At 64.3% G+C, this 205,959-nt stretch carries 192 protein-coding genes, 1 tRNA gene and 3 pseudogenes (1 of these 196 cut by a window edge); 106 read left to right on the top strand and 90 right to left on the bottom strand.

Features of this window, described 5'->3' with window-relative positions:
* Both hslU and CK219_RS17635 read left to right on the top strand, forming a co-directional pair.
* A protein-coding gene (gene hslU, locus CK219_RS17630) for an ATP-dependent protease ATPase subunit HslU (RefSeq protein WP_095768018.1) crosses the window boundary here: on the top strand, positions 1–268 show its 3' portion. The gene continues 1,043 nt to the left of window position 1, outside the view; the window shows 268 of its 1,311 coding nt (coding positions 1,044–1,311); the start codon falls outside the window, past its left edge; it ends in the stop codon at positions 266–268.
* Between the two features lie 217 nt (positions 269–485).
* Entirely contained in the window at positions 486–1,445 is a 960-nt protein-coding gene (locus CK219_RS17635; RefSeq protein ID WP_095768019.1) for a DUF1402 family protein, read from the top strand.
* 378 nt (positions 1,446–1,823) lie between these two features.
* Here CK219_RS17635 and CK219_RS17640 read toward each other — a convergent pair whose 3' ends face one another.
* Genes CK219_RS17640 through CK219_RS17650 form a run of 3 tightly spaced genes read right to left on the bottom strand, consistent with a single transcriptional unit; the run spans position 1,824 to position 4,510 of the window.
* Positions 1,824–3,053 (bottom strand): FAD-dependent oxidoreductase, encoded by a 1,230-nt coding sequence (locus tag CK219_RS17640; RefSeq protein WP_095768203.1) that lies wholly within the window; start codon positions 3,051–3,053, stop codon positions 1,824–1,826.
* Positions 3,054–3,058: 5 nt separating this feature from the next.
* A complete protein-coding gene (locus CK219_RS17645) occupies positions 3,059–3,373 on the bottom strand; it encodes a MocE family 2Fe-2S type ferredoxin (protein ID WP_095768020.1) in 315 nt (104 codons plus the stop codon).
* Between the two features lie 30 nt (positions 3,374–3,403).
* The gene (locus tag CK219_RS17650; RefSeq protein ID WP_095768021.1) at positions 3,404–4,510 is read right to left on the bottom strand and encodes a fatty acid desaturase family protein; all 1,107 of its coding nucleotides are present in this window, start codon (positions 4,508–4,510) and stop codon (positions 3,404–3,406) included.
* 172 nt (positions 4,511–4,682) lie between these two features.
* Between CK219_RS17650 and CK219_RS17655 the strand changes: the two genes are divergently transcribed.
* From CK219_RS17655 to CK219_RS17690, 8 genes are all read left to right on the top strand, one after another.
* Positions 4,683–5,714: a LacI family DNA-binding transcriptional regulator gene (locus CK219_RS17655; protein WP_095768204.1), complete on the top strand. Its 1,032-nt coding sequence runs from the start codon at positions 4,683–4,685 to the stop codon at positions 5,712–5,714.
* 477 nt (positions 5,715–6,191) lie between these two features.
* Positions 6,192–7,133, top strand: a complete 942-nt coding sequence (locus tag CK219_RS17660; RefSeq protein ID WP_095768205.1) for a sugar ABC transporter substrate-binding protein — start codon at positions 6,192–6,194, stop codon at positions 7,131–7,133.
* A gap of 180 nt (positions 7,134–7,313) precedes the next feature.
* Positions 7,314–8,390: an ABC transporter permease gene (locus CK219_RS17665; protein ID WP_095768206.1), complete on the top strand. Its 1,077-nt coding sequence runs from the start codon at positions 7,314–7,316 to the stop codon at positions 8,388–8,390.
* Between the two features lie 2 nt (positions 8,391–8,392).
* The gene (locus CK219_RS17670) at positions 8,393–9,163 is read left to right on the top strand and encodes an ATP-binding cassette domain-containing protein (protein ID WP_095768022.1); all 771 of its coding nucleotides are present in this window, start codon (positions 8,393–8,395) and stop codon (positions 9,161–9,163) included.
* A 77-nt stretch (positions 9,164–9,240) separates the two neighbouring features.
* The gene (iolG, locus tag CK219_RS17675; RefSeq protein WP_095768023.1) at positions 9,241–10,233 is read left to right on the top strand and encodes an inositol 2-dehydrogenase; all 993 of its coding nucleotides are present in this window, start codon (positions 9,241–9,243) and stop codon (positions 10,231–10,233) included.
* Positions 10,234–10,262: 29 nt separating this feature from the next.
* Positions 10,263–11,057: an SDR family oxidoreductase gene (locus CK219_RS17680; RefSeq protein WP_095768024.1), complete on the top strand. Its 795-nt coding sequence runs from the start codon at positions 10,263–10,265 to the stop codon at positions 11,055–11,057.
* 64 nt (positions 11,058–11,121) lie between these two features.
* Positions 11,122–11,325 (top strand): hypothetical protein, encoded by a 204-nt coding sequence (locus CK219_RS17685; protein ID WP_141245373.1) that lies wholly within the window; start codon positions 11,122–11,124, stop codon positions 11,323–11,325.
* 90 nt (positions 11,326–11,415) lie between these two features.
* Positions 11,416–12,507: a 3-deoxy-7-phosphoheptulonate synthase gene (locus CK219_RS17690; protein WP_095768026.1), complete on the top strand. Its 1,092-nt coding sequence runs from the start codon at positions 11,416–11,418 to the stop codon at positions 12,505–12,507.
* A 21-nt stretch (positions 12,508–12,528) separates the two neighbouring features.
* Here CK219_RS17690 and CK219_RS17695 read toward each other — a convergent pair whose 3' ends face one another.
* Positions 12,529–13,164: a LysE family translocator gene (locus CK219_RS17695; RefSeq protein WP_095768027.1), complete on the bottom strand. Its 636-nt coding sequence runs from the start codon at positions 13,162–13,164 to the stop codon at positions 12,529–12,531.
* Between the two features lie 125 nt (positions 13,165–13,289).
* On the opposite strand from CK219_RS17695, the gene CK219_RS17700 reads away from it, so the two are divergent.
* Positions 13,290–13,994 (top strand): YafY family protein, encoded by a 705-nt coding sequence (locus CK219_RS17700; protein ID WP_095768028.1) that lies wholly within the window; start codon positions 13,290–13,292, stop codon positions 13,992–13,994.
* A gap of 20 nt (positions 13,995–14,014) precedes the next feature.
* On the opposite strand, the gene CK219_RS17705 is transcribed toward CK219_RS17700, so the two are convergent.
* On the bottom strand, positions 14,015–14,815 hold the full coding sequence (locus CK219_RS17705; RefSeq protein ID WP_095768029.1) for a class I SAM-dependent methyltransferase: 801 nt from the start codon (positions 14,813–14,815) through the stop codon (positions 14,015–14,017).
* A gap of 375 nt (positions 14,816–15,190) precedes the next feature.
* Here CK219_RS17705 and CK219_RS17710 point away from each other — a divergent pair, with 375 nt between their 5' ends.
* Positions 15,191–16,396 carry a hypothetical protein gene (locus CK219_RS17710; protein WP_245340515.1) on the top strand — a complete coding sequence of 402 codons (1,206 nt, stop codon included), beginning with the start codon at positions 15,191–15,193 and terminating at the stop codon, positions 16,394–16,396.
* A 70-nt stretch (positions 16,397–16,466) separates the two neighbouring features.
* Here CK219_RS17710 and CK219_RS17715 read toward each other — a convergent pair whose 3' ends face one another.
* The 5 genes and pseudogenes from CK219_RS17715 to CK219_RS17735 form a co-directional block, all read right to left on the bottom strand.
* Positions 16,467–17,543 carry a nitronate monooxygenase gene (locus CK219_RS17715; RefSeq protein WP_095768031.1) on the bottom strand — a complete coding sequence of 359 codons (1,077 nt, stop codon included), beginning with the start codon at positions 17,541–17,543 and terminating at the stop codon, positions 16,467–16,469.
* 60 nt (positions 17,544–17,603) lie between these two features.
* A pseudogene (locus CK219_RS17720) lies at positions 17,604–17,828 on the bottom strand (LacI family transcriptional regulator); the annotation flags it as partial.
* Positions 17,813–18,349 carry a GNAT family N-acetyltransferase gene (locus tag CK219_RS17725; protein ID WP_095768033.1) on the bottom strand — a complete coding sequence of 179 codons (537 nt, stop codon included), beginning with the start codon at positions 18,347–18,349 and terminating at the stop codon, positions 17,813–17,815. The pseudogene CK219_RS17720 and the gene CK219_RS17725, both read right to left, overlap by 16 nt.
* Positions 18,349–18,654, bottom strand: a complete 306-nt coding sequence (locus CK219_RS17730) for a DUF1778 domain-containing protein (RefSeq protein ID WP_095768034.1) — start codon at positions 18,652–18,654, stop codon at positions 18,349–18,351. Before CK219_RS17730 ends, CK219_RS17725 begins: the two co-directional genes overlap by 1 nt.
* Before the next feature lie 90 nt (positions 18,655–18,744).
* Complete coding sequence (locus CK219_RS17735; RefSeq protein WP_176477055.1) at positions 18,745–19,851, bottom strand: LacI family DNA-binding transcriptional regulator; 1,107 nt, start codon at positions 19,849–19,851, stop codon at positions 18,745–18,747.
* Positions 19,852–20,462: 611 nt separating this feature from the next.
* Here CK219_RS17735 and CK219_RS17740 point away from each other — a divergent pair.
* The 7 genes from CK219_RS17740 to CK219_RS17770 all read left to right on the top strand — a co-directional run bounded on the left by CK219_RS17740 (position 20,463) and on the right by CK219_RS17770 (position 27,527).
* Complete coding sequence (locus tag CK219_RS17740; RefSeq protein ID WP_095768035.1) at positions 20,463–21,425, top strand: sugar-binding protein; 963 nt, start codon at positions 20,463–20,465, stop codon at positions 21,423–21,425.
* Positions 21,426–21,545: 120 nt separating this feature from the next.
* A complete protein-coding gene (locus CK219_RS17745; protein WP_095768036.1) occupies positions 21,546–23,111 on the top strand; it encodes a sugar ABC transporter ATP-binding protein in 1,566 nt (521 codons plus the stop codon).
* The gene (locus tag CK219_RS17750; protein ID WP_095768037.1) at positions 23,108–24,103 is read left to right on the top strand and encodes an ABC transporter permease; all 996 of its coding nucleotides are present in this window, start codon (positions 23,108–23,110) and stop codon (positions 24,101–24,103) included. The genes CK219_RS17745 and CK219_RS17750 overlap by 4 nt, the downstream gene beginning before the upstream one ends.
* A 192-nt stretch (positions 24,104–24,295) precedes the next feature.
* Complete coding sequence (locus tag CK219_RS17755) at positions 24,296–25,138, top strand: transporter substrate-binding domain-containing protein (protein ID WP_245340516.1); 843 nt, start codon at positions 24,296–24,298, stop codon at positions 25,136–25,138.
* Between the two features lie 86 nt (positions 25,139–25,224).
* Entirely contained in the window at positions 25,225–25,971 is a 747-nt protein-coding gene (locus CK219_RS17760) for an ABC transporter permease subunit (RefSeq protein ID WP_245340517.1), read from the top strand.
* Between the two features lie 9 nt (positions 25,972–25,980).
* Positions 25,981–26,712, top strand: coding sequence for an ABC transporter permease (locus CK219_RS17765; protein ID WP_095768209.1), 732 nt, complete (start codon positions 25,981–25,983; stop codon positions 26,710–26,712).
* Positions 26,712–27,527 (top strand): ATP-binding cassette domain-containing protein, encoded by an 816-nt coding sequence (locus CK219_RS17770; protein WP_095768039.1) that lies wholly within the window; start codon positions 26,712–26,714, stop codon positions 27,525–27,527. Before CK219_RS17765 ends, CK219_RS17770 begins: the two co-directional genes overlap by 1 nt.
* A gap of 201 nt (positions 27,528–27,728) precedes the next feature.
* On the opposite strand, the gene phnN is transcribed toward CK219_RS17770, so the two are convergent.
* The 9 genes from phnN to CK219_RS17815 form a co-directional block, all read right to left on the bottom strand.
* Entirely contained in the window at positions 27,729–28,355 is a 627-nt protein-coding gene (gene phnN, locus CK219_RS17775; RefSeq protein WP_176477063.1) for a phosphonate metabolism protein/1,5-bisphosphokinase (PRPP-forming) PhnN, read from the bottom strand.
* Positions 28,355–29,494 carry an alpha-D-ribose 1-methylphosphonate 5-triphosphate diphosphatase gene (locus CK219_RS17780; RefSeq protein WP_095768040.1) on the bottom strand — a complete coding sequence of 380 codons (1,140 nt, stop codon included), beginning with the start codon at positions 29,492–29,494 and terminating at the stop codon, positions 28,355–28,357. The genes phnN and CK219_RS17780 overlap by 1 nt, the downstream gene beginning before the upstream one ends.
* 20 nt (positions 29,495–29,514) lie before the next feature.
* Entirely contained in the window at positions 29,515–30,222 is a 708-nt protein-coding gene (locus CK219_RS17785; RefSeq protein ID WP_095768041.1) for a DUF1045 domain-containing protein, read from the bottom strand.
* Between the two features lie 245 nt (positions 30,223–30,467).
* The gene (gene iolB / locus CK219_RS17790; protein ID WP_095768042.1) at positions 30,468–31,280 is read right to left on the bottom strand and encodes a 5-deoxy-glucuronate isomerase; all 813 of its coding nucleotides are present in this window, start codon (positions 31,278–31,280) and stop codon (positions 30,468–30,470) included.
* Positions 31,281–31,684: 404 nt separating this feature from the next.
* Positions 31,685–31,897: a DUF3329 domain-containing protein gene (locus CK219_RS17795; RefSeq protein ID WP_095768043.1), complete on the bottom strand. Its 213-nt coding sequence runs from the start codon at positions 31,895–31,897 to the stop codon at positions 31,685–31,687.
* A 64-nt stretch (positions 31,898–31,961) separates the two neighbouring features.
* Entirely contained in the window at positions 31,962–32,876 is a 915-nt protein-coding gene (gene iolE / locus CK219_RS17800) for a myo-inosose-2 dehydratase (RefSeq protein ID WP_095768044.1), read from the bottom strand.
* Positions 32,877–32,911: 35 nt separating this feature from the next.
* The gene (gene iolD / locus CK219_RS17805; protein WP_095768211.1) at positions 32,912–34,756 is read right to left on the bottom strand and encodes a 3D-(3,5/4)-trihydroxycyclohexane-1,2-dione acylhydrolase (decyclizing); all 1,845 of its coding nucleotides are present in this window, start codon (positions 34,754–34,756) and stop codon (positions 32,912–32,914) included.
* 32 nt (positions 34,757–34,788) lie between these two features.
* The gene (gene iolC, locus CK219_RS17810; protein ID WP_095768045.1) at positions 34,789–36,723 is read right to left on the bottom strand and encodes a 5-dehydro-2-deoxygluconokinase; all 1,935 of its coding nucleotides are present in this window, start codon (positions 36,721–36,723) and stop codon (positions 34,789–34,791) included.
* Between the two features lie 155 nt (positions 36,724–36,878).
* On the bottom strand, positions 36,879–37,724 hold the full coding sequence (locus CK219_RS17815; protein WP_176477064.1) for a MurR/RpiR family transcriptional regulator: 846 nt from the start codon (positions 37,722–37,724) through the stop codon (positions 36,879–36,881).
* Positions 37,725–37,881: 157 nt separating this feature from the next.
* Between CK219_RS17815 and CK219_RS17820 the strand changes: the two genes are divergently transcribed.
* Positions 37,882–38,991: a Gfo/Idh/MocA family oxidoreductase gene (locus CK219_RS17820; RefSeq protein WP_095768047.1), complete on the top strand. Its 1,110-nt coding sequence runs from the start codon at positions 37,882–37,884 to the stop codon at positions 38,989–38,991.
* A 69-nt stretch (positions 38,992–39,060) separates the two neighbouring features.
* Here CK219_RS17820 and CK219_RS17825 read toward each other — a convergent pair whose 3' ends face one another.
* The 7 genes from CK219_RS17825 to iolE (CK219_RS17855) form a co-directional block, all read right to left on the bottom strand.
* On the bottom strand, positions 39,061–39,999 hold the full coding sequence (locus CK219_RS17825; RefSeq protein ID WP_095768048.1) for a sugar phosphate isomerase/epimerase: 939 nt from the start codon (positions 39,997–39,999) through the stop codon (positions 39,061–39,063).
* Between the two features lie 33 nt (positions 40,000–40,032).
* Positions 40,033–41,025, bottom strand: a complete 993-nt coding sequence (gene iolG / locus CK219_RS17830) for an inositol 2-dehydrogenase (RefSeq protein WP_095768212.1) — start codon at positions 41,023–41,025, stop codon at positions 40,033–40,035.
* Positions 41,026–41,088: 63 nt separating this feature from the next.
* Positions 41,089–41,907 carry a carbohydrate ABC transporter permease gene (locus tag CK219_RS17835; RefSeq protein WP_095768049.1) on the bottom strand — a complete coding sequence of 273 codons (819 nt, stop codon included), beginning with the start codon at positions 41,905–41,907 and terminating at the stop codon, positions 41,089–41,091.
* Positions 41,904–42,797 carry a sugar ABC transporter permease gene (locus tag CK219_RS17840; RefSeq protein WP_176477056.1) on the bottom strand — a complete coding sequence of 298 codons (894 nt, stop codon included), beginning with the start codon at positions 42,795–42,797 and terminating at the stop codon, positions 41,904–41,906. Before CK219_RS17840 ends, CK219_RS17835 begins: the two co-directional genes overlap by 4 nt.
* Positions 42,798–42,808: 11 nt before the next feature.
* Positions 42,809–44,122, bottom strand: a complete 1,314-nt coding sequence (locus CK219_RS17845; protein WP_095768051.1) for an extracellular solute-binding protein — start codon at positions 44,120–44,122, stop codon at positions 42,809–42,811.
* Positions 44,119–45,216 carry an ABC transporter ATP-binding protein gene (locus CK219_RS17850; protein ID WP_095768052.1) on the bottom strand — a complete coding sequence of 366 codons (1,098 nt, stop codon included), beginning with the start codon at positions 45,214–45,216 and terminating at the stop codon, positions 44,119–44,121. Before CK219_RS17850 ends, CK219_RS17845 begins: the two co-directional genes overlap by 4 nt.
* Positions 45,217–45,243: 27 nt before the next feature.
* Positions 45,244–46,155, bottom strand: a complete 912-nt coding sequence (iolE, locus tag CK219_RS17855; RefSeq protein WP_095768053.1) for a myo-inosose-2 dehydratase — start codon at positions 46,153–46,155, stop codon at positions 45,244–45,246.
* A 519-nt stretch (positions 46,156–46,674) separates the two neighbouring features.
* On the opposite strand from iolE (CK219_RS17855), the gene CK219_RS17865 reads away from it, so the two are divergent.
* The 7 genes from CK219_RS17865 (at position 46,675) to CK219_RS17895 (ending at position 55,303) form a co-directional block, all read left to right on the top strand.
* Positions 46,675–48,147: a PLP-dependent aminotransferase family protein gene (locus CK219_RS17865; RefSeq protein WP_095768054.1), complete on the top strand. Its 1,473-nt coding sequence runs from the start codon at positions 46,675–46,677 to the stop codon at positions 48,145–48,147.
* A 203-nt stretch (positions 48,148–48,350) separates the two neighbouring features.
* Complete coding sequence (locus tag CK219_RS17870) at positions 48,351–49,277, top strand: helix-turn-helix domain-containing protein (protein ID WP_095768055.1); 927 nt, start codon at positions 48,351–48,353, stop codon at positions 49,275–49,277.
* Positions 49,278–49,462: 185 nt separating this feature from the next.
* A complete protein-coding gene (locus CK219_RS17875) occupies positions 49,463–50,974 on the top strand; it encodes an alpha-N-arabinofuranosidase (protein ID WP_095768056.1) in 1,512 nt (503 codons plus the stop codon).
* Positions 50,975–51,020: 46 nt separating this feature from the next.
* On the top strand, positions 51,021–52,112 hold the full coding sequence (ugpC, locus tag CK219_RS17880; RefSeq protein WP_095768057.1) for a sn-glycerol-3-phosphate ABC transporter ATP-binding protein UgpC: 1,092 nt from the start codon (positions 51,021–51,023) through the stop codon (positions 52,110–52,112).
* A 1-nt stretch (position 52,113) separates the two neighbouring features.
* Positions 52,114–53,049: a sugar ABC transporter permease gene (locus CK219_RS17885; protein WP_095768058.1), complete on the top strand. Its 936-nt coding sequence runs from the start codon at positions 52,114–52,116 to the stop codon at positions 53,047–53,049.
* Positions 53,046–53,894, top strand: coding sequence for a carbohydrate ABC transporter permease (locus CK219_RS17890; RefSeq protein ID WP_095768059.1), 849 nt, complete (start codon positions 53,046–53,048; stop codon positions 53,892–53,894). Before CK219_RS17885 ends, CK219_RS17890 begins: the two co-directional genes overlap by 4 nt.
* A gap of 89 nt (positions 53,895–53,983) precedes the next feature.
* The gene (locus CK219_RS17895) at positions 53,984–55,303 is read left to right on the top strand and encodes an extracellular solute-binding protein (RefSeq protein WP_095768060.1); all 1,320 of its coding nucleotides are present in this window, start codon (positions 53,984–53,986) and stop codon (positions 55,301–55,303) included.
* A 102-nt stretch (positions 55,304–55,405) separates the two neighbouring features.
* On the opposite strand, the gene CK219_RS17900 is transcribed toward CK219_RS17895, so the two are convergent.
* Positions 55,406–56,050 (bottom strand): GntR family transcriptional regulator, encoded by a 645-nt coding sequence (locus CK219_RS17900; RefSeq protein WP_245340520.1) that lies wholly within the window; start codon positions 56,048–56,050, stop codon positions 55,406–55,408.
* Positions 56,051–56,374: 324 nt separating this feature from the next.
* Here CK219_RS17900 and CK219_RS17905 point away from each other — a divergent pair, with 324 nt between their 5' ends.
* From CK219_RS17905 to atzF, 8 genes are read left to right on the top strand one after another with little or no spacing between them, the layout of a single operon-like run.
* Positions 56,375–57,502, top strand: coding sequence for a BMP family ABC transporter substrate-binding protein (locus tag CK219_RS17905; protein ID WP_095768062.1), 1,128 nt, complete (start codon positions 56,375–56,377; stop codon positions 57,500–57,502).
* A 21-nt stretch (positions 57,503–57,523) separates the two neighbouring features.
* Positions 57,524–58,648, top strand: coding sequence for an ABC transporter permease (locus CK219_RS17910; protein WP_095768063.1), 1,125 nt, complete (start codon positions 57,524–57,526; stop codon positions 58,646–58,648).
* On the top strand, positions 58,648–59,574 hold the full coding sequence (locus CK219_RS17915; RefSeq protein ID WP_095768064.1) for an ABC transporter permease: 927 nt from the start codon (positions 58,648–58,650) through the stop codon (positions 59,572–59,574). The genes CK219_RS17910 and CK219_RS17915 overlap by 1 nt, the downstream gene beginning before the upstream one ends.
* 14 nt (positions 59,575–59,588) lie before the next feature.
* A complete protein-coding gene (locus CK219_RS17920; protein WP_095768065.1) occupies positions 59,589–60,290 on the top strand; it encodes an isochorismatase family cysteine hydrolase in 702 nt (233 codons plus the stop codon).
* Positions 60,291–60,300: 10 nt separating this feature from the next.
* Positions 60,301–61,833: an ABC transporter ATP-binding protein gene (locus CK219_RS17925; RefSeq protein ID WP_095768066.1), complete on the top strand. Its 1,533-nt coding sequence runs from the start codon at positions 60,301–60,303 to the stop codon at positions 61,831–61,833.
* A complete protein-coding gene (locus CK219_RS17930) occupies positions 61,833–62,501 on the top strand; it encodes an isochorismatase family cysteine hydrolase (protein WP_095768067.1) in 669 nt (222 codons plus the stop codon). The genes CK219_RS17925 and CK219_RS17930 overlap by 1 nt, the downstream gene beginning before the upstream one ends.
* The gene (locus CK219_RS17935; RefSeq protein ID WP_095768068.1) at positions 62,494–62,844 is read left to right on the top strand and encodes a cupin domain-containing protein; all 351 of its coding nucleotides are present in this window, start codon (positions 62,494–62,496) and stop codon (positions 62,842–62,844) included. Before CK219_RS17930 ends, CK219_RS17935 begins: the two co-directional genes overlap by 8 nt.
* A complete protein-coding gene (gene atzF / locus CK219_RS17940) occupies positions 62,841–64,643 on the top strand; it encodes an allophanate hydrolase (RefSeq protein WP_095768069.1) in 1,803 nt (600 codons plus the stop codon). Before CK219_RS17935 ends, atzF begins: the two co-directional genes overlap by 4 nt.
* An 85-nt stretch (positions 64,644–64,728) precedes the next feature.
* On the opposite strand, the gene CK219_RS17945 is transcribed toward atzF, so the two are convergent.
* Entirely contained in the window at positions 64,729–65,592 is an 864-nt protein-coding gene (locus tag CK219_RS17945) for an alpha/beta hydrolase (RefSeq protein WP_095768070.1), read from the bottom strand.
* Positions 65,593–65,822: 230 nt separating this feature from the next.
* Positions 65,823–66,011 carry a hypothetical protein gene (locus CK219_RS31275; RefSeq protein ID WP_141245374.1) on the bottom strand — a complete coding sequence of 63 codons (189 nt, stop codon included), beginning with the start codon at positions 66,009–66,011 and terminating at the stop codon, positions 65,823–65,825.
* 244 nt (positions 66,012–66,255) lie between these two features.
* On the opposite strand from CK219_RS31275, the gene CK219_RS17955 reads away from it, so the two are divergent.
* The 3 genes from CK219_RS17955 to CK219_RS17965 all read left to right on the top strand — a co-directional run bounded on the left by CK219_RS17955 (position 66,256) and on the right by CK219_RS17965 (position 67,991).
* A complete protein-coding gene (locus CK219_RS17955; protein ID WP_095768072.1) occupies positions 66,256–66,684 on the top strand; it encodes a CBS domain-containing protein in 429 nt (142 codons plus the stop codon).
* 350 nt (positions 66,685–67,034) lie between these two features.
* On the top strand, positions 67,035–67,472 hold the full coding sequence (locus tag CK219_RS17960) for a DUF2267 domain-containing protein (protein WP_095768073.1): 438 nt from the start codon (positions 67,035–67,037) through the stop codon (positions 67,470–67,472).
* A gap of 48 nt (positions 67,473–67,520) precedes the next feature.
* Positions 67,521–67,991: a YbhB/YbcL family Raf kinase inhibitor-like protein gene (locus CK219_RS17965; RefSeq protein ID WP_095768074.1), complete on the top strand. Its 471-nt coding sequence runs from the start codon at positions 67,521–67,523 to the stop codon at positions 67,989–67,991.
* A 39-nt stretch (positions 67,992–68,030) separates the two neighbouring features.
* Here the strand turns inward: CK219_RS17965 and CK219_RS17970 are convergent, their stop codons facing one another.
* The 4 genes from CK219_RS17970 to CK219_RS17985 all read right to left on the bottom strand — a co-directional run bounded on the left by CK219_RS17970 (position 68,031) and on the right by CK219_RS17985 (position 72,156).
* Positions 68,031–69,494, bottom strand: coding sequence for an FAD-dependent oxidoreductase (locus CK219_RS17970; protein WP_245340521.1), 1,464 nt, complete (start codon positions 69,492–69,494; stop codon positions 68,031–68,033).
* Positions 69,380–70,495 (bottom strand): hypothetical protein, encoded by a 1,116-nt coding sequence (locus CK219_RS17975; protein WP_245340518.1) that lies wholly within the window; start codon positions 70,493–70,495, stop codon positions 69,380–69,382. Before CK219_RS17975 ends, CK219_RS17970 begins: the two co-directional genes overlap by 115 nt.
* A gap of 394 nt (positions 70,496–70,889) precedes the next feature.
* Positions 70,890–70,966: transfer RNA gene (locus CK219_RS17980), tRNA-Arg, on the bottom strand.
* A 248-nt stretch (positions 70,967–71,214) separates the two neighbouring features.
* A complete protein-coding gene (locus CK219_RS17985) occupies positions 71,215–72,156 on the bottom strand; it encodes a DUF1003 domain-containing protein (RefSeq protein WP_095768076.1) in 942 nt (313 codons plus the stop codon).
* A gap of 500 nt (positions 72,157–72,656) precedes the next feature.
* On the opposite strand from CK219_RS17985, the gene CK219_RS17995 reads away from it, so the two are divergent.
* The gene (locus CK219_RS17995) at positions 72,657–73,106 is read left to right on the top strand and encodes a universal stress protein (protein WP_095768078.1); all 450 of its coding nucleotides are present in this window, start codon (positions 72,657–72,659) and stop codon (positions 73,104–73,106) included.
* Positions 73,107–73,583: 477 nt separating this feature from the next.
* Here CK219_RS17995 and CK219_RS18000 read toward each other — a convergent pair.
* Positions 73,584–74,378: pseudogene (locus CK219_RS18000) on the bottom strand (D-alanyl-D-alanine carboxypeptidase family protein); the annotation flags it as partial.
* A gap of 317 nt (positions 74,379–74,695) precedes the next feature.
* Here CK219_RS18000 and CK219_RS18005 point away from each other — a divergent pair.
* The 4 genes from CK219_RS18005 (at position 74,696) to CK219_RS18020 (ending at position 79,112) form a co-directional block, all read left to right on the top strand.
* A complete protein-coding gene (locus CK219_RS18005) occupies positions 74,696–76,504 on the top strand; it encodes a chemotaxis protein (protein ID WP_095768080.1) in 1,809 nt (602 codons plus the stop codon).
* A gap of 239 nt (positions 76,505–76,743) precedes the next feature.
* The gene (locus tag CK219_RS18010) at positions 76,744–77,850 is read left to right on the top strand and encodes a hypothetical protein (RefSeq protein WP_095768081.1); all 1,107 of its coding nucleotides are present in this window, start codon (positions 76,744–76,746) and stop codon (positions 77,848–77,850) included.
* A 160-nt stretch (positions 77,851–78,010) separates the two neighbouring features.
* The gene (locus tag CK219_RS18015; protein ID WP_095768082.1) at positions 78,011–78,637 is read left to right on the top strand and encodes a nucleoside triphosphate hydrolase; all 627 of its coding nucleotides are present in this window, start codon (positions 78,011–78,013) and stop codon (positions 78,635–78,637) included.
* 154 nt (positions 78,638–78,791) lie between these two features.
* A complete protein-coding gene (locus tag CK219_RS18020) occupies positions 78,792–79,112 on the top strand; it encodes a hypothetical protein (protein ID WP_095768083.1) in 321 nt (106 codons plus the stop codon).
* Between the two features lie 419 nt (positions 79,113–79,531).
* Here the strand turns inward: CK219_RS18020 and CK219_RS18025 are convergent, their stop codons facing one another.
* The 3 genes from CK219_RS18025 to CK219_RS18035 form a co-directional block, all read right to left on the bottom strand.
* Complete coding sequence (locus tag CK219_RS18025; RefSeq protein WP_095768084.1) at positions 79,532–80,236, bottom strand: glutathione S-transferase N-terminal domain-containing protein; 705 nt, start codon at positions 80,234–80,236, stop codon at positions 79,532–79,534.
* A 137-nt stretch (positions 80,237–80,373) separates the two neighbouring features.
* Entirely contained in the window at positions 80,374–81,582 is a 1,209-nt protein-coding gene (locus CK219_RS18030) for a beta-ketoacyl-[acyl-carrier-protein] synthase family protein (RefSeq protein WP_095768085.1), read from the bottom strand.
* A gap of 4 nt (positions 81,583–81,586) precedes the next feature.
* On the bottom strand, positions 81,587–81,841 hold the full coding sequence (locus CK219_RS18035; protein ID WP_095768086.1) for an acyl carrier protein: 255 nt from the start codon (positions 81,839–81,841) through the stop codon (positions 81,587–81,589).
* 203 nt (positions 81,842–82,044) lie between these two features.
* Between CK219_RS18035 and CK219_RS18040 the strand changes: the two genes are divergently transcribed.
* The 5 genes from CK219_RS18040 to CK219_RS18060 are packed head-to-tail and all read left to right on the top strand — an operon-like array spanning position 82,045 to position 84,449.
* Positions 82,045–82,926 (top strand): urease accessory protein UreD, encoded by an 882-nt coding sequence (locus tag CK219_RS18040; RefSeq protein WP_095768213.1) that lies wholly within the window; start codon positions 82,045–82,047, stop codon positions 82,924–82,926.
* Between the two features lie 21 nt (positions 82,927–82,947).
* Positions 82,948–83,250 carry an urease subunit gamma gene (locus tag CK219_RS18045; protein WP_041003069.1) on the top strand — a complete coding sequence of 101 codons (303 nt, stop codon included), beginning with the start codon at positions 82,948–82,950 and terminating at the stop codon, positions 83,248–83,250.
* 12 nt (positions 83,251–83,262) lie between these two features.
* Positions 83,263–83,517 (top strand): DUF1272 domain-containing protein, encoded by a 255-nt coding sequence (locus tag CK219_RS18050; protein WP_095768087.1) that lies wholly within the window; start codon positions 83,263–83,265, stop codon positions 83,515–83,517.
* A 25-nt stretch (positions 83,518–83,542) separates the two neighbouring features.
* Positions 83,543–84,136: a HupE/UreJ family protein gene (locus CK219_RS18055; protein ID WP_095768088.1), complete on the top strand. Its 594-nt coding sequence runs from the start codon at positions 83,543–83,545 to the stop codon at positions 84,134–84,136.
* 7 nt (positions 84,137–84,143) lie between these two features.
* A complete protein-coding gene (locus tag CK219_RS18060) occupies positions 84,144–84,449 on the top strand; it encodes an urease subunit beta (protein ID WP_095768089.1) in 306 nt (101 codons plus the stop codon).
* Between the two features lie 20 nt (positions 84,450–84,469).
* Here the strand turns inward: CK219_RS18060 and CK219_RS18065 are convergent, their stop codons facing one another.
* Together CK219_RS18065 and CK219_RS18070 are read right to left on the bottom strand one after the other, a co-directional pair.
* Positions 84,470–84,955, bottom strand: a complete 486-nt coding sequence (locus tag CK219_RS18065; protein WP_095768214.1) for a hypothetical protein — start codon at positions 84,953–84,955, stop codon at positions 84,470–84,472.
* 159 nt (positions 84,956–85,114) lie between these two features.
* Positions 85,115–85,501: a hypothetical protein gene (locus tag CK219_RS18070; RefSeq protein WP_095768090.1), complete on the bottom strand. Its 387-nt coding sequence runs from the start codon at positions 85,499–85,501 to the stop codon at positions 85,115–85,117.
* A gap of 164 nt (positions 85,502–85,665) precedes the next feature.
* Here CK219_RS18070 and ureC point away from each other — a divergent pair, with 164 nt between their 5' ends.
* The 9 genes from ureC to CK219_RS18115 all read left to right on the top strand — a co-directional run bounded on the left by ureC (position 85,666) and on the right by CK219_RS18115 (position 92,280).
* Positions 85,666–87,381 carry an urease subunit alpha gene (ureC, locus tag CK219_RS18075; protein ID WP_210200010.1) on the top strand — a complete coding sequence of 572 codons (1,716 nt, stop codon included), beginning with the start codon at positions 85,666–85,668 and terminating at the stop codon, positions 87,379–87,381.
* Between the two features lie 31 nt (positions 87,382–87,412).
* On the top strand, positions 87,413–87,871 hold the full coding sequence (locus tag CK219_RS18080) for a hypothetical protein (protein WP_095768092.1): 459 nt from the start codon (positions 87,413–87,415) through the stop codon (positions 87,869–87,871).
* Positions 87,872–88,465: a hypothetical protein gene (locus CK219_RS18085; protein WP_095768093.1), complete on the top strand. Its 594-nt coding sequence runs from the start codon at positions 87,872–87,874 to the stop codon at positions 88,463–88,465.
* 42 nt (positions 88,466–88,507) lie between these two features.
* Positions 88,508–89,128, top strand: coding sequence for a glutathione S-transferase family protein (locus tag CK219_RS18090; protein WP_095768094.1), 621 nt, complete (start codon positions 88,508–88,510; stop codon positions 89,126–89,128).
* On the top strand, positions 89,125–89,700 hold the full coding sequence (ureE, locus tag CK219_RS18095; RefSeq protein ID WP_095768095.1) for an urease accessory protein UreE: 576 nt from the start codon (positions 89,125–89,127) through the stop codon (positions 89,698–89,700). Before CK219_RS18090 ends, ureE begins: the two co-directional genes overlap by 4 nt.
* Positions 89,693–90,364, top strand: coding sequence for an urease accessory protein UreF (locus CK219_RS18100; RefSeq protein ID WP_095768215.1), 672 nt, complete (start codon positions 89,693–89,695; stop codon positions 90,362–90,364). Before ureE ends, CK219_RS18100 begins: the two co-directional genes overlap by 8 nt.
* Positions 90,361–90,801, top strand: a complete 441-nt coding sequence (locus tag CK219_RS18105; protein WP_095768096.1) for a DUF3995 domain-containing protein — start codon at positions 90,361–90,363, stop codon at positions 90,799–90,801. Before CK219_RS18100 ends, CK219_RS18105 begins: the two co-directional genes overlap by 4 nt.
* Positions 90,798–91,430, top strand: coding sequence for an urease accessory protein UreG (ureG, locus tag CK219_RS18110; protein ID WP_095768097.1), 633 nt, complete (start codon positions 90,798–90,800; stop codon positions 91,428–91,430). Before CK219_RS18105 ends, ureG begins: the two co-directional genes overlap by 4 nt.
* A gap of 82 nt (positions 91,431–91,512) precedes the next feature.
* On the top strand, positions 91,513–92,280 hold the full coding sequence (locus CK219_RS18115; RefSeq protein WP_095768098.1) for a class II aldolase and adducin N-terminal domain-containing protein: 768 nt from the start codon (positions 91,513–91,515) through the stop codon (positions 92,278–92,280).
* Between the two features lie 337 nt (positions 92,281–92,617).
* Here the strand turns inward: CK219_RS18115 and CK219_RS18120 are convergent, their stop codons facing one another.
* Positions 92,618–93,301 (bottom strand): HAD family phosphatase, encoded by a 684-nt coding sequence (locus tag CK219_RS18120; RefSeq protein WP_095768099.1) that lies wholly within the window; start codon positions 93,299–93,301, stop codon positions 92,618–92,620.
* 207 nt (positions 93,302–93,508) lie between these two features.
* Between CK219_RS18120 and CK219_RS18125 the strand changes: the two genes are divergently transcribed.
* Positions 93,509–94,465, top strand: a complete 957-nt coding sequence (locus CK219_RS18125) for a sugar-binding transcriptional regulator (protein WP_095768100.1) — start codon at positions 93,509–93,511, stop codon at positions 94,463–94,465.
* Between the two features lie 21 nt (positions 94,466–94,486).
* Here CK219_RS18125 and CK219_RS18130 read toward each other — a convergent pair whose 3' ends face one another.
* Positions 94,487–94,771 carry a hypothetical protein gene (locus tag CK219_RS18130; RefSeq protein WP_348628337.1) on the bottom strand — a complete coding sequence of 95 codons (285 nt, stop codon included), beginning with the start codon at positions 94,769–94,771 and terminating at the stop codon, positions 94,487–94,489.
* An 11-nt stretch (positions 94,772–94,782) separates the two neighbouring features.
* Here CK219_RS18130 and gcvA (CK219_RS18135) point away from each other — a divergent pair, with 11 nt between their 5' ends.
* From gcvA (CK219_RS18135) to CK219_RS18175, 9 genes are all read left to right on the top strand, one after another.
* Positions 94,783–95,691, top strand: coding sequence for a transcriptional regulator GcvA (gene gcvA / locus CK219_RS18135; protein ID WP_095768102.1), 909 nt, complete (start codon positions 94,783–94,785; stop codon positions 95,689–95,691).
* Between the two features lie 174 nt (positions 95,692–95,865).
* The gene (locus CK219_RS18140; RefSeq protein ID WP_095768216.1) at positions 95,866–97,176 is read left to right on the top strand and encodes a sugar ABC transporter substrate-binding protein; all 1,311 of its coding nucleotides are present in this window, start codon (positions 95,866–95,868) and stop codon (positions 97,174–97,176) included.
* A gap of 143 nt (positions 97,177–97,319) precedes the next feature.
* Positions 97,320–98,192: a sugar ABC transporter permease gene (locus CK219_RS18145; protein WP_095768103.1), complete on the top strand. Its 873-nt coding sequence runs from the start codon at positions 97,320–97,322 to the stop codon at positions 98,190–98,192.
* 205 nt (positions 98,193–98,397) lie between these two features.
* Complete coding sequence (locus tag CK219_RS18150) at positions 98,398–99,222, top strand: carbohydrate ABC transporter permease (protein WP_095768104.1); 825 nt, start codon at positions 98,398–98,400, stop codon at positions 99,220–99,222.
* Positions 99,223–99,268: 46 nt separating this feature from the next.
* Complete coding sequence (locus CK219_RS18155; RefSeq protein WP_095768105.1) at positions 99,269–100,273, top strand: ABC transporter ATP-binding protein; 1,005 nt, start codon at positions 99,269–99,271, stop codon at positions 100,271–100,273.
* Positions 100,270–101,040, top strand: a complete 771-nt coding sequence (locus tag CK219_RS18160; protein WP_095768106.1) for an L-iditol 2-dehydrogenase — start codon at positions 100,270–100,272, stop codon at positions 101,038–101,040. The genes CK219_RS18155 and CK219_RS18160 overlap by 4 nt, the downstream gene beginning before the upstream one ends.
* A gap of 148 nt (positions 101,041–101,188) precedes the next feature.
* Positions 101,189–102,667 (top strand): mannitol dehydrogenase family protein, encoded by a 1,479-nt coding sequence (locus tag CK219_RS18165; protein ID WP_095768107.1) that lies wholly within the window; start codon positions 101,189–101,191, stop codon positions 102,665–102,667.
* Between the two features lie 22 nt (positions 102,668–102,689).
* A complete protein-coding gene (locus CK219_RS18170; protein ID WP_095768108.1) occupies positions 102,690–103,373 on the top strand; it encodes an HAD family hydrolase in 684 nt (227 codons plus the stop codon).
* Positions 103,370–104,956 (top strand): FGGY-family carbohydrate kinase, encoded by a 1,587-nt coding sequence (locus CK219_RS18175; protein ID WP_095768109.1) that lies wholly within the window; start codon positions 103,370–103,372, stop codon positions 104,954–104,956. Before CK219_RS18170 ends, CK219_RS18175 begins: the two co-directional genes overlap by 4 nt.
* Positions 104,957–105,318: 362 nt before the next feature.
* On the opposite strand, the gene ugpC (CK219_RS18180) is transcribed toward CK219_RS18175, so the two are convergent.
* The 6 genes from ugpC (CK219_RS18180) to CK219_RS18205 all read right to left on the bottom strand — a co-directional run bounded on the left by ugpC (CK219_RS18180) (position 105,319) and on the right by CK219_RS18205 (position 111,733).
* Positions 105,319–106,404 carry a sn-glycerol-3-phosphate ABC transporter ATP-binding protein UgpC gene (gene ugpC, locus CK219_RS18180; protein WP_095768110.1) on the bottom strand — a complete coding sequence of 362 codons (1,086 nt, stop codon included), beginning with the start codon at positions 106,402–106,404 and terminating at the stop codon, positions 105,319–105,321.
* A gap of 3 nt (positions 106,405–106,407) precedes the next feature.
* Positions 106,408–107,454, bottom strand: coding sequence for an NAD(P)-dependent alcohol dehydrogenase (locus tag CK219_RS18185; RefSeq protein ID WP_095768111.1), 1,047 nt, complete (start codon positions 107,452–107,454; stop codon positions 106,408–106,410).
* A 14-nt stretch (positions 107,455–107,468) separates the two neighbouring features.
* The gene (locus tag CK219_RS18190; protein ID WP_176477058.1) at positions 107,469–108,296 is read right to left on the bottom strand and encodes a carbohydrate ABC transporter permease; all 828 of its coding nucleotides are present in this window, start codon (positions 108,294–108,296) and stop codon (positions 107,469–107,471) included.
* Entirely contained in the window at positions 108,293–109,159 is an 867-nt protein-coding gene (locus CK219_RS18195; RefSeq protein WP_095768113.1) for a sugar ABC transporter permease, read from the bottom strand. Before CK219_RS18195 ends, CK219_RS18190 begins: the two co-directional genes overlap by 4 nt.
* Before the next feature lie 102 nt (positions 109,160–109,261).
* Complete coding sequence (locus CK219_RS18200) at positions 109,262–110,536, bottom strand: extracellular solute-binding protein (RefSeq protein WP_095768114.1); 1,275 nt, start codon at positions 110,534–110,536, stop codon at positions 109,262–109,264.
* Between the two features lie 279 nt (positions 110,537–110,815).
* On the bottom strand, positions 110,816–111,733 hold the full coding sequence (locus tag CK219_RS18205) for an AraC family transcriptional regulator (RefSeq protein ID WP_095768115.1): 918 nt from the start codon (positions 111,731–111,733) through the stop codon (positions 110,816–110,818).
* Positions 111,734–111,976: 243 nt separating this feature from the next.
* On the opposite strand from CK219_RS18205, the gene CK219_RS18210 reads away from it, so the two are divergent.
* On the top strand, positions 111,977–113,380 hold the full coding sequence (locus CK219_RS18210; RefSeq protein WP_095768116.1) for an MATE family efflux transporter: 1,404 nt from the start codon (positions 111,977–111,979) through the stop codon (positions 113,378–113,380).
* Between the two features lie 39 nt (positions 113,381–113,419).
* Here the strand turns inward: CK219_RS18210 and CK219_RS18215 are convergent, their stop codons facing one another.
* From CK219_RS18215 to speB, 4 genes are all read right to left on the bottom strand, one after another.
* Entirely contained in the window at positions 113,420–114,067 is a 648-nt protein-coding gene (locus tag CK219_RS18215; protein WP_095768117.1) for an amino acid ABC transporter permease, read from the bottom strand.
* Positions 114,064–114,732, bottom strand: a complete 669-nt coding sequence (locus CK219_RS18220; RefSeq protein ID WP_095768118.1) for an amino acid ABC transporter permease — start codon at positions 114,730–114,732, stop codon at positions 114,064–114,066. Before CK219_RS18220 ends, CK219_RS18215 begins: the two co-directional genes overlap by 4 nt.
* Before the next feature lie 76 nt (positions 114,733–114,808).
* On the bottom strand, positions 114,809–115,609 hold the full coding sequence (locus tag CK219_RS18225; RefSeq protein ID WP_095768119.1) for a transporter substrate-binding domain-containing protein: 801 nt from the start codon (positions 115,607–115,609) through the stop codon (positions 114,809–114,811).
* A gap of 140 nt (positions 115,610–115,749) precedes the next feature.
* Positions 115,750–116,805, bottom strand: a complete 1,056-nt coding sequence (gene speB, locus CK219_RS18230) for an agmatinase (RefSeq protein WP_095768120.1) — start codon at positions 116,803–116,805, stop codon at positions 115,750–115,752.
* 212 nt (positions 116,806–117,017) lie between these two features.
* On the opposite strand from speB, the gene gcvA (CK219_RS18235) reads away from it, so the two are divergent.
* From gcvA (CK219_RS18235) to CK219_RS18280, 8 genes are all read left to right on the top strand, one after another.
* Positions 117,018–117,992 carry a transcriptional regulator GcvA gene (gene gcvA / locus CK219_RS18235; RefSeq protein ID WP_095768121.1) on the top strand — a complete coding sequence of 325 codons (975 nt, stop codon included), beginning with the start codon at positions 117,018–117,020 and terminating at the stop codon, positions 117,990–117,992.
* 189 nt (positions 117,993–118,181) lie between these two features.
* Positions 118,182–119,486, top strand: coding sequence for a nicotinate phosphoribosyltransferase (gene pncB, locus CK219_RS18240; RefSeq protein WP_095768122.1), 1,305 nt, complete (start codon positions 118,182–118,184; stop codon positions 119,484–119,486).
* Between the two features lie 184 nt (positions 119,487–119,670).
* On the top strand, positions 119,671–121,113 hold the full coding sequence (locus CK219_RS18250) for a hypothetical protein (protein ID WP_095768123.1): 1,443 nt from the start codon (positions 119,671–119,673) through the stop codon (positions 121,111–121,113).
* 154 nt (positions 121,114–121,267) lie between these two features.
* On the top strand, positions 121,268–122,572 hold the full coding sequence (locus tag CK219_RS18255; protein ID WP_095768124.1) for an ABC transporter substrate-binding protein: 1,305 nt from the start codon (positions 121,268–121,270) through the stop codon (positions 122,570–122,572).
* Between the two features lie 218 nt (positions 122,573–122,790).
* Entirely contained in the window at positions 122,791–123,672 is an 882-nt protein-coding gene (locus CK219_RS18265) for a branched-chain amino acid ABC transporter permease (protein WP_095768125.1), read from the top strand.
* Entirely contained in the window at positions 123,669–124,631 is a 963-nt protein-coding gene (locus CK219_RS18270; RefSeq protein WP_095768126.1) for a branched-chain amino acid ABC transporter permease, read from the top strand. The genes CK219_RS18265 and CK219_RS18270 overlap by 4 nt, the downstream gene beginning before the upstream one ends.
* Positions 124,628–125,356, top strand: a complete 729-nt coding sequence (locus CK219_RS18275; RefSeq protein WP_095768217.1) for an ABC transporter ATP-binding protein — start codon at positions 124,628–124,630, stop codon at positions 125,354–125,356. Before CK219_RS18270 ends, CK219_RS18275 begins: the two co-directional genes overlap by 4 nt.
* Positions 125,349–126,077: an ABC transporter ATP-binding protein gene (locus CK219_RS18280; RefSeq protein ID WP_095768127.1), complete on the top strand. Its 729-nt coding sequence runs from the start codon at positions 125,349–125,351 to the stop codon at positions 126,075–126,077. The genes CK219_RS18275 and CK219_RS18280 overlap by 8 nt, the downstream gene beginning before the upstream one ends.
* A gap of 238 nt (positions 126,078–126,315) precedes the next feature.
* Here the strand turns inward: CK219_RS18280 and CK219_RS18285 are convergent, their stop codons facing one another.
* Positions 126,316–127,698 (bottom strand): sodium:proton antiporter, encoded by a 1,383-nt coding sequence (locus CK219_RS18285; RefSeq protein ID WP_095768128.1) that lies wholly within the window; start codon positions 127,696–127,698, stop codon positions 126,316–126,318.
* Positions 127,699–127,945: 247 nt separating this feature from the next.
* Positions 127,946–128,560, bottom strand: a complete 615-nt coding sequence (gene pncA / locus CK219_RS18290) for a bifunctional nicotinamidase/pyrazinamidase (protein ID WP_095768129.1) — start codon at positions 128,558–128,560, stop codon at positions 127,946–127,948.
* Between the two features lie 302 nt (positions 128,561–128,862).
* Here pncA and CK219_RS18295 point away from each other — a divergent pair, with 302 nt between their 5' ends.
* From CK219_RS18295 to CK219_RS18320, 6 genes are all read left to right on the top strand, one after another.
* Complete coding sequence (locus tag CK219_RS18295; RefSeq protein ID WP_095768130.1) at positions 128,863–129,720, top strand: xanthine dehydrogenase family protein subunit M; 858 nt, start codon at positions 128,863–128,865, stop codon at positions 129,718–129,720.
* Positions 129,721–129,782: 62 nt separating this feature from the next.
* Positions 129,783–132,530, top strand: coding sequence for a molybdopterin-dependent oxidoreductase (locus CK219_RS18300; protein ID WP_176477066.1), 2,748 nt, complete (start codon positions 129,783–129,785; stop codon positions 132,528–132,530).
* Entirely contained in the window at positions 132,527–134,068 is a 1,542-nt protein-coding gene (locus tag CK219_RS18305) for a 6-hydroxynicotinate reductase (protein ID WP_095768132.1), read from the top strand. The genes CK219_RS18300 and CK219_RS18305 overlap by 4 nt, the downstream gene beginning before the upstream one ends.
* Complete coding sequence (locus CK219_RS18310) at positions 134,068–134,952, top strand: hypothetical protein (RefSeq protein ID WP_095768133.1); 885 nt, start codon at positions 134,068–134,070, stop codon at positions 134,950–134,952. The genes CK219_RS18305 and CK219_RS18310 overlap by 1 nt, the downstream gene beginning before the upstream one ends.
* Positions 134,945–135,529, top strand: a complete 585-nt coding sequence (locus tag CK219_RS18315) for an amino acid synthesis family protein (RefSeq protein ID WP_095768134.1) — start codon at positions 134,945–134,947, stop codon at positions 135,527–135,529. Before CK219_RS18310 ends, CK219_RS18315 begins: the two co-directional genes overlap by 8 nt.
* On the top strand, positions 135,526–135,987 hold the full coding sequence (locus CK219_RS18320; protein WP_095768135.1) for a MarR family transcriptional regulator: 462 nt from the start codon (positions 135,526–135,528) through the stop codon (positions 135,985–135,987). The genes CK219_RS18315 and CK219_RS18320 overlap by 4 nt, the downstream gene beginning before the upstream one ends.
* Before the next feature lie 260 nt (positions 135,988–136,247).
* Here CK219_RS18320 and CK219_RS18330 read toward each other — a convergent pair whose 3' ends face one another.
* Together CK219_RS18330 and CK219_RS18335 are read right to left on the bottom strand one after the other, a co-directional pair.
* Entirely contained in the window at positions 136,248–137,936 is a 1,689-nt protein-coding gene (locus CK219_RS18330) for a hydantoinase B/oxoprolinase family protein (RefSeq protein WP_095768137.1), read from the bottom strand.
* Position 137,937: 1 nt separating this feature from the next.
* Positions 137,938–140,010: a hydantoinase/oxoprolinase family protein gene (locus CK219_RS18335; RefSeq protein WP_095768138.1), complete on the bottom strand. Its 2,073-nt coding sequence runs from the start codon at positions 140,008–140,010 to the stop codon at positions 137,938–137,940.
* A gap of 222 nt (positions 140,011–140,232) precedes the next feature.
* Between CK219_RS18335 and CK219_RS18340 the strand changes: the two genes are divergently transcribed.
* From CK219_RS18340 to CK219_RS18360, 5 genes are all read left to right on the top strand, one after another.
* Positions 140,233–141,060 (top strand): ferredoxin--NADP reductase, encoded by an 828-nt coding sequence (locus CK219_RS18340; RefSeq protein ID WP_095768139.1) that lies wholly within the window; start codon positions 140,233–140,235, stop codon positions 141,058–141,060.
* 439 nt (positions 141,061–141,499) lie between these two features.
* A complete protein-coding gene (gene deoC, locus CK219_RS18345; RefSeq protein WP_095768140.1) occupies positions 141,500–142,546 on the top strand; it encodes a deoxyribose-phosphate aldolase in 1,047 nt (348 codons plus the stop codon).
* Between the two features lie 16 nt (positions 142,547–142,562).
* The gene (locus CK219_RS18350) at positions 142,563–144,938 is read left to right on the top strand and encodes an aldehyde dehydrogenase family protein (protein ID WP_095768141.1); all 2,376 of its coding nucleotides are present in this window, start codon (positions 142,563–142,565) and stop codon (positions 144,936–144,938) included.
* 362 nt (positions 144,939–145,300) lie between these two features.
* Complete coding sequence (locus CK219_RS18355) at positions 145,301–146,032, top strand: SDR family oxidoreductase (protein ID WP_095768142.1); 732 nt, start codon at positions 145,301–145,303, stop codon at positions 146,030–146,032.
* A 174-nt stretch (positions 146,033–146,206) separates the two neighbouring features.
* Positions 146,207–147,052, top strand: a complete 846-nt coding sequence (locus CK219_RS18360; RefSeq protein ID WP_095768218.1) for a fumarylacetoacetate hydrolase family protein — start codon at positions 146,207–146,209, stop codon at positions 147,050–147,052.
* A gap of 195 nt (positions 147,053–147,247) precedes the next feature.
* Here CK219_RS18360 and CK219_RS18365 read toward each other — a convergent pair whose 3' ends face one another.
* The 6 genes from CK219_RS18365 to CK219_RS18390 all read right to left on the bottom strand — a co-directional run bounded on the left by CK219_RS18365 (position 147,248) and on the right by CK219_RS18390 (position 153,732).
* The gene (locus CK219_RS18365) at positions 147,248–148,246 is read right to left on the bottom strand and encodes an ABC transporter ATP-binding protein (RefSeq protein WP_095768143.1); all 999 of its coding nucleotides are present in this window, start codon (positions 148,244–148,246) and stop codon (positions 147,248–147,250) included.
* A 15-nt stretch (positions 148,247–148,261) separates the two neighbouring features.
* Positions 148,262–149,323: a Gfo/Idh/MocA family oxidoreductase gene (locus tag CK219_RS18370; protein WP_095768144.1), complete on the bottom strand. Its 1,062-nt coding sequence runs from the start codon at positions 149,321–149,323 to the stop codon at positions 148,262–148,264.
* Positions 149,324–149,387: 64 nt separating this feature from the next.
* Positions 149,388–150,227 (bottom strand): carbohydrate ABC transporter permease, encoded by an 840-nt coding sequence (locus tag CK219_RS18375; protein WP_095768145.1) that lies wholly within the window; start codon positions 150,225–150,227, stop codon positions 149,388–149,390.
* A gap of 8 nt (positions 150,228–150,235) precedes the next feature.
* Positions 150,236–151,165 (bottom strand): sugar ABC transporter permease, encoded by a 930-nt coding sequence (locus tag CK219_RS18380; protein WP_095768146.1) that lies wholly within the window; start codon positions 151,163–151,165, stop codon positions 150,236–150,238.
* A 242-nt stretch (positions 151,166–151,407) separates the two neighbouring features.
* The gene (locus CK219_RS18385) at positions 151,408–152,667 is read right to left on the bottom strand and encodes an ABC transporter substrate-binding protein (RefSeq protein ID WP_095768147.1); all 1,260 of its coding nucleotides are present in this window, start codon (positions 152,665–152,667) and stop codon (positions 151,408–151,410) included.
* A gap of 114 nt (positions 152,668–152,781) precedes the next feature.
* On the bottom strand, positions 152,782–153,732 hold the full coding sequence (locus CK219_RS18390) for an N-acetylmuramic acid 6-phosphate etherase (RefSeq protein WP_095768148.1): 951 nt from the start codon (positions 153,730–153,732) through the stop codon (positions 152,782–152,784).
* 200 nt (positions 153,733–153,932) lie between these two features.
* Here CK219_RS18390 and CK219_RS18395 point away from each other — a divergent pair, with 200 nt between their 5' ends.
* From CK219_RS18395 to nagA, 4 genes are read left to right on the top strand one after another with little or no spacing between them, the layout of a single operon-like run.
* The gene (locus tag CK219_RS18395; RefSeq protein ID WP_095768149.1) at positions 153,933–154,814 is read left to right on the top strand and encodes an N-acetylglucosamine kinase; all 882 of its coding nucleotides are present in this window, start codon (positions 153,933–153,935) and stop codon (positions 154,812–154,814) included.
* On the top strand, positions 154,811–155,590 hold the full coding sequence (locus CK219_RS18400) for a GntR family transcriptional regulator (RefSeq protein ID WP_095768150.1): 780 nt from the start codon (positions 154,811–154,813) through the stop codon (positions 155,588–155,590). The genes CK219_RS18395 and CK219_RS18400 overlap by 4 nt, the downstream gene beginning before the upstream one ends.
* Complete coding sequence (locus tag CK219_RS18405) at positions 155,587–156,618, top strand: SIS domain-containing protein (protein WP_095768151.1); 1,032 nt, start codon at positions 155,587–155,589, stop codon at positions 156,616–156,618. The genes CK219_RS18400 and CK219_RS18405 overlap by 4 nt, the downstream gene beginning before the upstream one ends.
* A complete protein-coding gene (gene nagA / locus CK219_RS18410) occupies positions 156,615–157,775 on the top strand; it encodes an N-acetylglucosamine-6-phosphate deacetylase (RefSeq protein WP_095768152.1) in 1,161 nt (386 codons plus the stop codon). The genes CK219_RS18405 and nagA overlap by 4 nt, the downstream gene beginning before the upstream one ends.
* A 185-nt stretch (positions 157,776–157,960) precedes the next feature.
* On the opposite strand, the gene CK219_RS18415 is transcribed toward nagA, so the two are convergent.
* The 12 genes from CK219_RS18415 to CK219_RS18470 form a co-directional block, all read right to left on the bottom strand.
* Entirely contained in the window at positions 157,961–159,478 is a 1,518-nt protein-coding gene (locus tag CK219_RS18415) for a malonyl-CoA synthase (RefSeq protein ID WP_095768153.1), read from the bottom strand.
* 108 nt (positions 159,479–159,586) lie between these two features.
* A complete protein-coding gene (locus CK219_RS18420) occupies positions 159,587–160,324 on the bottom strand; it encodes a GntR family transcriptional regulator (RefSeq protein ID WP_224545279.1) in 738 nt (245 codons plus the stop codon).
* A 261-nt stretch (positions 160,325–160,585) separates the two neighbouring features.
* A complete protein-coding gene (rpe, locus tag CK219_RS18425) occupies positions 160,586–161,263 on the bottom strand; it encodes a ribulose-phosphate 3-epimerase (RefSeq protein WP_095768155.1) in 678 nt (225 codons plus the stop codon).
* Between the two features lie 289 nt (positions 161,264–161,552).
* A complete protein-coding gene (locus tag CK219_RS18430) occupies positions 161,553–165,368 on the bottom strand; it encodes a hypothetical protein (protein ID WP_095768156.1) in 3,816 nt (1,271 codons plus the stop codon).
* 11 nt (positions 165,369–165,379) lie between these two features.
* Complete coding sequence (locus tag CK219_RS18435) at positions 165,380–167,344, bottom strand: hypothetical protein (RefSeq protein WP_095768157.1); 1,965 nt, start codon at positions 167,342–167,344, stop codon at positions 165,380–165,382.
* A 365-nt stretch (positions 167,345–167,709) separates the two neighbouring features.
* Entirely contained in the window at positions 167,710–168,642 is a 933-nt protein-coding gene (locus CK219_RS18440; RefSeq protein ID WP_095768158.1) for an alpha/beta hydrolase, read from the bottom strand.
* Between the two features lie 47 nt (positions 168,643–168,689).
* A complete protein-coding gene (locus tag CK219_RS18445) occupies positions 168,690–169,472 on the bottom strand; it encodes a carnitinyl-CoA dehydratase (protein WP_095768159.1) in 783 nt (260 codons plus the stop codon).
* Positions 169,465–171,543, bottom strand: coding sequence for an acetate--CoA ligase family protein (locus tag CK219_RS18450; RefSeq protein WP_095768219.1), 2,079 nt, complete (start codon positions 171,541–171,543; stop codon positions 169,465–169,467). The genes CK219_RS18445 and CK219_RS18450 overlap by 8 nt, the downstream gene beginning before the upstream one ends.
* Before the next feature lie 65 nt (positions 171,544–171,608).
* On the bottom strand, positions 171,609–172,772 hold the full coding sequence (locus tag CK219_RS18455; RefSeq protein WP_095768160.1) for an acyl-CoA dehydrogenase: 1,164 nt from the start codon (positions 172,770–172,772) through the stop codon (positions 171,609–171,611).
* Positions 172,773–172,776: 4 nt separating this feature from the next.
* A complete protein-coding gene (locus tag CK219_RS18460) occupies positions 172,777–173,898 on the bottom strand; it encodes a carnitine 3-dehydrogenase (protein WP_095768161.1) in 1,122 nt (373 codons plus the stop codon).
* 5 nt (positions 173,899–173,903) lie between these two features.
* A complete protein-coding gene (locus CK219_RS18465; protein WP_095768162.1) occupies positions 173,904–174,530 on the bottom strand; it encodes an HD domain-containing protein in 627 nt (208 codons plus the stop codon).
* A 14-nt stretch (positions 174,531–174,544) separates the two neighbouring features.
* Complete coding sequence (locus tag CK219_RS18470) at positions 174,545–175,468, bottom strand: 3-keto-5-aminohexanoate cleavage protein (protein ID WP_095768163.1); 924 nt, start codon at positions 175,466–175,468, stop codon at positions 174,545–174,547.
* 131 nt (positions 175,469–175,599) lie between these two features.
* On the opposite strand from CK219_RS18470, the gene CK219_RS18475 reads away from it, so the two are divergent.
* Positions 175,600–176,580, top strand: a complete 981-nt coding sequence (locus CK219_RS18475; protein ID WP_095768164.1) for a GlxA family transcriptional regulator — start codon at positions 175,600–175,602, stop codon at positions 176,578–176,580.
* Here CK219_RS18475 and CK219_RS18480 read toward each other — a convergent pair.
* From CK219_RS18480 to xylA, 3 genes are all read right to left on the bottom strand, one after another.
* A complete protein-coding gene (locus CK219_RS18480; protein WP_095768165.1) occupies positions 176,561–177,334 on the bottom strand; it encodes a TIGR01458 family HAD-type hydrolase in 774 nt (257 codons plus the stop codon). The two genes, CK219_RS18475 and CK219_RS18480, sit on opposite strands and share 20 nt — an antisense overlap.
* A 48-nt stretch (positions 177,335–177,382) precedes the next feature.
* The gene (locus CK219_RS18485) at positions 177,383–177,586 is read right to left on the bottom strand and encodes a hypothetical protein (RefSeq protein WP_095768166.1); all 204 of its coding nucleotides are present in this window, start codon (positions 177,584–177,586) and stop codon (positions 177,383–177,385) included.
* A 169-nt stretch (positions 177,587–177,755) separates the two neighbouring features.
* On the bottom strand, positions 177,756–179,081 hold the full coding sequence (xylA, locus tag CK219_RS18490; protein ID WP_095768167.1) for a xylose isomerase: 1,326 nt from the start codon (positions 179,079–179,081) through the stop codon (positions 177,756–177,758).
* A 111-nt stretch (positions 179,082–179,192) separates the two neighbouring features.
* Here xylA and CK219_RS18495 point away from each other — a divergent pair, with 111 nt between their 5' ends.
* Positions 179,193–179,555 carry a nuclear transport factor 2 family protein gene (locus tag CK219_RS18495; protein WP_095768220.1) on the top strand — a complete coding sequence of 121 codons (363 nt, stop codon included), beginning with the start codon at positions 179,193–179,195 and terminating at the stop codon, positions 179,553–179,555.
* A gap of 194 nt (positions 179,556–179,749) precedes the next feature.
* Here the strand turns inward: CK219_RS18495 and xylB are convergent, their stop codons facing one another.
* The 3 genes from xylB to CK219_RS18515 all read right to left on the bottom strand — a co-directional run bounded on the left by xylB (position 179,750) and on the right by CK219_RS18515 (position 183,234).
* The gene (gene xylB, locus CK219_RS18505; protein WP_095768169.1) at positions 179,750–181,204 is read right to left on the bottom strand and encodes a xylulokinase; all 1,455 of its coding nucleotides are present in this window, start codon (positions 181,202–181,204) and stop codon (positions 179,750–179,752) included.
* 82 nt (positions 181,205–181,286) lie between these two features.
* On the bottom strand, positions 181,287–182,606 hold the full coding sequence (locus tag CK219_RS18510) for a tetratricopeptide repeat protein (RefSeq protein ID WP_095768170.1): 1,320 nt from the start codon (positions 182,604–182,606) through the stop codon (positions 181,287–181,289).
* A gap of 4 nt (positions 182,607–182,610) precedes the next feature.
* A complete protein-coding gene (locus tag CK219_RS18515) occupies positions 182,611–183,234 on the bottom strand; it encodes a LysE family translocator (RefSeq protein ID WP_095768171.1) in 624 nt (207 codons plus the stop codon).
* A 325-nt stretch (positions 183,235–183,559) separates the two neighbouring features.
* On the opposite strand from CK219_RS18515, the gene CK219_RS18520 reads away from it, so the two are divergent.
* The 8 genes from CK219_RS18520 (at position 183,560) to CK219_RS18555 (ending at position 190,208) form a co-directional block, all read left to right on the top strand.
* Positions 183,560–184,228 carry a L,D-transpeptidase gene (locus CK219_RS18520; protein WP_245340522.1) on the top strand — a complete coding sequence of 223 codons (669 nt, stop codon included), beginning with the start codon at positions 183,560–183,562 and terminating at the stop codon, positions 184,226–184,228.
* A gap of 112 nt (positions 184,229–184,340) precedes the next feature.
* Positions 184,341–185,507 (top strand): diphosphate--fructose-6-phosphate 1-phosphotransferase, encoded by a 1,167-nt coding sequence (locus CK219_RS18525; RefSeq protein WP_095768173.1) that lies wholly within the window; start codon positions 184,341–184,343, stop codon positions 185,505–185,507.
* A complete protein-coding gene (locus CK219_RS18530; RefSeq protein WP_095768174.1) occupies positions 185,507–186,268 on the top strand; it encodes an MBL fold metallo-hydrolase in 762 nt (253 codons plus the stop codon). Before CK219_RS18525 ends, CK219_RS18530 begins: the two co-directional genes overlap by 1 nt.
* Before the next feature lie 189 nt (positions 186,269–186,457).
* Positions 186,458–187,996, top strand: a complete 1,539-nt coding sequence (locus tag CK219_RS18535; protein ID WP_095768175.1) for a DegQ family serine endoprotease — start codon at positions 186,458–186,460, stop codon at positions 187,994–187,996.
* Positions 187,997–188,121: 125 nt separating this feature from the next.
* Entirely contained in the window at positions 188,122–188,733 is a 612-nt protein-coding gene (locus tag CK219_RS18540; RefSeq protein ID WP_095768176.1) for a sulfite oxidase-like oxidoreductase, read from the top strand.
* 24 nt (positions 188,734–188,757) lie between these two features.
* The gene (locus CK219_RS18545) at positions 188,758–189,504 is read left to right on the top strand and encodes a ferredoxin reductase (protein ID WP_095768177.1); all 747 of its coding nucleotides are present in this window, start codon (positions 188,758–188,760) and stop codon (positions 189,502–189,504) included.
* 69 nt (positions 189,505–189,573) lie between these two features.
* The gene (locus tag CK219_RS18550; RefSeq protein ID WP_095768178.1) at positions 189,574–189,807 is read left to right on the top strand and encodes an AbrB/MazE/SpoVT family DNA-binding domain-containing protein; all 234 of its coding nucleotides are present in this window, start codon (positions 189,574–189,576) and stop codon (positions 189,805–189,807) included.
* Positions 189,804–190,208: a type II toxin-antitoxin system VapC family toxin gene (locus CK219_RS18555; RefSeq protein ID WP_095768179.1), complete on the top strand. Its 405-nt coding sequence runs from the start codon at positions 189,804–189,806 to the stop codon at positions 190,206–190,208. The genes CK219_RS18550 and CK219_RS18555 overlap by 4 nt, the downstream gene beginning before the upstream one ends.
* Positions 190,209–190,233: 25 nt before the next feature.
* Here CK219_RS18555 and CK219_RS18560 read toward each other — a convergent pair whose 3' ends face one another.
* The 5 genes from CK219_RS18560 to CK219_RS18580 are packed head-to-tail and all read right to left on the bottom strand — an operon-like array spanning position 190,234 to position 194,637.
* Positions 190,234–191,706 (bottom strand): nucleotidyltransferase family protein, encoded by a 1,473-nt coding sequence (locus CK219_RS18560; RefSeq protein WP_095768180.1) that lies wholly within the window; start codon positions 191,704–191,706, stop codon positions 190,234–190,236.
* Positions 191,706–192,383, bottom strand: coding sequence for a glycosyltransferase family A protein (locus tag CK219_RS18565; RefSeq protein ID WP_095768181.1), 678 nt, complete (start codon positions 192,381–192,383; stop codon positions 191,706–191,708). Before CK219_RS18565 ends, CK219_RS18560 begins: the two co-directional genes overlap by 1 nt.
* Complete coding sequence (locus CK219_RS18570; RefSeq protein WP_095768182.1) at positions 192,383–193,135, bottom strand: glycosyltransferase family A protein; 753 nt, start codon at positions 193,133–193,135, stop codon at positions 192,383–192,385. Before CK219_RS18570 ends, CK219_RS18565 begins: the two co-directional genes overlap by 1 nt.
* Complete coding sequence (locus CK219_RS18575) at positions 193,132–194,181, bottom strand: serine kinase (protein WP_095768183.1); 1,050 nt, start codon at positions 194,179–194,181, stop codon at positions 193,132–193,134. The genes CK219_RS18570 and CK219_RS18575 overlap by 4 nt, the downstream gene beginning before the upstream one ends.
* A 33-nt stretch (positions 194,182–194,214) precedes the next feature.
* A complete protein-coding gene (locus CK219_RS18580; RefSeq protein WP_095768184.1) occupies positions 194,215–194,637 on the bottom strand; it encodes a PqqD family protein in 423 nt (140 codons plus the stop codon).
* 621 nt (positions 194,638–195,258) lie between these two features.
* Here CK219_RS18580 and CK219_RS18585 point away from each other — a divergent pair.
* Together CK219_RS18585 and CK219_RS18590 are read left to right on the top strand one after the other, a co-directional pair.
* Positions 195,259–195,465: a DUF680 domain-containing protein gene (locus CK219_RS18585; protein ID WP_095768185.1), complete on the top strand. Its 207-nt coding sequence runs from the start codon at positions 195,259–195,261 to the stop codon at positions 195,463–195,465.
* A gap of 70 nt (positions 195,466–195,535) precedes the next feature.
* On the top strand, positions 195,536–195,769 hold the full coding sequence (locus CK219_RS18590) for a DUF680 domain-containing protein (RefSeq protein WP_095768186.1): 234 nt from the start codon (positions 195,536–195,538) through the stop codon (positions 195,767–195,769).
* A 185-nt stretch (positions 195,770–195,954) separates the two neighbouring features.
* Here CK219_RS18590 and ugpC (CK219_RS18595) read toward each other — a convergent pair whose 3' ends face one another.
* From ugpC (CK219_RS18595) to CK219_RS18615, 5 genes are all read right to left on the bottom strand, one after another.
* Entirely contained in the window at positions 195,955–197,067 is a 1,113-nt protein-coding gene (gene ugpC, locus CK219_RS18595; RefSeq protein WP_095768187.1) for a sn-glycerol-3-phosphate ABC transporter ATP-binding protein UgpC, read from the bottom strand.
* A 35-nt stretch (positions 197,068–197,102) separates the two neighbouring features.
* Complete coding sequence (locus tag CK219_RS18600) at positions 197,103–198,767, bottom strand: alpha-glucosidase (RefSeq protein WP_095768188.1); 1,665 nt, start codon at positions 198,765–198,767, stop codon at positions 197,103–197,105.
* A gap of 4 nt (positions 198,768–198,771) precedes the next feature.
* The gene (locus CK219_RS18605) at positions 198,772–199,926 is read right to left on the bottom strand and encodes a carbohydrate ABC transporter permease (RefSeq protein WP_095768189.1); all 1,155 of its coding nucleotides are present in this window, start codon (positions 199,924–199,926) and stop codon (positions 198,772–198,774) included.
* Position 199,927: 1 nt separating this feature from the next.
* Positions 199,928–200,941, bottom strand: coding sequence for a sugar ABC transporter permease (locus tag CK219_RS18610; protein WP_095768190.1), 1,014 nt, complete (start codon positions 200,939–200,941; stop codon positions 199,928–199,930).
* A gap of 165 nt (positions 200,942–201,106) precedes the next feature.
* Entirely contained in the window at positions 201,107–202,462 is a 1,356-nt protein-coding gene (locus CK219_RS18615; protein WP_095768191.1) for an ABC transporter substrate-binding protein, read from the bottom strand.
* A 118-nt stretch (positions 202,463–202,580) separates the two neighbouring features.
* Here CK219_RS18615 and CK219_RS31280 point away from each other — a divergent pair, with 118 nt between their 5' ends.
* The 3 genes and pseudogenes from CK219_RS31280 (at position 202,581) to CK219_RS18625 (ending at position 205,302) form a co-directional block, all read left to right on the top strand.
* Positions 202,581–202,805 (top strand): hypothetical protein, encoded by a 225-nt coding sequence (locus CK219_RS31280; RefSeq protein WP_141245375.1) that lies wholly within the window; start codon positions 202,581–202,583, stop codon positions 202,803–202,805.
* Positions 202,806–202,820: 15 nt separating this feature from the next.
* The gene (locus CK219_RS18620) at positions 202,821–203,843 is read left to right on the top strand and encodes a substrate-binding domain-containing protein (RefSeq protein WP_095768192.1); all 1,023 of its coding nucleotides are present in this window, start codon (positions 202,821–202,823) and stop codon (positions 203,841–203,843) included.
* Between the two features lie 140 nt (positions 203,844–203,983).
* Positions 203,984–205,302 (top strand): annotated as a pseudogene (locus CK219_RS18625) (FAD-binding oxidoreductase).
* A gap of 331 nt (positions 205,303–205,633) precedes the next feature.
* Here CK219_RS18625 and CK219_RS18630 read toward each other — a convergent pair.
* Positions 205,634–205,959: transposase (locus CK219_RS18630; RefSeq protein ID WP_141245370.1), on the bottom strand; the 326-nt coding region annotated here is incomplete at its 5' end.

The following is a 205,959-nucleotide window of genomic DNA, read 5'->3' on the forward strand; positions in this document are numbered from 1 at the left end:
TATCGCGCTGATGAAGACCGAAGGCGTCGAGCTGACCTTCACCGACGACGCCATCGATTCGCTCGCCGGCATCGCCGTCGATCTCAACGCCAGCGTCGAGAACATCGGCGCGCGGCGCCTGCAGACCGTGATGGAGCGCGTGCTGGACGAGATTTCCTACGACGCGCCCGACCGCCACGGCACGGCCGTCACCATCGACGCCGCCTATGTCGAGAAGCATGTCGGCGACCTGTCCAGAAACACCGACCTGTCGCGGTTTATTCTTTAAGTTCTATCTGGGTTTCGGGCTGGCCTTCGAGCCGGCCTGAAACGCCCGCCCAATGCCCCGATTTCGGGCCGGCTCAGGCCGGCCTGAAACGCCCTTCCAATCCAAAGTGTGGCCAAATGGAAGCATCTGGCCACCATTTTCGCTGACAGCTCGAAGCCTTCTCTCGACTCTGCCAAGCGCTTTACCTAGTTTGCCGCGCATTCGAAGGCGGCGGCGTATGAAGAAACTTATCCTGCTTTTTCTCGGCATGGCCTTGGCGGCGGCGGTGGCAACCGCCGATGCCGCGACCATCGTGCCCCCGGGCAACCGCAACAGCGTGCAGCCGGATATTCCAGGCGCCTCCAGCCGGCGCACTCAGGCCACCAACACCACCTTCCAGGCCAAGTACCGCAAGGTCTACGCGCTGTTGCAGAACGATGCCGAGCTGCGCGGCAAGATCAGGAAGGCGGCAGCAGCCTACGGTATCGATCCCATGCATATCGTCGGCGCCATCGTCGGCGAGCATACCTACAATGTCGACGCGTATGACCGTCTGCAGACCTATTACGTGAAGGCGATCTCCTATTTGTCGAGCAAGCTCTCTTTCGCCTATCACGGCGAGGACGTTTCGGATTTCATCCATCGGCCGGAATTCGAGAAATGCGCCGGCATGGACGACAGCTACGACCTTTGGGAATGCCGCGAGCAGGTGTGGAACCGCGCCTTCCGCGGCAAGAGCGTCGGCGGCGAGGATTTCCCCAACGATCGCTTCGGCGCCACCTTCTTCCAGCCTTATTATGCCGGCCAGACCTTCGGCCTCGGCCAGTTGAACCCGCTGACTGCGTTGCAGATGAGCGACCTCGTGCACAAGGTCTCGGGCTTGCCCAGGCTCGACGTCGGCGATCCCAACGCGGTCTATAAGACCATCATGGACCCGGACCTGACGCTGCCTTACGTGGCCGCGACCATCAGGAAGTCCATTGACGCCTACCGCGGCATCGCCGGCTTCGACATCTCGAAAAATCCGGGCCTGACCGCCACGCTCTACAATGTCGGCAACCCCGAAGAGCGCGCTTATGCTCTGAAGGCCGAGAACGACAAGCGCCGCGCCGCCGGCGAACCGGAAAAGCTGCCCGAAGAAAACTATTACGGCTGGCTGGTCAACGACAAGCTGGATGAGCTGAAGGCGCTGTTTTAGGGCGTAGGCTATGAGAGCGGAGCCGTAGGGTGCATGCCAGCTTGGCGCATGCATTGTCCAACGTAGCGCTGGTCGACCCCCACTCCGTCTCGGCTTCGCCGAGCCACCTCTCCCCCGATCGACGGGGGAGAGGAAAGGCGCCGAGCTTTTTGCCGCCAACGCTCGTCCGGCAAGGCTCCCTTCCTTTCCCTCCGGAAGGGGGGAAAGGTGGCGCTGCGAAGCAGCGACGGATTGGGGGAACCACGTGGCAATCAAGCCTCAGGTCGATCAGTCACGCCAGTCACAGAGTACGTGTGCATAGCGTAGCCCGTTTTACGGGGAGAAGGTGCCGGCAGGCAGATGAGGGCCAGCGCCGAGCTCAACAATTATCAAGGCAGTTCACGCCGCCAGCAGCGACTTCAGCTTGACCGCTTGCGAGCCGAGCGCTTCCGGCGCCGGGCTCGCCCGCTTGGCGATCAGCATTTCGGCCAGCCGGATGTCGCGCGCCACCGCATTGCCGGGGCCGATGCCGCTGGCGGCGACCAGCCTGCCATCCTCGGCCAGGTGGAAGAGGATGAAGGCGCCGTCGTCGAGGTCGCGCCGCACGATACTCTTGCCTTCGTCCGACAGCCCGGCGATCTGCAGGGTCAGCCCATACTGATCCGACCAGAACCACGGCACGGCGGCATGCGCCTCTTCGGCGCCCTGCATGTTCTTCGCGGCTAAGGCGCCCTGTTCCTGGGCGTTGCGCCAGGCTTCCAGGCGCACGCGCCGGCCGCCATAGACGGCAAGCGGGAACGAGCAGCAGTCGCCCGCGGCGAAGATATCCGGGTCGGCGGTGCGCAACTGCTCGTCGACTGCGATGCCGTTGTCGATCGCCAGTCCCGCCTCAGCGGCAAGCGCGGTCACCGGCACGGCGCCGATGCCGATCACCGCGAGATCGGCGACGATGGCCTGCCCGTCGGCCAGCGTGATGCTGACCTCCGCGCCGTCATCGGCAATCGCCGCTATCCCCTGGCCGGTGCGGATCGCAACGCCCTCGGCCTCATGCGCCTTGTGGATGATCTCGGCGATCTCGGCCGGCACGCCGCGCATCAGGATGCGCGGCTGCGCCTCGATGACGGTGACGGCCGCGCCTAGCTTGCGCGCCGCGGCGGCGAGCTCGAGGCCAATGAAGCCACCGCCGATAATGGCGACGCGGTTGCCGGCGCTGAGATGAGCGCGAATGGCCAAAGCGTCGTTGAACGTCCTGAGATAGACGCAACGCTCCCCGAGACCCGGCATCGGCAGCGTGCGCGGCACGGATCCGGTCGCCAGCAAAAGCTTTTGATATGGCAGGGAGGATCCGTCCGACAGTTGCACGACATGCACGGCACGATCGATCGCGACGGCCCGGACGGAATGGATGTGGCGGATCGCGCGCTCGGCGAACAGCGCGTCGGTGGCGATCGCCTTGATCGAAAGCGCCTCGCCAGTCATCGCTTCCTTCGACAGCGGCGGCCGCTCATAGGGCAGATGCGGCTCGTCGCCGACCAGCGTGACCGGCCCTTCGAAGCCGAGATCGCGCAGGGCGAGCGCGGCGCGCCCGCCGCATTCGCCGGCTCCGATGACCACCATTCCTCCCGTCATCAGCGTCACCCGACCTGAACAAGAACTTTGCCGGCGTCGACCTTGACCGGATAGGTCCTCAGGTTGACGCAGACCGGCGCGCCGCGCGCGTCGCCGGTCTTGTAATTGAAGCGGCCATTGTGCTTCGGGCATTCGATGATGTCGTCCATGACCAGCCCGTCGGCCAGATGCACCTTTTCATGCGTGCACAGCCCGTCCGTCGCGAAATATTCGTCGTCCGGGCTGCGGTAGATGGCGAAGGTGCGGCCGGCATGGTCGAACCGCATCACGTCCTCCTCATCGATGTCCCCGGCCGCGCAGGCCTCGACCCAGTCGCTCATCTCGTCCTCCGCGAAAATCGGTTGGTTACGCTACTCGGCCGCGGCCGCCACCGGATTGTCGTTGTGCAGCTCTTCCCGGTAGGGCTTCGCCGTCGGCGGCAGCGCGCGCTTGAGGAAATAATCCTCGTTGCGCAGCTGGCGCAGGAAGGCCGGGATCATCTCGCGATAGCCGGCCAGGATCGACGGCGTCGGCGCCGGCAAATCGTGCTTGATCATCTCGTGCAGCTTCGGCAGCGCGTGATAGGGCACCATCGGGAACATGTGGTGCTCCACATGGTAATTCATGTTCCAATAGATGAAGCGGCTGATCGGGTTCATGTAGACGGTGCGGCTGTTCAGCCGGTGATCGATGACGTTCTCGGCCAGCCCGCCATGCTGCAGCAGTCCGGTCATGACGTGATGCCAGGCGCCGTAGAGGCGGGGCAGGCCGATCAGCAGCAGCGGCAGCCAGGAATGCAGATAGAGCGCCGGGGCGATCGTCGCGATATAGATGGCGAGCCATATGCGGGCGACGCGGATGGCCTTCGGCTGTTCCTGTTCGGGGATGAAGGTCTTTTCCGCCGCGCTGATGACGCCAGCAGCGTTGCGCAGCATGTCGGTCATGGCATGCCAGGCATCGAGAATGCCGAAGAAGTTCAAGACGACGCGCAGCAGATCCGGCGGCCGCATGACGGCGATCTCCGGGTCGCGGCCGACGATGATGGTGTCGGTATGGTGGCGTGTATGGCTCCAGCGCCATGTCACCGGATTGCGCATGATCATGAAGCAGGCGAGCTGGTAGACGGCGTCGTTCATCCACTGGGTGCGGAAGGCGGTGCCATGGCCGCATTCGTGCCAGCGGGAATCGGTCGAGGAGCCGTAGAGCGTGCCATAGACGAAGAAGAATGGCACGCACCACCAGCTGCCCCAGAACCAGGCACCGCCCGCGCCGCTGAGGATCAGCGCGCCGAGCCAGATGATGGTGTCGCGGATCGCCGGCTGGTCGGAGCGCTGCATCAGCTCCTTCATCTGCTTGCGCGGGATCTCGGTATGGTACCACTCGGCCGCCGCCAGCCCGTTCTCGACCGCGAGCTTGGCGTCACGGCCGGTCAGGCTGTAGTCGCGTGGCGACGCCGACGAAGACGTCCTGGCAGTCATTGAGCTTCCTCCAACAGCGCCTGGCGAACGGTTTAGCAGGTCTGGGCTCGTTCATGGCCGGCTTCCACTTCACCATACCGCCGGCTCATGATAGTCTCAACATCAGGAAGATAGTTTCTATCATTTCCTATCAGAGTGAGATATGCTGAGTCGGACAAGCAATGGAGCATTCATGGCAAAGCGGCCGACCATTAGCGATCTCGCGCGCGTCTCGGGCGTCAGCGTCGCCACCGTCGACAGGGTGCTGAACAGCCGCCTGCCGGTGCGCGAGGAGACGGCGCGCCGGGTGTATGAGGCCGCCACCGAGATCGGCTACCACGCGGCGGGGCTGATCAAGCAGCGCATGCGCCAGGAATTGCCGGAATACCGGCTCGGCTTCCTGCTGCTGAGGGGCAATGACGTCTTCTATGGCGATTTTGCCAGGGAGCTCGAGCTGGCGGTTTCGCAGTCGCAACGTTTCCGCGGCACTGCCGCGATCGACTTCGCCACGTCGCTGGCGCCCGATGAGATTGCGGGCCAGATGCGCAGGCTGGCGGCCAAGTCGAGAGCCATCGCTGTTGTCGGCCCGGATCACCCGACGCTGACGGCGGTGGTGGAGGCGCTGAAGGCGAGGGGGCAGCCGGTCTTCTCGCTGCTGTCCGATTTTGCCGCCGGCATCCGCGAGGGCTATGTCGGTCTTGACAACCGCAAGGTCGGACGCAGCGCCGCATGGATGATCGCCAAGGCCGCCAGGAAGCCGGGCAAGGTGGCGCTCTTCGTCGGCAGCCACCGCTTCCATGGCCACGAGCTGCGCGAGATCGGCTTCCGCTCCTATTTCCGCGAGCACGCGCCGGATTTCACCGTGATGGAAACGCTGGTCAACCTCGAGGCGAATGACGTGACGCATGACGCCATGCTCGATCTTCTGGCGCGCCATCCCGATCTTGCCGGTTGCTATGTCGCCGGCGGCGGCATGGAAGGCGCCGTCTCGGCGCTGAGAACGGCGAACCCGGCCGATATGCCGGTCGTCATCTGCAACGAGATCAACGCCGTCTCGCGCGCAGCACTTGCCGACAACATCCTCACCATGGTGATCTCGACGCCGCTCGCCGCGCTCTGCCGGGAACTCCTGGGGCTGATGGCCCATGCCATCGAAAGCGGCGCCGCCAATGCGCCGGGGCAGACCTTCCTGCCCTTCGATATCTATCTGCCGGAAAACATCTAGTAGCTCCGCCGCAGGAATTTTGATCCGTCGCCCGTTTGCGTTGGCAGGCGGCACGCGTTGGAGATTGGCCGAAGCGCCCATCGCGTCGATTCGCTCCTTGCTTCGCCATAGAATGACGAGGTTGGGGCGGCTTCAGCCAATTCCCGGCGTTTGCAATGGCGTCGATGTGAAAGAATCCATCAGGCTGATGGATTCTTTCATGGCGATTTGCTTCGATTCGGGCTCGGGTTTCGACGATCGGGACCGAAAAACCGGCCAATCTCGTCGGAATCGCCCTTGACGTTTCCAAAACGAAATGGAATAAATATTTCACTAACTAGGCTTTTTGGTTCTTTCGTTCCGGAACGCCTGTGCGAACGGAGGAAGAGGCGTTCCAGTCGAGTTGGGACGCCGCATGGCCGCAGGGAGAGATTCCCCGGGCAACCGGGGATTCCGGTTCAAATGGGTGCAGCCGGACACCAAGTGGAGGAGAATAAAATGAAGAAACTGCTTTTGGGCGTCGCGCTTTCGGCGCTGATGTGCTCATCCGCCTTCGCCGCCAAGATCGGCGTTTCGATGGCCAAGTTCGATGACAACTTCCTGACCGTGCTGCGCAACGGCATGATCGCGCAGGCCAAGGGCATGAGCGGCGTCGAATTGCAGGTCGAGGATGCGCAGAACGACGTGGCCAAGCAGCTCGACCAGATCAAGAACTTCGCCGCCTCGGGTGTCGACGCCATCATCGTCAATCCGGTCGACACCTCGGCCACCCAGGCAATGTCGGACGCGGCCGCCGCGGCCAAGGTCCCGCTGGTCTATGTCAATCGTCAGCCGGTCAATGTCGACCAGCTGCCGGACAACCAGGCTTTCGTCGCGTCGAACGAGGCGGAATCCGGCACGCTCGAGACCAAGGAAGCCTGCCGCCTGTTCAAGGAAGCCGGCAAGAAGGAAGCCAATGTCTACGTGATCATGGGCGAGCTCTCGAACCAGGCCGCGGTGCAGCGCACCAAGGACATCGAGGAAGTCATCGCCACGCCGGACTGCAGCTTCATCAAGATCATCGACAAGCAGACCTCGAACTGGGATCGTGACCAGGCGCAGAACCTGATGACCAACTGGTTGTCGTCGGGCAAGGCGTTCGATGGCGTCATCGCCAACAACGACGAAAGCGCCATCGGCGCCATCCAGGCGATGAAGGCCGCCAACATCGACATGAAGTCGGTGGTCGTCGGCGGCGTCGACGCCACCCAGGACGCGTTGGCCGCGATGCAGGCAGGCGACCTCGACGTGACGGTCTTCCAGGACGCTGCCGGCCAGGGCGCCGGTGCGCTCGATGCGGCGCTGAAGCTCGCCAAGGGCGAAAAGGTGGAACACAAAGTCTATATCCCGTTCCAGCTCGTCACTCCGGCGAACATCGACAAGTTCTTGAAGAAGAACTGAGGCGCGCCGGCGCAATTCCAGGAACGATTTTCGGTACGGAATTGCGTGAAGACAAACCGCGGGGTGGTGCCGCGACGCATCGGCCTGGCTGAAATCGGCTGCTGGCGAAGCGGCGCCGCTCTGTTCCTCTCCCGCCCGTCGGGCGGGAGAACGGGGCGCGGTCATTCGGAGGAAGAAGACGTGTCACAGACATCGCATGGCATTGGCGGGTTGAGCTATGACGCCAAGAAGCGTCCATGGCCGGCCGAGTTCAACGTGTTCCTGGCGCTGGTCATCCTCGTCGTCGCCTTCGAGCTGATCGGCCGCGTCTTCCTCGGCGACAGCTTCCTGTTCAACACGCGTGAGAATGTGTCGGGCCTCTTCAACGAGCAGCGCCTGCAGATCATCATCCTGCAGGTCTCGATCGTCGGCATCATCGCCATCGGCGTCACCCAGGTGATCATCTGCGGCGGCATTGACCTGTCCTCGGGCTCGATCGTCGGCGCCACCGCCATGATCGCCATGAGCTTCGCGCAGGTTGCGACCGTCAACGGCAATCCCAATCCCAAGGCGATGTTCATCGACTATGGCTGGACCGACCTGCCGGTCATCGTGCCGGTACTGGTCGCGATCGGCTGCGGCCTCATCGCCGGCCTGATCAACGGCCTGTTGATCGCCTATACCCGCATTCCGCCTTTCATCGCCACGCTCGGCATGATGGTCACCGCCCGCGGCATCGCAAAATGGTGGTCGAAGGGCCAGCCGATCTCGTTCCCGACCGACAGCTTCGCGGCCATCGGCAAGGGCCTGATGCCTGTCGTCATCTTCATCTCGCTGGCGCTCCTGTTCCAGCTTATCCTGAGCTATACGAAATACGGCAAGCATTGCTACGCCATCGGCTCCAACGAGGATGCCGCGCGCATGTCGGGCATCAAGATCGCCAACCACAAGGTACTGGTCTACGCCATCGCCGGTATCCTCGCTTCGCTTGCCGCCGTGGTGCTCTGCTCCAAGAACCTCACCGCCCAGGCCGGCATGGGCGTCATGTACGAGCTCGACGCCATCGCCATGGCGGTCATCGGCGGCGTTTCGCTGTCGGGCGGCCGCGGGTCTATCATCGGCACCGTGATCGGCTCGCTGATCTTCGGCGTCATCATCTCCGGCTTCACCTTCCTGCGCCTCGACGCCTACTACCAGGAGATGGTCAAGGGCGTGATCATCGTCGGCGCGGTCGTTCTCGATCAATGGCGCCAGCGCCGCCGCGCGATAGGAGCTTGACCATGTCCGACATCGTTCTGAAGACCGAAAACCTGACCAAGCATTATGGCGGCGTGCACGCGCTGCAGGAGGCGAATTTCGAGCTGCGCAAGGGCGAGCATGTCGCCATCATGGGCGACAACGGCGCCGGCAAATCGACCTTCGTGCGCCAGATCACCGGCGTCGAGCAGCGCACCGACGGCAAGATCTGGTTCGACGGCAAGGAAGTGAACTTCGCCGGCCCGATCGAGGCGCGCGAGGCGGGCATCGAGACCGTGTTCCAGAACCTTGCGCTGGCCGACGATCTCGACGTGCCGTCGAACCTGTTCCTCGGCCGCGAGAAGGTGCTCTTCAACCTCGGGCCGTTCTCGATTCTCGACCGCAAGGCGATGCGCAAGGCGACGGAGGCAGCGCTTGTCCGCACGGCGGTGAAGATCCCCAACCTCTCCAGCACCATCCGCCATATGTCCGGCGGCCAGCGCCAATGCGTCGCGATCGCCCGGACCGCAACCTTCGCCTCCAAGCTGATCATCATGGACGAGCCGACGGCGGCGCTCGGCGTGCAGGAAACCGCGCAGGTCGAAAACATCATCCGTACGCTGAAGGAAAACGGCGAGCCACTGATCCTGGTCAGCCACAACATGCGCCAGGTGTTCGACCTGGTCGACCGCATCGTCGTCTTCCGCCGCGGCCGCATCGTCGCCAATTTGCGCAAGCAGGACACCGACGGCAACGACATCGTCGCCTACATAACCGGCGCCAAGACCGGACAGGCGGAACTGCAGGCCGCCTGACGGACGCCGCGACGGGATCAACCAATCATCCGCGCCGGCGCGCGGACAGCTTTCTGAACCATCTCGAAGGATATTCCATGACTCTCCGCTTCGCTCTTCTCGGCGCCGGTCGTATCGGCAAGGTGCATGCCCGCGCCGTCGGCTCAAATCCGCAGGCAAAACTGGTTGCCGTGGCGGATGCCTTCGAGAAAGCGGCGACTGAGCTCGCCTCCGCCTACGGCGCCGAAGTCCGCACGATCGATGCCATCGAGCAGGCCAAGGACATCGACGCCGTCATCATCTGCACCCCGACCGACACCCATGCCGACTTGATTGAGCGCTTCGCCAAGGCCGGCAAGGCGATCTTCTGCGAGAAGCCGATCGACCTCGACGTCAAACGGGTCGAGCAGTGCCTTGCCGTTGTCGAGAAGACTAAGGCCACGCTGATGGTCGGCTTCAACCGCCGCTTCGACCCGCATTTCGCCGCCGTGCGCAAGGCGATCGACGACGGCGCCATCGGCACCGTCGAGATGGTCACCATCACGTCACGCGATCCGGGCGCCCCGCCGCTCGACTACATCGCCCGCTCCGGCGGCATTTTTCGCGACATGACCATCCACGATTTCGACATGGCGCGCTTCCTGCTCGGCGAGGAGCCGGTTGCGGTGAGCGCGCATGCTTCGGTGCTGGTCGACAAGAAAATCGGCGAAGCCGGCGATTTCGATTCGGTCAGCGTCATCCTCGAGACCGCCTCCGGCAAGCAGGCCGTCATTTCCAATTCGCGCCGCGCCACCTATGGCTACGACCAGCGCATCGAGGTGCATGGTTCCAAGGGCATGGTCGCGGCCGAGAACCAGCGGCCGGTCTCGATCGAGCTCGCCAACGACAAGGGCTACACCCGTCCGCCGCTGCACGACTTCTTCATGACCCGCTACATCGACGCCTATGCCAACGAGATCGCCTCCTTCATCGCCGCGGCAACCGCCGGCAAGAAGGCGGCGCCGAGCGGGAAGGACGGGCTGATCGCGCTGAAGCTGGCCGACGCGGCTTTGCAGTCGGTCAAGACGGGCAAGACCATCCGCGTCGATTGAAATTTGAATACGGATTGAGGAGCACAGCGATGAACGGTTTGGCCGGTCGCAATTCACAAACGCGCGCCATCGTCACGGGCGGCGCGCAGGGCATCGGCTTCGCGGTTGCGGAAGCCTTGGCCGATGAGGGCTGCCGCGCGCTGGCCTTGATCGGGCGCTCGCAGGAAAAGGGCGACAGGGCGGTCGCGGCGCTGAAGAAGAACGGCGTCGATGCCATCTTCATCAGCGCCGATGTTGCCAAGGTCGCCGACTGCAAGCGCGCCGTCGAGACCGCGATCGAGCATTTCGGAACGCTGAACGCGCTGGTCAACGCCGCCGCCACTTCCGCGCGAGGGTCGCTGGTGGAGACATCGGAAGAACTCTTCGACCAAATCTTCGACACCAATGTGCGCGGCCCCTTCTTCCTGATGCAGGGCCTTGTCGCGCATCTCCTGGAGCGCAAGGCTCCGGGCTCGATCGTCAACGTGCTGTCGATGTCGGCGCATGCCGGCCAGTCCTTCCTGACGCCCTATTCGACCAGCAAGGGCGCGCTGATGACGCTGACCAAGAACGTCGCGAGCGCTTATCGGCGGAACCGCATCCGCTGCAATGCGGTGCTGCCGGGATGGATGGACACCGAGGGCGAGGCGATCGTGCAGAAGAAATGGCACGGAGCGTCGGATGACTGGTTGGAGAAGGCCGAGGCCGCGCAGCCCATGGGCCAGTTGGTCAAGCCCGCGCAGCTTGCCCGGCTGATCACCTATATGCTGAGCCCGCAGGCGGGCGTCATGACCGGCTCGCTGGTCGACTATGATCAGAATATTGCCGGGGTGGTGGGAGAGTAAGAGCCGGCGCTGCGGCCAGCCCTTTCTCCCCGTCACTATACGGGGAGAAATGCCCGGCAGGGCAATGAGGGGCAGAGCCAGCATTGACAATTGGCATTTCCCAGCCCCGCCGTCGCTGTTTCAGGCGATCACCTTCAGAGGGCAGCCTCAACAGGCGCGTGACAAGCGCTTCGGCATCGACTATATGAACCGCATGATCCACCTGACCGCCTCGTTTTGGTACTTTTATTTCAGCTCGCTGGCGGCGGGAGGATTGCGCTCGATCTGAAAACTCCAGATCAAAAAATCCGACAAGCCGCCAGACCTGGCGGCTTTTTTGTTTCAGCCGGCAGGTCTCCTAAACCAGGAGCAGAAAGCCGTGTTGACCACCACAGACGACCTTCGGGTCACCGAAATCAGAGCCTTGAGCACGCCGGACGAGGTGATGCGCGAGATACCGCGCTCGCTCACCGCGACGCGCACCGTCGCCGCCTCGCGCAACGCCATCCATTCGATCCTCTCGGGGGCCGACGATCGACTGCTTGTCATCGTCGGCCCATGTTCCATCCACGATCCGGTCGCGGCCGTTGACTATGCCAGCCGTCTGGCGGCGCTGCGCGAGGCCCTGGCCGACCGGCTCGAGATCGTCATGCGCGTCTATTTTGAAAAGCCGCGCACCACGGTCGGCTGGAAGGGCCTGATCAACGATCCCGACCTCGACGGCAGCTTCAACATCGAAAAGGGGCTGCGCATGGCGCGCAACGTTCTGTCGGCCGTCAACAATCTCGGCCTGCCGGCGGCGACCGAGTTCCTCGACATGACCATCCCGCAATACATCGCCGACCTCGTCGCCTGGGGCGCCATCGGCGCCCGCACCGCCGAAAGCCAGATCCATCGCGAGCTGGCCTCGGGCCTGTCCTGCCCGGTCGGCTTCAAGAACGGCACCGACGGCAATCTCAGGATCGCCGGCGAGGCGGTGAAGTCCGCCGCCCAGCCGCATCATTTCATGGCGGTGACCAAGGGCGGCCGCAGCGCCATCGCAGCGACCACCGGCAACGAGGATTGCCATGTCATCCTGCGTGGCGGCATCGCGCCGAACTATGATGCCGCAAGCGTCGAGGCCTCCGCGGCCGAGCTCGTCCGCATCGGCGTCGCGCCGCGGCTGATGATCGACGTCAGCCATGCCAACAGCGCCAAGAAGCCGGAGAACCAGCCGAAGGTCGCGCATGACGTTGCGGGCCAGGTTGCCGCGGGCGACGAGCGCATCATCGGCGTCATGATCGAGAGCAATCTCGTCGCCGGCCGGCAGGACGTCGTGCCCGGCAAGCCGCTGGTCTACGGCCAGAGCATCACCGACGGCTGCATCGACTGGGCGACCACGGAAACGGTGCTGCACGGCCTCGCCGGCGCCGTCGAATGGCGCCGGTCCGTGAAGCGCGAAATGCTCGCCAGCCGTCAGGGTGCGGCTTGAGCGAAATGGAGAGGGCGGCGATCACGCCGCCCTCAAACCTTCCCACGCCGTGAATATCGAGACCGCGAACAGCAGCAGCCCTGCCATGCGCCCGGCGAGAACGGTAGCGTGGGGATTGGCCACAAGCATCTGCCTGCTGCGCCCCGCCGTGACGGCGAGCCCGCCATAGATCGCGGCTTGCGTGGCGACCGTCAGCAATCCCATGATCGTCGCCTGCATCCAGATCGGACCGTAAGCCGGCTTCAGGAATTGCGGATAGACGGCAAGGATGAAGAGATAGGCCTTCGGATTGATCAGGCAGGTGACCAGGCCCTGGCGAAACGCCTTCCAAGCCGAGCGGCTCCCGGTTGGTCCGTTGTCGCCGACGATGATCGAGCTGCGCATCAGCGAAATGCCGATATAGGCCATGTAGGCGGCGCCGGCGATCAGCAGCGGCGTGAACAGGATCGGCACGAAATGCATGAGCAGGCCGACGCCGATCGCCCCGTTCAGCGTGTGCACGGCGCCTCCGAGCATAATGCCGGCGGTGGCGGCCAGGCCCCTGTTGCTGCCGCCGGTCAGCGCATTGGCCAGCACGAACAGCATGTCCATGCCCGGAACGGCGATGATGCCGAACAGAAGCACGAAGAACAGCCAGAGATTTTCGCCATAGCTCATGTCAGTTGCCTGTCGCATCATCCGCCTGCACGCAAAGGAATCTGTTGATTTCAAGCGGGTAGGCGGCCTTATAGGGCATTCCAACTGACGGAGGTGTGTCAGTTGCATTTCAGCCGGGTGAGAAAATGCGCAAGGCCTCGCGCCTGTTCGAGATCATCCAGATTCTGCGGCTGGCCAGGAAGCCGGTGACGGCGGCGACGATCGCCGAGCGGCTGGAAGTGACCGTACGCTCGGTCTATCGCGACATCGCGGCCCTGCAGGCGATGCGCGTGCCGATCGAGGGAGGGCGCGGCATCGGCTACATCTTGCGACCAGGCTTCGACCTGCCGCCGCTGATGTTTTCCATCGAGGAGATGGAAGCGATCGTCCTGTCGCTGGCGCTGCTGGAGCGCACGGGCGACGACGAACTCAAGCAGGCTGCGAAACGCGTCGGCGCCAAGATCGCCGGCGCCGTGCCGCAGCCTTTGCGGCAGACGCTCGACGCCAACGCCCTCCATGCCTGGGGCTTTGCAGCACCCTCCGCGTCGGCCGTCGACCTCGCTTTGGTCCGCCGCGCCATCCGCGACGAGGAGAAACTCAGCCTCTCTTATCGCGACGAGGCGGGACGTCCGACCGGCCGCATCATCCGCCCGGTCGCCCTGATCTATTATGCCGAAACGGCCAACATCGTGGCCTGGTGCGAGTTGCGCCAGGCCATCCGCAATTTCCGCAGCGACCGCATCGAGGATTGCCGGTTGACCGGCCAATGGTTCAAGGGCGAAGGCGACCGACTGCGGCAGGTGTGGGTCGACGGCTGGGAGATCAATGCCTCGGTGGCCGCCGGCAACTGACGCGTTGCCGGCCTTGTATCTCAGGGAACGATGCCGCGGCAGGCCCAGGCGACATTGGCGAAGGATCGCGAGCCATCCGGCCGGCCGGCTTGATAGGCATCGCGGACGGCGGCCTCGACACGCTCCCGCTCGGCTGCATCCAATGTGGTCATATATTTGCCGAGCGGGCCTTCGCCAGCGCCGATCGGCGTCCAGAAGTCGTCGAAATCCGCGTAGTCCATGCGGATCATCAGCTCGGCCTCGGTGACATCGACGAGACCCTGCTCGACAAAGGTCCGCTTCATCTCACCCGGCTGCATCATCGGCTGGAAGCAATAGCGGCTGCGCAGCTGACGCCCGCTTTCGCTGAGCGCCGCGACAGTGTCGATCATCATGCGCATGCCGGTCATGCCGCCGTAATGGTCCCAGACTACGGCCGCGACCACGCCGCCCGGCCGCGTCACGCGGCGCATCTCGGCCACCGCCTTGCCGGCCTCCGGCACGAAGTGCAGCACCAGCAGCGCCAGCGCGCGGTCGAACGCATTGTCGGCGAACGGCAAGGCGGTGGCATCCGCCTGCTGGATGGTGACGCGCGGATCGGTGTTCCTCTCCTTCGCCGCCGCGACGAAGACCGGCGAGAAGTCGATGGCCTGGATCTCGGTGAGATCGCCTGACTTCGCCAGCTCGAAGGTCAGGCTGCCGGTGCCGCAACCCACGTCGAGGACTTTTTCGCCGCCGGCCAGACCGGCGAAATCGATGAACTTGGGCGCGAGTCTGCGGCTCCAGCGCCCCATCAGTTGCTCATAGCCCGACGCCGCGTGAACGGTAAAACTTGATGTCATCCCGCCCTCCCTTCGTTGAAGTCAACCTAGACTTCCACGGAAGCCATGCCAAGCAGCCAAAGCAGCGGATCGTTCAGTGACCGCACACAAGCGGGGGGCCTGGCGGCCCGGCACGTTGCCGGGACTGTGCGCAGAAGCTAATATGGCGCCCAACCCTCGCGGATATTGGGGGACGGGGTGAGCAAGATCCTGATTTGCGGTGGAGGCGTAATCGGGTTGTGCACCGCGGCCATGCTTGGCCGCGATGGTCATGACGTGACGGTCCTCGAGGCTGATCCGGCGGATCGGCCTTCGAGTTCCATTCAAGGATGGGACTGGGAGCGCCCCGGTGTTGCGCAATTCAGGCAGCCTCATAACCTCAGCTCGCGTTTCCGGATGGTCGCCGACCAGGAGCTGCCGGGGCTGACGGATAAATTGCTGCGCGCCGGCTGCGTCTGGATGGATTTCTTCGACCTTCGATCGTTGCCCCCGACAATAACGGACAGGGCGCCCCGCCCGGGCGACGAAGCCATGCGCTTCGTCACCGGCAGGCGGCCGGTGATCGAGTGGGCCGTAGCCGAGATGGCGCAAGCTGCGCCCAATGTGACGGTCCGGCGGGGGATCAAGGTTCGCGAGCTGATCACGGGCGCCTCAGCCATTCCCGGCGTGCCGCATATTGCGGGCGTTCGCACCACGTCCGGCGAAGAGATTCGCGCCGACCTGGTGATCGATGCGATGGGGCGGCGAAGCCCTGCCTGCGAATGGATCGTTGCCGCCGGAGGCCGCAGTCCGAACGAGGAAGCCGAGGACAGCAATTTCGTCTATTTCACTCGCTATTTCACGGGCAAGCAGCGGCCGCGCCGAAAGGGCCGCCTGCTCACTCCGATGGGGCTGTTCTCGATTCTCACGCTGGATGGCGACAACGACACCTGGTCGGTCACTCTGTTCACCTCCGCGAGAAACAAGGCCATGCGCGCTTTGCGCGACACCGCCACGTTCCACCGTGTCGCTACGGCATGTCCGATGCAGGCCCATTGGCTGGACGGCGAGCCGATCACGCATGTCCTGCTGATGGCGGGCGTTCTCGACCGCTACCGGCGGTTTGTCGTCGACGGCCAGCCTGTCGTCACCGGGTTTGCGGCTGTGGCCGATGCCTGGGCCTGCACCAATCCGTCCGCCGGGCGGGGGTTGAGCGTCGGCCTTCTGCACGCGCAGGTGCTCAGGAATATCGCTCGCCGGCACATCGGCGACCCTGCTGAATTCTCGCGGGAATACGATGCCGAGACCGAGCGCCAGGTCGGCCCGTTCTATCGCAACCAGATCGCCGCCGACCGTGCCCGGATCGCGGAGATGAACGCCTTGGCCGACGGCCTTCCTGTTCCGCCGCCGAGTCCGGTCATGGCCCGGCTTTTCGCTGCCGCAAGCGAGGATGCCGACGTGTTTCGCGGCGTGATCGAGATCGCCATGTGCGTTTCGCTGCCGCAGGATGTCGTCGCCAGACCGCATGTCGCGGCAAAACTGGCCGAACTGGACGGTCGCCCTTTGCCGCCGAATCCCAACATCATCGATCGCGACCGTATGGCATCGCTACTTGCCGGCTGATCTTTTCGCAATCCAGAGTCGACAGGCGGGGTTAAAAGCTTATCGGGGACGTCGACGACGAAGACTTCGCTCACGCAGGCGTCGTTTTGCCGGTCGAGAGAGCGTCGAACACTTCGCCCGTTTCGGCCACGAGCGTTCGCACCAGTTGTCCGGCCGGAAGCTCCCTGTTCAGCGCCGCCGCCTGCCCATAGAGATGGAAGGCGAAATCCTTGTCGCCGCCGAGCGGAGCGCTGAGCGCGACCATTTGCGGGAAGTCCGGAACGGGCACCCTGCTCTCCTCCATTTCCAGGGCGTAGCGGGTGCGTCTCGCGCGCGCCGCGCGGCCGGTGAAGGCATCGGTGACCATCGTGTCCATGTCGGTCGCCGTGCGGATCAGGGCGCGGCGCGGTGCGTCCGTGCCGGCTTCGTCGCAGGACAGGAAGCCGGTGCCGATCTGCACGCCGCTGGCGCCAAGCGCGAAAGCGGCCGCTATGCCGCGGCCGTCGGCGATGCCTCCCGCGGCAATGACCGGGAGTTCGACGGCATCGACGACCTGGGGAACCAGTGCCATCGTTCCAACGCCGTCGCCAGGACCATTGGGAGCATGCGAACCGCGGTGACCTCCCGCCTCCCAGCCCTGGGCTATGACCGCGTCGGCTCCACCGTCGGCGAGCTTGCGCGCCTCGGCGACATTCGTCGCGGTGCCGATGATTGCGATCCCGGCCTGCTTCAGCCTGCCGATGGCAGCCGCATCCGGAATGCCGAAATGAAAGCTCACGACCGGCGGCTGGATCTCGAGCAGCAGTTCAAGCTTTTCTTCGTCGAAACCTGGTCCGATCGGCGGAAGCCTCCGCGAGGGTTCGCCGAGCGACAGCTCCTCATAGTAGGGCCGCAACCTGTCAATGACCTGGGTCAGCACGGCGTCGCGGGTGTCGGGCCTGGGAAAAACAAAGAAGTTGAGGTTGAAGGGACGCACGGTCAAGGCGCGCATCTGGCGCGCAACGTTGCGCAGGCCATCCGGCAGCATCGATGCGCATCCGAGCGACCCCAGCCCACCGGCATTGCTCACCGCGGCGGCGAGTTCCGGCGTCGCCGAGCCCGCCATTGGCGCCTGGATGATCGGATGCTCGATCTTGAAAAGATCGCATAAGCGCCGGTTCGGCCACATGAGCGTTTTTCCTGTTGGAAGGAACACGCACACCCATCATAAGCCGGTCTCGGGGCCGGGTCATCGGAATTGTTCGGGTACGCTCCCCACGCTCTCCCGTTCCACCAGCGGGCACTCCAGCTTGGTGATCGGATAGCGGCCGCGGCCGGGCGTGGGAGGCGTTTCGAGCTGCTCGATCGCCCATTGGCCCATCGCCAGATGCGGCAAGGTCGTCAGCGGCGGGAAGTGATGGCGGGCGATCTCCTCGTCATTGCAGTGGCCTGCACAGCTCAAGTTTTCGAGAACAGCGCCTGTATCGTCTTGATCGGCATCAGCATGACGCGCTCGCCCAGCGGAGACATAGTGAAGCCATGACGCTGGTAGAAACCAACAGCGTCGCCGTCGATGGCGTGTGCCACCACGGCACGAACCCCGGCAATGTCCGAAACCGCGAGGCAACGCCGCAGCGCATCGGAAAGCAGGTCGCCCCCGAGGCCCATTCCCTGGAACGCCTGATCGATCGCCAGACGGCCTATCAGCAGCAAAGGAACCTGTTCAGGCATGCCCCGGCGTAGCTTGGCGCTTGGCAGCGCGACCCGTTCTTCCATCGCCGTGGAGATCGCGTAGTAACCGACGACACGATTTTTCGTGCCCGCGTCGCAGACGACATAGGTTCGGGCAGACAATCCCTCGCCGGCGAGGGCACGGTTTCGCAGCCAGTCATCAAGGGTGGGATGCCTGCCGTTGCGAAATTCTGCGACATCATGACTGATGGTCAGCCGTTCCGGAGCGCGGACTCGCGGGCCATGCGATTGCCCAGCGGGCATCAGCGCTCCCAGGCTGGCTTGCGCGTCATGCGGGCGCGAAGCTCTTGCGACGGTTTGTTCGGAGCATCAAGCAGGTCAAGAAATTTCTCATGCGCGTCGGCATCGAGAAAGAAGGCACGCTGGTCCAGAATGGTCTCCTCGGCCTGCTTGCGCGCACTGTCCAGCATGAACTCCGACAGTTTTTGCCCGCGCAAGCTCGCGGCGCGGTTGAGAATGGCCTTCGTCTCGGCCGAAGCGCGGATCTGAATCACATCATCCTTGCGAACTGCGTTGCGATTGCTGCCAGCATGACTGGACTGCGCCATCGAAATCCTCCTCTGTCAGGGTCAGATATCTAGCGATTGTCAGTACAATGTCAATACGTTCCAAGCCTTGAAGTGGCGATCTGGGACATCCTATCCCTTCACGCCTGCCACGCTCTCCCGTTCCACCAGCGGGCACTCCAGCTTGGTGATCGGATAGCGGCCGCGGCCGGGCGTCGGCGGCGTCTCCAGTTGCTCGATCGCCCATTGGCCCATCGCCAGATGCGGCAGGATGGAGGTCGTCAGCGGCGGGAACAGATGGCGGGCGATCTCCTCATCGTCATAGCCGACCACGGAGATGTCCTGCGGGATGTGCAGGCCCGCTTCCTTCAGCGCCTCGTAGCAGCCGATCGCGGTGCGGTCGTTCTGGCAGAAGATGGCGGTCGGTCGCTCCTTGAGCCCGAGCAGCTTGACCGTCGCGGCATAGCCGGCGCTGGCCGACCAGTCGCCCTCCACCACCAGTTCCGGGTCGAACGGGATGTCGGCGGTGGCTAGAGCGCGGCGATAGCCCTTGAGCCGATCCTGCGCGGCCTGCATCCACGGCTCGCCGGTGATGGTGGCGATGCGGCGATGGCCATGGCCGATCAGGTGTCTCGTCGCGCTCTGGCCGCCGGCGATCTCGGAGGGAACCACGGCCGGGAAAGCATAATCGGCGGTGTAGCAGTTGAGCAGGATGACCGGCATCTCGAGGCTGTAGAGGAAGTCCGGCGCGGCGATCTCGCGGGTGAAGATGGTCATATAGATCAACGCCGTGATGCCGCGCCCCGTTAGCGCCTGGATGGCGCGCGGCTCCATCACCGCGTCGCCCATGGTCTGCGCCACCAGAAGCACGTTGCCGGCGTTCCACGAGGCCTGCCGCGCGCCCTCGATGGCGACCACCGCCTCGGGGCTGGTGGCGAGCTGGTCGACCGCGAAGCCGATGACGCCATCCAGGCCTTCGAAGGGCGTCACCGGCGGCCGCAGCGCGGAAAAGACCGGCGGCGAATAGCCCAGCGCTCTGGCCGCCTCGATCACCCGGTCGCGTGTCTGTTGCGACAGCCTGATGCCCGGCGAATTGTTGAGCACGAACGAGACCGTCGCCTGCGAGCAGCCGGCGGCGCGCGCGATGTCGGTCATGGTGACACGTCCTTTGGGCTTGGCGGCCGGCTTGCGGCGCCTGGAAGCCCCGGGAGGATCGCGCAGTTCCGTCGGTTCACTCATGGTCGGTTCCCAAACCCGGCCGGCTCCAAAGCAAAGGCCGATTGCAACGGCAAGATGGTCGGCACGCTCATCTGAAACACACTATTGATAATAAGTATTATCAAGCGCGACATGCAAATCGCCGGCCGCGCCGCGTCGCGACGAAATCAGTCCGATAAGGTCAGCAGCGCTGACAATTCCTACGGGTTTCCGTGTGATAGAACGCTTTTGCGCACGTGCTCTCCTCACTCTCGGCGCATCTTTCGACCAGCGTCTCCTCCGCTTCGAAAGCACGCGCCTCAGCCCAAAACTAATACTCTTTACTAATAGCTGTAAGCGTTCTACTGTCAACTCGTCGTAACCGTCCGGGCTTCCGCTCGGTGCCGGCAAAGTGCGAAGGATGCTCGCTCGAAAGCCGGCGGGATCGCCGGTTTGGGCGCGTGTCCATCCTCACGAAAATGTCAGACAAATCGGACTATTTACGAATGCCACATGAGTGTCTAGTGTCTCGACCGCGGCCGGATCGGAACCGTTCTTAAGTCGGCGGACCTTTGCGCCACACCCTTGAGGAGGAGGGTTATCCGCGCCGCAGCCGAGACATCAGCGAAGAGTTCTACAAGGGAGGTTGAACTATGAAATCCATGATACGCAACGCATCAGTCGCCGCGGCGGCCTTGGCATTAGGCCTGTCGGTAAGCGCCAGCGTGCGCGCCGACGACAAGCCGACGCTGGCCTTCGTCGTCAACGGTGCGTCAGACTTCTGGAAGGCGGCGGAAGCCGGCGTGAAGAAGGCGCAGGGCGAACTGCCCGACTACAATCTCGAGCTCAAATATCCGGAACAGTCGTCGGTCGCCATCCAGCAGCGGCTGATGGATGATCTGGTGACGGCAGGCGTCAAGGGCATCATGGTCTCGGCCGTCGATCCCAAGACCTCGACCGACGGATTGAACAAGATCGCGTCGGAAACCGCGCTGTTCACCACCGACTCGGATGCGCCGCAGACCAAGCGCGTCGCTTATATCGGCTCGTCCAACGTCGATGCCGGCAAACAGGCGGCCGAAATCGCCAAGAAGGCGATGCCCAACGGCGGCAAGTGCCTGGGCTTCGTCGGCCTGCTCGGCGCCGACAATGCCAAGGAGCGCATCCAGGGCATGAAGGACGGGCTCGCCGGCAGCAAGATCGAGCTGGTCGACGTGCGCGGCGACGACATCGACCAGGCCCGTGCCAAGAAGAATGTCGAGGACGCGCTGGTCGCCAGCCCCGATATCACCTGCATGGTCGGCTTCTATTCCTACAACACGCCGCGCATCTATGAAGCGCTGCGCGACGCCGGCAAGCTCGGCCAGATCACCGTCGTCGGCTTCGATGACGATCCGATCACGCTGGGCGGCGTCAAGGAAGGCACCGTCGCCGCGACCGTGGTGCAGCAGCCGTTCGAATGGGCCTATCAGGGCATGAAGCTGATGGCTTCCTACCTCAAGGGCGACAAGTCGGGCATCCCGGCCAACAACCTGATCATCATCCCGACCAAGATCATCGGCAAGGATGATGTGGACGCCTACGCCGCCAACCTCAAGGCGATGCAGGGCAAGTAAGCTCAGCACAGTTGCGCCGGCTCAAGGTTCGCCTTGAGCCGGCGTTCGTATTGACGGACCCGCCAAGGCCCGTCAGTCTGTGGCCACCGGCTGTTGCCCCGTTCGGTAAACTATCGCGTGATGACCTCTACCGATTCCACTCAACCGACCACCGCTCCGTTCCTGAGCCTCGAGGCCGTGCGCAAGACCTATCCGGGCGTTGTGGCGCTGGACAGATTCTCGATGGAGGTCCGGCCCGGCGAGGTCATAGGCCTGGTCGGCGAAAACGGCGCCGGCAAATCGACGCTGATGAAGATCCTCGGTGGTGTGACGCGGCCGGACAGCGGCACCATCACCGTCGATGGCGCGGCGCACGACGCGCTGACCGTCGAGCAGAGCATCGGCTCCGGCATCGCCTTCGTGCACCAGGAACTGAACCTCTTCGAAAATCTCGACGTCGCCGCCAACATCTTCTTCGGCCGCGAGCCGCTGCGCGCCGGGCCGCTGAGGCTGGTCGACCGCGCGAAACTGCGCGAGATGGTGGCGCCGCTCCTGAAGCGCGTCGGCGCCAATTTCTCGGCCGACGCGCCGGTGGCGTCGCTGTCGCTCGCGCAGCAGCAGATGGTCGAGATCGCCAAGGCGCTGTCGATCAAGGCGCGCCTTGTCATCCTCGACGAGCCGACTTCAAGCCTGCCGATGGCAGAAACCGAAAAGCTGCTCGACGTCATCAAGGGCCTGAAGGCGCAAGGCATCAGCGTCATCTTCATCTCGCACCGGCTGCATGAGATCGAGCGCGTCGCCGACCGCGTCGTGGTGCTGCGCGACGGCACGCTGGCCGGCACCCTTCCCAAGAGCCACATCAATCACGACGAGATGGTCAGGCTGATGATCGGCCGCATGCTGAAGGAGCGCGAGAAGGCCGGCGAGGCCGCGCGGGCTCCGGGCAGCGTAGCCCTGTCGGCGGATGCGATCCGCACCAGCACCTATCCGGACCGGCCGGTCAGCATCGAACTGAGGCGCGCGGAGATCCTCGGCCTGGCGGGCCTGGTCGGCTCCGGCCGCACGGAACTGGCGCGCGTGCTGTTCGGCATCGAAGAGCGGTTGGCCGGCAGCGTCACGCTCGACGGCAAGCCGCTGAATGTGACATCAGCGGCCGACGCGGTGGCGAATGGCATCTTCCTCGTGCCGGAGGACCGCAAGCTCACCGGTATATTGCTCGATCTCTCGATCGCGCAGAACATTTCATTGCCCAACCTGCCGGCCCATGCCAGGCGCTCGCTGGTCTCGGTCGGCGCCGAGCTCTCGACGGCGGAAAAGCAGAAGAAGAACCTCGGCATCAAGGCGCCGTCGGTCTTGACCCGCACCGGCACGCTGTCGGGCGGCAATCAGCAGAAGGTGGTCCTGGCCAAATGGCTGGCGATGAACCCCAAGGTGATGATCCTGGACGAGCCGACGCGCGGCATCGACATCGGCGCCAAGGCGGAGATCTACGGGCTGATGCGGGCGCTGGCCGATGCCGGCGTCGCCGTGCTGATGATCTCCAGCGACATGGAAGAAGTGATCGGCGTGTCGGACCGCATCGCGGTCATGCATGAGGGGCAGATCTCCGGCATCCTCGACAAGGACGATTTCAGCCAGGAGAACGTGCTTTTGCTGGCGGTCGGCAAGAAGCCGAAACTGCTGCAGGCGGCGGGAGGAGCGCAATGAGCAAGAAAGATCTCGGCCTGCTGATCCTGATCCTGGTGGTCGGCGCGGTGGTGACGGCCATCAATCCGCGCTTCCTGTCGGCGATCAATCTCGCCAACACTTCCAACCTGGTCGCTCTGTTCGGCATCCTGTCGATCGGCCAGGCCTTCGTCATCATCACCGGCGGCATCGAATTGTCGGTCGGCTCGGTGATCGCCCTGCTCGGCACGCTGTTCATCGATTTCATCGCTGTGCGCGAGGTGAGCTGGCCGCTGGCGTTCGTGCTGATCCTCGCGCTCGGCGCCATCATCGGCTTCGTGCATGGCTGGCTGATCACGCGGCTGAAACTGCAGCCCTTCGTGGTGACGCTGTGCGGCCTGCTTATCTATCGCGGCGTGGCGCGCTTCTATACCGCCGACGGCACGGCCGGCTTCGCCTTCGGGCAGAACTTCCCGACGCTCGAGTTCCTGACCGCGGGCCGCTCCTACGGCCTGCCGAACAGCTTCATCGCGCTGATCGTCATCGCCATCGTTATGTGGGTGGTGCTGCACCGCTCGGTCTTCGGCCGCTATCTCTATGCGATCGGCAAGAACGAGGAAGCGGCGAAATATTCCGGCATCCGCACGGGCCGGGTGATCATCGCCGCCTATGTCATCTGCGGCGTGCTGACGGCGCTGTCGGCGATCTATTTCGCCATGTACACGCGCTCGATCTCGCCCGCGAGCCACGGCCAGTTCTATGAGCTTTATGCCATCGCCGCGGCGGTGCTGGGCGGCTTCTCGCTGCGCGGCGGCGAAGGGTCGCTGGTCGGTGCTGTCCTCGGCACCGTGCTGCTGCAGGAGTTGCAGAACCTCGTCAACCTGCTCGGCATTCCTTCCTCGCTCAACTTCGCGGTGATGGGCGGCGTGATCCTGATCGGCGTGCTGGTCGACCAGCAATGGGGCGTCTTCCGCGCCCGGCGCCGGATGCTGGAGGCGTCTCGCAGGGGCGTCGCCGGCGCGCCGGCGGAGTAGTCTCGCTCTTTCGTTCACACCGGACCGGGTTCCGATTGGATCGATGCTCGCGTTGAAGCCGTGGGCAGGTCCCGATTCGCGAACGAATTGCAACAACGCGTGAACCGGAAAACAGCCCTTGTCGCGGAATCGGGGCTGGGCTAAGCAAATGGTATCTGAGGGTTCCAAGAACAAAATATGGGAGAAATTACCGTGACATCATCACGTTGGATCGCGCTCGCCGCGCTGGCGTTGACCTGCTCGACCCCGGCTATGGCCAAGGACTGGAAGACCGTGACGGTCGCGATGGAGGGCTCCTACGCCCCGTGGAACCAGACCGATGCCAGCGGCAAGATCGTCGGCTTCGAGGTGGACATCCTGAACGACGTCTGCGCCCGCGCGAAGCTCGAATGCAACATCGTCGCGCAGGATTGGGATGGCGTCATTCCCGGCCTCACGGCAGGCAAGTTCGACATCGTCATGGACGGCATGTCGATCACCGAAGAGCGCATGAAGACCATCGACTTCTCGATCCCCTATGCCTCTTCGCCGGTGGCTTTCCTGGCCGACAAGAACGGTCCGCTGGCGCAGATGTCCAACACCGGCAAGATGATCGATCTGTCGAAGGACGACGCCGAATCCAAGGCGGCGCTCGACACGCTGCGCAAGGAGCTCACCGGAAAGAATGTCGGCCTGCAGGTTTCGACGACGGAGGCGACATTCGCCGACAAATATCTCAAGGACGTCGCCAACGTCCATGAATACAAGACCACCGACGAGCACGACCTCGACCTGATGGCGGGCCGCATCGACGTCGCCTTCGCCGATACCACCTATTTCCTCGGCACGCTGGCCAAGCCCGATGCGAAAGACCTGGAATTCGTCGGCCCGCAATTCAAGGGTGGCCCGATCCTCGGGCCGGGCATCGGCGCCGCTTTCCGCAAGAGCGACAAGGACCTGCAGGACATCTACAACAAGGCGCTCAAGGCCGCGCTCGACGACGGCTCGGTGTCGAAATATTCCATGCAATGGTTCAAGATCGACATTACCAAGTAATGTCGCAACGGGAGCAGCCAAGGCTGCTCCCGTTTTGCATTGAGCATATACGTCGATGCCTATCTCGGCGCCCGCAGGAGCCGTAAGTGGAGTTTCTCAACGATCTCAAGGACCAGGTGTCGACGGCCTATGAGCTGCTGGCCGCCGGCTGGGGCGTGCAACTGCTCTGGGGCATCGGCTGGACGCTCGCCGTTACCGTCGTCTCGATGCTGATCGGCGCGGTGCTGGGTTCCTTGGTCGCTGCGGCCAAGCTTTCGCATCGCAGCGGATTGAGGTTCATCGGCGAGAGTTACACCACCGTCTTCCGCGGCGAACCGGAACTCCTGATCATCTACCTGTTCTACTATGGCGGCACGCAGGTCCTGACCGGTGTGGCGCGCTCGACCGGATCGATCGGCTCGGCGGACATCTTGAACATGCCGAGTTTCCTCGGCGGCGTTCTCGCGGTCGGCATCATTTCCGGCGCCTATCAGGCCGAGGTTTTTCGCGGCTCGTTCCTGGCGATCCATCGCGGCGAGCTGGAAGCGGCGCGTGCCTACGGCATGTCGGCCTGGCTGCGGTTTCGCCTTGTGATCATGCCGCAGGTCCTGCGTCTCGCGGTGCCGGGGCTGGGCAATGTCTGGCAATTGACGATCAAGGATTCGGCGCTGATCTCGGTCACCGGCGTCGCCGAGCTGATGCTGACGGCCAACAAGGCGGCGCGCTCGACGCATCATTCGCTGCTTTTCTACACGCTCGCCGGCATCCTCTATCTGGTGATGACCTCGATCTCGACGCCGATCTTCGACAAAGCCGAGCGCTACACCTCCCGAAGCTTCACACGGCCGAAATAAGAGGTGGCGGTGGATTTCGACTTCTACCTTTCGACCATATGGAGCGTGCTGAAGGCGCTGCCGCTGACGCTCGAGATCTGGTTCTTCGGCATCGCCTTCGGGCTCATCATCGCCACTGGCCTGACCTGGCTGCGGGCTTCCGGCTACAAATCGGGCGAGTATTTCACCCGCGTCTATGTCTTCGTCTTCCGCGGCTCGCCGCTGCTGGTGCAGCTCTATCTGGTCTATTTCGGGCTCTCCCAGTTCGACTTCGTGCGCCACAGCCCGATCCTGTGGCCGATCCTGCGCGATCCGATGTATTGCACGATCGTCGCCATGGCCTTGAATACTGCGGCCTATGAGAGCGAGATTTTCCGCGGCGCGCTGCGCGCGGTGCCTGTCGGCCAGATCGAGGCGGCCAAGGCGTTCGGCATGTCGGCCTTCACCCGCTTCCGCCTCGTCACGCTGCCGATCGCGCTGCGGCTTGCGTTGCCGGCCTATTCGACCGAAATCATCCTCATGACCAAGGCGACCGCGCTGGCGTCCGTGGTCACCATTATGGAGATGATGGGAACGGCGCAGAAGATCCAGCATGACACGTTCCGGCCGATTGAGGTGCTGACCTGCGCCGGCGTGATCTACCTGCTTCTCAACCTGTCGATCGCCCGGCTGTTTGCCTGGGTCGAATACCGGCTGTCGCCGCATCTGCGTCCCCCGCCCGAGCAGAGCCAGCAAGTCAAACCCGTACCGGAGGTGTTGTGATGTCGGCAAATGTCGCCGCTGCCGCGAAAGCCGCGCCGTCCTCCGATGAGACGCCAGCCATCAGCGTAAAGGATCTGCGCAAGTGCTTCGGCGATCATGAGGTGCTCAAGGGCATTTCGCTCGAGGCCCACAAGGGCGACGTCATCTCGATTCTCGGCTCCTCCGGGTCCGGCAAGAGCACGATGCTGCGCTGCATCAACCTCCTGGAGACCCCGGATTCCGGCGAAGTGCGGGTCGACGGCGAGCTCATAAAGATGAAGCGGAGTCGCGACGGCCACCAGATGCCCGCCGACATCCGCCAGGTGGAGCGGATCCGCGCCAACCTCGCCATGGTTTTCCAGAGCTTCAATCTCTGGTCCCACATGACCGTGCTGGAAAACCTCGTCGCCGCGCCGACGCATGTGCTGAAGCGGCCGCGCGCCGAGTGCCTGGAGCAGGCCGAGGCATTGCTGAAGCGCGTCGGCATATGGGAGCGCCGCAACTACTATCCGCCCCACATGTCCGGCGGCCAGCAGCAGCGCGCGGCAATCGCCCGCGCGCTGGCGATGAATCCGAAGGTGATGCTGTTCGACGAGCCGACATCGGCGCTCGATCCGGAACTGGTCGGCGAGGTGCTGCGCGTCATGCGCTCGCTCGCCGAAGAAGGACGCACCATGCTGGTCGTCACCCATGAGATGGGTTTTGCCCGCGACGTGTCGAGCAAGGTGATGTTCCTGCACAAGGGGGAGGTGGACTCGGCCGGCGAACCGAAGGAGATGTTCGCCAGGCCGCCGACGCCGCAGTTCAAGCAGTTCATCGCCAACTTCAATAAGTGAGGCGCGGCGCCACCTTCTCCCCTTGTGGGAGAAGGTGGCCGCGAAGCGGCCGGATGAGGGGTGCTGGAAGAAACGAGGCGCTGAAGAATAGGATGCGCACAGCGCTCATTTCGTCATCGCAGCGATCCTTCCAACACCCCTCATCCGTCTCGGCGCTGCGCGCCGATCCACCTTCTCCCACAAGGGGAGAAGGAGAAGGTCTTAGATCATGTCCGACAGATCCGAGAACGCCATCGCCTTGCGCAGCACCTCGGCGAAGCGTTCGCCGGCGATTTCCTTGTCGCCGCTGTTGTCGATCGAGGTCACGTCCGGTCCCGTCAGCTTTACGCTGGTGCTGCGCGCCAGGCGGGCAAGCACCTCGCCGCGCGATTCACGGCCGCGCGCCGCCAGCCGCTCGGCGAGGATCTCCGGCGTGGCGGTGATCTCGACCACGGCCAGATTGGCGTAGCGTTCGCGCAGCGCCGGGATGACCGCTCGGGAGACATTCGCCACGGCCACGTGGCCATTCGCCACGGCCCAGTCGACATCGGCAGGCAGGCCATAGCGCAGGCCGTGCGCGTCCCAGCACAGCGAGAAGGCGCCGTCCGCCTCCGCCTCGGCAAAGGCGGCATCCGCCAGCGTATCGTGGTCCTCGCTTGCCGTGTCGCTCGGCCGGGTGATGACGCGGCGCACGAATTCCAACCGCGTCTCGCCGGCAAAGCGCGCCTTGGCGTAGCCGATCACCGTGTCCTTGCCGGCGCCGCTCGGCCCCACCACCGCGACGAAGACGCCGTTGCGGATCGGCAGGCTGTCGGCCAGCTCGCGCTCGATGAGAGCTGAGACCATCATCATGCTACCCGGCTGCCCTGGCGCCACACGGTGCGCACGACCGGCACATGGTCGTCCACGCGCACCCGCACCAGGTCGGCACGGCGGCCGGGCTCGATGATGCCGCGGTCGGCGAGGCCGATCGCTTCGGCCGGGTTCTTCGAGACCATCGCGACCGCCTGCGGCAGCGAGATGCCCTCGACGACGTCGCCGAGGAAGAAGGCCGACTGGATCAGGCTGAAAGGGATGTAGTCGGACGACAGGATGTCGAGCAAGCCGTCGGCGGCGAGCGTGCGCGCCGAGACATTGCCGGAATGCGAGGCGCCGCGCATGACGTTTGGCGCGCCCATCAGCACGCCGAGGCCTGCGGCTTTCGAGGCCTTTGCCGCCTCTTGCGTCGTCGGGAACTCGGCGACGCGCACGCCCTGCTCGATCGCTTCGTCGACATGGCCGGCGGTCGCGTCGTCATGGCTCGCCAGCACGATGCCGCGCTCCTGGCAGGCGGCTGAGATGAAGACCCGGTTCGGACCGGAATTGCGGGCCGATTCGGCCATCCGCTTCTCGCAGAATTTCTGGAAGTCGCGGTCCGTCAGCTTCAGTTTGCGCTGGTAGTAGTAGGCATAGGTCTCGAGGTTGACGAACTGGCGCTGTCCGGGCGCGTGATCCATCAGCGAGGCGAGCTTAACCCGCTCGTCGGTCTCGAAATTGGCGAAAGCCTCGAGGCAGTCCGGCGCCGAGACCTCGCAGCGCAGGTGGATGAAATGGTCGGCCCTGAGCCGATCCTGGCGCACGCTGTCCTCGATCGCGTCGGCCAGCTTGCGAACATCGTCGGATTTCAGGTCGGCATCCTCGTCCATGCCGACGCGCAAGGCGTCGAGCACCGTCGTGATACCGGCGGTGGCGACCTGGGCGTCATGGGCAAGCACGGCGGCGATCGGGTTCCAGCGCACTTTCGGACGCGGCGCGTAATGGCCCTCGAGGTGATCGGTGTGCAGCTCGACAAGGCCCGGGATGATGTAGTCGCCGCCCATATCCTCGCCGATGCGGACAGCACCCGGCTCGACGGCGGCAATCAGGCCGTCGCGCAACAAAAGCGAGCCTTCGACGATTTCGTCGGGCAGCACGATGCGGGCATTGGTGAGAACGGTTTCGGCGGTCATCGAGGGCGGTCCTATATCAATCAAGCTGTTTTGCGGGCGGGGCTACGGCCAAGCGTATGATGGGAAAGCACCATGAACGGGGCGCCGGGCTCGCTTTCGACGAACAATGTCAGCGCATCCACCGGCACCGGCTGCCGCAGCACATCGGCGAACAGGCCGTCGATCGCTGCACGAAGACGTGGGCTTTCCTGTGGCCCGACCCGCCCCGACAGCGTCATGTGGAAGCGGAACGTGTCGAAGACGTAAGGATAACCCCATTGGCAGAGGTTGCGGAACTCGTCCGGCTTCAGCGCATCGGGACTGCGGCGCTCGATCTCGGCCTCCGTCAGCGGCGCGCGGAACGGATCGAAGGCGCGCACCACCTCGCCGGCGAAATCGTTGAGTGGCGCAAACTGCGCTTCCGGCACCAGCGCGAAAAAGCCGTCGATCTGGCCGACGACGAGACGCGGGATGATCACAGGCGGCGTCGCCTCGGCGAAAGCGTCGAGCGCGGCGCGCAGCGAAGCTTCCGTCTCGTTCGGCGCCAGCCGGAACGGCGCCTTCAACGTCGCATGGAATCCGTAGCGCCGGGCAGAGGCAGTATGGAAAGCGACTTCCGCGGCCGACAGATCGCCCACAGCCTCGACCGGCCGCGTCGCCGCGCCAAACGGGTCGCGGCCCAGCCAGTTGGCGGCAATGCGCGCCAGCTTCTCGTCCTGCCCCGGGGTGTAGTAGATCGCGTAGCGCATGGGCGTTCCTCGTCAAGCGCGCTGCGCGCCCCAAAGGAATATGCGACGCGCTTCAAGTCATTGTCTTGGCAAGTCGTGGCCCAAACGCCGGAGCGCTTGCGGCGACATGCACCGGAACCGCTGCCATAGGTGATTTCCATGACGGATTGACGAAGCTTTCGTGGGTTTTCGAAGGCAAGTCCAGCACGGAGCTCGTTAGCCGACGATTTTTCCGGGCTGGACCAACGGCTTTGCCGGCGTGCCGATCAGGCCTTCATCAGCCATTCATGCTCGGCCGCGTTGTGGAATTTCCACGTCCGCTTCGGTCCGGCCATGACATTGAGGTAATAAAGATCGTAGCCGTGGCAGGCGGCGCAAGGGTGATAGCCCTTGGGCACCAGCACGACATCGCCGTCCTCGATCGCCATCGCCTCGTCCAGTTCGCGCACGCCGTTGCGGTCGGCATCGGTGTAGACGCGTTGGAAGGCAAAGCCCTGCGGCGGGTTGAGGCGGTGATAATAGGTCTCCTCGAGATAGGATTCGGCCGGTAGGTTGTCCTGGTCGTGCTTGTGCGGCGGATAGCTCGACGTGTGGCCGCCGGGCGTGATCACCTCGACCACCAGCAGCGAATCCGCCGGCTTGCCCTCGGGCAGGATGTTGGTGACGTAGCGCGTGTTGGTGCCCTTGCCGCGCACCTCTTGGCCGAGATCGTCAGGTCCGATGACGCGCACCGGCAGACGGCCACCGAGGCCGGGCGCCGAGCAGACGGCGAGTTCCAGCTCGGTATCGGCGGTCACCGACCAGTCGGCGCCTTGCGGCACATAGACCGACCACGGCTTGCCTTCGAAGGGCGACATGCGCTCGCCGAGCAGGCCGAGATCCTTGCCGCCGGCCGATGCCTTGCCCTTGCCGGTGACGAACACCAGGCAGACCTCGCGCTCGCCGGTTTTGCCGGACACCGTCTCGCCCGGACGAAGCCGATGCAGGTCGAAACCGACATAGGTCCAGCCGGCGCTTTGCGGCGTGACATGAGCGACATGGCCGTGGCCCTTGTCGGCCTTGACGAGCAGTTTCGACATTTTTTGGCTCTCCTAATTCCTGGGCGCCCCATTGGCGCAGCTAAGAATCCGATGGACTATCGCGAAAACCTTGGAGATTGGCCGGTTCCCTCGCAACGTCGTCATTCTAGGGCGGAGCAAGGAGCGAAGCGACGCGCGCAGACCCTAGAATCCATGCCGTTACACCTGCCGTAGAATGCAGCGGTGCAGAAAGAGGCTGTCTGGGCCGGCGTTTCGGCGCCATTGTCTGCACCGTCGCGACACGTCAAAGTCATGGCATGGATCCTAGGGTCTGCGCTACGTCGCTGCGCTCCTTGCTCCGCCCTAGGATGACGAAGCGAGGGGCGTTTCGGCTAATCGCCAACGCATGCGATCCGCCATGCACGCAGTATCCGATCCGTAGACGCTTCTGAGCCATGGATTAGTCACTCCTTCGGTCCGGGTTCGGCCTTGTTCTCCTCAATCGGCTTATAGAGATAGAAAAACTGCCACACGGCATAGCCGGCGAAGCCCAGCGCGATGACGCCCCAGAACGGCGTGCCGGACGCGAATTCGATCACCGACCAGACCAGGCAGACCGCGACGACCGCGATACGGCGCCACAGCGGCCGGAAGAAGGGATGCTCATAGTCTTTCATCGCGCCAATCCAGGATTTGCCCAAAGCACAACGGATAAACCGGGCGCCCCGACTAATCCACTGCTCAGGCCGGAAAACCCTGCGTCTCGACCGTATAGCCGGCGGCCGTCATCACCCGCATAAGTTCCTTGTGGCCGACCTGGGCCATCTTGAGCGGCGGGTTCTTCTTCGGATCCTGCTCGGCCTCGACCACGAACCAGCCTTCATAGCCATGATCGGCGAAACGCTGGACAATCGCCCCGAAGTCGAGTGAGCCGTCGCCCGGCACGGTGAAGGCGCCGAGCGCCACGGCGTCGAGGAAGGACTGTTTCGCGCGGTCGAGCCTGTCGATCACGCCCATGCGAACATCCTTCACATGGACGTGGTTGATGCGCTTGTGGTGATTGTCAATGGCGCGCAGCACGTCGCCGCCGGCAAAGGCGAGATGGCCGGCATCGAGCAGCAGCGGAATGCCTTCGCCGGAGTTGCGCATGAAGGCGTCGAGCTCCGGCTCGGTCTCGACCACCGCCGCCATGTGGTGATGGTAGGAGAGCGGCATGCCTTGCTCAGCGCACCACTCGCCGAACTCGGTGACGCGCCGGCCGTAAGCCTTCATCTCGTCGGCGGAAAGTTTCGGCTTGGTGGCCAGAGGCTTGGAGCGGTCGCCCTGGATGGACCGGCCGACCTCGCCATAGACGATGCAGGGCGCATCGACCGCCTTGAACAGGTCGATCATCGGCTGGATGCGGTCCTTGTTCCGGGAGATGTCCTCGTTGACAAGCGTGCCTGAGAACCAGCCGCCGCAAAGCGTGACGTCGGCCTCCTTCAGGATCGGCAGCATCACCTTCGGATCATTGGGGAAGCGGCGGCCCATCTCCATACCGGTGAAGCCGGCCGAGCGCGACTGGCGCAAACATTCCTCCAGCGACACGTCATCGCTCAATTCCACGAGATCGTCATTCCACCATGCGATGGGGGACATGCCCAGTTTGGCTTTCAAGTCGTCACTCCAATGTCGGTTCGTTGCGAGCCGGTTCAGCCCTGACGGCTGCCCACGGCTTCCTCGTATTTCTTGCGCGCGGCATTGACTTCGCGTCGCGACGAGACTTCCGGCACGGCGACATCCCACCAATGGCCGCCGGCCTCGGTCGAGACCAGCGGGTCGGTGTCGATGACCAGCACCGTCGTCCTGTCGTTCTTCTTCGCCTTGGCCAGTCCCGTCTCCAGCTCGGCGATCGACGCTACCTTCTCGGCCGCGGCACCTAAGCTTGCCGCATGCGCGGCGAAGTCGACGTCAGGCATCACCTCGTGGCGCGCGTCCTTCAGGAGATTGTTGAAGTTGGCGCCGCCGGTCGCCATCTGCAGCCGGTTGATGCAGCCATAGCCGCGATTGTCGAGCAAAACGATGGTGAGCTTCAGGCCAAGCATCACCGAAGTGGCGATCTCGGAATTGAGCATCAGATAGGAGCCGTCGCCGACCATGACGACCACCTCCTGGTCGGGCTTCGCCATCTTGACGCCGAGCCCGCCGGCGATCTCGTAGCCCATGGTCGAGAAGCCGTATTCGGCATGGTAGGAGCCCGGCGCGCCGGCCTGCCAGAGCTTGTGCAATTCGCCGGGCAGACCGCCCGCGGCATGCAGCAGCGTGACGCCCGAGCCCATGGCGCGCTGCACGGCGCCGATCACTTGCGCATCGGACGGATAGGCGGCGTTGGTCGATGCAGTCACCTTGGCGGCGGCGGCCTGCCACTCCGTCTTGCCCTTCAATGCATTGTCGGTCCACGCGGCCGGCGCCTTCCAGCCCTTCAGCGCGGCGGACAGCTCGGCAAGCCCTTCGGCCGCGTCGGCGACCAGCGGCAGCGCCCAATGCTTGCCGGCGTCGAAGACCTGGGTATTGAAGCCAATAATGGTGCGGCCGGCATTCTTGAACAGCGCCCAGGAGCCGGTGGTGAAATCCTGCAGCCTGGTGCCGACCGCTAGCACGACATCGGCCTCTTCCGCCAGCCGGTTGGCGGCCGACGTGCCGGTGACGCCGACCGCCGCCATGTTGAGCGGATGGTCGTCGGGCAACGAGGATTTGCCGCCCTGGGTCTCACAGACCGGAATTCCGGCGCCCTGCACCAGCTTGGCGAGCTCGTCCGAAGCCTGCGAATACAGCACCCCGCCGCCCGCGATCACCAGCGGCTTCTTGGCGCCCTTCAGCGCCGCGACGGCTGCCGCCAGCTCGTTGCGGTCCGGGCGCAGCCGGCGCGGTGTCCAGACGCGCTCGGCGAACAGGCTTTCGGGATAATCATAGGCTTCGGCCTGCACGTCCTGGCAGAGCGAAAGCGTCACCGGGCCGCATTCGGCCGGATCGGTCAGCACCTGCATGGCGCGGTTCAGCGCCGGGATGATCTGCTCCGGCCGCGTGATGCGGTCGAAATAGCGCGATACGGGACGGAAGCAGTCATTGACGCTCGCCGTGCCGTCGGAGAAATCCTCGGCCTGCTGCAGCACCGGGTCGGGCAGGCGGTTGGCGAAGACATCGCCGGGCAAAAACAGGACGGGCAACCGGTTCACATGCGCGAGCGCGGCCGCCGTCACCATGTTCAGCGCGCCGGGGCCGATCGAAGAGGTCGCCGCCATGAAGCGGCGGCGGAAGTTCGCCTTGCCGTAGGCAATCGCGGCATGCGCCATCGCCTGCTCGTTATGGGCGCGGAAAGTCGGCAGCTCGTCGCGGACCTGGTAGAGCGCCTCGCCAATGCCCGCGACATTGCCATGGCCGAAGATGGCCCAGACGCCGCCGAAGATCGGCACCTTCTTCCCGTCGATCTCGGTCATTTGCCGGCTGAGGAAGCGGGTCAGCGCCTGCGCCATCGTCAGGCGGATTGTCTTGCTCATGGTGTCTCCTCCGCAGTCCTTCAGCGGTCTTGTTATGCGGCCTTGCGGCCGCGCGCGGCAAGCCATGCCTCGGTCAACTGCTCGAAGCGCGCGGCCATGTCGGCGATCGCCTCGTCATCCGACATCCTGCCGGCCAGCCATCGTTCGGCGGCGTTGACGAAGATGGTGCGGCCGACGGCAAATCCCTTGACGATCGGCGCATTGGCGGTGGCGGCAAACGCCGCGACCAGCTCGTCCTGTGGCGCTTCCAGCCCGAGCAGCACGACGCCGCGGCACCAAGGATCGTTCTTGACGATGACCTGTTCGATCTTGGCCCAGGCGCCTGCGGAAGCCTGCGGTTCGAGCTTCCACCAGTCGGGCTTGATGCCCAGCGCATAGAGTTCTTCGAGCGCGCGCGGAATGGTGGTGTCGTCGAGCTTGCCGTGCTTGCCGGCGATGATCTCGACCAGCAGTTCGCGGCCGACCTTCCGCGCAGCCTCGAACAGCGCGCGCAGCTTCTGCTGCTGCTCAACTTTGAGCGCCTCCGGGTCGTCCGGGTGATAGAAGCACAGGCATTTGATGCAATGGTCGACAGGCCATTCGGTGAGCCGCGAGCCGATATCCTGCGAAAACTCGAAACGCAGCGGCCGCGATCCCGGAAGCTCAACCGGGCGGCCGAGCCAGGCGAAGGGATGGCGGGCGAATTCGAACATGGCGTCGCGGCCATATTTTTCGTCGATCAGCATGCCGTAGCCATCGCGGCCGGCGGCGACCTTCGCCGCCGCCTTGACCGTCAGCACCTTGAAGTTGGGGATGCGCGAAACGTCGGCCCCGACCTTGGCGGCAACGTCTTCAAGCTGGACGCGATGGTCGCAGGCTAAAGCCATCAGCGAGGGGATGTCGCGTCGCCGCGTCGTTGCCCAGTGGACGTGGTTGATCGCCTCGTCCTTGCGCAGCGCAAGGTGCTTGCTGCCGTGCTTCAAAAAGAACTGCAGCTCCTCGAAGGTCGGATATTCCGGCGCGCAGAGCAGGCGCGACACCGCGAAGGCGCCGCAGGCATTGGCCCAGGTCGCGGCGGTGGCAAAGCTCTCGCCGCCGAGCCAGCCGCGCAGGAAGCCCGACATGAAGGCGTCGCCAGCGCCGAGCACATTGTAGATCTCGATCGGGAAACCCTTACCGACGATGCCGTCCTCGAGATCGTCGCTGATCGGTCCGTCATAGACGATGCAGCCTTTGGCGCCGCGCTTGAGCACGATGGTGGCCGGCGACAGCGCGCGGATCGTCTTCAGCGCGCTCAGGCAATCGTCGGCGCCGGAAGCGATCATGATCTCTTCCTCGGTGCCGACGATGAGATCGCAATCCGGCAGCACGGTCTTGAGCTGCGCCGAGACGCGGTCCGACTTCACGTAGCGCTCGAAACCCTCGGCATGCCCGGCAAGGCCCCAAAGGTTCGGGCGATAGTCTATGTCGAAGACAACCTTGCCACCACGGGCCTTCATCAGGCGGATGGCCTTGCGCTGGGCGGCATCGGAATTGGGCCGCGAGAAATGCGTGCCGGTGACGACCACCGAGCGCGCCGAGGCGATGAACGCCTCGTCGATATCCTCCTCGGCGAGCGCCATGTCGGCGCAGTCGGAACGGTAAAAGATCATCGGCGAGACGCCTTCGCTCTCGACCGAAAGCAGCACCAGCGCCGTCAGCCTCTCCTTGTCGGTCTTCAGCCCGTCGACTGAGACGCCCTCGCGCCGAAGCTGCTCACGGATGAAGCGGCCCATCTGCTCGTCGCCGACGCGGGTGAGCAGCGCCGAGCGCAGGCCGAGCCTTGCCGTGCCGACGGAAATATTGGCCGGGCAGCCGCCGACGGATTTGGCGAAAGAGGTGATGTCCTCCAGCCGCGAGCCGATCTGTTGGCCATAGAGATCGACCGAGGCGCGGCCGATGGTGATGACGTCGAGCGGCGGGTATTTCCCTTCCACGGCTTCGCCCATTCGAACCTCCCATCGGCCTTGTTGTGCAGAGCAGCGTTTGTTTTGGACAGCACGCGCTGTCGACGGCGCGGCGTCGTCAATATGAAATATTAATTCCAATCTACAGTCAATATGGAATGAGCATTCCCGAGCCGAAAAGCGCTCATCTGGGAGGCTCAGCCCTTGCGTCGGCGCCCGGCTTCGCGGCGCTTCTCGCCGACGGCGACGGTCAGCGCCATGGCCAGCGCCATCGTCGCCGATATCGAGCGGAAGCCGCCGAAATCGGCCTCGGCGACCTCGAACCAGACCTTGGCGAATTGCGCCAGCGGCGAGAAGGACGAGTCGGTGATCGCCACGATCGGCACGCCCTGCTCGGCGATCGAGCGCGTCTCCTCGATGGTCGCCGGCGCGTAAGGCGAGAAGCTGATGGCGATGACGGCGTCGCGCGGCGTGGCGAAGCCGATCATCTCGGCGTTCAGCCCCGCCGCCGATTCCACCAGCTGGTTGCGGATCTTGAGCTTGCCCAGCGCATAGGCGATGTAGGACGCCACCGGATAGGAGCGGCGCTTGGCCAGCACATAGATCGTCTCGGCTTTCGCCAGGAGCGCCACCGCCTCCTCGAAATGCGCATCGTTGAGCGAGCGCGAGATGTCGCCCAGCGAGGTGCTGGCGGCGGCTACGAAGCCGTCGAAGATCGCCCGATGCCCGCGGCCTTCCTCGGCCTTGGCGCGCAGCGCCGCCAGCCGCTCGTCATAAGAGGAGTTGCGCTCGCGCAGCCGCTCGCGGAAAACCTGCTGCAGGCTGGTGAAGCCGTCGAAGCCGAGCTGCTGGGCAAAACGGATCAGCGTCGAGGGCTGCACGCCGGCCGAGGCGGCGATGCTCGCCGCCGTGCCGAAGGCGATGTCGTCGGGATTGTCGAGCGCATAGGCGGCGATCTGCGCGATGCGCTTGGGCAGGCTCGCACGCCTGTCCAGGATCGTCGCGCGCAGCGTTTCGAAATCGCGAGGCACCCGTTCGTCCATCGTCGCTCCGCCCACGCTCATAAGGTTTTTCCCTCTCCTGCCTCATCATAGCGAGTTCGCGCAAGAACACCATAAAAAATGATTTAGATATTCCATTCTTTATCAAAATAGACTAATTCATCCACGCATACTTTCCTTTATCCTGGAGACAATCGACATGGTCGGAGTGGGCCTCATCGGCACTGGCTTCATGGGCAAGTGCCACGCCATCGCCTGGAACGCGGTGGGCACCGTCTTTCCCGATGTCGACAAGCCGAAACTGGTGCATCTAGGCGAGGTGAATGACGAGCTTGCCAAACGCAAAGCTGCCGAGTTCGGCTTCGCAAAAGGGTCCGGCGACTGGCGCGCCGTGGTCGAGGATCCGGATGTCGAGATCGTCTCGCTGACCACGCCAAACCAGTTCCACCCGGAAATGGCGATCGCCGTCCTCGAAGCCGGCAAGCATCTGTGGTGCGAGAAGCCGATGGCGCCGAGTTTCGCCGAGGCCGAGGCGATGGCGAAGGCCGCGAGGACATCCGGCAAGGTCGCCGTGCTCGGCTACAACTACATCCAGAACCCCGCCATCCGCCATATCGGCGCGCTGCTCGAGGAAAAGATCATCGGCGACGTCAACCTCGTGCGCATCGAGATGGACGAGGATTTCATGGCCGACCCCGAAGCGCTGTTCTTCTGGAAGCACGAGGCCTCTTCCGGCTACGGCGCGCTCGACGATTTCGCCGTGCATCCGCTGTCGCTGATCAGGGCGCTGTTCGGCCGCGTTTCGCGCGTCATGTGCGACATGGTCAAACCCTATGCCGACCGCAAGACCGCTTCCGGCGCCCGCCGCGCGGTCGAGACCTATGACATCGCCAGCGTCTTGATGCATCTCGAGAACGGCGTTGCCGGCTCGCTGCTGGTCAACCGCTCGGCCTGGGGCCGCAAGGGCCGCATCGCCATTCAGATCTTCGGCTCGAAGGGCTCGATCCTCTACGACCAGGAGCGGATGAACGAGTTCCAGCTCTACCTCACCGCCGACCGGCCGACCGAGCAGGGCTACCGCACTATCCTGGTGGCGCCGCACCACAAGCCCTACGATTCCTTCCTGCCGGCGCCTGGCCACGGCCTCGGCTTCAACGACCTCAAGATGATCGAATGCCGCGAGCTCCTGATGCGAATCGCCGGCAAGCCGGCCCGCATCATCGACTTCGACGAGGGGCTGGAGATCGAGCGCACCGTGCATGCCATGGCGCGCTCCTTCCAGGAGCAGCGCTGGGTCGATGTGAGGTGATCGAGCCGAGCGCTGGGGCCAGTATGGCGGCCGACGGCGGCCGGCCAATGCAAAATCGGATCCGAGCATTCAGGCCAGGTTGATAGCGACGTTGCGCAGCAGCGCCACGGACTTGCGCATGCCTTCCATCGGCGACAGCATCATGTCCTCGTGCTCGATCGACAGCACGTCGTCATAGCCGGCCTGCTTCAGCGCGGTGCAGAACTGCCGCCACCAGGTTTCACCGTGGCCGTAACCGAGCGTGATGTAATTCCAGGCCCTTTCGGCATAATGATTTGGCGGGCGCGCATCGAGCGTGCCGTCGATGGCCGCCGGTATCGGTTCGATGCGTGTGTCCTTGGCGTGGACATAGTAGATGGCCGAGCCAAGCTTGCGCACGGCGGCAATGGGATCGGCCCCCATCCATATCGGATGGCTCGGATCGTAGTTCGCGCCGACGGTCTCGCCAACGGCATCGCGCAGCCGGAACAGCGTCTGGACATTGTACACGGCCTGATGTCCATGCAGCTCCAGACAAAGCTTCCTGATGCCCAGCTTGTTCGCAAATTCGACGAGATCGCGCCAATACGGGATGATGCAATCGTCCCACTGGTAGCGCTGGATGTCGGCGCATTCGGGCGGCCAGTCGGTGATGATCCAGTTGGGGTTGGCATCGCCGGGTCCGCCCGGCAGCCCGGACATCATCACCACCCGGTCGATGCCCATCAGGCTCGCTAGCCGGATCGTGTCCTCGGTCACTTGGCGATGCTGCTTGCCCTGCGGTCCCGGATGCAGCGGGTTGCCGGAGCAGTTAAGCGCCGCGATCGTCAGCCCGTGGTCGCGAACGTTGGCGACGAATTCGGTTCGGGTCGTCTTGCTGTCCAGCATGGCGGCCAGATCGATGTGCGGCGCCGACGACCAGTTGCCGCAGGCGAACTCCAGTGTCTCCAGTCCGAGATCGGCCGAGGCGCGCAGCATCTCGTCGAAGGACAGGTTGCCGAGGCTGTCGGTGATCATGCCAATCTTCATTTCGGAAACTCCCGCTTATTTCGGACCATCCGCTCACAGCTCTACGGGTTCGAACCTGCCGGACCGGGCCGACGCTAGCGCTGCCTCGCAGAGGATCATGGCCTTGCGCCCATCGCTGGCCGTGACCGCCGGACTCCTGCCCGTCTCGACGCAGGTGATGAAGTGATCGATCTCGGCGGCGTAGGATTCCGCATAGCGTTCGACGAAGAAGTAGTAGGGCTTGTCGCGCGATATACCTTTGCCGCCGTACATTTCCACAGAGGTCGGCAGCCGGTTGCCGGCCTGCAGCATGCCGTCGGCGCCGTGCACCTCGATGCGCTGGTCGTAGCCGTAGGCGGCCCTGACGCTGTTGTTGATGTGACATTGCCGGCCGGACGCCGTTCGCAGGATGAACATCGCGGTGTCGTAGTCGCCGAGCTTCCTGTATTGCGGCGCAACAAGGGAGGAGCCGGTCGCGAAGAGCTCCACAGGCTCTTCGCCAAGCATGTTCCGCGCCATATCGAAATCGTGGATGGTCATCTCGCGAAAGACGCCGCCGCCTCCGGCCAGCGCTTCCTCGGTCTCCGGTTCGGGATCGCGGCTGGTGATGATGACCTGCTCGACGGCGCCGATTTCGCCGCCGTCGAGGCGCTCCTTCAGCGCCCGGAAGCTCGGATCGAAGCGGCGGTTGAAGCCGATCTGGAAAGGCACGCCGGCTTTCGCGACCAGGGCCAGGCACTCGTCGGTGCGCTTGAGGTCAAGATCGATCGGCTTCTCGCAGAAGATCGCCTTGCCATGCGCGGCGGCCGCCATGGCAAGCTCCGCGTGCGTGCGCGTGGCCGAAGCGATGAACACCATTTTCACTGCCGGATCGTTCATAACGGTCTCGGTGTCCACGATCTCGGCGCCGGTTACGGCGGCGACCTTCTCGGCCGCCTCGCGATTGGGATCGACGACGTAGCGCAGCCGCACCTTCGGGTGGCGCGCGAGATTGCTCGCATGCACGCGGCCGATCAGCCCCACCCCGAACAGACAAACATCCATCATGCGTTCGACTTTCTCATCAGGCCGCTCCAGCGCTGCCCGCCGGTTCGTGTATCCGAGCGGCAATCATTTCACCGCGCCCATGGTCAGCCCGCGCACCAGATGCCGCTGCACCAGGAGAGCGAAGAAGACGATCGGCAACGCGCCGATGACGCCGGCGGCCGCCATCGAGGCCCAGTCGGTATCGATGCGCCCGATGAGTGTGGCGGTGCCGCGCGGCATGGTCATCGCCCGCGGCGTCGCGGTCAGCGCCAGCGCGAAAAGGAATTCGTTGAAGGTGACCAGCACGGCGAAGATCGCGGTGGCCGCGAGCCCCGGTGCCGCCAATGGCAGCGTGATGCGGCGGAAGGCGCCGAAGCGTGAATCGCCGTCCACCATGGCCGCCTCCTCGAGGTCGACCGGGATCTCGCGGAAGAAGCTCTCCATCATCCAGACGCAGAAGGTGACGTTGAAGGCGGTGTAGGTGGCGATCAGGCCGAGCCAGCTGTCGAGCAGCCCGAGGCTCAGCATTAAGAGATAGACGGGTATCAGGATCACCACCGGCGGGATGATGCGCAGTGTCAGGAGGAAGAGACCGATCTTGCGCTCCGCGGCGAATGGCAGGCGGAACCTCGCGATCGCGTAGGCGCCCATCGCGCCGAAGACCAGCGCTATCGCGACCGAGAAGAAGGTGACCACCACCGAGTTCGTCAGGTAGGAGCCGAACTGCTTTTCGGTGAACAGCCTGACGTAATTGTCGAGCGTCGGCACATGCGGATAGAGAGTGCCTTCCTGCGTGATCTCGCGGTTGGACTTGAGCGAGGTGGACACCAGCCAGTAGATCGGCAGCAGCACCACTGCCAGCACGAAAATGGTGGTGAGGATGCGCGCCAGGCGGGTGCTCATGACGCGTCGATCCTGCGCAGGAGCCTGATGGCGCTGAAGGCGAGCGCGAGCACGACGAGGCCGATCGTCACGAACAGCGCCGCCGCGTATCCGGTCTGCTGGAATTTGAAGGCGGTGTCGTAGCCATAGATCGAGATCAGCCTCGTCGCTTCGCCCGGCCCGCCACGGGTCAGCACGAAAACCTGGTCGAAGGTGCCGAAGGCATCGATGGTGCGGAGCACGATGGCGACCGCCAGCACCGGCCGCATCATCGGGAAGGTGAGATCGGCGAAGACGCGCCAGGACCCGGCGCCGTCGACGCGCGCCGCCTCGAACGGCTCGTGCGGCAGCGACTGCAGGCCGGCGAGCAGGATCAGGAACATCAGCGGCGTCCACTCCCAGACGTCGAGCACGACAAGGCCGATGAAGGCATTGAGCGGGTTTCCGAGGATCTGGACCCCGCCGCCGCCCATGGCCTCCGAGAGCGCCGTCAGCATGCCGGCGTCGCTGGCGTAGATCAGCCTGAACAGGATGGCGACGACGACCGGCGTGATCACCATGGGAATGATCAGCACCGTCCTGAGCAGCCGAATGCCGCGGAATTCGTGCAGGCAGAACAAGGCAAGCGCGAAGCCCAGCACTGCCTCGATCGAAACCGACAGCGCCACGAACTTGACCGTGACCCACAGCGAATTCAGGAACTGTGCGTCGCTCCAAAGCTGCACATAGTTCCGGAAGCCGACATGGGAGACCGGCGAGCCGTAGCGGTAAGCCCTGGTGCTGGCGCGCAGCCCGTCCCAGAGCGGATAGACAAGCACGCCGAGCACGATCGTTAGGCCCGGCGCCAGCATGAGATAGGGGAGGGCGAGGTCGAGCCCCGCCCCCTGCAGGCGATATTTGCGTGCCTGCATGCCGGTTTGCATCAGTAGTACCCGGCCGTGGTCAGATAGTCCTTGACCTGCTTGGCCGCCGTGTCCAAGGCCGCACCGCCGCCGGAGCCGGCCTGCAAAGCCTTGTTGAGTTCGATGCCGAGCAGTTCCTCGACCTTCGCCCAGTCGGGGGTGCGCGGCCGCGGCAGCGCGCCGGCGTCGAGCTGCTGCAGGGCGACCGGTATCAGACGGTTGCCGGGCTTGGCGATGCCGAAGGCGTTGCGCTTGACCGGGATCGAGCCCGCTTCCGAGAGCTTGGCCTGTGTTTCGGCGCTGACATACCACTTCAGGAATTCGATCGAGTTCGCCTTGTTGGGCGCCGATTTCGGCACGCCGGCGATGAAGATGCCCATCTGGGCGATCGCCTTTTCCTGCTTCGGCACAACGCCGAAATCGAGCTTGCCGGCCACCTTGGTCTGGGCGGGGTCGTCCGCCTTCAATGCGTTGCCCGAATATTGGATGATCGCCCCTGCCTCCCCGCCGAGGATCGCCGCGCCCTCTTGGTCGGAGTCGAACTCGACCACGCCGCTCGGCGCGTTCTGCTTCATCGTGCCGACGAAGAAATCGGCCGAGGCCTTGCCTTCGGCCGAATTGAAGATCGGGTTCCACTTGTCGTCGAAGAAGGAGCCGCCGAACGACAGGAAGACCGGATACCAGCTGGTGACGATCGGGTTGCCGGAAACGCCGCGGAAGACGACCGGGTATTTGATCTTGCCGGCCGCGACGCCTTCCTTGCCCTTGGCGATCACCTCGTCCCAGGTCTTGGGCGCACCGCCGGTGAAGACGTCGTTGCGATAGGTCAGCGTCTGCAGGTCACCGACGAAGGGCACGCAGATCAACGTCGGCTTGGCGTTCTCGAAGCCCTTGACGCGCGGCCCCTTCTGCGGCGGCCAATAGCCCATGTCGATCATCGCGCCGATCCAGTCCTTGTCCGACCCATCGATGCCTCCGGCGCCAAGATCCTCGAGCACGTTGGCGGCGCCGAACTGCGGCACCCATGGGTCGTCGAGCAGGTAAAGGTCATACTGGCCGGCGCCGCTCTGGGCGTCGGCGAACCACTTCTCGAGCGTCACCCCGTATTCGTCCTCGAGGAACTGGATGTCGAAGCCCTGCTCCTTGGCCAGCGGGATGATCTTTTCCTTGAACGGCGTCAGGCCGCCATCGGCGAAGGCACCGATGATCACCTTCTTTCCGGCTGCGCGGGCAGGCATCGGCAGGCCAAGCGTGGTGAGGGCGGTGGTCGCCAAAGCCAGGCCAAGCCCACCCTTGATGACGGAGCGGCGAGTAAGTCTGCTGGAATGCATCATGTCACTCTCCCATTGTTGTTGACCCTGTGGACGGCTGTCAGGCCGTCCGAATTGAAGAAACAGGCGTTCGCCGGGTCGAAGGCGACGCCGATGCTTTCACCCACCACACCCCTGAAATCGCGTCCGGCACGCACCTGGACGTTGCCGGCTTCGAGGCGGACATTGACCAGCGTCTCGTTGCCCATCGGTTCGACGACGTAGATTTCGCCGGGCAGGGCATCGGGCGTGGCGACGCCGGCAGCGCTGCAGTCCTCCGGCCGGAGGCCGATTTCGGCGACGGAGGCGGCGCGGCAGGCAGCAAGCCGCGCGGCGTCCAGTGGGACGACCTTGCCGGCCACGATGACGCCTTGCTCGCAAAGCGCTGCCGGCAGAATGTTCATCGGCGGGTTGCCGACGAAGGTGGCGACGAAGCGGTTTGCCGGGCGGTCGTATATCTCGATGGGCGGCGCCATCTGCTGCAGCTCGCCGCCATGCATGACGGCGACGAAGTCGGCCATCGTCAGGGCTTCGACCTGGTCGTGGGTGACATAGATGGTGGTGGCGCTGAGGCGCTGGCAGAGCCGCTTGATCTCGCCGCGCATGGTGAGCCGCAGTCTTGCGTCGAGATTGGACAGCGGCTCGTCCATCAGGAAGGCCGCCGGGTCGCGCACGATGGCGCGGGCCAGCGCGACGCGCTGGCGTTGTCCGCCCGAGAGCTGGCGCGGACGGCGGTCGAGCAGATGGCCGATCTCGAGCACGGCGGCGACCTCGCCGATCTTGGCCTTTCGCCCGGCTTCGGGCGTGCCGCGTATCCACAGCGGATAGCCGATATTTTCGGCGACCGTCATCTGCGGATAAAGCGCGTAGCTCTGGAAGACCATGGCGATGTCGCGGTCGCGCGGCTGCAGCCGGGTGACGTCGCGTTCGCCGATAAAGACCTTGCCGGCGGTCGGCATGTCGAGCCCAGCCAGGATGCGCAGCGCCGTCGTCTTGCCGCAGCCCGACGGGCCGAGCAGGGCGAGGAATTTGTGGTCCGGCACCGCAAGGTCAAGCGATCGCAGCACGTTGAGCGCGCCGAAGCTCTTGACCACCTTCTGGTACAGAACCGAGCTCATTTCCCTCCCCGGCGCCCCATGTTTTCTTCAGGCCTTGCGCTCGTGGACGTAGAAGCCCGCGCCCTCGGCCAGCTTCTTCAGATTCCGATACCCCATCGTCGCGTAGGTCAAGGGATACGCCTTGGCCGGGTCCTGCTCGGCCTCGACCACCAGCCAGCCGGAATAGCCCTGGTCGGCGAGTATCTTTAAGAGCGTCGGATAGTCGATCGCGCCGTCGCCCGGCACGGTGAAGATGCCTTCCATCACCGCGCCCATGAAGCTCATGTCGGCCTCGCGCGCTTTCTTTAAGATGGCCGGGCGCACATCCTTGCAATGGACATGCACGACGCGCTCGACATGCCGGCGCAGCAATTGCTCCGGGTCGCCGCCCGAAAAGGCGCAGTGTCCGGTATCGTAGAGCAGGCCGACCGCCTCGCCGGTGCTGTGCATCAGCCTGTCGATCTCCGCGTCGGTCTCGACGATCGTGCCCATGTGATGGTGGAAGGCCATGCCGACGCCGAAATCGGAAAACCGCTCGGCGAGCCGGGTGATCTTGGCGCCATAGGCCTTCCATTCCCCGTCCATCAGCTTCGGCCGCTGCGAGATCGGGTCGTGGATCGCGCCATGCCGGCCGCGCGAGGTGTCGGCATAGACGACGCGCCTGGCGCCGAGGTCGCGAAGCAGCGTCAGATGCGGCCGGATCGCCTCGAACTCCTCGTCCACCTCCTTCTCGCAGATGCGCCCGTCATACCAGCCGGAGACCAGCGCCAGCCCGTAATGGTCGAGGATGGGCCTCAGCGCACGGCTCTCGCGCGGGAACTTGCCGCCAAGCTCGGTGCCGGCATAGCCGGCCTCCGCGGTTTCGCTGAGGCAGGTCTCGAGCGGCGTGTCGCCGCCCAGTTCCGGCACGTCGTCATTGGTCCAGGTGATCGGGTTGATGCCAAGTCGAACTGTCGTCATTGCTCGCTTTCCGCCCCGCAGCCATGATGGCTGCGGGGTGTCCTGTCTCGGGAGGAGATGCTGCGGTTGCCGGCGGCGGGGCGAAACCCTGCCGTTCGTTCGGCACGACGCCCTCCCAGCGCCGCGCCTCAGATGTTTTGTCGGCGTCTTACCCCAACGTCATTGAGCGAAGTCTACGCCGCTCTGTCTCCATCGCGAGGGCCAGTTTTCTGGTAAATGAAGGAACCAGTTTGTGCGGAGAGGCGGGTGTGGCAGGATGGGTAGATGGGCAACCTCGAAATCATTGATCGTCGGCGCGAGGCCCCCCTCTCTGGCCTGCCGGCCATCTCCCCCTCAGGGGGGGAGATCGGATGTCGCGCCGGCTTTCGCCAATCGCCGACGCCGCAAAGAAAAGCGAGACGCCTGAACTGCCAATCTCCCCCCTTGAGGGGGAGATGTCCGGCAGGACAGAGAGGGGGGCGAAGGAACTCGACCTTGCAGCACAAGCGTGTCGCGGCACGCCATTGCGGGGTGTAAACCATGCGCTCCCACCCCAAACCCCAGGCGTTCCCGCTCGACATGCTGGCCGTGAACCGCTCGAGCCCCGAGCATCTGTCGCGTCAGCTCTATCACGGCCTCGTCGCCGTCATCCGCAACCGCACGCTGGCGCCAGGCTCGGAGCTTCCCTCCACCCGCGCCCTGGCCGCCGAGCTCGGCCTTGGCCGCAACACCATCGTCGCCGCATATGACCAGCTCGTCACCGAAGGCTATCTCGCCAATCGCCAGGGCGCTCGTCCGGTCATCGTCGACCTGCCCGAAGGCCCGCGCGAGACACCGGCCGAGGAGCCGCCTATGCCGCTGCGCCAGCCCTCGCTGCGCGGCCAGCAGCTGCTCAGCCAGCCCTATCATCACGGCCGGCCGGGGCATGTCGCCTTCCACCCCGGCATGCCGGATGCGCAGAGCTTTCCCTTCGGCGTCTGGGGCCGCCTGGTTGCGCGCCGCGCCAGCCATGGCGGCGAGACGCTGTTCGGCACCTATGACGTCACCGGCCACCCGGCGCTGAAGGAGGCGATCGCCGGTTATCTTTATTCCGCGCGCGGCGTGCGCTGCCGCCCCGAGCAGATCGTGATTACCACCGGCGCGCAGGCCGCCTTCGATCTTTTGGCCCGCCTGCTGCTTGATCCCGGCGACACGGTGTGGATGGAGGAGCCAGGCTATTACGGCGCCAAGGCCGCCTTCACCGTGGCCGGCGCAAGAATCCTGCCGATTGCGGTCGACCAGGAGCGCGGCTGGCGCCTCGATGCTCCAACCTTCTCGCCCCGTCTCATCTATGTGACGCCGGCCTGCCAGCATCCGCTCGGCATCACCATGCGCATGGAGGAGCGGCTGCGCCTGCTCGACATCGCCGAGACCACGAACGCCTGGGTGATCGAGGACGATTTCGACGGCGAATACCGCTTTCAGGGCCGCCCCGTGCCGGCGATCCAGAGCATGGACCGTTCCGGCCGCGTCATCTATGTCGGCACCTTCGCCAAGCTGCTGTTCCCGGCGCTGCGCCTCGGCTTCATGGTGCTGCCGCAAGAGCTCGCCGGTCGCATCGTCAACGCACTGTCCACCACCGGCCAGTTTGCGCCGCTGCTGCTGCAGGCCGCCTTGGCCGACTTCATCACCGAAGGCCATATGAGCCGGCATCTGAAGCGCATGCGCCGCATCTACGCCCAGCGCCGCCAGCTTTTTCGCGAGATCGTGACCGAGCGCCTGCGCGATGAGATCACGCTGTCCCCCGCCGAAGCCGGCATCCAGGTGGTGGGCTATCTCAAGGATGGCATCGACGACATCAAGGTCAGCCAGGCCGCAGCAAAAAGGGTGATCAACGTCTCGCCGCTGTCGAAATATTTCCAGAACACGGCCCCGACGCAAGGCCTGGTGCTGGGCTATGCGGCGTGTGATGCCGCGCAGACGCGGGACGGGGTGGAGCGGCTGGCGCAGGCGATCCGCGAGATGCTGGGGTGAGGGTTTCGCGGCGCCGGTAAATGGCGCGCCCGACGTCCTGCTTGGCTAGGTCGCACGAGGCGGCAAGCCTGCCGAGGAACAAATGGCCTCTTCGCGGCCGCTCAACCAAAAAGGTGCATGGAGTACCGCCGCCGCATTGATTGAATCAATTATCCCGATATACAAGCTGATTTCGGGTTCAAATCGCATAGGCTGGAAATCCATTGAGTCGCAATTTTCTGGTGATCGAGCCTGAGGAGGGCATGGCCGTCCTCAAGGGCCTTGCCTCTTCGGCGCGCATTTCCATGCTGAGGCTGCTGCATGAGAAGGGCCCGATGAATGTCAACGAAATAGCCTCCGTGCTGTCGCTGCCGCAGTCGACGGTCTCGACCAATATCCAGGTGCTTGAGGATGCGGGCCTGATCCGCACCGAAAACCAGAAGGCGAAGAAAGGCAGCCAGAAGATCTGCTATCCGACCGCCGAGGAAGTGCTCGTGGTCTTCAAGAGCGAGTATCGTGCGCTCAAGAACGACGCGATCGAAGTATCGATGCCGATTGGGCTTTACACCGGCTTCGAGGTCACCGCGCCCTGCGGTCTCTGTTCGCCGGACGGGATCATCGGTCTGCTCGATGTTCCCAACACTTTCCTGGATCCGGACCGTATGAAGGCCGGTTTGTTGTGGTTCACGCGCGGCTTCGTCGAATATCAGTTCCCCAACAATGCCAAGCTCGCCAATACCGAGATTACCGAGCTCGAGCTGGTGGTGGAACTGTCCTCGGAAGTGCCGGGCACCAGCGCCGACTGGCCCTCCGACATCACGCTGACGATCAATGGCGTCGACGTCGGCACCTGGACGTCGCCCGGCGATTTCGGCGACAAGCGCGGCGTTTTCACGCCCTCCTGGTGGAAGCTCAAGGGCTCGCAATATGGCAAGCTGAAGAACTGGCGGGTTTCCGCTGACGGAACCTATGTCGACGGTGTTAGGATTTCCGAGACCAGCCTCGCCGCCCTCGACCTCAAGGGCCATCATTCGATCCGGGTTCGTATCGGCGTCAAGGATGACGCCGAGCGCCCCGGCGGAATCAATATTTTCGGCAAGGGATTTGGAAATTACGATCAGGACATTCTGCTGAGGATCAAAACCGGTTGATATCGTCAAATCGGGTCTCAAAAATAGTGCGGGAATTTCAAGCATTTGGCAGCATTTGCGGCTGAGGCTGCCGGTCAATTGTCAGACTTTTGGCGGTTTTTCGCTTGACGAACGGATGCAGTTTCCCTTTGATATCTAATAAGGTGATTTAAATCACTATTTATGATATTCTCGGAGGGAAATGCATGAAGGCGGCCGTTACGGCGCATCCGCGTTATATCGTCTCGAAGATCGATCCCAGGCTTTATGGATCCTTCATCGAGCATCTTGGGCGGGCGGTCTACACCGGCATCTATGAGCCCGGTCATGCGACGGCGGATGACAATGGCATGCGTCGCGACGTCATCGATCTCGTCAGGGAGCTCAGAGTTCCGATCGTCCGCTATCCTGGCGGCAATTTCGTATCCGCTTACAATTGGGAAGATGGCGTCGGTCCCAAGGAAGGGCGCCCGGTGCGCCTTGACCTTGCCTGGCACACGTCGGAAAGCAATGAAGTCGGCCTGCATGAATTTGCCGACTGGTGCACCTCGGCGAACACCGAGATGATGCTTGCCGTCAATCTCGGCTCGCGTGGGCTCGATGAAGCCCGCAACCTTCTGGAATACGCCAATCATCCCGGCGGCAGCGAGTGGAGCGACAAGCGCATCGCCAACGGCCGCAAGGAGCCCTTTGACGTCAAGCTCTGGTGTCTTGGCAACGAGATGGACGGCCCTTGGCAGATCGGCCACAAGACCGCCGACGAGTATGGCCGCCTGGCCCACGAGACCGCCAAGGCGATGCGTGCCTTCTCCAAGTCGCTCGAGCTCGTGGTCTGCGGCTCGTCAAATGCCAAGATGCCGACATATCCGGAATGGGAAGCGACCGTTCTCGATCATACTTACAACGAGGTGGATTACATCTCGCTGCACATGTATTTCGACAATGAAGCCAACGACGCGCCGAACTATCTAGCCATGAGCGAGAAGCTCGACGCCTACATCGTCTCGGTCGCCGGCGTCATCGATTATATCAAGGCCAAGAAGCGCTCCAAGAAGCAGGTCTACATCTCGTTCGACGAATGGAACGTCTGGTACCATTCCAAGGAGCAGGACAAGAAGATCCTTGGCGGCAATGAGGGTTGGCCCTTCGCCCCGCCATTGCTCGAAGACATTTACAATTTCGAGGACGTGCTGCAGGTCGGCCTGATCCTCAACACCTTCATCCGTCGTTCCGACGTGGTCAAGATCGCGTGCCTGGCGCAACTGGTCAACGTCATCGCGCCGATCATGACCGTTCCCAACGGCCCGGCATGGCGTCAGACGATCTTCTATCCTTATCTCTATGCCTCGGTCTACGGCCGCGGCAATGCGCTGGATCTGAAGGTGGAAAGCCCGACCTACAGCTCCACCGTTGCCGGCGATGTTTCATATGTCGACGTCGCCGGCGTGCATGACACGGAAACCGGACATGTCACCTTCTTTACCATCAACCGCCATTCGAGCGAGGAAATCGAAACCGCGATCGACATAGCGGGCTTCGGCGCGGCTGAGATCGTCGACCATCAGCTGATGACGCATGCTGATCTGAAAGCCGTCAATTCGGCTGAGAACCCAAGCAATGTCGGTCCCAGGAAGGGGACCGGCGCGTCGCTGGTGGGCGGCAAATTGAGCCTGCCGCTGCCGCCCTATTCCTACCAGATGGTCCGCCTGAAGCTCTGACTTCAGGCGCATCGTCGTGCATGGGCTGAGGAGGAGGAGCCTCGACGTGACAGCCGATATCGAGATCAGGAATGTGAGCAAACATTTCGGCGCCATGACGGTGCTGGATGATCTGTCTCTCTCCATCAAGGCACGCGAATTCATCGTGTTTCTCGGGCCCTCCGGCTGCGGGAAATCGACGCTTCTGCGCATGATCGCGGGCCTCGAAACTGTCGATACCGGCGAGATAGCCATCAACAACGAACGTATCGATCATCTGCCGCCGGGCAAGCGCGGCATTGCCATGGTGTTCCAGTCCTATGCGCTTTATCCGCATATGAGCGTGCGCGACAACATGGCATTCGGGCTTGAGAATATCGGCATGCCGCGCGACGTCATCGATGCGCGCATAAAGGAGAGCGCCCGCATCCTCGAAATGGAGCACCTGCTCGAGCGCAAGCCGGGCCAGCTCTCCGGCGGCCAGCGGCAGCGCGTCGCCATCGGCCGTGCGATCGTCAAGGAGCCGAAGGCCTTCCTGTTCGACGAGCCGCTCTCCAATCTCGATGCGGCATTGCGGACCCGTACCCGCATCGAACTTGCCCAACTGCATCAGCGCCTGCAATCGACGATGATCTTCGTCACCCACGACCAGGTCGAGGCGATGACGCTCGCCGACCGTATTGTCGTCATGAACAATCGCAAGATCGAGCAGATCGGCTCTCCCATGGAAATCTACGACCGCCCCGCGACCAAATTCGTCGCAGGCTTCGTCGGCGCGCCGGCGATGAATTTTGTCGAGGCGACGCTCGACAGATCGAGCCGGAATGCCACGGCCAGGTTTGCGGACGGCGTGTCGGTTCAGACCGAGATCGCCTCCGGCCAGACGAGCGATGGCAAATACACTTTCGGCATCCGTTCGGAAGACGTGGGCATCGTTCCCGTCGGGCAGGGCAATGCAGATGGCGTAGTCGATGTGCTTGAGCGGCTCGGCGAACGCACCTTGGTCTACGCCCGGCTTGGCGACGGCCAGCAGATCGTCGGCTCGGATGCCGGCAACAGCCGCGTTGCGGTCGGCGACAAAGTCGGGCTCGCCTTCGACGGCCGGAAATCGCATCTGTTCGGCGAGACCGGTCGCGCCTGGCACGCGGGGGAGGTCTGACATGGATGACCGAAGGGCGACGCCGCGCACCGCGCTTCCGGCCGCCGGCGCCAGAACCGCAAGCGTCGATATTTACGCGCCGCAATGGCGAAACTTCATTTTCGTCGCGCCATTCCTGTTCTTCTTCACGACGCTTCTGCTGGTCCCGCTGTTCTGGGGAATGTGGCTGAGCTTCCACAAGGCTGACACGTTCTCGTCCGGAAACTTCGTCGGTTTCGGCAACTATATCAGGCTGTTTCACGACAAGGTGTTCCTGCAATCGGTCTGGAATACCTTCTACTTCGTGCTTCTGACGGTGCCGACCCTGGCACTGATCGGCCTTTTTCTCGCGCTTTGCCTCAACCGCCGCACGCGCACTGCCGCGGTGCTGCGGACCCTGTTCTTTTCTTCCTCGGTGCTGTCGGTCACGATCGTCACGCTGATCTGGCGCATCGTGTTCATTCCGAATGTCGGCCTTCTGTCGACGATCTACGGATGGTTCGGCGCAACCGCCCCGGCTTTCATTTCTGATCCCAGCCTGGCTATGATCGGCATCGCCATTGCCACCGTCTGGTGGTGCATCGGCCTGCCGATGATGCTCTTTCTCTCCGCCCTCCAGCAGATTCCGCAGGATATCTACGAAGCGGCAGCCCTGGACAATGCCAATCGCTGGCAGACGTTACGCTCGATCACGCTGCCGTCGATCAAACGCACCTTCGTCCTGGTGGTCATCGTCCAGATCGTGCTGCAGTTCCAGCTGTTCGGCCAGGCCTGGCTGATGACACGCGGCGGTCCGAACAACCTGACCAAGCCGATCGTGCTCTACATCTATGACACCGCGTTCCGTCGCTGGGATCTCGGCATGGGTGCCGCGGCTTCGGAGGTCCTGTTCGTCCTGATCCTGATGGCGGCCATGGCCCAGTACCTGGTCACGCGCAACAAGGCGGGTCAGGCATGAGGGCTCCAACCATTTCCATCAAGGGACGCGCATTCGGCGACCGCGTCTTGCTGGCTCTGGTCATCCTGCTTTCCCTGGTCATGGTCGCGCCGGTTCTGTGGGTTATCGGCCTGTCGCTCAAGGAAAATGCCGAGCTGATGGCAAATCCGAATTCGGTGTTTCAGGCGCCCTATACGCTCAAGAACTACATCAACACCATCGGCACCTCGTCGGTGTTCGTCTGGGTGCGCAACAGCATCATCGTCTCCGGAGGATTGACGCTCGGAACGCTGATCCTGTCATCGCTTGCCGGCTATGGCTTTGCACGGCTGAATTTCCCCGGCCGAAACGTCCTGTTCGTGATCGTCCTCTTCGGCCTGGCAGTTCCGGAACAGGCCGTGCTTGTCGCCCGCCATCAGATCTTCAGCATGCTGAACTTCCACAACACCTATCACGGGCTCATTCTCCCGGGCCTGTCGGCTTCTTTCGGCGTCTTCCTGATGACCCAGTATTTCAAGGCCATCCCGAAGGAGCTGGACGAAGCCGCCATGCTGGACAATGCCAGCCGGTTCAGGACGTTCTGGAAGGTTCTTTTGCCGCTCACGGTGCCCGCTCAGGCAACTCTCGGCATCTTCACCTTCCTCGGCGCGTGGAACGATTACTTGTGGCCGCTGATCTCGGCAACCAAGAAGGATATGTACACGCTGACGGTCGGCATGGCCTCGACACAGACCAATTTCGCCCAGTCGGAAGGCATCGGCTTCTTGATGGCGCAGGCGGTGTTCGCCGGCGCGCCGATCCTGATCGTCTACCTGTTTTTCCAGAAATACATCGTCACGGCCGTCTCGGGCGCCGCGGTGCGATGACGAGATTGCCTGACGGCGGGCGTCGCAAGCGATTGAAGCATGAAGCCAGTCCAGCGTGGAGTGGCGCAGACTCAGGAGGAGGAACTGATATGAAAATGAAGAAAGTCCTGTTTGCAGCGGTCTCGGCGGGCGTGCTGATGCTCGCAAGCCCGAGCCTTGCAGCGACGGAATTGACGGTGCAGCGGTTTTTCGGTGCCTGCGATGCCGATTTCGGCACCAACACCGATGTCGCCAAGGCAGTAGGCGAATGCGGCATCATCACCTCGCTGATCAACAAGTTCAACGCCGACAACCCCGACGTTCACGTCAGCGTCAGCACTGTGGAATGGCCGGGCTATGACCAGCTGACCGCACAGTTTGCTTCGGGCGAGGCTCCCGACATCGTCACGATTCATGAATCCGCGCTTTCGGATTACCAGTCCAAGGGGCTGTTGATGCCGCTTGACGATCTGTTGAAGTCCGTCGGCGTCACACCCGATTCCTTCACAGACGCGGCGCGCAACGGCGCCACCAAGGACGGCAAGATCTATGGCCTGCCGATCGACAGCTGGACGATGCTCTATCACATCAACATGGATCTCTTCAAACAGGCTGGCCTCGTCAATGCCGACGGCACGCCGATCCTTCCGACGTCGCCCGAGGAACTGCTCGCCCAGGCCGAACAGTTCAAGCAGAAGACCGGCAAGCCCTACTTCGTTCAGAACTTGGCCAATGAGACCGCGCTCTACACGCGCAATCTCTACACCTATCTCTTCCAACAGAATTCCGATTTCTTCGCCGATCCAAAGCATGTGAAGCTGAACACGCCGGAAGCCAAGAAGGTCGTCGAAATGTACAAGGCGATCTTCGACAAGGACTACACCACCAAGGACCTCGACTACGGCGGCGCCATCAACGCCTTCCTTGCCGGTGGAGGTGGCGTGCAGCTCAACGGCACGTGGGTCGTCGGCGACAACAACGCCCAGTCCGAAACCAAGGGCACGGCCCTCAACAAGGGCGGCTATGCAGTCTACCCGTATCCGCAGCTATTTGCCGGCGCCCACGCGCAATATGCCGACGGCCACACCTGGGCAGTCTCGCAGAAGGACCGCACACCCGAACAGACCGCGGCTATCGGCAAGTTCCTGAAGTTCTTCGCCGACCATGACTTCGATTGGTCGCGCACAGGCCACCTGCCGGCCTACAAAGCGATCATCGCCTCGGACGCCTTCAAGGCGCTGCCGCATCGCAACACCATCGCCGCGGTCGCCGATCTCGGCAGACCGCTGCCGTCCGCGGTACAGCGCCAGTTCGCGATCCAGGACATCGTGGGCGAAGAGATGAGCGCTGCAATCACCGGCCAGAAGGACGTCGATGCCGCACTTGCCGACATGGAAAGCCGCGTCAACGAATTGCTCGCCAACATTTGACCGCAGGTCTCTCGGAAACGCTCTCGATGCCCGCGGCTGAAGGCCGTCGCGGGCATTCTTGGTCAATGAAGCAGCACCGCATCTTCGGACCGTTCGCAAATTTCAGGCCACGTCCCGCCGAATTGGCTTGCGATCATCAGCCGCGAACACCGCGCTCGCCTCGCTGACGATAGAGACATGGTCCCTGGCGGCCTTGCCCGCAGCCACGCTGTCTCCGCGCATGATTGCGGTGACGATCAGGTCGTGTTCCTGCCAGGATTTGGCCAGCCGTCCGGGCAGCATGAACTGGGCGCGGCGGAAGGGTGCCAACCGGCTGCGGGTCATCACGGTGAGTTCGTGGATATGCGCATTGTGGGCGCCACGATAAAGCCGGCTATGGAATTCGGTGTTGAAATACTCATAGTCCTCCTCGGCGCCCAGCTGCACCATCCGCGCCGAAGCCTGGTGTTCGATCTCGAGCCCGCGACGCTCGCTGCTGGTCATGCGCTCGGCCGAGAAGCTCGCGCAGATCGCTTCCAGCTCGGCCATGCTCTCGAACATCGAGGCGAGATGTTCCTGCGTCACGACGGCAACGATAGCGCCTCTGTTGGGCCGCCTCTCGACCAGGCCCATGGCGCTGAGCTGGCCGAGCGCCTCCCTGACAGGGGTGCGTGATACTTCGAAGCGAGCGGCGAGCGAGGTCTCGTCCAGCTTTTCGCCCGGGCGCAGGTAGCCGGTGACGATCCGATCGCCGATCGCCCGGACCATCTGATCCACGGTCGTGCCCGACCTGATCAAGCTGCGCTTCCCCGACAATTTTCCTCCGTCGCGTCTTCTCGTGGAGTCGGCCGACTCATTGGCCCTCCGACTCGGATATGCCCTCTATGCCTCTATTTTAATCTGCCTGTCAAACTGGCTACTTTCGAGGCAAAAAGTGCATGCAATTGCCTCCGGCATAGGCATAAGCGTTCGAGCTGGTGGCTGATTTTATTGAATAAATTTCAAGACACAAACTGGCACGGCGGTTGCATGCACTTTCTTGGACGGCATGTTAACCGACCCGGAAAAGGGTCCCAAAGGGGAGCATTCACTATGACCGACAGATTCATGCTTAACCGCCGCCAACTGCTCAAGACCTCAGCCGCGGGAGCCGCGCTCGGCCTCGCCTCGGCATCCTTTCCAATCAGCCGTGCCTTCGCCGCCGCCGCCACTGTCGGCTTCATCTATGTCGGCCCGAAGGACGACTATGGCTACAACCAGGCGCATGCCGAGGGGGCGGCCGCGCTGAAGGGCATCGAAGGCATCTCCGTCGTCGAGGAGGAAAACGTTCCCGAGACGGTCGACGTCCAGAAGACGATGGAATCGATGATTAACCTCGACGGCGCTTCGCTGATCTTCCCAACCTCCTTCGGCTATTTCGATCCGCACATGCTGGCCATGTGCGCGAAATTCCCCGACGTGCAGTTTCGCCATTGCGGCGGCATGTGGGACAAGGCCAAGCACCCGATGAATGCCGGCTCCTATTTCGGCTATATCGGCATGGGCCAGTACCTGAACGGCGTCGTCGCCGGCCACACATCGAAGTCGAAGAAGCTCGGTTTCGTCGCCGCCAAGCCCATTCCGCAGGTGCTGCTCAACATCAACTCCTTCCTGCTCGGCGCGCGCTCGGTCGATCCGTCGATCACCTGCCAGGTCATCTTCACCGGCGAATGGTCGCTGGCGGTGAAGGAAGCGGAAGCCACCAACGCGCTGGTCGACCAGGGCGCCGACGTCATCACCTGCCATGTCGACAGCCCGAAAGTGGTGGTCGAGACGGCCGCGGGCCGCGGCGCCTTCGTCTGTGGCTACCACGCCAACCAGAGCCCGCTGGCGCCGGAAAAATACCTCACCGGCGCCGAGTGGAACTGGGCGAAGGTCTATAAGATGTTCGTCGACGACCTCATCGCCGGCACGCCGCTGCCCAATTTCACCCGCGGCGGACTGGCCGACGGCTTCGTCAAGATGAGCCCGCTCGGTCCCGCCGTCGGCGAGCCGGCCCGCAAGCAATTCGACGCCACCCTGGCCGAAATGATGAAGGGCGGCTTCTCCGTCATCAAGGGCCCGCTGAAGAGCAACAAGGGCGCTGTCGTGGCGACGGAAGGCCAAGCCTTCGTCGAGACCGCCATCGAGCTCGAAAGCATGGACTATCTCGTCGAGGGTGTCGTCGGCTCGACCGCCTGAAGCCGAGCGGAGACGGGGACCATGACCAATACGGTCAGCAGTGCGGAGGCGCCGGCCCTGCTCGGCGCCAAGGGATATCCGGCGGCGCTGGCATGGATCGCGCGGCGGGCGGAAGCTTTCGTCATTCCGCTCGCGGCTCTTGTCGTCGGCATGGCGCTGTTCAGCCTGTTCATCGCCCTGGTCGGCAAGTCCCCGGTCCTGCTTTACGAGACCATGTGGCGGGGCGGCTTCGGCTCGTGGTTCTCCATCCAGAATTCGCTGTCGCGGGCCGCGCCGCTGCTGCTGGCGGCGCTGTGCGTGGCACTGCCGGCGCGGCTCGGCCTCGTCGTCATCGGCGGCGAGGGCGCCATCGTGCTCGGTGGCGTCAGCGCCGCTGCCATAGGCGTGGCGCTGGGCGGCGCGCCTTCCTTCATCGTCATTCTTGCCATGGGCGTGGCGGGCCTGGCCGCCGGCGGCATCTGGATCGGTGCCGTCGGCGCGCTCCGCCACTACCGGGCCGTTAACGAGACCATTTCCAGCCTGCTGATGGCCTACATCGCCATCGCCGTGATGAACCAGCTGGTGGAAGGGCCGCTGCGCGACCCGGCCTCGCTCAACAAGCCCTCGACCCAGCCGCTCGCCGACATCTACCGCATCGGCAACATTCCGGGCATGGAGGTGCATTGGGGGCTTGCCGTCGGCGTCGTCGCCTGCGTGCTCTCCTGGGTGCTGATCGAAAAGACCCGCTGGGGCTTTGCCGCTCGCATCGCCGGCGGCAATGTCAGGGCAGCGCAGGTGCAGGGGCTGGCCGTCGGGCCGCTCATCGTCGGCTTTACCGCGCTTGCGGGCGGCTTTGCCGGTCTTGCCGGCATGCTGGAAGTCGCAGCCGTGCAAGGCAGCGCCAACGGCTCGCTCGCCGCCGGCTATGGCTACACCGGCATCCTCGTCGCCTTCCTCGCCCGCCACAACCCACTGGCCATCATCCCTGTCGCCATCCTGCTCGGCGGCATCGACGCATCCGGCGGGCTGATCCAGCGCCGCATGGACCTGCCCGACGCCACCGTGCTGGTGCTGCAAGGCATGCTGTTCATCGTCATCCTGCTCAGCGAAACCTTGTACGGCCGCTTCAAGGCCTTCAATCCCGATTTGTGGCGGAGGGCCTCGTGATGGATGCGACCGGGATCGGCCTCTGGGGCGTGCCGCTCGCCATCCTCGGCGGCGCGATCCGCGTGTCGACGCCCTTCATCTTCGTTTCGCTGGGCGAGGCCATCACCGAGCGCTCCGGCCGCATCAATCTGGGGCTGGAAGGCACGCTCGTCTTCGGCGCCATGACCGCATATGCGGTCGCGGTCATGACCAACTCGCCATGGCTCGGCCTGCTGGCCGCCGCGGCCGCCGGCCTTTGCTTCGGCCTGTTCCATGGCTGGATCTGCAAATTCCCGAAAGTCAACGACATCGCCATCGGCATCGCGCTGATGCTGTTCGGCTCGGGGCTCGCCTTCTTCTTCGGCAAGCCGTTCATCAAGCCGAAAGCGCCCAATCTTCCGGCCATTCCCTTCGGCGCCTGGTCCGACATTCCGCAGGTGCAGGCGGCACTCGACGTTAACGTCCTGTTCCTGATCGGTGCGGTGCTTTCGCTGGTCCTGTGGTGGGCGTTCCGCAACACCCGCGCCGGCCTCATCGTGCGCGTCGTCGGCGACAGTTCCGATGCCGCGCGCGCCATGGGCCTCAACCCGAACACAGTGCGCCTCATCGCCACCGGCGTCGGCGGCGCGCTGGCCGGCATCGGCGGCGCCTATCTGTCGCTCTACTATCCCGGCAGCTGGACCGAGCGCATCTCGTCCGGTCAGGGGCTGATGGCCGTGGCGCTGGTCATCTTCGCGCACTGGAATCCGCTCGGCTGCTTTGCCGCCGCGCTTCTGTTCGGCGGCGCCGGAGCGCTCGGACCCGCGCTGCAGTCGGTCGGCGTCACGCAGGGCTACTATTTGTTCTACGCCGCCCCCTACATCCTCACCCTCATCATCATGATCGCCACCTCGTCGCCGACACGCTCGCTAGCGGGCGCGCCGGGCGAATTGTCGATCACCAGATAGCTGGAGTTTTTGCCATGAACGCCAGAGCCGAAATCACCCAGCGCTATATCGACGCCGACCCGTATCCGTGGCCTTACAATGGCGAGCTTCGCCCCGACAACACGGCGTTGATCGTCATCGACATGCAGACCGATTTCTGCGGGCCGGGCGGCTATGTCGATCATATGGGATACGACCTGTCGCTGGTGCGCGCACCGATCGAGCCTATCAAGTCGGTGCTGTCGGCCATGCGCGCGAAAGGCTACACCATCATCCACACCCGCGAGGGCCACCGCCCCGACCTCGCCGATCTGCCCGCCAACAAGCGTTGGCGCTCGCGCCGCATCAATGCCGGCATCGGCGATCCCGGCCCCTGCGGGCGCATCCTGGTGCGCGGCGAGCCGGGCTGGGACATCATTCCCGACCTCTACCCGGCCGAGGGCGAGCCGATCATCGACAAGCCCGGCAAGGGCTCGTTCTGCGCCACCGACCTGGAGCTGATCCTCAACCAGCGCGGCATCGAGAACATCGTGCTCACCGGCATCACCACCGATGTCTGCGTGCACACCACCATGCGCGAGGCCAACGACCGCGGCTTCGAATGCGTGATGCTGGAGGACTGCTGCGGCGCGACCGACTACGGCAATCATCTTGCCGCGATCAAGATGATCAAGATGCAGGGCGGCGTCTTTGGCGCGGTGTCGAGCTCGGCGTCCTTCGTCGCCCAGCTGCCGTAAGGAAACCAGGATGAGCGCGATCACCGGCAACAAGGCCGTCGGCGTCGAGACCATCGGCATGTCCATGCGTTTCGGCGCCTTCACGGCGTTGGGCGACGTCTCGATCAAGGTGCCAGCCGGATCGTTCCACGCGCTGCTTGGCGAAAACGGCGCCGGCAAGTCGACGCTGGTCAAATGCATGATGGGTTTTTATCACCCGACCGCCGGCGACATCCTCATCGAGGGTCGCGAGGTGGCGATCGCCAGCCCCAGGGACGCCTCGGCGCTCGGCCTCGGCATGGTCTACCAGCATTTCACGCTTGTCCCCTCGCTCACCGGCGCCGAGAATCTGGTCATTTCGCGTGAGAAGGTTCCCGGCGTGATCGACTGGCGCAAGGAGCGCGGCGAGCTTGCAAAGTTCATGGATCGAATGCCGTTCAAGCTGCCGCTCGACGTCAAGGTGGCCGAGCTCGCTGCCGGCGAGAAGCAGAAGCTGGAGATCATCAAGCAGCTTTATCTCGGCCGCTCCTTCCTCGTGCTGGACGAGCCGACCTCCGTGCTCACCCCCGGCGAGGCGCAGGAAGTGCTTGGCCTGGTGCGCGCCATGACCAGGGCCGGCGCCCTGACGGTGCTGATGATCTCGCACAAATTCCACGAGGTGACGGCATTCGCCGACGACGTCAGCGTGCTGCGCAAGGGCAGGCTGACCGGCACTGGCCGCGTCGTCGACCTCGACCGCAAGGCCATGGCGGCGATGATGATCGGCGACCAGCCGATCGCGGTCCTCGACAGCCGCGCCGAGCCCAGGCCGGACGCCGAGATCGTCCTCGAGGTCAAGGCGCTGAAGGCGCCGGACCGCACCGGGCTGAAGTCGATCCGGATCGAGGATCTCGGCGTGCGCGCCGGCGAGATTGTCGGCATCGCCGGCATCTCCGGCAACGGCCAGAAGGAATTGCTCGAAGTGCTGGCCGGGCAGCGCCCCCGCGATGCCGGCGAAATCATGGTGCGCGGCGCCGCCTATGCGGCAACGCGGGCCGAGGCGCGCGCTCTCAACGTGCGGCTCATTCCCGAGGAGCCGCTGAAGAATGCCTGCGCGCCGAAAATGACGGTGGCCGAAAACATTTCTTTCCGCACCTTCGACATCGACGGCAACGGCAAACCGGTGAGCTGGATCAGTGCCGGCGCCATCAGGGCATTCAGCGCCAGGCTGGTCGAGCAGTTCAAGGTCAAGACCGCATCGCTTGCCTCGCCGATCGCCTCGCTGTCGGGCGGCAATGTGCAGCGCGCCGTGCTTGCCCGCGAGCTCACCGGCAAGGTCGACCTTCTGATCGTCTCCAACCCGTGCTTCGGCCTCGACTTCTCGGCCGTGGCCGAAATCCGCGCCCGCATCATGCAGGCGCGCAATGCCGGTGCCGCCGTGCTTCTGATGTCGGAGGATCTCGACGAACTGCTCGAGCTCTCGGACCGCATCTTCGTCATGTCGGACGGTGCGCTGGTCTACGAGACGCCGATTGCGCAGGCCAGTGTCCAGACTATCGGCGAGCACATGGCGGGACATCACTAATGGCGGAAATCGCAGCGCAGCCATTTCCGTTCGCCTTCAAGCCGCGGACCATGGCGCTGGTCGTCATCGACATGCAACGCGACTTCGCCGAGCCCGGCGGCTTCGGCGCCAGCCTCGGCAATGACGTCAGCCGGGTGACCGCGATCGTGCCGACGGTGAAGCGGTTGATCGACGGCTTTCGCGCCGCCGGCCTTCCGGTGATCCACACGATGGAGTGCCACCGGCCCGACCTTTCCGACCTGCCGCCGGCCAAGCGCAATCGCGGCAATCCGTCGGTTCGTATAGGCGATGCCGGGCCGATGGGCCGCGTGCTGATCGTCGGCGAGCCGGGCACCGCGATCCTCGACGAGCTTGCGCCGCTGCCCGGCGAGATCGTCATCGAGAAGCCAGGCAAGGGCGCCTTCTATGCGACCTCCTTCGGCGATGACCTGAAAAGGCTCGGCGCCGAGCAGCTCGTCTTTGCCGGCGTCACCACCGAAGTCTGCGTGCAGACGACGATGCGCGAGGCCAACGATCGCGGCTATGAGTGCCTGCTCGCCGAGGACGCCACGGAAAGTTATTTTCCCGAGTTCAAGGCGGCGGCGATCGCCATGATCAGGGCGCAGGGCGCCGTCGTCGGCTGGACGGCGACGACCGACCAGGTGCTCGAGGGAATTGCCAATGCCTAATCTTGCCTTTGCCGGCCTGCTCGACGGCGGCTGGCGCGACCTGGCGTTCGAGCCTTTCCGCGACGGCATCGGCGTGCACTGGCTGCTGAAGGGCGGGCCGGTGGAGCCGTCGGTCGCGATCCTGAAATACCGGCCGGGCGCCGGCGTGCCGCGCCATCGCCATGTCGGGCTGGAGACCATCGTCGTGCTGGAAGGCACCCAGAGCGACGAGAACGGTGACTATCCTGCCGGCAGCGTGATCCTCAATCCGGTCGGAACCGAGCATTCGGTGTGGACGAAGGACGGCTGTGTCGTGCTGATCCAATGGGACCTGCCCGTGATCATTCTGGGGGAGACGAAATGAGCGATGTCCACTTCGACATAGCGAGCCTGCGCGCCGCCTATCGTGGAGGTGTCGGCGTTGGCGATGTGATCGCGGCGATCTATGCCCGCATCGAGGCTGCCGACGATCCGGGCATCTTCATCCATCTCGCCTCCAAGGCGGATCTGCTTGCCGCGGCCGAAGCGCTCGGCCCGTTCGACCCGGTGGCAAAACCGCTGTGGGGCATTCCCTTCGCCGTCAAGGACAACATCGACGTCGCCGGCATGCCGACGACGGCGGCCTGCGCGCAATACACCTACTGGCCCGACAAGGACGCCACCGTGGTGGCGCGGCTCAAGGTCGCCGGCGCGCTGGTCGTGGGCAAGACCAATCTCGACCAGTTCGCCACCGGCCTCGTTGGTGTGCGCACGCCCTGGCCGATCCCGCGCAACGCCATCGACGCGGAGCTGGTGCCGGGCGGCTCCTCGTCCGGGTCGGCGGTGGCGACAGCGCGCGGCATCGTCTCCTTCGCGCTTGGCACCGACACTGCCGGCTCCGGCCGCATCCCGGCCGGCCTCAACAACATCGTCGGGCTGAAGCCGACCGTCGGTGCGTTGTCGACAGGCGGCGTCGTTCCGGCCTGCCGCACGCTCGACTGCGTGTCGGTGTTCGCGCTGACCGTCGACGACGCTTATGCAGTGTTCTGCGTCGCGGCAGGGCGCGACACGGCCGATCCCTATTCGCGCGACATCGCCGTCCGGCCGCTCGCCGCGCGCCCGCCTGTGCCGAGCGTCGGCATCCCGGCAAAAGCCGACCGGAAATTCTTCGGCGATGCGGCGATGCAGGCCGGCTTCGAGGCCTCGCTTGCCATGCTGTCGCGGCTCGGCTGCCGGCTGGTTGAAATCCCGTTCGGCGATTTCTACGCCACCGCCAACCTCCTCTATGAGGGCGCCTGGGTGGCCGAGCGCTATGCTGCGATCCGCGATTTCATGGAAGCCAACGAAGCCGCCATGCATCCGGTGACGAGCAGAATCATCGGCGGCGCCAGGAAGTTGTCGGCGGCGGACGCCTTCCGCGGCCTCTATACCTTGCAGGCCTACCGGGCCAAGCTCGCCCCGCTCATCGCCTCGGTCGACCTATTCTGCGTGCCGACCGCGCCGACGCACTACACCACCGCCGCCGTGCTCGCCGATCCGGTCGAGACCAACAGCCGGCTCGGCACCTACACAAATTTCGTCAACCTGCTCGACATGTGCGGCATCGCCGTGCCGACCGGCACGCGCGACGACGGCCTGCCGATGAGCGTGACACTGCTTGCGGCCGCCGGACTGGACGGCCTTGTGGCGTCCATCGCGCGCGATCTCCATGCCGCGAGCGGTCTCACCCTCGGCGCGACCGGCTGGCGCCAGCCGAGCGTGCAGCCTGTCGGCGCGTCGGCCGAAGACGGCACGATCGAATTGGTGGTGGTCGGCGCTCACCTCTCGGGAATGCCGCTCAATGGCCAGCTCAAGCAGGCCGGTGCCCGGTTCTGCCGGGCGACGAGGACGGCTTCTTCATACAAGCTTTACCAGCTCGCCGGCCAGGCCACGCCCAAGCCCGGACTGGTCCGTGTGGAGAGCGGCGGCACTGCGATCGAGGTAGAGGTCTGGCGGATGCCTGCCGAGGCCTTCGGCCACTTCGTGGCCGCCATCCCGCCGCCGCTGGGCATTGGCAACATAGAGCTTGACGACGGCAGCAGCGCCAAAGGCTTCCTGGTGGAATCCGTGGGCTTGCTGGGCGCTTCCGACATCTCGTCATTCGGCGGCTGGCGCCGCTTTCTGTCTGATCGCGTTCCCGTTTGAATGTGTCCTCAACGGACTCCGCGAACTGCTTTGCATGGAATCAGTGCCGGGCACGTCCTTCGAACGATGACGAAGAGGGTGCCGCTCAACGATTGCTATTATGCGCTGCTGCCGACAGTCCCGAACCTGACGCGTGCTGATGCCAGACGTCGAGCACCGCGGCAACGATTGCTTCGGGCGCGTCTTCCTGGACGAGGTGCTTGGCGTTGGCGATAACCGTGAATGACGCGTTTGGAATACGCCTCGCGAGTTCCTCCCCATCCTTCAGCGGGATGAACTCGTCTTCAGCGCCCCACACGATCGTCACTGGGCAGCGAATCTCGCCATAGCGCCATTCGACCTCTTCGCTGTATTTGTCGTCCATTTGAGCGATCTGGCGCCAGAACGCCTTCTGCCCCTCTTCCTCAAGCCAGGGATCGAGATAGAGCCGCATCTCCTCCTCAGCCAAAGTGCGCTTGACCGCCGCGCTGATGTACGCGCGCAGCATGGCCTCATGGATATAGGCGGGCAGTCTGGCGAACACCTCTCCATGCGCTTTCGCCGCTTGCACCAGCGCTGAACCCTGCGGGCTGATCGCGACCGGGTCGATCAATATGAGGCTGCGGTAGTCGACACCGTCAAGCAAATGCGCACGCAGCGCCACCGAGCCACCGAAGTCATGCGCCACGATATCGGGCTGCTCGGCACCCCAATGGTTTACGAGTGCCGCGAACAGGCTGTTCTGAGTGCCGTGCAGGACGTCGCCCTCGGGCTTGGTCGAGCGTCCATAGCCGAGCATGTCGTAGTAGAAGACCCGTCGATGCCGCGCGAGCCATGGCACGATCCGCCGCCATTCGAGCGAAGAGAATGGCGAGCCATGCATGACGACCGCGGGCGGCCCTTCGCCAATGACGCCCCAGGCGATCTCATCACCGTTGAAGTCGAACCGCTCGGGCAACTGCCAATCCATGGCTTTTCTCCTGATCAGATTTCCACTGGGATCGAAATCACTCGTGCTAGCCAGGTAGAATCCGGATTACGGCCGTGAACAACGAATGCACGCAGCGCATTCCCCAGCCCGTGCCCGACTGGCACCTTAAGACAGCATCTGCAGCATCCGGCGGCCATGCATGGCAAATGACCGATGCCATTCACAGGCCGGTGAAATGATCCCGGGACCAGTGATCCAAGCCCCGACTGTCAGACGCTCGACGCCGATCTGTCCGAAATCAGATGGCGCAAGAACCATTGAGCTGCGAGATCCGCGACTTCGTCCAGGGCGCCGGGAGGCAGCGCCAATACGATGACGTCGTCGCGCCCGACAAAGCGAACGAGTTCCCTGGCCAGTCGCCGTCCGGCCTCGCGGCGATCTGTAAAGATGGCAGCCATGACCTTCGATCCGCGTGCATCTGTTTTCCCGGTGGATATTCTTTCAGCCTGCGGCCACTCTCGTGGGATGGGCTGCGGCACCGGTATCATTTTGGAACTCGCTGGCTGTCTCGACGTTCCAAGAATAGTTTCGATCGCGAGGGAGGCGCGTTGGCGCGGATCGAGCAGACCGCGATCCTGTGATCTCGCAATGCGCAGCAGGAGGCGGGTGTGGCGCCTCAGCAATCAGAGAGAGGAACATCCCATGCAAGTTCAGGAGATCATGTGCCGTCGGACCGAACTGGTCGGCCCGAACACGACGATCAGGGATGCCGCCCGGAAAATGCGGGCCGACAATCTCGGCGCCCTTCCGGTCGGCGAGAATGACAGGCTGGTCGGCATGGTGACAGACCGCGACATTGTGATGCGCGGCGTCGCCGAGGAGCGCTCAGCCGGCAACACGACCGTTCGCGAGGTCATGTCAGAGCATGTCCATTGGTGCTTCGATGACGCCGACATCACCGATGCGGCGAAGATCATGGCCAAGCATCAGGTGCGTCGTCTTCCGGTGATCAACCGCGACAAGCGTCTCGTCGGCGTCATTGCTCTGGCTGACCTCGGGCGGACCGATGAGGAAGCCGCCAAGATCGCCCTCGAAGGCATTTCCGAGGCGACGGACGATCCTCGTCGCTAGAGCAATTCCAGGAAAAGTGCGTAGCGGTTTTCCGTCCGCAATTGCGTAAAAACAAAACTTAGAGCGGTTGGCGATTCCGTGAAACGCTGAACCGCTCTAAACGCTCGCCTGAGCGGTTGCTGCCATGCGTTCTCCTCCGTCGGGGCTGAACGTCCCCTGCTCAGGCAGCCTTCAGTTGGCCACTATCGCGCTTTGACGTCTATGCGGCGTGTCTTGTCCTTTGCAGCGGGATTCTTCGGAAGCTCGACAGCCGACAAGAATGCGCGTCGGGACATGCCATGGCGGAACAACGGGCCGGCACGCCTGTTTGGTCAATCCACCTAGTCGGATTTGAACGGAAGGAGATTTCGATGAACGCCACCGGACTCGACGTATTCGACAAGACACTGCAGACCACAAACATCTGGCTCGACGAGATCATGGACGAGATTGGACCGGATCGGCAGGTCGCCTGGCACGTTCTCGGAGCGGTGCTGCACGCCCTGCGCGACCGTATCCAGCCGGATCTTGCAGCCCACCTCGGCTCGCAATTGCCGATTCTGGTTCGTGGCGCCTTCTATGACCGATATCAGCCCTCCAAAGCTCCCGAGAAGGTGCGGTCGCTCGACGAGTTTCTGGCCAAGATCAAGGCGGAGCTTGAGCTCATCCGTCCGCTCGATTCCGAGGATGCATTCAGGGCCGTGTCCAAGGTGCTTGCCCATCATGTCGAAGAAGGACAGATGCACAAGGTCTGGGACTCCCTGCCAGGAGAGATCAGACGGGTCGCCGAAGCTCAGCAAGCGGCGTGAACGGCGCCGGCGCGGGTTTCTCGGTCGCAATCTCCTGGGGAAATAGCAATGCCACTCACCCTTATCAGCCCGGCGTTCCCGGCAGGCGGAAAAATTCCCGAAAAGTACGCGCGCGACGGCCAGAACGTCTCGCCGCCGCTGAAGTGGTCCGGTGTTCCTGACGGGACCAAGAGCCTTGTTCTAGTCGTGCAGGATCCCGATGCGCCAAGCGGGACGTTCGGGCACTGGGCGGTCTTCAATATCCCGCCGGATGCCGGCGGACTTGCCGAAGCCGAAGATGGCAAGCCCGGTCCGTCGGCACTCAGGCAAGGCACCAACGATTTCGGCAATGCCAATTACGATGGTCCGCAGCCGCCTGCCGGGCATGGCGTCCACCATTACCACTTTCGGCTGGCCGCGCTCGATGTACCGAGCCTCGGCGTACCGGGACAGGCGGGCGTGCATCAGGTCTGGAAGCAAGCCCAGAAACACGCATTGCAGGAGACGGAGTTGGTCGGAACCTACGAACGGCCAGCATGAGGTCGGCGGCATTGGTCGCCGCCTTCACAGCTGCCGCTTTCACAATGCAATCTGGGCAAGCGGTTTTCGGGCGGGGCCGTGGATGACCGAGCCGTCGGCGGCAAAGATCGAGCCGTGGCAGGGACAATCCCAGGTGCGGTCGGCATTATTCCAGGATACGGTGCAGCCTTTGTGGGTGCAGGTCGCCGAAACCGCCTGGAGTGCTCCTTCGGTGTCTCTCCACGCCGCAATCTTTTCGTCTCCCCTGACGATCACGCCACCCATGCCAGGCGCAATATCGTGCGTGCTCGAGACGATCGATTGACTGCGGCCATTCTTGTGGAAGTCCTCGGGATAGGGCCGCGCCGGGTCGTAGAGTTTTTGCCATCGGCTTGGGCGGCCGCAGATCAGGTCGGCGATCATGGTGCCCGCGACCGTTCCGTTGGTGATGCCCCAGGCGTTGAAACCCATGGCAATGTGGAAGCCGGCCGCCTTGGTGGGATCGGGTTCGCCGGCGTATGGGATCCTGTCGGCCGTGTCATAGTCCTCATTGCACCAGCGCCACGCAACGTCACCGATGGGAAGGTTCTTTCTCGCCCATTTTTCCAGTTCGATGAACCGCTTCGCCACGTCGCCATCCCAGCCGGTGTTGAATTTGGGGCCGAGCGCGACCAGCAGTGGACCTTCGGCGTCACGGCCCGTGCGGATGGAATGCGTCGGATCGTCGATGCCGATGAACATGCCGTCGACAGGGCGGGGATCATCGATCCGAAAGGCCATGGCGGTGTGGCAGCGCGGTTGCGTCCGGTTCGCCATGCCGACGGGACTCTTCACCGTCATGTTGGTGGCGACAACGACGTCCCCGGCATCAACGGCGCCGCCATCGGTGACGACGCGCCAGCGGCTTGCCTCGTCGATCGAGGTGGCGCGGCTGTTTTCGAAGATACGACCACCATGGGCTGTCACCGCTGCCGCCAAACCAATCAGATACATCGTTGGATTGAACTGCGCCTGGTCGGGGAACCGCAATGCTGCGGTCGTTTCGAAAGGCAGCGGCGCGCGATCGAGGAGATCGGCCTCCAGCCCGACCTGGCGCGCGGCCTCCGCCTCGGCCACGACCTCCGCGCGCCGGCTTTCACTGCACGTGTAGGTATAGGTGTCCTTGCTCTCGAGATCGCAGGCGATCGCGTAGTTGTTGATCCAATCGCGGATTTGTTGGGCGCCAGCGGAATTCGCGTCGGCGTAGTCCTGGGCCAACTCCAGGCCGATAGTGTCGATGAGATGACGATAGATCAGGGCATGCTGCGTGGTGATCTTGGCCGTCGAGCGGCCGGTGACCTGGCCGCCTGTCCGCAGGCCTTCGAGGACGACCACCGATCGGCCCGCCTCGCAAAGGCGAAGCGCCGTCGTCAGGCCGACAATTCCAGCCCCCACGACAACGGCGTCCGCACGGAGCGAACCTTCGAGCCGGGGAAAGTTGGTGGCGGTGGCTGCCGCAACCCAACAGCTTCCCGGTTTTCCCAAGAGAATGGCCATTTCAACCGTGTCCCTTGTCTCGATGCGCTTCCATCGACAACCGGGCCGGCGGAGGAACGTTCCCGGGGTTCGTCGCTTTCGGTCGATCGCCCGCCACCCCTGGCCAGAAAAGCGCCGGGAAGGTGCGAGGTGCAGGCCATCACCCAAGTGATCGCCTCGCGGTCGTATTCGTCGCCTGAGCGCCAGTCCTCGAAGAAGGCGTTCAGCCTGTCGACACGCCCCGGCCAGATACCGGCGGCCTGCAGGCCGAGTGAAACGCCGTAATTGGTGAAGGCGAACTTGGTATCGCCCAGCCATGGGGCGCGGCTGAAATAGCCGGGCGGGTCGACCCACATCGTTTCCAGAGTTCGCAGCGAACGCCTCGTCTGCGCCTCTGCCCACGGCTCGTCGGGAAAGAAATGGGCGAGCCACAGCATCATGCCCAGGCCGAGGTCCTGCTCGATGTCGAGGGTGCGCCAATCCCGCTCCATCAGGTCGCGCATTTGCGCGATCTCGACCGCCAGCGCGTCCTCACCGAGCATCCGGTAAGAGACGTAGCCGTCATAGGCATCCATGCTGCCGAGACCGTAGCCAGGATATGGGCTGCTCAGATCCTCCTGCATCTTCCAGATCACGCCGCGGCCGGGGATCACAAAGGCTGGGTGAATGTCACGCGCCAGCGCAATGCCCCGCTTGCGGTATTCCGGCTTCAGATCGCCCAGACGCGCCAAGGCGAACAGCCACATCGCCAGATAATGGAAATACTGGCCATCGCGATCCGCCGCCTCGCCGATCCTCAATCCGCGCCGGCGGCCGAGCACACGCTCGACATCGGCCACCAGCCGGTCGGCCGCGCCCAGCCAGCGCTCTTCGCCAGTTTCTGTGTAGAGCGAGACATAGATCACGACGCCGAATGCATCGGTCCAAAGATACCGCAAGCCGTTGGGCCAGATGCCTTCGGCGCGCAGCCAATCGAGTTTTCGCAGGACATAGTCGACGTCATGCAACATTTAGCCAAAGCCCTAAAACTGGCGGAACTGGCCGGTATTCGGCACCGCGCGACTGCGAGCATGCCGAATTTCGAGCTCTCCTCGGTCCGTTGATCTGGCCAGATATCGCGAAACGATCTGATCGGCGGCGGGTTCCTTGGCCGCTTTGCCCGGCGCGACCGGATATCCTCGTCCTGATCACGAGTTTCGGGTCCAGGCACTCATAGCGGGATGTGCGAGGTTGCCAGGCGTTTCGGGCGTTTCGCTCGGGGAGGCAAAGTTGCGACGCCGCCAAATCCGAATTGAGGCTGGCGAAGCCGCAGCCGAGCGCGGTTCTCAGCGCTTACGCCGCTCAACCCCGAACGACTTCAGCTAAGCAAGCCTAGTGCTAACTACCTGTTATGCAATGAGAAATTGGCGCACCCGACAAGATTCGAACTTGTGACCTCTGCCTTCGGAGGGCAGCGCTCTATCCAGCTGAGCTACGGGTGCTTCCCGGGAAAACGAACCGGCCGGTGAGCCGGCCAGCCACGGCTTCATAGCGGAAGCGGGGCTAGGCATCAACGGCCAATTGGCGATTGTGCGGCGGCCTGAGACGGGTTGATTGTTTCACCGATAGCTATCGGACATGGCGCTCCCTCGACATCGCGGCTTCGCCGAGCCCACCGTTTCGGAGCAAGCCGCGGGTCTCGCCGCCCTTCGGACCTGCCGTTTTGTCGAGGGACCCAAGCTTCTGGGTCTCACCCCTCCGCCTCCACCTTCGCCACCCTCCTTCTCACCGCCCTTGTCGCCCGCTTCTGCTTCTTAGCCCCCGCCAGCTCGTGCATCGCATCCAGCTGCATCTGCTGCATTTCGGCCAGCCGCTGCCATTGGCGCGAGATCAAATAGTCGAGCTTTTCGTGCAGGTGGCGCACCTCGAGCTCGGCTTTCAGGTTCACCCGGTAGTCGTTGAAGGAGCGCAGCCGGTCTTTGGCTTCCTGCCGCTTCTGGCTCATCATGATCACCGGCGCCTGGATGGCGGCGATGCAGGAGAGCAGAAGGTTGAGCAGGATGAACGGATAGGGATCGAAGGCGTGCGCCAGGCCGGCGATCAGGTTGACGCCGATCCAGACCAGAAGCACGGTGCCGAACGAGATCAGGAACCACCAGCTGCCGCCGAACTCGGCCATCGTGTCGGAGACGCGGTCGGCGAAGGAGCGGTGCTCCTCGAACTCCTCTTCCGAGTTCTCCGAGATCGTGTCTTGTCTCGCGATCGATTCAACCACCTGGCGGTCGAGCTCGGAGAATTCGCCGTGCTCCTGCTGCAGCAACTCCTCCATGTAGCGCATGCGGTAGCGGCCGAGCTCCTCGCGGCTGATGCGGGCGCCGCGCGGCAGGTCGGGATGGTCGGAGCGGATGCGGTCGGCGAGGCTGGGCCTGAGGTCGTCGATGCGCACCAGGTCGCGCTTGCGGAATTTCCGGCCGCTGATCGCCGAGGGTTTTTTCTTCGGCTTGATCCTGGCGGCGCCCGGAACATGCGGTTCGGCGTGCGGCTCGGAATCCGGCACTTCCGGCGCTTCGAGGATCTCGTCGGCTCCGTGCTGGGCATCCTCCAACACGGTTTCCGCCTCGAGATATTCGCCGGCGACGTCGTTCTCGTTGTCCGCCTGCTTCTGCGCGGATGCCTTCGGGTCGCCTGCCATGCTCGGTGCTCCTGTTCGAGGCTTTGCGATACGATACGCCAAGCCGGCGGCATATCCATGGTCAGTGTGAAAAGTGTGTGACGGAACAAGTTCTTGTGATTGGGCGGGCGTTGCTTTCTCCGCCGACCTTCGCGCTGCAATCGCACCTGGCGGCGCAGCCCCCTCTCCGTCTCGGCGCTTCGCGCCGATCCACCTCTCCCCCGCTTTGCGGGGGCGAGGAAACGCCAATCGCCATTGCCGCGCCGTTCGCAATCCTGGGTTCCTCGCCCCCGCCGGAGGCGGGGGAGAGGTGGCTCGGCGAAGCCGAGACGGAGAGGGGGAGCGCCGTCGGCAATTTCTCACCACCCTGGAGCAATCGTCTCCGCCGCCTGGCCTTGATCCAGATCAAGCTGGCCCCTGTGGCGGGCCTGATAGGCTGACTATATCGAGATCAGGCCTGAGCGTTCAGGCTCCCGCCACCTGAGCCGCGCGCAGCGGCCCGCAAATGAGGGACCGCTACCATGTACAAGAAAATCCTGATCGCCACCGACGGTTCGGAACTGGCCCAGAAGGGCGTCGCCCACGGGCTGGAGCTGGCCGTGGGCCTTGGCGCCGCCGTGGCTTTCGTCACCGTCTCCGAGCCGTTCCCGACGCTGGCCTGGGGCGGCGCCATGGCCGGCTATGTCGCCGCCGACGAGCTCACCAATTACGAGGAAAGCGCGCGCAAATATGCAAGCGAGGTGCTCGACAAATGCAAGACCGAAGCCGATGCCAAGGGTGTCGCCTCCAAGGGCGTCCACGTCGAGAACAAGGCGCCGGCCGAGGCGATCCTCGAGGTTGCGGGCGCCGAGGGCAGCGACCTCATCGTCATGGCCTCGCACGGCCGCCGCGGCCTCGGCCGCCTGGTGCTTGGCAGCCAGACGGCGGAGGTGGTGTCGCTGACGCAGATCCCGGTGCTGGTGGTCCGGTAGGCTCCGCCCTGCGGAGCGGCGTGAGAACGAGATAGGCAGCGATCCTTCGCGCCCCCCTCTGTCCTGCCGGACATCTCCCCCACGAGGGGGGAGATTGGCGGTTTCGGCGCAGGCTCACTCCTGCAACGTTGGTGATTAGCGAAACCGGCGGCGCTGGCTGATCTCCCCCCAAGAGGGGGAGATGTCCGGCAGGACAGAGGGGGGCGCTGTCCCGCCGGCGTCTCAGACTTTCTCGTCCGCCCCGCCGCTCTACTGCGTCGGCAGCAGCGGCGAACTGGGCGACGCCAAATCCGGCGAAGGCAGATCGGACGCCGCTTGCCCTGGCGGCGGCGAGGCAGGCGCGGCCGGCGGCGGCAACCCCGGCAATGCCTGATCCGACGGCGGCAGTCCGGGCGGCTGCAGGCCAGGCGGCGGCGAAGCCGGCTGTTGCCCGGAATACATCAGCCTGGGCTGGCCGGCATCGGCTGTCGTCGGCCCCAGGCTTCGCTGGATTAGCGCCTCGACATGGTTGTTGCGCTGGCGCGCGCTGTCGGCGCCCATCACCACCACGATCAGATGCCTGCCGTCGGCATTGTAGGAGGTGACGATGTTGTAGCCGGAGGCACGAATGTATCCGGTCTTGATGCCATCGACGCCGCGCACGCGGCCCAGCATGTCGTTGTGGCCGCGCACCAGCCGGCCGCGGAACATGAAGTCGCTTTCGGAGAAATAGTGGAAATGCTGCGGAAAGCGCTTTTCCAGCGCCATGCCCAGCACCGCCATGTCGCGCGCCGTGGTCACCTGGCCGTCGTCGGGCAGGCCGCATGCATTGCGGAAGTTGGTGGCGGTCATGCCGAGCTGGCGCGCCTTGGCAGTCATCATGGCGGCGAACTGGTCCTCTGAGCCGCCGCCCAGATACTCGCCCACCGCCACCGCCACATCGTTCGCCGACTTCACCACCATGGCGCGGATGGCGGAATCGACGTCGATCGTCTCGCCGTGCCGGAAGCGCAGCTTCGTCGGCGGCTGCGAGGCGGCGTGGTCGGAAACCGGAATCTGCGTCTGCTTGGTGACGCGGCCGGACTCGAGCGCCTCGAACAGCATGTAGAGCGTCATCATTTTGGTCAGCGAGGCGGGATAGCGCTGCGACCTCGAGTTCACCTCGAACAAGGTCTTGCCGGTCGAGGCATCGACCACGATCGCCGCATATTTCTGCGGCTTCGCCGGCACGGCAAGCACGCTTTCAGGCGGCGCGGCCGTGGTGCAGCCGGCGACGAGCAGCAGCAGGGCCATCGCGGCGATGAGTTTCTGAAGGAAAGGGAAGGGACGGGGCAAGACGGTTCTAAAGCTGTTGCTGAGATGCGGCGAAGCTAACGTACCGCATGTGCCGCGTCCAATGGGTTAACGGCGGCAATAAGGCATTTGCCCAGGTTTTCGGGGTGCGCGCTGCCGGCGAAGCGGCCAATCTCCCCCCTTGCGGCCCGCAAGGGGGGAGATCAGATGTCGCGCAGGCTTTCGCCAATCGCCAGCGTTGCAGGATGTCCCCGCTTTGCCTTCCGCCCCTCCTTTCCGTTAATATGCGCCCGGCTTGGTTTTTGGGGGGATCGGCAATGTCGGAAATCGCCACGGGCACCACCTCGCTTCTGCGGGCATCGCTTAGCCGCACCGGCAAATGGGCGGCGAGCTTCGCCTTTGTCAGCGGCGCGATTGGCGACGTGCTCAACCCGCTCGGACCCTTTGCCGCCTATATCGCGCTCGGCGCCGCGGTCGCGGCGTTGATCATCGCCATCGCCATGGTGCTGCGGCTGGTGCTGGCGGCAAAAGCCATGCCGGCGCTGATCTTCGCCACCAGCGCCGCGGCAATCGCCGGCGGCGTCTACGGCATCCAGCAGCAAACGAACTCGCAGAACGGCGTGATCGCCAGCCTCGTGCCGGCGGTGGCCGAGCTGCAGCAGTCGCTGGGCATCGTCTCGCAGAAAGTGGCGAAGATCGAAAAGACCGTCACAGAGACGCAGAAGACCGTCGAAGCGGTCAAGAAGTCCACCGACACGATGGCGAAGACGACCGAAGAAATCGCGCTGACGCAGACCAGGCAGACCCAACAGGGCACCGAGACGCAGAAGACCGTGGATGCGGTGAAGCAGACCACCGACACTTTGGCCGCAGGCCAGCAACGGCAGCAGGCGCAGGCCGAAAAGCTGCAGGCGACCACCGAGCAGATCGCCGCTTCGATCGACACGATCGCCAAGGGCTTCGCGCAGCTCTCCGCGCAGGGCGGCGCCATCGCCGATCCCAGGCGCCCGGACGAATTCTATCATAATGCCCGCGTCTACGAGCTGGCCGGCGACATGCTCAACGCCCGCCGTTCCTATCTTGATTTTGCCGGCTTCGATGTCGACGCTATCGACCCCTACACGCGCTTCGCCACGCTGCTCAGGGTCCAGGACGGCAAGGCCGGCGCCCGCGAAGTGTTGGGTTCTCTGGCGGAAAAGGCCAAGGCGCCGTCGATTAAGCTCGTCCATCTGTTGCAGTTCGACGATGTCCAGCGGCTCGACAAGCTCAACGCCTTCATCGCCGCCAACCCGGATTACGCGCCGGCTTACTTTCTCCTGGCGCAGGAATTTTCGGAAGACCGCCTGGGCAGCCAGACGCTGGCCGACAAGCGCAGCGAGGCGACCGCGCTGACCAAATTCGTTTCGTACGAAAAAGACGGCGGCCTGCTCAAATATTTCGTCGATCAGACCCAACTGGCCGACTGGCTCGACCGCAGCCGCACCCGGCTGACGGCATTGGGCGACGTGCTCGACCCGTCGCGCTTCGTGCCGACGCTGACGCCGACGCGCTCCAACGCCGGCTGGTCGATGGCGATCTCGCTGCCCGAGCCGGCGACGGCGATTTCCTGGCGGCTCGGCGCCAATGGCCCGTTCACCGAGACCGGCATGCTGGCGATGAACGACCAGCGCACCGGCAAGCCGATGCCCAATCCGAGCTTCGAATTGCCGGACAGCACCGCCGCCGCCATCATCGCCATCAAATATCTCGACATCCGCGGCCACGAGACCGGCCCGTTCGACATCCGCTTCGATCCGGATTCGGCGCTCCAGCAGGGCAACAAGCAGATCCTCGACCAATTCTGGACCTCATGGATCGCCTTCGACGCCGGCGGCAATCGCGGTTTGGTCTATTTCACCCAGATGCTCTCCTTCCGCTGCGCCATCAGGCAAGTGCATTACAGCCTGAACGGCACCGCGCTCGACAAGGAGATCAAGATGCCGCCCTGCGACGCCAAGGACCCTTATGCGAGTCCGTCCGACTACCAGCCCTATTTCAAGGTCAAGGATGACGTGAAATCGATGGCGGTGCAGGTGACCTATACCGATGGCACCAAGTCGCCGGTCAGGGAGTATAAAAGGCAGTAGGGTCGTTTTCAGCGTGGCGCTGTTCCCCTCTCTTGCGATTTTTTATCGCGCGTGAAGCGGCGACCTATCCTTCGTCATTCTAGGGCGGAGCAAGGAGCGAAGCGACGCGCGCAGACCCTAAAATGACGAAGGATAGATTGGCGGGGCGAAAACGCCTGATGCAAATTGCCAGCCATCACGCTTGCGTATCCGGTGCTGGACAGGCTTTGCTGCCGCGAGAAAAGATTCGGGAAGCATTCATGGACACGCTCACCATCGGCGCAAGGGGCATCTCGGTTTCGCTCGATCTTGCCGTCGGTCACATCAGTGCCATGGAGGTCGAGGCCGAAGGCCGCCTCCTGAAGCCCCTGCATCGCGCGCCCTGGGTCGGCTCGCCGCGCGAGACATTGCCCGCGAACCTCCCCGAAGGCACGGTGCGGCTCTCAGGCGATTTCCTCTGCGCGCCTTTCTCCACCAGCGACGTCGAGACCGCGCCCCTGCATGGCTGGCCGGCCAACAGCGAGTGGGACGTCGTCGACAACGGCGCGGTTCCCGGAGGCTGGCGCGCCGTCGTCCGGCTGCGCCGCAAGGTCATGGGCGCCACTGTCGACAAGGTCTTCACGCTGCGCGATGACCATCCTTTCCTCTACCAGGAGCACATCTTTTCCGGCGGCGCCGGCGCGATTTCCGTCGCTCATCATCCGATGACGGCGATGACGGGCGGCGGTCGGCTCGCCTTCTCGCCGAAGCGCATGGCCGTCACGCCGCCGATGCCGCCGGAGCCCGATCCGGCTCGCGGCCGCTTCATGCTGGCCTATCCGGCTCGCGCCGCCGACCTCACAAAGTTCCCGCTCGCCGCCGGCGGCACAACCGACCTCACCGACTACCGCATGGAAGACAGGCGCGAGGATTTCATCACCCTGGTCGAGGCGGACCACGACGGTCCGGGCTGGACGGCGATTGCCCGCCGCGCCGAGCAGGATCTGGTTCTGGTGCTGAAGAACCCGGCCGAGCTGCCGGTCACCATGCTGTGGTTCTCGAATGGCGGCCGCGACTACGCGCCCTGGAGCGGCCGTCACGTCGGCGTGCTCGGCATCGAGGACGGCCGCACGGCCGTCGGCCACGCCGCTTCGCTCGGCGACAACTGGTTGAAGCATGAAGGCGTGGCCACAGTCTTTGCACTCGCCGAGGGGCGGTCGGTGTCGTTTCGCCATGTCATCGGTGGGGTTCCGTCCGCGGACGTGGAGCCGCCGAGCGGCTTGGAATCGGCGCCCGACCGCCTGCGTGTCCTCGCTGCCGGCGGGGCAGCGCGGGAGGTGCCGTTCGACGGCGGGTTCCTGCGCATCGGCGGCTCGGTTCCTGATTGAGACGTCGGCCAGCGCCTGAGAGTTCGTCATTCCAGGGGACGAGGATGGACGCCTCGGCTAACCTCGAAGGTGCGCAGGCCGCCTAAACTTCGGAACGAGGTTTGAATTTTCCGCCGACACCCGCCAAGATGTCGGCTGAACCGCAGCCGGAAAGCCGCCGATGTCCGAGATCGCCCATATCACAGCCGCCATCTTCAAGCGCGCCGGCGGAGCCAGGCGCTTCGTCGTCGCCATCGCCGGTCCGCCCGGCTCCGGCAAGTCGACACTGTCAGCTGCATTGCATGAACTGCTGCCGGAGGGCACATCCGAGGTCGTACCGATGGACGGCTTTCATTATGACGACACCATTCTCAACCGCCGCGGCCTGCGCCCCCGCAAGGGCGCGCCGGAAACGTTCGATTTCGCCGGTTTCGAGACGCTCTTGAAGCGCATCCGCTCCGGCGAACCCGATATCGCGATTCCCGTGTTCGACCGCAGCATGGAACTGTCGCGCGCGGCGGCCGAAATCGTCGGCACCGACACCAAGTTCATCCTGGTCGAGGGCAACTATCTGCTGCTCGACGAGGAGCCGTGGTCGCGGCTGGCGCCTTTGTTCGATTTCACCATCTTCGTCGACGTGCCGCGGGGCGAGCTCGAAAGCCGCCTGATGGAGCGCTGGCGCGAACATGGCAAGTCCGACGAGGACGCCCGCGCCTGGATCGCCTCCAACGACATGCCCAACATCGAGCGGGTGCTGGCGCGGCGCCGGCCGGCCGACATGGTCGTTGGTTCCTTGGTTATTGGTTAACCTGCTCAATTTTCAATAGTTTTGGGCGGGAACCTTAAGGTTTTCGCGCCGTTATGACCGTATCCCGAATTGTCCGGCGCCGGAGCAATTCCAGGAAGGCGGGCGAACGCGCTTTCCCTCCGAAACTGCGAACCGAGAATGCAGGAGCCGTCAGATGGCAACGAACAGCAGAAAAACCGCGCCCAAAAAGGCCAGGGCCAGCCAATCCAGGATGACGCAAGCCCAAGCCGGCCCGGCGGCGGCCGAACGATCGAAGGACGCCAAGCCGGCCTTCGGTAAGGCGGCGCCGAAGAGAGTGACGCCCGGCGCGGCCCACAAGGTCGCAGCCAAGAGCGCGAAACATGCCAAGTCGCCGGCAAGCAAATCGGGGCCGATCCGCACCGTGGCCAGCGTCGCCACAGGAGCGGTCGTCGCCACCGCGCGGCTCGCGGCTTCCGTGTTCGGTTGCGGTGGTGCCAAGGCCAAGGCGAAGTAGCCCCTTTACGCGATTCCGGACGGCGAAGTCGCCGAGCCGGACCTTCGCGATTGGCCACCACGACAGCACGGTCGTCATTCTAGGGCGGAGCAAGGAGCGAAGCGACGCGCGCAGACCCTAGAATCCATGCCGTGACGCTAAGGCGTTGCTGCGGTTACAGAATTCTGCACCGTTGCACTCTACGGCAAGGGCCACGGCATGGATACTCGGGTCAAGCCCGAGTATGACGACGACACGGGGGTTTCGGCTAATCTCCAACGCAGGCGCTAGCCGCGCCCGCTTAGCCACCGCCATCTTCAGCCAAAGCGCCTTTTCCGAGCGTCGAACCAGCCCGGCATGGGCCGCGCGATCAACCTCGGTCAAGCGCGCCCGCAGGGCTTTTTTGTTGCGCCCACCGCTGCACGTTTCCCGAAGCTACTTCAGCCCTTCGCCGGGATGGTCAGGCCCCTCTTCACCGCAGGCCGTGCCAGGCCGCGCTCCAGCCATTCGGCAACGGTCGGGAAATCGTCGAAACCGACCAGGTCGCGCGCCTCGTAGAAGCCGATCAAATTGCGCACCCAGCCCAGCATCGACACGTCGGCGATGGAGTAGTCGTCGTCCATGATCCACTTGCGGCCCTTCAGCCGCGTTTCCATGACGCCGATCAGCCGCCGCGACTCGTCGCGGTAACGCTCCAGCGGCCGCTTGTCGGCAATCTCGCGCCCAGCGAATTTGTGGAAGAAGCCGACCTGCCCGAAGATCGGGCCGATCGCCGCCATCTGGAAGAACACCCACTGGATCGCCTCGTAGCGGCGCGCCGGATCGGCGGGAATGAGCTTGCCGGTCTTGTCGGCCAGATAGAGCAGGATGGCGCCGGATTCGAACAGGCCGATCGGCTTGCCGCCCGGACCGTCCGGATCGATGATCGCCGGTATCTTGCCGTTCGGGTTGAGCGACAGGAATTCCGGCGTCCAGCTCTCATTCTTGCCGATATCGACGTAATGCGGCTCGTAGGGCAGGCCGACCTCCTCCAGCGCGATCGACGCCTTCACGCCATTGGGCGTCGTGGCCGAATAGAGCTGCAGGCGCTCGGGCTGCTTGGCCGGCCAGCGCTTGGCGATCGGAAAGGCGGACAGGTCGGTCATCGCAAACTCCGGATGCGGATTGGCGCCGGGCAGCGCTCATGGCGGGTCAGGGAGAATTAGGACCCCGGCCGGCCGGGATCAATACGCCGCCAGCCGGCTCGCCGTGCACACACAGTCAACCGGTAGGCTTCGGCCGGTCAGACCGCCTTGAAGGCCAGCACCGCATTGGTTCCGCCGAAGGCGAAACTGTTGCTGAGCGCGGCGCGCACCTTGCGCTCGCGCGCCGTGTTCGGCGTCACGTCGAGATCGCATTCGGGGTCCGGCTCGCGGTAATTGGCGGTCGGCGGCACGAGGCCGTCGCGGATCGCCATCACGCAGGCGATCATCTCCAGTCCGCCCGAAGCGCCGAGGCAATGCGCATGCATCGACTTGGTCGACGACACCGAAAGCGAACGGGCATGCTCGCCGAAGACGCGCTTGATCGCCGCGGTCTCGATCTGGTCGTTGGCCTTGGTGCCGGTGCCGTGCGCGTTGAGGTAGTCGACATCTTCTGGATTGAGCCCGGCATCCGCCAGGCAAAAACGCATTGCCGCTTCCGGTCCCTCGATGGTCGGCGCGACGATGTCGGAGGCATCGGCCGAAAGCCCGACGCCGGCGATCTCGGCCAAGATAGTGGCGCCGCGCGCCATCGCGTGATCGTAGCTTTCGAGCACCGCCATGCCGGCGCCTTCGCCGAGCACCAGCCCGGCGCGATCGGCCGAGAACGGCCGGCAGGTGTCGGGCGAAAGCACCCTGAGCGCCTCCCAGCCCTTCAGCACGCCCCACACCAGCGGCGCTTCGGTGCCGCCGGCGACCATCACGTCGGCGCGACCGAGCCTGATCTGGTCGACCGCCGAGGAAATCGCGTGGTTGGCCGACGAGCAGGCCGAGGTGGCGCCGAAAACAGGGCCGCGCAACCCGAGATTCATGCTGACCTGGCCGGCGGCCGCGCCTGGCATCACTTTCGGCACGGTGAAGATGGCGGCGCGGTTGCGCCCTTCGAGCAGGATTGCGCGGTAATTCTCCTCGATCGTCTCGAAGCCCGCGACGCCGACGCCGACAACTGCGCCCATCCGGTAGGTGTTGTCGGCATGCGCGGTCAAGCCCGATTGCTGCATCGCTTCCCGCGCCGCGATCACGGCCAGCAGGCTGAAGCGGTCCATCGACACCACCTGCTTGCGGTCGATGCCATGGTCCGGCAATTGCTTGATTTCGCAGCCGGTCTTGACCTTGAGGTCATGCAGCGACGGATTGTCGATAGGGCCGATGGCCGAGCGGCCGGCGCGCATGGCGTCCCATATCGCCGCCGCATCGTTGCCGAGCCCGCAAATCCCGCCAATACCGGTGATGACGACGCGTTTTTGCATGCAGTCAGGCTTTTTTCGCGATCAGTTCGCGAACCGCCTCGACCATGTCGCCGACGTTCTTGAGGTTGCTCCAGGCATCGACCGTGTTCATCTCGATCTCGATGCCGTACTTTTCCTCGAGATCGAAGATGATCTCGGTCAGCTCCAGCGAATGGATGCCGAGCGTGCCGAGATCGGTGCTGGCGGTGATTTCCTCGCCGCCGGCATCGGCATGCGCCTTGATCTTTTCGATGATCTCGGTCGTCAGCTGGTCAGCCATTCGGTTCCTTCCCTGTCGTTGCCCGACGCCAACTGATCAGCGCCTTTTTTTTGATCCCCGGACCCAACAAACGCCGTTGCCCTTACCTCGCCAGGCACCGCGCGACCGCTCCAAGGTGGCTTCCCTCTATAGAAACCGAAACGATGTCAAGCAACAAGCGATATCGACAAAGCCGCCGGAGTGCTTAACCTGGGATCATGGACATGATCGGCAACACTTTGACATCCCAGCCTGCCTCGCCTTTGGCCGCCCCTCCCTTGCCTGCCGCGCAACGCGTTGCCGGCCTAGGCAGGCTTTTCTGCGGCAAAAGCGGCGGCCGGACGCGCCTGCGGCGGCTCTATCAGGATGGATCGGCCAAGATCCGCCTGCCGGCGGTGCAAGGCGATCCGCTCGAGGCGGTGCTGATCAACACCGCCGGCGGGCTGACCGGCGGCGATCGCCTCGGCTGGACGGTCGAGGTCGGCGCCGACGCCTCCGCCGCCGTCACCACCCAGGCCTGCGAGAAGGTCTATCGTGCCGCCGCCGACAGGGCCGAGACAAGCGTCAACCTGCGGGTCGGTCCGGGCGGCCGCATCGCCTGGCTGCCGCAGGAAACCATCGTTTTCGACCGGGCCGCCTTCGTCCGCACGCTGGATGTCGAGCTTGGCGACGATGCCGAGGCATTGATGCTCGAAGCCACGCTGTTCGGCCGGCTGGCGATGGGCGAGCGGAAAACCAACGGCAGTTTCCATGACCGCTGGCGGGTTCGCCAGGGCGGTGCGCTGGTCCATGCGGAGGATTTCCGGCTCGGCCCGGACATCGCCGCAACGCTCCAGCGGCGGGCGGCGACCGGCGGCGCGCTTGCCGTCGCCACATTGCTGCTGGTGTCGCCGCAGGCTGAAAGTCTGCTGGAGCCGGCCCGCGCCATCATCGGCGACCCCGCCATCGGTGGTTGCGGCGGCGCCAGTTTCTGGCGCGTCGGCCGATCTGGCAAGCTTCTTGCGAGGCTCTGTGCCGGCGACGGCTACCAGCTCCGCAAGCGGCTGGTTCCGCTCGTCGAACTGCTCAATGGGCGGGCGGGCCTGCCTAAATTGTGGTCACTCTGATTTCGATTGCCGGGAAGTTGCATGAACCTGACGCCGCGTGAAAAAGACAAGCTGCTGATCGCCATGGCGGCGATGGTGGCGCGCAAGCGGCTGGAGCGCGGCGTCAAGCTCAACCATCCCGAAGCCATCGCCCTTATCACCGACTTCGTCGTCGAAGGCGCGCGCGACGGCCGCCCGGTCGCGGAACTGATGGAGGCGGGTGCGCATGTCGTCACCCGCGCCCAGGTCATGGACGGCATCGCCGAGATGATCCACGACGTCCAGGTCGAGGCGACATTTCCCGACGGCACCAAGCTGGTGACCGTGCATGAACCGATCCGGTGAGGAGGAAGACAGATGCTGGAGCTCAGGCCGAATTGCGAATGCTGCGACAAGGATCTGCCGCCGGAAGCGACCGATGCGCTGATCTGCACCTTCGAGTGCACCTTCTGCGCCGACTGCGTGGACAATGTGCTGGGTGGCGTCTGCCCCAATTGCGGCGGCAATTTCGCGCCGCGGCCGATCCGGCCGGCGACCAAGCTGACGAAATATCCGCCGTCGACCAGGCGCGTGCTCAAGGCCGAAGGCTGCGGCCCGCGCAAGGCCGCTTGACCGGCTCAATTGGAAGGACAGATAGATGATCCCCGCTTCGACGAAACGTACCACGCTTGCCGCGATCCTTTTCCTGGCGGCCGCCATGCCGGCCTATGCCCATGTCGGCATCGCCACGACCTCGTCCTTCGCCGCCGGTTTCGCGCACCCGCTGTCCGGTCTCGACCACATGACGGTCATGATCGCCGTCGGCCTTTGGGCGGCGCTGAAGGGCGGCAAGGCTATCTGGGCCTGGCCGCTGGCCTTTGTCGGCGTGATGCTGGCCGGCGGCGCGCTCGGCATGCTGCATGTGCCGATGCCTTTCGTCGAGCCCGGCATCCTCGCTTCCGTGGTGACGCTTGGGCTGCTGGTGGCGCTGGCGATCGACCTGCCGGTCTCGACCGGGATCGCGGTCATCGGTCTGTTCGCGCTGTTTCATGGTCACGCCCACGGCACGGAAGTGCCCGAAAACGCCGGCGGGCTGGAATACATTGCGGGCTTCGCCGCCGCGACGGCCCTTCTCCATGCCGTGGGCATCGCGGCGGCCCTCAGCCTCGGCATGCGCTTCCGCAGCCTGGCGCGCGCTGCAGGTGCGGCTTGCGCGGCGGCCGGCGTCGGCCTCGCCTTCGGCGTGTTGTGAGGGCGCGATGATCCCCGGCGAAATCATCGCGGCCAAGGGCGAGATCGCGCTCAACGAGGGCCTGCCGACCGTCACGCTCAAGGTCGCAAACAGCGGCGACCGGCCGATCCAGGTCGGCAGCCACTATCATTTCTACGAGACCAATGAGGGCCTGAAATTCGACCGCGAGAGCGCGCGCGGCATGCGGCTCGACATCGCCGCCGGCACCGCGATGCGCTTCGAGCCCGGGCAGGAGCGCGACGTCACGCTGGTGCCGCTGGGCGGCAAACGCGAGGTCTATGGCTTCCAGCAAAAGGTGATGGGCAAGCTGTGACGTCCGCCGGCGCGCTCACATCACTTCGGAGGCTTGGCGGCGGCATAGATGACGACCTTCCCCGGATTGTCGAACTCTACGGCGAGCACGTCCTCGGCCTGCACGCGTCGCGAATCGATCGCGTTGAAGAGCAGGGCGTTCGCCTCGATCTCCTGGCGCAGTTCGGCGACATCCTCCTGATGCTGCTTCACCTTGTTCTCTATCGCCGGCGGCGGCCCGCCCTCGCTGCGCGCCGCGTCGGTCAGGAACACGATGTCGACCGTATCGAGCTTGGTTGTCTTTCGCACCGTGCCGATGTTGTCGCGGGTGCGGTCGATGGCAGTGATGACCTTTCCGGCCTCCGTCGAGGAAAGCGCCTCTTCCTGCCGGACCTCGGAATCGACGATTGCCGCGGCAGGCCTGTCGTTGTCCAGCGGCTGCGCCGCGGACGCCGCATGGGGCGCAGCCACGAAAAGCGTGGCGGCAACCGCGGAACTCCATCTCTTAAAACGCGGGGCTTTCGCCATCGCTCGCTCCTGACTGAACTCGTGGCGGGGCGACAACAGCGAAACGGTCCTGCTTGGCCGGAGGTTCCCTTCAAAAGCCGGCAGGCGGACCGTGACGCGGCCCGCATTCCCTTCAAAATATGGCAGGCGGACCGCAAGGCGGCCCGCCTGGGCGTGCAATTAGCTCGCTTTCTTGGTGATCAGCGTCAGCGCGCCATTGGGCTGCATGCTTGCAGCGATCACTTGCGCGGAGCTCATGCCCTTGGCTTCGAGCGCGGATTTGACCTTGGGCGTGGCGTCGATCGACTTGCGCAATGTCTGCAGGCCGGCATCGCCGCGTTGCGCCACGATCTGGTTGACCTGCGTCTGCGTGTCCTTGGGCAGTTCGGTGATGTCGACGACATTGACGCTTTGGATAGCGGGCGCCGCGGACTGGGCCTTCGGCGCGGCGGGCGCGGCGGGCGCGGTCGGCGCGGGACTGGGCTGCGGCGTCGGCTGCTGCTGGGCATTGGCAGTGCCCGCCATCAACGTAGTGGCGGTTGCGGCGAGAAGAATCGCTTTGAGCATGGATATTCCTTCCATCGGTTTGGCAAACGGTCGTTCTGGGCTGACCGGGGCACCTCAACCGCCAAATGGGAGCGCAAGGTGTCGCCGAGCGGGTCATTGCGTGACCATTGGGTGGCGACAATGTGCACCTCGCGTTCATTCAACCTGAATTTCGGGAGCAATCGCTGATGGCCAGGATAAGCCGTGCCGCCTATGCGCAGATGTATGGACCGACGGTCGGCGACAAGGTGCGGCTTGCCGACACCGAGCTCTTCATCGAGGTGGAGAAGGATCTCACCGTTTACGGCGAGGAAGTAAAATTCGGCGGCGGCAAGGTCATCCGCGACGGCATGGGCCAAAGCCAGGTGACGCGGGCCGGCGGCGCCGTCGATACCGTCATCACCAATGCGCTGGTCGTCGATGCGCTCACCGGCATCGTCAAGGCCGATATCGGCCTGAAGGATGGCCGCATCGCCGCTATCGGCAAGGCCGGCAATCCGGACACGCAGGCCGGCGTCACCATCATCATCGGCCCCGGCACCGAGATCATCGCCGGCGAGGGCAAGATCCTGACGGCCGGCGGCTTCGACGCGCACATCCATTTCATCTGCCCGCAGCAGATCGAGGAAGCGCTGATGAGCGGCGTCACCACCATGCTTGGCGGCGGTACCGGCCCGGCGCATGGCACTTTGGCCACCACCTGCACGCCGGGACCCTGGCACATGGCGCGCATGATCCAGTCCTTCGATGCCTTTCCAATGAATATCGGCCTGTCGGGCAAGGGCAATGCGTCAAAGCCGGCGGCGCTTGAAGAGATGGTGCTGGCCGGCGCCTGCTCGCTGAAATTGCATGAGGACTGGGGCACGACCCCGGCCGCCATCGACTGCTGCCTGTCGGTCGCCGACGATTACGACGTGCAGGTGATGATTCACACCGACACGCTGAATGAATCGGGCTTCGTCGAGAACACGGTGGCGGCCATCAAGGGCCGCACCATCCATGCCTTTCACACCGAGGGCGCCGGCGGCGGCCACGCGCCCGACATCATCAAGGTCTGCGGCCTGCCCAACGTCATCCCTTCCTCGACCAATCCGACCCGGCCATACACGGTCAACACGCTCGCCGAGCATCTCGATATGCTGATGGTGTGCCACCATCTGTCGCCGTCGATCCCGGAGGACATCGCCTTTGCCGAAAGCCGCATCCGCAAGGAGACGATCGCCGCCGAGGACATACTGCACGACATCGGCGCCTTCTCGATCATCTCTTCCGACAGCCAGGCCATGGGCCGCGTCGGCGAGGTGGCGATCCGCTGCTGGCAGACCGCCGACAAGATGAAGCGCCAGCGCGGCGCGCTGCCGGACGAAACCGGCGACAACGATAATTTCCGCGTCCGCCGCTACATCGCCAAATACACCATCAATCCGGCCATCGCGCATGGCCTGTCGAAGGAGATCGGTTCGATCACCGTCGGCAAGCGCGCCGATCTCGTGCTGTGGAATCCGGCCTTCTTCGGGGTCAAGCCGGAGATGGTGCTGGTCGGTGGCTCGATCGCGGCAGCACCCATGGGCGACCCGAACGCCTCGATCCCGACGCCGCAGCCGATGCACTACCGGCCGATGTTCGGCGCCTATGGCAAGGCGCTGACCAACACCTCGGTGACCTTCGTCTCGAAGGCCGCCTTCGACGCCGGCCTGCAGGGCAGGCTGGGCGTCGACAAGGCGATGATCGCGGTCGAGAACACGCGCGGCGGCATCGGCAAGCATTCGATGGTGCTCAACGACGCCACGCCACATGTCGAGGTCGATCCCGAAACCTACGAAGTGCGGGCCGACGGCGAGCTCTTGACCTGCGAGCCCGCGACCGTGCTGCCGATGGCACAACGGTATTTTCTGTTTTAGGATTGATGTGCCCATAGAGTCTGGACGCATCATGAATGAGCAGAAGAAATTGGCGTTGATTTCCAGGATGGGCGCGCTGCGAGAATATAATGGCGGAGTTGCCCCGGTCATTATGCCACTCGTTACACTGGAAGAGTACTTTGATGGGGCTGAAGGTGAAGCCGGATTGCTGTGCAACAGCCCGGAAGAGCCGGACAACGATACGATTCTCGCGACATTCGAATCGGTACGGAAAAGACCCGAGGTTCACGACGTTCGGATAGCAATCGTGCAGTGCGATGATGGAGAATGGCCGTTCTCGGACAAGGTCGTCGTTACAACGCGCGCCAGCGAAGAAGACATCATTGGCTGGCTGCCGTCAGGGTTCGAACCGGATGAAACCTGGGAAGGCGATGTAGATCATTCCCTGCGGAGCAGATTGAAGTTCCGGCGGGCTACCGCAAGCTATGGCTCTGGTATGACTAATCGCAACGAACGGGTCTGTTCGTAGATGCCCACCGAAATCGCCTCCCCGCATGACATCTTTCCGCATATCCGCATCGTCATGGGCATGGTGATCGGCCTCGGCGTCACGCGGCTGCTTTCGGGAACTGCCCGCATCGTCCAGCATCCCGGCCAGTACCGGCTCTACGCAGTGCATCTCGCCTGGGTCGCCTCGGTGCTGTTGATGCTGGTGCATTTCTGGTGGTGGGAGTTCGGCCTCTACGCGATCGAGAACTGGACCTTCGGCAAATATCTTTTCATCATCTTCTACGCCATCACGCTGTTCCTGCTTTGCGCGCTGCTGTTTCCGGATTCGATGCTCGACTACACCAGCTACGAGGATTATTTTTACTCGCGCCGCGCCTGGTTCTTCGGGCTGCTGGCGGCTACCTATCTGCTCGACGTGATCGACACGCTGCTCAAGGGCCCGGAGCATTTCGCCCGCTTCGGCAATGAATATCTGATCCGCACGCCGGTCTTCGTCGCGCTCTGCCTGGTGGCGATCCTGGTTCGCGACCGCCGTTTCCACGTCGCTTTCGTCGCGGCCGCGCTTGTCTACCAAGTATCATTCATCCTGCGGCTCTTCGACACCATCGTCTGAGCGCCATTGGGCTGATGCATGCGTTGATCTAGGATCGGGGAAATGCAGGGTTCAACCACGTACAAGGCCGTCGGATCGCGCGGATCCCGGGTCAGCCGGGTGCTCTGGATGCTCGAGGAGCTCGGGCAGCCCTACGAATTCGTCGAGGTGAAGCTGCGCTCGCCGGAGGCTTACGCGCTCAACCCCTCCGGCAAGGTGCCGATCCTGATCGACGGCGAGCTCAAGGTCACGGATTCAGCGGCGATCTGCGTCTATCTGGCCGATAAGCACGCCGACAAAGGCATGGGCGCCAATCCGGGTCTTGCCGGCCGTGCCGAGATGGATTCCTGGATGCATTTCGCCCAGAGCGAGCTGGAAGCGCCGCTGTGGAACAAGCTGCGCCACCGCTTCCTGCTGCCCAAGGATGTGCGGGTCGATGTCGGCCCGGCCGCAGCCTATGATTTCGCATCCGAAATAAAGGCGCTGGAACGGCGGCTTGGCGACAAGCCCTTTGCGCTGGGCGACCGCTTCTCGGCCGTCGACGTGCTGCTCGGCGATATCGGCGGCTGGGCGCGCGCCGGCCGTTTCCCGATCGATTCCGAAAGGGTAAATGCCTATTTCGACCGTGTCCTTCAGCGCCCCGCCCGTGCAAGGGCGCAAGCCAATGGCGGAGCCATGAAATGAAGCTCAACATTAACACCGATTTCACCAAATTCCCGCGTGCCGTTTCGGTGCTCGCCGCCGGCGATCCGGCTTTGACCGAGCCCTACGACAAAGCCTTGCTGCCGCATGACGAGCGGCACCTGCGTCGCCGCGCCATCGAGACGGCCGGTGGCGAAAAGGTGCTGGTCGACCTGCCCGAGCCGGTGGCGCTCGGTAATGGCGACCGGCTGGTGCTGGAAGACGGCCGCCAGCTCGAAATCGTCGCCGCGCCCGAGGAGGTCTACGACATCCGCGCCCGCGACGCGGTTCATCTCACCGAACTTGCCTGGCACATCGGCAACCGTCACCTCGCGGCGGCGATCGAGGCGGACCGCATCCTTATCCTGCGCGATCATGTCATCAAGGCGATGCTCGAAGGCCTCGGCGCCACGGTGAACGAGGTTTCGCAGCCGTTCAGCCCGGTGCGTGGCGCCTATTCCGGCCATGACCACGGCCATTCGCATGATCACGATCATGACCACCACGGCCATGATCACGATCACCATGATCATGCGCACGACCATCACCACGACCACCACCACCATCATGACTGAGGAGCTTTCCAGCGTCGCGCTGCTGCGGCTGATGGCCTGGCTGTCGCCGGCCTTTCCGGTCGGCGGCTTCTCCTACAGCCATGGCCTCGAGCGCGCCGTGCAGGACGGGCTGATCGCCGACCGGGAAGATCTCGCCGGCTGGCTGGAGACGCTGGTCGAGATCGGCTCGGGCTGGAACGATGCCGTGCTCTTCGCCGAAAGCTGGCGCTGCGGACGTGACGGCGGCGATCTCAGCGAGGTTGCCGCGCTGGCCGAGGCGCTCGCCGGGTCGCGGGAGCGTCATCTCGAAACCATGCTGCAGGGCACGGCCTTCCTGCAGGCGGCGTCGGCCTGGTCGTCTCCGGTGCTGGAGCGTTTGCCGGCCGATTGCCCCTATTGTGTTGCGGTCGGCGCCGTTGCGGGCAGCGGCGCCATCGGCCTTTCGGATGCGCTTTCCGCCTTCCTCCAGGCTTTCTTCTCCAATCTCGTGCAGGCGGCAATCAGGTTGGGTGTTGTCGGCCAGGTCGACGCCGTCACATCATTAGCCGGCTTCGAACCTCTGGCGCTGGCGACCGCATCGCGCGCCGCCGCTTCCAGCCTGGACGATCTCGGCGGCGCGGCCTTCATGTCCGACATCATGGCGATGCAGCATGAGACGCAATACTCCAGGCTGTTCCGCTCATGATCGTGCTCGCCGTCATCCTCTCCTTCGTCCTGCTCCTGATCACAACGCTGCACGTCTATTGGGGCATGGGCGGTATCTGGCCGGGCACGGACCAGGCATCCTGCGCCCGCGCCGTCGTCGGTTTCCGCGGCGTCGATGAGATGCCGTCGTCATTCGCGAGTTTTGCCGTCGCCGCTTGCCTCGCGCTCGCGACGCTCTGGCCGCTGGCGCTCGCGGGTGTCTTTGCGACGCCCTTTCCAAGAGAGGGCCTGGCTGCCACGGCTTTGATGATCGGCCTCATCTTTCTCGGTCGCGGCATTGCCGGCTTCACGCCCTGGTGGCGCCGGCTTGCGCCCGAACAGCCTTTCGCGCGGCTTGACCAAAGCCTTTATTCGCCGCTTTGCCTCTTGATCGGGGCAGGCTTCGCAATCCTAGCCATCACGGAGTTTCCGGCATGACATCGAAAAACGGTCCTCTTCGTATCGGCATCGGCGGCCCGGTCGGCTCCGGCAAGACGACGCTCACCGAAAAGCTCTGCAAGGCGTTGCGCGACGATTTTTCGATCGCCGTCGTCACCAACGACATCTACACCAAGGAGGATGCGATGATGCTCGCGCGGCTACAAGCATTGCCCGAAGAGCGCATCGTCGGCGTTGAGACCGGCGGCTGCCCGCATACGGCGATCCGCGAGGATGCCTCGATCAATTTGCGCGCCATCGCCGAGCTGAACAAGAAATTCCCCGATCTCGACATCATCTTCATCGAATCCGGCGGCGACAATCTCGCAGCCACCTTCTCGCCTGACCTTGCCGACTTGACCCTCTACGTCATCTCGGTCTGCCAGGGCGAGGAGATCCCGCGCAAGGGCGGCCCGGCCATCACCCGATCGGATTTCCTGATCATCAACAAGAGCGATCTGGCACCCTATGTGAACGTCAACCTCGACGTCATGGAGAGCGACGCCGGCCGCATGCGCGGCAAAAGGCCCTTCGGCTTCACTGATCTGTCGCGCGGCAAAGGCTTGCAGGAAGTGATCGACTTTATCGTCGAGCAGGGCGGCCTTCAGTCGACGCGCCCGGCGGCTTGATCTGCTGAGCCACCGATTATCGGTTGCTGGCAGCCGCCATGCGCGGCATTCTCGGAAAACAAACCCAAGCGGAGGATTTTCGATGAGCCTTGCCCGCCTGCACAAGGAACCGCTGAGCAACCTGCCCTATTATGAGGAGCGGGTCGATCTCGCCGCCGCCTTCCGCTGGACGGCGCGGCTCAACATGCACGAAGCGGTGGCCAACCATTTCTCGCTGTCCGTCAACGACGAAGGCACGAAGTTCCTGATGAATCCCAACCAGGTGCATTTCTCGCGCATCAAGGCGAGCGACCTGCTGCTGATCGACGCCAACGATCCGGACACGCTGTCCGGCCCCAACGCGCCCGACCCGACCGCCTGGGGCCTGCACGGCGCCATCCACCGCAACGTCCCGCATGCGCGCTGCGCCATGCATGTCCATTCAATCCACGCCACGGTGCTTGCCTCGCTCGCCGATTCGACGCTGCCGCCGGTCGACCAGAACTCGGCCATGTTCTTCAACCGCCATGTTGTCGACGCCAATTATGGCGGCTTGGCCTTCGAGGAAGAGGGCGAGCGCTGCTCGCAGCTTCTCACCGACCCCAAGGTCAAGGTGATGGTCATGGGCAATCACGGCGTCATGGTCATCGGCGACACCGTCGCCGACACCTTCAACCGCATGTTCTATTTCGAACGCGCCGCCGAGACCTACATCAAGGCGCTGTGGACCGGCCGTCCGCTGCGCACCCTCTCCTACGAGATCGCCGAGAAGACCGCGCGCGAGATGGACGATTATCCCGGCCAGGCCGAGCGCCATCTGGCCGAGCTGAAAGCGATTCTCGACGAGGAAGAGCCGGTCTATCGGAATTGATCTTCCTTCTCCCCGGTTACGCTATACACATCCTCTGTGGCTGTCGTGACCGATCCGGCCGAGGCCTAATTGCCACGTGGTTCCCCCAATCCGTCGCTGCTTCGCAGCGCCACCTTTCCCCCCTCCGGAGGGAAAGGAAGGGAGCGTTGCTGGACGGGCGTTGACGGCAAAAAGCTTGGCCCCTTGTCTCTACCCCGTCGATCGGGGGAGAGGTGGCTCGGCGAAGCCGAGACGGAGTGGGGGTCGACCAGCGCTACATAAGACAATGCATGCGCCAAGCTGCCATGCAGGCTATCGCCAGAGACCAGCTGCTCGGAAATGTGTGCCGTTGCCCGTTTCACGGGGAGAAGGTGCCGGCAGGCGGATGAGGGGCAGCGCTGACGCCGGGGCTCAGCCCCAACTGCGTGCGCAGCTCTTCGGCGCTGTTGATGACGATCGCGCCGGCCGGACCTTCCATCGGCGCTTCCGGCCAGAAGATCGTCTTCATGCCCGCCGCCAGTCCGGCCATGGCGCCTGTCAGGCTGTCGTCGACGGCAAAAGCATCCGCCGGATCGACGCCGGCGAGATAGGCGGCGCGCAGGAATGGTTCGGGAAGCGGCTTGCCGTCAATTACGTCATTGCGGCTGACCGTCATCATGCCCGGATAGGTGAGGCCGACGGCGCGCAGATTGGCGTCAACGATGAGTCGGTCGGAGTTGGACACCACCGCCTGCTCGACGCCGAGCGCGCGCAATTCGTTGAACACTTCGATCGCGCCGGGGCGTGGCTTCAGCGTTTCGGCCAGCGGCAGATAGTGATTGTATTTGCGCACGATCCAGTCGTCGAAGGGCAGGGCGAGGCCGAACTCGTCGCGCAGCATTTCGTAGACCGGCCATGCCGCGATGCCGAGCACGCGCTGATGCAGGTCGGGCGGCGGGGCGATGCCGACGCTGCGCAGCGCCGCCACAAGTGCCGCCTCGTGCAGCGGCTCGCTGTCGACCAGCGTCCCGTCCATATCCCAGAAAACGGCTTTCGGCGTCATGCGCGGCTCCTTTCGCCGATCCCCTTAATCGGTTTCCCGGGGGAGATAAACCGTCCCGCCGGCAAATGGTTGGGCAAGCGGCGAATTGATCCTTCGGCATCAGGAAAGCTTCCAAGCAATTGCTCTTTCGATAGACAATTGCGCGTCGGCGCAATCGCTGTAAGCTATGGCGCCCGTTTCAGCATTCTGCGGGCTGGGAGGCGAGACGTGAATTCGCGACAGGAAATCGGCAGCACCAGGTTGGACGACGCCGCGCGCGCCGGCTGGCTTTATTATGTTGCCGGCAACACGCAGGACCAGATCGCCGCCAAGCTGGGCATCTCCAGGCAGACGGCGCAGCGGCTGGTATCGCTCGCCATGTCGGAGGGCCTGATCAAGGTGCGGGTCGATCATCCGATCGCCAACTGCCTGGACCTCGCCGCGCGGCTGAAGTCGCGCTTCGCGCTCGACCTTGTCGAGGTGGTGCCGAGCGACCCGACGTCGAGCTCGACGACGATCGGCATCGCCGAGGCGGCCGCGGCCGAGATCGAACGCCGGCTGCGCTCCGAGGCTCCCATCGTCATGGCGATCGGCACCGGGCGCACGCTGAAGGCGGCGATCGAGCAACTGCCGCCGATGGACTGCCCGCAGCACAAGGTCGTGTCCTTGACCGGCAACATCTCGCCCGATGGCTCGGCCGCCTTCTACAACGTCATCTTCACCATGGCCGACCGCGTCAAGGCGCGGTCGTTCCCGATGCCGCTGCCGGTCATTGCGTCCTCGCCGGAAGAGCGCGAGATGCTGCTCAACCAGCCGATGATCCAGCCTACATTGGCGCTGGCGGCCGAGGCCGATGTCACCTTCGTCGGCATCGGCGATCTCGGGCCCAAGGCCCCGCTCTACGAGGACGGCTTCATTTCCGAAAACGAGTTGAAGGCGCTGCAGAAGGCAGGCGGCATCGCCGAGATCGTCGGCTGGGTGTACGACCGCGAAGGCCGCATGATCGAAGGCATCACCAATGACCGCGTGTCTTCCGCCGCGCTGCCGTCGCGGGAAAGGTCGCTGGTCATCGCTCTGGCCATGGGCGAACGCAAGCTGGCGGGCATCCTGGCCGCCGTCAACCGCCGGCTGGTCAACGGCCTCATCACCGACGAACGCACGGCCGAAGCACTGCTTGCCGGCTAATTGCCCATAAAAAGTGCCGGGCTATTGCGAGCGGCCGCGCGGATCGTTGCCGTCGAGAAAACCCATGTCGCGCTGCAGATGCTCGGAAAATTCCCGGACATCGAGATAACCGCGCCTGCGGCCCGAAAACCTTGCAAATTCCCGCAGGAGCGTGAAAAACCAGCCTTGTGCCGGGGTGGAAACGAGCTTTTCCTGAACCGTGACCATGATCGTCAGCCTTCGCAATGCTTGAACTGGATTGATCGTCGACCCCAAATATCGGTCTGGCCGGTTCGTGCTTCCAATCAAACCTCGATCATGACCCATAAGGAGGCCTTATGCCCGATCTCAGCTCTCCGCAGCTTGCGCCCCTGCCGCCGCTGCAGGCGATCCGAGTGTTCGAGGCGGTGGCCAGGCACCTGTCCTTCACCAAGGCCGCGCAGGAGTTGGGCATGACCCAGGCGGCTGCGAGCTACCAGATCAAGCTGCTCGAGGAGCGCATCGGCGCGCCGCTGTTCCTGCGCCGTCCACGACAGATCGAGTTGACCGAGCCCGGCCAGCGCCTGGCGCCCGCCGTCAGCGAAGCCTTCGCCATCCTGGGCCAGGCCTATGCCGCGGCGCGCGGTGGCGCCGACGGCCTGCTCTGCATCACCACCGTGCTGACCTTTGCCTCGAACTGGCTGGCGCAGCATCTGGGCGCGTTCCAGCTCGCGCATCCGGCACTTGCCGTGCGGCTCGACACGTCGAGCCGCCTGACCGATTTCGCGCGCGAGGATGTCGATCTCGCCATCCGCTCCGGCGCCGGCAAATGGCCGGGCCTGGAGGCGCATAAGCTGCTCGACGCCGATTTCACGCCGATGCTGAGCCCGAAGCTCGCGGCGAGCATCGGCGGCGTCAGGGAGCCGGCGGACCTGTTGCGCCTGCCGATCCTCGACCCCGGCGACATCTGGTGGACGCAATGGTTCGAGGCCGCCGGCGTGACCGGGCACGACCTCGCCAAACGGCCGGGCTCCAGCATGGGCGCGCAGGCCTATGAAGCGAACGCAGCCATGGCCGGCCATGGCGTTGCGATCCTGACCAGGTCGTTGTTCAAGAACGAGATCGCCGACGGCCGCCTGATCCAGCCATTCGACCTCGTCGGCGACGACGGCCATGCCTATTGGCTGGTCTATCCGACGGCACGCCGCAACGTGCCGAAGATCCGCGCCTTCCGCGACTGGCTCCTGGCCGAGATCGCCTGCCCGTAAGCCAATCGCCCTGATGTTCCTCCTCCCTAGGGTACCGGCGCCTCGCCCGACCGGGTCGTGCGGCGTCATTTCTGCTGCGCTGCAGCACAGATTCAGGGTTGACATAATTCACGCCAAGTGAGTAATTGCTCAGAGCCAAGGCAAATGCTCATCTTGGTTTATGGGAGGAATTTGATGAAACTTCGCACGCTCACCCTGGGCCTGTTGTCGGCCAGCGCCCTCGCTTTCGCCGCGCATGCCGAATCCATCACCATCGCCACCGTCAACAATGGCGACATGGTCCGCATGCAGAAGCTGACGGACGACTTCACCAAGGCCAACCCCGACATCCAGCTCAACTGGGTGACGCTTGAAGAGAACGTGCTGCGCGAGCGCGTCACGACCGATATCGCCACCAAGGGCGGCCAGTACGACGTCATGACCATCGGCACCTACGAGGTTCCGATCTGGGCAAAGCAGAGCTGGCTCCTGCCGCTCGACAAGCTCGGCGACGACTATGACGTCAAGGACATCATCCCGGCCATCGCCGGCGGCCTTTCGGTCGACGGCAAGCTCTATGCCGCGCCCTTCTACGGCGAGAGCTCCTTCGTCATGTACCGCAAGGACCTGATGGAGAAGGCTGGCTTGAAGATGCCCGACGCGCCGACCTGGGACTTCATCAAGCAGGCCGCCGACAAGATGACCGACCGCGCCAATGGCGTGAATGGCGTGTGCCTGCGCGGCAAGGCCGGCTGGGGCGAGAACATGGCCTTCCTCACCGCCATGTCGAATTCCTTCGGCGCCCGCTGGTTCGACGAGAACTGGAAGCCGCAATTCGATCAGCCCGAATGGAAGAACACGCTGCAGTTCTATGTCGACCTGATGAAAGCCGACGGTCCGGAAGGCGCTTCGTCCAACGGCTTCAACGAGAACCTCGCCCTCTTCCAGCAGGGCAAGTGCGGCATGTGGATCGACGCCACGGTCGCGGCGTCCTTCGTCTCAGATCCGAAGGCCTCGAAGGTCGCGGACAAGGTCGGCTATGCGCTGGCGCCCGACAACGGCCTCGGCAAGCGCGGCAACTGGCTGTGGGCATGGTCGCTCGCCATCCCCGCCGGCACCCAGAAGGCCGACGCCGCCGAGAAATTCGTTTCATGGGCGACCTCGAAGCACTATCTCGAGCTCGTCGCCTCGAAGGAGGGCTGGGCCAACGTTCCTCCTGGAACGCGCTCCTCGCTCTACGCCAATCCGGAGTACCAGAAGGCGGCGCCCTTCGCGAAGATGACGCTGGACTCCATCAACGCCGCCGATCCGACGCATCCGACCGTCAAGCCGGTGCCCTATGTCGGCGTGCAGTTCGTCGCCATCCCTGAATTCCAGGGCCTCGGCACCACCGTCGGCCAGCTCTTCTCGGCAGCCCTTGCCGGCCAGTCGAGCGTCGACGACGCGCTGAAGCAGGCTCAGGACGCCGCCACCGCGGCGATGACGGAAGGCGGCTACATCAAGTAAGGCTCCTCCCGGTGCCGAACGCCGGTAGCGCATCATGACCGGCAAGGGGCCGCCCGAAACCCAGTTCGGGCGGCCACCCTTCAAAATCGGGAAAATTCTGGCACGACTCTGAAAATCCGGCTGACCTTGGGAGGGTGACCGTCATGGCTACTCAGCAAACCCGTTCGCTTGCCCGTTTCATGATGGCGCCATCGGTGATCCTGCTGTTCGTCTGGATGATCGTGCCGCTGCTGTTCACGCTGTGGTTCTCGTTCCAGCAATACAATCCGCTGAACCCGATCCGTAACGGCTTTGTCGGCTTCTCGAACTACGCGCTGTTCTATTCCAACCCGGCCTTCCTCTCCTCGATCCTCAACACGCTCATCATCGTTGTCAGCGTGCTGGTCATCACCGTGGTCGGGGGCATCCTTTTGGCGTTGTTGCTCGACCAGCCGATCTGGGGCCAGGGCATCGTGCGCATCCTGGTCATCTCGCCGTTCTTCGTCATGCCGCCGGTCGCGGCGCTGGTCTGGAAGAACATGATCATGCATCCGCAATACGGCGTCTTTGCCGATATAGCGCGCTTTTTCGGCGCCGAGCCGATCGACTGGTTCGGCCAGCATCCGCTGACCGCTATCATCCTCATCGTCGCCTGGCAGTGGCTGCCCTTCGCCACGCTGATCCTGCTGACTTCGCTGCAATCGCTCGACGGCGAGCAGAAGGAAGCGGCCGAGATGGACGGCGCCGGCTTTATTAGCCGGTTCATCTATCTGACGCTGCCGCATATGTCGCGCGCCATCACCGTCGTCATCCTGATCCAGACGATCTTCCTGCTGTCGGTCTATGCCGAGATCCTGGTCACCACCAATGGCGGCCCGGGCTATGCCTCCACCAACCTGCCCTTCCTCGTCTACCAGAAGGCGCTCCTGGAGTTCAAAATCGGGCAGGCGTCCGCTGGCGGCGTGATCGCCGTCATTCTCGCCAACATCGTTGCCTTCTTCGCCATGCGCGCCGTCGGCAAGAACCTGGACAAGTAGGGGGAGACGATGCCGCTTGCGCTGAACCACCCCCACTCCGTCCCGCTGCGCGGGACACCTCTCCCCCTGCCCGGGGGAGAGGAAACGCCTGCATCGAAGCCGCGCCCTTCCTCTACCCCGTCGATCGGGGGAGAGGTGGTTTGCGCAGCAAACCGGAGTGGGGGTCGACCCTGCTGCCAACATCGCCGATACGGGAGGACCTGACATGGCACGCGCAGTCACCACCCAGCACAAGACCATCGCCACGGCCGCGGCCTGGATCGTCGCCCTGCTGATCTTCTTTCCGATCCTTTATACGATCATCACCTCGTTCAAGTCCGAGCAGGAGGCGATCCAGGGCTTTGCACTGATCCCGTCCGGCACCATGGAGAGCTATGCCGAGGTGCAGGCGCAGAGCGGCTATTTCAAGTTCTTCCTGAACTCGGTGATCCTGTCGGTCGGCTCGACGCTGCTTGCGATCCTGATTGCGGTTCCGGCAGCCTGGTCGATGGCGTTCTCACCGACCAAGCGCACCAAGGACATCCTGATGTGGATGCTGTCCACCAAGATGATGCCGGCCGTCGCGGTGCTGTTCCCGATCTACCTGATTTTCCGCGACACCGGCCTGCTCGACAGCCGCGTCGGCCTCACCGTCATGCTGATGCTAATCAACCTGCCGATCGTGGTCTGGATGCTCTACACCTATTTCCGCGAAATCCCGGGCGAGATCCTGGAAGCGGCGCGGATGGACGGCGCCTCGCTGTGGAACGAGATCATCTATGTGCTGACGCCGATGGCGGTTCCCGGCATCGCCTCGACCATGCTCTTGAACATCATCCTGGCCTGGAACGAGGCGTTCTGGACCATCCGGCTCACCACCACCAATGCCGCGCCGCTGACGGCCTTCATCAGCTCCTTCTCCAGTCCGCAAGGCCTGTTCTGGGCAAAGCTGTCAGCGGCCTCGACGCTGGCGATCGCGCCGATCCTGATCATGGGCTGGTTCAGCCAGAAGCAGCTGGTGCGCGGCCTCACCTTTGGCGCCGTGAAGTAGCAACGCCCAAGCGGCGGACGACGAAGACCATCCCCGGGAGGAAACCATGGGAAACATCGCGCTCAAGAACGTCTCCAAGTCCTTCGGGTCGACGACGATCATTCCGAACATCGACCTCAACATCGAGGACGGTGAGTTCGTGGTGTTCGTCGGCCCCTCGGGTTGCGGCAAGTCCACGCTGCTCAGGCTGATCGCCGGGCTCGAGGACACCAGCGGCGGCGCCATCAGCATCGATGGACGCGATGTAACCCGCGAGGCGCCGGCCAAGCGCAAGCTTGCCATGGTGTTCCAGTCCTATGCGCTCTATCCGCATATGACGGTTGCCAAGAACATCGCCTTTCCGCTGAAGATGGCCGGCGAAGACCAGGCGACCATCGACAAGAAGGTGAAGGACGCCGCGCGCATCTTGAACCTCACCAACTATCTCGAGCGCCGCCCAGGCCAGCTGTCCGGCGGCCAGCGCCAGCGCGTCGCCATCGGCCGCGCCATCGTGCGCCAGCCTTCGGCCTTCCTGTTCGACGAGCCGCTGTCCAACCTCGACGCTGCGCTTCGCGGCACCATGCGGCTTGAGATCAGCGAGCTGCATCATCAGTTGAAGACGACGATGATCTACGTCACCCACGACCAGGTCGAAGCCATGACCATGGCCGACAAGATCGTCGTGCTCAATGCCGGCAACATCGAGCAGGTCGGCTCGCCGATGGAGCTCTACAAGACGCCGAAGAACCTCTTCGTCGCGGGCTTTATCGGCTCGCCCAAGATGAACATGATCGAAGGCGCGCCGGCGGAGAAATATGGCGCCAAGACCATCGGCATCCGGCCCGAGCATCTCAACATCTCGACCTCGGCCGGCGACTGGAAGGCGACGGTCGGCGTTGCCGAGCATCTCGGTTCCGACACTTTCCTCCATGTCCAGGCGGACGGCATCGGCACCATCAATGTCCGCGCGGACGGCGAGGTCGCGGTCAAGCATGGCGACACCGTCTACCTGACCCCCGACAAGACCAAGCTCCATCGCTTCGGCGCCGACGGCAAGGCGCTGGTGCAGTGAGGCTGAAAGGCAAATCGGCGCTGATCACCGGATCGGCGCGCGGCATCGGCAAGGCCTTCGCCGAAGCCTATGCGCGCGAAGGCGCGACAGTCGCAATTGCCGATATCGACATTGAAGCGGCGGAAGCGACGGCGAAAGCGATCGGTTCTGCCGCCTACGCGATCAGGCTCGACGTCACGGACCAGGCTTCGATCGAGGCGGCGGTGAAGATGGTCGAAGTGAACGCCGGCGGCCTCGACGTGCTGATCAATAACGCGGCGATCTTCGACCTCGCGCCGATCGTCGAGATAACGAGGGCGAGCTACGAAAAACTGTTCGCGGTCAATGTCGCCGGCACGCTGTTCATGCTGCAGGCGGCTGCCCGTTCGATGATCGCGCGTGGCAAAGGCGGCAGGATCATCAACATGGCGAGCCAGGCCGGTCGCCGCGGCGAGCCGCTGGTCGCGGTCTACTGCGCCACCAAGGCCGCCGTCATCTCGCTGACGCAGTCGGCCGGACTCGACCTGATCAAACATCGCATCAACGTCAACGGCATCGCGCCGGGTGTCGTCGACAGCGACATGTGGGACCAGGTCGATGCGCTCTTCGCAAAATATGAGAACCGGCCCAAGGGCGAGAAGAAGCGGCTGGTCGGCGAAGGCGTGCCTTACGGTCGCATGGGCAAGCCGGAAGATCTCGCCGGCATGGCCGTGTTCCTCGCCAGTGACGAGGCCGAATACATCGTCGCCCAGACCTACAATGTCGACGGCGGCCAATGGATGAGTTGAGGGGGAGGCGCTTCTCTTCTTTCCTCCGGAGAAGACGCCATGGGGCAGGTGAGGGGCAGCATACTGGAATACCGGGTGTTGCCCCTCATTCTCGCCCTCCGAAGGAGGCGGAACAGTCGGGCTGCAGATCGGCCAAAGGGTAAATGAGATGACCGTAAGACTCTCTTCCTCGAACCTCGCCATGCTGCCGGCCAAGGTCGCCGGCCCGAAATATGACCGCTCCGCCCTGAAGGCCGGCATCGTCCATTTCGGCGTCGGCAACTTCCACCGCTCGCATCAGGCGGTCTATCTCGACGACCTGTTCGGCACCGGCGAGGCCCATGACTGGGCGCTGATCGGCGCCGGCGTGTTCGAAGGCGAGAAGATCGGTCGCGCCAAGCTGCAGGAACAGGACTGGCTGACCACCGTCGTCGAGCAGGACCAAGGTCATATGAGCGCCCGCGTCACCGGCGCCATGATCGATTTCCTGATGCCCGGCGACGCGGCTGCGACCATCGAGCGGCTTGCCGATCCGGCGATCAAGATCGTGTCGCTCACCATCACCGAGGGCGGCTATTTCATCGACCCGGCCTCCGGCAAGTTCAACCCGACCCATCCCGATATCGTCGCCGATGCGCAGCCGGGCGCTGTGCCGAAGACCGTGTTCGGCATCATCCTTGCCGGACTGTTGCGCCGGCGCGCCGACGGCGTCGTGCCGTTCACTGTCATGTCCTGCGACAATATCCCCCATAACGGCCACGTCACCTCCGACGGCGTCATAGGCCTTGCCCGGCTGATCGACGAGGACCTCGCCAGATGGGTGGAGGACAAGGTCGCCTTCCCGAACGGCATGGTCGATCGCATCACCCCGGCCACCACCGACCGCGAGCGGAAGATCCTCGCCGACGATTTCGGACTGGAGGACAACTGGCCGGTGTTCTGTGAGCCGTTCAAGCAATGGGTGCTGGAGGACCATTTCACCTCCGGCCGCCCGGCGTTGGAAAAGGTCGGCGTGCAATTCGTCAAGGATGTCTCGCCTTACGAGCTGATGAAGATCCGCATCCTCAATGGCGGTCACGCCACGATCGCTTATCCGGCCGGGCTGATGGACATCCATTTCGTGCATGAAGCCATGCAGGAGCCGCTGGTGCGCGCCTTCCTGTCGAAGCTCGAGCATGACGAGATCATCCCGACCGTGCCGCCGGTGCCGGATACGAATCTGGAGGACTACTATCAGCTTATCGAGCGGCGCTTCTCCAATCCCAAGATCGGCGACACCATCCGCCGGCTTTGCCTTGACGGCTCCAACCGCCAGCCGAAATTCATCATCCCGACGATCGCCGACCGGCTGAAGGCGGGCGAGGGCGTCGCCGGCCTCGCGCTGGAATCGGCCCTGTGGTGCCGCTATTGCTTCGGCACCACCGACAGCGGCGCCGTCATCGAGCCGAACGATCCGAACTGGGACCGCATGCAAGCCACCGCGAAGGCGGCTAAGGCCGATCCCAAGGCCTGGCTGGCGATGGAAGACATCTACGGCGATGTCGGCCGCTCGCCCGTCTTCGCCGAGGCCTTTGGCCATGCGTTGAAGGCGCTGTGGGCGGACGGCGCGCGCGAAACCCTGACGCGCTATCTCGCCGGCAAGCTCTGACGCTCACTGGAAGCAGATCGCGATGCGGCCGGAACTGGTCATCTTCGACTGTGACGGCGTGCTGGTCGACAGCGAGGCGCTTTCGGTCTCGGCGCTGCTCGGCATGATCGAGCTCGCCGGCGGCACGGTCAGCGAGGATGCCGCCTACGAGCATTTCCTCGGCAAGAGCATGAAGAGCGTGCGCGAGATCCTCGGCCAAGAGTTCGGGCTCGACATCAGCGACCGGCATCTGACCGCCATGCGCGTCGACCTGATGCGCAAATTCCGTGAGGAATTGAAGCCGATCCCCGGCGTCAAGGAGGTATTGCCGAAGCTCGGACTGCCGTGCTGCGTCGCCTCGTCCGGCACGCTGGAGCGCATCCGCCATGCGCTCGACGTGACCGGCCTGCTGCCGCTGCTGGAGCCGCATCTGTTCAGCGCCACCATGGTGAAACGCGGCAAGCCGGCGCCCGATCTCTTCCTCCACGCCGCCTCCAGCATGCGGACGCATCCGCGCAAGTGCCTGGTGATCGAGGACAGCCCGGCCGGCGTCGCCGCCGCCCGCGCGGCGGGTATGCGCGTCTTTGCCTTCACCGGTGGCTCGCATGCCTCCAATCCCGCCCTCAAGGCGCGGCTTGCGTCGACGGAACCGGACTTTATATTCGCTGACATGCTGCAATTGCCCGATTTGATTGCAGGCCTGGGAGCGAGAGAAAAAGCATCTTGATCAAGAGTTTCGTTTGCGCGGTCGATGTCGGCACCGGGAGCGCCCGCGCGGGCATTCTCGACGTGCGCGGCAACCTGCTCGGCCGCGCCGATCATCCGATCGCCATGCATCAGCCCAAGCCCGATCATGCCGAGCACGATTCGGAAGATATCTGGTCGGCGGTGTGCAAATCCGTGCGGTCCGCGCTCCAAAAATCCGGCGTCGCCGCCGGCGATATCGCCGGCATCTCTTTCGACGCGACCTGCTCGCTGGTCGCGCGCGACAGGCAGGGTGGCCAGATCAGCGTATCGGTCACTGGCGAGAAGCGCTGGGACACGATGGTCTGGCTCGATCATCGCGCCATCGCCGAGGCCGATGAATGCACCGCAAGCGGTCACGCCGTGCTCGATTATATCGGCGGCGTGATGTCGCCGGAGATGGAAACGCCGAAGCTGATGTGGCTGAAGCGTCACCTGCCGAAGACATGGAATGAAGCCGGCTATCTATTCGATCTTGCCGATTTCCTGACCTGGAAGGCGTCAGGCTCGCTCGCCCGCTCGCAATGCACGCTGACGGCGAAATGGACCTATCTCGCGCATGAGGACAAAAGCTGGCGGCGTGATTTCTTCGATCTCGTCGGGCTCGGCGACCTGTTCGAGCACGGCAATCTGCCGGAAAAGGCAAGCCCGGTCGGCGCCGATATCGGTCCGCTGACGGCGAATGCCGCCGCCGAGCTCGGCCTCACCGAAAAATGCCGGGTGGGCGCCGGCGTCATCGATGCCTATGCCGGCGCGCTTGGCGTTTTGGGCGGCTTTGCCGGCGACGAGAGGAACATCAGCCGGCATTTGGCGCTGATCGCCGGCACATCGTCCTGCGTTATGGCCATGTCGCAAGACCCGCAGCCCTTTGCTGGCGTCTGGGGCCCTTATTACGGCGCGGCTTTGCCGAGGCTGTGGCTGTCGGAAGGCGGCCAGTCGGCCACCGGCGCGCTGCTCGACCACATCATCCGCTGGCATGGCGCCGGCGGCGAGCCGGACGCGGCCATGCATATGAAGATCGCTCGGCGCGTCGCCGAGCTGCGCGCCGAGGATGGCGACGCGCTGGCGGCAAGGCTGCATGTGCTGCCGGATTTCCACGGCAATCGTTCGCCGCTCGCCGACCCGCACGCGGTCGGCGTCATCAGCGGCCTGACGCTCGATTCCTCCTTCGACAGCCTGTGCAAGCTCTACTGGCGCACCGCCGTCGGCATCGCGCTCGGCGTGCGCCATGTGCTGGAAGCGCTGAACGAGAACGGCTACCTGATCGACACGCTGCATGTCACTGGCGGCCACACCAAGAACCCGCTTCTGATGGAGCTTTATGCCGACGCCACCGGCTGCACGGTGGTCGAGCCGTTGGCCGACGAGGCGGTGCTGCTCGGCACCGGCATGGTGGCGGCGACCGCCGCAGGCCTCTACCCGGACCTCAACGCGGCCTGCGTGGCGATGCAGCAGGGCGGCCGCACGCGCGCGCCCAACAAGCAAGCCGGCGCCCGCTTCGACCGCGACTACCGGATCTTCCTCGAAATGCACCGCCAGCGGCAGGCGCTCGACGCGATCGGGTAGCTTCCATCAACGCAATTCCGGCTACGCCATGCACACATCTTCTGTGACGGGCGTGACGGATCAGGCCGAGGCTTGATTGCCAAGTGGTTCCCCCAATCCGTCGCTGCTTCGCAGCGCCACCTTTCCCCCCTCCGGAGGGAAAGGAAGGGGGCGTTGCTGGACGAGCGTTGACGGCAAAAAGCTTGGCGCCCTTCCTCTACCCCGTCGATCGGGGGAGAGGTGGCTCGGCGCAGTCGAGACGGAGTGGGGTCGACCAGCGCTACATTAGCCAATGCATGCGCCAAGCTCCAATGCACGCTATCGCCATAGACCAGCCACTTGGAAATGTGTGCATCCCCCAGGCAATTCCGGGCGGAATCGCCCTACTGCTTGCGCAACGACGCGCCCGACGTCGCGTCAAACAGGTGAATGCTTTCCTCGTCGAAGCTGTAGCGCACGGGCGCGCGCAGCTCCGGGCATTCGCGCGCCGGCACCAGCGCGCTGATCTCCTTGCCGCCGGAGCCGAAGGTCACCAGCGCGTCATTGCCGTGGAACTCGATGAGATCGGCGGTGCCTTGCAGGACGTTGCTTGCACCCACGCCGGCCAGCGTCAGGTCGGGCGGCCGGATCCCGAGCACCACGCGATCGCCGTGCTGCAGGTGGAAACTCTGGCCACCGAGCGACAGCACCGTCCCCGCACCGGTCAGCGTCCAGCCATCCTTGCCCTTGCCGACCGTCACGTCGATGAAATTCATGTTCGGCGTGCCGATGAAGCCGGCCACGAACAGATTGCCCGGGCGGCGATAGATTTCGGCCGGCGAGCCGATCTGCTCGATCACGCCGTCCTTCAACAATACGATGCGGTCGGCCAGCGTCATCGCCTCAAGCTGGTCATGCGTGACATAGACGGTGGTGGTCTTCAGCGATTGGTGCAGCCTGGCGATCTCGACGCGCATATGGTTGCGCAGCTTGGCGTCGAGGTTGGAGAGCGGCTCGTCGAACAGGAACACTTTCGGCGTCTTGATCATGGCGCGCGCGATCGCCACGCGCTGCTGCTGGCCGCCGGAAAGCTCTGTAGGCTTGCGGCCGAGATAGGGCTCCAGCCCGAGCGTCTTCGAGACCGCCTCGACCCGCTTCCTGATCTCGTTCGCCGGCACCTTCTGCCGCTTCAATCCGAAGGCGATGTTGTCGAAGATCGTCATGTGCGGATAGAGCGCATAATTCTGGAACACCATGGCGATGCCGCGGTCGCCCGGCTCGAGATCGTTCACGACCTTGCCGCCGATCGACACCTCGCCGCCGCTGATATCCTCCAGCCCGGCCAGCATCCTGAGAAGCGTGGACTTGCCGCAGCCGGACGGCCCCAGGAACACGACGAATTCATGTTCCTCGATCGCGAGGTTGAGATCGCGGATGACGGTCGTGGCGCCGTAGGCCTTGTCGACATGGGAGCAAACGATCGCGGACATCCCTTAGCCCTTCTCGCCGGTCAGCAGGATCTGCAGCTTGACGTCCTGCGGCTTGCCTTGCGCCGCGCGCTCGAACGCCTCGATACTCTCGGAGAAATCATAGGTGCCGGTGATCAGCGGCTTGAGGTCGACCTTGCCGGAGGCGATCAACTGCAGGGCGCGGTCGAAGATGTTGGCATAGCGGAACACGGTCTCGATGCGCACTTCCTTGGAAATCGCCGCCGGCACGTTGAGCTCGACCGCCTCCACCGGCAGCCCGACCAGCACCACCGCGCCGCCCGGCCGCACCACGTCGAACAGGTTGGCGAAGGCCTTCGGGCTGCCGCTCGCCTCGAACACGATGTCGGCGCCCCAATTGTCGGTGGCCGCCGCGACGGCGTCGACCAGCGATTGCTTGCCGATATCGACCGGCACGATGCCAGGATACTGGGCAGCGATCGCAAGCTTCGGCGCGGAAAAGTCCGAGATCAGGACTTTGGAGCAGCCGCCCGCCAGCGCGGCGAGCGCGATCATGATGCCGATCGGGCCGCAGCCGACGACGACGGCGACATCGCCGGGCACGATGCGCGCGCGCGCCGCCGCCTGCATGCCGATGGCGAAGGGCTCGACCATCGCGCCCTCGGCGAAGGAGACATTGTCCGGCAGCTTGTAGGTAAAGGCCGCCGGATGGACGGCGTAGGGCGCGAGCACGCCATGCACCGGCGGCGTTGCCCAGAAGCGGACGTCCGGGTCGACATTGTAGATGCCGAGCTTCGTCGCTCGCGACGCAAGGTTCGGCACGCCGGGCTCCATGCAGACGCGGTCGCCGACCTTGAGATTCGTGACATTGGCGCCGACCTCGACGATGGTTCCCGAAGCCTCATGGCCGAGCACCATGGGCTCGCGAACGATGTAGCTGCCGATGGCGCCGTGCGTGTAATAATGCACGTCGCTGCCGCAGACCCCGACCGTGTGGATGGCGATCCTGACGTCGTCCGGTCCGACGTCTTGCGGCAGCGCGATCTCGCGCAGCGACAGTTCGCCTTTTTTCTCAAGCACTAGTGCCCGCATCGGGTATCCTCGCATCAACTTTTCTTTTGCCGGAAAACGGAATTCAGGAAGCCGCTCAGAACGCCGAGGAACAAAAGCGGCGGCAGCGACAAGAGCACCACCGAGGCGTTGAGAATCCCCCACGGCACGTTCATGCCTTGCTGGGAGAGCTCGGAAGCCACGATAGGCAGTGTCTTGGCGTTGGAGCTCGACAGCATCAGCGCGATCAGGAATTCGTTCCAGACCAGAACGAAGCTGAAGGCGATGGCGCCGATCAGCGAGCGCGCCGCGACGGGAAGCGCGATCCGCCAGAAGACGGCATAAGCGCCGTAACCGTCGACGAAGGCCGCCTCCTCGATCTCCTTCGGCACGCCCTGGAAGGCAGGGATAGCGAGCCACATGATCACCGAGATGGTCAGCAGCGAATAGGTGACGATCAGCGCCGGCAAAGTGTCGTAGAGCCCGACCTGCAACCAGATCACCATCAGCGGGATGGCCACCGCCACCGGCGGCAGGAAGCGCAGCGACAGGACGAAGAACTGGATGTCGCCGGCGAAGCGGTTGGGATAGCGCGCCACCGCATAGGCGGCCGGCAGCCCGAGCACGACGCCGATCAGCACCGCCACGCCGCAGGCAACGACCGAGTTGTAGAGCCCGGTCAGCACGCTGTCGCGGCCGAGGATGTAGCCGATGTTGGCGAGCGTCGGCGTGAAGATCACCTTCGGCACCCGCGTGATGATGTCGACATTGTTCTTCAGCGCGTTGAGCGCCGTCCAGGCGAGCGGGAACACGGCCAGGAACCCGGCCAGCGCCAGGATGGCCTTGGCGACCAGGCGGCCCGGTCTTATCGGATACGGCTTCATGCCTGCACCCGCTTCCACAGCATGGTGAAGGTGATGACCGTCGCGATCATCATCAGCACCGCCATGGCCGATGCGTAGGAGACCTTGCCGGACTCGATGAAGCCTTGCGAGAAGGCGTACATGTCGAGCGTTTCGGTCGCGACGCCCGGCCCGCCGCGCGTCATCACATAGATCAGGTCGAAGGAGCGCAGCGACTCGATCATCTTGACGAACATCAGGCTGATCAGCGGCGCCTTCAGCATCGGCAAGGTCACATAGGCATGGATCTGCCAGCGCCTGGCGTGGTCGAGCCTGGCCGCCTCGATCGGCTGCGGCGGCAAGGTTTCAAGCAGCTTCAGCACGATGACGGCGAAGAACAGCCCCCATTGCCAGACGTCCACCGAAGCGACGGCGAACAATGCGGTGCCGGGCTTGGACAGCGGATCGAAGATCAGCCCGCCGGTGATCAACCGGTAGGGATAGGTGGCGATGCCGTAGAGCGGGTGATAGGCGAACTTCCAGACGAAGGCGGCCGAGACGCGCGGCAAAAGCACCGGGATGATGAACAAAAGGCAATAGAAATTGCGCAGGCGTGGGCCGGCGACCTCGAACATCAGCACACCCAGCCCGATCGCCACCACCATCGTCGCTACCACGGTGACGATTTCCCATTTCACCGAAACCCAGACGGCGTTGAGGAAGCGGCGGTCGAGGAAGAGATCGGCGAAGTTCGAGAACCACACCCAGGAGTAACCGGTCGTGCTCAACTCGCGGTTCTGCAAGGCGATCACGATGGCGTAGAGCGTCGGCACCATCGACAGCACCAGGAGGATGGCGAGGGTAGGAACCAGAAATGTGACCGGCAGGGAAGATCGTCGGCGCATTGCCTATCCTTGGATATTTACTGCTGTCTGGTGAAGGTCCCGCGGCGCGCAGGTTCCGGCATTCGGACGAATGCCGCGAACCGCGCGCCGCGGGCGGGAGGATTACTTCTTCTTCACCAGCTCGTTGGCATAGGCCTCGAGCTCGTTGAGGCCGCCCTTGATGTCGGTGCGGGTGCCGGTGACCAGTTCCTCGAGGATGATGCCCCAGCGGTCGCCGAGATCCGGCCAACGCGGATCCTGCCAGAAGTTCACCGCCGTCACCTTGCCGGTGTCGGCCAGCGCCTTGCCGAGGTCGGCGCCGTAGATGTCGGCGAATTCCTTGCTGGAGAGGACGCTGGTACGATTGAGCTCGCCGAACTGATGCGCATCGAGCCGGCGCTTCTCATTCTCCTTCGACGTCGCCCAGGCGATGAAAAGGCCGGCGCATTTCTTCGCGGCGTCATCCGCATTGGCCTTGGTGCCGATGGCAAGGCCATGCCCGTAGCCCCCGCCCGGCAGCGGCGAAGGCGGCGGCAGGAAGCCGACCTTGCCGACCACCTGCGAGGTCTTCGGGTCCACCGCCATGCCCGACAGCGGCGTCGATTCGACGAGGATGGCGACCTGGCCGGAGAGAAAGGCGCCGGTCGATTCATCCCAGCTGCCGGTCTGCGTGCCGGGGGCCGAGTCCTTGAACAGCTTGAGATAGGTCTCCGTCGCCTTGACTGCGGCGTCCGAATTGAAAGCCGGCTTGTCGCCGTCGAACCACTTGCCGCCATAGGCCTTGAAGAAAGGCATCCAGCGCCAGACATTGGCGCCCGAGCCGCGCGCGCCGCGCAGCGCGATGCCGTACACGCCCTTGTCGGCATTGGTCAGTTTCGGCACGTCGGCGATCAGCTCGTCCAGCGTCTTGGGCGGCTGGATGCCGGCGGCCTCGAGCACGTCCTTGCGGTAGACCATCAGGTCGCCGCCGCCGGTCAGTGGCGCGAACCAGACTTTGCCGTCATAGGTGGCGACCTTCTGACGGCCCGGATCGAAATCGGCGAAATCGTATTCAGCCGGATAATAATCGGTCAGCGGCGCGATCCAGCCCGAGGAGGCGAACAGCGCCACATTGGCCTCGTCGACATAGTAGACATTGTAGTTGCCGACGGTCGAGGCGTCGGCGCGCGACTTGGCGCGGCGGTCGTTCTCGTTGAGATAGTCGATCTGGAACGAGGCGCCGGACAGCTTCTTGAACTCGTCCTTGGAGTCCTCCAGAAGCGTCAGCCCGTCGCGCGGCTGCGCCAGCACCTTGACCGGCGCCGAGCAGACCGGCGCTTGCGCCAGTGCTGCGGTTGAAACGGAAGCGGTAAGCACGAAAGCTGCACCGAGGCTGGCAGCGAGCCGGGTTGATTTCATTGATGTTTCTCCTCCAGGAACAAGCAAGTCCGCGGGCTAAGCGACCCTCACCGTCGCCCGCATGACTGCGACCCGCCGCCAAAATGAGGAGTTGGAAGGGGCGAAACTAGAAGCCCCGTTGCAGCAGACCTGTACTTTTATGCATTGTGCGGCGCAAAAAACGGCGCCGGCAGAGTCTGCTCGTCACACGAGTATCAGTACGATTAGAGCAATTCCAGGAAAAGTGCGCAGCGGTTTTCCGTCCGGAATTGTGATGAAACAAAAAGCTAGGTGACGAAATCAGGCCCGCAGCGTCAGCCGCTGTCGCGACAGCCTGCGGTAGGATGACGGCGTCATCTTGTGCTTGCGCAGGAAGGCGCGGTTGAAGTTCGAGATGTTCATATAGCCGACCTGGAAGCAGATGTCAGTGATCGGGATCTCGGTGTCGGCGAGCAGCTTGCAGGCCTGCCAGAGCCTGAGCTTGGCGACGTGGTCGCTGAACGAATTGCCGGTGTTCTTCTGGAAGAAGCGCGAGAAAGTGCTTTCGCTCATCCCGGCCAACGCCGCCACCTCCGGCAGCTTCAGATCCTCGGCAAAGTGCTGGAACAGATAGGTCAGCGAGCGCTGGATAATATCCAGCGATTCCGCGTCGAGAAGCGGAGAAAAATCCGGCGACGACAGAAGCTCGTATTCCTGGGTGGTGGCCAGAAGGTCCAGCAGTTCGAGGAACATGCGGAACCTTGCCAGCCCATGCACCTCGCCCATTCGTTCCATCAGCTCGGCGCCGTCGAGCGCCGTCTGGCCATGGAAGACCATGCCGCGCAGCGAGCGTTCCAGGAACGGCTCCAGCTCGCGCAGCTCCGGCAGCAGCCCCGAGGAGCCGCGCAGCCGTTCGGGATCGAATTGCAGCACGATATCGCGGCCTTCGATAAGCTCGCCGGGTTGCACTGCCGTCACCCAGTCATGCGGCAGCCCGCCGCCGACGATGGTCAGATAGCCCGGCCCGAACTCGCCGATATGGTCGCCGACCAGCACGACGCCGGACGATTTCCGCAAGAGATGGATTTCGTATTCGGGATGGAAATTCCAGACATTGCGCTCCCACGGATAATCGTCCAGCCGCCACAGGAAGCTCTCGCTCGCCTCGGTCACGATGTGCTCGAAGGCAGGTACTGTGCGCGGGATCGCGGCTGTGTTCTTTCTGCGCCTGAACGGCATTCGTTCCTCCCGGCATGGCGCGCCGGCTGCATATGCCAGGGCATCCGTAGCAGCCCCCGGCCGGCAAATGAAAGAGGCGTCGCGGAATCCCGGCTCCGCCTGGATCAATCGCTAGCCGGGCCTCGTCCCTTGCCAACATGTCGCATTTCGTTCACAAGGCGACGCAAATGGCGCCATTTTGCGCCATTGTTGTGCGGCTTCCGGCCCTTTGGCCGACGCGCCGTGTTCTGAAAGAGCGGAACAATGTCTGCGATCGAAGCCGGCGCTCGCGCGCCGGAAAACCTTTGGCGTCAGGAAATCAGGGCAACGATCGCGCTCGCCTGGCCGATGGTGCTGACCAATCTCGGCCAGACCGCCATGACCGCGACCGACGTCATGATGATGGGCCGCCTCGGGCCCGACACGCTCGCCGCCGGGGCGCTCGGCTCCAATCTCTATTTCATGCCGCTGATCTTCGGCCTTGGCCTGATGCTGGCGACCTCGCCGATGATGGCGACCGAGCTCGGCCGTCGCCGCCATTCGGTGCGCGACCTGCGCCGCACCGTGCGCCAGGGCCTGTGGCTGGCGATCCTCGTCTCGATCCCGATCTGGATTTTTCTCTGGCATGGCGAAGCGGTGCTTTTGGCCATGGGCCAGAAGCCGGAGCTCGCGCATGAGGCCGGCATCTATCTGCATTGGCTGCAATGGGCGGTGCTGCCCTTTTATGGCTATATCGTGCTGCGCTCCTTCATCTCGGCGCTGGAGCGGCCCGGCTGGGCGCTGATCATCGTTTTCGTCGCGGTCGCCTGCAACGCCTTCTTCAACTGGGTGTTCATGTTCGGCAATCTCGGCGTCAAGTCGATGGGCATTGCTGGCTCCGGCCTCGCCACCACTCTGTCCAGCATGCTGATGTTTGTCGGCCTGGCGGCGGTGGTGATCAGGGAGAAGAAGTTCCGCCGTTACCGTCTGTTCGGCCGCTTCTGGCGCTCTGACTGGCCGCGCTTCCGCGGCCTGCTCAGGCTCGGCCTGCCGATCGCCGGCATCCTCGCCTTCGAGGTGACGATCTTCAATGCGGCCGCCCTGCTCATGGGCCTGATCGATGCGGATTCGCTGGCCGCCCACGCGATTGCCATCCAGATCGCCTCGATCTCCTTCATGGTGCCGCTCGGCCTCAACCAGGCGGTGACCGTGCGGGTCGGCCTGGCGCATGGCGCCGGCAATCCGGAAGGCGTTTCGCGCGCCGGCTGGACGGCGTTCGTCATCGGCGTGTCCTTCATGGCGCTGATGGGGCTGGTGATGATTCTCTGGCCGCATGCGCTGATCAGCGCCTTCATCAATCTCACCGATCCCAAGAACGCCAGGGTGATCACGCTTGCCGTGTCGTTCCTGGTGTTTGCTGCGCTTTTCCAGATTTTCGACGGCGCCCAGGCGGTGGCCGCCGGCATGCTGCGCGGCCTGCACGACACGAAGGTGCCGATGATCTACGCCGCGATCGGCTATTGGGGCGTCGGCCTGCCGCTCGGCGTGCTGCTTGCCTTCCATTTCGGCCTGAACGGCGTCGGCATCTGGATCGGCCTGGCCTCGGGACTGGCCGTGGTGGCGGCGCTGCTGCTCGCGCGCTGGCTCCGGCGCGACCGCATCGCGCCGGCGCTCGCCTTCGGGCATTGATCGACAAGGCTGCGGGTCCAGTCGGCAGCCTTCGTCGGCTCAGCGCGCCCCCGCGCGCCGCTCCAGCCGGCGCGCATATTGCGTCAGCGGGAAGCACATGACGAAAAAGATCAGCGCAACCAGCCCGTAGACCTTGAACGGCTCGAAGGTCGCGTTGTTGATGGCGTTGGAGGTCCTGACCAGTTCCTCGAAGCCGATGATCGAGGTCAGTGCCGTCGATTTGATGAGCTGCACCAGGAAGCCGACGGTCGGCGCGCGGGTGATGGCGAAGGCCTGCGGCAGTATGATCAGCCTGAGCTCCTGCAGATAGTGCAGCCCAAGGCTGGCGCCGGCGTCCCATTGGCCGCGCGGCAGCGCGTCGACGCCGCTGCGCCAGATCTCGGCCAGATAGGCGCTGGCGAAAAAGGTGAGGCCGAGCGCCGCTGCCGTCCACGGTTCGATGCGCAGCCCCAGCATCGGCAGGCCGAAGAACATCAGGAACAGCTGCATCAAGAGCGGCGTGCCCTGGAACAGCGCGATATAGCCTGACGCGATCCGCTTCACCCACTTGTTCTTGGCGATGCGAAAGAACAGCACCGCCAGCCCGACCAGCGCGCCGCCGATGAACGCGGCGAGCGACAACAGCACCGTCCAGCGCGCGGCGAGCAGCAGGTTGCGGACGATGTCCCAGAAGGTGAATTCGATCATGACACGCCCGCCCCCAGAACACGGCGGCCGCCGCCGACCAGCAGCCGGCGCAGCCCCATAGACAGGCCGAGATACACCATCGTCACCACGAAATAGGTCTCGAAGGCGCGAAAAGTGCGCGCCTGCAGCATGTCGGCCTCGTAGGTCAATTCGCGCACCGCGATCTGCGACACCACGGCCGATTCCAGCATCATGATGACGATCTGGCTGGTCAGCGCCGGATAGATCACTTTCAGCGCCTGCGGCAGCACGATCTTGACGAACACCTGGCGGGGCCTGAGGCCGAGCGCCAGCGCGGCTTCACTCTGGCCGCGCGGCACGGCGTCGAGCCCGGCGCCGACGATCTCGATCGTATAGGCCGCCATGTTGAGCGTCATCGCCAGCATCGCGGCCAAGATCGGGTCGAGCCTGACGCCTAGACTGGGCAGTCCGAAAAAGATGAAGAACAGCTGCACCAGGAATGGCGTGTTGCGCATCACCTCGACATAAATGCCGATCGCCAGCTGAAGCGGCTTCGGGCCGTTTCTCTTGCCGGCCGCGCCGAGGATGCTGAGGAACGTGCCCGCCAGCGTGGTGACGGCGATCAGAAGGATCGTCGTCGCCGCGCCGCGCGTGATCGCGCCCAGGGCGCCCGCAAGCCAGCCGAAGTCCAGGCTGTAGCCCATGGCGATTGACCTTGTTGGAGCTGCCTGACCGAAGAGAGGGTTCGGCGCCCCTTATGGCGCCGAACCGATAGGCAGATCAATCCTTCAGGTTGTCCGGATTAAGCGGCGTCTTCAGCCAGGCCTTCGAGCTCTCGTCAAGCTTGCCGTCGGCCAGCATCTTGGCGACGGCGTCGTTCACCGCCTTCTTCAGCCGGTCTTCATTCTTGTTGAGGCCGATATGCGAGGGCGAGGTGAGCAGCTGGAATTTCTGCTCCGGCTTCAGCGCGTCCTGCTTGGCCAGCACCTGGGCGCCGACATCGTTGCCGACGACCATCAGCTGCGTCTGGCCGGAGATGAAGGCCTGGATGACGGAATTGTAGTTGTCGAAGCGGCGGATGTCGGCGGAAGCCGGCGCCGCCTGGGTCAGCGAGGTATCCTCAAGCGTGCCGCGATTGACGCCGATCGATTTCTCGGCGAGGTCGTCCTTGCCTTTGACGGCAAGCTCGGCCGGGCCGATGACAGCGATGTAATAAGGCGCGTAGGCGGCGGCGAAATCGATCACCTGCTCACGCTCCTTGGAGTAGCCGACGCTCATCAAAATATCGACGCGCTTGTCGGTGAGATAAGGAATGCGGTTCTGGCCGGTGACGCTGACCAGGTTGAGCTTCACCTTCAAGGCGTCGGCGATCGCCTGCGCGACGTCGATGTCATAGCCCTTGATGCTCATATCGGCGCTGGCCGAGGAGAAGGGCGGGAAGTCGGAGAAGATGCCGACATTGATGGCGCCGGCCTTGGTGATGTCGTCGACGGCGTCGGCTTTCGCCTGCGTGGCGAGGCCGGCGGCGCCGAGCATGACGGCCGCCGCGATGGCGGATTTCAGTGCGTTGCGAAGTAACATTGTTATTCCCCTGCTGGAAGCTTGTTGTTGAAATCGGCCGCCGGCTCCAGCACGGCGGCCCTGTTGGCAAAGCAATTCCGGGAGACGCGGTTTAGGCTTGGCGCCTTCGCCATAGCTTCCGTCTGGAATTGCACGAGGCATCAGTCCTTCTTGAGCGCTGGGCTGAACACCATCAGGCTCAGAATCTCGAACAGGACCTGCGCGCCGACATGGGCGGTGTTGGTGGTCGCGTCATATTGCGGCGCCACCTCGACCACGTCGCCGCCGACGATGTTGAGACCCTTCAGGCCGCGCAGCAGTTCGAGCACCTCGCGCGTCGTCAGCCCGCCGACTTCCGGCGTGCCGGTGCCGGGCGCGAAGGCCGGATCGATGCTGTCGACGTCGAAGGAGATGTAGGTCGGGCCGTCGCCGACGATTTTGCGAGCCTTCTCGATGATGGCAGGAATGCCGAGCCCGGTCACCTCCTCGGCATGCACGACCGTCATCCCGGACTCATAGGTGAACTCCCACAGATATTCCGCCGAGCCGCGAATGCCGATCTGGATGGTGCGCGAGGGGTCGAGCACGCCGTCCAGCACCGCGTTGCGGAACGGTCCGCCATGGTGGAACTTGGTCATGTCGAACAGCCCGCTGGTATCGCAATGGGCATCGATATGGATCATACCGACTGGGGTCTTCTTGCCGACCGCCTTCAGGATCGGATGGCTGATCGAATGATCGCCGCCGACGGAGAGCGGCAGCACGCCGGCGTCGACGATCTGATTGGTCCGCTTTTCGATGTCCTCGTGGCTGATCTCCAGCCGGTAGCGGCTGCGGAACGGCGTGTCGCCGATATCGGCGACGCGCAGCTCATGCGTCGGCGCGCATTCCAGCACATGATTGTAGGGGCCGATGCGCTCGATGGCGCGCAGCGCGCGCGGCCCGAAGCGCGAGCCGGGACGGTTGGTGACGCCGAGATCCATCGGCACGCCGATCATCGCCACCTGCAGGTCGCCAAAATCCGGATTGTCGGCCGCGATCTCGCGATAGGGCGCGGCGAGGAAGGTCGGGATGCCGGAATAGGGGGCGAGGCGTGTGCCCGACTTGTTGAAGATCTTGTCGGCCACCTTGCGGAATTTCGGGTCGAACATCTCGCCGCCATGGCTCTCGCCATATTTGCGGCGCAACGCTTCGAGCTTGCCGCGATCGTAACCCATGTCCGGTCCTCCTGCCTGCCTGCAGCGCTGCCCGCATGTGCGATTTGCCAAGCCAGCCTGTTGTCCGGCTGGATCGCTGTCCGCCGCTGCGTTGCGGATTCCACGTCTCTTGAAGCTGTTCCGGGCAAAAGTGTCGGGCAGCCGCTTTGAAAAATCAATTGATATTGTTAGGGTCCTGGCTGTGAGAAAATCTCACAAAAGAGGAGCTCCTCATGGCCAAGCGCCTGCCGCCGCTGAACCCTCTGCGCGCCTTCGAGGCCACGGCGCGGCACGCCTCGCTGACCAAGGCGGCGGGTGAGCTCAATGTCACGCACGGCGCCGTTAGCCACCAGATCAAGGCGCTCGAGCAGTCGCTGGGCGTAAAGCTCTTCGAGCGCAGCGGGCAGCGCGTGAAGCTGACGCCGCATGGCGCGGAGTTCCTGCCGGCGGTATCGGCCGCCTTCGAGGGCATTGCCGCCGCCACCCAGCGCATGACGCGGCCGGCAAGCGCCGGCGCGCTGTCGGTGTCCTGCGTGCCGGCGCTGCTCTTGCTCTGGATGACGCCGCGGCTCGGCTCCTTCACGGCGCAATATCCGGACATCCAGCTGACGCTGATCCCGTCCAACGATCCCAAAGACATCCGCGCCGCGGACATCGACGTCTGCGTGCATTATGGCGACGGCAGCTGGAGCGACTGCTGGATACGCAAGTGGTCCGGCCTGGAGCTGTTTCCGGTTGTCAGTCCGACGCTGATCAACAACCGCCCGATCCGCAGCGTCCGCGACCTCGCCGACCACGTCTTCCTGCATGGCGACGATGGCCGTGAATGGCACACCTGGCTGGCCGCCGCCGACGCGCTCGATCTCGAACGCGGCCGCCGCCACCGTCTGGGCGATGCCCGCATGGCGACGGAGGCCGCCGTGCACGGCCATGGCGTGGCGCTCGGCGATTCCGTCACCGCGCGCGCCTTGCTCGCCAGGGGCATGCTCGTGGCGCCCTTCAGTTTGTCGGTTCCGGCGGTCGACGATTTCTACGTCGTCTGCCGCAACGAGATGCGCTCGGCGCCCATCGTCCAGCTCTTCATCGACTGGCTGTTCGCCGAGAAGGAGCAGGACGAGGCCCGCGCCGATGCGCCGGTCGCCGGCCGCGTGCCGAGCCGCAGAAAACGCCCCGCCCTCAAGGTCATAGGCGCCAGGACCGCGTCCTGACGGCTGGACTTGCATAGCTGCTTTTTGTCGGGCCAGCTTGCAAAGCAGCAAGCGCGTTCGAAAATACGATGCTAAGAGGCAGTTGCTAAAGCAATTCCGCGCAACGGGGTTCCGTCCGGAATTGATCGAACAAGGATTTGAAGCGTGGCGCCCGCGTTCCCGTGCGTTGTGCTTTATGGGTGAGCGAGCATGGCAAAGACGGATATAGCGCGGCGCGTCTACAACCACACCTGGAAGCTCGACCCGATCGTCCGCAGCTTGCTGGACACCGACTTCTACAAGCTTCTGATGCTGCAGATGATCTGGGGCATGTATCCCAAGGTCGATGCCACCTTCACGCTGATCAACCGCACCACCTCGGTGCGGCTGGCCGGTGAGATCGATGAGGGCGAGTTGCGCGAACAGCTTGACCACGCCCGCACCCTGCGCTTCTCGAAGAAGGAAATGATCTGGCTGGGCGGCAACACTTTTTACGGCCGCAAGCAGATCTTCGAGCCGGAATTCCTCGCCTGGCTCGAGGATTTCCGCCTGCCCGAATACGAGCTTTCCAGGCGCGACGGCCAGTTCGAGCTCTCCTTCGCCGGGCCCTGGATGTACACGACGCTCTGGGAAATCCCGGCACTTGCGATCATCAACGAGCTGCGCTCGCGCGCGGCGATGCGCTCCTTCGGTCCGTTCGCGCTCGACGTGCTCTACGCCCGCGCCAAGGCCAAGATGTGGGCCAAGACCGAGCGGCTGAAGGCGCTGCCCGGCATCCGTATTTCCGACTTCGGCACAAGACGCCGCCATTCCTTCCTGTGGCAGCGCTGGTGCGTCGAGGCGCTGAAGGAAGGCATCGGCGATGCCTTCACCGGCACCTCCAACGTGCTTCTGGCCATGGATAACGACCTCGAGGCTTTGGGCACCAATGCGCATGAATTGCCTATGGTCTTCGCCGCCCTTGCCAATTCCGAGGACGAGCTGAGGCAGTCACCCTACAAGGTGCTGCAGGACTGGCAGCGCTACTATGGCGGCAATCTGCTGATCGTGCTCCCCGACACTTTCGGCACCGCCGCGTTCCTGCGCGATGCGCCGGACTGGATCGCCGACTGGACCGGCTTCCGGCCGGACAGCGCGCCGCCGATCGAAGGCGGCGAGAAGGTCCTCTCCTGGTGGCGTGAGAAAGGCAGGGATCCCAAGCAGAAGCTGCTCATCTTCTCCGACGGCCTGGAAGTCGAGACCATCGAGGAGACTTACAAGCATTTCCGCGGCAAGGTGCGCATGTCCTTCGGCTGGGGCACCAACCTCACCAATGATTTCGAGGGTTGCGCGCCGACCGAAACCAAGAGCCTCGACGCCATCTCGCTCGTCTGCAAGGTCAGTGAGGCCAATGGCCGGCCGGCGGTGAAGCTGTCGGACAACCCCGCCAAGGCGACTGGGGACGAGAAGGAGATCAAGCGGTATCTGACGATTTTTGGCGAGAAGGGCCGGGTGGAGCAGCTGGTGAAGGTGTAGAGGGGTAAGGTCCGGACGAATGGAATTCCCGGATAAGCCGAGTTCCTTCGCGCCCCCCTCTGTCCTGCCGGACATCTCCCCCTCTAGGGGGGAGATTACGCTGTCATCTCCGCTTTCGCCAATCTCCGACGTTGCAGGAGGAGAGCTGGCGCCGAAACTGCTAATCTCCCCCCAGGAGGGGGAGATGCCCGGCAGGGCAGAGGGGGGCGCCGTAGAGCGCCAACCTTGGAGGTTGGCCTTTCTCGCAACTGCCTTGGCAGCCGCTCTCCCCACCCCCGTTTTCGCCCATGCCTCCGACCGCGGCCACGTCCTGCTCCTCCCGACCGGTTACTACATCGCCGGCGGCGCGCTGGCGGTGGCCGTCAGCTTCCTCGTCCTGGCCCTGCTGCCGGCCGCTGCCCTCGACAATTTCTGGCGTCGGCGCCTGCCCTTGTTCACCTTCGGCGACACCCCCCGCATTGTCGTCAGCCTAATTTCCTTTGCCGGCTTTGCGCTTCTCGTCGCTGCCGGTCTCTCCGGCAGTCGCGACCCGCTTTCCAACCCTCTCCCACTCGTGATTTGGACGCTGCTCTGGGCCGGCTTCACCCTGCTGCAGGGCGTCTTCGGCGACCTGTGGTCGTGGCTTAACCCGTGGTATGGGCCATGGCGCGTCTTAAGTCGGCTTGTCGGCAGCCGACGGGCCGAAGCCCCGCCGTCGCGCCTGATCAACTGGCTCGGCTACTGGCCGGCCTTCGCGCTGTTCTTCGCCTTCGCCTGGTTCGAGCTGATCGATCCGGCGCCCGACGATCCGGCCCGCCTGGCCTTTGCCGTCGGCACCTATTGGCTGGCGAGCTTCGTCGCCATGCTGATCTTCGGCTACGACGCCTGGAGCAAGCGCGGCGAATTCCTCACGGTCTTCTTTGCCATGGTCGCCCGCTTCGCGCCTGTCGAGCGCCTCGATGGCCGGCTCTCGCTCTGCTGGCCCGGTGCGAAGCTGCTTGCCGGCGACCCGCTGCCGCTGAGCGGCACGGCTTTCCTCCTGCTGGCGCTTTCTTCGGTGTCCTTCGACGGCCTGTCGAAGACCTTCTTCTGGCTCAGCCTGTTCGGCGTCAACCCGCTGGAATATCCCGGCCGCACCGCGCTGGTCGGCATCGGCAGCTTCGGCCTCGTGCTGACCCTTGTCCTGCTCGCGGCGGTGTTCGCTTTGGCCGCCTTTCTTGGACAGCGCCTCGCCGGCGATGCGCAGTCGTTCGCAAAAGCCGCCGGCCTGCTGGTCTGGTCGATCGTGCCGATCGCGCTCGCCTATCATATCGCGCATTACCTCACCGTGCTCCTGGTCGACGGCCAGTATGCGCTGGTCGCGCTCTCCGATCCTTTCGCTCTCGGCTGGAACCTGTTCGGCACGGCCAACAGGATGGTCGAGGCCGGCGTAGTCGCCGGCGCCGAGTGCGCCTGGTGGCTGTGGAACCTGCAGGCCGGTGTCATCATCGCCGGCCATGTGCTGGCGGTCCTCGTCGCGCATGGCCTTGCCTGGCGTCTCCACCCGCGGCCGTCGCGTGCCACGCTCAGCCAGCTGCCGCTCACGCTGCTGATGATCGCCTACACGATCTTCGGCCTGTGGCTGCTTGCCACGCCGACGGCGGGATGAGACAAGGGCCGCCGTCATGACGCGAGGGAAGCTAGCTTGCCACGTCGCGGCTTTGGTGATTTAGTTTGTACACATGCAATTTTCCCATCCTTCGGAAGAGGATGGGTTAGCCGCCTTATCGCTGGTCAAGACTGAAAAAAACAGGGGAACCGACATGGCTGACAAGAACGGATTTTTCGACCTCTCCAAGACGACGCTGTCGCGCCGCACCGCGCTGAAGGGTATCGCCGCCGGGGCCGGCCTGGCGCTGGCGCCAGGCTTCGTCCGTTACAGCCAGGCGCAGAGCTCGGCGCCGATCAAAATAGGCTTCCAGTTGCACCGCACCGGCATCGGCGCCGCCTATGGTCGCTGGTACGAGAAGACGAGCGCCGCCGCTGTCAAGGCGATCAACGACGCCGGCGGTATCGGCGGCCGCAAGGTCGAGCTGGTCATCGAGGATGACGGCACCGATCCGGCGCGCGGCGCCGAGGTGGTCAACAAATTCGCCAAACAGCACAAGACCGACATCGTCTTCGGCACCTTGTTCTCGCATGTCGTGATCGGCTCGGCGCCCGCCGCCGGCGAGAACAAGATCCCCTATTTCGTCGTCAGCGAAGGCCATCACGTCGCTTCCACCAAGCTCAACCGCTACGTCTTCCAGCCCGGCATCACCGACGTGAAGAGCCAGATCCAGTCGATGGCGCCGTGGATCGCGGCGAACGCGGGCAAGAAGGTGACGCAGATCTTCCCCGACTTCGCCTTCGGCTACGACCATCGCGACTACCTGCCGCCGGCGCTGAAGGCGCAGGGCGCCGACGTGATCGCCCAGATCGCCATCCCGCCGACGGAGAGCTCCTTCACAAAGTACTTCCCGCAGATCCCGGCCGAGACCGAGGTGATCTACCATGTCATGGTCGGTCCGGCCGTGCTCACCTTCGTCAAGGAGCTCGGCGAATTCTATGGTTCGCAACGGCCGCAGCTCTTCGGCTTCATCGACTCGCTCGAAGCCGTCGACATCAACAGCCCCGGCCTCGAATTCCTCGACGGCAGCCATTTCTGGGAAGGCTCTCCGCGCTATGCGCAGCCTGACGATTCTGCGGCGCAGAAAGCCTACCGCGCCGCGGTCGGCATCGACGACAACGGCGCCGCGGTCGGCGACCCCAAGGACGTCTCCACCGCCGCCCACATGTTCGGCTGCTGGGAAACGCTCTACGTGGTCAAGAAGGCGATGGAAGACGCCGGCTACAAGGGACCCGAAGACCGCGCCAAGCTGGTCGAGGCGACCGAGGCGCTGAAGGAGTTCGCCGAAGGGCCGGAGCATCCGCAGGGACCGAAGACCTTCAACGGCAAGATCCACCAATGCTTCGGCGTCCAGAACATCTCCAAGGTCGAAGGCGGCAAGCTTAAGGTCGTCCACAAGACCAAGATCGAGGATGGCCTCTACGAGCCGGAAGGGGACTACACGACGCAGGCGCTGTGAGCTTAGCTGCTCCTGCAAACGTGAGCGCCAAGGCACCCCCCTCTGGCCTGCCGGCCATCTCCCCCGCAAGGGGGGAGATCGGCAGTTCGTGCGGCAGCGCCTATTTTCTTCCTTTTGAGATTGGCGAAGCCTTAGGTGAAGGCCAATCTCCCCCCTTGCGGGGGAGATGCCCGGCAGGGCAGAGGGGGGTGCCTCGCGCATCCGTTGGTGCTTAGCATATGCACTTCGGACCCCATCTCCTCCTCGCCGCCCTCGAAGGCCTCGTCACCTCCGCCGTGCTGGCGCTGACGGCGCTTGGCCTGTCTCTGGTGTTCGGCGTCATGCGCGTCGTCAATGTCGCGCATGGCGAGTTCTTCATGCTGGGCGCGGTGCTCGCCTGGGCGGTTTCGACGGCGATTTCCGGCCACCCGGCGATCGGTTTCGTCGCCGCGCTGGTGATCGCGCCCTTGCTGGTCGGGCTGGTCGCGCTGATTGCCGAACGCCTGGTGCTGCGCCGCCTCCACTACAATCCCGAAGGCACCATCGTCGCCACCATCGGCATGCTCTACATCATCCAGCAGCTGGCGCTGACCTTCTATGGTCCCGAAGCGCGCCCGGTCGAACCGCCCTTCAGCTACCGCATCCTTTTGCCGTGGTTCGGCTATTCCGGCTACAAGCTCTCGGTGGTCGCCGCGTCCGCCATTCTGCTGGTGATCACCTGGTTGGTGCTGACGCGCACGAAGATCGGGCTGATCATGCGGGCAACCCAATATGACCGCGAGACGGCGCAGGCCTTCGGCATCCCGGTCGAGCGCGTCTATGCCGGCGTCTTCGCCGTCGGCGCCATGCTGGCTGCGATCGCCGCGGTGCTGATCGTGCCGATCAGCCAGGCGCATTACCTGATGGGGCAGGACCCGCTGCTGCTCTCCTTCATCGTCGTCATCATCGGCGGCCTGGGGTCGCTGCGCGGCACCGTTGTGGCTGCCGTCTTGATCGGCCTCTCCGACGGCATCGTCTCGATGTTCTTCTCGCCGACCTTGGCCAAGATCATCGCCACGCTGGTGGTCGCCATGGTGCTGGTGTTCCGCCCGCAAGGCCTGTTCGGGACGACGCCGCGATGAGGGATGCTTCGCCGGCGAAGACCTATGCGCTGCATATCGGCGTCATCGCGCTTCTCTTCGCGCTGAACTTCGTCCTGCCGGACTACCACCAGGGCCTGTTCGCTCGCATCATGACGCTCGCCGTCTTCGCCATGGGCTACAATCTGCTCTTCGGCTATGTCGGCCTGCTCAGCCTCGGCCATGCCATGTTCTTCTCGGCCGGCCTCTACGGTGCGGGCTTGACCGTCTATCACCTCGGCTGGGGTGTCCCGGAAGCTTTTGTTGCCGGTGTCGCCTGTGGCGCGCTGCTCGCCCTGGTCATCGGCCTGCTGGCGCTGCGCACCTCCGGTGTTGCCTTCATGATCGTCACCATGATGTTCGCCCAGGTTTTCTACCTGCTCATCCTCTATTTCGCCGCCTGGACCGGCGGCGACCAGGGCCTTGTCATCCAGCAGGCGTCGCGGGTGATCGCGATTGGCGGCGCATCGTTTGACCTTACCAACGCGACCGTGCGCTACATGAGCGCGCTGGCGCTTTTCTCGATCATTCTGCTCGTCACCTTAGCCGTCGTCCGCTCCCGCTTCGGCCGCGTGCTGGTCGCCATTCGCGAGAATGAGGAGCGCACCAAGATGCTCGGCTACGACACGGTCGCCAACAAGCTCGCCGCGGTCGTCGCCTCCGGGGCCATCTGCGCGGCCTCGGGCGCCGCCTATGCGCTGCTCTTCGGCTATGTCGGCTCGGGCTTCGCTTCCGTGCAATATTCCATCCTGCCGCTGCTCTGGGTGCTGCTCGGGGGTGCCGCAACCACGCTCGGGCCGCTGATCGGCACGCTGTTCATGTACTATGTCACCGACATCACCAGCGGCTTCACTTCCGCCTATCTGCTGATCGTCGGCGTGGCGCTGATCCTGTTGGTGCTGTTCTTCCCGAAAGGCATTCTGGGCAGCATCCGCGAGCGCTGGCTGGGGTGGCTGCCATGATGCCGCTGCTCACCACCAAGGGCCTGTCGCGCCATTTCGGCGGCCTGCGCGCGGTTGACGGTGTCGACTTCGCGCTGATGCCGGGCGAGATCCGCGCCATCATCGGCCCCAACGGCGCCGGCAAGACCACTTTCGTCAGCCTGCTCTCGGGCCGCATCCGGCCGTCCTCCGGCATGGTCGTCTTCGACGGCTCCGACATCACCGCCATGCCGGCCTACAAAAGGGTTCGCCTCGGCGTCGCCTATACGTTCCAGATCACCAGCGTCTTCGCCAATCTCACTGCCTTCGACAACGTCGCGCTGCCGGTGCAGCGCACGTTGACCGACGGCCGCACGAATGGCCAGGTGAGAAGCGGCGTGATGGCGGCACTCGAACGGACCGGTCTCGCCGACCGCGCCGGCGCGCTTGCCGGGCAGCTTTCCTATGGTCACCAGCGCCTGCTCGAAGTCGCGATGGGCCTGGCGCTGAAGCCGCGCCTGCTGATCCTCGACGAGCCGACGCAGGGTCTCGCCGACAGCGAGATCGACAATTTCATCATGCTGGTGCGCGAGATCGCCAGGGACGCTACGGTGCTTTTGATCGAGCACAACATGCCGGTGGTCATGCAGCTTGCCGACCGCATCACCGTCTTCAATTCGGGAAAGATCCTCGCCGAAGGAACGCCGGGTGAGATCCGCGCCAACGCAGAGGTGCAGGACGCCTATCTCGGAGCGACCCATGGCTGACTCCGTTAGAACCAATGGCGGATTGCTCACCCTCTCCGGCCTCGATTGCTTCTACGGCGAGGTGCAGGTGCTCTACGGCCTCGACCTCACGCTGAACAAGGGCGAGGTGCTTTGCCTGTTCGGCCGCAACGGCGCCGGCAAGACGACGACGCTGAAGGCAATCATGGGTCTGGTGCCGGCGGCTGCCGGCTCGATCAGGCTGGACGGCAAGGAACTGACCGGGCTCGCCGCGCATGACGTGCCCAAGGCCGGCGTCGCCTATGTGCCGCAGGGCAGGCGATTGTTCGCCGAGATGACGGTGGCGGAAAACATCGAGATCGGCCTGATGGCGCGCGGCAAGGGCAAGCAAACCCGCGAGAGCGTGCTCGATCTCTTCCCGTTGCTCAGGGAGCGGCTGAGGCAGCGCTCCGGCACGCTCTCGGGCGGCGAGCAGCAGATGCTGGCGATGGCCCGCGCGCTCTGCCTCGAGCCGCAAGTACTGCTGCTGGACGAGCCGACCGAAGGGCTGATGCCGTCGATGATCGCCAAAATCCGCGAGACGGTGGCGAAGCTGCGCGAACTCGGCGTCTCGACGATCCTAGTCGAGCAGCGCGTCGACGCCGTGCTGTCCGTGGCCGACAGGGTTTGTTTCATCGAGAACGGCCGCAACCGCGAGACGGTCGATGTCGAGGCCTTGCGCGCCGATCCGTCGGCAGTGCGGCGCTATGTGGGGGTGGGATAGGGCGCCGAATGCGCGTCGGTGCCAAGACTATCGGCGGCTGCGCTGCCCCTCATTGCCCTGCCGGGCATTTCTCCCCGTGAACGGGGAGAAAGAAGCTGGCCGCGACCTCGGCGGTCATTCTGCAACGTTGGTGATTGGCGAAATCGGCGATGCCAGCCCCCTTCTCCCCGTTCACGGGGAGAAGATGGCGGCAGCCAGATGAGGGGCAGCGCCGGCGGTGGAAATTGAGTAGCTCAGCTCATCGAAAAAACATTAACCCGGCGATCAAGAACGTCGGGATCAGCACCAGCCCCGACCACGCCATATAGCCGAAGAAGCCGGGCATCTTGAAGCCGCGATGCCGGGCGATGGCGAAGACCATGAAGTTCGGCGCATTGCCGATATAGGTGTTGGCGCCCATGAACACGGCGCCCGCCGAGATCGCGGCCAATGTCGAGGCGGCCTCGGTCATCAAGTGGTGCGCCTCGCCGCCGGCAAGCTCGAAGAACACCAGATAGGTCGGCGCATTGTCGAGGAACGACGACAACGCCCCGGTCAGCCAGAAATAGGCGAGATTGTTCGGCTGGCCGTCGGCGGATGTGACCAGGGCCACGAGCGGCGCCAGCGCGCCGTCATGGCCGGCCCGCAGGATAGCGATCACCGGCACGATGCAGGTGAAGATGCCGGCAAAGAGCTTCGCTACCTCGGCGATCGGCTCCCAGGTGAAGCCGTTCGCCTCGCGGTGGCTCTTGTACGACACCTTGAGGGACAGCAAGGCGAGCGCCATGATGATGGCGTCGCGCACCAGGTTCTGCAGCTCGAGGCCGACGCCGAGAATCGGGATGCTGACGCCCGGCTTCCAGCTCGCCGAAAGCAGGATCGCGCCGATCACGCCGGCAAGCAGCGGCAGGTTGGCGAGGCCGCGCAGGCGCACCTTCGTGTCCGGCGTCGGATCCTTGATCTTCGGCATGCCGCCCTCGCGGCGATGCAGCATGATGTCGAGCGCCAGGAAGACGGTGAGCACCAGCCCGCCGCTGAACAGCGTCTCGCGCCACAGGTTCGCGGTCGTCCAGAAAAAATCGACGCCGCGCAGGAAGCCGACGAACAGAGGCGGATCGCCAAGCGGCGTCAGCGAGCCGCCGATGTTGGAGACCAGGAAAATGAAGAAGATCACCACATGGGCGTTGAACGGCCGGTTGTCGTTGGCGCGCAGCATCGGCCGGATCAGGATCATCGAGGCGCCGGTCGTGCCGATCACCGAGGCAAGCAGCGCACCGATGAGCAGCAGGCCGGCATTGACGAGCGGCGTGCCGTGGATATTGCCGGCAAGCAGGATGCCGCCCGAGATGGTGTAGAGCGCGAACAGGAGGATGATGAAGGACAGATATTCGGTAAGGAGCGTGTGCAGCACCGCTTCGCCTGCCGACGGAAGGCCGAAGGCGATCGTCAGCGGCACCACCGCCAGCATGGCCCAGGCAGCGGCGATCTTGCCGTAATGATGCTCCCACGCATGCGGGAAAAGCAGCGGTCCGGTCGCAATCGACAACAGCAGGCCGGCAAAAGGCAATCCCCACCACAGCGGCATCGCGGCGCCCGGCAGTCCGTGAATTTCGGAGGCGAGAGCCTGGACCGGAAACAGCATCGCGATGGCGAGCGCGATGAATGCGAAAAGCTCCTTCCTTCGGCCGCGGCGCGCCTTCCCCTTCTCCCCTTGTGGGAGAAGGTGGATCGGCGCGTAGCGCCGAGACGGATGAGGGGTGTTCCAGCGGAGTGAGGCGTTGGCGTTCCCTGGAACACCCCTCATCCGTCGCCTTCGGCGACACCTTCTCCCACAAGGGGAGAAGGGGGAGCCCGCAATCTGGGCGAAGGGGCTCTTCTCCACTGGCGGATCAGTCCGCCGAATGGTCTTCGAGTGTCACGCCGGCGTCGCGCATCCGCTTCAGCATCGCCTCGACCGAGCCGTTGAGGTCGATGCCGCGGCAGGCGTCGAGCCGCACGGTCGTCCTGAAACCCTGCTTCACCGCGTCGAGCGCAGAGAAGGCGACGCAGAAATCGGTGGCGAGGCCGACCAGGGTGATCGTGTCGACGCCGCGTTCCTTCAGATAGCCTCCGAGGCCGGTCGGCGTCTTATGGTCGTTCTCGAAGAAGGCGGAATAAGAATCGATCGCCGTGCGGAACCCCTTACGGATCACCAGTTCCGCCTTGGTCCAGGCGAGCCCGGAATGGAAATCCGAGCCGAGGCTTCCCTGGATGCAATGATCTGGCCACAGCGTCTGCGGCCCATATGGCATCTCGATGCCCTCGAAAGGCTGCTTACCCGGATGGCTGGAGGCAAAGCTCGAATGCCCGGCCGGGTGCCAGTCCTGGGTCAGGATCACGTGCTCCGTTCGCCGGATCAGGTCGTTGACCAAGGGGACGATCTCATCGCCGCCGGCGACCGCCAGCGCGCCGCCGGGGCAAAAATCGTTCTGCAGGTCGATGACGATGAGCGCTTCTTCGGCCATGCGGCTCCCTCTCGTTTCGGCCCTCTCGTCTGGCTTGGGGCACCTGTCCAAAAGCCGCTGACGCGACCGGACACGGAACCTTGACCAGATGGCCGGCGGCGTCAACCTCCGGCGCCATAACAATCGCGTTCAGCTCTTCGCGGCGCCAACTCCGGCTTTGACAATTCCGGCCGGCCTGATATCATTTGCATACGAATGAATTTGACCGGTCCGGAGACCGGCAAGAAGACCTGAAGCGGCACTTCGGGAGGCCTGGGGAAGGCCTAAGGTCTGGGAAGGCGCAATTGTCTGGAAGGCAGAGCGTGATCCGTTACGCAAAACCCACCACGGTCGACGAAACGCTCGCTTTGCTCGGCGAGGACCGCTGGCGCATTCTCGCCGGCGGCACGGATTTCTATCCGGCGCAGGGCGCGAAACCCTTCCGCGACAACGTCCTCGACATCAACGCTCTCGCCGAACTGCGCGGCATCGCCGAGACCGGGGAGCATTGGCGGATCGGTGCCCGCACAACCTGGACCGACATCGTGCGCCACCCGTTGCCGGCCGCGTTCGATGCGTTGAAATCGGCCGCGCGCGAGGTCGGTTCGGTCCAAATCCAGAATGTCGCCTCGGTGGCCGGCAATCTCTGCAATGCCTCGCCGGCAGCGGATGGCGTGCCGGCGCTTTTGGCCCTCGATGCCGATGTCGAATTGCGCTCGGCGAAAGCCGTCCGCCATCTGGCCCTCGGTGACTTCATCCTTGGCAATCGCCGCACCGCGCTGCAGCCGGGCGAGATGGTCACCGCCATCCGCGTGCCGAAGCGTTCCGCTGCCGGCAGCTCGGCCTTCGTCAAGCTCGGCGCCCGGCGCTATCTCGTCATCTCGATCGCCATGGCCGCGGCGCGGCTGGTGGTCGAGAATGGCGTCGTCGCGGATGCGGCGATCGCCGTCGGCGCCTGCTCGGCAGTCGCCCGCCGTCTCGCCGGTGTCGAGGCGGCGTTGCGCGGGCAGCCAGTTACTTCTGTCCTTGCCGATGCGGTGCTATCGGCGCCGATCGACGAATTGTCGCCGATCGCCGATGTGCGTGGCAGCGCGGAATACCGACAAGCAGCCGCGCGCGAGATCGTAGCCCGCGCGGTGCGCGCTGCGATCGGTCATGGCGAAGGCAAGGTGGCCGCATGAGCATGACCCAGTCCGGCGCTGCCAAATCCGGCATGGCTCAATCTGGCATGGCCCGGTCCAGTATGGACCGCTCCGAGATCGCCTTCGAGGTCAACGGCGGCGCCGTCAGCGTGTCGGTGCCGCCGGTCAGGCGGCTGTCGCAGGTGTTGCGCGACGAGTTGCGGCTGACCGGCACCAAGGTCGGCTGCGATGCCGGCGACTGCGGCGCCTGCACGGTGCTGGTCGACGGCAATCCGGTCTGCGCCTGCCTGATGGCGGTGGCCTCCGTAGCCGGCGCCTCCGTCACCACTGTCGAGGGCCTCGCCGATGGCCGGCTGTCCGCCTTGCAGGCCTCCTTCCTCGAACATGGCGCCGCGCAATGCGGCATCTGCACGCCCGGCCTGCTGGTGGCGGCCACCGCGCTGCTGGACCGCAATCCTACGCCGAGTGAGGCCGAGACGCAGGACGCGCTGGGCGGCGTGCTCTGCCGCTGCACCGGCTACAGGAAAATCGTCGCGGCGGTGATGCAGGCCTCGCAGCACATGAACAGCGTGGATCTTCGCCTGCCGGAAGCCGGCCATGCCGTCGGTGCCTCGCCGATCCGGCTCGACGGCGTGCCGAAAGTCACAGGCGCCGAAAAATTCGGCGGCGATTCCTTCCCGTCCGACGCACTGGCGGTGCTTGTGGTGCGCTCGCCGCATTATCATGCCCGCTTCAGCTTCGGCGATCTCGATGCCTGGACCAAGGCGCACCCCGGCATTGCCGGCGTCTTCACGGCGGCGGATATCCCTGGCCACAACTGTTTCGGCGTCATCGGCCCCTTCGCCGACCAGCCGGCGCTGGCCGAGGGCTTTGCGCGCCTGCGCGGCGAGGCCGTGGCCCTGGTGGCCGGCGAGCGCGAGGCGATCCTCGATCTCGACCTGACGGATTTCCCGATCGCCTGGACCGAGCTGCCGCATATGCTGCAGCCGCGCGATGCGAAAGCTGATGGCGCGGCACTGATCCATCCGCACCGACCGGCAAACCTGCTCACCTCCGGCTATGTCGAGCGCGGCGATCCCGATGGCGCGCTCGCCGGCGCAGCGGTCACTGTCTCCGGCGCCATCGAGACCTCCTTTGTCGAGCACGCCTATATCGAGCCGGAAGCCGGCTATGCTTATATGGACGGCGACACGCTGGTCGTCATCGCCTGCACCCAGGCGCCCTATATGGACCGCGACGACACGGCCAAGGTGCTGGGCCTTCCTGCGGAGAAGGTCCGTATCGTGCCGACCGCGACAGGCGGCGGCTTCGGCTCGAAGCTCGATGTCTCGCTGCAGCCTCTCATCGGCCTCGTGGCGATGAAGACCGGGCGGCCGGCGGCACTTGCCTACACGCGCAACGAATCGATGATGTCGACCACCAAGCGCCATCCGGCCGAGATGAAGGCGACGATCGGCGCCGATGCCGAGGGCCGTGTCACAGGCATGGTCTTCGAGGGCGATTTCAACACCGGCGCCTATGCCAGCTGGGGCCCGACGGTCGCCAATCGCGTGCCGGTGCATGCCTCCGGCCCTTACCTCACGCCGAACTACCGGGCGACGGGCTACGCCATTCATACCAATGGCCCGATCGCCGGCGCCTTCCGCGGCTTCGGTGTGCCGCAAGCCACCATCATGCAGGAAACGCTCTATGACGAGCTCGCCGCAAGGCTCGGCATGGATCGTCTCGATTTTCGGCTGAAGAACTGTCTTCGTAACGGGTACGAAACGGTCACCGGTCAGCGCCTGGAATCCGGTGTCGGTATCGGCGAATGCCTGGAACAGCTCAAGCCGCACTGGGCGCGTGCGTTGGCGGACGCGGAGGCGTTTAATGCCACCCATACGGCAAGCAAGCGCGGCGTCGGCATCGCCTCCTGCTGGTATGGCTGCGGCAACACCTCGTTGCCCAATCCTTCGACCATCAAGGTCGGCATCTCGGCCTCCGGCGACGTCGTCCTGCACCAGGGCGCGGTCGACATCGGCCAGGGCTCCAACACCGTGATCGCCCAGATCTGTGCCGACGCGCTCGGCCTGCCGCTGGCCAGTTTCTCGCTGAAGAGCGCCGACACCGCCATCACGCCCGATGCCGGCAAAACATCCGCCTCGCGCCAGACTTTTGTCACCGGCAAGGCCGCCGAGAAGGCCGGCCGGGCGCTGCGTGAGAAAATCCTGCGTTTTGCCAATGTCTCCGGTCAGGCGACGATCGCGCTCGACGGCGACAGCATCTCCATCCGGGAGGGCGATGCCGCGCGGCGCATCGATCTTTCGGCGCTGAAGGCCGATGCCGATGGCTTCGTCTTCGTCGCGGAAGAAACCTACGACCCGCCGACGCTGCCGCTCGATGCCAAGGGCCAGGGCAAGCCTTACGCGGTCTACGGCTATGGCGCGCAGATCGCCGAGCTCGAGGTCGATCTCAAACTTGGCACCGTGAAGCTGATCAAGATCACCGCGGCGCATGATGTCGGCAAGGCGATCAACCCGGTCCTGATCGAAGGCCAGATCGAGGGCGGCATCGCGCAAGGCATCGGCATGGCGCTGATGGAGGAATATATCCCCGGCCGCACCGAGAACCTGCACGACTATCTCATCCCGACCATCGGCGACGTGCCGCCCGTCGAACATATATTGGTCGAGGTTCCGGATCCGGAAGGACCGTTCGGTGCCAAAGGGTTGGGCGAGCATGTGCTGATCCCGACCGCGCCGGCGATCCTCAACGCCATCCGCCATGCCACAGGCGTCCTGGTCACCAAGGTGCCGGCGACGCCGAGCCGCATCCTGGCGGCGATCCGCGAGAAGGAGGCGCGCCGATGAGCGAGCTTGCCGAACGTTTCGAAACCCACGATCCCGGTGAGAAGCAGGTGGCGGAAAAGATCCGCTGCGATGCCTGCCCGGTCATGTGCTACATCGCCGACGGCCGCACCGGCGCCTGCGACCGCTACGGCAATGTCGGCGGCCGCATCGTGCGCATGGATCCGCTGACCATCCTCGACCACGCGGCCGAGGCCGGCGGCGCGGTCGTGCCGTTCATTGCCGATGGCGAAGCGTGGAACGGCGAGCTGGTCAACACCGGCCGCCGCTTCGTCACGGCGATCGGCGCCGGCACCACCTATCCGGACTATAAGCCGGCGCCTTTCATCGTCAGCCAGGAAGTCGAGGGCGTCGATCTCGTCACCGTCGTCACCGAAGGCATTTTTTCGTACTGCGGCGTCAAGGTGAAGATCGACACCGACCGCCATATCGGCGACGAGACGGCGACAGTGCGCGCGCAAGGCGAGGCGATCGGCCATGTCACGACGGGCGAATACGGCTCGCAAATGCTGTCGCTCGGCGGCGTCCATCATTTGACCGGCGGCTCGAAAGCGGAGGGACGTGCCACCTGCGACGCGCTGCTCAATCTCTGCAACAGGAAACCGGTCGAGCTCACCATCGACGGCGGCGCGACGGTCATCGTTGAAGCCGGCAAGGCGCCGGTCATCGACGGCAAGGTCGAGCATCGCATGCGCGTCGGCTGCGGCTCGGCCACCATCGGCATGTTCGCCACGCAATGGCGCGGTCTCGTCGACGAGGTGGTGGTGGTCGACGACCACATCACCGGCGTCGTCTCCGAGCATCAGGCCGGCAAGGTGCTGGGCTGGGAGGATACCGGGATAAAAATCATCGGCCGCCGCTCGACCCCCGGCCGCTACTTCAAGGTATCCGAGCCCGGTCTCGGCTGGGGCGGCACCACGATCTCCGATCCGCTGTCGATCCTCGGCGATTGGAACGCCAAGAAGGGCGCGCGTCCCGGCCTGTCGCTGCTGATGGTGTCGACCACCGGCGAGCAGTTCGCCTATTACGAGCTCGACGACCAGCTGAAGCCGGTCCAGAAGCCATTTCCCGAGCGGCTGCAAAAGTCCGTCGGCCTGATCGAGGACAATTGCGAGCCGGCGCTGTGCACGGTTCTGTTCATCGGCGGCGCCGGCGGCTCGCTGCGCGCCGGCGTCACCGAAAACCCGGTCAACCTCACCCGCTCGGTGCAAGGCCTGAAGACCTATGTGACGGTGGGCGGCGCGCCGGTCTATGTCTGGCCGGGCGGCGGCATCACGCTGATGGTCGACGTCACCCGCGTGCCGGAAGGCGCCTTCGGCTATGTGCCGACGCCGGCGCTGGTGGCGCCGATCGAGTTCACCATGCGCCGTGACGACTATGTCCGGCTGGGCGGCTATGAGAACGAGATCCGCAGCATCGAGGACATCCTCGCCAAGGGTGGCGAATATCTCAATCCGCGCCGCGGCACGGGCGCGCCGGCCGATAACCCCTGGCCGCCGTTGGCGCAACTGCGCCGCGCCGTGGCGAACGGGGCCGGCTGATGAACGGCCCGCAGGCGCATTGGCTTGCCGACGGCAGGCGGCTCCATCTCAACCATGGGCCGATCGATCTGATAGTCGAGGCTTTTGGCGAGCCGAGTGAATGCCGCGCCGCTTACGAACAGGCGGTCGCGCGCTTTCAGACGATCCTGATCGAGGTGGTCGAGGAGCTGCCCGAATTGCGCCTGCCGGCCTTCTTCCTGGCGCCGCGCGATTTCGCCGGCCCGACAGCGCGCCGCATGGAGGCGGCCGTCATGCCGTTGGCGGAATGCTTTATCACGCCGATGGCCGCCGTTGCCGGTTCGGTAGCCGACGAAATTCTCAGCGCAATGCTCGCCGGCCGCCGGCTCGACCGCGCTTACGTCAACAATGGCGGCGACTGCGCTCTCCATCTTGGCATCGGCCAGACGATGACGGTGGCGATCGCCGGCACCGGGCACGGCATGGCCGACCGCGTCGCCATTCGAGCCGAAGACGGCGTGCGCGGCGTCGCCACGAGCGGCTGGCGCGGCCGGTCGTTTTCGCTGGGCATAGCCGATGCCGTCACGGTGCTGGCGCCGACCGGCGCCGAGGCCGACGCGGCGGCAACGCTGATTGCCAACGCCGTCGATCTACCTGGACATCCCGCCATTGCACGCGCCGCCGCGCGCGATCTGGCGTCGGACAGCGATCTCGGCGAGATGCTGGTGACACAAAGCGTCGGCCCACTTGATGCCGCCGAAATTGCGCGCGCGCTGGACAACGGCCTTGCCGTCGCCGAAGATTTTCGCCGGCGCGGCCTGATCGCCGCATCGGCGCTGTTTCTGGCTGGCGAAGCCCGCATCAGTGGCTCGGTGACGCTCGCTGCGCCCAACAAGCATGCACAGGAGGAATTTGCCGATGCCTGAGTTTCCGATCCGCAAGGTTGCGGTTCTGACCGAGGAAATTTTCCACGAGGGCGGACCCACGGCCAGAGAGCCGCGCCTGCGCGCGGCTGCCATGGCGCTTGTGAAAAATCCCTTCGCTGGCCGTTATGTCGAAGACCTGCAGGGCGCGATGGAGGACCTGAAGCCGCTCGGGCTTCTGCTCTCGGACAGGCTGATCGCAGCACTTGGCGGCGACGTGAAGAAGATCGACGGCTACGGCAAGGGCGCCATAGTCGGCACGGCAGGGGAGCTGGAGCACGGTGCGCTATGGCATGTGCCGGGCGGCTACGCCATGCGCGAGCGTCTGGGCGACGCCAAGGCGATCGTGCCCTCGGCCAAGAAGGTCGGGGTCTTCGGAGCAAGGCTCGACGTGCCGCTTGGCCACATCAACGCCGCCTATGTGCGCAGCCATTTCGACGCCATGGAGGTCGGCATCAGCGACGGCCCGCGTCCGGACGAGATCCTGTTCTGCCTCGCCATGACCTGCGGCCCGCGTGTCCACAACCGCATGGGCGGCCTGGCTGCCGAGGACATCAAGGCATGGGACGGCCTGAGATGAGCGCCGAGGACAATCTGCTGCGGCTGGTCGAAGCCGAAGACGGCGACGAGAACAACTACCACCTGCAGGACCAGGTCGGCTTCATCCTGCGCAAGGCGCACCAGCGCCATGTTTCGATCTTCGCCTCGCATATCGGCGACCTGACGCCGCCGCAATTTGCCGCTTTGGCCAAGCTTTACGATATCGGCGAAACCTCGCAGAACCAGTTGGGAACGCTGATTGCCATGGACGCCGCGACCGTGAAGGGTGTCATCGACCGGCTGAAGGCGCGCGGGCTGGTCGAAGTTTCCAAGCACGAGGTCGACAAAAGGCGGCTGCTGGTCAATCTGACGCCGGAAGGCCGCGAGGCGATCGAGCGGCTGATCCCGCTCGCGCGCGCAATCACCGAGGAGACGTTGGCGCCGCTGACTGCCAAGGAAACCGCGACGTTCCTGCGGCTGTTGGCGAAGCTGGCGTGAAGGGTTGCTTTCGAGAGGGTGGCACCTCTAGACGCTGGAGGGACAGCACCCCCCCTCTGGCCTGCCGGCCATCTCCCCCACAAGGGGGGAGATCAGATGTCATCTCGGCCTTCGCAAATCTCCGGCGTTGAAGAGAGAGCGCCAAGGCTGAAACTGCCAATCTCCCCCCTTGCGGGGGAGATGCCCGGCAGGGCAGAGGGGGGTGTGAAGGAACTCGACGGAAGCGTGTCGGCACCTTCGATCGATCGTTAGCCGTCCGCCTACACGTCCACCCCGAACATCTCCCTGGCCTGCTCAGCCGTATAGTACCCGAGCCTGACATCCTCGGCGACCAGCTTCGGGTCGCGCTCGCGCGGATCGCCGTAACCGCCGCCGCCGGGCGTGCCGACACGCACGCGGTCGCCGGCCTTGAGCGCGATGTCCTGTTCCTTGGAAAGATGCGGCGGCACATGCGCTTCGCCGCCCCGGAACACGGTGACGCTGTTCGGCGCGCCGTCCCTGCCGCCGAGCGCGCCTTGCGGCCCGAAGCGGCCGTGATCCATGACGAATGATGCGCGCGCTTCGCCGCGCAATAGCTCGACTTCATAGGCGAGCCCGAAGCCACCGCGATGTTTTCCCGCGCCGCCGGAGCCTTCGCGCAAGGCGTAATGCCGGTAGAGCACCGGAAAAGCCTGCTCCATGATCTCGACCGGCGGCGATTTCGAAATGCCGATGGTCGAGCAGCCATTGCTCAAGCCGTCATGGCCGGCATTGCCGCCATAACCGCCGCCCGAGATCTGGTACATGACATAGTCGCGGCCGCGTGCCGGATCGTTGCCGCCGAGCGCGAAATTGCCGCTGGAGCCGGCGGGTGCCGCCGTCACCTTTTCCGGCAGCGCCTGCACCATAGCGGCGAATACGGCTTCGGCGATGCGCTGCGAAACCTCCGCCGCGCAGCCCGAGACCGGGCGCGGATATTTGGCGTCGAGGAACGTGCCTTCCGGCCGCTTGACGTTTAGCGGCTCGAAGGCGCCGGCGCTGATCGGCACTTCTGGAAAAATATGCCGCATGGCCAGATAAACCGAGGACAGCGTCGTCGCCAGCACGCTGTTCATCGGCCCGGCGCAGGGTTTCGATGAGCCGGCAAAGTCGAAGGTCAGCGTGTCGCCTTGCTTCTCGACGGCGAGATTGATGGTCAGCGGCTCGTTCACCACGCCGTCGGAATCGACGAAGGCCTGCGAGCGGTAGACGCCGTCCGGGATCACGGCGATCGAGGCGCGCATCTGCTCAGCGGCGCGGCGGCGCAGTTCGGCAATGGCCTCGACGACGGTTTCGTCCCCGTAACGATCCAGGATTTCGTTGAGTCTGTCCTGGCCGATCAGCAGCGCCGCAGCCTGCGCGCGGATGTCGCCGATGCGCTGGTCGGCGACCCGGATGTTGGAACAGATGATGGCGTAGATCTCCGGATCGAGCGCGCCCTTCTTGAACAGCTTTACCGGTGGAAGACGCAAGCCCTCTTGCTCGACCGCGGTGGCTGAAGCGGAGAAGCCGCCCGGCACCGAACCGCCAATATCCGGCCAATGACCGGTGTTGGAAAGCCAGCAGAAGATCTTGCCGCCGCGATAGACCGGCATGACGAAGCGCACATCCATCAGATGCGTGCCGCCGAGATAGGGGTCGTTGACGATGTAGATGTCGCCGGGCTCGGGTGCCAGGCAACGGCCGTCGGCGATCATCTCGATGACCGTCCTGGTCGAGTATTGCATGACACCGACGAAGACCGGCAGGCCCTGGCTGCCCTGCGCGATCAGCGACCCATCGACGGCCGAATAGATGCCGTCCGAACGGTCATTGGCTTCCGCGATAACCGGCGAGAAGGCCGCGCGCGAGAAGGTCAGGTCCATCTCGTCGCAGACCTGCTGCAGCGCCGCCTGCAGCACCGAAAGCGTGATCGTGTCGAGCTTTGCCATCTTAAGCCTCGCCGATGTCGATGATGATGTTGCCGTCGGCATCCGAGCGCGCCCGGTCGCCTGGTTCGAGCACGGTCGTGGCATCCATCTGCTCGAGGATTGCCGGCCCCACAATTGTTGCGTCGAGCGGCAGCTTTTCGCGCGCGTAGACCGGCGTGTCATGCCAGCGCCCGCTGTACCAGACCGGCCGGATTTCGCGCCGCGCCTCCTCGAGCGTGGTGGCACGTCCTGCGGGGTCGATCAGCCGCGACAGGTCGATCTGCGGCCGCACGCCGGTAACCGATGTGTTGAGGTTGACGAGGTTGGCGCGGATCTCCGGCAACTCGACCTTGAAGCGCGCGAAATAGGCTTTTTCGAACAGAAGCTGCAGTGTTTCTCGTGAAACCGACAAGGAGGGCAGCGGCACGTTGATAATGTGCGTCTGACCGACGAACTGCATGTCGGCCGAATGCGTCACGCGGATCGCGTCGGGCTTCACCGCTTCCTTGGCGATCAGCGCCTCGCCTTCGTTACGGTGCCGTTCCAACACCTCGCGAAGCGCGGTTTCGTCGAGGCCGCCGACCGGCTGGTTGATTGTGTTGACGAAGTCATGCCGCAGATCGGCCACAACGCAGCCGAGCGCATTGGTGATGCCCGGGCGCGCCGGCACCAGCACCCTGGGCAGGCCAAGCTCGCGGGCGAGTGCCGTCGCGTGCAGCGGCCCGGCGCCGCCGAAGGCGAACAGCGCGAAATCGCGCGGATCGTGGCCGCGCGACACCGAGACCATGCGGATCGCGCCCGCCATCTTCATGTTGCCGAGCCTCAGCACAGCACCCGCCGCTTCGACGCCGGAAAGGCCTGTGCGCTTGCCGATCTTCTCCTCGAAAATGCCGGTGACACGCTCGACCGTGACCGGATTGTCGACGGCGAGCAATTTCTTCGGCGCCAGGCGGCCGAGCACCAGATTGGCGTCGGTGATGGTCGGCTCGATGCCGCCGCGCCCGTAGCAGATCGGGCCGGGGTTTGCGCCGGCGCTTTCCGGGCCGATCTCGATCAGCCCGGCCGCATCGACGCGCGCGATCGAGCCGCCGCCGGCGCCCACCGTGTGCACCGCCACCATCGGCACATGGATCGGCATCGCATATTCGATCTCGATCTCGTTGGAGACGGCGGGTTCGGCGTTGCGGATCAGCGCCACGTCGGTCGAGGTGCCGCCCATGTCGTAGGTGACGAGATTGCCGAAGCCGGCGCGTTTTCCCGTATAGGCGGCGGCGATAACGCCGGAGGCCGGGCCGGACATCACGGTCTTGGCCGATTCCTGCGTGACGAAGCGGGCCGAGATCATGCCGCCATTGCCGTTCATGATCAGGAAGTCGCGGGCGTAGCCCTTTGCCGCCAGCTCCTTGCGCAGCCGCTCGACATAGCGTTCGAGGATCGGCTGAACCGAGGCGTTGACTGCCGCGGTGACGCCGCGTTCGAACTCGCGCGCTTCCGAAAGCAGCGCATGGCCGGTGGTGATGTGGCCGTTCGGCCAGAGCTCCGCCGCGATCTCGGCGGCGCGCCGCTCATGCGAGGGGTTGGCGTAAGAGTGCAGGAAATGAATGACCAGCGACTCGCAGCCGGCGTCGAGCAGCTTTTTCACCCCATCGCGCATCTCGGCTTCGTCGAGTGGGATGCGCACGGCGCCCGACGCCTCGACCCGCTCCGAGACTTCGAGCCGAAGGTCGCGGGGAATGACGGGGACGAAAGTGCCCGTCATCCCATAGGCCTGCGGCCTTGTGCGCCGCCCAAGCTCAATCACGTCGCGAAAGCCGCGCGTGGTGATCATGCCGGTCCGCGCCAGGCGGCGCTCCAGCACGGCGTTGGTCGTGGTCGTCGTGCCGTGCACGATGAGGTCGATGCCGTCGATCGGAAAACCGGTGGCGCCAAGGGCTGCGACCACGCCGAAGGCTTGGTTTTCCACCGTGGTCGGGGTCTTGGCGATGTGGACTTTGCCACCCGCCTTGCCGTCGATCAAAAGCAGGTCAGTGAAGGTGCCGCCAACATCGATGCCAGCTACGACGCTTCCCGCCGACGCCGAAAATTTCTCATTCATTGCCGAAACCCGAAATGCCAGGACTACGGATATGCTTCGGTTTGGAAAGGCGTTTTACGCCGCCATCTTGACCTGAAGATCATTTGTATACTAATAAATTATCGACACAAGAGCTTACCGCTTGACAGTGTGCAGGGAGCACGCCGGAACCTGACCGTTCGGGCGCGCAGGAGAAAGTTTGGCGCCCAGTGCGTTTCATCTGGGCCGGAAAGTTGGGTTGGAATGAACACGACATCCGCGTTGAACGTCGCCGGCGCAAAGCCGCTGCAGTTCCCGATCCCGGCCAATGTCTATGCCGAAACCGTAGTGTCGGTGAAGCATTACACCGACCGGCTGTTCTCCTTCCGCATCACCCGGCCGCAGTCGCTGCGCTTCCGCTCCGGCGAGTTCGTCATGATCGGCCTGCCCAATGCCGAGAAGCCGATCTTCCGCGCCTATTCGGTCGCGAGCCCCGCCTGGGACGACGAGCTCGAATTCTTCTCGATCAAGGTCCCGGACGGTCCGCTGACGTCCGAGCTGCAGAAGATCGAGGTCGGCGACACCGTCATCATGCGTCAGAAGTCGACCGGCACGCTGGTGCTCGACGCGCTGACGCCCGCCAAGCGCGTGATCATGATCTCGACCGGCACCGGCATCGCGCCCTTCGCCAGCCTGCTGCGAGACCCCGATACCTACGAGAAATTCGACCAGGTCATCCTCACCCACACCTGCCGCGACAATGCCGAGCTCACCTATGGCCAGGAACTGGTGGCCGGGCTGGAGAGCGACCCGCTGATCGGCGAGCTGACCGGCGGCCGCGTCACGCTCTATAATTCGACGACCCGCGAGGAATCGGCGCGCATGGGCCGCATCACCGCGCTGATCGGCTCGGGCAAGTTCTATGCGGACCTCGGCATCGAGAAACTCAATCCCGAGACGGACCGCATCATGATCTGCGGCTCGATGCACATGCTGAAGGACGTCAAGGAGCTCGCCGAGAGCCTCGGCTTCCAGGAAGGCTCCTTGAGCCATCCGGCCAGCTTCGTCGTGGAGCGCGCCTTCGTCGGCTGAGACATATCGCGGTCCGCCTGCTCTGTTGGAGGCGTCTGAGATTAGCGACGGCATTCGCGCTTCGTCATTCTAGGGCGGAGCAAGGAGCGGAGCGATGCGCGCAGAACCCTAGAATCCATGCCGTTACGCTAAGGCGTTGCGGCGGTTACAGAATTCTGCACCGTTGCACTCTGTGGCAGAGGTCACGGCATGGATACTCGGGTCAAGCCCGAGTATAACGAAGGGATGGGCATTTCGGCCAATCTCCAACGCATGGAGCGCCTACCCAGCATGATGTTTTGACCATACGGTCAAAAATCTGCTGCCTGAGCGGGCTTTTTGCGCTATGACCCTTTGAAAGACTCGTGAAGCATCGCTTCACGGGCTATCTTCGTTCGTGCCACCCAATGACACCCACGAAGATATAGAAGCGCAAAGGCGCTGAGTGAAAGGGCAGGAGATGAGCACGATCCGCGAGGCCGGCGCAGGCGCGCCCAAGGTGATGCCGCTGCCGGCGCGCGCCGCCGCCAATACGCCGCTACCGCTGGACCACGGCATTGCCCGCAATCCCGGGATGAAGCTCGATCTCGGCTTTCTGGAATCGGTGCGCAGCGTCAACCGCTCGGCGCTGGAGCGTCGCGTCGCGACGCTCACCAAGCGGCGCTCGATCAAGGCGGACAATCAGGCCGCCTGGCTCTTGCGCGCCATCGCCTGCATGGACCTCACCACGCTGAACTCCAACGATACCGACGAGCGCGTGCGCCGGCTTTGCGCCAAGGCGATCAACCCGCTGCGTCGCGATATCGTCGAGGGCCTCGGCATATCAGGCGAGGCGATCCGTCCGGCGGCGGTCTGCGTCTACCATCCCTTCGTCGCCACCGCGGTCGACGCCGTGCGCGGCACCGGCATCCATGTCGCCGCCGTCTCGACTGCTTTCCCGCACGGCCTTGCGCCGCTCTCCACGCGCCTGCAGGAGATCGAAGCATCGGTGAAGGACGGCGCCGACGAGATCGACGTCGTCATTCCACGCGGCCTGGTCTATGGCGCCAAATGGCGCGAGCTGTTCAACGAGATCGTCGCCATGCGCGCCGCCTGCGGCGATGCGCATCTCAAGGTCATTCTTGGTACCGGCGACCTTGCCACGCTGCGCAACGTCATGCTGGCGTCGATGGTGGCGATGATGGCGGGCGCCGATTTCATCAAGACGTCGACCGGCAAGGAAAGCGTCAACGCCACGCTTCCTGTCGGGCTTGCCATGGTGCGCGCCATCCGCGCCTATTTTGAGGAGACCGGCTATCTCATCGGCTTCAAGCCGGCCGGCGGCATTTCGACGGCAAAAGTCTCGCTCGACTGGCTGGTGCTGATGAAAGAGGAGCTCGGCCGTCCCTGGCTCGAGCCGGACCTGTTCCGCTTCGGCGCCTCTAGCCTACTCACCGACATCGAGCGCCAGCTCGAACATCATTTGACCGGCCACTATTCGGCCAACCACCGCCACGCGATGGCGTAGGCTACGAGTGCGCCCCATGAACATTCTCGAACGCTATCACGCCATGGAATACGGCCCGGCGCCGGAGGCCCGCAATGAGGCGGATGCCTGGCTCGCCGCACGCGATTTCTCCAAGGCGCTGTTCATCGACGGCGGCTGGAAGCCGGCGGCAAGCGGCAAGACTTTCGACACCAGCGAGCCGTCTTCCGGCAAGCTTCTGGCCGAGATCTCGGATGCCGGCGCCGCCGATATCGACGCGGCGGTCGCGGCGGCAGCAAAGGCGCTGCCAAAATGGTCGGCATCCTCGGGCTACGCCCGCGCGAAAGTGCTCTATGCCATCGGCCGCGCCATGCAGCGCCACCAGCGCCTGTTCGCGGTGCTGGAATCGATCGACAACGGCAAGCCGATCCGCGAAAGCCGCGACATCGACGTGCCGCTGGCGATCCGCCACTTCATCCATCATGCCGGCTGGGCGCAGACGCTGGACAAGGACTTTCCCGACCATAAGCCGGTCGGCGTCGTCGGCCAGGTCATCCCGTGGAATTTCCCGCTGCTGATGCTGGCCTGGAAGATCGCGCCGGCCTTGGCCGCAGGCTGCACGGTGGTGCTGAAGCCGGCCGAATTCACGCCGCTCACCGCCATATTGTTCGCCGAGATCTGCGAGCGGGCCGGCGTGCCGAAGGGCGTCGTCAACATCGTCCAGGGCGGACCGGAGGCCGGTGCGGCCATCGTCAATCATCCCGGCGTCCAGAAGATCGCCTTCACCGGCTCTTCGGAAGTCGGCAAGATCATCCGCAAGGCCACCGCCGGCTCGGGCAAGAAACTGTCGCTGGAGCTCGGCGGCAAGTCGGCCTTCATCGTCTTCGAGGATGCCGATTTGGACAGCGCCGTCGAGGGGCTGGTCGACGGCATCTGGTTCAACCAGGGCCAGGTTTGCTGCGCCGGCTCGCGCCTCCTGGTGCAGGAAGGCGTTGCGGAGGCCTTCATCGCCAAGATCAAGGTCAGGATGAGCCGGCTGCGCGTCGGCAGCCCGCTCGACAAGAACACCGATATCGGCCCGCTGGTCGATCGCACCCAGCTGGACCGCGTCAAGGGCCTGATCGCGGAGGGCGCGAAACAAGGCGCCGTCTGCTGGCAGCCGGACGCCGCTTTGCCATCCTCCGGCTATTATCACTTGCCGACGCTGGCGACGGGTGTTTCGCCGGCTAATATTCTGGCGCAGGAAGAGGTCTTCGGCCCGGTTCTGGCGACGATGAGCTTCCGCAACACCGAGGAAGCGATCGAGCTTGCCAACAACACGCGCTACGGCCTTGCCGCGTCCGTTTGGAGTGAGAACATCAACCTCGCCTTGCATGTCGCGCCGCAATTGAAGGCGGGCGTGGTTTGGGTCAACGGCACCAACATGTTCGACGCCGCCTGCGGCTTCGGCGGCTATCGCGAAAGCGGCTTTGGCCGTGAAGGCGGCCGCGAAGGCATGTTCGAATATCTCGCCGCCAAGCTGCCGGTCGGCCCCGCCATCAAGCCGGCCGCGGCCGGCTCGGCTCAGCCGGTCGAGCAGGCCGACGGCTTGGCCATCGACCGCACGGCAAAACTGTTCATCGGCGGCAAGCAGGTGCGCCCGGATGGCAATTACTCGATCGCCATTGCCAGCGCCAAGGGCAAGCTGGCAGGCGAAGTCGGTCTCGGCAACCGCAAGGATATCCGCGACGCCGTCGCAGCCGCGCGTGGCTGCAAGGCCTGGCCGGAGGCGACGGCCTTCAACCGCAGCCAGGTGCTTTATTACTTCGCCGAGAACCTGTCGGGCCGCGCCGACGAGTTTGCCGCGCGCCTTGTCCAACTCACCGGCGTCGGCGCCAAGGCCGCGCGCGAAGAGGTCGAGCAGTCGATCGAGCGGTTGTTCCTGTATGCCGGCCTCACCGACAAGTTCGAAGGCCGCGTGCACCAGCCGCCGGCCCGTGTCGTGACGCTCGCGCTGCATGAGCCGGTGGGCGTCGTCGGCATCGTCGCGCCGGATAACCAGCCGCTGCTCAACTTCATTTCGCTGGTCGCGCCGGCGCTTGCCATGGGCAACACCGTTGTTGCCGTCCCGTCGGAGCGCCACCCGCTGCTGGCCACCGACCTCTACCAGGTGATCGAATATTCCGACATTCCGGCCGGCGCGATCAACATCGTCACCGGCCGCAGCGCCGAGCTTGCCGGCGTGCTGGCCAAGCATGACGACGTCGACGGGCTCTGGGTCTTCGCCGATGCCGACACCTGCGCCAAGGCGGAGGCCGACTCCATCGGCAACCTCAAGCGCGTCTGGACCGGCAATGGTCGTAGCCTCGACTGGGCCTCGGGCGAGGCGGCCGGCGAGGCCATCCTGCGCCGCGCCATCGAGGTCAAGAATGTCTGGGTGCCTTACGGCGATTGATCGCTTACGAAGCGCGGCGTGCCCGAATGGTCCAGGGCAGCGGAACTTGTTGCCCGGTTGTCGTACAAGTCCTTGCGCCGCGACAGACTATATGCATTAAAGCAGCTGCCGCGAAGGTGATCGCGTTCGGGCTTGACGCCCAGATGGGTGTTCTTTAACGAGAAAAAACATCTTGTCCGTGGCGGAGGGCGCGGGTCGGCAAGGATTCTGGCCGGCCGCCGGCCATCCGGCTCAATGCATGTCGCCCAAAAGTGCGCAGCGGTTTTGGGAGAACGACATGCATCAAAACAAATACTTAAAGCGCGTTGCATGAATTCGTGTCAACGCGACACGCTTTAAGTCCAAAGCCTGAGGAGAACAGCATGGCGGATCTTGCAGGCAAGGTCGTTGTTGTCACGGCCGCGGCGCAAGGCATCGGCCGGGCGAGCGCGCTGGCTTTCGCCAAGACGGGCGCGACCGTTCACGCCACCGATATCAACGAGCCGCTGCTGGCCGAGCTGGGCAAGACTGCCAGTGTCAAGACCCGCAAGCTCGATGTGCTGAACGATGCGGCCGTCGCCTCCGCCTTCGCCGAGATCGGCCAAGTCGACGTGCTGTTCAACTGCGCCGGTTTCGTCCATGGCGGCTCCATCCTCGAGATGAAGGACGAGGATCTCGACTTCGCGCTCAACCTCAATGTCCGTTCGATGATCCGCACCATCCGCGCCGTGCTGCCGGGCATGCTGGAGCGCGGCGACGGCTCGATCATCAACATGGCCTCGCTGGCAAGCTCGCAAAAGGGTGTGCCGAACCGCTTCGTCTACGGACTGACCAAAGCAGCCGTGGTCGGCCTGACCAAGGCGGTTGCCGCCGATTATGTCGCCAAGGGCATACGCTGCAACGCGATCTGCCCGGGCACGGTCGAAAGCCCGTCGCTTCAGGACCGCATGCATGCCCAGGGCGACTATGAGGCAGCGCGCGCGGCCTTCATCGCCCGCCAGCCCATGGGCAGGCTTGGCACGCCGGAGGAGATCGCCGATCTCGCCGTCTATCTTGCCGGCGCAACCTACACGTCGGGGCAGGCCTATAATATCGATGGCGGCTGGTCGATCTGACGAGAGGCTCGGATATCGGTGGGGCGGTCGGATCGAAACGTCTGAAAATCTCGACGATTTGGTCGGCATAGCAGCGAGGCTTGCTTGCCGTGGACGGGGTCGGCAACTACGGTCCGCTGGCTTCGATGGGAATTTGCAAAACCGGCCCTTGGCCGCAAGGTGGAGAACGTTGAGATGAAGTTGTTGCGCTATGGCGAAGCTGGCTGCGAAAAGCCCGGCCTGCTCGATGCGGATGGGACGATCCGCGACCTTTCGGCTCATGTCGCCGACATCGCCGGCACGGCGCTCCATCCGGCCTCGCTGGAGATGCTTTCGAAGCTCGATCCGAAGTCGCTACCGGTGGTTCCCGGCAAGCCGCGCCTGGGCGCCTGCGTCGCCGGCACCGGCAAGTTCATCTGCATCGGCCTGAACTATTCCGATCACGCCGCCGAGACCGGCGCCACCGTGCCGCCGGAGCCGATCATCTTCATGAAGGCAAGCTCGGCGATCGTCGGGCCCGATGACGACGTGCTGATCCCGCACGGCTCGGTCAAGACCGACTGGGAAGTCGAGCTCGGCGTGATCATCGGCAAGACGGCGAAGTATGTCTCGGAGGACGACGCGCTGGATTATGTTGCCGGCTACTGCGTCGCGCATGACGTCTCCGAGCGTGCCTTCCAGGCCGAGCGCCAGGGCCAGTGGACCAAGGGCAAGTCGTGCGACACCTTCGGCCCGACCGGCCCCTGGCTGGTCACCAAAGACGAGGTCGCCGACCCGCAGAACCTCAAGATGTGGCTGACCGTCAACGGCAAGACGATGCAGAACGGCTCGACCAGGACCATGGTCTTTGGCGTGAAATATCTGGTCGCCTATCTCAGCCAATTCATGTCGCTGCATCCCGGCGACATCATCTCCACCGGCACCCCGCCCGGCGTCGGCCTCGGCATGAAGCCGCAGGTATTCCTGAAGCCCGGCGACGTCGTCGAGCTCGGCATCGAAGGGCTCGGCCAGCAGAAGCAGACCTTCAAGGCGGACGAGTAACGCATATTTCCCCTTCTCCCCCTGTGGGAGGAGGTGGCCGCGAAGCGGCCGGATGAGGGGTGTTGGAAGGATCTCCGCGCTGCAGGATTAAGCGCGTGGAATTCTTCAATCTTTGAGCGCTGGAGCACCCCTCATCCGTCTCGGCGCTGCGCGCCGATCCACCTTCTCCCACAAGGGGAGAAGGGGAAGCCGGCGCTACCTCAGCACCTTCCCATCCGCCCCAAACCGATACGTCTTCGCCGCATCCGGCGTTGCGTAGAGGGTCGCGCCCGGCTCGGCGTTGTAGACGCCGAAGATGCGCACGGTGATCAGCCCGGCCTTCTCGCAGTCGAGATAGAGGTTGGTGTCGGCACCGAGATGCTCGGCATGCACGACCGTGCCTTTCCAGGCGCCCGACGTTGCGTCGACGGTGACGTGCTCCGGCCGCACGCCTATGGTCTTGGCCGTCTCGCCAAGCCTGGCACCGTCGATGAAATTCATCTTCGGCGAGCCGATGAAGCCGGCGACGAATTCGTTGGCCGGCGAATTGTAGAGCTCCATCGGGCTGCCGATCTGCTCGATGCGTCCGGAGTTGAGCACCACGATTTTGTCGGCCAGCGTCATCGCTTCGACCTGGTCGTGGGTGACGTAGATCATCGTCGCCTTCAGCCGCCGGTGCAGCTGCGCGATCTCAAGTCTGGTGTTGACGCGCAGCGCCGCATCGAGGTTGGACAATGGTTCGTCGAAGAGGAATAGCTTCGGCTCGCGCACCACGGCGCGGCCGATGGCGACGCGCTGGCGCTGGCCGCCCGACAGTTCCGCCGGGCGCCGCTCGAGATAGGGCTCCAGCGACAGCATCGCGGAGGCGATCTTGATGCGCCGCTCGATCTCGGCCGCCGGCGTGCCGGCCTGCTTCAGGCCCAGCGCCATATTGTTCTTCACCGTCAGGTGCGGGTAGAGCGCGTAGGTCTGGAACACCATGGCGATGCCGCGCTTGGCCGGCGGCGTGACGGAAACGTCCGTGCCGTCGATCAGCACGCGGCCGGAGGTCGAATCTTCCAGGCCGGCGATGACGCGCAGCAGCGTCGATTTTCCGCAGCCAGACGGGCCGACGAAGACGACGAACTCGCCGTCCGTCACTTCGAGGTCGATGCCCTTCAGCACCTCGATCGGCCCGAAAGCCTTCTTCACATTCTCGATCTTCAGCGAACCCACGGCGTCGTCCCTGTTCTAGAGTTTTACGGCGTTGCCGCTGCGCACGCTCTCGTCGGCGGCAAGGCAGACGGCGAGCGACTTCACGGCATCGTCCATGTGGCGGGTGAGGTCGATATTTTCGCGGATGGCCTTGAGCAGGAAGGCCTGTTCGAGGTCGCAAAGCTCCTGGTGGCCCGGTTCGTCTTCCATCGACAGCAGCTGGTCCTCCCGGGCGAATTTGCCGTCCGGCCCAGTCGCCGCGCTATGCAGCCTAATCGTCGAGGTCTTGGTATGGGTGTCGATGTCGTCGGACCTGACGCCCTCCTTCATCACGATCGAGACGCAGCCCTTGGGCGACATGACGTCCTTCACGAAGAAGGCCGTCTCCGAGATCATCGGCCCCCAGCCGGCCTCGTACCAGCCGACCGAGCCGTCCTCGAACAGCACCTGCAGGTGCCCGTAATTGTACATTGACGGCGCCACCTCGTCGCTCAGCCGCACCCCCATGCCGCGTACTTCGACGGGTCTCGAATCGGTGATCTGCAGCATCACGTCGAGATAATGCACGCCGCAATCGACGATCGGCGACGTCGTCTGCATCAGCTGCTTGTGCGTCTCCCAGGTGTGGCCGGAGGATTGCTGATTGAGGTTCATGCGGAAGACATATGGGCCGCCGAGCTTGCGCGCCTCGGCGATCAGCCGCACCCAGGACGGATGGTGACGCAGGATATAGCCGATCACCAGTTTCTTGCCGTTGGCCTTCGCGGCATCGACGACTCGCTTTGCGTCGGCAACCGTGGTCGCCAGCGGCTTCTCGACGAAGACATGGCAGCCGGCCTCTAGGGCCCGCACCGCATAGTCGGCATGGCTGTCGGAATAGGTGGCGACCGCCGCGACATCCGGCTTCTCGTCCCGCAGCGCGTCGTCAAAGGAGCGCCTTATGCCGTAGCCGGCGAGCCCGTCCGGCAGCGGCACGTCGGAACGGTTGACGAGTGCGGCGATCTCGAAGCCTGGATTGCTGTGGTAGGCAAGCGCATGGCTGCGGCCCATATTGCCGAGGCCGGCGACGACTACGCGAAGAGGGGTTTTATCGCTCACCTGACTGCTCCATTTTTTCCTGAGAGGGTGAAGCGCAGCCCTATCAAAAGTTGGCTATTGCGGCTCACTTCACCGCTCCCGACGTGATGCCGCGGATCAGCTGCCGCGAGAAGATGACATAGAGGATCAGCACCGGCAGGATCGCCAGCGACAGCGCCGCCAGGATCGCGTTCCAGTTGGTGACGAACTGGCCGAGGAAGAGCTGCGCGCCGAGCGTCACGGTCTTGGTCTCCTCCGAAGGCGCCAGGATCAGCGGGAACCACAGATCGTTCCAGATCGGGATCATGGTGAAGACGGCGACGGTCGCCATGGACGGACGCACCAGCGGCAGCACCAGCCGGAAGAAGATCGTGTATTCCGACAGCCCGTCTATGCGGCCTGCATTCTTCAGGTCGCTGGACACCTGCTTCATGAATTCCGACAGGATGAAGATCGCCAGCGGCAGGCCTTGCGCGGTATAGACCAGGATCAGCGCCGTCAGCGAGTTGACCAGCCCGGTCGCCACCATCAATTGCAGGATGGCGACGGTGCCGAGGCGGATCGGGATCATGATGCCGAGCGCGAGGTAAAGCCCCATCATCGTGTTGCCGCGGAAGCGGTATTCCGACAGCGCGAAGGCGGCCATCGCCCCGAACAGAAGCACGAAGAACAGCGAGGCGACGGTGACGACGAGGCTGTTCTGGAAATAATGGATAAAGTCGCCCTGGCCGAACACGGTGGTGTAGCCGATCAGGTCGAACGTTTTTGGCGTCGGCGGCGTCAGCGGCGCGCCGAAAATACCCGCGCGCGACTTGAACGAATTCATCACCACCAGGACCACCGGAAACAGCGCGATCGCCGTGTAGGTCAGGAGGATCGCATGCGCGCCAATGGCGCGGGGAAGCGAACGTGTGGCTGTGCTCATGGTGCGCCTCAGAACTGGTAGCGACGCAGGCGCGTCTGCACGAGGAACAGATAGACGCAGACGCCGGCGAGGATGATCAGGAACATGATCGTGGCGATGGTCGCGCCCATGTTGGGATCGCCGACCTGCAGCTGGAAGCCGAAGAAGGCGCGGTAGAGGAAGGTGCCGAGGATGTCGGTCGAATAGTTCGGCCCGGCCAGCGCCCCTTGCGCCGTGTAGATCAGGTCGAAAGCGTTGAAATTGCCGACGAAGGTCAGAATCGAGATGATGCCGATCGAGGGCAGGATCAGCGGCAGCTTGATCTTCCAGAACTGCGCCATGCCGGTGACGCCGTCGCATTCGGCCGCCTCGATCACCTCGTCGGGGATCGACAGCAGCGCTGCATAGATCAGCATCATCGGGATGCCGACGAACTGCCAGACCGAGACCAGGCTGAGCGCGGTGAGCGCATATTGCTCCTTGCCGAGCCACGGCGTGAAAAAGCTCTTCAATCCGACGAAATCCATCAGATGCGGCGCCACGCCCCAGATCGGCGACAGGATCAGCTTCCAGGCGAAGCCGACGATGACGAAGGACAGGATCGTCGGCACGAAGATCGCCGTGCGGTAGAAGGCGGTGAAGCGCAGCCGAGGGCTGGAAAGAAGCGCCGCCAGAAGCACACCGATCGGGTTCTGCACCAGCATGTGGATGATGAAGAACCAGACATTGTTCCTCAGCGCGTTCCAGAAATTCACCGACCAGTTCGGATCGCCGAACAGCGTGCGGAAATTGCCCAGTCCGACAAAGACCTGGGACTGCTCGATGTTGCGGAACAGCGAAAGCTGCAGCGTGCCGAACAGCGGCAGGATCATGAATGCGGTGTAGACCAGCACTGCCGGCGCCAGGAAGACGCCGACATGCCAGCGGATCGCTCTTTTCGGTCGCGTTTCTGCAGCCATGAGTTCGGTAGCCATGAGTTCGGTTCCCCGCCGTCTCTGGGTTCCAGGTCGGTTGATGCTAGCTGATGCCTCGATGCACGGCTTGGCTGTCCCCTTCGAGGAGAAAGACAAGGCCAGCGACAGATCGGCTCCGTCTTCCCCGCACGGCGAGGGTAAGACCGGGAGGCTGCGCCGACAATCGCTATCGGGAACTGTTTGATGCCGGCCGGGCCCGAGCCCGGCCGGCATCGCAATCGATGCTCTTACTTCGCCGGCTTGTACCAGCTGTCAAGGCCGTCCTGCAGCTTCTTGGCCGCGGCTTCCGGCGTATCGGTGCCGTTGATCACATTGGCCGATTCAACCCAGGTCTCGTTCTCGAGGTTCGGCGTGCCGCGCGACAGGATCTGGTAGGTCGAGCGGATCGTCGACTTGCACTTGCCGCGCCAGGAGACGAACTCCTGCGCCAGCGGGTCTTCCATCTTCACCGGCGAGGAGTTCAGGCTGAAGAAGCCGGGCAGCGCGTTGGCGTAGATGGTGGCGAAATCCGGCGAGGCGACCCAGGACAGGAACTTCTTGGCCTCTTCCGCATGCTTCGATGCCGCATTCAGGCCCATGCCGATGTCGGTGTGGTCGGAGATGTAGCAGGTGTCGCCGGCCTTCTCGACCGGCGGCGGGAAGGCGCCCATCTTGAACTGCGCCTGGGTGTTGAACAGGCCGATTTCCCACGAGCCGGCCGGGTAGATGGCGGCGCGGCCGAGCGTGAACAGGTTCTGGCTGTCCGGATAGGTCTGCGCCTCGAAGCCGTCGCCGAGATACGGCTTCCACTTGGCCAATTCCTTGAAGGGCTCGACCCACTGCGGATCGGTGAGCTTCTGCTCGCCCTTGATCAGCGCCTGGCGGCCTTCCTCGCCCTTCCAGTAGTTCGGGCCGACATTCTGGTAGCCCATGGTCGCGGCTTCCCAGAGGTCCTTGGTGCCCATCGCCATCGGGATATAGGTGCCGTCCGCCTTGATCTTGTCGAGCGCCGCGAAGAACTCGTCGCGGGTCTGCGGCACCTTGATGCCGAGCTTGTCGAAGGCATCCTTGTTGTAGATGAAGCCGTGGATGACCGAGGCCATCGGCACGCAGAAGCTCGACTTGCCGTCGTCGGTCTGCCAGGCGGCCTTGGCGACGGGCGAGAAGTTCTCCATGCCAGGCAGCGAGCTCAGGTCGGCGAGGTTGCCCTTCTTGAACAGCTCCAGCGACTTGTCGAAGGGGCGGCAGGTGATCAGGTCGCCCGCCGAGCCGGCAGCGAGCTTGGCGCCGAGGGCCGCGTCGTATTCGGTCGGCGCCGAAGGCGCGAACACCACCTTGATGCCGGGGTTCTTGGCTTCGAAAGCCGGGATCAGCTTGTCCTTCCAGATGGTCAGGTCGTCGCCGCGCCAGCTTTCGATGTTGAGCGTCACGTCCTCGGCCAGCGCCATCCCGGTCGTGCCGAGGATGCTTGTGCCGAGCAGAAGGGCCGTCAGTAGTTTGGTCTTCATCTTCAGTCTCCCTGTTGACCTTTTTCAGGTTCGGTTTTGAGAACAGAGGCTCAGCGCCCCTTGCTCCCCTCGCAAGCCCGTTTCACCCCGATGGAAATCGGGATGAAAAGGGCCCTACCTCTTTGTTAGGGCATGATCTTTTCCGAAAAGCGGGTTCCACTTTTCGGAATCATGCCCCAGCGCGGAAAGCGCCGGCCTGAGCTTCTGGCCGGTTCCTTCCAGTATCTTCTCGGCCGCGTCGGCGCTGGCGGCGCCCGCGGCGAGCAGAATGGCGGTCTTGACGCCGCCGCGGCTCTCTTCGAGCAGGCGGGCGGCGTCGTCGCGGCTCTTGCCGCTGATGGCGGCGACCATGCGCACGGCGCGGTCGCGCAGCTTGATGTTGTCGGCGGTGAGATTGACCATATAGCCGTCATGGACATGGCCGAGATGGATGGCAGTGAGCGTCGAAAGCATGTTGAGCGCGATCTTCTGCGCCGTGCCCGCGCCCATGCGCGTCGAGCCGGCGATCAGCTCCGGCGGCGTTTCGAGCAGGACGGCGACGTCGGCCTGCTCGAACAGGACGGCGCCCCGGTTGTTGGCAATCGCGATGGTGGCGGCGCCTCGGCGCCGCGCGTCCTGGAGCGCCTGGACCGCATAAGGGGTCGAGCCGCTGGCCGAGATGGCGATCAGGCAGTCGCCCTTGCCGATGGCGGCCGCGGCAACCGCCGCCGACGCTTCCCCGGTGTCGTCCTCCGGCCCGCCTGCCAGTGTGCGGAAGGCGTCGTCGCCGCCGGCGATGAGGATGGCGATGCGGTCGCGCGCAATGCCGAAGGTGCCGGGCAGTTCCAGCGCGTCGGCCAGCGCCATCAAGCCGGAGCTGCCGGCCGCCGCATAGGCAAGCTTGCCGCCGCTCTTCAATTGCTTCGCGATGAGTTCGGCGGCAAGGGCAATCGCCGGAATGGCGCCGTGCACGGCCTTGCCGGCCTCGATCTGGGCGCTGGCCAGGAACGCCAGAATGGTTTCGGGGGCCTGGACATCCAGCCCCTCGGCATTCTGGTGGAGCGCTTCGGTGCGCGTCTCGGCCATGCATTTTCCTCCGATTGAGCGAACAATACCAAAAAAATACCACTTGTCCACACGCATTAATGAATTTCAGGCGGCGGACCTCCCTTGTCGGCAAATTAACGTGAGTTTTCAACAAAATGCGCCTTAATCTTTTTTGAACAGAAATTAACTCTTGGCTATTGGTATTTTATTGGTATTATCCGGCTCCGAGGAGAAATCGCGTGAAATTCGTGCTTGGCATCGATGGCGGCGGCACCAGCTGCAGGGCGGCCCTTGCGACCGTCGGCGGCGCCGTTGTCGGCCGCGCCAAGAGCGGCGCCGCCAACATCCGCACCGACCTCACTGGCGCCCGTACCAACATTGTCGAGGCGGCCAGGCAGGCTTTTCTGGCCGCCGGCGCGGATCCGGAGCTGATTCCCCAAACGCCGGCCATTCTCGGTCTCGCCGGCGCCAATGTCGGCACCTACCGGCAGCAGCTCGAGGCGATCCTGCCCTTCAGCCGGAGTCGTGTCGAAACCGATGCCGAGATCGCGCTAGAGGGCGCGGTCGGCTCCGGTGACGGCGCCATGGCCATTCTGGGCACCGGCACCGCCTATATGGCGCGTAAGGACGGCAAGTCGCGCGCCATCGGCGGCTGGGGTTTCCAGGTCGGCGACCAGGGCAGCGGCGCCCGCATCGGCCGCGACCTGCTGGAACAGACGCTGCTTGCCTATGACGGCATCCGTCCGGGCTCGCCCTTGACCGACGCCATGCTCGCTGTCTTCCGCAACAATCCCGAAGACGTGGTCGAATTCACCACCAACGCCAAGCCGGGCGATTTCGGCGGCTTCGCGCCAAAGGTTTTCGAGCATGCAGAAAAGGGCGACCTCGTCGCCAATTTCATCCTCGGCAAGGCGGTCGCCGATGTCGAGGCCTCGCTCAACGCGCTCGAGCTTGCCGACCATGCTCCGCTCTGCCTGCTCGGCGGCCTGGCGCCGCTTTACGCGCCGCGCCTTTCGGCACGCTATCAGGCGCTGCTCAAGGCCCCGCTCGACGATGCGCTGGGCGGCGCCGTGCAGATGGCCGTGCGCATCTTTGCCAAGGGTCCGGAGGCCGCCCGATGAGCGCCGCCGACCAGATCTTCTCCATGCTGAAAGAATCCTCGCAGAGCGGCGCGCCGCTCTATTTGCAGCTCAGGCGCAGCATCGAGGAAGCGGTCAATCGCGGCCTGATCGGTCCGGGCGACGCGTTGCCCTCCGAGCGCGACATCGCGAGCAAGGCCGACATCTCGCGCGTCACCGTGCGCAAGGCGGTGCAGGACCTGGTCAAGGGCGGCATCCTCGTTCAGCGCCACGGCTCGGGCACCTTCGTCGCGCCGCGTATGGAGCGCGTCGAGCAGTCGCTGTCGCGGCTCACCTCCTTCACCGAGGACATGGCGCGCCGCGGCATGAACGTGCGCTCGGTCTGGCTCGACCGCGGCCTCTATGCGCCGTCGCCGGACGAGATGATGGTGCTGGGCCTCTCCTCGACCGAGCTGGTGGCGCGCGTGGCGCGCCTGCGCATCGCCAACGACACGCCGCTGGCGATCGAGCGCGCGGCGCTCTCGGCCAGCGTCCTGCCCGATCCCGAAGCGATCGGCTCCTCGCTCTATGCGGCGCTGGGAACGACCGGCAATCGCCCGGTCCGCGCCGTGCAGCGCATCTCGGCCACCAATCTTGGCGACGCCGATGCACGCTTGTTGGAAGTGCCTCCGGGGGTTGCCGGACTGCAGATCGAGCGCATTTCCTATCTGGCGAGCGGCAAGGTGATCGAGTTCACCCGCTCGGTCTACAGGGGCGACGCCTATGATTTCGTCGCGGAACTCCGGCTGACCGGGCCGGGAGAGGAGCTCCGGCCATGAATGCCAGCACCACCCATATGCGGCGCGAGATCAACGAGATCCCAGAAGCGGCCGCGCGCCTTCTCGACGGCTCGTCCGCCATGTTGGCCGAGGCCGGTCGCGGCCTTCGCGAGCGCGATCCGCATTTCGTCGTCACCGTGGCGCGCGGCTCGTCCGACCATGCCGCGACCTTCATGAAATATGCCGTCGAGCTGACGGCAGGCCTGGCGGTCGCCTCCGTTGGGCCGTCGATCGCGTCGATCTATGGCGCCAGGTTGAGGCTCCGGGGCTCGGCCTGCTTGGCGGTCTCGCAGTCGGGCAAGAGCCCCGACATCGTTGCCATGGCCGAAACGGCAAGGGCCGGCGGCGCGCTCACCGTCGCCATCACCAACACGGCGGACTCGCCGCTGGCGCGGGCCTCCGACTATGCCATCGACATCCTGGCCGGACCTGAGCGCAGCGTCGCGGCCACCAAGACCTTCGTCAATTCGGCCGTCGCCGGCCTTGCGCTGATGGCGCATGCCACGGATGACCAAGCATTGATCAAGGCGCTCGCCGGCCTTCCCGGCCATTTCGAGAAGGCGATCGCCTGCGACTGGATGGCGCTCGCCGGCGCTCTGGAGAACCCGCAGTCGCTGTTCATCCTCGGCCGCGGCCCGTCCTTCGCGATTGCCAGCGAGGCGGCGCTGAAATTCAAGGAAACCTGCGCCATGCATGCCGAGGCCTACAGCGCCGCCGAGGTCATGCATGGGCCGCTGGCGCTGGTCGGTCCGGGTTTTCCGGTCCTGGCGCTTGCCGCCCGTGATGCGTCCGAACCCTCGGTCGCCGAGGCGGCCGACGGATTGACGGCCAAGGGCGCCGCCGCCTTCATCACATCCGACAAGGCGAAGGCCGCGCGGCTTCTTCCCCATGTCGCCACCGGCCACCCGCTGACCGATCCGCTGCCGCTAATCGTGTCCTTCTACGGCTTCGTCGAGGCCTTCGCGCGCCATCGCGGCCTCGACCCCGATGCGCCGCGCAACCTGCGCAAGGTGACGGAAACCGTATGAGCGACCGTTTCGCACTCACCGGCGCCCGCATCTTCGACGGCGCCGACTGGCACGACAACGCGGCTCTCGTCGTCAAGGGCGACGTGGTCGAGGCCATCCTGCCCGCCGGGGCGATTCCGTCCGGCGTTTCGGCGACCGAGACTGGCGGCGGCCTGCTGGTGCCCGGTTTCGTCGACATCCAGGTCAATGGCGGCGGCGGCGTGATGCTCAACGATCATCCCGACGTCGCCTCGATCGAGACCATCTGCCGGGCTCACGCGCCTTTCGGCACCACGGCGCTGCTGGTGACGCTGATCACCGACACGCCGGCGATCACCGCCGCCGCCATCGCCGCCGGCGCCGAGGCCGCCCGGGAAAAGGCGCCGGGCTTCCTCGGGCTGCACCTGGAAGGACCGCATCTCTCGCTAGCCCGCAAGGGCGCGCATGATCCGGCGCTGATCCGACCGATGACCGACGCCGATCAGGCGGCGCTTATCGCGGCGCGCAAACAGCTTCCCGTCCTGCTCACCACGATCGCGCCGGAATCGGTCGAGCCGGCCCGTGTCACGGCGCTGGCCAAGGCCGGCGTCGTCGTCAGCCTCGGCCATAGCGACACCAATTACGCGACGGCCACCGCCTTCGCCGAAGCCGGCGCCACGGTGGTCACGCACCTGTTCAACGCCATGAGCCAGATCGGCAACCGCGAGCCGGGCCTGGCGGGCGCGGCGATCGACGCCGGCGGCTTGTATGCCGGCATCATCGCCGACGGCATCCATGTCCATCCGGCGACGATGATGCTTGCGCTGCGCGGCAAGCAGGGGCCCGGCAAGATCGTGCTGGTCACCGACGCCATGGCGACGATCGGCACCGACATGACATCGTTCACGCTCAACGGCCGCACCATCTACCGCAAGGACGGGAGCCTGCGGCTTGCCGACGGCACGCTGGCCGGCGCCGATCTCGACATGATTTCCGCCGTGCGCTACGTCCATCGCGTCGTCGGCCTGGACCTCGACGAGTCTCTGCGCATGGCCTCGCTCTATCCGGCCGAGGCGATCGGCCAGGCCCACCGCCTCGGCCGCTTCGCCAACGGCACCGCAGCCGACATTGTTGGGCTGTCGGAGGGGCTGGATGTCAGGAACGTCTGGATCAGCGGCAGGAAGGTGTTTGGAACGTAGGCCTTCGCGATTTCGTCATCCTCGGGCTTGACCCGAGGATCCATTCCGTGACCTCTGCCGCAGAGCGCAATGGTGCAGAATTCTGTAACTGTTGCAATGCTTAGCGTCACGGAATGGATCCTAGACTAGGGTCTGCGCGCGTCGCTTAGCTCCTTGCTTCGCCCCAGGGTGACGACGCAGTGTTGTTAGCCGGCTGTATAGATATCCTTATACGTCTCGCGCAGCACGTTCTTCTGCACCTTGCCCATCGTGTTGCGCGGCAGTTCGTCGACGAAGATCACCTGCTTCGGATGCTTGTATTTCGCCAGCCGGCCGGTGATGGCGCCGACAATATCGGCGGCGCTGATCGCCGAGCCCGGTTTGCGCACCACCACCGCCGTGACGCCTTCGCCGAAATCGGGGTGCGGCACGCCGATCACCGCGCTTTCGCTGACACCGTCGAGCGCGTCGATCTCGCTCTCGATCTCCTTCGGATAGACATTGTAGCCGCCGGAGATGATCAGGTCCTTGCCGCGTCCGACGATGTGGACATAGCCGTCGGCATCGATCAGGCCGAGGTCGCCGGTGATGAAGAAGCCGTCTTCGCGGAACTCGGCCTTGGTCTTTCCCGGCATGCGCCAATAGCCGGCAAAGACGTTCGGGCCCTTGACCTCGATCATGCCGATCTCGCCCTGGGGAAGCGACTTGCCGTTCTCGGGATCGGTGATGCGCAGCGAAATACCGGGCAAAGGGAAGCCGACCGTGCCGGCGCGCCGCTCCCCGTCATAGGGGTTGGACGTGTTCATGTTGGTCTCGGTCATGCCGTAGCGCTCGAGGATGGCGTGGCCGGTGCGCTCGCGCCAGGCCTTGTGCGTCTCGGCGAGCAGCGGCGCCGAGCCGGAAATGAAGACCCGGATCGTCTTCGCCGCCTCGCGTGTCAGGCCGTCCTGTTGCAACAGCCGCACATAGAAGGTCGGCACGCCCATCAAAGCCGTCGCGCGCGGCATCAGCGACAGAATGCGCGCGGGATCGAATTTCTGCTCGAAGAACATTGTCGCGCCGGCCATCAAGACGACGTTGGTGGCGACGAACAGGCCGTGTGTGTGGAAGATAGGCAGCGCGTGGATCAGCACGTCGTCGCCGCCGAAGCGCCACTGCTCCGCCAGCACGCGGGCATTCGAGGCGAGATTCTCGTGGCTGAGCATCGCACCCTTGGAACGGCCGGTCGTGCCGGAAGTGTAGAGGATCGCGGCAAGATCGTCCGGCCCGCGCGCGACATCGCTGAAATCCGTCGCCTGTCGCGAAGCCTGGCTGGCCAGCGTTCCCTGTCCGTCGCGGCCGAGCGTCAGCACCGTGGCGCCGATCGCCGCGGCAAGCGGTTCGATGCCCGAAAGACGGTCCGGATCGCAAACGATCAGTTTCGGCTCGGCATCACGGAAGAAATAGTCGAGCTCGGGCAGCGTGTAGGCGGTGTTGAGCGGCAGGAAGACCGCGCCGGTGCGTAACGAGGCGAGATAGAGCAGCATCGCCTCCGGGCTCTTCTCGACCTGGACCGCGACCCGGTCGCCGGGCTCGACGCCGGCTTGCGCGAGGGCATGCGCCAGCTGCGCCGACTTCGCCAGCATGTCGCCATAGGTGATCGAACGGCCGTCATCCGTCTCCATCAGCAACCGGCCGGGCGCCGGCATGCGGGAACGGAAAGCGCTGAAGAGATGATTGGTCATGAAATGTCCTCAAGGCGGACGAAGGCCGAATGGCGCATGCCTTGCGCTCGCCTGAGCGAATACCAGATTTGGCGCTCGGAGCAAAAACTGCGTTGATTTTTCGATCCGCTATTTACGGCCGCGTTGGGACTTGCCGGCCCTCGGATCATAACCCTGGGCTAGGCGTTCCATGCACATCGCCGCGGTGAGGCGGTAGTGATTGAGAAGCGCCTCGACCGCGCCGTCGGCGTCGCCGTCCAGCGTGCGTTCGGCGATGATGCGGTGCTCGCCGAGATCGTCGCGCCCCGTGCCTGGCGCGTTTTGCGCGATCAGGCGGTAGCGCGAGGCCTGGTCGGAAAGCTGGTCGCAAAAGCCGATCAGCCAGTGCGACCTGCAGGCCGCGATCAGGGCGCGATGGAAGGCGCGGTGCAGCTTTTCCCATTCCGGATTGTTGGTTGCCGGGTCATCCGGCAGGCGGCGCTCGGCGCGCGCCAGGCGATGCAGGGCAAGCACCAGTTGCTCTTCCCATTCTGCGGTGCGGTGCGCAATGGATTCGCGCAGCGCCCGCTCCTCCAGCCAGCAGCGCGTACGCGTCAACTCCTCCAGTTCCGCGGCGCTGACCGGCATCAGGAAGAAGCCGCGTTGGTCGTGACGGCCGAGCAGGCCCTCGGCGGCCAGGCGGTTGAGCGCCTCGCGCACCGGCGAGGCGCCGGCGCCATAGCGGGAAACGACCCACTCGACACGCAGTTTCGTCTCGGACTCCAGGGCTCCGCGCAACAGGTCATCGCGCAGTTGCTGGTAGACCGAACTGGCAAGCGTGCTTTTGGCTCCCTTGCTCTCGCCCGGCTCGGTGCTTCCGTTTGTCAATCGAACTCCTGTTGCTTTGCCCCTGGTTTGCCAGGGCCCCGCGGCGAAGCAATTCCCGTACATGTATCATACAGCCGGGCAATCAGGTGTCTCAAGCGGAAGATGACGATATTCGACTTTAAGACAAGCGGATCGTCTATTTATTGAACAAAGTAGAATCTCAGGGAAAACTCGATGTTCCTGCGTCGCCTCATAGAATGAACAATCGTTCAATCCCTGTCGCGGTTGTACAACTCCCGCGAGGCTCGCACCGTTATATGTTTAACTGGCGGCCCTGTCGGCAGCCGTTCGAATTGCTTCGATATTTGCCCTATAGGCTTCGACGCTGCCGCCCTTGAAGACTGCGGCGCCCGCTACCAGCACATTGGCTCCGGCCGCGGTCACCAGCGGCGCCGTTTCGGCCGAAACACCGCCGTCGATCTCGATACGGATCGGCCGATCGCCGATCAGCGCCTTCACCCGTTTCACCTTGTCCACGATCGCCGGGATGAAGGCCTGCCCCCCGAAGCCCGGATTGACGGTCATGATCAGGATGAGGTCCAGCCGGTCGAGCACATACTCGATCGCCGTTTCCGGCGTTGCCGGGTTGAGCGAGACGCCTGCCTTCTTGCCGAGGTTCTTGATGGTTTGGAGCGAGCGGTCGAGATGTGGCCCGGCCTCGGCGTGCACCGTCATGCCGTCGCAGCCCGCTTCGGCGAAGGCCGCCAGGTAAGGATCGGCCGGCGCAATCATCAGATGGCAATCGAAGAAGGCCTTGGTGCGGTTGCGGATCGCCTTGATCACCGGCGGGCCGAAGGTGATGTTGGGCACGAAATGGCCGTCCATCACGTCGAGATGGATCCAGTCGGCGCCGGCCGCCGCGACGGCCTCGACCTCATCGCCCAGCTTCGAAAAATCCGACGCCAGCACCGATGGCGCAATCAAGGTCTTCTTGCTCATGGCGCAAATTCTCCCGGCGGTCCTGTGCGCGTGGTCGCGCCTGTCAGGGCGATTGCCTAGAGCAATTCCAGGAAAAGTGCGAGCGCTTTTCCGTCCGGAATTGCGTAAAAACAAAGAGATAGGGCGTTCACCGTTTTCGTGAAACGGTGAAACGCCCTCGACCATGATCCGGCCGAGGGGGAGCATGTTTTCGACGGGCGCACTGGCCCGCCTGCCGTAGAGCTTTCTTCGATGTGGAAGAGAAAACCCGCCGGATCGCTCCGGCGGGTCTCGATCTTCAGCCGCACGATTACGGCTTGAAGTTCTGGATGTTGGCGCCCGCCGGATCCTGCAGCATGCGGCGCGGCTGGCGCTGCGGCACCAGTTGCTGCAGCACATTCGGGTTGAGCAGGATGCCTGGGTTGATCTCGATGTCCGGCGGCCTGCGGATCGGGTAGCAATCCGGATACTGCCCGGCCGTTCCGGCCGGGCAGCGCCGCCGGGTGAAAACCGGCTGGCACTGTCCGTCGATGAACTCCGCACCCGGTGCGCATTCCACCGACGCCTTGCGGCAGGCGCCGTTGCGGATTTCGGTCCCGCGCGGGCAGACGCAGTCACCCCGCTTGTTGTGGACCTGGCCGCGGATGGCGCACTGCTCCTGGCTCGGCCTCGGTCGCTGGCAGGCCTTGCCCCGCACCACCAGGCCGTCCGGGCAGGCGCAGTTGCCGTTGGCGTCGCGCACCTGGCCGCGGACCGGGCACTGCTTCGACACGATCGGCCGGCAGGCGCCACCGCGCACCTCCATGCCACTCGGGCAGACGCAATCGCCATCGGCGTTGCGGGACTGGCCGCGGATACGGCACTGGGCGGGCGGCTCCCTGTCAGGCACGCAAGCCTTGGCGGCACGGTCGAGATGCGTGCCTTTCGGGCAGACGCAGCCGTCCGTCGTCAGCACTGCACCACGGATCGAGCATTTCGGCGGGACGACCTGGCACACGCCGTTCACCAGCTCGCCGCGGCGGCAGACACAATTGCCGCTCTGGTCGCGGTACTGGCCGGGACGCAGCTTGCATTGCGGCTCCTGCGGCTCTTCGCCCCGCACGCATCTGCCGTTTTCCAGTTCCGTGCCGCGCGGGCAGACGCAGCGTCCGTCCTCGGTGCGGATCTGGCCCTGCAGCAGGACGCAACGCTGCGGCAGCGGCAGAAGCTTGCCGCCGCCGGACGAGCATTGGCCGTCACGGAAGGTGGTGCCTTCCGGACAGATACAGCGGCCGGCCGAGTTCAGCACCATTCCATACAAGCACTGGTTCTTAACCTCTCGGCTGACGGTGAAGGGATGGCACGCATAGGCCTTGCCGCGATCGCCCTGTACGCCGCTCGGCATGCGCGACAGCACGTCGCCGCCGCTTTGCACAGGCGTGTTTGGCGAGAGCACGCCGACGCAGTTCTGCCCGCTGACCGTGCCCTTGAGATCGGCAAGCCGCCTGTCGTCGGGAAGCGTCACGGTGACATGGTGCTTGCGGCTTTCGCCGGCGCCGAGCGCCAGGTTCGCGATGCAGGACGCCGGCAGCGTCGCCGGCTCCGGCCAGCAGCCGAAGGGCGGCTCGATCGCGGTGATCCGGACGCCTTCCAGCCTGCCGATGCCGTCGATGCCGATCGCATCGCCGATGCGGACCGGACCGGAGAAGGGGGTAGGCCCATCGTTCGTGATGGTGATCTCGAACGAGCAGGGCTCTCCCAGCCGGCATTCGGCATCGCCGGTCTTCTCGACGCGGATGGTCGAGCCGCCGCCGCCCTTCGCGCAGGCCTGGCCGATCGGGTAGACGATGTCGTCGCCCGGCGCAGGCCCGTAGGAGCCGCGCGCGCAATTCTCGAACGCGCCATTGCCGCTCACCGTCACGTCGAAGTGCCGGCTGGTTCCGGGCGTCATCGCGGCGCCGGGAATCTGGCACGACAGCGTGTTGGCAGGCACTGGTCCGCAAGCCCAGTCCGCACCGCCGGGGGTGACGCTCTGGATTTGCACAGGCGCTCCGCCCGATACCAGCGTCGCGGCATCGCTGACCCGCACCGGTCCGGTGGGGGCGGCGGTGCCGGCATTGGTAACGGTGATGCGGCAGGAAACAACCGCAGCGCCAGCCAGCGAGCCATCGCAGGTCTTGGTGATGCGCAGGCCAGGCTGGCCGCCATTCGGGTGGCGGATGCGCTCGGTGGCGCAAGCCTTGTTGTTGGCAAGGTCGACCTCGCCGGCAATGCCCTTCACCTCGGCACAGTTCTCCACCGTGTCCGGCCGGTAGTTTGCTGGCATCACCGCTCTGACGACGATCGGCGTCGAGGCGCCCGGAGGCAGCGAGATGCCGGCATTGTCGCAGCGGAACTGTCCGGGGCCGTTCGGTCCGCAGGCCCATGGCGGGCTCGGCCCGAAGGTCGACGAGGTGGGCGCGCTGCCGGGATAGGTGTCGATCACCGTCAGCGGCCCGTTATAGGTGCCGGTGCCGTTGTTGATGATGTCGATCACGAAAGTGCAGGCGCCGTCCGGCGTGCAGACCGGGGTACGGGCGCGCTTCTTCAGGATCAGGTCGACCTTCTTCTCGACCGGCGGATTGCACTGCCGATCGCGATCGCCACGGCGGCAGATCGGGATCGAGGCGCAGCCGCGATCGTTCTGCTGGCTGCCGAACAGCGGCTTGCCGCTGGCCTGGTAGTCATAGGCGGCGCAGTTGCGCAGCACGCCGCCTTGCCAGCCGCCCGCCGGCTTGAAGCCGAGCTTGAGGTTGACGGAGGCGCCGGGGTTGAGCGTAGTCGCCGGATAGGTGCAGGTCATCGGCGTCGTGCCGGGCACGCAGACCCAGGGCGCGTTCGGCCCGGAGGTCAGCATTGAGCCTGCCGGCAGCGTCACCTCGTCGAGCACGATCTTGCCGTTATAGGGCGCGTCGCCGACATTGGTGACGGTGATGGTGAAGTCGCAGCCGCCGGCCATCGTGCAACGCGGCACGTCGACATGCTTCTCGACCTTGAGGTCCGGCTCCTTGTCCTTGGGCGGGCATCTCAGGTCACGCGGGACGACGATGTCGATCACCTGCGTGCAGCAGAGCCCCCAGCCTTCCTTCGGCCCGGCATAGGTCTCGATGCCGGTGACGACGAGGTGGATGGTCTCGCCGGGCGAAGCGCCGATAATCCTCCAGTTCAGCACGCCGCCGCCGATCGGCACCTTCTGCATGTCGGGTACGATGCTGACGCCGGGCGTCGTCGTCGACACCTGCACCCATTTGTCGCCCATCTCCGGGCCGACCGGCATATGATAGATGAAGGCGCCGCCGCCGGGCACGCAATCGACCGTGCCGCGCTCGATCTTGAAACATTCCTTGCCGGGAGGTGGCGGCGGCGGGTTGCACTTGATCAGGTCGATCTTGATCGAGGTCTTCACGCCGCTCAGGAAATCGCCGTCGTCCGGTCTGTCCGGATCCTGCGAGTGGATCGTTGTTGCCGGACCGCCCCTGAAGGCCACCTCGATCTCACCCTGGTTGTCGACCGTCGTCGGCACGGGAAAGGTCGCGTGGTCTATCCTGGCGGTGATGCGGAAGGTGATGACGCGTTCGTTCGCAGCACCCGCGCCATCAAGGTTGGCAGCGCTGATGCGGAAGTTGGAAACGCTGGCCGTGTCGTTCGGGCTGTCCGACGTGCCGATTGAAGCAGCGGGCAGCGCTCCGCCGGAGGCGCTGGTGCCGTCGCCGGTGACATCGACGTTGACGATCTGCAGGCCGTGCGGCAGCTGGTCCTTGAAGTCGAGCCTTGTCGCTTTGAGCAGGGCGGCCACGCTTGGCCGGTCGAGGTCCTGCGGGTCGCCATGGATGCCGAAGCTCAGGACATATTCGACCGTATCGCAGCTTTTCTGGCTGCCTTTCTTGGTGAAGAAGGGCACGATCCGCGCGAGCTCCGCATTGATGCCGCGTGACGCCGGATTGGCGGCCTGATTGGTCTTGGCCGGAGCCTGGTCCTGGGCAAACGCCGGCAGAGCCGTCATGGCGACCCCGACACCGGCCGCCATCAGCCAGCGCGCGCCGCGCCTGGCGTATGACAGGGGTTTAATGATCGTCTCCATGAAGCGGGAAAGGGCGAGATTGCTCATCTGTCCCTCCCTCAACGTTCGCAGCTGACGGCTGGCGTTCTGAGCGGCAGCGTCATCTTGCAACAAGGGTAGTAGCCACCCTTGTCCTGGTCGGACTTGCGGTAGAAGCAGAGCCCGACATTGACGGTGTCGCCCGGATCGTGGCCGGTGATGTCGATCGTGTAGGGCTTGCCCGGAACATGCGACATGGGGGTTGATACCCCGACGCCGGGCGTCCTGGACTGCGCCTTGATCGAATCGCCGCCCAAGCCGGCATGGTCATGGAGAGTGAGTTCGGCCCGCAGACCGCGTGGCGTGCAGTAGTAATGCACGTCGTCGACATCCACGCAGGGCGGCAGGTTGCCGGGCGGCGGGAACTCCGGCGGATAGAACGGAGGCAGATAGCCGCCGCCGGGGATTTCCTCATAGTAGCCGGCGCGGCCCTCACAGGGGCGCCAGACCCTTACGTCGCCGACATGGCCTTGGACGTCCGGGTCTTCGAAATAGCCGTCGAAGTCGACGAACCATGAGCCGAAGGGCGGAACGTCCGCCGGCTTGATCAGCGCGCTTGGCGTCAGCTGGACGCCATGCACGGCAAGCGGCCCGCCGGCGGCGAGGCGCTCCTCGGCAAGTTCGGGATTGTCGCGCAACTTGTCGCCGGTGTTGACGACGGTGTCGGTGCAAACGGAAGTGTCGAGATTGCCTTCGGCGTCATAGCGATATTGCAGGTCGACGCCGCCGGCCGACTGGCGGTTGCCTTGCGGGAAGCCGACGGCATATTCCTGCGGCACCTCGACCCAGGCCGATTCCGTCGCCGGATCGTCCGGATCCTCGCGCCAGTAGCGTATCAGTTCACCTTTGCCGGAATCGGCGAAGCGGCTGTAATCGTAGCGGTTCTCGACCGGGCCGCGCTGGGCGAGATACATGAAGCCCTTGTTGTCGAAGGCGATGTCGGTGACGGCATAGTCCTGGTCCGCCTTGACCGTCAGTTCCCAGCGCGGACCGCCGGCAAAGCCTCCGTCGCTCGCGATGGCGACCGACCAGATTTCGGCCTTCTCGCCGACGGAATAGTAGAGCCGGCCGCCATGATAGGCGACGGCCCAGACCCGGCGCGCATCCTGCGTGTAGCCCCAGGTCGCGGGGTCTTCGCTATCGAAAGCGGCAGCCTGGATGTCCATCACGGCGGTGTCGTCGGCGACCGGGGCTAATCCATGCGCCGGGCGCCCGGCGACGCCATGGTCGAAGCTGTCGATCAGATTGCCCTCGATATCGATGCGATGAATGAGCCCGGTATCGAGATCCGAAGCGAAGAACTGGCGATGGGTAGCATCGAAGGCGAGGTTACCGATGCCCGGCCCGCTGTTGGTGTCGATGTCGGCGAATTTGGAGACGGCGCCCGTGATGCCGTCGATCTTCCAGATCGTGCCTGGTCCGCCGCCATTCTCGGTGCCGAACTGACCCTGCATGAAGGTGGCGCCCGCGGTGCCGCGGCGCTGCCGTTCCGGCCTGCCATCATGGTCGGCGTCCGGCGTGACGATCTCGACGCCATGCAGCGAGGTCGCGGCCGCGTAGAGGTTGGGAACGCCTGAGGGCACGCCGTCGCGCACGCCATCGTCATAGGCGAGGCCGAACACCTCGCCGATCTGCCCGGCCGTCACCTCGAAGGGCGGCCGCGTGTTGACGAGTTGGCCGGAAGCGGGCCCGCCGAGATGCGAGACGTCGAAAATGCGCAAGGATGCGCGGGATGTATCGATGAAGGTCTCGTCGACCGGGTCGACGCCGGGGGGCAGACCCTGATCGAAATCGGGAATGGTGGTGCCCGGAAAGCCGGTGACCGCCATCGAACCGGGATAGATGATCTGGGTTTCCTGCGCCTTCGCCGCGCCGAGCCACAAGCCGGCGGACAGCGCCAAAGCCAGAATTCCGCCGCTTGTTGCGATTGCGCGGCGCAAACGGCGGCCACGGGAACGCAGGAACGAGCCGCGAACGCCAGACATTGAACTCCCCCCGAAGCCGCTGGAAGGAACGTCCGCCTCTACCGCGCCAACCAGGGCAAGGCGCGGCGTTGCGGCACGTTCTTCCCCGTTCGAATTGTCTGTTTTTCTCTTTGTGACGATACGCCGGCTGCCGGGCAGGGTCAACGGAATCAGCCGGAAGCCCAGCGCGTCGACCCCTTCCCGAAGGCGGTGATCGCGCTGGGCTTCCGTTGTTCCCGGAGACCGCGAAGTCTCTGGGTTTCTGGTCATGGCGGCTTTCCTTTCCTGGCCGCGCCATTGCGGCGCCTGGCGGTCAGTCGCTGGCCGGCGTGGAAAGGTTCATGGGAGGATACCGGGGTGGAAAGTGTTTGCGGTCGCCAGGGGCGTTACCAGATCCAGTCGCCCCGGCCGAGGGCCGACACCGCCTCGACGATGCGGGTGAAGCTCGTCCGTGCCCGGCCGACCATGTGGCGGGCTCTGAGATAGCCATGCACCAGGCCCGGCTCCTCGAACCAGGCGGCGCGCCCGCCGGCCGCGATGACGCGGTCGCGATAGGCTTCGCCGTCGGACGACAGCGGGTCGCACTCGGCGGTGATCAGCACCGTCGGCGGCAAATAGGCGAAATCGGCGTCGGCCAGCGGATAGAGCGTGATGTCGCCGGTCTGGTCGACGCCGCCGGTGCGGATATGCTTGTAGAAGTCGAGATCGCGCGCGGTCAGCATCGGAGCCTCGGCATGGGTGACGTAGGAGCCGCGCGAATGGTCGCCGCCGAGCCCGGGATAGATCAGCATCTGGCCGGCCGGCTTCTTTTCATGGCCGCGCGTGGCATGCGCTACCGCCGCGCAGAGATTGCCGCCGGCGCTGTCGCCGCAAAGCACGACAGGGCAGTCATAGGTCTTGGCGGCCCATTCGAAGGCGTCCATGGCGTCGTCGAAGGCGGCCGGATGCAGATGCTCCGGCGCCAGCCGGTAGTCGACCGAGACCACCTCGTAACCGGAGCGGGCGCAAAGCTCGGCGCAGACATCGTCATGGCTCTCCAGCCCGCCCAGGATAAAGCCGCCGCCATGAAGGTAGAGCACCATAGCGGCATTGTTCGGCTCCGCGTTGCGATAGATGCGGATCGGGATGCCGTCGGCGATGCCTGTCGTCAAGGCGGTCACGCCCTGCGGATAGCCGGCAAAGAACTCCCGGCACATCCGGTCATAGATCGCGCGCTGCTCTTCGATCGTGTAGTCGATCGTGTCCGGCGGATAATAGGAGTTGGTCTTCTCGATGAAGGCCCAGGTTTCGGCGTCGATGAGGGTTTTGTAGTCGGTCATGGGTGCGGAACAGGTAGCCAAGGCCTCGCTCCGTCATCTCCGCAGAATCACTTGCCCTTCCAAACCGGCTCGCGCTTCTCCGCGAAAGCCCGGAACCCTTCCATGTTGTCTTCCGACCCGTAGAGCTTATCGACCGTCGGCAGCTGCCGGCGCGTCACCTTGTTCATCGCGTCCTGGAAGGTCAGCGCCTCGGCCACCCGCGCGGTCTCCTTGATCGCGGCGAAGACCAGCGGCGGGCCGCTGGCGAGCAACCTTGCGATCTCCCAGACGCGCTCCTCGAGCTTGTCCTTGGGCAGCACCTCGTTGACCAGGCCCCAGCGATGCGCCTCGGCGACATCCATCCAGCGGCCGGTGAACAGAAGGTCCATGGCGATATGGTAAGGGATGCGCTTCGGCAGCTTGATCGTCGCGGCGTCGGCCAGCGTGCCGGCGCGGATCTCCGGCAGCGCGAAGGAGGAATGATCCGAGGCGTAGATGAGGTCGCAGGACAGCGCCAGCTCGAAGCCGCCGCCTACCGCCATGCCGTTGACGCAGGCGATCACCGGCTTGTTGAGGTCGCGTAGCTCCTGCAACCCGGCAAAGCCGCCGACGCCGTAATCGCCGTCGACCGCATCGCCGGCCGCCGCCGCCTTCAGGTCCCAGCCGGCGCTGAAGAACTTGTCCCCGGCCGTCTTGACGATGGCGACACGCAGTTCCGGATCGTCGCGGAACGCCTTGAAGGTCTCGCCCATCAGCCGCGACGTCTTGAGGTCGATGGCGTTTGCCTTCGGCCGGTCGAGCGTGACCTCGAGGATCGCGCCTTCGCGGCGGGTGGTGATGATTTCAGCCATTCTTCTTCTCTCCAAGCACGAGCAGGGCGTCCGCGATCCATGCGCCCTTGCCTTCGGCGCAGACGATCAGCGGGTTGATATCGAGTTCCTCGATCTCGCCTTCGTTCTTCTGCACGAAGTCGGCAATGCCGGCGATGGCGTCGATGGCGGCGTTGACGTCGGCCTTCGGCCGGCCGCGATAGCCTTCGAGCAGCGGATAGAGCTTGAGCCCACGCAATGCCGCCTCGATGTCGTCGCGCGTCGCCGGCAGCATGAGCGTCACGCTGTCGCGCAACAGCTCGACCAATACGCCGCCGGTGCCGAGCGTCATCACCACGCCGAACATCGGATCGCGGGTGAAGCCGACGATCAGCTCGGCGACGCCGTCGCGCACCATGCGCTCGGCATAAAGTCCCGTGCCGAGCGGCAAAAGGTCATGCGCGGCGGCGCTGACGGATTCGGCGTCCTTGAGGTTTAGCCGCACCGCGCCGACTTCCGACTTGTGCGTGACGCCAAGCGCCTTGAGAGCCACCGGGAAGCCCAGCGTCATGGACGAGATCACCGCCTCGACCGCATTGGAGGCGCGCTCGCCCTTCGGCACCGGCAGTCCGGCCTTGATCAGCCTTTCCTTGGCCTCGGCCTCGTCCGGCGTCACGCGTTTGGCTTCGGATGCGCCTGCCGCCGTGGTGTCGACCGGCTGCGCCTGCGGCTCGCGCCAGGCCCAGCCGATGAAGGCGGCGGCCTGGGCGGCGTCCATGGCCTCCGAGATGCCGAACAGCGGCACCATGCCGCGCGCCATCAGGCCGGCGGTGTATTCCTCCGGCAGGTTTTCCGGCAGCGAGGAGACGATCGCGCCTTGCGCCTTGTTGGTCTTCAATGCGGCCTCGAAGGCGCGCAGCGTCGCCCACCAGTCCACGTCCGAGCAGCGGTCCGGGCGCGGGAAGTCGAGCACCAGCATGTTGAGGTCGAAGCCGTCCGACACCATGGCGGTGAAAGTGGCCGTCATCGCCGGCTCGTTGTTCCAGATGAAGGTGTGGTAATCGAGCGGATTGGCGACCGCGACCAGCGGTCCGAGCGTCGATTTGACATGCGCGCGGTGCTCGGCCGTCAGGGCCGGAAAATGCACCCAGCGCCCTTCGGCGCTGTCGGCCATCACGGAAGCCTCGCCGCCCGAGCAGCTCATCGACGAGAGCCTGTAGCCGGGCAATGGTCCGGTGATGTGCAGCAGCTTCAGCGCCTCGATGAAGGCGGGAATGGAATCGACGCGCGCGATGCCCAGACGCTTCAGGAAGGCGCCGGAGGCGGCGTCGGAGCCGGCCAGCGAGGCGGTGTGCGACACCGTCGCCTGCCTTGCCTGCTCCGATCGGCCGACTTTCATGGCGATAATCGGCTTCTTCAGCTCGCGCGCCCGCGCAGCCAGCCTTTCGAAGCCGGCGACCGAATCGAAGGCTTCGATATGCAGGCCGAGCGAGGTGACGCGCTCGTCCTCAATCAGGCCCAATGCCATTTCCGAAAGGCCGGTCTGCGCCTGGTTGCCGGCGGTCATCAGGAAGGCGATCGGCAGGCCGCGCTTCTGCATCGTCATGTTGATGGCGATGTTGGACGACTGGGTGATGATAGCGACGCCCTTGCCGCCTTCGGCCAGGCGGATGCCGCCATGCTGGTCGGGCCAAAGCAGCGCGCCGTCGGCATAGTTGATCAGGCCGTAGCAGTTCGGCCCGATGATCGGCATCTGGCCTGCGGCGGCGACGAGCTCGGCCTGCAGCCGCTCGCCGTCCTCGTCATAGGCCTCGGTCTCGAGGAAGCCGGCGGCGAAGCAGACGGCGCCGCCGGCGCCGCGTTCGGCCAGCGCCTTGATCACCTCGATGGTCAGATGCCGGTTGACGCCGACGAATGCGGCGTCCGGTGCTCCGGGCAGGTCGGCGACGGAGCGATAGGCCTTGCGGCCGGCGACCTCGTCCTTGGTCGGATGCACCGGCCAGATCTCGCCGGCAAAGCCCATCTTGATCGACTGCGCCACGACGGCGGCGGCCTGCGCCCCGCCGAACACGGCGATCGATTTCGGGCGCAGGAGACGTTCGAGTTTATGCATGGCCATCTTTTCGTTTGAGCGCGATCTTGTCCAAGGCCGGATCCGGGGCCTTGGCGTATCATGCTCTAAGCTCCGAACGGACGCAGCAGCGCCCGCGAAATAATATGTCGCTGAATCTCCGACGTGCCTTCCCAGATGCGCTCGACGCGGGCATCGCGCCAGATGCGCTCCAGCGGCAGGTCGTCCATCAGTCCCATGCCGCCATGGATCTGGATGGCCTCGTCGGCGACGAAGGCCAGCATCTCGGTGGCCTTCAGCTTGGCCATCGCCATGTCCTGGTCGGTGACGGTGCCCTGATCGTACTTCCAGCCGGCTTCGAAGACCATCAGGTCCGCAGCCTTGAGCTCCGTAGCCATGTCGGCGAGCTTGAACGACACGCCCTGGAACTTGCCGATCTGCTGGCCGAACTGCTGGCGCTGCGCGGCATATTCGATGGCATGCGACAGCGCGCGCTCGGCGCGGCCGAGGCAGGTGGCGCCGACCTGCAGGCGCGTGGCGCCGAGCCATGAATTCGCGACGTCGAAGCCCTTATGCACTTCGCCGAGCACCTGAGAGGCCGGCAGCCGGCAGTCGTCGAATTCGAGGATCGAATTAGTGTAGCCCCGATGCGAGACATTGCGATAGCCGTCGCGCACCGTGAAGCCTTTGGTGCCCTTGTCGACGAAGAAGGCGGTAATCTTCTTACGCTTGCCGCGTGGCGAATCCTCTTCGCCCGAAGCCATGAACACGATGGCGAAGTCGGCGATGTCGGCATGCGAGATAAAGTGCTTGGTGCCGTTGAGCACCCAGTCCGAGCCGTCCTGCACCGCGGTCGCCTTCATGCCGCGTAGGTCGGAGCCAGCGCCGGGCTCCGTCATCGCCAGGCAGTCCGACTTCTCGCCGCGGATGCAGGGGAAAAGATATTTCTCGCGCTGTTCCGGCGTGCCGGCAAGCAGGATGTTGGACGGACGCGCCACGCAGGTCCAGTGCAGCGCGTAATTGGCGCGGCCAAGCTCCTTCTCGTAGAGCAGCCAGCTTACCGTATCGAGGCCGGCGCCACCGACATCGGCCGGCATGTTGGCGGCATAAAGCCCGGCCTCGATCGCCTTGGCCTTCAACTCGTCGATCAGCTCGCGGCGCAGCACGCCGGTGCGCTCCACCTCGCGCTCATGCGGGTAGAGCTCGTTCTCGACGAAGGCGCGCGTCGTCTCGACGATGAGCTTCTGTTCTTCCGAAAGACCGAAATGCATCGCCTCAGCCCTTCTTCTTGCTCTTCTTCGCCTTATTGCCCTTGGCGGGCTTCTCAGCCTTTGCCGGCTTGGCTGCCTTCTTCACCGGCTTGGGCTTTTCGGCAGTTTTGGCTGGAGTCTTCTTCGCGGCCAGCTTGGCGAGCTGCCTGGTATAGTCCTTATGCAGCGCGCCGGCACCCCAGCCCTTGCCCTTGTTCTGCTTCGACAGCGCCTCCATGATCGCGACGAGATTGTCGTCGCGGATCTTCTCCAGCTCGCGGATCGACAGGCCGTGCGCCTGCTCATCCGACTGCGTGGCGATCAGGTCGACCAGCTCGTCGTTGAACTCCGGCACGTCCATCAGCTTGGTCCACGGCCATTTCAGGCAGGGCCCGAACTGCGCCATGAAGTGGCGCATGCCGGCCTCGCCGCCGGCGACGCGGTAGACCTGGAACATGCCCATCTGTGCCCAGCGCAGGCCGAAGGAATAGCGCATGATGTCGTCGAGTTCCTCGACGGTGCAGATGCCGTCCTTGACCAGCCACAGCGCCTCGCGCCATGCGGCCTCGAGCAGGCGGTCGCCGACGAAGGCCTCGATCTCCTTGCGCACCACCACCGGCTTCATGCCGATGGAGGCGTAGAGTTCCTTTGCCACCTCGATCGCTTCGGGGAAGGTCTGCTCGCCGCCGACGATCTCGACCAGCGGCAGCAGATAAACCGGGTTGAACGGATGGCCGACGACGAGCCGCTCCGGATGCTTCTTCATCGCCACCTGCATGTCGGTCGGCTTGATGCCGGAGGTGGACGAGCCGACGATGGCGTTGGCCGGCGCATGCTGGTCGATCTCGGCCAGCACCTTGTGCTTGAGGTCGAGCCGCTCCGGCACGCTTTCCTGGATGAAGTCGGCGTCGGCAACCGCCTCGGCGATGGTCTTGGCGAAGGTGAGCTTGCCTTCCTTGGGCAGGCCGCCGGGCAGCATCTGCTTGTAGGCGCGGCGCGCGCCCTTCATCACTTCGCCCACCTTGCGCGACGCTTCCGGATCCGGATCGAAGATCGAGACGTCGATGCCGTTCAGCAGCAGCCGCGCCACCCAGCCGGCGCCGATGACACCGCCGCCGATGGCGGCCGCCTTGTTGATGATGCTCATGCTTGTCAGGCTCCGGTTCTCGTCTTGGCTGTATCGGGATCTGTGAGGGCCACGCGCTCGCCGGTGCGGATCACCGCCGGATCGTAGGCCTTTCGGGCGAAGACCTCGAGCACGAAGGGCCGGAAAAACTCGACCGGCAGCGTCTCGTAATCGGGATCGAAGCTCGACTGGTCCCAGCGCTCGCAGAACTGGTCGCAGTCCTCGAAATAGAGGTGGCCGGCGAAGCGGTCCCGGGCATGCCGGTTGCCGCCCAGATGATGCGCGTAATAGAGGCGCTGGAAATCGCCGTGCTTCTCCACCACCCAGGTGCATTGCTCGCGCACGAAGGGTTTCAGGATCGCAGCCGCATATTCGTCGTGGTTGTAGGGCGCGTAGATGTCACCAATGTCGTGCAGCAGCGCGCAGGCGATCCAGTCGGTGTCGGCGCCGTCGCGCCAGGCGCGCGTCGCCGCCTGCAGCGAATGGCCGAGCCGGGTGATCTTGTAGCCCGACAGACCCTCATCGAGCTGCACGAGCGCGTCGAGCAGCCGGTCGCCGGTCTTGGCGGCGTAGTCGATCTCATGGGCGGTCAGGAATTCATAGTCTTCCTTGTCGCCGTCCTTCATCGCAATGAACTTGACGGTATCAGCCATGGCCCGCGCCCGCCTTACGCCGCGGCCGCGATCGGTGCTCGCTTGGTCAGGTTGAGCTTCTTGCGCACTTCCTCAGGCCCCAGGATACGCGCGCCGAGATTGGTGACGATGCTGGCCGCGCGCTCGACCAGCTGCGCGTTTGTCGCCAGCACGCCCTTGTCGAGCCACAGATTGTCTTCCAGGCCGACGCGGACATTGCCGCCGGCAAGCACCGCAGCCGCCGCATAGGCCATCTGGTTGCGGCCGATCGAGAAGGCCGACCAGTTCCAGGTCGAGGGCACGTTGTTGACCATCGCCATGAAGGTGTTGAGGTCGTCCGGCGCGCCCCATGGCACGCCCATGCAGAGCTGCACCAGCGCGTCTGGTTCGAGCACCTTTTCCTCGACCAGTTGCTTGGCGAACCACAGATGTCCAGTATCGAAGGCCTCGATCTCCGGCTTCACGCCCAGCGCCGTCATCATGCCGCCCATGGCGCGCAGCATGCCGGGCGTGTTGGTCATCACATAATCGGCCTCGGCGAAGTTCATCGTGCCGCAATCCAGCGTGCAGATCTCCGGCAGGCACTGGCGCACATGCTCCATGCGGTTGGTGGCGCCTCCCATGTCGGTGCCCTTCTCGTTGAGCGGCAAAGGCGCTTCCGGCGAGCCGAACACCATGTCGCCACCCATGCCGGCGGTGAGGTTCAGCACCACGTCGACGTTCGCTTCGCGGATGCGCTCCGTCACCTCGCGGTAGAGATGCACGTCGCGCCTCGGCTTGCCGGTCTCGGGGTCGCGCACATGGCAATGGACGATCGCTGCACCCGCCTTGGCGGCGTCGATCGCCGAATCGGCGATCTGCTTGGGCGAGCGCGGCACATGCGGGCTGCGGTCCTGCGTGCCGCCGGAGCCGGTCACGGCACAGGTAATGAAGACCTCGCGGTTCATCGCAAGCGGCATCTTGATCCTCCCAGATTCGATCGGCCATGCATGCCACCCAGAAGCGGGAGCCGATAGCGGCACGGCATGCACGGCAATTCAGCAAGAATGCCCGACTTGCCGGAAACTGTTTTGCGTTTTACGAAGCTCTCATGATCAAAAGCGAAAAGCCGACCATCTTTAGGTCCGAGCGCGAGACGCTCAAGGTTACGCTCCTCGTGTTCTCGGGGTCCTCGATCATGTGCGTGGCTTCGGCGGTCGACCCGCTGCGCGCAGCAAACCGCATCTCAGGCGAGACGCTGTTCGATTTCAAGCTGGTCTCGGTCACCGGCGAGGCGCCGGTGACGACATGCGGCCTCCCCGTGGCCGTCAGCGGCCGCTTCGACGCGGCCGAGGCCACCGACATGCTGGTTGTCGTCGCCGGCTTCGGCACGCAGAACTACGCCACCTCGGCATTGCTCGCGGGTCTGCGCCGGGCAGCGCGCGCTGCACGCGCCTGCGGTGGTGTCGAGGCAGGCACCTGGCTGGTGGCGCGCGCCGGCCTGCTCGAGGGCCGCAGCGCCACCACCCATTGGGAAGACATGGAGGATTTCTCGACCGCGTTTCCGGGCGTGGATGTGCGGCCGGACCGCTATGTCATCGACGGGCCGGTCTTCACCTCCGGCGGCGCTTCGCCAACCTTCGACCTGATGCTGCATCTCATCCGCACCCGGCTCGGCATGGCCGCCGCGCTCGATGTGGCGAGCGTCTTCATCTACGATCAGGCGCGCGCCGCGACCGACGCGCAGCCGCTGGTCTCGCTTGGCCGGCTCGACGGCTACGATCCGCGGCTTGCCCAAGCGATCCGGCTGATGGAAGCGCATGTCGACCAGCCGCTCACCATTGACGCCGTGGCAAAACGCGCCGGCGTCACGGCAAGGACGCTGGAAAGCATTTTTCGCAAGTCGATCGGCGAGACGCCCGGCGCCTATTATCTGAGGCTGCGCCTCAGCGCCGCGCGGCGTCTGGTGGTCGATACGCGCATTGCCATGGCGGACATCGCCGGGCGTACAGGCTTTTCCTCCGCCGCAGCATTTTCCAGGGCATTTTCAAGAGCTTTCGGCGAGGCACCGGTCAGGCTGCGGCGCGGTTGAGAATCCAGTCTGTTGCGGCGGCGAGGTCATCGACCACTGCCGTCGGAGCCGGATCGTATCGCGTCTCGTCCTTGGGTCGGTACTTGCCGGTTCGCACGAGCAGCGCCGCGCCGAGCCCGGCACGCAGCCCGCCGGCGACGTCGCTCTCCGCGTCGTCGCCGACCATGACCGCATCGGCCGCAGGGCAGTTCAAATCGGCGAGCGCCGAAAGGAAGAAGTCCGCCGACGGCTTGCCGAGCACGACGGGGCTTCGGCGGCTGGCGAATTCGAGGGCCGCAACGAAGGCGCCGGCGTCGAGGCTGAGCTGGCCGTCCGCATCCTTGAAGGTGCGGTTGGTGGCCAAAGCCACAAAATCGGCACCAGCGGATAACGCGCGAAAAGCACGGTTGAGACTGGCGTAGCCGAATGCCTCGCCGGCATCCCCCACGACAACCGCCTTGCCGCTTCCTCCCTCCAGGCCCGAAAACTCTGCTTCGAGATCGGGATGGACGAGCAGATGCGGCTCGCGGCCATGCCTGCGCAACCATTCGATCGCAGCGCGCGCCGGCGTCAGCAATTCTTCATCCGCAGCTTCGATGCCCATGGCGGCAAGTTGCGCGACGATCTTGCTGCGCGGCGAGCGTGTCGTGTTGCTGACAAAGCGGAGCGGCAGGCCGGCCTTGCGCAAACGCTCGACCGCGGTCACGGCACCTGCGATCGGGGTATCGCCATCATAGACGACACCCACAAGATCAAGCAGCACCGCGCGTATCATCGGTGCAGGATGGAGAAGCCACCTCTTTTCGTCAAATCACGGGAATTGTCAGGCGGCGTCGCGGCCTTCGCCGACGATGCGCGTACGCATGCTCTTGGCCAGCGCCGTTTCCAACCGCGCGGCGACCGCGCGGTCCCATTCATTTGTCTTGCGGCCACCGTCCTTCGAATGCGGCAAGGCCATCAGCCGGTCGATGATCGATCCGGTTTCACCGGACGAAAGCAGGGCGTCGATCTCGCGTTCATGCTGCATATCGGTTCGCCTCCTTCTTCTTCACCCGCCACAGGAGCCACGTTTATACGAGTTCCGTGACGGCTGTTTGAAGGCAAGAGCGGGGCGATTGAGGGGCGGCTCGGGGCAAACCTTGTCGTGAAGTTCTGCCCCGCGCGAATGCTATACGCTCGGCATTCCGCCTGAGCGATCAGACGTATCTGTTGACGATATTCTCCAGCAGCTCCTGCCGGCCGGAGCGCGGCTGCGGCTCGATCTTCTCCTTCACCACGCGGTCGGCGATCTCCTCCAGCGTGCGCTCGCCCGAAAGCATTGCCTTGCCTTCGGCGGTGTTCCAGCCGGCATAGCGCTCGGCGAGCGGGCCGGACAGCGCCTTGTCCTCGATCATCTTTGCCGCCGCCTTGAGGCCGCGTGCGCAGGCATCCATGCCGCCGATATGGCCGATCAGGAGGTCGTCCGGATCGAGCGACTGCCGCCTGAGCTTGGCGTCGAAATTGGTGCCGCCGGTCTTGAAGCCGCCGCCCTGCAGGACCTGGTAATAGGCCAATGCCATTTCCGGCACGTTGTTGGGGAACTGGTCGGTGTCCCAGCCCGACTGGTAGTCGTTGCGGTTCATATCGATCGAACCGAAGATTCCAAGCGCATTCGCCAAAGCCAACTCGTGCTCGAAGGAATGGCCGGCCAGGATCGCGTGGCCCTGCTCGATGTTGAGCTTTACTTCCTTCTCCAGACCGAAGCGCTTGAGGAAGCCGTAGACGGTCGCGACGTCGTAGTCGTACTGGTGCTTCGTCGGCTCCTGCGGCTTCGGCTCGATCAGGATCGTGCCCGTGAAGCCGATCTTGTGCTTGTAGTCGACGACGAGGTTGAGGAAGCGGCCGGCCTGCTCCTGCTCGCGGGCAAGGTCGGTGTTGAGCAAGGTCTCATAGCCCTCGCGGCCGCCCCACAGCACATAGTTCTCGCCCTTGAGCTTCTTGGTAACGTCGATACATTTCTTCACCGTCGCCGCCGCATAGGCGAACACATCCGGATCGGGATTAGTGGCCGCGCCCGACATGAAGCGCCGGTGCGAGAAAAGGTTCGCCGTGCCCCAGAGCAGCTTGACGCCGGTCTGTTTCATCTTGTCGGCGAAATAGTCGGTGATCTCGTCGAGGCGCGCGGCGCTCTCCGAAAAGTCCTTGCCTTCCGGGCGCACGTCCGCGTCGTGGAAGCAGAAATAGGGCGCGCCGAGCAGCGAGAACATTTCGAAGGCAACGTCGGCCTTGAGCTTGGCCAGATCCATCGTGTCGACGCCGCCCGGCTTGGCGAACCAAGGGCGGTCGAAGGTCTGGCCGCCGAAGGGGTCGCCGCCCGGCCATGCGAAGGAATGCCAGTAGGCGACGGCGAAGCGCAGATGGTCTTCCAGCCGCTTGCCGGCCACCACCTCATCGGGGTTGTAGTAGCGGTAGGCCAGCGGATTGGTCGAATCCGGCCCTTCATATTTGATCTTCTTGATGTCGCCGAAAAATCCGCTGCTCATGGTTTCCTTCCTCTCCGAGATGGTTTCCCGATTACCTCAGGCGTAATTGGTTTCACTCTTTTGCCGGGCGAAAAGCGTCATGTCGAAACGATCCAACGAAGGACCATGACAATGACCGACCTCAACACGATTGCCCGCAACTACATCGCCGCCTGGAACGAGAGCGATGCGCAGCGCCGCAAGGCGCTGCTCGAAGCCGCCTTCACCAGCGACGTCAGCTATCGCGACCCGGTCATGCAGGGCGACGGCCATGACGGCATCGCCGCGCTGATAGACGGCGTGCAACAGCGCTTCGCCGGCTTCCGCTTCTCGCTGAAGGGTGAGCCGGACGGTTTCGCGGACAAGATCCGCTTCTCGTGGAATCTTGGGCCGGAAGGCACGGAATCCGTCATCGAAGGCACCGACATCGGCGTCATCGAGGATGGCCGCCTGAAGAGCGTCACCGGGTTTTTGGACAAGGTGCCGGCGCAGTGATAACTGGGGAGGTGGGATGCGAGGCCCCCCTCTCTGGCCTGCCGGCCATCTCCCCCTCAGGGGGGGAGATTGGCAGCTTCGAGGCCTCGCCTCTCCTTGCAACGCCGGCGATTGGCGAAAGCCGGCGTGACATCCAATCTCCCCCCTTGCGGGGAAGATGCCCGGCAGGGCAGAGAGGGGGGCCTCGCGCATAGTCACGCAGTTATCGCTCTTATCGCCGGATACAGCGCCCGATATCTCTGATACGCATCAGCATAAGCGCCACCCAGCCCGACATCCGGCTCGATCGTCGCATCCGTGGCCGGCGCAGTGCAGACGGCAAGCGGATCGGCCCCCGTCGCGGCAATCAACCCCAACCTTGCCGCGCCGAAAGCGGCGCCGAAATCGCCGTCGGTCGGAATATCGACCGGAACCTGCAGCGCGGTGGCGATCGCTTTCAGCCAGTAGCGCGAGCGCGAGCCGCCGCCGATCGCGGTCACCCGGCTCAGCGTCGTGCCGGCCGTCTTCAGCGCTTCGAGACTGTCGCGGAAGGCGAAGGCGACGCCCTCGAGCACGGCCTGCGTCAGCACGGCTCGGCTCGATTGATGCGCGAGGCCAGTGAAGGAGCCGCGGATGGCGGAATCATTGTGTGGCGTGCGCTCGCCCGAGAGATAGGGCAGGAAGGTAACGCCCGTCGGCGCCTTTAGCGTATCGCCGAGTTCGCCGGTCAGGTCGCCGGCGCTCTTTGCCGTGATCTCCGACAGCCAGTTGAGCGAATCGGTGGCCGAAAGGATCACGCCCATCTGGTGCCAGGTGTCGGGCAGCGCATGGCAGAATGTGTGGACCGCGCTTTCCGGATTGGGCAGATAGGAGGCGTTCGCCGCAAACAGCACGCCCGACGTGCCGAGCGACACGAAAGCGTGGCCGGCGCCGACCGTGCCCATGCCGCAGGCCGAGGCCGCGTTGTCGCCGGCGCCGCCGGCGATTGGAATACCCGCCGCGATTCCCCATTTGGAAGCGAGCTCGTTCCGCAAGGCGCCGGCCTTGGCAGTTCCTTCGACCAGCGAGGGCATGTGCTTTTCGTCGAGCGATGTCACCGCCAGCAATTCAGGCGCCCAGCGGCGCCTGCCGACATCCAGCCACGAGGTGCCGGCCGAATCCGACATCTCGGAAATATGCTCGCCGGTCAGCCAGAGCCGCAGGTAATCCTTTGGCAGCAGCACCTTGGCCACTTTGGCGAAGATTGCCGGCTCGTTGTTCTTCACCCAGGCAAGCTTCGGCGCGGTGAAGCCCGGGAAGACGATGTTGCCGGTGAGCTTGCGGAAGCGTGGATCGGCATCGAGCGCGGCCGCCTCGACATGGCTGCGCGTGTCGTTCCACAGGATGCAGGGGCGCAGCACCTTGTCCGAGGCGTCGAGGAGGGTGGCGCCGTGCATTTGGCCGGAAAGGCCGATGCCCTTGATCGCGGTGAGCTCCTTCGGATGGGAACCCTTGAGTTCGGCAATCGCCGTCTCGCAGGCCTCGATCCAATGCGCCGGATCCTGCTCCGACCAGCCGGGATGCGGCCGCGAGACATCGAGCGAGCCATGGCCGGAGCCGATGACCTTCTGGCCGTCGTCGATCAGCAGCGCCTTGACGCCCGAAGTGCCCAGGTCGAGGCCGAGATACATGATTTCCTCCCACTGCCGTTAATTTTTTCGGATCTCGAAAAAATCTGGCTTGGCCAGTTTTTAGGACAAGATCCGCTCCGGGTCAATTCTCTGACAAATCGGCGGCGCGACGCGAGAACCGCGCCGACAGCGGGCTGTCGGGTCTGGCGAGCTGCCGTTCGGCCGTCAGCGCCCGCGCGAGCGCCGTATCGCCGGCGCGCAACGCGGCCTCGATCAGCGTCAGGTCGATCACGTCGCGCTGCGCATGGCTGCCGCCGAAACGATGCGCGATCGAGCGGATCGGCCGGATCAGGCGCACGGCCTCGTCATATTTGCCTTCGCCGAAAGCCTTGATCGCAAGCGTCAGCTGATGGCCGACATCGCGCGTGAACGCGGCGTTGTCATCCTCGCCGCGCATCGCCTCGCGCTGCGTCTCGATCAGCGTTTTCGCCGGCGCCTCCAGCCCTGCGCCGACAAAGGCCATCATCGCATGCGCGTCGTTGAAGGCATAATTGCCGGCGGCGGCTTTTGGCATCCAGTTGCCGGCAAGCGCCGCCCAGCGGTCGCCGACATCGACGCCGCCCAGAGCGAGGCGCCACAGGATCGCCGAGGCATCGACCATATTGAGCGCCAATGTCGAGCGGTCGCCATAGATCGGCCCGTCATAGAGCTTGAGCACCTCGTCGGTTTCGCCGAGATCGTAATGGAACAGCGCCAGGTGCCACCAATTGTGGATCTGGAGAAAACTCTCCTTGGTCCATGCATCTGGATTGGCGCGCATCCAGGCGATGCCGTCTCGTTGCCGGCTTTGCATTTCCATGACATGCGCGACCGCATGCTGCGCCCAGCCGTCGCGCGGCTCGATCTCCACAGCCTGCCGGCCGAAGGATTCGGCACGTCCATAATCGCCCATCTCTTCCAGCCCGAAGGCCTGCATGCCGAGAATGGCGTGGTAGCCCGGCATGCCTTTCTGCCACGCCGGCAGCGCCCGGCCGATACGGTCGCGCAGCATGCGCGCATTGCCGGTGAAGAAATCGATCTGGTGCCCGACCTGCAGCGCTAGCGCATCGCGCGGAGTGTCGATCGCGATGTCTTCGAGGATGCGCGCGGCTTCATGCCAGCGGCCATCGGCGAGATGCCCAAGCGCCGCAACATGCGCCCGTTCGCGCGCGGTGCCGGCGAGTGGCAGCGCCGCCATGTGGCATGATCGCGCGACGGCCATCGCGTCCCGCTCGGTGGCGAGGCCGAACAGATAGCCCTTGAACACATGCGCCATGACGAAGGTCGGATCATCGGCGATGGCGCGGTCGATAGAACCGACCGGATCGCCGATGAAGCATTGCAATTCATGCACGGCGCGGGCGTAGGACGAAAACCCGGCTTCGGTCACACCGGAATAGGTAAGACCGAACGTGTCCTTCATAGCGTCAGTTGGCCGACCGCATCGCCACCGTGGCAATGCCGGCGCCGACCAGCAGCGTGCCGCCAGTACGGTTGAAGATGCGGATCGCCTTCGGGTTGCGAACGATTGCCCGGGCCCTGGATGCGACCAGCGCGTAGCCGAAGGCGTTTGCGAAGGCCAAAGTCAGGAAGGTCGTCTCGAAGATCAGCATCTGCGTCCAGAAGTCGGCATGCCGGTCGAGGAATTGCGGCAGGAAGGCGACGAAGAAGGTGATGCTCTTCGGGTTCAGCGCCGTCACCAGCCAGGCATGCGCCATCATTCGTGCCGCCGAGACCGCGTCGGTGCGCGGTTCCGCCTTCAGCGCGCCGCCGGCGCGGAACAGTTTTATGCCGAGATAGATGAGATAGCCGGCGCCGATCACCTTGAGCATGGTGAACACCGTTGCCGAAGCCGCGAGCAGCGCGCCGATGCCGAGCATCGACAGCGTCATGGCGGTGAAGTCGCCCAGCGCCACGCCCACCGCCATCGGCAATGCGGTGCGCCAGCCTTGCCCAAGCGCATAGGAGACGACCAGGAGGATCGTCGGGCCAGGAATGATGAGAAGAATGGAAGAGGCGGCGGCGAAGGCAGCCCAGCTTTCGAAGGACATTTCCCTGCTCCTTGAGCGCAAAGAAAAGGATAAATCCTGGGGCCGGCGAGAATGTAAAGGGGCTGTCGGAAAAATCTTCAGCGCCCGGACCGGCGGCTCATCTACCGCCATAACGATCCGTTAGGGTTAAGCCCGGCACGGGCTCTTTCACCCTTTTTCAACGATGAATGGCGAAAATGCCTGCGATCCGGCCGGACCCCCGCCGGCAGCGTAGGGTTTGTGCATGCGCGAGTTGCCGCAACGTCTGACGCCGCCTTCCAACGGCGCCGCAATCGATACCGAAATTCAGCTTTCCCGCCGCGCCGTGCTTTCCGGCGCCGGCGCCATGGCGCTGCTCGGCCTTGCCGGCTGCAGCACCACCGACACGCTCGACCTGCCGCAAATACAGCTCGACAACACCGTCACCGGTTCCGTGCCGCCGATGCGTCCGGCGATCAGCGTCGACAAGAACATTACCGGCCCGGACGTCATGTATGCCTCGCTCACCGACGGCGGCTTCCAGGTGCCGGAGGTGCCGTGGCAGAAGGTCAAGCCGCAGTTCCGCCGCCAGATCGTCGTCGACAAGACCGGCGAGGCGCCTGGCACCATCGTCGTCCACTTGCAGGAGCGCATGCTCTATCTCGTCCAGCCGGGCGGCGATGCCATCCGCTACGGCGTCGGCATCGGGAAGGATGGCTTCCGCTGGTCGGGCCGCGCCAATATCCAGTACGGCCGCGAATGGCCGGTGTGGACGCCGCCGCCGGAAATGATCCAGCGCAAGCCCGAACTGGTGAAATGGCAAGGCGGCCAGCCCGGCGGGCTCACGAATCCGCTGGGCGCCCGGGCGCTCTATATCTACCAGAACGGCAAGGACACCGGCTACCGCATCCACGGCTCGCCCGAATGGTGGAGCATCGGGCAGGCAATGTCGTCGGGCTGCGTGCGTCTCATCAACCAGGACATTATCGACCTCTACAGTCGCGTTTCCAAGAAGAACCCGGTCGTCGTGGTCTGATCTTTCCAGGCGACCTGTCTGGCTGCCTCTTCGAGATCCCGTTTCTTCCGTTGCGCGATGCCGCAAGACAGGCCAAGGTACCTGAAAACCTTCGCTTCGGGAGAAATCGAGCATGGCTGGAACCTTCGTCATCGCGCAGGGCGGCGGCCCGACCGCCGTCATCAACCAGACGGTCGTCGGCGCCACGCTGGAAGTCCGCAAGCGCCATCCCGGCGCCAAGGTGCTGGGCTCGCTCCATGGCGTGCGCGGCATCCGCGATGGCAATTATGTCGATCTCTCCGCCATTCCCGAGGACCGGCTGCGGCTGATCGCCGGCACGCCGAGCGCCGCCCTCGGCTCGACCCGCGACAAGCCGGACGCCGCCTATTGCGAGGTTATCCTAAACGGCCTGAAGAAAGCCGGCGCCGACGCCTTCATCTATATCGGCGGCAACGACACCTCAGGCACGCAGCAGATCCTGACCGATGCCGCCGGCGGCTCGATCGCCTTCGTGCATGCGCCCAAGACCATCGACAACGACCTTGAGGAGAACGACCACACACCGGGCTTCATCTCGGCGGCCGAATTCGTCGCCGGCGCCTTCCTCTCCGTCGACCTCGATTTCCGCGCGCTGCCCGGCATCTATGTCGGCATCGTCATGGGCCGGCACGCCGGCTTCCTCACCGCCGCCGCGGCCGCCTGGCAGCTCGATCCCGACAGCGGCCCGCATCTGATCTATGTGCCGGAGCGCGCGTTCTCGGCGAAGCGCTTCATCGATGAGGTTCGCGAAAAGCTGGACCGCCACAAGCGCTGCATCGTCGCCGTCTCGGAAGGCGTCAGCACCGCCGACGGCAAGGCGCTGGTCGAAAGCCTGGTGCCGCCGGAAAAGCTGGAGCGCGACCAGCATGGCAATGTCAAACTGTCGGGCAGCGACCTGCCGGCGGCGCTCGAACGGGCCCTGGCCGAGGGCCTGCCCGGCAAGCGCGCGCGGGTCGACGCGCTGGGTTACATGCCGCGCGGTTATGTCGGCGCGATCAGCGCCGTGGACGCCAAGGAAGCCTTCGACGCCGGCGCTTTCGCGGTTGCTGTCGCAGGCGAAGGCGGCGGCTCGGTCGCGCTGCAATATGACGGGTCGAAGACGGTGTTGAAGAAGGTGCCGCTGGAGGCGGTGGCCGGCAAGACCCGCCATATGCCCGACGATTTCATGAAGCCGGACGTCAACCAGCTTTCGGAAGCCGGCATGGCCTATCTGAAGCGGCTGGTGCCCGAAAAATACAAGGTCGGGAAGCCCTTCGTCTGATGGGCGGCGGCTCGATCCCCGAGCTTGCGGTTGGCGACTGGTTCGGCAAGGCGAAAGTCGATGCCGGCACGACGATGCTGACCGAACCCTTCGTGCATGATTTCGTGCGCGCCAACATGTGGCATTTGAAGGGCCGCGACGCCGATCTGCTGGTCGATACCGGCATGGGCATCCGTCCGCTGGCGCCTGAGATCGACACGCCGCCCGGCAAGCCGCTCATCGTCGTCGCCACGCACGTCCATCTTGACCATGTAGGCTCGCTGCATGAATTCCCGCTGCGCCTGGGGCCTAGGATGAGCGCGGCGCGGTTCGACGTCATGGATGATGCTGTCACTTACGCCTACATGTTCCACAATCTCGACGGCGCCGTCTCGAAACTGCCGGCGCCGGACTGGAAGGCGGCCGATTACCGGATTCCCTCAGCACCGCTGACGCGTGCGCTCGACGAAGGCGACATCGTCGATCTCGGCGACCGCAAATTCCGTGTGCTGCATCTGCCTGGACACTCGCCGGATTCGATCGCGCTTTTCGACGAGGCCGATGGCCTCTTCCTCGCCGGCGATGCCATCTATGACGGCATGCTGATCGACGATCTGCCGGATTCGGACCGCACGGCCTATTGCCGCACCATGCGGCGCCTGCTCGACCTGCCGATCCGCATCGGCCATGGCGGCCATGGCCCGAGTTTTACCGGCCAGCGAATGCGTGAGATCGCCTCCGCTTATCTGCGCCGGAGAGAGCGGTTCGTAAGCGCTCTCTGAATTAAATCTTCGTAAGGTCATCCAAAGGCCCTGATTCAGGCCATTCCGCACCCTAAATCCTGATTGTCGATCCGGCCGGCTGCCATGCAAGGCGAGGCAGGCAATCCCGGTCGCCGACACGCCAACGGATGCGTGCTTCGAGAACCATCCGGGGCGCCGGATCAACCTCTCGCCCGGACAGAAACGACCATGTCACCCATGAACATTCTTCGCAGACATCGCGTCGCGGCCCTGTTGGGCGCTGCGCTGATCATTTCTCCCGTTATCGGTTCCTTCGCCCAGAACAGTGCCGGCCTGAGCACCGTGGCCGCGACGACGCAGACGCCGGTCGCCGGCATTACCGCTCCGAACGGCTCCTTCGCGCCTGTCATCGCCGTCACCAAGCCGGCCGTCGTCACCATCACCTCGGTCACTAAGGCGCAGGCCCAGGACGATGGCTCGCCGCTTGGCGGCAACGTGCCCTTCGACCAGTTCTTCCAGCAGTTCTTCGGCGATCAGGGCATGCCGATGCCGCGCACGCCGCCGCAGCAACAGGGGCAGCGCGCCGAGGCGCTCGGCTCCGGCTTCATCGTCGGCGCCGACGGCACGATCGTCACCAACAACCATGTCGTCAACGGTGCAAGCTCGATCAAGGTGACGCTCGACGACGGCACCGAGCTTCCCGCAAAGCTCGTCGGACACGACGCCAAGAACGACCTGGCGGTGCTCAAGATCAAGGCCGACAAGCCGCTGCCGACCGTCAAATGGGGCGATTCCAGCAAGCTGATGACCGGCGACCAGGTGCTGGCGATCGGCAATCCGTTCGGCATCGGCACCACGGTCACCGCCGGCATCGTCTCGGCGCGCGGCCGCGACCTGCATAGCGGGCCGTTCGACGACTTCATCCAGATCGACGCGCCGATCAACCACGGCAATTCCGGCGGCCCGCTGGTCGACATCCATGGCAATGTGATCGGCATCAACACCGCCATCTACTCGCCCAATGGCGGCAGCGTCGGCGTAGGCTTCGCCATCCCGTCGGACCAGGCCCAGAAAGTTGTCGCCAAGCTGATGAAGGGCGGCGACATCGAGTACGGCTATCTCGGCGTCCAGATCCAGCCGGTCACCCCGGATGTCGCCAGCGCCATCGGCCTTGATCATCCGGGCGGCGCGCTGGTTTCCCAGGTCATCGACGGGTCGCCGGCGGCCAAGGCCGGCATTGAAACCGGCGATGTCATTACCGGCTTCGGCGGCCAGGAGATCAAGGATCCGAAGGATCTGTCGCGCGCCGTAGCCGACGTGTCGCCGGGCGCCAAGGAAACCGTCAATATCTGGCGCAAGGGCAAGGCGATGGAGATTTCCGCCGATGTCGGCCGCAACGCTGACGATCAGAAGACGGCCTCGAACGGCAATGAAGGCCGCAGCCCGTCGGCCGAACAGGGCTTGCGCGTTCCCTCGCTCGGCCTCGGCCTGACCGACCTCACGCCCGATATCCGCGACCAGCTCAACCTTTCCCAGAGCCAGCGCGGCGCGGTGGTCGAGCGGGTCAATCCGGACAAGGCGGCATCGGCCGCCGGCATCCAGCCCGGCGATGTCATCGTCGGCGTTGACCAGACGCCGGTGAAGACGGCCAGGCAGGCCAACCAGGCGATCGCCGAGGCCGGCAAGTCCGGCAAGAAGTCGGTGCTCTTGCTGATCGATCGCGGTGACGCGCAGATATTCGTCGCCGTTCCCTTCGCCGCCGGCTGACGAGGGCCTCGACAGAGCCTGCCGGCGTCTGCGGCAGGCTCTGTCTGCAAGATTTCTGTTGCTCCCCAGAGCGTCTTCGAGAACACTCCCCGCGATCGACCAAATCCGGCGCAAGGGATGTCTCGATGGTTACGCGTGGCTTCTTTTCCGGACGGCGTCCTCCTTCCGACACCGACACGCGCATCCCGCCGGGCCAGTATCTGGAGCAGGGTTTCCCGGTTTTGTCGGCGGGGCCGACGCCGCGGGTGCGTACCGAGGACTGGTCCTTCACCCTCAAGCGGGGGCCCCGACCGCTCAAGACATGGAACTGGGCCGAATTCAACGCGCTGCCGCAAAGCAAGATGACGCGCGACATCCATTGCGTGACGGCCTGGACCAAGTTCAACACGCCCTGGCAAGGTGTGATGATCGACGACATCCTCGCCGATGCCGGCATCGAGCCACCGACGGCTTACACGCTGGCGCTGTCGTTTGACGGCTATTCCACCAATGTGCCGACCAAGGACCTCGTCACCGGCAAGGCGATGGTGGCGCTGCTTTACGAAGGCAAGCCGATCACGCCTGATCATGGCGGGCCGGCCCGGCTTCTGGTGCCGCATCTCTATTTCTGGAAATCGGCCAAATGGGTGAACGGGCTGCAGTTCACCGAGCGCGACGAGCCGGGCTTCTGGGAGCTGCGCGGCTATCACATGTATGGGGACCCTTGGCGCGAGCAGCGCTATTCCAGTGACCCGTGAGAGGCGATCTGTGAGCAGCAATCGATGAGTGCCGAGCCGTCGCCGCAATCGCCCTGGCAGGCAGCCACGATCACCCGCATCCAAAAGCGCACGCCGCGCGTCACCAGCTTCTGGTTTCAGCCGATGCGGCCCTTCGCCCATCTGGCCGGACAGCATGTCGACATCAGGCTGACGGCGCCGGACGGCTATCAGGCGCGCCGATCCTATTCCATAGCTTCGGCGCCCGAAGCAGGTGCCGTCGTCGAGCTCGCGATCGAGCGGCTCGACGACGGCGAGGTCTCGCCCTTCTTCCACGACGTGGCTGCCGTCGGCGACGAGATCGAGCTGCGCGGGCCGTTGGGCGGCCATTTCATCTGGGAGGAGAGCGACGGCGGGCCGATCCTTCTGGTAGGCGGCGGCTCGGGCGTCGTGCCGCTGATGGCGATGGTGCGCCATCGCACGCTGCGCAACACGGCGGTACCCGTTGTGCTGGTGTTCTCGGCGCGGGTCTGGGACGAGGTGATTTTCCGCGACGAGCTGATCGGTCTCGACGATCGCCGCGACGGTTTCGATCTGGTGCTGACGCTGACCCGCGAGCCGGCGAGGCGGCCGCCCGACTATTCCCGGCGCGTCGACGCCCGCATGATGGCGCAAGCCATCGAGCGCCTGCCGAAGGCACCGAGGCTCGCCTATGTCTGCGGCTCGAACGCCTTCGTCTCGGCCGCCGCTGATGCCCTGATTGGCGCCGGCGTTCCGGCGGGGATTATCCGCACCGAGCGCTATGGAGTTTGACAGAAGCCCGTTGAAATTCGACCGAAAAGGTAATACCTTGCTTACAATTGGTATTACTGAGGAGCGAAGATGGCCACCACCGTTACGTCAAAAGGACAGGTCACCATTCCAAAACCGGTCCGCGATCTGTTGGGGATCGTCCCGGGAAGCAGGGTCGATTTCCGGCGCGCCGCCGATGGGAGCGTAGTGCTTGCTCGTGTCGACAGAAAGCAAACGGCGAGCCGCTTCGCCAAGTTGCGCGGCCATGCCGGCGAGGGGCTTACGACCGACGCGATCATGGCGCTGACGCGTGGTGAAGCGTGACGCTCATCGACACCAACGTCCTGCTTGACCTTGTTACTGACGATCCAAACTGGGCAGATTGGTCGGTTGCTCAGCTTGAGGCGGCGAGCCTCAACGGACCATTGTTTATCAACGATGCGGTCTATGCCGAGCTCGCCGTACGCTACGCCCGCATCGAGGATCTTGACGCTTTTCTCGATGCGGCCGGTCTTGAAATGGCTCCCATGCCGAGGGCCGCTCTTTTCCTTGCCGGAAAGGTATTTACACAGTACCACCGGTCAGGAGGACAAAAGACTGGTGTTTTGCCGGACTTCTTCATTGGTGCGCACGCTGCGGTCGGCCATCTTCCACTTCTGACCCGCGATATCGGCCGATATCGAACCTATTTCCCCTCCCTGAAGCTGATTACCCCAGGCCCTTGAGCCGTCCCGGACTGTTGCGCTGATGTCAGCCGGTCGGAGAGAATTTCGCCGAAACGAGCTGGAAAGGCAGCGCGCCGTAGCTGGCGACGGCCTGCTCGTTGTCCCAGACGCGAAACTGGCGTGACGGCCGAGCCTCCAGCACCAGGGCCCGTCCTGTCCCCTCAAGCTTCACCTTGCCGCGAAAGCGCAGCATCCGCTCCCCGCCGGAACGACTGATCGACATCGAGCGCAGCCGGGCCACGTGCCGGTCGCCCGTATTGATCTCCATCTCGATGCGTCGCCTGACCGGCGGGACGACGATGCGAACGATGAGATCGAGCATCACCTCGCTGGCCTCGCCCTGCGGTCCGTCCAGGGGTTGCGAGAGCACAAATGCGGCAGGCTCGCCTATGGCCTTGGTCGTCACGGACTTGCCGCGCCACACGATGTCGGGCTCGGTCTGCTTCAGCCGGCCTTTCTTGCGCTGCAGGCGCAACTGTTTTGCAAATCCCCGCGACAGCCAGGTCAGCGCGCCGAAATCGGTGCGCGGCTTGGCCTGCAGAACCGACGACAGCCGCGCCGCGCCGCGCCGGTCAGCCATGTCCACCACCTTGGCCAGCACGTCCTCCGGCACAGCGATGCCGATCTCCAGCGCAAGATAGGAAAGCGCCACCGCCGCGGCGACGGCGAGACTGCGCCTGGCGATGACATCGAGGAATATGGTCCAGTCGACAGTGCCGCCCTTGATGGCCACGGTGCAATCGACCAGCCAGTCGCTATGCGTATGTGCGTCGAGGCCGCCATGCGCGATGGCGAGCGCGATGCGGTCGGCGGTCGAGGGGACGACCACGCTGACGTCGCTGAATTTGGCGGCAATCGCGCGGCGCCAGATGGCGAGGTCGTCCTCAGTGTTCTGCTGCGACCCGTCATAGGCAAGCTGATGCAGGTCGATGTCGCCGTAATTGCCCTTGAAGAAATTCATCGAGCGCAGCGATCCCAGCCGTGCGCGCAGATATTGCGGGGAAACACCGCTGGCGATCTGCCAGCCGCGGTCACGCAACACATCGAAGGCCGGCTGCATATCGCCTGGCCGCACCAGTATATCGATGTCATGCGCCACGCGCCCGCGCTGCGCGGCGGCATCGAGCGCGATGCGGCTGGCGCCCTTGATCAACATCACCGTGCAGCCGGCATCGACCATCGCCTTCAGTGCGGGCTCGGCCTCGCGCATGGCCATGCGCGACTTGGTCCATAGCATCTTTTGCAGGCCGACTAGGCGCGGATAAGCGGCGTTGCCGGCAAGCTTGCGTCCGAACCTGTCGGAAATCGCGGCAAGCAACCGGTGTTCCCGGAAGGAGACGTGGTCGATGTCGTTCTCGTTCAGCCAGCCGGCGGCGCAAAGGCGCGCCGCCTCTTCGTCGGGCAGAAGTGCTGCCTTGAGCAACTGGTCGAGCGAGCCAGTCGGCCAGGACCAGCCATAGTCTGGAAAACGCCTGCCGATGCGACGGATCTTCGCCATTAGCGGGAGCTGGCTTTGCTTTGTGCCCGTCGCAGCATGGCCAGGCGTGCCACTTCCAGGTAACCGCGGTCGCGTGCCGCGTCGCGCCCATAGGACAGGCTCCCCGGCCTGATGCGCCGCAGCGCCAGGACATCAGGCATCATGTCGAGGACAAAACCGCTTTCCCGCGCGCGGGCGATCCAGTCGATCATCTCGCCGCGGCCGCCCGGCGGATCGACGATCGGGCCGACGCTCTCCGCGGTCTCCCGGCGCATCAGCATCGTCGAGCGCGACCAGCCGGGGGTTGCGGTCGGGGCCATTGCGTCGGGCTCTCCGTCGCGGAAGGCGCGCATACGGGTGAAGACCCCGGATACGCCGGGAAGCCGTTCGAGATGGGCAAGCTGCGCCGCGATCTTTCCAGGCAGCCAAAGGTCGTCGGCATCGAGCGTGGCCACGAAGGGCGTCGACAGCGCGGCGATGCCGCGGGTGGTCGCGCTGCCGGGTCCGGCATTGTCCTGGCGCAAAAGCCTGAGCGGCAGGTCGATGCCGCTGATCGCGCCGGCGAGATCGTCGGTCGAGCCGTCGTCGACCACCACGACCAGTTCGGGCCGCAACGTCTGCGCCGCCACCGATCGCAGCGTCTCCGCGATCGTGGCGCTGGCGTTGTAGGCCGGAATGACGACGCCGTATGCGCTCATCACATGAACTGCCAGTCCGCGAGTTTCTTCAGTTCGAAGATGCCTTCGATCGGCTTGAGCGAAGGGTTGGCCCTGCGCCGCTTCATCGACTTGTAGATCGCGCGCATGAACTCGCGCGACTGGACATCTTGCTGCCTTGTCATGTTGCCGGCGTGCCGCCGGTAATAAAGCGCCAGCGTGTCCGGAAGCGCGCATCGGGGGCCGACCTCAAAGCTGCGCAGCAGGAAGTCCGTATCCTCGGCCTGGACGAAGTCCTCGTCGAAAGCGCCGATCCGGTCGACCAGACGGCGCGAGAAGATCGCCGCCGAGAGATGGATGCCGCGAACCGTGATGCTGGTGCTGTCGCGGGTCGGCTCCAGCGTCTCGTCGTCGATCCTGTCGACCAGCATCATCCTGGAATAGGTGAGCTCGAGAGAAGGATCGCGCCTGAAAAGGTCCAGATCCGCCGCGAAGCGCCCGGCTGGCGAGATGTCGTCCGAATCGAGAAAGGACACCAGTTCCGTCTCCGGCTTGAGCCGGCTGAGCCCGCTGTTGCGCGCCCGGGTCACGCCCATGTTTTCCTGCCGAAACAGCCGGATACAAGATGCTTCGTCCATCATCGCGCGCACCGCTTGGGCCGATCCATCCGTCGAGCCGTCATCGATGACGATGATGTCGAGATCGGCGGCGTCGCGCTGCCTGATGAGCGAACGCAATGCCGCAACGACATAGCGCTCGCGGTTGTAGACAGGCATGATCACGCTCAACTTCACCGGGCGCTCCGGACAAGGAAATCCGCAATCGTAGCGGCGATTTCTCCTGGGCGTGACCCAAGTGAAATCCGGTAGCATGGCAGTAGCCGGGTCAGATCGCTGAAGAAGCGAAAACCGCTTTCGCGTTCGCCAGGCATCTGGGCGATGCCGGACGGCGCCAGCGCGATGATGGCATCCTTGCGCGAAATCGGTGCGATCGAACTTGTCTTTCCGCCGCTGACATGTGGCACCAGCAACGCGCAAATGTCCAGACTCTCACCTACTGGCCGGGGCGCGATCTCGTGAATGTGGAAGGCATGCTTGCCTTGCCAGTTGAGCGGGCGGCCGGTTCCCAGCCGCCTTTCCAGCCCGAGCCGGGCGAAACCCGGCGGATCCTGCTTCAGGATCGAAAACAGCGGTCGCGCTGTCACGCCGCCGGAAAGATCGATCAGCACGTAATCGTCACCGACGCTGTCCAGCCCGTTGAGCAGTCCTGCAACGACGGTTCCGGATTTTCCCGCACCCCCGGCGCCTGCCAGCAGCACGCCCCTGCCGTCGAGGCCCAGCGTGCCGGCATGGGCAAGGCGCATGCCGCGCGCGGCGTATTCCCAGTGCAGGAAGGCGCGCAGCGGCGACCCCTGCTCCCAAGGCGGAAACGCGTCGGGAGACCGCATCAACTGGACGCCGATCCGTCGGGCGGGATCGTAGACCTGCCAGAAATCCAGATCGTGGTAATGATGGCCGCGCAGCCCTGCCTCCGCAAGTTTCCGGGCAAAGCCGTGCTCGGTGAAATGCGCATCGTCCCAGCTTGCCGGTTTCGGCATGTCGCCGATGCCTGGATGGCCGATGAAGATACGGCATTGGCGGGAGTCCCGCGGATCGCCTTCGGCTTCGATGAAGGCCTGGCCAAGGGCACCCGCGAGCGCGCCGGGATCGAGATGCGCGATCAATTCCAGGCCTGGCAGGCGGACAGCACGCCGGACCGGAAACTGTCCGGCCGCGCCTTCGGCAGCGGCGATGAGAAAGCGGGCATAGTCCGGCAGGGTCTCGAGCGTCACATGTGGCATGGTCTGTTCCGGCCGCCCTGGCCCTTCGCCGGTTCAGGAAACCTGCTTGACAGCCGGCCAGCCGAGCGGCTCCTCGACTTCGTGGATCGGGTCGACGATGATCAAGTCGGCAAGGTCGTCATGGACACTGACGTGGAGCGGTTCGCTCGCCGCCGCCAGCGCCGCCGGCAAATCGTCGAATGACGGCAGCGGCGTTGCGCTGGAAGGCGCCAGCAGCCCGAACTCGACCAGCTGCGTAATGAATGCCTCGATCGCGGCGGCGTCGATTCTGCCAGCGGCCGATCGGATCAGCGCTTCGGTGCCGACACCCGAGGAAAGCGCCTGCCACACTTTGCTGCCGGAATCGGAGAAGCCGAAATATTTGCCGTTTGAGAGGTCGAGCACGACAGCTTCGCCATCGAAAGATTCGAAAACGATGTCCCGGCTCGCAACGGCGTAGACGTCGGAAAGAGGCATGTCCTTGACCCCCGCTCTGCAATTCCGGCCGGCGGCTGCGCCGGTCGTAATCGTTGCCCTGACCCCAGGACAACGCCTGTAAACACTCGATCCTTGCTTGGCAAGGCAAGCCATAACGGCGCCATCTCGACCATTTGGCGTTCAATTCGCGGTTCGAGCCCCGATTTTTGGGCGCCGACAAGCAGGGCGACCGCGACCCTCCCGGCGCGAATGCCCGCTGGCCTTCAGTCTGAACACGGTCATGGAGGGGGCCGAATCGGTCTGTGGAACGGGGGTATGATGGTTAATAGTATCGAAAAGTGACTATTAGGAGATTCTAAAATCGAACTGAACGGTTCGTTTCTGTTGACGGTGCGTGCAGGACGCTGTGAACGTTGGCGCTCCGATACATTTGGTGAGTCAACGGTCAAATTCGCATAAGTCATTGATTAGATACGATAAAAATAAGGTCATAGGCATGCTTATCAAAACTTCAAGATGCGGAATCATGGTCCAGACGGAAAAACTTCGTGATTGGAATCCTGCCCTCGGCTCACCCAAATCAGCGCTGTCCGAACGACGCGATTTCATTCCCAAGACACGCCGCTAGACGGACTGAATAAAGATACTGGAGTAGCAAAAATGAAAAAGATTGTTCTCACTGCCGCAGCCCTTCTGGCAATTTCTGGCAGCGCCTTTGCTGGTAGCGACCATTACAACCCGAATGAAGCCAATCAGGCGGCGGCCAAGGTCGACTCGTCCTACACGGCTGCGGTCCGCCAGTCTGCGCCGGCCACTCAGCAGCCTGCCACGACGGGCGCCGACCACAACCTTTTCGGCAACAACTAACAGCTGACCTTGAACCGGCGGCGGGCTCGCCCGCCGCATCGGTCGGATCACAAGATTCAGGAGCACTGAAATGAAGAAGATCGTTCTTGCCACGGCCGCCCTGCTGGCCGTTTCCGGCGCTGCTTTTGCGGGCAGCGACAATTACAACAACAGTGGCGTCAACCAGCCGGCCCCGGCGGTCGATACCACCCCTACGTCGTCGATCGGCACCGACTCGCCTGTCTACAAGCTGCTGAACTCGTCGCGCGACGTGCAGAAGTCGGCGCCTCAGGGTGCCGACCGCGACCACTTTGGCAACCGTTGACAGCCGACTGTGATTTGAAAGAGAGAGCGGCGGGCCAGGCCCGCCGCTCTCTTTTTTGCCGGGAAAGCCAGCCTGCCGATAAAGCAATTCCAGGAAAAGTGTAAGCGGTTTTCCGTCCGGAATTGCGTGAAAACAAAGAGATAGAGAGTTTCGCCGTTTCGGCGAAACGGTGAAACTCTCTAGCGTCAGGCAGCCTTTGCTTCCTCGCGATGCAGCGTGAAGGAATGGCCGTCGGCGTCAAAGATGTGCAGATCGCCGGCGCCGGCGTTGAGCCGCAGCGTCTCGCCGCGCTTGACCTCGACATTGCCCGGCAGCTTGGCAACCAGCGGCAGGTCGGCGCGGCCGATATCGATATAGACGAGCTGAACCTCGCCGAGCTGCTCGATATAGTCGACCTTGCCTTCGAACAGAAAGTCCGCGCCTGTGGCAATCGCGAGATCCTCCGGCCGTACGCCGAAGCTGACCGCCGCGCCATTGGCCGAGGCCGGCGTCGCGATCGGCACCGTCGCCTTGCGGCCGCCGACATGGCTGACCACGGTCGGATTGCCGGCCTTCTCGATCTTTGCCGGCAATATGTTCATGGCCGGTGAGCCGATGAACTGGGCGACGAACAGGTTGCCGGGCCGCTTGTAGAGTTCCATCGGCGTGCCGACCTGCTCGATAACGCCTTCCTTCAAGACCACGATGCGGTCCGCCAGCGTCATCGCCTCGACCTGGTCGTGCGTGACGTAGATCATGGTGGTGTTCGGCATCGATTCCTTGAGCTTGGCGATCTCGATGCGGGTGGCGACGCGCAGTGCTGCGTCGAGATTCGACAACGGCTCGTCGAACAGGAACACCTTCGGGTTTCGCACGATGGCGCGGCCGATGGCGACGCGCTGGCGCTGGCCGCCCGACATCGCCTTGGGCAGGCGGTCGAGATATTTGGTCAGTTGCAGGATCTCCGCCGCCTGGCGCACGCGCTTGTCGATCTCGGCCTTGCTTTCCTTGCCGATCTTCATCGAGAAGGCCATGTTGTCGTAAACCGTCATATGCGGATAGAGCGCATAGGACTGGAACACCATGGCGATGCCCCGCTTCGACGGCGGCACGTCGTTCACCACCTCGCCGTCGATCTTCAGCTCGCCCGACGTGATCTCCTCGAGGCCGGCGATCGACCTCAGCAAGGTCGACTTGCCGCAACCCGACGGCCCGACGAAGACGATGAACTCGCCTGATTTGATATCGAGGTCGATGCCGTGGAGAATGTTGAGGTTGCCGTATGATTTCTTCACCTGGTTGAGCGTGACATCGGCCATGTTTTTCTTCTCCCGTTGATCCCTGTTTTAGAAGTTCAGTCGATGCGTCCGAACCAGGCGCCGTAGCCGCCGAGGCGGACCGGCCCGCTGCCAGTCTGTCCCGAAAAGCCGTGCCCGGGCAAGGGTTGCAGCGCACCTTTGCCGAGATCGACCTCGGAGGGCTTGCTGCCGAGATTGAAGGCGCAGACGATCCGCTCATTGCCCTCGCGGCGCGTGAAGGCGACGGTGTCGCCATCGCTTTCGATAAAGTTGATGTCGCCCTTGGTCAGCGCCGGATGCTGGCGCCGGAAGGCGAGGAAGCGGCGGTAATGTTCGAGCAGCGAGCTTGCCTCGCCCTGCTGCACGTTGACCGCCTGCGACAGGTGCTTGCCCGGCACCGGCAGCCACGGCTTGGCGGTCGAGAAACCGCCATTCTTGGCGGCCGCGTCCCAAACCATCGGCGTGCGGCAGCCGTCGCGACCCTTGAACTCCGGCCAGAACCGGATGCCGTAGGGATCCTGCAGGTCCTCGAACTTCAGCTCCGCCTCGCCAAGGCCGAGCTCTTCGCCTTGATAGATGCAGACCGAGCCGCGCAGCGACATCAAAAGCGCCGAGATCACCTTCAGATAGGCGATCGGATCCGCCTCGTTGGCGGCCCAGCGCGAGGCGACCCGCATCACGTCATGGTTGGAGAAGGCCCAGCACGACCAGCCGTCGCTGGCGACCGTGCCGAAGGCCTCCAGCACCGCGCGCGCTTTCGCCGCGCTGATCTTCTCCGGCGCCAGGAAGTCGAAGGAATAGCACATATGCACGCGCTTGCCGTCGGCGGTGTAGGCGGCGACCACCTCCAGGCCGCGCTGGGAATCGCCCACCTCGCCGACGGCCGCCTGCGCCGGATATTCGTCCAGAAGAGCGCGGAAGCGCTCCAGGAAGCCGAGATTCTCCGGCCGGCTCTTGTCGTAGATGTGGTCCTGATAATTGTAGGGATTGACCGCCGGCGCCGTCTGGTCGTTGCGCTGTTCCGGCGGCAGCGGCGGATTGTCCTCCAGCCCCTGGCTGTGGAAGTAGAAATTGATCGTATCGAGGCGGAAGCCGTCAACGCCGCGCTCCAGCCAGAAGCGGGTGATGTCGAGCAGCGCGTCCTGAACTTCTGCGTTGTGGAAGTTGAGGTCGGGCTGCTCGGCTAGGAAATTGTGCATGTAATATTGCTGGCGGCTGGTGTCCCACTGCCAGGCCGAGCCGCCGAAGATTGACAGCCAGTTGTTGGGCGGCGTGCCGTCGGGTTTTGCGTCCGCCCACACATACCAGTCCGCTTTCGGATTGTTGCGGCTGGAACGGCTTTCCTTGAACCAGGGGTGGATGTCGGCGGTGTGCGACAGCACCTCGTCGATCATCACCTTAAGCCCCAGCCGATGGGCTTCCGTCACCAGTGCGTCGAAATCGGCGAGCGTTCCGAACATCGGGTCGACGTCGCAATAATCCGACACGTCGTAGCCGAAATCCTTCATCGGCGATTTGAAGAAGGGCGAGATCCAGATGGCATCGACGCCGAGCGAAGCGATATAGGGCAGGCGCTGAACAATGCCCTTCAGGTCGCCGATGCCGTCGCCGTTGGAGTCCTGATAGGAGCGCGGGTAAATCTGGTAGATCACCGCGCCCCGCCACCAGTCGCGGTCGACGGCCGGGTCTGGCTGCGACGTCGCCTTCAAAGCCGATTGCATGTCTTCAACCTCCTTTCACCGAGCCGGCAAGCAGCCCGCGGACGAAATAGCGCTGCAGCGAGAAGAACACGAACAGCGGCACGATGATGGTGATGAACGCCGATGTGGTCAGGATCTCCCACTTGCCGCCGCGCGAGCCGAGCAGCGCGTTGAGCTTGGCCGTCAGCACGATCTGATCGGGCGCCGTGCCGAGGAAAACCATCGCCACCAGCAGATCGTTCCATACCCACAGGAACTGGAAGATGGCGAAGGAGGCAAGCACCGGGAAGGACAGCGGCAACACGATCTTGACGAAGATCTCGAAGTCGCTGGCGCCGTCAATGCGTGCCGATTCCATGATCTCGCGCGGCAGGCCGGCGATATAGCTCCTCAGCAGGTAGATGGCGAAAGGCAGGCCGAAGCCGGTATGTGCCAGCCATATGCCGAGATAGGTCTTGGACGGCACGCCGAAAAAGGCGCCGACCCCGTTATAGAGCCTGAGCAGCGGGATCAGCGACATCTGCAACGGAACCACCAGAAGGCCGATGATCACCGCGATCAGCAGCGGCCGTCCGGGAAAGCGCATCCAGGCCAGCGCGTAGGCTGCGAAGGCTGCGATCAGGATTGGGATGATCGTCGCCGGGATGGTCACCGTCAGCGAGTTCATGAACGAGCGGCCGATGCCTTCGGAAAACAGCACCGCATCGTAGTTGTCCGTGGTGAATTTCGGCGGCGCCGAGGAGGCGAAATAAACGCGCTGGCCGCGGTCGCCCTCGAAGGCCTTCGGTGACGACAGCACGAAGCCGCCGTCGGCATTCATCTGCAGCGTGACGCCATCATCGAGGTCGGCAACCGATCCCGCCTTGTACTGCGTCGGCGCGGAGGACTTGACGCCGAAGGCGCTGATCTCGCGCTTGGGGCCATCGCCGAAGATATTGCCTTCGATGACGTATTTGCCGTCCTTCTGGGTTTGCGCCGATGCGCCCGGCAGCCGTCCCGCCTCGCTCTGGCTGGAGCTGGCGAAGGAGTTCCACCAGCCGGAGGCGACGATCTGGTCCTTGTCGCGCAGCGACGAGACGAGGATGCCGAGGGTAGGGATGGTCCAGATCGCCACGAAGACGAGCACGGCGATATGGACGCCGAAGCGGCCGACAAAGGACTTTCCGGTCTTGGTCGCCATCTCAGTGCCCTCCCGTCTCTTTGTTGGCCTGGCGGATGTTCCAGACCATGATCGGGATGACCGCGATCATGATGATGATGGCGATGGTCGCGCCGCGGCCGAAATCGCCGCCGCCGCGGAACATCCAGTCGAACATCAGATTGGCAAGCACCTGTGTATTCCACTGGCCGTTGGTCATGGTCAGCACGATGTCGAACACTTTCAGCACCAGGATGGTGATGGTTGTCCACACCACGGCGATCGTGCCCCAGATTTGCGGCACCATGATCTTCCAGAAGATCTGGAACGGGTTGGCGCCGTCGATCACGGCCGCTTCCAGCGTCTCTTCCGGAATGCCGCGCAGCGCCGACGACAGGATGACCATCGCAAAGCCGGTCTGGATCCAGATCAGGATGATCATCAGGAAGAAATTGTTCCAGAACGGCAGCGATATCCAAACCTGCGGCTGGCCGCCGAAATATTGGATGATGGCGTTGAGCAGGCCGATCTGCACCTGGCCCTCGCCGCGATACTCGTAGATGAATTTCCAGATCACGCTGGCGCCGACGAAGGAGATCGCCAGCGGGAGGAAGATCAGGCTCTTGGCGATGGTGCCCCACCAGATCTTGTCGGTGAGCACGGCGATGATCAGGCCGAGGAAGGTGCAGGCAGCCGGCACCACGGCCAGCCACAGGATGTTGTTGAAGATCGAATTGCGCAAATCATGATCGCTGACCGCCCATTCATAATTGGCGAGCCCGACGAAATTGGTGCCGCCGCGGTCGAAGAAGGAGAGCCACAGCGTCGCGATCACCGGGTAGATCAGGTAGATGGCGAGGATGATCATCGCCGGGCCGACGAACAGCCAGGGCCGCACCATTCCCTGCCGGCGCAAATTGTCGACGGCGGCGGTGCCCGAGACGCCGCGTGACGGGAAGACGAGATCGAGCAGTTTGTTGGCGCCCCAGAAATAGGCGACACAGCCGCCGACGCCGATGATGATGACGAATATGGCCGAGAAAATCTGAGCCGCCATGGGTCCCTCTCCCTGCGCATGACCGGCCGGCCGAGGCTGGCGATCGGATGCACCGACTTTCGGTTATTCGGAACAATCGAAACGCGAAGGCTTCCGGCGCGGACCGCCGGTCGGATCCGGGCCGTAGCCCGGGTCCAGTAGGAGAATTAGGAAGATTTCAGGATGCTATTTGATGCCGTCCCAGCTTTTCTGGATGTCGGCGGCGACGTCCTGCGCGGACTTGCCGCCCACCAGGTCGACCATGCCGGTCCAGAACGAACCCGCGCCGATCTTGCCCGGCATCAGATCGGATCCGTCGAACCGGACCGTCGTGGCGCCGACCAGGATCTCGCCCTGCTTCTTCAGCGCGTCGCTGCCATAGGCCTCCTTGTTGGCCGCCTTGAAGGGGGTGACGAAGCTCTTCTGCGCCATCCACAATTCATGCGCGAGCGGCATCTCGAGGAACTTGATGAACTCGCGCGAGGCCTTGGAATCCTTGGTGATCATCACCAGCGTGCCGGCCACTTCCAGCGGCGTGCCCAGTTCCGGCTTGGAGGCGTAAGGCGGGTAGGGGAAGAAGTCGGCGTCCTGGCCGAGCTTCACGTTTTCCGGGAAGAAGGAGGGGATGAACGATGCCTGGTGGTGCATGTAGCACTTGGGCGGCACGGTGAAGAGGCCCTTCGGGCTGTCGCGGAAGTCGGTCGCCGCGACCGCCTTGGCGCCGCCGTCCACCATCTTGTCGTCGGTGGCGATCTTGCCGAAGATGTCGATGGCGTTGACAACGGCCGGGTCGGTGAACGGAATCTCGTTCTTCACCCACTTGTCGTAGACTTCCGGCGGCTGCGTCCTCAGCATGATGTCCTCGACCCAGTCGGTCGCCGGCCAGCCGGTGGCGCCGCCCGAACCCAGCCCGATGCACCAGGGCTTGCCGCCGTCGGCGACGATCTTCTTCTCCAGATCGGCGAGTTCTTCTTGGGTCTTCGGCACCTTGTAGCCGGCCTCGTCGAAATTGTCGGGCGAGTACCAGACGAGCCCCTTCACGTCGATCTTGTAGGGAAAGGCATAGAAGCCCGATTTCCCGTCCTTGCCCGTATACGTGCCGAGCTTGGCCCAGGAGTCGCCGGCGGCGTAATTTTCCTTGATCCAGGCCGCGACGTCGTCGCCCAGCGGGGTCAGCACGCCCTTGGAAGCAAGATCCTGGATGAGGCCCGGCTGCGGCAGGACGGCGATGTTGGGCGGGCTGCCGGCCTGGGTGTCGATGACGATCTGCTGCTCATAATTCTCGGACGAGGAATATTTCACCTCAGCGCCGGTCGCTTCCTGGAAATAGTCGAGAACGGATCGGACAAGCGCCTCGTCCTCGCCGCGCCACGGCCCGAAGATCGTCAGCGTCTCGCCCTTGAGGTCGACCTTCTTGAGGTCGTCGTAATTGGCCCAATGAAATTTCGAATCCTCGCCCGGCTTGAACTTCAGTTCGGCTTGCGCCGGCAGGCTGAGGGTGAGTGCCGCGAATGCCGCACCCAAGAGAAGCATTTTCTTCATCGCAAGTCCTCCCAGTGATCACAAAAAGGACGAAACCTCCATTTCGTCCGCCGACGCCGCGGAACTGTGACTCAGCGAAAGGGCAACCGCAACCTTTCGAAGAGACTTCCAAAGCGCTTTGGCTATTTTGATCTCGCCATTGAATCGCCTTGGAGTCAAGTGGGCGACGTCATTAATCGATTTAAGTAGGAGAAGATTAAGCGAAAAAAGTGCAGCGCAGCATGCTTTTTTGGCGCTGCAGCAGCAATTTTGCTTCAAACGACGCTGTCTGGCCTCTAAGGTCGTCATGCTTGATGATCTCGCCAACAATCGTCAGACCGATTCAAAATTGAAAGCGCTTTGAGGCTGGAGGCCTCCGATGAACCTCAAGCAGCTGTCGCATATGCTGTCGCTCTCGCAGACCACGGTGAGCCGGGCGCTGAACGGCTACCCCGAGGTCAACGAGGAGACCCGGCGCCGGGTTATGGACGCCGCCAAGCGCCATGGCTACCGGCCCAACCCCAGCGCGCGCCGGCTCGCCACCGGCAAGTCGGGAATGATCGGCTATGTGCTGCCGACCGGGGCCGCTGTCGACATCGATCCCCACTTCGTCGAATTCCTCTCCGGCCTCGGCGACTATGCCCGTGCGCACGAGCTCGATCTTGTGCTTTCGCCCGCCGATGCCGACGATGAGGAAACGACCTACCGGCGCATCGTCGCCAACCGCCAGGTCGACGCCGTCTACCTGTCCTCGCCGCGGCCGGCCGACAAGCGGCTGGCGCTGGTCAACACGCTGGGCATCCCTTTCATCGTCCACGGCCGCAGCGAGGGCTTCGATTTCGACTATCCCTATCTCGACATCGACAATGAGGGCGCCTTCCACGAAGCGTCGAGGCTGTTGATCCAGCTCGGCCACAAGCGCCTGGCGCTGATCAACGGCAACGAGCGCGAGACCTTCGCCATCCACCGTGAGCGCGGCATGCGCCGCGCGCTTGCCGCGAACGGGCTGGCGCTCGGCGAGCGCCACATCCACTCCGTGGCGATGACCGAGGAAAACGGCTACCGCGCCGCTCGCCGCCTGCTCGAGGAGGTTGAGCCGCCGACGGCGATCGTCTGCTCCAGCCTGATCATGGCGCTGGGTGTGGTGCGCGCCGTGCGCGATCTCGGCCTCACCATTCCGGGCGATCTCTCGCTGGTCGCCCATGACGACGTCTTCCCCTGGCTGCGGCCGGAGAATTTCCCGGTGCCGCTGTCGACGACACGCTCCTCGATCCGCCTCGCCGGCGCGCGTGTCGCAGAACGGCTCGCGGCGCGGATATCGGGGTTGGAAGAGGGGGCTCGCGGTGAGGTTTGGCCGGTGGATCTGGTGGTGCGAGGGTCGGTGGCCGGAGCGCCGGTATAGGGGGGCTAATCCAACAGCTTCGTCACTGACTCATTCCGGGCGACTGCCGTGGGACAACGGTCAGCCTTCGGCTGCTCCTGATGCTGGACGGCGACAACCGGTAAGCCAGAACCGTCAACCAGTCCTTCCGGGTGCGCCATTTGCCGACATTCCCGTTCACCGAAGCGGATCCAATTCAGTACCCCGGTCCTCCGCCGAAGGCTTCGGAGGTGGTGATCGTCGGCGGCGGCATCATCGGCGTAACGACGGCCCTCTTCCTTGCTTCCCGAAACATTCCGGTGACGCTGCTGGAAAAAGGCCGCGTTGCGGCCGAACAGTCCTCCCGCAATTGGGGGTGGATCAGAAAGCAGGGACGGGACGCGGATGAGCTGCCGATCGTCATCGAGGCCATTCGCCTATGGCGGCAACTGGCCGAGGAATGCGGCGAGGACATCGGGCTCAACCAGACAGGCGTGACCTACCTGGCGAACGCCGACAAGGATATGGCCAAGTTCGAAGAATTCATGAGGATCGCCGCGATCCATGAGCTCGACACACGCCTCCTGGGCGCCGACGAGACCGCAAAACTCATCACCGGCATGTCGCGCAGGTTCAAGGGCGCGATGACGACACCTTCCGATATGCGCGCGGAACCTTGGTTGGCGGTGCCGGCGCTTGCCAGGCTTGCCACGCGAAAGGGCGTCAGGATCGTGGAGAATTGCGCGGCGCGCACCCTCGAGATCGCAGCCGGCAGGATCAAGGGCGTTTGGACCGAGGCGGGATATATCGAGACCTCAACCGTGCTGGTCGCGGGCGGCGCCTGGTCGTCCCTGTTCCTGGCGAGACATGGCGTAGCCATCCCCCAGCTCAGCGTCCGCGTTACCGCGGCCGCCACAGAACCCATGCCTGAGGTCTATCGAGGCGCGGCCGCCGACGACCACATCGCTTTCAGGCGCAGGCAGGATGGCGGATATACGCTCTGGGGCCTGACGCATTCCGGCACTTCACCAAGTATATTCCCGCCCTCAGGGACAATCCGTTCGGCACGCGCTATTTCCCGTTCGCTCCGTCAGGCTACCCGGATGGCTGGTCGACGCCGCGCGATTGGGCGCCGGATTCCTCAAGCCCTTTCGAAAGAATGCGCGTGCTCAACCCAGCCCCTGAGCCGGCAAAGCTTCGCTCGATCGAGCGCAATTTCAAACAGCTTTTCCCCCGGTTCGAGACGGTTCGCCTGAAGGCCGGCTGGGGCGGCATGATCGACGCCATGCCCGACGTCGTCCCCGTCGTGGATCGGGTCCAGGCGATCGGCGGTCTTTTCGTCGCGACCGGCATGAGCGGCCACGGATTCGGTATCGGGCCTGGCATCGGCCGCGTCGTCTGCGACATGATCCAGGGAAATGACACCGGGCACGACCTCAGCCGTTTTCGACTGTCGCGTTTCTATGACGGAAGCCCTGTCCGGCTAGGTCCGGCTCTTTAAATGGCCGAAGTTCATTCTTGATCGTCATGGTCGGTCGCGGTCATCGCGATCCGCCGTCAAGGGCGGCTGGATGGCGACGCCGGGATTGGTAAACCACAATTCTTCTGAAGCAACGCTCTGCACAGGGATTTTGATCGGTCGGCTGTTTGCGTTGGCAGGTGCGTTGGGGATTGGCCGAAACGCCCATCGCGATCGTCATTCCAGGGCGGAGCAGGAGCGAAGCTCCGTCGCGAAGACCCTGGAATCCATGCCGTTACCTTCGCCAAGGCTCGCAACGGAGCAAAATTCTGCACCGAGGCGGCGCTTCCAAGTCACGGAATGGCAACTGTGTTCACGCGAATGCGGTTTTGTCGCGAATGATAGCGTTGAGGACGACCAGGAGCTTCCTTGCGACGGCGATGATAGCGAGCTTCTTGGAGCCCGACCGTGCAGCAAGTGCGGTGTAGAAGGTCTTGAAGCGCTCACAGGTTCGAATGGCAGTGAGGGCTGCCATGTAGAGGGCGCGGCGCACACGTGATCGCCCGCCCTGAATCTGGCTCCTGCGGTTGAGCTTGCCGCTCTTGTTGTCGAACGGGGCAAGGCCGACGAGCGCGGCGATTGCCTTGGGTGAGCGCTTGCCGAGCTCGGGCAGGAGCGCCAGCAGCGAGAATGCGCCGA

This window comes from Mesorhizobium sp. WSM4313, from assembly GCF_002294725.1.
GTDB lineage: Bacteria > Pseudomonadota > Alphaproteobacteria > Rhizobiales > Rhizobiaceae > Mesorhizobium.

What these genes read in the sequence shown, in the direction of transcription:
- CK219_RS17725 (WP_095768033.1), bottom strand. Translation starts at nt 18,349, where the DNA reads ATGCCCGCTGGGCAATCGCATGGCCCGCGAGTCCGCGCTCCGGAACGG.
- CK219_RS18040 (WP_095768213.1), top strand. Translation starts at nt 82,045, where the DNA reads ATGATCGGCAACACTTTGACATCCCAGCCTGCCTCGCCTTTGGCCGCC.
- CK219_RS17715 (WP_095768031.1), bottom strand. Translation starts at nt 17,543, where the DNA reads ATGTGGCCGAACCGGCGCTTATGCGATCTTTTCAAGATCGAGCATCCG.
- CK219_RS18115 (WP_095768098.1), top strand. Translation starts at nt 91,513, where the DNA reads ATGAGCCTTGCCCGCCTGCACAAGGAACCGCTGAGCAACCTGCCCTAT.
- iolC (WP_095768045.1), bottom strand. Translation starts at nt 36,723, where the DNA reads ATGGGCGAAGCCGTGGAAGGGAAATACCCGCCGCTCGACGTCATCACC.
- CK219_RS18170 (WP_095768108.1), top strand. Translation starts at nt 102,690, where the DNA reads ATGCGGCCGGAACTGGTCATCTTCGACTGTGACGGCGTGCTGGTCGAC.
- deoC (WP_095768140.1), top strand. Translation starts at nt 141,500, where the DNA reads ATGAGCACGATCCGCGAGGCCGGCGCAGGCGCGCCCAAGGTGATGCCG.
- CK219_RS18155 (WP_095768105.1), top strand. Translation starts at nt 99,269, where the DNA reads ATGGGAAACATCGCGCTCAAGAACGTCTCCAAGTCCTTCGGGTCGACG.
- CK219_RS18485 (WP_095768166.1), bottom strand. Translation starts at nt 177,586, where the DNA reads ATGCAGCATGAACGCGAGATCGACGCCCTGCTTTCGTCCGGTGAAACC.
- iolD (WP_095768211.1), bottom strand. Translation starts at nt 34,756, where the DNA reads ATGAGCAAGACAATCCGCCTGACGATGGCGCAGGCGCTGACCCGCTTC.
- CK219_RS18005 (WP_095768080.1), top strand. Translation starts at nt 74,696, where the DNA reads ATGTCGGAAATCGCCACGGGCACCACCTCGCTTCTGCGGGCATCGCTT.
- CK219_RS17635 (WP_095768019.1), top strand. Translation starts at nt 486, where the DNA reads ATGAAGAAACTTATCCTGCTTTTTCTCGGCATGGCCTTGGCGGCGGCG.
- CK219_RS17895 (WP_095768060.1), top strand. Translation starts at nt 53,984, where the DNA reads ATGAAAATGAAGAAAGTCCTGTTTGCAGCGGTCTCGGCGGGCGTGCTG.
- CK219_RS17695 (WP_095768027.1), bottom strand. Translation starts at nt 13,164, where the DNA reads ATGAGCTATGGCGAAAATCTCTGGCTGTTCTTCGTGCTTCTGTTCGGC.
- CK219_RS18600 (WP_095768188.1), bottom strand. Translation starts at nt 198,767, where the DNA reads ATGCAATCGGCTTTGAAGGCGACGTCGCAGCCAGACCCGGCCGTCGAC.
- CK219_RS18015 (WP_095768082.1), top strand. Translation starts at nt 78,011, where the DNA reads ATGTCCGAGATCGCCCATATCACAGCCGCCATCTTCAAGCGCGCCGGC.
- CK219_RS18195 (WP_095768113.1), bottom strand. Translation starts at nt 109,159, where the DNA reads ATGCGCCGACGATCTTCCCTGCCGGTCACATTTCTGGTTCCTACCCTC.
- CK219_RS17995 (WP_095768078.1), top strand. Translation starts at nt 72,657, where the DNA reads ATGTACAAGAAAATCCTGATCGCCACCGACGGTTCGGAACTGGCCCAG.
- CK219_RS17985 (WP_095768076.1), bottom strand. Translation starts at nt 72,156, where the DNA reads ATGGCAGGCGACCCGAAGGCATCCGCGCAGAAGCAGGCGGACAACGAG.
- pncB (WP_095768122.1), top strand. Translation starts at nt 118,182, where the DNA reads ATGGCAAAGACGGATATAGCGCGGCGCGTCTACAACCACACCTGGAAG.
- CK219_RS17875 (WP_095768056.1), top strand. Translation starts at nt 49,463, where the DNA reads ATGAAGGCGGCCGTTACGGCGCATCCGCGTTATATCGTCTCGAAGATC.
- CK219_RS17650 (WP_095768021.1), bottom strand. Translation starts at nt 4,510, where the DNA reads ATGACTGCCAGGACGTCTTCGTCGGCGTCGCCACGCGACTACAGCCTG.
- CK219_RS18350 (WP_095768141.1), top strand. Translation starts at nt 142,563, where the DNA reads ATGAACATTCTCGAACGCTATCACGCCATGGAATACGGCCCGGCGCCG.
- CK219_RS18270 (WP_095768126.1), top strand. Translation starts at nt 123,669, where the DNA reads ATGAGGGATGCTTCGCCGGCGAAGACCTATGCGCTGCATATCGGCGTC.
- CK219_RS17670 (WP_095768022.1), top strand. Translation starts at nt 8,393, where the DNA reads ATGTCCGACATCGTTCTGAAGACCGAAAACCTGACCAAGCATTATGGC.
- CK219_RS18150 (WP_095768104.1), top strand. Translation starts at nt 98,398, where the DNA reads ATGGCACGCGCAGTCACCACCCAGCACAAGACCATCGCCACGGCCGCG.
- CK219_RS31275 (WP_141245374.1), bottom strand. Translation starts at nt 66,011, where the DNA reads ATGGCTGCCATCTTTACAGATCGCCGCGAGGCCGGACGGCGACTGGCC.
- CK219_RS17835 (WP_095768049.1), bottom strand. Translation starts at nt 41,907, where the DNA reads ATGAGCACCCGCCTGGCGCGCATCCTCACCACCATTTTCGTGCTGGCA.
- CK219_RS18225 (WP_095768119.1), bottom strand. Translation starts at nt 115,609, where the DNA reads ATGTTACTTCGCAACGCACTGAAATCCGCCATCGCGGCGGCCGTCATG.
- CK219_RS18495 (WP_095768220.1), top strand. Translation starts at nt 179,193, where the DNA reads ATGACCGACCTCAACACGATTGCCCGCAACTACATCGCCGCCTGGAAC.
- CK219_RS18415 (WP_095768153.1), bottom strand. Translation starts at nt 159,478, where the DNA reads ATGACCAATCATCTCTTCAGCGCTTTCCGTTCCCGCATGCCGGCGCCC.
- CK219_RS18480 (WP_095768165.1), bottom strand. Translation starts at nt 177,334, where the DNA reads ATGATACGCGCGGTGCTGCTTGATCTTGTGGGTGTCGTCTATGATGGC.
- CK219_RS17740 (WP_095768035.1), top strand. Translation starts at nt 20,463, where the DNA reads ATGAAATCCATGATACGCAACGCATCAGTCGCCGCGGCGGCCTTGGCA.
- CK219_RS18590 (WP_095768186.1), top strand. Translation starts at nt 195,536, where the DNA reads ATGAAGAAGATCGTTCTTGCCACGGCCGCCCTGCTGGCCGTTTCCGGC.
- CK219_RS18585 (WP_095768185.1), top strand. Translation starts at nt 195,259, where the DNA reads ATGAAAAAGATTGTTCTCACTGCCGCAGCCCTTCTGGCAATTTCTGGC.
- CK219_RS18185 (WP_095768111.1), bottom strand. Translation starts at nt 107,454, where the DNA reads ATGCGGGCACTAGTGCTTGAGAAAAAAGGCGAACTGTCGCTGCGCGAG.
- CK219_RS18360 (WP_095768218.1), top strand. Translation starts at nt 146,207, where the DNA reads ATGAAGTTGTTGCGCTATGGCGAAGCTGGCTGCGAAAAGCCCGGCCTG.
- gcvA (WP_095768102.1), top strand. Translation starts at nt 94,783, where the DNA reads ATGCCCGATCTCAGCTCTCCGCAGCTTGCGCCCCTGCCGCCGCTGCAG.
- rpe (WP_095768155.1), bottom strand. Translation starts at nt 161,263, where the DNA reads ATGAGCAAGAAGACCTTGATTGCGCCATCGGTGCTGGCGTCGGATTTT.
- atzF (WP_095768069.1), top strand. Translation starts at nt 62,841, where the DNA reads ATGAGCGATGTCCACTTCGACATAGCGAGCCTGCGCGCCGCCTATCGT.
- CK219_RS18060 (WP_095768089.1), top strand. Translation starts at nt 84,144, where the DNA reads ATGATCCCCGGCGAAATCATCGCGGCCAAGGGCGAGATCGCGCTCAAC.
- ugpC (WP_095768187.1), bottom strand. Translation starts at nt 197,067, where the DNA reads ATGGCCGATGTCACGCTCAACCAGGTGAAGAAATCATACGGCAACCTC.
- CK219_RS17845 (WP_095768051.1), bottom strand. Translation starts at nt 44,122, where the DNA reads ATGATGCATTCCAGCAGACTTACTCGCCGCTCCGTCATCAAGGGTGGG.
- CK219_RS17660 (WP_095768205.1), top strand. Translation starts at nt 6,192, where the DNA reads ATGAAGAAACTGCTTTTGGGCGTCGCGCTTTCGGCGCTGATGTGCTCA.
- CK219_RS17795 (WP_095768043.1), bottom strand. Translation starts at nt 31,897, where the DNA reads ATGAAAGACTATGAGCATCCCTTCTTCCGGCCGCTGTGGCGCCGTATC.
- CK219_RS18355 (WP_095768142.1), top strand. Translation starts at nt 145,301, where the DNA reads ATGGCGGATCTTGCAGGCAAGGTCGTTGTTGTCACGGCCGCGGCGCAA.
- CK219_RS17865 (WP_095768054.1), top strand. Translation starts at nt 46,675, where the DNA reads ATGCGCTCCCACCCCAAACCCCAGGCGTTCCCGCTCGACATGCTGGCC.
- CK219_RS18545 (WP_095768177.1), top strand. Translation starts at nt 188,758, where the DNA reads ATGAGTGCCGAGCCGTCGCCGCAATCGCCCTGGCAGGCAGCCACGATC.
- CK219_RS18065 (WP_095768214.1), bottom strand. Translation starts at nt 84,955, where the DNA reads ATGGCGAAAGCCCCGCGTTTTAAGAGATGGAGTTCCGCGGTTGCCGCC.
- CK219_RS18330 (WP_095768137.1), bottom strand. Translation starts at nt 137,936, where the DNA reads ATGGCAAAGCTCGACACGATCACGCTTTCGGTGCTGCAGGCGGCGCTG.
- CK219_RS18255 (WP_095768124.1), top strand. Translation starts at nt 121,268, where the DNA reads ATGGCTGACAAGAACGGATTTTTCGACCTCTCCAAGACGACGCTGTCG.
- pncA (WP_095768129.1), bottom strand. Translation starts at nt 128,560, where the DNA reads ATGGCCGAAGAAGCGCTCATCGTCATCGACCTGCAGAACGATTTTTGC.
- CK219_RS17735 (WP_176477055.1), bottom strand. Translation starts at nt 19,851, where the DNA reads ATGAGTGAACCGACGGAACTGCGCGATCCTCCCGGGGCTTCCAGGCGC.
- CK219_RS18220 (WP_095768118.1), bottom strand. Translation starts at nt 114,732, where the DNA reads ATGGGCTACAGCCTGGACTTCGGCTGGCTTGCGGGCGCCCTGGGCGCG.
- CK219_RS17840 (WP_176477056.1), bottom strand. Translation starts at nt 42,797, where the DNA reads ATGCAGGCACGCAAATATCGCCTGCAGGGGGCGGGGCTCGACCTCGCC.
- xylB (WP_095768169.1), bottom strand. Translation starts at nt 181,204, where the DNA reads ATGTATCTCGGCCTCGACCTGGGCACTTCGGGCGTCAAGGCGCTGCTG.
- CK219_RS18610 (WP_095768190.1), bottom strand. Translation starts at nt 200,941, where the DNA reads ATGGCGGCTCAGATTTTCTCGGCCATATTCGTCATCATCATCGGCGTC.
- CK219_RS18055 (WP_095768088.1), top strand. Translation starts at nt 83,543, where the DNA reads ATGATCCCCGCTTCGACGAAACGTACCACGCTTGCCGCGATCCTTTTC.
- CK219_RS18020 (WP_095768083.1), top strand. Translation starts at nt 78,792, where the DNA reads ATGGCAACGAACAGCAGAAAAACCGCGCCCAAAAAGGCCAGGGCCAGC.
- CK219_RS18165 (WP_095768107.1), top strand. Translation starts at nt 101,189, where the DNA reads ATGACCGTAAGACTCTCTTCCTCGAACCTCGCCATGCTGCCGGCCAAG.
- CK219_RS18045 (WP_041003069.1), top strand. Translation starts at nt 82,948, where the DNA reads ATGAACCTGACGCCGCGTGAAAAAGACAAGCTGCTGATCGCCATGGCG.
- CK219_RS18445 (WP_095768159.1), bottom strand. Translation starts at nt 169,472, where the DNA reads ATGGCTGAAATCATCACCACCCGCCGCGAAGGCGCGATCCTCGAGGTC.
- CK219_RS18440 (WP_095768158.1), bottom strand. Translation starts at nt 168,642, where the DNA reads ATGACCGACTACAAAACCCTCATCGACGCCGAAACCTGGGCCTTCATC.
- CK219_RS18300 (WP_176477066.1), top strand. Translation starts at nt 129,783, where the DNA reads ATGGACCGCTCCGAGATCGCCTTCGAGGTCAACGGCGGCGCCGTCAGC.
- ureG (WP_095768097.1), top strand. Translation starts at nt 90,798, where the DNA reads ATGACATCGAAAAACGGTCCTCTTCGTATCGGCATCGGCGGCCCGGTC.
- CK219_RS18275 (WP_095768217.1), top strand. Translation starts at nt 124,628, where the DNA reads ATGATGCCGCTGCTCACCACCAAGGGCCTGTCGCGCCATTTCGGCGGC.
- CK219_RS18455 (WP_095768160.1), bottom strand. Translation starts at nt 172,772, where the DNA reads ATGCATTTCGGTCTTTCGGAAGAACAGAAGCTCATCGTCGAGACGACG.
- CK219_RS18530 (WP_095768174.1), top strand. Translation starts at nt 185,507, where the DNA reads ATGGGCGGCGGCTCGATCCCCGAGCTTGCGGTTGGCGACTGGTTCGGC.
- ureE (WP_095768095.1), top strand. Translation starts at nt 89,125, where the DNA reads ATGAAGCTCAACATTAACACCGATTTCACCAAATTCCCGCGTGCCGTT.
- CK219_RS18210 (WP_095768116.1), top strand. Translation starts at nt 111,977, where the DNA reads ATGTCTGCGATCGAAGCCGGCGCTCGCGCGCCGGAAAACCTTTGGCGT.
- CK219_RS17820 (WP_095768047.1), top strand. Translation starts at nt 37,882, where the DNA reads ATGGTCGGAGTGGGCCTCATCGGCACTGGCTTCATGGGCAAGTGCCAC.
- CK219_RS17680 (WP_095768024.1), top strand. Translation starts at nt 10,263, where the DNA reads ATGAACGGTTTGGCCGGTCGCAATTCACAAACGCGCGCCATCGTCACG.
- CK219_RS17640 (WP_095768203.1), bottom strand. Translation starts at nt 3,053, where the DNA reads ATGACGGGAGGAATGGTGGTCATCGGAGCCGGCGAATGCGGCGGGCGC.
- CK219_RS18320 (WP_095768135.1), top strand. Translation starts at nt 135,526, where the DNA reads ATGAGCGCCGAGGACAATCTGCTGCGGCTGGTCGAAGCCGAAGACGGC.
- iolG (WP_095768212.1), bottom strand. Translation starts at nt 41,025, where the DNA reads ATGATGGATGTTTGTCTGTTCGGGGTGGGGCTGATCGGCCGCGTGCAT.
- CK219_RS18385 (WP_095768147.1), bottom strand. Translation starts at nt 152,667, where the DNA reads ATGAAGACCAAACTACTGACGGCCCTTCTGCTCGGCACAAGCATCCTC.
- CK219_RS17780 (WP_095768040.1), bottom strand. Translation starts at nt 29,494, where the DNA reads ATGACCGCCGAAACCGTTCTCACCAATGCCCGCATCGTGCTGCCCGAC.
- CK219_RS17960 (WP_095768073.1), top strand. Translation starts at nt 67,035, where the DNA reads ATGAACGCCACCGGACTCGACGTATTCGACAAGACACTGCAGACCACA.
- CK219_RS18315 (WP_095768134.1), top strand. Translation starts at nt 134,945, where the DNA reads ATGCCTGAGTTTCCGATCCGCAAGGTTGCGGTTCTGACCGAGGAAATT.
- CK219_RS18375 (WP_095768145.1), bottom strand. Translation starts at nt 150,227, where the DNA reads ATGAGCACAGCCACACGTTCGCTTCCCCGCGCCATTGGCGCGCATGCG.
- ugpC (WP_095768110.1), bottom strand. Translation starts at nt 106,404, where the DNA reads ATGTCCGCGATCGTTTGCTCCCATGTCGACAAGGCCTACGGCGCCACG.
- CK219_RS18200 (WP_095768114.1), bottom strand. Translation starts at nt 110,536, where the DNA reads ATGAAATCAACCCGGCTCGCTGCCAGCCTCGGTGCAGCTTTCGTGCTT.
- CK219_RS18540 (WP_095768176.1), top strand. Translation starts at nt 188,122, where the DNA reads ATGGTTACGCGTGGCTTCTTTTCCGGACGGCGTCCTCCTTCCGACACC.
- CK219_RS18140 (WP_095768216.1), top strand. Translation starts at nt 95,866, where the DNA reads ATGAAACTTCGCACGCTCACCCTGGGCCTGTTGTCGGCCAGCGCCCTC.
- CK219_RS17975 (WP_245340518.1), bottom strand. Translation starts at nt 70,495, where the DNA reads ATGTTGCATGACGTCGACTATGTCCTGCGAAAACTCGATTGGCTGCGC.
- CK219_RS17850 (WP_095768052.1), bottom strand. Translation starts at nt 45,216, where the DNA reads ATGAGCTCGGTTCTGTACCAGAAGGTGGTCAAGAGCTTCGGCGCGCTC.
- CK219_RS17705 (WP_095768029.1), bottom strand. Translation starts at nt 14,815, where the DNA reads ATGACATCAAGTTTTACCGTTCACGCGGCGTCGGGCTATGAGCAACTG.
- CK219_RS18400 (WP_095768150.1), top strand. Translation starts at nt 154,811, where the DNA reads ATGAGCGCCGCCGACCAGATCTTCTCCATGCTGAAAGAATCCTCGCAG.
- CK219_RS18250 (WP_095768123.1), top strand. Translation starts at nt 119,671, where the DNA reads ATGCCCGGCAGGGCAGAGGGGGGCGCCGTAGAGCGCCAACCTTGGAGG.
- CK219_RS18285 (WP_095768128.1), bottom strand. Translation starts at nt 127,698, where the DNA reads ATGCTGTTTCCGGTCCAGGCTCTCGCCTCCGAAATTCACGGACTGCCG.
- CK219_RS18430 (WP_095768156.1), bottom strand. Translation starts at nt 165,368, where the DNA reads ATGAGCAATCTCGCCCTTTCCCGCTTCATGGAGACGATCATTAAACCC.
- CK219_RS17815 (WP_176477064.1), bottom strand. Translation starts at nt 37,724, where the DNA reads ATGGACGAACGGGTGCCTCGCGATTTCGAAACGCTGCGCGCGACGATC.
- CK219_RS17655 (WP_095768204.1), top strand. Translation starts at nt 4,683, where the DNA reads ATGGCAAAGCGGCCGACCATTAGCGATCTCGCGCGCGTCTCGGGCGTC.
- CK219_RS17945 (WP_095768070.1), bottom strand. Translation starts at nt 65,592, where the DNA reads ATGGATTGGCAGTTGCCCGAGCGGTTCGACTTCAACGGTGATGAGATC.
- CK219_RS18520 (WP_245340522.1), top strand. Translation starts at nt 183,560, where the DNA reads ATGGCGCTGCTCGGCCTTGCCGGCTGCAGCACCACCGACACGCTCGAC.
- CK219_RS18205 (WP_095768115.1), bottom strand. Translation starts at nt 111,733, where the DNA reads ATGCCGTTCAGGCGCAGAAAGAACACAGCCGCGATCCCGCGCACAGTA.
- CK219_RS17915 (WP_095768064.1), top strand. Translation starts at nt 58,648, where the DNA reads ATGGATGCGACCGGGATCGGCCTCTGGGGCGTGCCGCTCGCCATCCTC.
- CK219_RS18575 (WP_095768183.1), bottom strand. Translation starts at nt 194,181, where the DNA reads ATGCCACATGTGACGCTCGAGACCCTGCCGGACTATGCCCGCTTTCTC.
- CK219_RS18305 (WP_095768132.1), top strand. Translation starts at nt 132,527, where the DNA reads ATGAGCGAGCTTGCCGAACGTTTCGAAACCCACGATCCCGGTGAGAAG.
- CK219_RS18550 (WP_095768178.1), top strand. Translation starts at nt 189,574, where the DNA reads ATGGCCACCACCGTTACGTCAAAAGGACAGGTCACCATTCCAAAACCG.
- CK219_RS18560 (WP_095768180.1), bottom strand. Translation starts at nt 191,706, where the DNA reads ATGGCGAAGATCCGTCGCATCGGCAGGCGTTTTCCAGACTATGGCTGG.
- CK219_RS17885 (WP_095768058.1), top strand. Translation starts at nt 52,114, where the DNA reads ATGGATGACCGAAGGGCGACGCCGCGCACCGCGCTTCCGGCCGCCGGC.
- CK219_RS17645 (WP_095768020.1), bottom strand. Translation starts at nt 3,373, where the DNA reads ATGAGCGACTGGGTCGAGGCCTGCGCGGCCGGGGACATCGATGAGGAG.
- CK219_RS18405 (WP_095768151.1), top strand. Translation starts at nt 155,587, where the DNA reads ATGAATGCCAGCACCACCCATATGCGGCGCGAGATCAACGAGATCCCA.
- CK219_RS18340 (WP_095768139.1), top strand. Translation starts at nt 140,233, where the DNA reads ATGAACACGACATCCGCGTTGAACGTCGCCGGCGCAAAGCCGCTGCAG.
- CK219_RS18535 (WP_095768175.1), top strand. Translation starts at nt 186,458, where the DNA reads ATGTCACCCATGAACATTCTTCGCAGACATCGCGTCGCGGCCCTGTTG.
- CK219_RS18280 (WP_095768127.1), top strand. Translation starts at nt 125,349, where the DNA reads ATGGCTGACTCCGTTAGAACCAATGGCGGATTGCTCACCCTCTCCGGC.
- iolG (WP_095768023.1), top strand. Translation starts at nt 9,241, where the DNA reads ATGACTCTCCGCTTCGCTCTTCTCGGCGCCGGTCGTATCGGCAAGGTG.
- CK219_RS17925 (WP_095768066.1), top strand. Translation starts at nt 60,301, where the DNA reads ATGAGCGCGATCACCGGCAACAAGGCCGTCGGCGTCGAGACCATCGGC.
- CK219_RS17935 (WP_095768068.1), top strand. Translation starts at nt 62,494, where the DNA reads ATGCCTAATCTTGCCTTTGCCGGCCTGCTCGACGGCGGCTGGCGCGAC.
- CK219_RS18100 (WP_095768215.1), top strand. Translation starts at nt 89,693, where the DNA reads ATGACTGAGGAGCTTTCCAGCGTCGCGCTGCTGCGGCTGATGGCCTGG.
- CK219_RS17750 (WP_095768037.1), top strand. Translation starts at nt 23,108, where the DNA reads ATGAGCAAGAAAGATCTCGGCCTGCTGATCCTGATCCTGGTGGTCGGC.
- CK219_RS18035 (WP_095768086.1), bottom strand. Translation starts at nt 81,841, where the DNA reads ATGGCTGACCAGCTGACGACCGAGATCATCGAAAAGATCAAGGCGCAT.
- CK219_RS17700 (WP_095768028.1), top strand. Translation starts at nt 13,290, where the DNA reads ATGCGCAAGGCCTCGCGCCTGTTCGAGATCATCCAGATTCTGCGGCTG.
- CK219_RS18310 (WP_095768133.1), top strand. Translation starts at nt 134,068, where the DNA reads ATGAACGGCCCGCAGGCGCATTGGCTTGCCGACGGCAGGCGGCTCCAT.
- CK219_RS18190 (WP_176477058.1), bottom strand. Translation starts at nt 108,296, where the DNA reads ATGAAGCCGTATCCGATAAGACCGGGCCGCCTGGTCGCCAAGGCCATC.
- CK219_RS18130 (WP_348628337.1), bottom strand. Translation starts at nt 94,771, where the DNA reads ATGGGTCATGATCGAGGTTTGATTGGAAGCACGAACCGGCCAGACCGA.
- CK219_RS18565 (WP_095768181.1), bottom strand. Translation starts at nt 192,383, where the DNA reads ATGAGCGCATACGGCGTCGTCATTCCGGCCTACAACGCCAGCGCCACG.
- CK219_RS18390 (WP_095768148.1), bottom strand. Translation starts at nt 153,732, where the DNA reads ATGGCCGAGACGCGCACCGAAGCGCTCCACCAGAATGCCGAGGGGCTG.
- xylA (WP_095768167.1), bottom strand. Translation starts at nt 179,081, where the DNA reads ATGAGCAGCGGATTTTTCGGCGACATCAAGAAGATCAAATATGAAGGG.
- CK219_RS17965 (WP_095768074.1), top strand. Translation starts at nt 67,521, where the DNA reads ATGCCACTCACCCTTATCAGCCCGGCGTTCCCGGCAGGCGGAAAAATT.
- CK219_RS17730 (WP_095768034.1), bottom strand. Translation starts at nt 18,654, where the DNA reads ATGGCGCAGTCCAGTCATGCTGGCAGCAATCGCAACGCAGTTCGCAAG.
- CK219_RS17910 (WP_095768063.1), top strand. Translation starts at nt 57,524, where the DNA reads ATGACCAATACGGTCAGCAGTGCGGAGGCGCCGGCCCTGCTCGGCGCC.
- CK219_RS18580 (WP_095768184.1), bottom strand. Translation starts at nt 194,637, where the DNA reads ATGCCTCTTTCCGACGTCTACGCCGTTGCGAGCCGGGACATCGTTTTC.
- CK219_RS17955 (WP_095768072.1), top strand. Translation starts at nt 66,256, where the DNA reads ATGCAAGTTCAGGAGATCATGTGCCGTCGGACCGAACTGGTCGGCCCG.
- gcvA (WP_095768121.1), top strand. Translation starts at nt 117,018, where the DNA reads ATGGCCAAGCGCCTGCCGCCGCTGAACCCTCTGCGCGCCTTCGAGGCC.
- CK219_RS18265 (WP_095768125.1), top strand. Translation starts at nt 122,791, where the DNA reads ATGCACTTCGGACCCCATCTCCTCCTCGCCGCCCTCGAAGGCCTCGTC.
- iolE (WP_095768053.1), bottom strand. Translation starts at nt 46,155, where the DNA reads ATGACGACAGTTCGACTTGGCATCAACCCGATCACCTGGACCAATGAC.
- CK219_RS18615 (WP_095768191.1), bottom strand. Translation starts at nt 202,462, where the DNA reads ATGAAGAAAATGCTTCTCTTGGGTGCGGCATTCGCGGCACTCACCCTC.
- CK219_RS18215 (WP_095768117.1), bottom strand. Translation starts at nt 114,067, where the DNA reads ATGATCGAATTCACCTTCTGGGACATCGTCCGCAACCTGCTGCTCGCC.
- CK219_RS18080 (WP_095768092.1), top strand. Translation starts at nt 87,413, where the DNA reads ATGAATGAGCAGAAGAAATTGGCGTTGATTTCCAGGATGGGCGCGCTG.
- CK219_RS18470 (WP_095768163.1), bottom strand. Translation starts at nt 175,468, where the DNA reads ATGCCGCTTGCGATGAACCGCGAGGTCTTCATTACCTGTGCCGTGACC.
- CK219_RS18460 (WP_095768161.1), bottom strand. Translation starts at nt 173,898, where the DNA reads ATGAGCATCATCAACAAGGCGGCCGCCATCGGCGGCGGTGTCATCGGC.
- CK219_RS17930 (WP_095768067.1), top strand. Translation starts at nt 61,833, where the DNA reads ATGGCGGAAATCGCAGCGCAGCCATTTCCGTTCGCCTTCAAGCCGCGG.
- CK219_RS18025 (WP_095768084.1), bottom strand. Translation starts at nt 80,236, where the DNA reads ATGACCGACCTGTCCGCCTTTCCGATCGCCAAGCGCTGGCCGGCCAAG.
- CK219_RS18085 (WP_095768093.1), top strand. Translation starts at nt 87,872, where the DNA reads ATGCCCACCGAAATCGCCTCCCCGCATGACATCTTTCCGCATATCCGC.
- CK219_RS17920 (WP_095768065.1), top strand. Translation starts at nt 59,589, where the DNA reads ATGAACGCCAGAGCCGAAATCACCCAGCGCTATATCGACGCCGACCCG.
- CK219_RS18475 (WP_095768164.1), top strand. Translation starts at nt 175,600, where the DNA reads ATGATCAAAAGCGAAAAGCCGACCATCTTTAGGTCCGAGCGCGAGACG.
- CK219_RS17710 (WP_245340515.1), top strand. Translation starts at nt 15,191, where the DNA reads ATGGTCGCCGACCAGGAGCTGCCGGGGCTGACGGATAAATTGCTGCGC.
- CK219_RS17900 (WP_245340520.1), bottom strand. Translation starts at nt 56,050, where the DNA reads ATGGTCCGGGCGATCGGCGATCGGATCGTCACCGGCTACCTGCGCCCG.
- CK219_RS18515 (WP_095768171.1), bottom strand. Translation starts at nt 183,234, where the DNA reads ATGTCCTTCGAAAGCTGGGCTGCCTTCGCCGCCGCCTCTTCCATTCTT.
- CK219_RS17770 (WP_095768039.1), top strand. Translation starts at nt 26,712, where the DNA reads ATGTCGGCAAATGTCGCCGCTGCCGCGAAAGCCGCGCCGTCCTCCGAT.
- iolB (WP_095768042.1), bottom strand. Translation starts at nt 31,280, where the DNA reads ATGTCGAAACTGCTCGTCAAGGCCGACAAGGGCCACGGCCATGTCGCT.
- CK219_RS18120 (WP_095768099.1), bottom strand. Translation starts at nt 93,301, where the DNA reads ATGACGCCGAAAGCCGTTTTCTGGGATATGGACGGGACGCTGGTCGAC.
- CK219_RS18525 (WP_095768173.1), top strand. Translation starts at nt 184,341, where the DNA reads ATGGCTGGAACCTTCGTCATCGCGCAGGGCGGCGGCCCGACCGCCGTC.
- CK219_RS18450 (WP_095768219.1), bottom strand. Translation starts at nt 171,543, where the DNA reads ATGCATAAACTCGAACGTCTCCTGCGCCCGAAATCGATCGCCGTGTTC.
- CK219_RS17825 (WP_095768048.1), bottom strand. Translation starts at nt 39,999, where the DNA reads ATGAAGATTGGCATGATCACCGACAGCCTCGGCAACCTGTCCTTCGAC.
- CK219_RS18030 (WP_095768085.1), bottom strand. Translation starts at nt 81,582, where the DNA reads ATGCAAAAACGCGTCGTCATCACCGGTATTGGCGGGATTTGCGGGCTC.
- CK219_RS18605 (WP_095768189.1), bottom strand. Translation starts at nt 199,926, where the DNA reads ATGGCGACCAAGACCGGAAAGTCCTTTGTCGGCCGCTTCGGCGTCCAT.
- nagA (WP_095768152.1), top strand. Translation starts at nt 156,615, where the DNA reads ATGAGCGACCGTTTCGCACTCACCGGCGCCCGCATCTTCGACGGCGCC.
- CK219_RS18070 (WP_095768090.1), bottom strand. Translation starts at nt 85,501, where the DNA reads ATGCTCAAAGCGATTCTTCTCGCCGCAACCGCCACTACGTTGATGGCG.
- CK219_RS18105 (WP_095768096.1), top strand. Translation starts at nt 90,361, where the DNA reads ATGATCGTGCTCGCCGTCATCCTCTCCTTCGTCCTGCTCCTGATCACA.
- CK219_RS18145 (WP_095768103.1), top strand. Translation starts at nt 97,320, where the DNA reads ATGGCTACTCAGCAAACCCGTTCGCTTGCCCGTTTCATGATGGCGCCA.
- CK219_RS18620 (WP_095768192.1), top strand. Translation starts at nt 202,821, where the DNA reads ATGAACCTCAAGCAGCTGTCGCATATGCTGTCGCTCTCGCAGACCACG.
- CK219_RS18010 (WP_095768081.1), top strand. Translation starts at nt 76,744, where the DNA reads ATGGACACGCTCACCATCGGCGCAAGGGGCATCTCGGTTTCGCTCGAT.
- CK219_RS18510 (WP_095768170.1), bottom strand. Translation starts at nt 182,606, where the DNA reads ATGAAGGACACGTTCGGTCTTACCTATTCCGGTGTGACCGAAGCCGGG.
- CK219_RS18435 (WP_095768157.1), bottom strand. Translation starts at nt 167,344, where the DNA reads ATGTCTGGCGTTCGCGGCTCGTTCCTGCGTTCCCGTGGCCGCCGTTTG.
- CK219_RS18335 (WP_095768138.1), bottom strand. Translation starts at nt 140,010, where the DNA reads ATGAATGAGAAATTTTCGGCGTCGGCGGGAAGCGTCGTAGCTGGCATC.
- phnN (WP_176477063.1), bottom strand. Translation starts at nt 28,355, where the DNA reads ATGATGGTCTCAGCTCTCATCGAGCGCGAGCTGGCCGACAGCCTGCCG.
- CK219_RS17745 (WP_095768036.1), top strand. Translation starts at nt 21,546, where the DNA reads ATGACCTCTACCGATTCCACTCAACCGACCACCGCTCCGTTCCTGAGC.
- CK219_RS17890 (WP_095768059.1), top strand. Translation starts at nt 53,046, where the DNA reads ATGAGGGCTCCAACCATTTCCATCAAGGGACGCGCATTCGGCGACCGC.
- CK219_RS17905 (WP_095768062.1), top strand. Translation starts at nt 56,375, where the DNA reads ATGACCGACAGATTCATGCTTAACCGCCGCCAACTGCTCAAGACCTCA.
- CK219_RS18050 (WP_095768087.1), top strand. Translation starts at nt 83,263, where the DNA reads ATGCTGGAGCTCAGGCCGAATTGCGAATGCTGCGACAAGGATCTGCCG.
- CK219_RS17785 (WP_095768041.1), bottom strand. Translation starts at nt 30,222, where the DNA reads ATGCGCTACGCGATCTACTACACCCCGGGGCAGGACGAGAAGCTGGCG.
- CK219_RS18465 (WP_095768162.1), bottom strand. Translation starts at nt 174,530, where the DNA reads ATGGCTGATACCGTCAAGTTCATTGCGATGAAGGACGGCGACAAGGAA.
- CK219_RS18090 (WP_095768094.1), top strand. Translation starts at nt 88,508, where the DNA reads ATGCAGGGTTCAACCACGTACAAGGCCGTCGGATCGCGCGGATCCCGG.
- speB (WP_095768120.1), bottom strand. Translation starts at nt 116,805, where the DNA reads ATGGGTTACGATCGCGGCAAGCTCGAAGCGTTGCGCCGCAAATATGGC.
- CK219_RS17685 (WP_141245373.1), top strand. Translation starts at nt 11,122, where the DNA reads ATGAGGGGCAGAGCCAGCATTGACAATTGGCATTTCCCAGCCCCGCCG.
- CK219_RS18380 (WP_095768146.1), bottom strand. Translation starts at nt 151,165, where the DNA reads ATGGCTGCAGAAACGCGACCGAAAAGAGCGATCCGCTGGCATGTCGGC.